Source organism: Marinobacter fuscus, from assembly GCF_003007675.1.
GTDB classification, from domain to species: Bacteria; Pseudomonadota; Gammaproteobacteria; order Pseudomonadales; family Oleiphilaceae; genus Marinobacter; species Marinobacter fuscus.
In genome coordinates this window covers 1-230,686 of record NZ_PXNP01000023.1, presented here as the reverse complement: position 1 = coordinate 230,686, position 230,686 = coordinate 1, and the positions used below count along the sequence as shown (strand labels likewise).

The following is a 230,686-nucleotide window of genomic DNA, read 5'->3' as shown; positions in this document are numbered from 1 at the left end:
CTCCAGGCTCTCTCCCGGCTCCACAAACCCCGCAATCAGGCTGTAGAAGTTGCGGGTTACCCGTGCTGACCTGGCCAGCAAAAAGCGATCGCCATCGCGGATCACGGTAATAATGCAGGGTGCAATTCTCGGGTACCAGGGTATGTTACACCGACCGCACCAACGCGCCCGCTCCCGGGGGTGCGCGCCAGTGCGTTCGCCACACCGGCCACAAAAACGGTGATCCTGCCACCACTGCCAAACCTGAAACCCTGTACTTAACAACGCCGCGGGCGCATCCGGCCTGGTCAGCATCGCATCCCGCAATGACAGGGTTTGCATTCCAGGCAAACCGGTGTCTGGCAACATTGTCACGAACACCGGCTTGTCGTTCCAATGCCCCAACGACAGGGCTTCAGGGCGGCTGTCACCCATTTCCGGCCCACCCCAGCGCAAAAACCAGCTATCGGCGGGCTTCAAAATACTACTGCCAGCAAAGGCAAGCACCAGATCATCTTGCTCCGGAGAGTTCTCATGCCAGCCGGGAGTCCACATTGCTGTTGTGTCAGTCATACCCACCCCATTGTTTGTTGCACCTGCCCGTCGTTTTTCCCGGGGCTTGTCGAGTCCGCTGAATGTACCACATCACATTCACTGGCAAGAATGGACGGGTGGCTTTCCGCACCTGCCCCAACCCGTTAAACTTGGCGCCTGTTTCGAGCACCGGAGTACGCTTTTTATGCGCCTTTATCGGGGAATTCGCAGCCTGATCCTGTCCCTTTTTCGCAAAATCCTGTTTCTGTGGGTCAGAACCGATGTCAGCGGCAATACGCTGCAGGCCCTGGGCCTGGATCCTGAAAAGCCGGTTTGCTACGTGCTTCAGTTCAGCTCCCTGTCCAGCCGCCTGGTGCTGGAGCAAGAGGTCATCCGGGCCAGACTGCCCGGCGGCACCAACGCCTTACCGGTAAAAAACGCACCCTCGCATTCGTTTTTCTTTCTCTACAAACGCATCGGTGGGCTGTTCAGGGGCGGCCGCCAGAAGCCGGTGCCGACCCGGGAGTTTACCGATCTGGTTACTTTTGGCCTTGAGCATCCGGAACAGGACGTTCAAATTGTACCGGTGTCACTGTTCTGGGGCCGCTCGCCGGACAAGGAAAAATCCCTGGTCAAGCTTGTGCTTTCCGACACCTGGTCTGTTGCGGGTCGCTTGCAGAAGTTTCTGATCATTCTGGTACACGGGCGCAACACCTATGTTCAGTTCAACCAGCCGGTATCCCTGAAGCAGGTGATCGACGAGTACCGCGACAACGAGCAGAAAGCCAACCGCAAACTGGCCAGAATATTGCGTACACACTTCCGGCGTGTCCGTCAGGCTGTGCTGGGGCCGGATTTATCCCATCGCCGCACTCTGGTTGGCGGCCTGATTCGCACCCAGGCGGTCAAGGAGGCCATCCGGGAAACCGCTGCACAAACTGACACACCACCTGAAAAAGTGCGGCTGAAGGCCTACAAATACGCTGATGAAATTGCCGCCAGCATGTCGATTGTCACCATTCGCTTTATGGAACTGGTACTGGCCTGGCTCTGGAACCGGATCTACAAGGGCATTGCCGTCAATAACATTCAGGTTGCCAAAGAAGCTGCCCAGGACAGCGCTGTGGTTTATGTGCCCTGCCACCGCTCCCATATCGACTACCTGCTACTGTCCTACGTGCTCTACAAGAACGGATTGATGCCACCGCATATTGCCGCCGGTATTAACCTGAACATGCCGATAGTCGGCCCGATTCTGCGCAGGGGCGGGGCCTTTTTCATGCGCCGGAGCTTCAGGGACAACCCACTGTATGCCACCGTGTTCAACGAATACATGCACGTGATGTTTACCCGCGGCTATTCGGTCGAATATTTTGTTGAGGGCGGCCGGTCCCGAACCGGCCGCATGCTGCCGCCAAGACCCGGCATGCTGTCGATGACTATCCGCAGTTTCCTTCGGGATCACCGTAAACCCATCGTTTTCGTGCCGGTTTACATCGGCTATGAAAAGGTGATGGAAGGCCGTTCCTATCTGGGCGAACTCCGGGGTAAGAAAAAGCAGAAAGAAAGCGTGCTGGGGCTGGCAAGAACTGCCCGCAAACTGACCAACTCCTTCGGTCGGGTGGCGGTAAACTTCGGCAAACCCATTGTTCTTGCCGATGTCCTCGACGAGGTTCATGACAGTTGGCGCCAAGAAGCCTACGATGCCGAGTATCGGCCCGCGTGGCTAAACTCCGCCGTCGACAACCTGGCCCAGCGCGTCGCCAGCACAATCAACGCATCGGTGGCGGTTAACCCCATCGGTATGGCGGCAACGGTTTTGCTTGGCACCGAGCGCATGGCAATGGACGAAGGCCAGCTAATACGGCTGATGGACAACTACGCTGACCTTCTGCGCAGCTACCCCTACGCCGAGACCGTTACCCTGCCCGAGGGCGACGGCAAAGACTGGCTGGCCTACTGCGAAGCCATGGGGCTGGTAACCCGGCAGCCGCAGAAACTCGGCGACATCATCGGACTGGAAGGCTCCAATGCCATTCTGATGACCTACTACAGGAACAATATCCAGCATCTGTTCGCGTTGCCGGCACTGATCGTTAGCCTGTTCGAGAACAAGTCCAGCCTGCGCCGGGACAAAATCGTCTTTCTGGTCAGTGTGGCCTACCCCTACCTGCAGTCGGAACTGTTTCTGCAGTACCCGCAGGGCGACGTGGACGGCGTGATCAATCAGTGGATCGACGTGTTGCTGGAGAAGGGGCTGCTGCTGGCACTGGACGATGACCGCCTGAGCCGCCCGGAAGATGGCACCGAAGCCATGCTCCGGGCCCGGATTCTGTCACGCTTCGTGATTCAGACACTGGAGCGTTATCACATCACCCTTGGCATCCTCAGAAAGTACGGCTCAGGTGCCCTTACCGCAGCCGAGCTCGAAGAACAAAGCACGCTTCTGGCAGAACGCATGTCCATCCTGTTCGGGCTGAATGCACCGGAATTTTTCGACAAGACCCTGTTCCGCAGCTTCATTGCCAATATGCAGAAAAACGGCGTTCTGACGACAGACAACAATGATCGTCTTTGCTACGGAGAGGGGCTGGATGAGGTGGCAGAAGATGCCCGCCTCGTTCTGAGCGTTGAGAAGAGACAGGCAATCCAGCAGGTCACGATGATGGATGCCTGACCTGCTTCCGGTATAAACAGGCTCAGGCTGGCAGGGCCTGCAGGGGGTAGATATCGTAACGACTGCTCTTGCCTTCAACCCGGGTGGCAGGCTCCGGCCCCTCCAGCGTGGGGGCTTTTCGGGGGCGTTTGACAACCACCCGGTAACGGGCGCAGGCCAGACCAGCGCCCAGAAGGCGGCTGGCGTCATCATCATCGCCCACCACCTGGCGGAACAGCTGCATTTCTTTTTTTACCAACGCTGACTTGTCCCGATGTGGAAACATTGGATCCAAATAGACGACATCTGCGGCGCCAGCACCTGCGCTCGCCATCCAATCAATCGAACTGCCAGGGTTCAGGGCCATTCGGGCGACAATCGGAGCACAGTCCGGATTGAGCGCCGCACGATAGAGGCCGTCGGCCAGCAGCGCGTGAATCACCGGATTGCGCTCGAACAGGGTGACCGTGCAACCCAGCGATGCCAGCACAAACGCGTCCTGCCCCAGCCCGGCGGTAGCATCCAGAACATGCAGAGATGCTCTGGTCTTTTGCAGGCCCACCGCTCTGGCGACCAACTGCCCTGCGCCACCGCCGTGCTCGCGGCGATAACCCATTTTTCCGGTTACAAATTCGGCCCGCACCGGACCGGGAGCTCCTTTTCCGGTTTGCTGAAGTGCCAGGCCCTGATCATCCATAAACAGCACCATGTTGTAGCCCCGAACCTGCTTTGGCTTTACCACGCCCAGCCAGTCAAGACCCAGTTGCCGGGCAAGCGCGCGGGCCTCGCCCGGCTCTGCGAGAGGACTGTGGGCAACCGCAAGGGTCTGGTTGAGAGGAGGTGCAACGAGGCTTGGTGAGTCAGGCATCAGACCGTAATATCAATGCCGGTCAGAATTTCTCCGGCTTCGAACTCCTGCCCGGCGGCGGCAACGTCAGCAAACGCTGACAAAGCCCGAGCCGTTGGAAGCGCCAGTTCATCGGCCCGAAAACGCTCAAGCCGCACATCTTCGGCGGCACGCCGGGCGTCGACCCGGCGGGATTCGGGTGCGCTGTCTGCGCCAGGTAATGGCTGGCTTTCCGGTGCGGTGTCGCGCCCGTTTACCGGCGCAGCCAGCGGTTGGGCCGCATCAGAACGGGTCAGCGCTTGTGGATTGGCTTCGGGCGGACGGCTACCCTCGGTACGTTCCCGCACCGGAGTACTGTTGCCACTCTGGTAAGCCAAAGCACTTGAATTGCTAACGCCGCCGATCATAACTCACCCTGGAGGAGGTATTTGGCATGAAGACTTCTATTATGGAAGATCTGATCGCGGATGCAAACTGCGGCACCGTCAAAAAGGTGCGCCAGCGTCTATCGCCCAGGCAGCTTTTTCCAGGTGACTTCATCCCGGACATATTTCGGCTGGGCCTGTTCCGCAGGCACCGCCAACCCCCGCTCTGCAACAGGTATCGCCAGGCGAACCACGCTCTCGGCTGCCGGTAGCAGCGTGTCATCTATTCCGACAAACCGGTTCACCCACCCGGCTGGCATGGCATCTTTCAGCGCCCAGCCTTTTCCGGCGCCGTACCACTGGCAACCATCCTCTGCTGGCAGGGTAACGGCATCCGGGGGGCACACTCGCTCGTCTTCCACCGCCACAGGCAAACCTGACCGGTTTCGAAACAGCCCCCAGTAGACTTCCCCCATACGGGCATCAAAAGCGACGGCGATTCCGTCACCCTCAGCAACCGACAAGCGCTCTATCGCAGACAGAGCAACAGCAGCCAGTGAAGACACCGGGACAACCGGAATATCCAGCCCCCAGGCCAGGCCCTGTACAACCCCGGTTGCGATCCGGACTCCGGTAAAGGAACCCGGGCCACGGGCAAAGGCCAGGGCATCAAGATCGGCAGGTTTCAGCCCCTGCTCCGCAAGCAGCTCGCGCACCATGGGCATCAGCAGGCGGGTATGGCCTCGGGGGGCAATTTCAAAGCGTCCAAACACCCGACCATCAAGCCAGAGTGCCGCGGAGCAGCCTTCAGAGGACGTATCCAGTGCCAGACATTTCACAGACTCATACCTCCGGGGCGGCTCCGAACACCATCACTTCAACTGCTGGAGAATCTGGTCACGAATACTGTCCAGACTACCCACACCCTCAACACGCACGTAACGCGGCGCATCGGCAGGTGCCTTTTCAGCCCAGCCCTGGTAAAAGCCGATCAACGGTGCGGTCTGATCATGGTAGATAGTCAGGCGCTTGCGTACAGTCTCTTCTTTGTCGTCTTCACGCTGGATCAGCGGCTCGCCGGTTTCGTCATCCTTGCCTTCGGTCTTGGGCGGATCGTATTTCACGTGATAGATGCGGCCACTGCCTTCGTGTACACGACGGCCAGACAGACGGCTGACAATTTCTTCGTCTGCCACGGCAATCTCAACCACGTAATCAATGGCGATTCCCTGGTCTTTCAGCGCTTCGGCCTGGGGAATGGTGCGCGGAAAGCCATCCAGCAAAAAGCCGTTCTTGCAATCCGGCTGCTGGATGCGCTCTTCAATCAGGGCGATGATAATGTCGTCAGACACCAGACCACCAGAAGCCATCACTTCCTTGACCTGCAAGCCCAGATCGGACTCGGCCTTGACCGCCGTCCGCAGCATATCGCCGGTAGAAATCTGGGGAATCTCGAAACGCTCGGTAATAAACTGGGCCTGAGTCCCCTTACCGGCGCCTGGTGCGCCTAACATGATGATACGCATAACGTTGTGCTCCCATTCATTTATATTATCGTTTGAAAAGTTGCGGCAAAAACCCATGCCTTTGCGACAACCTCTCCGGCGCTGCAGGTACAAATTGAGACCCGAGGCCGTGGAAATCGAGGCCGCATTATACGAACTCAACTGCGGCAGAGAAAGCCTACCTCAGTCTGATGGCTGAGTCAGAGCAGGCGGGGTCAGACTGCAAGAGAGGACGCCAGAGTATCCAGATCGGCAGAAACCTGTTCAATATCCTGCTGAACCCGCTCCAGAACGCTGTCGTCAAGTTCCAGCGCCGCGGCAAGTTCGGGGATGTCGTCCGGATTAAGTTCGTCACCAATGCCCCGCTCCTTGAGCAGAGCGTTGGCCAGTTGCACCATCTGGACATAGTCCTGGTGTTCGCCCCGGTACCCAGGGTGCTGGTGCATCCCCGCTGCCTTGATAACCGCTTCCGGCAGCTGCCAGAGACGATGCAGGATACCGCCAATGGCACCGTGCCCGACCGCCAGAATATCGTGCCGATCCACGTGGCCGAACACTTCCTGCTCCAGGGAGTGCATACTGGCCTGCGGATTGATCTTGCGCAATGCGTTGAGCTCTTCAAATTCTGACGGAAACAAGTGCCCCACCAGAAGCAGGCCAAAGTTGTGCAGCAATCCGCACAGGTAGGCGAGCGCCTTGTCACGGCCTGAATAGCCTGCAAGATTCTGGCACAGAACAGCGCAGTAAAGGGAGTGTCGCCAGAAGTTATCCATACCCAGCATGCCGTCGCGGGGCACATCGAACGCCCGCACCGAAGCGATCCCCAAAGCAATATGGGCAACCCGGTCGAACCCCAGCACCCGGGTAACGGCTTCCTGCACCGAGTTTATCTGGCCGGGGTAATTGAACAAGGCAGAACGGGCATAACGCAGAATCTGCGCCGTCATACTGGGGTCAAATTCTATCAGCTCGGCGAGTTCCCGGGCCGTCGCCTCGGTATCAGCGGTCAGCTTCAGAATCCGCAGAGCAAGGGCGGGCATGGGCGGCAACCGGTACAGCTTCTGCAGCTTGTCGGCCACTTCTTCCAGAGTTAATGCCTCGCGGCCAGTGGAGTTCGGCCCACGGATCACCAGGTGGGCCTTGCGGGCACCGGCGTTCGCCAGACGAAACGCCCGACCATCCATTTCTACCAGACTGTGATCGGTGCCGCCCGTGAACATCACCCGCTCCGCATCAACCACATCGTCATCCAGAAGAATTTGCAAATCCCAGGCACTACCAACCGGCGGTACGAAGCCGGAATCACAATCACCGAACAGGCGGGCGGTCTGCCGGGCGGTCAAAGGCTGCAAGCGTCGCCCGGTAATCTGGTGTATGGCATCCATATCCAGCGTGCTGTCGAAGCGATGAACAGCCATCACCACCCCGCTGATATCGATCAGCAGAGTAGCCTTGATGAAATCATGCTGGGGCTTGCCCGAGGCCAGCACGGCGGCATCCAGGCTGGCCGCTGTGTCTACTTCCAGGTGCTGGTATTCAATGCCTTTGCGGGCGAAAAAGCGCGCCAGTCTCTCCGACAGTGCCAAGCAGCAGACTCCTTATGATGAATGGTCGGGGCGTTCCCGCCCCGGCGCTATTATGCACATTAACCGGTATTTCGCATACCGGCGGATATGCCCGCCATAGTGACCTTCAGGGCGCGCTCCACCCGATCCGCCACCTCTCCCCGAGCTTCGTTGTCACGATCGCGGCGAAGCAACTCGGCCTGCAAATAGTGCAAAGGGTCTGTATAGGGATTACGCACTTTCATGGAGTGGGCGAACACCGGCTCATGCTCCAGCAATTCGGCCTGCTCCTTGAGTTCCAGCAGCCGATCGACACAGCCATCCAGCCGTTCCCGCAAGCTTTTGCCCAGAGTCTGCAGCACCGGATCGGTCACCAGTGTTTGTTCGTAATAGCTGGCAATGCGAAGATCTGCTTTCGCCAACACCATCTCCAGCATATCCACGTAAGTTCGGAAGAACGGCCAGCCCTGCATCATTTCCCGCATCTGCGGCAACCGGCCATCCCGGGCCGCGTCTTCCAACGCAACATCACTGCCCAGCCAGCTTGGCAGCATCAGGCGCATCTGGGTCCAGGCAAAAATCCACGGGATGGCGCGCAGGCTTTCGACACCGCCGGTGGGTTTGCGTCGGGCTGGCCGACTACCCAGTGCCAGCTTGCCCAGCGCAGTTTCCGGTGTCACTTGCCGGAAATAGGGTACAAAATCCGGATTCTCGCGAACCACAGAGCGGTAGGCCGCCAGGGACTTTTCGGTCAGCCAGTCCATGGTTTCGCGCCAGCTATCCTCCGGCGCAGGGGGCGGCGCCAGCGTCGCCTCAATCACCGCCGTGGTGTAGAGCGTGAGACTCTGCACGGCCAGCCTGGGCAGCCCGAATTTGAAGCGGATCATCTCACCCTGCTCGGTAATCCGGAAACTGCCGTTTACCGACCCGGGCGGCTGCGACAGAATCGCCCGGTTGGCGGGCCCGCCGCCGCGGCCGACGGTGCCACCCCGGCCATGAAACAGGGTCAGGTGAATGCCATGCTGACTGGCCACTTTGGTCAATTGTTCCTGTGCCTGATACTGGGCCCAGGCAGCCATCAGCTGGCCGGCATCCTTGGAGGAGTCCGAGTAGCCGATCATCACTTCCTGACGGCCCCGGCAATAATCCCGATACCAGTCCACTTCGTAGAGCGCAGCCATACTGTCGGGTGCCTGGCGTAAATCATCCAGGGTCTCGAACAGCGGTACCACTCGCATCGGGAAAGTCATGCCTGCTTCCCGCAACAAAAGAATCACATGCAGTACATCCGAGGGTTTGCTGGCCATGGAAATCACATAGGAACCCAGAGCCTCGGGCGTCTGCCGGGCAACCACTTCACAGGTGGCCAGCACTTCCCGCACCGGCTCGGAAGGCTCCCAGTTGCGGGGCACCAGCGGGCGCCGCCCGCGCAGCTCCTTGATCAGAAAGGCCTGCTTCTCTTTTTCGCTCCAGGTCTGATAATCACCAAGGCCCAGATAGTCGACAATCTCTGCTACCGCTTCGGTATGGCGGGCGGCCTCCTGGCGGATATCCAGACGAATCAGTGGCAAGCCAAAGGTATGGGCCCGACGAATGGTATCCAGTAATGGACCGTTGGCGATGGCTTCCATGCCGCAGTCCACCAGCGACCGGTAACACAGCTCCAGAGGTTCGGTGAGGTCTTCTTTTTCGAACAGGATGCCCGCGTCATCGGCCGCCTCGCCGCGCACCCGGGCTTCGGCCCAGTCCCGGGTTTTGATCAACCGGTCGCGCAAGCCTGCCAACACTTCACGATAGGGTTCCCGACTGTCGCCAACCTGTTGTCGCAATTCATCGCTGGCCTGCCACATGGACAATTCTGCCCGCAACGAGCGGATATCCCGAAGGTACAGGTCGGCTGCCATCCAGCGGCCAAGCAGAAACACCTGTCGGGTAACGTCGTGGGTGACATTGGGGTTGCCGTCCCGGTCGCCCCCCATCCAGGACGCCACCCGCACCGGTGAAGCCTGCAGCGGAAGGCCCTGCCCGGTGGCGTCGATCAGCGAGCTGTCCAGTTGGCGGAGAAACGTGGGCAGGGCTTGCCAGAGGCTGTTTTCGATCACCGCGAAGCCCCATTTCGCCTCGTCGACCGCGGTGGGCCGTTCATGGCGAATTTCGTCGGTGTGCCAGGCTTCGGTAATCAGCTGGCCAAGCCTGCTAACCAACTCTTCCCGCTCAGACGCCAGGAGATCCTCGTGATCGAGCCGGGCAAGGCAATCCGACATTTCATCGTATTTCAGTATCAGGGTGCGCCGGGCGACTTCGGTGGGGTGCGCGGTAAGCACAAACTCCACCTGCAGGTCGGCAACCCGGCGGTGCAGCTCCTCTGGATCGATCCCGCCCTGTTTCAGGCGAGAGAACACGTCATCCAGGGACTCCACCATCAGATCCGAAGCATGGCCCTGCTTGCGGCGAATCCCATGGTACTGCTCGGCCAGATTAGCCAGATTGAGAAACTGGTTGAAGGCTCGGGTGACCGGCAACAGCTCATCGTCGCTCAGCTGCCCCAGCAAGGTCACCAGTCGCTGGCCGGAGCCACTCTCCTGGCGCCGGTCGGCTTTCGCTGCCGCCCGGATTTCCTCAATTCGATCAAAACACGCCTGGCCTGGATACTGGAGAATGCTCTTACCCAGCAATTCCCCCAGCAAGCGCACGTTTTCACGGAGATCCGGATGCAGTTCGGTCACATTGAGTTCCTTCTGAATTGACGCAGACACAATGAACTCAAGATACTAAGAATGAACCCGGAAAGTCTATTGGCTAGTCCTTCTCAACGCCCTTTACGCTTTGCCAGATGGCGTCAAGGGCATCCAGACTTTCGTCGTCCAGGTTGCGCCCCTGCTCCGAGAGCACCTTTTCGATTGCCCGGAACCTGGCGTCAAACTTGTGATTGGTTCGGTTCAACGCCTGCTCGGGGTTCACTTTCATAAACCGCGCCAAGTTGACGCACACAAAGATCAGATCGCCCAGCTCGTCTTCCACCGCATCCCGCTCGCCCGCACCCTGTTCTGCGGCCTGCCAGGCTTCTTTCAGCTCGTCGATTTCTTCGTGCAGCTTGTCAAACACCGGGCCAATATCCGGCCAGTCGAAGCCGTGCCGGGCCGCTCGGCGTTGCAGTTTTTCCGCCCGGGCCATGGCGGGCAGGGTTCGGGCAATACCATCCAGGCGGCTTGCCGGGGCATCCGATGCCGGTTTTGCCGCCCGTTCTTCGGCCTTGATGCGCTCCCAGCTTTCCTTGATCCAGGCTTCGCTGGGCCGGTTATCGGGATCAACCCGGCTGTCCAGAGTCCCTTCCGGGAAAACATGCGGATGCCGGCGGATCAGTTTGCGCACCAGATGGTCAACAATGCCATCAAAGTCGAAGTGCCCCTGCTCTTTCCCCATCTGGCCATAGAAGATCACCTGGAACAGCAAATCGCCCAACTCGTCTTTCAGATGCGGGTAATCCTGCTGATCAATGGCATCGGCAACCTCGTAGGCCTCTTCAATGGTATGAGGCACGATGCTGTCGAAGGTTTGCCGGGTATCCCAGGGGCAGCCGATATCCGGGTGCCGCAGCCGGGCCATCAGGGCCTTGAGATCCTCTATGTTGTAGTTCATGTGCGTTTGCGCCTTACGTCGATGATGTTCGGCAGGTTACGAATCTGTGCCAGCAAACGGGCCAGCTGTTCCAGGCTGGAAATCTCCACGGTAATGCGAATGGTGGCGGTATTTTCGTCCTTGTTGGTCAGGGTGTTGAGTGCCAGCACATCGCTGCGGGAAGACGACAATAACTGGGTGATATCGCGCAACAGCCCGGATCGATCGTAAGCCTCAATCTCAACGTCTACCGGGTAGACAGCGGCAGGCGTTCCGCCCCAGTTCACCTCAATAATCCGGTTGGGCTCGAATTCCTGCAGATTCAGAAACGTGATGCAGTCCTGACGATGCACGGTGACGCCACGGCCCACTGTGATGTAGCCGCCAATGGGGTCACCGGGCAAGGGTTTACAGCACTTGGCCACCTGGGTTTTCAGTTTGCCGACGCCCAGGATCTGAATGTCCGAATCGGTGTCGTAGGCCTTCTTCCGGTTCGGCGCCAGCTTCAGGTCGAGCTGTTCGGTTTGCGGCTCAAGCATCTGCTGGGCCACGTTGGCCACGTGGGTCGGGCGCAGGTCGCCAGCACCAATGGCGGCAAACATATCGTCGGCACTGTGATAGTTCACCTTGGCCGCCAGCTGCGAAAGCTCAAGGTCGTACAGTGACAATCGTTTGAATTCGTCTTCCAGAATCGCCCGGCCATCCAGCACATTGCGATCGCGATCCTGCTGTTTGAACCAGTGGGTCACCTTGGCCCGGGCCCGGGAGGTCTGGATGTAACCCAGGCTGGGGTTCAGCCAGTCCCGGCTCGGGGCGGCGTTGTTCGAGGTCAGAATAAAGATTTGATCGCCGGTTTTCAGCGGGTAAGTCAGCGGCACAATCCGACTGTTTACCCGGGCGCCCCGGCAGGCGTGACCGATTTCAGTGTGCACCCGGTAGGCAAAATCCACCGGCGTTGCGCCCTGGGGCAAGTCAACGACATGGCCCTCCGGGGTGAACACGTACACCCGATCCGATGCCACATCGGTTTTCAGATGGTCCGCCAGCCCGGAAATATCCCCCAGCTCTTCCTGCCACTCCAGAACCTGGCGCAGCCAGTTGATCTTGGCATCGTAACCGGTGGACTTGTTCTTGGTATCCGTGCCCTTGTAAAGCCAATGGGCGCATACGCCCAGCTCGGCTTCCTCATGCATGTCATGGGTACGGATCTGCACCTCCACCACCTTGCCCTCCGGGCCAATCACGGCCGTGTGCAGGGACTGGTAACCGTTTTCCTTGGTGTTGGCGATGTAGTCATCGAATTCGTTAGGAATGTGCCGCCAGAGGGTATGCACAATGCCCAGCGCGGCATAACAGTCCCGCACTTCCGGCACCAGTATGCGCACTGCCCGCACATCATAAACTTGGGAAAAATCGATGCCCTTGTTGCGCATTTTTCGCCAGATACTGTAGATGTGCTTGGCACGGCCAGTCAGCTCTGCCTTGATGCCCGACGCTTTCAGTTCCGTTTGCAGGGTCTCGATCACCCGCCGGATGTAGCTCTCCCGATCCAGGCGTTTTTCATCCAACAGTTTGGCGATTTTTTTGTAGGCCGAGCTGTGCAGGTAACGGAAGGACAGGTCTTCCAGCTCCCACTTGATGTGTCCGATCCCCAGACGATGGGCCAGTGGTGCATAGATATCGAAGACTTCCCGGGCCACCCGCATGCGCTTTTCTTCCGGTGCATCCTTCACCGCGCGGATCGCACAGGTACGTTCCGCCAGCTTGATCAGGGCCACCCGGACATCGTCAATCATGGTAACCAGCATCTTGCGGACGTTGTCCAGCTGGCCCTCACTCTGGCCCAGTACATTGCCCTTGAGCGGGTGATGGATGGAGGAAATAGCCGCCATCTGCTGCACGCCATTGATCAGCGCTGCCACCTCGTCACCGAACTCCAGGCGAATGGTCTCCAGAGCAACCCGTTCTTCCCGTACCGCCCGGTAAAGCACCGCGGCGATGACACTGGCCTGATCCAGATGCAACTCCGCCAGTACCTGAGCCATTTCCAGGCCGGTCAGAAAACTGCTGGCGCCCGGTGCCCAAAGCCGGTCTTCCCGAAACGCCTTGTCGGCGATGGCCGCGGCTTTTTCACACGCCAGGCGGAGTTTTTCCGGATCCTCAAGGTGGGTCTGTTCAGCAATGTGCTGCACGAAGCGGCCAATATCCACCTCGCCATCACCACTGACCGAATAGTCTTCCCGTACTTTCACCATGGTAACGCTTTACCCGCTTTATCCTGTTTGGTTTCCAGGCCGTCTGGCCCTGTGCCCAGTGTCCCGCCTGGCTTCAGCGTTCGCCATCCCGCTCGAACAGCGCGATGGATTCAACGTGAGTGGTGTGTGGAAACATGTCCATAATGCCAGCCCGCACCAGACGATATCCGTTGCGAACCATCACACCCGCATCCCTGGCCAGAGTTGCCGGATTACAGGACACGTAAACAATACGATTGGCACCAAACGCTGTCAGGTACTTGCAGATTTCTTCCGCACCCGAGCGGGGCGGGTCAATCAGGATCTTGTCGAAACCTTCTTTGGCCCACGACTGACCAGTGAAATCACCGTGCAGATCGGCACCATGGAAGTCTACATTCGACAATCCATTACGGCGGGCGTTTTCACGGCCACGAACCACCATGGCATCGTCCCCCTCCACGCCGACCACCTGACCGCCCTTGCGGGCCAGCGGCAGGGTAAAGTTGCCCAGGCCACAGAACAGATCCAGCACCCGCTCACCCGGCTGAACATCCAGCCATTCCACAGCCCGGTGTACCATATTCCGGTTGATACCCGCATTTACCTGGGTGAAGTCCATGGGATGAAAGGCCATCTCCAGGTCAAATTCCTCCATCCGGAACATCAGGCGCTCTTCATCCCGGCTTTCGGAGGCCGGCCAGATCCGATGCACGGTATCCGGCCCCTTGGGCTGCAGGTACACGTGCACATCGTGCTCCTGCCCGAACGCGACCAGCTTGTCCCTATCCTCCGGAACCAGGTCATCCATATTCCGGAACACCATGGCCGCCATGTCATCGCCACAGGCAACTTCAACCTGAGCAATACGGTCAAATGCCGCCATACTGTGCAACAAAGCCCTCAGGGGCAGGATCCGTTCGCCAATCCGGGGATCGAGAACCACGCAGCGGTCAATGTCGGTCAGAAAGCTGTTCCGTTTCTCCCGAAACCCCACCAGAACAGACTCCCGGGCTTTGACGTAACGCACGCCAAGGCGGGCCTTGCGCCGGTACCCGAGCGCATCCGGCGAACGCATGGGCTCAATCCACTGTTCCGGCTCAATGCCGCCGAAATGGGCAAAATGCTCCCGCAGGGTGTTTTCCTTGAACCGGATCTGGGCATCGGCACTCATGTGCTGCAGGCTGCAGCCGCCGCAAAGGTCGGCATATTCGCAGGGTGGCGTTTGCCGCTCAGCCACCGACTCCAGAACCTCGGTGGTGCGCAGTTCGTCAAACCGACTGCGGGTGCTGACCATTTTGGCCATCACGGTTTCACCGGGCAGTGCGCCATCAACGAACTGGGTTTTGCCATCGGCTCGGGCAATCCCCCGGCCATCATGGCTGAGGGTTTCAATTTCACAGCGTACGGGCTCTTTGGGCAGAACCTTGCGGCGGCGCTTACTCATACATACAGTCTCTTTTGGCGGGTCATTCAGGCGCTGGGGAAGACACCGGTAGAAAGATATCGGTCTCCGCGGTCACAGATAATGGCCACGATTACGGCGTTTTCAACCTCGCGGGACAACCTGAGCGATGCCGCAATCGCGCCACCGGAGGACACGCCACAGAAGATCCCTTCCTGCTCGGCCAGCGCCCGCATAGTGTCTTCGGCTTCCTGCTGGCCAATATCCAGCACCTGGTCAACCCGGCTGGCTTCGTAGATTTTGGGTAGGTATTCCTCAGGCCAGCGCCGGATTCCGGGTATTGAAGCCCCGTCTTCAGGCTGCAGGCCAACGATCGAGATATCGGGGTTACGCTCTTTCAGATAACGGGACACTCCCATAATGGTGCCAGTGGTGCCCATGGAACTGACAAAATGGGTCACCCGCCCGGAGGTCTGCTCCCAGATTTCCGGCCCGGTGGTGCGGTAATGAGCCAGGGGATTATCGGCGTTGCTGAACTGATCCAATACCTTGCCTTTGCCCTCGGCTTCCATCCGAAGCGCCAGATCCCGGGCCCCCTCCATGCCTTCCTCGCGGCTGACATTGATCACCCGGGCGCCATAGGCACGCATCGAGGCCCGGCGCTCCTCGCTCAGGTTGTCCGGCATAATCAGCACCATCCGGTAGCCCTTGATGGCTGCCGCCATGGCCAGTGCAATGCCGGTATTGCCGGAGGTGGCTTCAATCAGGGTATCGCCCGGCGCGATTTCCCCACGTCGTTCGGCTTCCTGAATCATACCCAGTGCGGGCCGGTCTTTTACCGACCCGGCCGGATTGTTTCCTTCCAGCTTTGCCAGAATGACATTACTGGTATTTCCGGCCAGGCGTTGCAGGCGAACCAACGGCGTGTGGCCGACATAATCTTCTATGGTGGGGAAAATCATAAGCAATCCCTGTGATACACTTTCGGCTTGGAATCATACGCGTTATGGCCGCCGTGTCCCAATACAGCTTATCGCTATTTCCATGACAGGCAGCTATATCTGACAGCATCTGGGCTGCACGCCGCCACGGAAAAATCGGCGAGTGGTTCCGGCCACAAGGACGTGTCTGCCACCCGTGCCCGGCACAGGGCGGCAGCAAGAAAACCAAGAACAGGAACAGAGTATGCGACGTTGGGGCATTCGTAAAAAGGTTCTGGTGGTAACACTGGTTCCCACTCTGCTGACAACCTTGATGCTGGGGCTGTTTTTTACCTACAGCTGGGTTAACAACATTGAAAGCCTGCTGAAAGACCGCGGGGAATCCCTGTCCCGCCAGTTGGCCGCTGGCTCCGAATACGGCCTGTTCACGGCCAACCGCAGCCTGCTCAGCAACCTGTCCAATGCGTTGCTCGAAGAGCAGGATGCCCGATCGATCACTTTTTATGACAGCGAAGGCCAGCGCCTGCTGCACAGCGGCCCCGGCAGCACCAATACTGCTACGCCGCTGCCGCTGAGCGCAGAGGGTCCGGGCCAGGTTGTTCATGCCAGCAGCACCCGCTTCATTACACCGGTCTACCTGCAGGATCTGATGATCGAGACCATGCTCGACCCGGATGCCAGGCAATCCGCTGCCAAACTGGAAGCACCTCTGGGCTGGGTTGCGGTAGAAATGTCTCACGTGCGCACCGAGAAAGAGACCTACAAAGCACTGCTGATTTCCCTGTTGCTCATCATTGCAGGCGTACTGTTGAGCCTGGCGGTTGCGCTACGACTGAGCCGCGCGTTCACCGATCCGGTCTTTGAACTCAACGAAGCTGTCGCCAGGCTCAAAGAAGGCAAGCTGGAAACCAGGGTCTACACTGCTGCCGGGCCCGAATTCGAGCAACTGGAGTCCGGCCTGAACGATATGGCTGCCGAACTCAGTCGGGCCCAGGCGGAGATGCAGCAGAATATCGATCAGGCCACGGAAGATTTACGGGAAACCCTCGAAACCATTGAAATCCAGAATATCGAACTGGATTTCGCCCGCAAGGAAGCGCTGGAAGCCAGCCGGATCAAATCCGAGTTCCTGGCCAATATGTCCCATGAAATCCGCACGCCCCTGAACGGCATCATCGGCTTTACCGAACTGTTACTGAAAAGTCCCCTGCCCCGGCAGCAGCGGGATCACCTGAATACCATCCGGAAATCCTCGGAAATCCTGCTCACCATCATCAACGACATTCTGGACTTCTCGAAAATCGAAGCAGGCAAGCTGATTCTGGACCGGGTGCCGTTCGCACTCCGGGATATTGTTGAAGAAGTTATGGTAATGCTGGCACCCGCAGCCCATACCAAAAATCTGGATCTGGTGCCGCTGGTCTATAACGATGTGCCGGATAACATCATGGGCGACCCGCTGCGGGTGAAACAAGTCATCACCAATCTGGTGAACAACGCCATCAAGTTTACCCAGACCGGCGAAGTCGTGCTGCGGGTCAGCCTGGAAGACGAGGACACAGAAAACAACCAGGTTACCCTGCGCCTGAGTATTGCCGATTCCGGCGTGGGGCTTTCCCGTGCCCAGCAGCAATCCCTGTTCAATGCGTTTAACCAGGCAGATGCTTCAACGGCGCGGCAGTATGGCGGTACCGGTCTTGGCCTGGCCATCTCCAAACGGCTGGTGGAAGAAATGGGCGGTAAGATCGGCCTGGAAAGCGAGCTCGGCAAGGGTTCAACCTTCTGGTTTACTCTGACACCGGAGCTGTCCGCGACAATCGACGCCGGATCACCAAAAGAGTCGCTCCAGGGTGAGCGGATCATCTATCTGGAACAACAGAAAACCACCGGCCTGGCGGTTGAGCACCTGTTGCGGGAATGGGGTATATCGGTGGATTGCGTGTCGTCCCCCGGCGCCTTGCTGGAGCGGGTAGAGGAAGCACAAAAACGTCAGGAGGGCTATGCCACTGCGCTCATCGGCATCACCCGTCATTTGCTGAATTCCAGCCAATACTGCAGCCTGTTAAGGTCTCTGGAGGTAGAGCGCGACTGCCGCACCCTACTCCTGACCCCGACGCTGGAAACCCACGATACACCGTTGTCCGGACTTGCCAGCGGCCACCTCACGAAGCCGGTCTGCCGTGATGCACTTTACGACGAACTGCTCTTGCTGATTCACGGCATACAAGCTGGCAACCAGGCCCCGGGGCACACCAGCTTACCGGCGCCAAATGCCCGGCCCGCCCGCACCCCGCGCATACTCGCGGTTGACGACAACGAGGCCAACCTGAAGCTGGTCATGACGCTGCTCCACGACTGCCACCTGGACGCCGAAGGTGCCGCCAGCGGATTCGAGGCCCTGTCCAAAGTTCGCCAGCACGCCTTCGACCTGGTATTCATGGATCTCCAGATGCCGGGCATGGATGGCGTTGAAACCACATCCCGCATCCGCGCATTGGATACAGGCTCTCACCGGACGCCCATCATCGCCCTGACCGCTCACGCCCTGGCCGACGAACAGGACAAGCTGTCGCAACAGGGCTTTGACGGCTACATGGCCAAGCCGATCAGTAGCCATCAGCTGGAGGATCTGATCCGCGAGTACACCGGCTTTGATGCCCGCCAGCCCGGCAATGGCACCGGAATTTCCGAAGTGCGTGACACCCGCCGTCCGCTGCGGCCATCCAACCGCCGCATGCAACAGGACTGTGTCAGCGTGGAAGAAAGCATCCAGCTGGCGGCAGGCAAAACCGATCTGGCCGAGGAGTTGTTCAGTATGCTGCTGGAACAGCTGCCGGAAGACATCGGGCGGGTAAACAAGCTCTGGCAGGACAACCAGCAGAGCTTATTACTTGAGTGTGTTCATAAACTGCACGGAGCAACCCGGTATTGTGGCGTTCCCGAGTTGCGCACCATCGCCAACCGGTTTGAAACAGCCTTGAAATGCGAATCGCCGGATCGCGCAATCCTGAAAGACCAGTTGATAGCCGCTATGGAGCGTCTGCAGATGTGGAGCGACAGAACCGACTGGCAGCGCCTGTTCCGGGAACAGCAGCGCCAGCCGGAAACCACCTGAAACGGCTCAGGGGCGTGCTCTGTCCAGAATCGCTTTCATGTCCCGCACCGCATCTTTCAGGCCGGTAAATACGGCTCGGGCGATGATTGCATGGCCGATATTCAATTCATTGATGCCGGGAATGGCCGCTACGCGCTCAGTGTTGTGGTAATGCAGGCCGTGGCCGGCATTGACGATCAAGCCCTTCTTTCTGGCATAGCCAACGGCATCAGCCAGAATCTGGTAAGACGCCTCGATTGCTTTCGGCGTCTGCGCCTCGGCGTATTCTCCGGTATGCAGTTCGATCACAGGGGCCCCGCAACGAACAGCCGCGTCGATCTGCTCCCGATCGGGATCAATGAACAGAGACACTTCTGAACCGATCGCCGCGAGTTGCTCACAGGCCCTGGCCACCCTGGCTTCCTGCCCGACTACATCCAGACCACCCTCGGTGGTCAGTTCTTCACGCTTCTCCGGCACCAGGCAGACGCACTCCGGGCGTACCTGACCGGCAAACGCCAACATCGCGTCGGTGACCGCCATTTCAAGGTTCATTTTAGTTTGCAGTACATCCCTGAGCAGCAGCACATCGCGATCCTGAATGTGCCTGCGATCTTCCCGGGGATGAATGGTAATCCCGTCCGCACCGGCCTCTTCAGCCACCAATGCAGCCTGGACAGGATCCGGGTATCGGGTTCCCCGGGCCTGTCGAAGGGTGGCGACGTGGTCGATGTTCACTCCAAGCAAAACTCGGGACGTCATGATGTTCTCCCAGCAGACGGATTTGAATGGCGAAAAAGTTCCCGGCTGTGCAAAGGCTTGCCCTGCAACAAGTAATCAATCAACACCCGCATAACCCGTTTGGCGGTTCTGCGCGGTGCCTCATCAAGAAAATTATCGGCGGCCAGCGCCAGCAGATCCTCACCCGGCAACTGCCGGAGCAGGCAGTTATGATCCGGGCACTCGATAATTCCCCGGGTAGGCTCATATCCATAGCGGATGCCCGGCTGCACGGCCGACCCGGTATCCATTGCTTCGTCCCAGCGAAAACTGTAGCCCTGTGACGCGGCAAACACCCTCTCGAAACGACGCAACAGGGGTTCCACATCGGCGCCCTCCGACAGTTCCGCCAGCGCCTGCAGGGTCTCGATGTAGTGGGCAAAAAGCGCCGGTGAGGGATCGGAAGGTGGCAAAACCCGCTGAAGCAGTTCATTGAGGTAAAAGCCACTGTACATGGCCCGCGGTTTGGCGATCGCCGGCGCGCTGCGAACCTCAAGCTGTACCAGGGATTTCAAATCGCTTTTTCCGATCCAGTCTACAAGCAACGGCTGGAACGGCTGCAACTGGGCCTTGAGCGGACTTTTGCTGCTGGTGGCACTACGGGCTATCACGCTGATACGACCGCAGTTGAGGGTGAACAAATCCACCAGCAAGGCTGTCTCCCGCCAGGGCCGCCGGTGCAGCACATACGCGGGCTCCTGTTGCACCGCCCCTTTCATGCCAGCCTCAGAGGTCGCCCATGCCGAGACTCTTTAGTGCACGGTCGCTGTCGGCCCAGCCCCGCTTCACTTTTACCCACAAACGCAACATCACCTTGGAACCAAACATCCGCTCCATGTCGGTGCGGGCCTCCTGACCAATACGGCGCAGGCGTTCGCCTTTATCGCCGATCAGAATTTTCTTCTGGCCTTCCCGCTCAACCAGAATCAGCGCCGAGATATGCAGAGTCTTGCCTTCGGTCTTGAACTCCTCGATCTCCACGGCCACCGAATAAGGCAATTCCGCGCCCAGCTGCCGGGTGATTTTTTCCCGTACCATTTCCGCCGCCATGAAACGCTCACTGCGGTCGGTAATCTGGTCGTCGGGATAGAAATGAATGCTTTCGGGCAGGAAACGGCCAACGGCGGTTTCCAGAGGCTCCAGGTTGGTTTCTCTGAGTGCCGATAGCGGGATGATTTCGGCAAAGTCCAGTTTACGGGAAAGCGCATCAAGGTGCGGCAACAGCAGGCCCCGGTTTTCCAGTTTGTCGACCTTGTTGACCGCCAGGATTACCGGGCAGGACAGCCTGCGCAGCTTTTCCAGCACCATGTCGTCTGCACTGGTCCAGGCCAGCTGGTCGACCACAAAAATCACCACATCAACATCGATCAGCGCAGACGATGCTGCCTTGTTCATGTAACGGTTCAACGCCCGGGGCTCTTCCTCGTGCATGCCCGGGGTGTCCACATAGATCGCCTGCACCGGACCATCGGTCTTGATCCCCAGCACCTGATGCCGGGTGGTTTGGGGCTTGCGTGAGGTAATACTCAGTTTCTGGCCGAGAATGTGATTGAGCAGCGTTGACTTGCCCACGTTCGGCCTGCCAACGATGGCAACGAAACCACAGCGGCTGTCGGGATTTTCCGGGCGGGTAATATCATTCATCAAGGCGTCTCCACACCCAGTTTCTTGAGCGCATTGCGGGCAGCCTGCTGCTCGGCAATGCGGCGGCTACTGCCGGTGCCTGTGGTCTTCCGATCGAGGGAAGGCAAAGCACAGGATACATGAAACGTCTGGTTGTGGGCTTCGCCATCCACCGAGACCACTTCATAGCGGGGCAAGGGGAATTGTCGGGACTGAAGGTATTCCTGCAACCGTGTTTTCGGGTCTTTCTGGGTGTCCTGGATATCCAGATTGGCCAGCCGATGCTCGAACCAGCGCAGCACCTGCTCCCGGCAGGTATAGAAATCGCTGTCGAGATAGATGGCACCGATGATGGATTCCACACCGTCTGCCAGAATCGACTCCCGCCGGAAGCCCCCGCTTTTCAGCTCGCCAGAGCCAAGCCGCAGGTACTTGCCGAGTTCAAATTCCCGACCGATTTCGGCCAGGGTGACCCCTTTGACCATTCGGGCCCGCAAACGGCTTAGCTGGCCTTCCCGGGCCTTCTCGAAGTGCATGTACAGATGCTCGGCAATCACCATATTGACGATGGAGTCGCCAAGAAACTCAAGGCGCTCGTTGTTCTGGTTGCCAAAACTGCGGTGGGTGAGCGCCAGCAACAGGCGCTCCGGTTCTTTAAACTGATAGCCGATGCGGCGCTGAAGCTGGTCTAGGTCTGGTTTTGAATTCACTGGCCCTTGAACTCGTACTCGTGCTGGAAGTGGACAACGGTGTCCACATTCCGGAAGACATTATTGCGAACTTCGTAATCCACTTTGATGATTACCCGTTCACCATTTTTTTCAACGGCGATGTTTTTGGCATCGAAACCATCGACGTTATTCACGCTCAACCGCTTGTTGATCAGGGTTCTTACCTGGGCTGGCCCCATCCTCGACAGACCCTCGGTACCATCAAGGCTCTGCAGAGCTTCCTGAATGGTAAAGTCATCGAGATAGGCCGGGCCAATCTTGATGGCAAGCGTCAACAGGCTGCCGAAAAACAGAGCCACTATCATCAGGGTTAACGCCCCGCCCTGCTGACGCCCAAGGCTTGCCGGGTATTTGTTTAGCATCAGAGTTTGCTCCGAAATCTTTCTCATTATTGAATGCCACCCACACGGTCAAAAGATGGCAGACTTGTCAGGGATTTCCAGTGCATCCAGATGGCAAATGCCTTACCCACCACCATGTCGTCCGGCACCGTACCCCAGAAACGGCTGTCGTTACTGTTGTCCCGGTTGTCACCCATCACAAAGTAGTGCCCCGCGGGCACCACCCACTCGCCCTCACCAGCCCCTGTTAACCGGTTCATGGTCAGGTAGAGATCATGCTCTACGTCGTCAAGCTGCTCCCGCCAGCGCTCTACCGGTGGCAGGCGGGCAACAAAGTCTCTGGGTACCGGTTCATCGTTGATAAACAGCTGCTTGTTGCAGTACCGGATGCGGTCTCCAGGCAGCCCGATCACCCGTTTGATGTAATTGGTAACACCGTCTTCCGGATAGCGGAAAACCATCACGTCGCCCCGCTGGGGATCGCCGATTTCAACCACCTTGGTGCCCGCTACCGGCAGCCGAAGACCATAAGCGTATTTGTTCACCAGGATGAAATCGCCCACTTCCAGCGTTGGCAACATAGAGCCGGACGGTATCTGGAAGGGTTCAATCAGAAACGACCTCAACACCAGAACGACCGCCAGCACCGGAAAGAAGGAGCGACTGACATCGATCAGCCAGGGCTCCCGGGTATCGGAACCGGCTGTACTCTGGGCGTCTGAGCCCGCACTGGCACTTACGTCTGCACTCTGGCCTGCTTCGGCCAACCGGCGCTTTTTCAGGAACAGCACATCAGCCAGCCAGATCACGCCAGTGGCAAAGGTGAGAACCACGAGTACCAGTGGGAAATTGATGTCCATCCAGGTGCCTTTGTCTTATTTATCCACTTTCAACACAGCAAGAAACGCTTCCTGAGGCACCTCGACATTACCCAGCTGCTTCATGCGTTTTTTACCTTCCTTCTGCTTCTGAAGCAGCTTCTTCTTACGGCTGACGTCGCCGCCATAACACTTGGCCGTCACGTTCTTGCGCAGCGCCTTGACAGTCACCCGCGAGACTACGTGGGTACCAATAGCCGCCTGAATGGCGATATCAAACATCTGCCGGGGGATCAGTTCCTTCATCTTTTCGATCAGCTGGCGGCCACGATAGTGCGACTGCTCCTTATGCACAATCAGTGCAAGGGCATCAACACGATCGCCATTGATCAACACATCCAGGCGCACCAGATTAGCGGCCTGGAACCGGACAAAGTGATAATCCAGCGACGCAAAGCCGCGGCTCGCTGACTTGACCCGGTCAAAAAAGTCCATGACCACCTCCGCCATGGGCAACTCATAGGTCAGCTGCACCTGCGTAGACATGAAATGCATGTTCTTCTGAACACCACGCTTTTCTTCACACAGGGCAATAACATTGCCCAGGTGCTCCTGTGGCACCAGGATATTGGCCTCGACGATCGGCTCACGCATTTCTTCGATGGAACCCACATCCGGCAACCGCGACGGGTTATCCACCGACAGGGTTTCACCCTGTTTGGTCACCACCTCATAGATAACCGTGGGTGCAGTGGTAATCAGGTCCAGATCGTATTCCCGCTCCAGGCGCTCCTGGATGATTTCCATGTGCAACATGCCCAGGAAACCACAGCGGAAACCGAACCCGAGCGCATCGGAGTTTTCCGGCTCGAAGAACAGCGAGGCATCGTTCAGGGTGAGTTTTTCCAGCGCGTCCCGGAAATCGTCATAGTCGTCGGCGCTAACCGGGAACATACCTGAATACACCTGGGGCTTGATCTTCTGGAACCCCGGCAACATCGGTGTTTCTTCGGCATGTTTCTGATGCACAATAGTGTCACCGACCGGCGCACCATGAATATCCTTGATACCCGCCACCACAAACCCGACATCGCCCGCTTCCAGCACATTGGTATCGGTTGGTTTGGGATTGAAAACACCCACTTTGTCCGCCGACCAGGCCTTCTTGGTGGACTTGATAACGATCTTGTCGCCCTTGCGCAGCACACCCTCGGTAATCCGTACCAGAGACACCACGCCCAGATAATTGTCGAACCAGGAGTCGATGATCAGCGCCTGCAAAGGCGCATTCCGGTCGCCTTTGGGGGGCGGAATCTTCTGGATCAGGTCTTCCAGAACGTCTTCTACTCCCAGCCCGCTCTTGGCACTACAGCGCACGGCATCCGCGGCTTCGATGCCGATAATGTCTTCAATTTCCCCAGCCACCCGTTCCGGCTCAGCCTGGGGCAGATCCATCTTGTTCAGGACGGGAACCACCTCAAGCCCCTGCTCGATGGCGGTGTAGCAGTTGGCCACGGACTGCGCCTCTACCCCCTGGCCCGCATCCACCACCAGCAAGGCACCCTCGCAGGCATACAGAGAACGGGAAACCTCGTACGAGAAATCCACGTGCCCCGGGGTGTCGATGAAATTCAGCTTGTAGGTTTCACCATCTTTGGCCGTGTAGTTTAGCGTCACACACTGGGCCTTGATGGTAATGCCCCGTTCTCGCTCAAGATCCATGGAATCCAGCACCTGTTCGGCCATCTCACGGTCGGTGAGGCCTCCGCAGATCTGGATAAAGCGATCCGCCAGGGTGGATTTACCGTGGTCGATGTGGGCAATGATGGAAAAGTTACGGATTCGGCTCAGTTCAGTCACAGACAATGATTACTCATAAAAGGCATAGGGTTGGGCCCGGAGGCGCCACTACCGGGATCCGGGAACGCGGTGATTTTACCGGTTACAGGCCGCCATTGCCATGATCAGGAAATCAGCGGCTTCTCGTATTGGCGAATCAGGAACCCGATCAGGGCATCCTCGTCCAGCGGATAGCTGAACAAATTACCCTGACATTGGGTGCAACCAGCCGATTTCAGGAACGTCAGTTGCTGCAGGGTTTCCACACCCTCCGCGACCACCGTCAGGTGCAGTTTGTGGGCCAGAGCAATAACCGCCGAGGCCACATCTGTAGCGCTTACGTTATAGGGTATATCGCGAATGAAGCGGTGATCGATTTTGATCACATCCAGGGGCAATTGCTGCAACGAGACCAGTGAACAGGAGCCGGTACCAAAGTCGTCCAGAATCAGGCAAACACCCAGATCGTTCAGCGAAATCAGAAGCTCCCTCAGCATTCTGGGATCTTCGTTCAGAACTTCCGCTGGCATTTCCAGCTCAAGCCGTTCCGGCGACACGCCAGTCTCGGTGATCACCCGGCGAACCATGTCGAGGAACCCGGCCTCGGTCACCTGGGCAACGGAAAAATTGATGGCGATTTTCAGGGCTTCGAACCCGGCACGCTCCAGCGCCTGCACCTGAATACAGGCCTGCCGGAACGCCAGTTCGCCAAGGCGAATGATAAGCCCGGTCTCTTCCGCCAGCCCGATGAACTGTTGGGCAGATACCAGCCCCTTCTCGGGGTGATGCCAGCGCAGAAACGCTTCAACACCAATAACCCTCTGGCTGGCCAGATCCACTTTCGGCTGGTAATGCAGCACAAACCGGTCGCCATCCAGGGCCGTGAGCAGCTCTTCCTGCTGCAACAGACGGCGAGCCGCCTTGATGTTCATCGCGGGGGTAAAAAACTGATAGGTATTCCGCCCCAACTCCTTGGCCCGGTACATGGCGAGATCCGCATACTTCATCAGAGTACCGGCATCTTCACTGTCGTGAGGGATCATGGTAATGCCGATACTGACACTGATACTGACCTCATGGTCGTTTAACCGGAGGCGCTGGCAAAGCCGGGCGAGAATATTCTCGGCTACCTTGCCGGCTGCATCGGATGCGTCAATCCGCGACAACAGCACCACGAACTCGTCGCCGCCCAAACGGGCTACCGAGTCCTCTTCCCGTACACACCCCTTCAGCCATTGGGCAACCTGGCACAGCAGCTCGTCACCGGCATCATGGCCCAGAGTGTCGTTGATGCGCTTGAAGCCATCGAGGTCAAGAAACATCAGGGCCGAGCCCTCGCCGGTGCGGCGGCTCCGGCTGACCACGTGGTTCAGACGATCCCGGAACAGCTGGCGGTTCGCCAAGCCTGTCAGAGGATCATAGAAAGCCAGCCGGTGCAGCTCGGTTTGGGCGGCCTTGAGCTGGGTCAGGTCCCGCAGGCTCAGAACCACGCCGTTCACGCCGGGCACCGACAGCATGGCGGTAAAAGTACCCTCCATATCCCGCCAGCGGCCCTCAAAATCCCTGATCCGGGCCCTGACCGCGGGTACCTGCTGCCCCGGCGCTGCTATGGCGTCTTCAAACCCGCGCTGCAATTGCGCCCAGTCCTCCATGTGCACCAGATTTCTGAACTCCAGCGACGCAACAGTCTCCGGATCGAAACCCAGAATATCCCGCGACGAGGGGCTGGCGTACAAGGGGTCTCCCTGACGACTCATCACCAGAGTAACGTTGGCGGCACCTTCAGTAATGGCGCGATAGCGGCCGGCACTCACCTGAGCAATCAGCCGCGACCTGATCAGCGAGAAAACGAACAGCCCCAGCAGCAGGCTGATGACCAGCCCGGAACCCAGCACAATCGGTGGCCGGGGATCCGCCGCCAGAAAATCGAAGGCTGGCGTGGAACGGGTCTGCAGCAACCATTCCCGGCCACCATGGGTAATTTTCTGGCTCATCTGGAAACTGTATTCATCATCCAGAGACCCCAGATTGGAGCCGTACATCAGAGCGTCCCGAGCAACCACGCCGCTGTCATAGATGCGCACATCCAGAAAAGGCGAAATCAGCCCGACAATACCGTCGATCAGGTTATTCATCCGAAAGGCGCTGAACACATACCCCTGAAGCAGCATTCGGCGCTCAGCCCTGGACTCCGGCACTGCCCCGCCCTGGTACACCGGGTAGTACATCAGAAAACTGGCCTGATCCTCTCCAACAGACTCCTGAACCAACACCACTTTGCCGGTTACGGTCGGTATGGCACGATCCCGTGCGCGCTCCATGGCAACCCGGTGAACCGGGTCACTGAAGGCATCGTAACCAAGCGCCTTCCGGTTGCCTGTGCTGCCGGGCTCCATGTATACCATGGGGTAATAATCGGGGCCGGTGCCCAGAGGGCGTACCAGATAATGATAAATTCCCCCGGCACGCACCGACGCAATATGGTCGGCCATATCCCGCACACCTATTCGCTGCACATAGCCAATGCCTTGAATACCCGGGTAGTAGCGGTTGATATCGACCTTGTCTATGTACTCTTTCCACTGCTCCCGGCTAACGGTACCGGACACACTGAACAGCCCGGCACTGCCTGCAAGTACCTGTTCGTAGTTGAGCAGCCGTTCTTCGATAGCGGTTTTCAATTGCAGGGACTGGGTTCTGAAACGGGCTTCGGTGCGATCGTCGACCAGGCGGATAGAAAATTGCCAGAGCGCGAGTGCCGTGGCCGAGGCGGCCAAAAACACAATCCAGGCGAGCCAGGAGTATCGCGGCTTGAGAAGCTGGCGGAGGGGAAGCTCCTTATTAGTCATCATTGTTATCGGTCCGTTCCATGACCCGGCTTATTGGCAGACAGTGAAAGCATAACAAAAAGCCCCCGGGCATGTCGCCATACCCCGGGGGCGGTCACCGCTTACCTTGCTCCGATCAGGGCTTGAGCACCAGGTAAATGGCCCTGCCCTGGCGCACCACACGCACAGAAACTGCCCGATTTTCCGGCAACCCACTGACCACCTCGCGGAAGTCACGAACCGACCGCACCTGCTGGCGGTTGATCTCGGTAATGATGTCCCTCGCGCGAATACCTGCATCAAACGCTGGCCCGCGACTGACACCAGAGACCACGACACCACCCTCGACACCCACGGAACTGGCCGTTTCCGGAGGCAATGTCTCCACACTCAACCCCAGCGGGCTGGCTGCACCACTGGCGTCCGCATCAGGTGTGCTGCTGGCTACCTGACTACCGTCTTCCGGCAACTGGCCAATCGCAACATCCACGGAAATCTCGCGCCCACCGCGCAACACGGTCAGCTCTGCGGTTTCGCCAATCCGGGTTCGACCAACCATTGGGGGTAAGTCAGACGACAGCTCGACATCTTCTCCGTTGTAGGCCAACACAATATCGCCGGATTCCAACCCACCCTTTTCTGCAGGCGAGCCAGGCATAACCTCTGCGACCAGGGCGCCCCGCGGACGCTTAAGGCCAAAGCTCTCTGCCAGATCCCGGTTTACTTCCTGAATCAGCACACCCAACCAGCCCCGGGCAACGGAGCCACTGTCTCTGAGCTGACGGAATACGTTCATGGCATCATCGATCGGGATAGCGAAAGACACCCCCATGAAACCACCGGAGCGGGTATAAATCTGGGAGTTGATGCCCACCACTTCGCCGTCAAGATTAAACAGGGGGCCACCGGAATTCCCCGGGTTGATGGCCACATCTGTCTGGATAAAAGGCACATAGTTTTCGGATGGCAGAGAGCGGCCGAGCGCACTGACGATCCCTGCGGTCACCGTGTAGTCGAACCCGAACGGAGAACCAATGGCAAATACCCATTCTCCCACTTTCAGATCCTTTGACCGGCCTACACTGACCACCGGAAGATCCTCGGCATTCTCAATTTTCAAAACGGCCATATCCGAGCGCGGATCGGTTCCGACAATGGTGGCCGTAAACTCCCGGCGATCATTCAGGCGAACAATAACCTCGTCTGCATCCTCAACCACATGGTTGTTGGTCAGCACATAGCCATCTGCCGAAACAATAAAACCGGACCCCATGCTGCGCCGGGGCTGCTGGGATCGGGGAGAACCACCGAAGGGCGAACGGGGGCCCCGGAAAAAGTCCTGAAGAAATGGGGGCAGTTGTTCCAGCTGGCGCTCGTCAAAAGGCGAGCCGTGAAATCCGGAGCCCTGGCTTGCCGCTTCGGTGGTGGTACTGATGTTGACCACCGCACTGGAATTCTCTTCAACCAGCCTGGTGAAGTCCGGCAGGCTTCTGGCAGCCGCATTCTGGCTCCAGAACACCGACATCATGGCCGCCACCATCAATAGAGCGCCCAGCAAAGCCCCCGGCGTGACGGAAGACCGGGCATGGGCGGCCTGTACATCTTGCTCTGGCATAACTACCCCCTTATGACGTCTGTTGGTTGTTTTATTCTGGGGTTGACCGGTGTATTTTCAACTTAAATAACGGTAGGAATCACAGACATGTCGAGACGTGCACTGTGTTGACCCGAAGCAGACGAGGCTTGTAGCGCTCTCCGGCCCGCGCCTGCCAGCGCCGCACCAGCAAGAACCCGGCGCCAAGGCCTGCAAGGGCGCCACCAATGGCGGCGATATCCTGTGGACCAAACACCCGGTGCATCAGAATGCTGCCAGCCACCATCAGTACCAGTGGCCCGCCATACACAGCCACAGACGCGCGCAGCAGTGCCTGTTCATCAAGGCCGATGATCACATCATCCCCCACCCGGGCGCCAATCGTATTTTCAATCAATACCTGGTTGGCTTTGCCGCCAGAGGCGGCCGCCAACACCCTTTGTCCGCAACCCGAACGGGCTGCACAACTCTGGCAGGCGCTGGTCCGGATAGTCTGAACCCAGACACTGCTCCCCGCCTCGGCGACGACACGACCGGTTTCGGTGATCATGACCCCACCCACTCCAGCGCCAGGCGTTCATCGATGCGCACGGAGTCAGCCACTTTTCGCGCCGTTGCAGGTGGAATTTCTCCCACTACCGCAATCAGAAAAGGGCGCTCATTTACGGAGACTTCCCGGAGGAAAATGGTCGTCGCGCCAACACGTGACGCACCGGACGGCATCTTCAATCGGCCCATGGGTTCCACGAACACGGAAAACGCCGCCAAACCATCTGAAAAAGCAACGGCTTTTCCCTTACCTGAGCGTGGTGCTGCCGCAGGAACAAACCCTTCAGGCTGCCAGTCGAGCGTCCAGCCATTCATTCTTGCAACCGCAGAAGCCCGGGGCTCACCGTGATCAAGCTTGCGCTTGATTTCGCGCCCCTGACTACGTATTTCCAGTTCGTCGTCACTGATATCACCGGTAATCTCCAGATCGGTGAACTGGAAATGCTCCAGAACCTCTTCTCCGGGCCCCCGCACCTGACTCTTCACCAGCAGCCCTGTTTCTTTTTCCAGCCACAGTCTGTGGCTGTAACGATGAGAGTCCCTGGCCTCCAGCGACACAATCGCCACATCGTAACCCGCAACCCGATCCTGTCCGGCCAGGGTTGGCCGGTACCAGCGCCCAACCGGCACCAACTGGCTGCTGAACGCCTCGGCAAAGGGCCCTGAGGGAATCACTTCGTCCAGGCGCACCCTCCCCCGATCCGGCAAGACACAAACCACATCCATTCCCTTGCGAACGATTTCGCCGTTGCCGCCGTCCTGCATCACCAGGCGTTCTTCAACCCGCCCATTTTTGTAGCGATGGGCGATGCGCATGGAGTGAACCTGATCGCCCCGGGCATAAATAAACACTCCCCGGTAGGAGGTCATGTTGAGCGCCGGCCCCAGTCGTTCGAGCCATTCCATGGCCAGGGAATCCCCTGCAGGCAACTCAGCAGCCCCCCGCGCAGACGCTGACATCGCTCCGAGCAACAAACAAGCCAGCAGCAATGCGGGCCAGTGCCTGCGCTTACAACGAAAGGTCATACGGTCATACTCCACAATCAGTAATGATTTCCCGCACTGACCAGCCGGGCATAGCCGACGGATCCCCGCCCTGCGCCCACGCTGTTGTGCTGCGCATGCTCAAGCAAAAACTGCCGCATCTGCTGAAGCTGGGCATCATCAAGCTCCTGCAGGCCAACCTGTTGCTCTGCCACGGGCAGGCTAAGCGCGGGCACTGCATCATTCGATGCAATATCGCGGCTGCCGGGCAAAGCATCGCCGTCCCACCCGGCACCCGCTCCAAACCCCACCACCAGAGCCACAGCCACCATCGCGGCCACCGGCCAGCGCCAGGCCGACCGCCCGGCTTCTGCCACTGAGGTTTTTTCCGATCGGGACTCGGGGCGGCCGTCCAGTGCCGCCCGAACACCGGCGGCCACGTCTATGGCACTCGCCGGACTGTGCTGCTCGTGCATCAGGTCGCGGATTTGCTGCCAGCGCTGCCACTGCCCTCGGACATCATGCTGATCGCTATGGGACAGCAACCGCCGCACCGAAAGCTCATCAGCCTCATCGTCCATCATCGACGACAAAGTTTCTCTGAGACGCTCATCCATTGGATGCAACCTCTTCAACGTTCATGAATGATCCAGCAAGGGGCCAAGGTGCCGGTCTACTGCATCACGGGCACGAAATATACGTGATCGCACGGTTCCGATCGGGCACTCCAGTATCCGCGCAATATCTTCATAACTCAGGCCATCATATTCTCTGAGCAGAAAAGCCGAGCGGAGTTCCTCAGGCAACAGGGCAATGGCCTCTGCCAGCGCACGCTGCAGCTGCTCTCGCTGCAGCAGCCGTTCCGGGGATGCCGGATCCCGCAGCCTGCGGCCGTCATCGAAGTTTTCGGCATCAGCCACGTCTGCCGAGCCCTGCGGCCGGCGCCCCCGGGCTTCAAGAAAGTTTTTTGCGGTGTTCACAGCAATGCGGTAAAGCCAGGTGTAGAAAGCGCTGTCGCCGCGAAAACGATCGATGGCCCGGTAGGCTTTGACAAAGGTTTCCTGCGCCAGATCCATAACTTCCTGGCTGTCATACACGTAGCGGCTGATAATGGAAGCCACCCGCGACTGGTACTTCACAACCAGCAAATCAAACGCTGCCCGGTCGCCATTGCGGACTTTGCGAACCAGTTGCAGGTCGGTCTGGCTATCGGACTGCTCGCTGTGCTTCCAGTCGTTCTCGGGTGTCATGGGCGATACAACAGCGGATCCTGGTTTTCTGGCCAGCGGCCTGGCCACAGAAGGCGTTGCTTGAGTCATAGGGCGTTCCGGCAACCGATTGACGGGGTTAACAGTTCGCCCAAATAGACAGCAAGCGTAAAGTTTAGTTCAATACACCTCCACATTATGGCCCGCGATAATCACCCAATGCCACAGTCTTATGAATACGATGTCCTGATAATCGGCAGCGGTGCTGCCGGGCTCACGGTTGCCCTCAACCTGCCGCCCCACCTGCGCGTTTGCGTTATCAGCAAAGCGGCAATCAGTTCTGGCGCCACGCTGTGGGCCCAGGGCGGCATTGCTGCGGTTCTGGACAACGCCGATTCCGTAGAGAACCACATCCAGGACACCCTGACGGCCGGTGGCGGCCTGTGCCACGAGGATGCCGTCCGCTTCACCGTTGAACACAGCAAAGAAAGTATCGACTGGCTGATCGACTCCGGTGTGAAATTCACCCGGCAGGATGATGGCGAGGACTATCACCTGACCCGTGAAGGCGGCCACAGCCACCGCCGGATTATTCACGCAGCAGACGCCACGGGCCAGGCCGTCTCCACCACACTGGCCAGCCAGGCCGAGGCACGCCCCAACATAGACCTGAAAGCCGGGCGGGTGGCGGTTGACCTGATTACCAACCGCAAACTGGCACTGCCCGGCAACCGATGTGTTGGCGCCTACATCCTGAACCTCGAAGATAACCATGTAGAGCTTTACCGGGCCAGGTTTACGGTGATCGCCACCGGCGGCGCATCCAAAGCCTATCGCTACACCACCAATCCGGATGGCGCGTCCGGCGATGGCATCGCGATGGCCTGGCGGGCGGGCTGCCGGGTGGCAAATATGGAATTTAACCAATTCCACCCAACCTGCCTGTACCACCCCCACTCGAAATCATTTCTGATTACCGAGGCCGTGCGCGGTGAAGGCGGCCTGCTGAAGCTGCCGGACGGCAACAGGTTCATGGATCGCTTTGATACCAGGGCCGAGCTGGCGCCCCGGGATATTGTCGCCCGGGCCATCGACCATGAAATGAAACGGCTGGGCGCCGATCATCTGTACCTTGATATCAGCCACAAGCCCGCGGAGTTTATCCGCCAGCATTTCCCGACGATTTACGAAACCTGCCTGGGGTTTGGTATTGATATCACCAGAGAGCCCATCCCGGTCGTACCGGCCGCCCACTATACCTGCGGCGGCATCCTCAGCGATGACCGCGCCCGAACGGACGTAAACCAGCTCTATGTCGTTGGTGAAGCGGCCTTCACCGGGCTGCACGGAGCCAACCGTATGGCCAGCAACTCGCTGCTGGAGTGCCTGGTGTATGGCCGTGCCGCAGCTGAAGACATTACCCGCCGCGAATCCGATATCCCGGCGGTTCCGCCGGTGCCCGACTGGGACGAAAGCCAGGTCCGGGATTCGGATGAGGACGTGATCATTTCCCATAACTGGGATGAATTGCGCCATTTCATGTGGGATTACGTAGGTATTGTGCGAACCACCAAGCGGTTACAGCGGGCGAAGCACCGTGTGGATTTGCTGTCGCAGGAGATCAGCGATTTCTACGGCAACTACCGGGTATCCAATGACCTGATCGAACTGCGCAATCTGGTCACCGTTGCCGACCTGATCATTTGTTCTGCACTGCAGCGCAAAGAAAGCCGGGGCTTACACTACACCCTGGACTATCCCGGTCTGCAAAATGAAGCCCGGGACACCATTCTGGTGCCAACCAATTACCGAACGCTGGCCCCCTGAGCCGAAACTTCCTGTTCTTCTTGAGGCAGATGTTTATGTCCGACACACACAATACGACCGACCACACTGACTTTCATCGTTTGTGGTGGCACAGCCGCCGCGGCATGCTGGAGCTGGACGTGCTTTTGCTGCCGTTTCTGGAAGAAGCCTACCGGGACCTTCCAAAAGACGATCAGGCCCGCTACGAGAAGCTTCTGAGCTGCGAGGACACCGACATGTTCGAATGGTTCATGCAACGCAGCAAGCCGGAAGACCCGGATCTTCGCCGCATCGTCGAGATAATCCTTGCGCGCGTCCAGCCGGATTGAACTGGCACTCCGCCCCTCGGTTATCGCCGGTGTTCTTGCCAGCCTGCCCTGGCTTATGTTCGCGCTGGCTTTGGTCGCCGGCGCCCTTGAGCTGACGGCGCTGCTGCTATTTCTGGCACCGGCGGCCTTGTATTTCGGCGTTGCGGACTTCCGACGCTGCGGGCTTTTGCAGGGTAAACATGCGCTTCTGGGGTTATCCATGGAGAACGGTCAGCTGTACGGGCGATTCGCCAACGGCCACCAGCTGCCCCTCTCCCTGCTCCGGTGCACATCAATCAGCGCTTCGGCGGTTACCTTGAAAGTCCGCGCCAAAGGCCTCAGATTGAACAACCTGACGGCAATCCTGCTGGGCCGGAACGGTCGCTTTGGCGGCAACGTAACAGAGCAGGAATTCCGACGCTTCAGAATGTGGCTTATTGCGGGGCCCCGAGCGTGAATCAGTGACCAGACCGCGTTTACCCGGAGCGTTTTAATGACCATCACATCTGCCCACCCACAACCTGCGTCCACCGGTCGGGCCCTGCTGTCTGGCCGGATCATGGCCCGGATCAGTGGCCCCGGCACCGACCAGTTTATCCAGGGCCAGTTTAGCCAGAACATCGGCGAGGTTACCCCGGCTCGATCACTGCGGGCTGCAGCCTGCACGCCAAAAGGGCGGGCATACTGTGTTACCCGGCTGGTACGTGATGACAACGACGTGCTGCTGTTTCTGGAAAAAGAACTCGCAGAGCAGACCATCCAGCACCTGAACAAATACCTGATGCTTTTCCGCGGCACCAGCCTGGAACGGGTCGAGCATGGGCAAATGTTTGGCCTTATCGGTGCCGATACAGCCGCCGCCCTGACCGACGAACGCCAGGCAGCCAGCCTCACGGACGCCGGACAGGTGGCCGCCGGAGACTTTGGTTACCTGATTCGCGTCGAAGACGACAGCGACGGGAACCCGAGATTTGAACTCTGGCAGCCCTCCCCCGGCGCCAGTTTACCGGACACGCGGGCGCTTACGCCTGAGCAATGGCAGGCCTCAGAGATTTCTGCTGGCGTGCCCTGGCTGACCACAGCCAGCCACGAAAGCTACATTCCCCAGATGCTGAATCTGCAGCACCTTCAGGGCATCCACTTCAAAAAAGGGTGCTACACCGGCCAGGAAGTCATTGCCCGAATGCACTTCCTTGGCCAGCTCAAGAAAAGCCTGTTCAGACTTGGCTTTTCCGGAACGGATTGCGCGCCCTTACCCGGCACACGGATCACGAGTGAATCGGGATCCCCCGGCGAAGTCGTCAATGCCGCAATGACCGGCGAGGATCACGGTGAACTCCTGGCTGTTCTGCGCCATGATGCCAGCAACGGCATTCTCGAAGTGGAAGGTCACCCGGAAATCGCACTTACCCTGTTACCTTTACCCTACTCTGTGCCGGAACGGGAAGCTCAAGAGACACCGGATACATAAGTTGACAGGCAAGCATCGCTGAATTTGCTATAAATAACACCAAATACTGCCGCCTATTCCCGACCTGCGGGAGGCCTTTGAATAGTGGAACTCTAGAGTCATGGCGAATATTGTTGAAACGATCAAGTCGGACCTTACGTCTGCCATTGAAAACGACAAGCTGGTCTTACCCACCTTACCAGAGGTCGCGCTTCAGGTTAGGGAGATTGCCGAATCGGAAGATTCCGCCATTGCCGACCTGGTAAAAGTCATCAGCAACGATACGGCGCTGTCGGCCCGGATCATACGGGTGTGCAACAGCCCGCTGTTTCGAGGCAACCGGGCTATCGAAAACCTTAATATGGCCGTAAGCCGCCTCGGCATGGCCTACACCAGCAACCTGGCCATGGGTCTTGCCATGGAGCAGATGTTCCAGGCCACCTCTGACATGATCGATAAACGCCTGCGTGCCACCTGGCAAACCAGCACTGAAGTCGCGGGCATCTGCCACGTACTGGCCCAGCACTATACACGCCTGAAGGCCGACCAGGCCACTCTGGCGGGGCTGGTACACCTGATCGGGGTATTGCCGATTCTGCGCTATGTTGAAGACCGGGATATTCAGATCAGCAGTATCATGCTGGACAATGTCATTGATGAACTGCATCCGAAAATCGGATGTCTGATCCTGAAAAAGTGGGACTTTCCGACAGAACTTCAGAACGTGCCGCGTGAATACGCAAACTTCCAGCGTGAAACGCCATCGGCTGATTACTCGGATCTGGTGATGATCGCAAACCTGCAGCTGGTTGCCGGATCAGACCACCCGTGGAACGAGATGGACTGGACAACCATTTCCGCATTCGATCGCCTGGGCCTGGACCCGAACATCGACATGAGCGAAGAAGAAGACCTGAACGCCCAGATGGAAGCCGCCATGGCGCTGCTTCAGTAGTACCTCGTGGTTTTCGGAGTTTGGCGCCCGTCCTTGCGATCGGGCCAGCTCCCGAAACCCACTGTGAATAATTCCCTGTACGCTCGGCTCCGCCTCACTTTTTATATTTTCTGATCATCTCTGCTTTACTCGGCAACGCCCAGTTAACCGACGCCTTTCCCTGCCGTTCCAACCACTGGTTTGCGTTTGAAAAGTGCCGGCAACCAAAGAAGCCGCGATAGGCACTGAGCGGTGACGGGTGTGGGCCTTCCAGAACCAGGTGGCGGTTCCGGTCAATGTGCTGGCCCTTTTTCTTTGCGTAACTGCCCCACAACAGGAACACCAAGTTGTCACGCTCCCGGTTGATGACTTCGATCACCTTGTCGGTAAACCTCTCCCAACCCTTGCCTTGATGGGCTCCGGCATTCCTTTGCTCGACCGTAAGGACACTGTTGAGTAGCAGCACTCCCTGCTCTGCCCACGGCTGCAGACAGCCGTGATCCGGCGGCGCTATACTGAGATCCTGCTGGATTTCCTTGAAGATATTGATCAACGACGGCGGCAGGGGTACGTCGGGCCGCACTGAAAAACTCAGTCCATGGGCCTGACCGGGGCCGTGGTAGGGGTCCTGGCCGAGGATCACCACACTCACATTCGCCAGCGGTGTGCTGTTCAGGGCGTTAAAGCAGTGGGATCTGGGGGGATACAGAACCTTTCCGGCCTGCTCCTCGGCCGCGAGAAACTCGGTCAGTTGCCGCATGTAGGGCTGGCGAAACTCGTCCGCCAGCCATTGGTCCCAACCGCAGCCGGGCTTCAGTTGTTGAGCCAGTGCCTCGGCTGGGTGCATGGGCTTACTCGCTGTCCGGCTTCTGTTCCGCCTTGTGTTCCGGGCGCATGGCCGGGAACAGAATCACATCGCGGATCGACGGTGAGTCGGTCAGCAGCATGGCCAGTCGGTCAATACCTATGCCTTCACCGGCGGTCGGCGGCAAGCCGTATTCCAGCGCCATCACGTAGTCTTCGTCGTAGAACATGGCCTCGTCATCACCGGCGTCTTTTTCCGCCACCTGGGCCTGGAAGCGCTCGGCCTGATCTTCCGCGTCGTTCAGCTCCGAGAAGCCGTTGGCAATTTCACGCCCCCCCACGAAAAACTCGAAGCGCTCGGTGACGAACGGATCGCTGTCCTTGCTACGGGCCAGCGGCGACACTTCTTTCGGGTACTCGGTAATGAACGTCGGCTGCATCAGACGATGCTCTGCCGTGGCTTCAAAGATTTCGATCTGAACCTTGCCCAGGCCCCAGATGTCTTTCACCTGAATGCCAAGGCCTTTTGCCACAGCACGGGCCTGGGTGTCGTCCGCCAGCTGTTCCCGGGTGATGTCCGGGTTATAGCGCAGAATGGCATCAACCACGGTCAGGCGCTCAAACGGCTTGCCGAAATCGTACTCGATGGTCTCTTCGGTGCCGTCTTTCAGAACCCGGGTATTGGTGACGATGGCGCTGCCCAGCACTTGTTCGGTGATGGTTCGCAGCATGTCTTCGGTCAGATCCATCAGGTCGTTGTAATCGGCGTACGCCTGATAAAACTCGACCATCGTGAACTCGGGGTTGTGCCGGGTCGACAGGCCTTCGTTACGGAAGTTACGGTTGATCTCGAACACCCGCTCAAAGCCACCGACCACCAAACGCTTGAGGAACAGTTCCGGCGCAATTCGCAGGTACATATCGATACCCAGCGCATTGTGATGGGTGACGAACGGCCGCGCCGTGGCGCCACCCGGAATCACCTGCAGCATGGGCGTTTCCACTTCCATGAAGTCGCGCTCGGCAAAATACTGGCGCATCACATTGATGATCTTGGAGCGGGCATAAAACACCCGGCGGCTGTCTTCGTTCACCATCAGATCGACATAGCGATGGCGGTAACGGGCCTCGGTGTCGGTGAGGCCCTTGTGCTTTTCAGGCAACGGGCGCAGGGATTTGGTGAGCAGAACGTATTCTTCCATGGTGACATACAGATCGCCCTTGCCGGATTTGGACAATGTGCCCCGTACGCCGACGATGTCGCCCATATCCCAGTGCTTGGTGTCTTTCTGGACATCCTTGGAGGCATAAATCTGGATACGGCCGGTCATGTCCTGAACGACCTTGAACGCCTTGCGGTCGAGCATCATGCGGCCGGCAATGGCCACTTTGATGCCGAGGCTTTCCAGCTCTTCCTTGGATTTGTCACCGTATTGTTTCTGCAGCTCGGCAGCGGTGGCGTCCCGGCGGAAGTCATTGGGGAACGGATTGCCCTGTTCGCGCAGCGCAGCCAGCTTGGCGCGGCGCTCGGCAATCAGCTTGTTGTCCTCAGGCTGTGTGGCGTTCTGGGTTTGTTCAGTCATCTTGGCTCACTAAAGAAGAAGTCGGAATGATCCGGATGGGTTTGAAAGGCGCTGATTACAGCGCCATTTTCAGACTGGCTTCAATAAACTTGTCGATGTCGCCATCCAACACCGACTGGGTGTTGCTGGTCTCGACTTTGGTGCGAAGGTCTTTGATACGGCTGTCATCCAGAACGTAAGAGCGGATCTGGCTGCCCCAGCCGATGTCAGACTTGGCATCTTCGGCTTTCTGTTTCTCTTCGTTACGCTTCTGCATCTCGTGCTCAAAGAGTTTGGCCTTGAGCTGCTTCATGGCCTGGTCTTTGTTCTGATGCTGGCTTCGGCCAGCCTGACAGGCCACCACAATGCCGGTGGGGTTGTGGGTCAGTCGCACAGCGGATTCGGTCCGGTTTACGTGCTGACCACCGGCTCCGGAGGCGCGGTAAACATCCACCCGCAGATCGGCAGGGTTAATTTCGATATCGAAGCTGTCGTCCACTTCCGGCGAGACAAACACCGATGAGAAGGAGGTGTGGCGACGGTTGCCGGAGTCAAAGGGCGATTTCCGCACCAGGCGGTGTACGCCGGTTTCGGTGCGCAGCCAGCCGTAGGCGTATTCGCCCTGAATGTGAATGGTGGCGCTCTTGATGCCTGCCACTTCACCTTCCTGTAGTTCGACGATTTCGGCCTTGAAGCCACGGCGCTCGGCCCAACGCAGGTACATGCGCAGCAGCATGTTGCCCCAGTCCTGGGCCTCGGTGCCGCCGGAACCAGCCTGTATGTCGAGGTAGGCGTTGTTGGGGTCCATTTCACCGGAGAACATACGGCGGAATTCGAGTTTTTCCAGCTCGCCGTCCAGGCCGTTCAGGTCGTTCTCGATTTCCTGAACGGTGCCTTCGTCGTCCTCTTCCACCGCCATGTCGAGCAGACTTTCCGCATCCGCCAGGCCGTTGGTGAGGTTGTCGATGGTTTTGACGATCAGCTCAAGATCGGAGCGTTCTTTGCCCAGGGCCTGCGCCCGCTCGGGGTCGTCCCATACGGTGGGCTGCTCGAGTTCGCGTTCGACTTCGGTCAGGCGCTCGCTGCGCTGATCGTAGTCAAAGGTACCCCCTCAGCGCGTCGGTGCGCTCGCGAAGCTCTTTGATCTTCGTCACTATGGGATTAATTTCCATGAAATCGTGTCTCGCGTTGGAAAATGATGCGATAAAAACAGAGGGCGGATTCTACCGGATTTCGCGGGTTAAATCAGCTGTTCATGCGCTGGAGCACGCACCGCGTGGGGTAGGGCTTTCCGAGAGACGCGGTAAATCCCCGCAAGCGGGTCCAGCCAGCAATCACAGATTGCTGTCGCTCCGCTGCGCGCGAAGCTGCACTTCTAATGCACTTGCTCTGCCCCTGTACGCTTGACGAAAACATCCCTGTTTTCGACACTCTCGAAAAGCCCTACCCCACACAGCGCCCCGGCTTGGCTCTGGATTCCAGGACAGGGTCTAACCCTCGCGGCCCAGACTTGTTTCGGGGAGTCTGCTACGGCTGATGCCAAGGGGTCTGACCCTCGCGGTCAGACCCCACCCTGGAACCCACCTGAACGCCAAAACCTGACGCCCCTCACCCAAGCGGCTCCAGATAATCCACCAGCAACTGAAGATTAGTCCGCCCCCGAAAGGTATTGGCATCGGGTTTGTAAACCACCCGCGCGCCACTACGGGTGTAATCCGGCACTTCCGGCCCCGTGTTGAAGGCAATGCCATCCACAATGCCGCCCCCTTCCGCAGGCTGGAGAACCAGCTTCAGGTGATTTTCACCCACAATGCGCTGGCTAACCACCTTGAACTCGCCATCGAACACCGGCTCAGGGAAGTGCTGCCCCCAGGGGCCTGCGCGCTTGAGCAAGTAGGCGGTGTCCAGATTGAGCTCATCCGGCGCCAGTGGACCGTCGGTGGTGATGGCCGCTTCCAGATCTTCGGGTTGCAAGGAGTCTCGCACCGCGCCATCGAAAGCTCGGCTGAAGCGCTCCAGATCACCTCGGGCAATGGTCATACCCGCAGCCATGGCGTGGCCGCCGTATTTCTTCATCAGTCCGGGATGCTTTGCATCCACCACCGCCAGAGCATCCCGAATGTGCAGGCCGGGAATGGAGCGGGCCGAGCCTTTCAGGTGTTCGCCATCATCGTCGGGCGCGAAGGCGATGGTTGGCCGGTGGGTCTGTTCGCGGATCCTGGCGGCCAGAATGCCAATCACCCCCTGGTGCCAGTCCGGATCAAACAGTGCCAGCCCCCAGGGCAAGCCTTCGATGTCCAGCGACATGGACGCCAGTAACTCCTGGGCCTGGGCTTTCATGTCTTTTTCGATGGTGCGGCGTTCGCGGTTGAAGTTGTCCAGCTCCCGGGCCAGACGCAACGCTTCGTCGCGGCCATCGGCCAGCAGGCAGGCGATGCCAATGCTCATGTCATCCAGCCTCCCCGCAGCATTCAGCCGTGGGCCCACCACAAAGCCAAGATCCGTGGCACTGATTTCGGTGTAATCCCGGCCAGCCACTTCCAGCAGGGCGAGAATGCCGGGGCGGGCCTCGCCCTTACGAATGCGGCGAATACCCTGCTCGACAAAGATCCGGTTGTTGTGATCCAGCGGCACCACATCAGCCACGGTACCCAACGCCACCAGATCCAGCAGGCACCCGAGATTGGGTTCAGGCTGCGGCAGCAAACCCTGATCCCGCAGGTGCTTTCGCAGCGCCGTCAGCACGTAAAACATCACCCCCACCCCGGCGGCATTCTTGCTCAGGAACGGACAGCCGGGCTGATTGGGGTTAACAATGGCGTCGGCGTCGGGCAGCTCTTCACCCGCCAGGTGATGGTCGGTAATAACCACTTTGATACCCAGCTCCCGGGCAGCCTGCACACCGTCGATAGCGGAGATGCCATTATCGACGGTCACCAGCAAATCGGGCAGATCATTTTCTTCCTGCAAGCGCTGGATGATGCCGGGGGTCAGGCCGTAGCCATCGGAGAAGCGGCTGGGCACCCGGAAATCAATGGCCGCAACGCCCAGCATCGACAGCCCCAGCATCGCCACGGCGGTGCTGGTGGCACCGTCCGCGTCGAAGTCGCCCAACACCATCACCCGCTGTTTGCGGGCAATGGCTTCGGTCAACAGCGCCACGGCACGATCGATACCCCGCAACTGCAAGGGGGAGGCCAGATTTTTCAGGGTGTACTGCAGTTGTTCGTCGGACTGCACACCGCGAGCGGCGTAGAGCCGGCGAAGAATCGGAGGCAGGTTTTGCCCCCAGCCCGCCTGTTCAGACGGCTGGGGGCGACGCAGGATTTTTTTTGGAGTCATGCCGGATCAGGCGTTCTTCCAGTGCTTGCCAATAAAGCTCTGCACTTCCGACACGCTGTTCTCCAGCACGGTGTAGCGCTCTTCCCGCTCGAACAGATCCGCCATGTGCGCTGGCAGCTGGGGCTTGACGCTCAGGCCGGACTCGGTAATGGCATCCGGGAACTTGGCCGGATGGGCGGTGCCAAGGGTAATCATGGGTACCGCGGAATCCCGACGGCAGTTCCGGGCCGCCCGAACACCGATGGCGGTGTGCGGATCGAGCAGGTATTCGTTCTGCTCGTACACCTCGCGGATGGTGTCGCAGGTGGTCTTGTCGTCCACAGCGTCACTGTCAAACAGCTTGCGGGCATGCTTCCAGCGGTAGTCCTCGATGCTGACCGGGCCTTTGGCGGCATTTTCCAGCAGCGTTTTCACCGCCGCACCGTCACGGCCATGCAGATCGAACAACAAACGCTCGAAGTTGCTGGAAACCATGATATCCATGCTGGGCGACAGGGTATGCTCGAGCTGGTGCTGCTCGTACTTGTTGCCGCTCATGAAGCGATGCAGGATGTCGTTGCGGTTGGTGGCAATCACCAGCTGGCTAACAGGCAGGCCCATCTTCTTGGCCAGATAACCGGCAAAAATGTCACCGAAGTTACCGGTGGGTACCGAGAACGCCATGCTGCGATCCGGGCCACCCAGCGCCAGCGAGGCCTGAAAGTAGTAGACAATCTGGGCCATGATGCGGGCCCAGTTGATGGAATTGACGGCCGCCAGCTGGGTCTTTCCACCCAGGAACGACTGGTTGCCAAAGCTTTCCTTCACCATGCGCTGGCAATCATCAAAATTGCCTTTCACCGCGATGTTATGAATATTATCGCCCTGCACCGTGGTCATCTGGCGGCGTTGCACTTCCGACACCCGCTGGTGCGGATGCAGGATAAAGATGTCCACATGCTCACAACGGCGGCAACCTTCGATGGCGGCAGAGCCGGTGTCTCCGGAGGTGGCCCCCATGATGACCACGTGCTGCTTACGCTTTTCCAGCACGTAATCCAGCAAACGGCCCAGCAACTGCAGCGCGAAATCCTTGAACGCCAGGGTTGGCCCGCGGAACAGCTCCATCACCCACTCGTTGCTGTCGAGCTGCACCAGCGGCGCAACCGCCTGATGACCAAACACACTGTAGGTTTCATTGAGCATGGCCCGGAAGTCATCCGCCGGAATGGCGTCCTCGACGAACGGGTACATCACCTTGTAGGCCAGTTCCGCGTAGGGCAGACCACGCCAGCTTCGGATCTCCTCCAGGCTGAAGTGCGGAAGGGACTCCGGCACATACAGGCCGCCGTCGGTGGCCAGGCCGGTCAGCAATACGTCTTCAAAGCCAAGAGCGGGGGCTTCACCCCGAGTACTGATGTATCTCACGTGCGTACCTGTCAGTTGAAGTTTTCGGCGCGGATGCGAACCACCTGGCCGTCAATATCGGCCAGAGCTTCCATTTCTTCGATCGCCAGGTTCATCTGACGCTCCTGCACCGTATGGGTCAGGATGATGACCGGAATCCTGCCATCCTTGAATTCCGATTCCTTCTGCATGATCGACTCGATGTTGATGCCATGCTCGCTGAGAATGGCGGCAACCTTGGCCAGCACACCCGGATGGTCGAAGGCCTGAATCCTCAGGTAATAGGCAGACTGCACATCTTCCATTGGCAGAACCGGAAGATCTTCCAACGCCTCGGGAGCAAAGCCAAGGTAGGGCACCGTCTGGCCTCCGCCACCGGCGACAATGCGGGCCACATCCACAATGTCGGCAATCACCGAAGAGGCGGTGGCTTCGTCGCCAGCGCCCGGGCCGTAATACATGGTCTGGCCCACGGCATCGCCATCCACCAGCACCGCATTCAGAACGCCGTCAACCTGAGCAATCAGATGGCTCTGGGGTACCAGAGTCGGCTGCACCCGCAACTCGATACCCTCTTCCCGGCGACGGGCGATACCCAGATGCTTTACCCGATAGCCAAGCAGCTCAGCATGGGCAATGTCGTAAGGGGTGATGCCGGAGATACCTTCGGTGTACGCCTTTTCAAACTGCAGAGGCACACCAAAGCCGGAGGCCGCCAGGATGGTGAGTTTGTGTGCCGCGTCGATCCCTTCAACATCAAAGGTAGGATCGGCTTCGGCATACCCCAGCGCCTGGGCTTCTTTCAGCACCTCGCTGAACTCGCGGCCCGCGCGCATTTCGGTGAGAATGTAGTTACCGGTGCCGTTGATAATACCGGCGATGGTATCGATGCGATTAGCCGCCAGACCTTCACGCACCGCCTTGATCACGGGAATGCCACCAGCAACACCCGCTTCATAGGCCACCACAACGCCCGCCTTGGCGGCCGCTTCAAAAATTTCGTTACCGTGCACGGCAATCAGCGCCTTGTTGGCGGTTACCACGTGCTTGCCGTTACCAATGGCAGCCAGCACCAGCTCTTTCGCTGCATCGTAGCCACCAATCAGTTCCACCACCACATCGATAGCCGGATCGTTCACAACGTCATAAATGTCTGTCGTGAAGGGAATATCTCCCAGCGCCAGATCATCCCGGCCACGGCGGCTCGCCACCCGGGTAATCCGGATATTACAGCCAGCCCGGCCCGCAATAATTGCCGCGTTGCGAGTCAGGACATTGAATGTACCGCCGCCAACGGTGCCCAGTCCGCAGATTCCGACATTGACGTCTTTCAAGCTCTCACCTCTGTTCCCGATAGGGGTGCTGATGGATTGCATTTAAGGCCGCATAGTATACCCGTTCAGGGCCAACTGAATAAGCCCTGAACAGATCACAATTACGCCAACAGAAGAGAGATCAGGCGATATTGGCAAATTACAGAAGACCCAGGCCCTCGGCCAGGCTGCGGGCAGGCACGTAGCCACGAATCATGTTTCCGTCCTCAAGCAGGATGGCGGGCGTACCGGTTACACCAACCTGGCTACCCAGGCGATACTGCTCTGCCACCGGATTGTCGCAAGTCTTCGACTTGATCGTTTTGCCGCCCTTGGCGTCATCCATCGCCGCCTGCTGGTCGCTGGAACACCAAACCGAGACATACTTTTTGAACGACGGCGTTTCCGGACCGGAACGCGGGAACGCGTAATAGTTCACGGTGATGCCATAATCATTCAGTTGCCCGACCTCATCATGCAGCTTTCGGCAGTAAGGGCAGTCAATATCCGTGAATACATCAATGACCGCTTTTTCTTCACCGTTCGCCGGGTAGGCAATAACGCCCTTGCCACCGTATTGCGACATACGCGCAAGGCGCTGCGTGGCTCTAGAGGCCTCTGTTACATTGGCGATACCGTTGTCCGTAATTTTCAGCAAATCACCGGTCAGAACGTAGGTACCATCGGCGGTGGTGTAAATTGTCTCGCCGTTATTGCTCTGAACCTCGTACAACCCTTTGGCTTCCGACTCACGAACAGAGGTCACCTGAAGACCGGGTACCGCATTAGAGAGTTTTGCCGAAATGCGGTCTTCTGCCTCGCTGGCAAAGACACCGGACGCCCCAACGACTGCAAAAAGCATAGAGCCCGCCAAGGCGAATGATTTGATATTCATGAGCTGAAAACTACCTCTGTGGTTACGTATGGTGTCTGCGACACGGAAATGCGGAATAAGTTCAGCAGCATTTGAAGGCCACCTCAACCCCTGGGATGATGCGAACGGTGAAGATCCTGCAAACGCTGGCGCGCAACGTGGGTATAGATCTGTGTCGTAGACAGATCCGAATGCCCAAGCAGCATTTGCACCACTCTCAGATCCGCACCATGATTCAAAAGGTGCGTTGCAAAAGCATGGCGAAGCGTGTGGGGCGACAGCGGCTTGCTGATGCCTGAGCGCACGGCGTACAGTTTGATTCTGTACCAGAACGCTTGCCGGGTCATGGCTGTTGCACGATTGCCGGGAAACAAAGCATCGCTGGTCTTACCCCTGAGCAACTCTGACCGCGCCAAACGCATGTACTGAAGGAGCCAGTCCACGGCCTCTTCGCCCAGCGGCACCAGGCGCTCCTTCCCACCCTTCCCCAGAATACGGACAAGCCCCTGGCGAAGATTCACCTGGCCCACCGTTAACCCCGTGAGTTCAGACACCCGAAGGCCACATCCGTACAGAATTTCCAGCATGGCGCGATCCCGCAACTCCACCGGTATCTCCGGATCCGGCTCTGCCAGAAGCGTCTCCACATCAGCTTCTGTCAGGGTCTCCGGCAGGCGCCGGGGCAAGCGAGGACTATCCAGCCTGAGCGTCGGATCCTCGGCAATAACCCCCTCTCGCAGAAGATAGCGATAGAAACGCCGGACACCGGACAGACGACGGGCTGCCGTAGTTGCCTTCAGACCATCACTCAGGCCCCGGGACAGCCAACCCAGCAAATTCGTGCGACTCGCAGAAGCAAGCAGGGGTGCCCCTGGCTGCTGATCCAGCCAGCCAGACAGCCGCCGTAAATCACTGGCGTAGGCCTGTCGGGTTTTCTCTCCCAGCCCGTCTTCAAGCCAAATGGCATCGCTGAACCGCTCAATCAACTGCTCATTTTCTGGCCGAGACACACCACCGCCCTCCAACACACTTTTCCATTACAGCCACGTACAAAAAAGGCAGCCATAAAGGCTGCCTTTTCGGGACTGATCCGGAAACCGGAATCAACCAAGCTTTTCCTTAATGCGGGCCGCCTTACCAGACAGGTCACGCAGGTAGTACAGCTTGGCCTGGCGAACGTCACCACGACGCTTCACCTTGATATCGCCAATCAGCTTGGAGAAAGTCTGGAAGGTACGCTCAACACCCACGCCGTAAGAAATCTTACGAACGGTGAAGGAAGAGTTCATGCCACGGTTACGCTTACCGATAACAACGCCCTCGAACGCCTGCAGACGCTCACGGTTGCCTTCAGTTACGCGAACCTGAACAACCACGGTATCGCCCGGCGCAAACGCAGGGATTTCCTTGGTCATCTGTTCTGCTTCAAGTTGACTGATGATGTTGTTTTTGCCGCTCATCGTAATGCTCCTGATACTCAATCTCTCAATGCCCTGATGTTTCAGAGGCACCCGGTTCGTTCAAAATTTCATCCAGCAGCTTTCGCTCTTCTTCCGTAACTACCCGCTGTTCCAGCAGGTCGGGGCGTCGCTCTCTGGTTCGCCTCAGCGATTCTTTTAACCGCCAACGCCGGATCTGTTCATGGTGACCGCCCAAAAGAACTTCCGGCACCGCCTGACCTTCGTATACCTCGGGCCGGGTGTAGTGCGGACAATCCAGCAAACCGTCGGCAAAAGAATCCTGCTCTGCCGACTGCGCATGACCCAGCGCTCCGGGGATGAGGCGTGTAACCGCATCAATAACAGTCATTGCCGCCAGCTCACCACCTGAAAGGACAAAGTCCCCAAGGGAAACTTCCCGGTCAACTTCCGCCGCTATCAGGCGTTCATCAACACCTTCATAGCGACCGGCAACAAGGATCAGCCTCTGTTCGGCGGCCAGGGACTCCACCACCGATTGATCCAACCGTTCACCCTGAGGTGACAGGTAGACCACGCAAGCTTTACCGGGTGCCGATGCCCGAGCGGCCTGTATGGCATCCCGCAGAGGCTGAATCTTCATCAGCATCCCGGGCCCTCCACCATAGGGCCGGTCATCCACCGTTCGGTGACGGTCGTGGGTATAATCCCGCGGATTCCAGTATTTGAAGGTCAGCAGACCTTCACGTACCGCCCGTCCGGTTATCCCGTAATCCGTTACCGCAGAAAACATTTCCGGAAACAGACTGACTGCGCCAATCCACACCCGTCAGAACTCCGGATCCCACTCGACCACCAGACGGGAAGCCGGCAGATCCACATCCCGGACAACCTGATCCGGCAGATAAGGAATCAGACGCTCACGCTGGTCTATCGAAGCCGGGGTTGCGCGAACCACCAGGACATCATTGGAACCTGTTTCCAGCAGGTGGTGAACCTTACCCAGGCACTCACCTCCGATCGTGATCACCTCCAGCCCTTCGAGCTGATGCCAGTAGAATTCGCCTTCCGGCAGTTCCGGCAGTTGCTCGGTAGGAACACGAATCTCAGCCCCGCAGTAACTGCGAGCAAGATCACGATCATCAATACCTTTAAGCCTGACGACAATCCCCTGCCCCTGGCGGCGACCATCTTCAAGCTTTATCGGAATCCGCTTACCGTCCAGGAGCAATGTCCAGTCCCGGTAATCAAGAATTCCTTCTTTCGGATCTGTGTAAGAGAAGACTTTGAGCCACCCCTTCACTCCGAACACCGAGGTGATCCGGCCGATCACAGTTTCCTGCGAAGTCTGCGTCATGCCTTTACTACCCCGGTGGAACGTACTCTTACTCAGCCGTCTTCAGCAACTGTGCAACGCGATCACTCGCCTGCGCACCCTGGCCCAGCCAGAAATCGACGCGCTCGCGGTTAACACGCAGACGCTCTTCCTGACCCTGGGCGACCGGGTTGAAGAAGCCAACACGCTCGATAAAACGGCCATCACGTGAGTTACGGCTGTCAGTGACTGTCAGATGGTAAAACGGGCGCTTCTTGGAGCCGCCACGAGCCAAACGGATTGTAACCATTTCGACCAATATCCTGTTCTGTTGTACGAACTTTGTACGTTTCTCATCGCACCCGGAGGCGCCTGACGAGAATACCCATACTCGAAAGGGGCGCTATTCTATGTCAAAAGAGCGCCAAAGAAAACAGGGAAACAAGCAGTTTCCCTATTTTATGTGTAAGGCTTTTTACATACGGCCAAACGGAGGCATTCCACCGCCTCCGCCAGGGGGCATCATACCACCAAGACCACGCATCAGGTTGGCCGCACCGCCTTTCTTGCCAAACTTCTTCATCATCTTGGACATTTGTTTGTGCTGCTTCAGCAACCGGTTCACATCCTGGATCTGGGTACCCGACCCTGCGGCAATTCTGCGCTTGCGGGAATTATTGATGACATCCGGATAGCGGCGTTCTTTCGGCGTCATGGAACTGATGATCGCTTCCATCTGCCCAACAGATTTGTCGTTAACCTGCGCCTGGGCCATCTGGGCCATTTGCCCCATGCCCGGCAATTTGTCGAGCAGGCCGCCGATACCACCCATATTCTTCATCTGTTGCAGCTGATCCCGAAAGTCTTCCAGGTCAAACCCCTTCCCCTTCTTGATCTTCTTGGTCAGCTTTTCTGCTTTTTTACGATCCAGCTTGCGCTCAGCCTCTTCAATAAGAGACAGCACATCACCCATACCAAGAATACGGGAGGCAACACGATCCGGGAAGAAAGGCTCAAGAGCATCCGTCTTCTCGCCCACACCCAGGAACTTGATCGGCTTACCCGTTATGTGCCGAACCGACAAGGCTGCACCGCCACGGGCATCGCCATCTGTCTTGGTAAGCACCACACCGGTCAGCGGTAGCGCATCGTTGAACGCCTTGGCCGTATTCGCCGCATCCTGCCCCGTCATTGCGTCGACCACAAACAGGGTCTCGACCGGGTCAACCGCCTTATGAAGACGGCCAATTTCGCCCATCATCTGCTCATCGACATGCAGGCGACCCGCGGTATCCAGAATCACAACATCAATGTGCTTGCGCCGGGCCGCGTCGATGGCGCTATTGGCAATCTCTACCGGATCCTGCTCGATGGTGCTGGGAAAAAACTCGACACCCACTTCACCGGCCAGAGTTTGCAGCTGTTGTATCGCGGCCGGCCGGTATATGTCTGCACTCACAACCAGAACCGACTTCTTCTCGCGCTCTTTCAGAAATCGCGAGAGTTTGGCAACGGTCGTGGTTTTACCCGCCCCCTGCAGGCCAGCCATCATAATCACAGCTGGCGGTCTGGTGGTCAGGTTCAGGCTGGCATTGCCATCGCCCATCACCCGCTCCAGCTCCTGTTGAACCACCTTTACGAACACCTGGCCCGGGGTCAGGCTTCGCTGCACCTCCTGCCCGATCGCACGCTCGCGCACTCCCTCAATGAACGCCTTGACGACCGGCAGCGCCACGTCGGCCTCGAGAAGCGCCATACGGACTTCGCGGAGCGTGTCTTTGATATTTTCATCGGTCAGGCGCGCCTGACCGGAGATCTTGCGCAAGCTGCCGGATAGCCGGTCCTGGAGATTCTCAAACATGTTACTCTTCCGTACCCCGGAGAAATTGTTCACACAGATCAAGGAACCGGGCTGGCCCGCTTGATTCCTGTTGCATAATCGCGACATTATACCCAGACTACGGAGCCTCTTAACAACTCCGCGCCGAATTCACTCCATCAGGCAATGCGATAAAGGACGTCATGGGAACGCTGATTCTCGCGGTTACCGCACTTTTTCTGTACAGCGTAGGAACCGCGCTCCAGGCACTTCACTTCCGTGGCAAGGTCGAAAGCAATCTGGCCATCACTACCCTGATTGGCGTACTCGCCCTGACCGGGCACGGCCTGCTTATCGCCCAGACCGTGCATCTGGATGGTGGTTTTGATCTGAGCTTTTTCAAAAGCTCGATTCTGATTTCCTGGTTTATCGTATTTTTGCTGCTCGGCCTTAACCTCAGCAAACCCGTACAAAGCCTGTTTATCGCCGCTTACCCGATTGCCGCGCTAACCATCGTAATGGCACTGGTTACGCATGCTCCGTCCCGGCTGGTACCGGAACAGAATTACGGCATGTTGTCGCACATCGCCCTGTCTGTGACGGCCTACAGCCTGTTCACACTCGCTGCCATTCAGGCCGTTCTGCTCTATATCCAGAACCGCCAATTGAAGCACAACTACAACAGCCCCCTGATTCGCAACCTTCCCCCCCTGCAAACCATGGAGTCTCTGTTGTTCGAGATGGTTTGGGCAGGTGTCGTGCTACTGGTACTGGCAATCGTCACAGGCGCCATCTTCATCGAGGATCTGTTCGCCCAGGATCTTGCCCATAAAACCGTATTTTCCCTGCTCTCGCTGCTGGTGTTTGTCGGCCTGCTGGTTGGGCGCTACACCAAAGGCTGGCGCGGCATGACTGCCAGCCGATGGACACTGGCAGGCTGCGCACTGCTGATGCTGGCTTTTTACGGCAGCAAATTTGTTCTGGAGCTGGTGTTTCACCGGGGTATCTGAACAAATCTACAAGTGCACGGGTGAGACTGTCTTGACACCCCTCCCTGTCAAAATCTATTTTCCCAGTTTACCAATCACAAAAGGGTTCCACTTTTGAACGAGACGTCGCTTCCGGCGCTGTTTACTCTTCTGGTCGCTCTGATCGCATTTTCTGCGTTTTTCTCCAGCTCTGAAACCGGCATGATGTCCCTGAACCGGTACCGGCTCAAACACATGGCTAAAACCGGCCACAAGGGTGCCAAACGCGCCCAGGGCATGCTCAACCGAACGGATCAGCTGATTGGCGTTATCCTGATCGGCAACAATTTCGTCAACATTTTTGCCTCTGCTATTGCCACGGTTATTGCTATCCGGATCTGGGGCGATGCCGGCATCGCGATTGCCACCGTGCTCCTGACGATCGTCATTCTCATTTTTGCCGAGGTCACGCCCAAAACCCTGGCAGCCTTGTTTCCGGAAAAGATCGCCTTCCCCGCCAGCTACGTTCTCGGCCCCCTGCTGAAGCTGCTCTACCCCCTGGTGTGGTCTGTAAACCTGTTTACCAGCGGCATATTGCGAATACTCGGCATTTCCTCTGCCCAGGCATCTGAGGATCATCTCAGCCGGGAAGAGCTGCGAACGGTTGTAAACGAGGCCGGCGCCCTGATTCCGGCCCGCCATAAAGACATGCTGGTTGGGATCCTGGATCTCGAAAACGTGACAGTCAACGATATCATGGTGCCCCGGAACGACGTGGTAGGCATCGATCTGGACGACGATACAGACACCATTCTGCGACAGCTCAGAAGCAGCCAACATACCCGCCTGCCGGTCTTCAAGGGCGACATCAATAATATCCAGGGCATCCTGCACCTGCGCAGCGCCGCAAAACTGCTGCAGGAAACCGAAATCAACAAAGCGATGGTGATGCAGTTGTGCCAGGAACCCTATTTCATTCCGGAAAGCACCGCGCTAAATACCCAACTGCTGAATTTCCAGAAAGGTAAACGCCGGTTTGGCATTGTTGTAGACGAGTATGGCGACGTGCTGGGGCTTGCCACACTGGAGGATATTCTTGAGGAGATTGTGGGTGAGTTCACCACGGATTACGCGGCAACCTCTCCGGACATCATTCCGCAGGACAATGGCACCTATATTATTGATGGCAGCACCGCAGTTCGCACCATCAACAAAACGCTTGGCTGGACCTTACCCACAGACGGCCCGAAAACCCTCAATGGACTGATCACAGAAACCCTGGAAAACATTCCCGACACCAACGTGTGCCTGAAAGTTGAAGGGCATCGCATAGAAGTCCTGCAGATAAAGGATAACGTGGTCAAAGCCGCCATCGTCCACGGCATACGAAAGAGAAAGCGTACTGCCAGTCATTAACCGCGTCGCAAGGTTAGTTTTTAGTCATGTTCATATTGGCCAAAATGAGCTAAATTTAACCAATAATCAGAATCGACGTATAAGAAACGAGCTCGGTCATGTATCCGGTTGAGGCGTAAACAGGAGTCGGCCATGAATAAGCAGTCCGGCATACACTATCTCCGCGAGCATCAGGCTTCAACGGGGGATGCCCCCGTCCCCGCCGAGGTGGCTCGCATTCGCGATACCGTCACTGCAGGGCTGGGTGATTTGCTTCAGGGCGCATTCGACGCCGTCGATGACTCCCTGTTTGAGCTGGCCAACAACGCTCGAAGCAATAACGAACAAAACCGGTATTTCGAAGCGATGCGGGAGATCCGCATCAAGCGAAAAGGCGTTGAGCGACAATTTCAGAACACCGTGGCGCGCTTCTTCTCCAACCCGCCCCACACCCGCCAACTCAGCGGCAGCGAGAGTGTGCAGCCAGCCAATGCAGACTCATTGTCTCTGGTTGGCAACGACGATCTGGAAGAGCAGGTTGCCTTTAATGCCATGGCCACCAAAGCCAAGGCACACTTTCAGGGGCCTCTGTTACAGTTGCAGGCTCGGTTCACAGAAGTATACCCCGACGCAACCGAAGACAATCCCGTTAACCCGATGGCACCGGATCACCTGTGCAACGCCTTCACAGAATCGATCCAGGCCCTCGATATCCAGATTCGCGAGCGCCTGATTCTGCTCAAACAGTTCGATCGCTATGTTATTTCCAACCTGGGCATGCTGCTCGACGAGGCAAACCGGATCCTGGTTCAGGCTGGCGTTATTCCCAACTTCCGTTTTCATGGCAGAAAAGATCAGGAACAATCCAGGCAGCCCACGGGCAGTCACTCTGACTCACTTCGGCCAGCGGCCGCTCCGCAACCCCCCAGCCCCGAAGAGTCGGCTCTGTTCTCCCAGATTCAACAAATGCTCGCGCTGCAACGCAGCCAGGCCGGTACGCCTCCACGCAGTTCCGATGCGTCATTGAGAATCGTCGGTGGCACGGAGCTTGTGTCGATGCTCAGCCAGATACCGGCCAACCCGGCTCCACCACCGGACAATGGAGATCTGAGCACCGGAGAGCCTGTAACACTGGATCTGAGGCAGGTGGTTCATGCATTACTGGCCCAGGCCGATAACGGAGATGGAAAGAAGCCAGCACTCAACGAGATCGATGAGGATCTAATCAACCTGGTCTCCATGCTGTTCGAGTTTATTCTGGATGATTACAACCTGTCGGCTCCCGTTCAGGTACTGATCAGCCGTCTTCAGATCCCTATTCTGAAAGTGGTCATCAAAGATAAGAGCTTCTTCAGCAAGACCTCCCACCCTGCCAGACGGCTACTTAACTCATTGGCCAAGGCCGGAATCGGGTGGAGCAACAGCGACGAAAAAGCCCGGGACAAGCTTTTCGACCGCATTCATGAAGTTGTTCAGACAATACTCAACGAGTTTGATGGAGACATTACCCTGTTCGAAACACTCAACAATGAATTTGAACAGTTTCTGGAACGGGAAAACAGGAAGTCCCAGCTTGTAGAGCAGCGCACGCGGGAATCTGAACGTGGCCGAATTAAATCCCAGAAAGCGCAGGAAGCCGTTGATTCGCTCTTGAAAGAAAAGGTCAATCGTTACCGGCTCCCGGAGACCGTGACCGACATGCTGACGAACGGCTGGAGCAGGGTCTTGTTTCTTGCCTACCTCAAGGATGATACGGAGCACCGCTGGTATGAATCGGTGCGCGTTGTAGACGACCTGATCTGGTGTCTGCACCCCCACGAGGAAAGCGAGGAACGGGAGCAATGGGTTCGGGTGGTTCCCGGATTACTGAAGTCCCTGCGCGCAGGTTTGGAACAAGTCTCCTACAACACCGCGCGCCTCGACCAGGTTATCAAAGAACTGAAACATGAACTGGCCAACGCGTTCCGAACCAATGCGGCTATTGAAGCGCGGCAGGATGATCCTGACAGCGTGCCTGGCACAGAACCGGCAGATCCCGGCCATCCAAGTGCCGTCGAGCGGCAGCAGGAGTTGGAGGACGCAGCGGTGGCCGAGTATGTTACCAAACTGGAAAGTCTGGAGGTGGGCAACTGGGTCGAATTCCGCCTGGTAAATGGCGCAAGCTTCCGGTGCAAGCTCTCCGCAATAATCGAAGAGGCTGGCAGCTATGTGTTTGTTAACCGCATGGGACTGAAGGTCATTGAAAAGAACAGAATCGAACTGGCACATGAAATGCGCCGGGGACGGATGACGATGCTGGAGCAAGGCGCGCTGATCGACCGCGCGCTGAACGCCGTAGTCGGCAACCTGCGCACGAAAACCGCCTGACCGCAATGCCGGTTTCGGATCTGCCCTCGGCTTCCGCGCCGGCAGGCTATCGATTATGGTTGGCGCTGTCGGTGGCTCTGGTCGTTCACACACTGGCTTTGGCCGGGTTGCCAGCCTTTACTGCGCACCAAGAAGTGTCACGGCCCCGGGTGGAAATTATGCTGGCGTCGCTCTCGCGACCCCCGGCTCCTGTCTCCCCGGGCTCCACACCGGTTCCGGACAAGGCGCAACTGGCCTCCACGCCATCTCAACAGCGAACAGATTCCAAATCGAAAGCCTTACCAGAGCCGGTCGCCAAAACGCAAACCCCGGAAACAAGCGCCCGAAAACAAGCGCCCGAACCTGACCGGCAGCGCACCTCATACGCCAGCCCGGCAGCACCAAACACGCCATCGTCCACAGGCGCCTCTCCGGCAGCACAACAAAACCCCAGCCTGCACCGCCGGGAGCTTGAACAGAATACAAAGAATCAGGTCAGCAAATCGCCGAGTGAAACCGATCCATACCTGATCAAACTGGCCAGCCACCTGGCACAACAACTGGAGCATCAACGGATACCCGCGGTATCACAACTCGGAAGCACCGTAACGATGGGAATTGAACTGAGACTGATGCCCAATGGAGCGCTCACACGGGCAAGGGTTGTATCGTCCAGCGGCGTACAAGTTATAGACGAAACGGTGTACAGAACCGCTCTGGCCGCAAGCCCCTACCCGAAACCAGACAACCAGGATTCAGACCGGTTCGAGGTGAAACTGATATTCACCCCGCCCCCGTGGTGATTATGCGGTGATATCAGGCGCTGGCTTCGCCAACAGCCGCTTTTACCACCTTCGCCAGCTCACCGCTTTCGGCCATTTCCAGCACGATGTCGCAACCGCCGACAAGCTCGCCGTTCACATAAAGTTGCGGATAGGTTGGCCAGCTGGAATACACCTTCAGGGCTTCCCGCAACTCCTGGTTGTCGAGAATATTGACGAACGCAAAGCGCTCACCACAGGACATCAACGCCTGCACGGTGCGCGAAGAGAAGCCGCACTGAGGCGCCTGTGGCGTCCCCTTCATATAAAGAATGACCGGGTTTTCTTCAAGCTGGGTCTTGATGGTTGCATTGATATCCATGAACAAATACCTCTGGTTTGACATCGAATGTGCCGTACACGGGCTAATCCCACCATTGTACACGGGTCCCCGATCCGCCACCAAACCAGGCGCTTTGATCCAGAACAAGGCGTTAACTGCCAGCGTTGTTTTCACGATACTGACGGGATAAACTTGACGGCTTTTCCTAACGGGCGGTTTGCTTGAAACAGGGGCCTTTCATGGCAGCAAGACACTTTCTGACATTAAGTGACATGACCACCGCAGAGCTGGAGGACGTGCTGGATCACGCCTCCCGTCTGCGCAAGGAATGGCGAAACGGCCAGACTCGGGACACACTGAAAAACCGAGTCCTGGCGATGATTTTCGAGAAATCCTCCACCCGGACACGGGTATCGTTTGAAGCAGGTATGACCCAGCTTGGCGGCACCGCCATGTTCCTGTCATCACGCGATACGCAGCTTGGCCGGGGCGAACCCGTCGAAGACTCTGCCATCGTTATCTCCAGCATGGTCGACGCGGTAATGATCCGCACGTTTGGCCACGATACCGTGGAACGTTTTGCCGCAGCTTCAAGCAAACCGGTCATCAACGCCCTCACCGACGATTATCACCCCTGCCAGCTGATGGCCGACATGCAAACCTACCGTGAGCTCAGAGGCAGCATCAAGGGCGCCACTGTTGCCTGGATTGGTGACGGCAACAACATGTGCCATTCTTACATGAATGCCGCAGAAAAATTCGGATTCCACCTCAACATCGCCTGCCCGGAAGGCTACGAGCCATCCAGCCAGTTGATGGAACAGCACGCTGAACGCATCACTCTGGTTCGAACCCCCGAAGAGGCCGCTCGTGGCGCCAACCTGCTGGCAACAGATGTCTGGGCCTCGATGGGTCAGGAAGATGAACAAAAGGCCCGCGAAAAAGCCTTCAGCAGCTACCAGATCAACCCGGCGCTGATGACCCTGGCAGATAATGATGCCCTGTTCCTGCATTGCCTGCCTGCACACCGTGGCGAGGAAGTCTCCGCTGATATGATGGAGCACCCCGCATCGGCCGTCTGGCATGCAGCAGAAAACCGGCTCCACGCCCAGAAGGCGCTGCTTGAATTCCTGATCCTGAACCGTCTGGACTGACTATGCCCGAGACACCGAACACCCAATGGCTGCTGGAAGTTGAAAACCTGGCTTGCGGCTACGGAGGCGACTCCGTTGTGCGAAACATCAGCTTCGCACTGAGCCATGGCGACATCGGATGTCTTCTGGGGCCCAGCGGTTGCGGAAAAAGCACAATCCTCCGCGCACTGGCAGGCTTCTTACCGATCAATGAGGGTGAAATCCGACTACAGTCCCGGGCTATCAGCCTGCCCGGTCGTGCCATGCCACCGGAAAAACGCAAGATTGGCATGGTGTTCCAGGACTACGCCCTGTTCCCGCACCTGACCATTGCCGATAACGTCGGTTTTGGCCTGAAGGAACTGGCCAAACAGGAGCGTCGCCAGAAGGTCATGGACTTGCTGCACCTGGTTCATCTGCAGGATCTCGCCGACAACTACCCCCACGAACTGTCCGGCGGCCAGCAGCAGCGCGTCGCACTGGCCCGGGCGCTGGCGCCGGAACCCACGCTGATTTTGCTGGACGAGCCTTTTTCAAACCTGGATACAGACCTGCGCCGCCGCCTCAGCCTGGATGTTCGGGAAATCCTCAAGTCACTTGGCATAAGCGCCATTCTGGTCACCCACGACCAGCAGGAAGCCTTTGCCATGTGTGACCAGGTCGCGGTGCTCCAGAACGGCCAAATCCAGCAGTGGGATGTGCCCTATAACCTGTATCACGAACCGGCCAACCGCTTTGTGGCAAGCTTCGTAGGCCAGGGTGGTTTTATCCCGGGCAAGGCCCTCGGGCCCGACACCATAGAATCGGAGCTGGGCGTGATCGATGGTAACCGGGCCTACAAATGGAAGCCCGGAACCCTGGTGGATGTATTGATCCGCCCAGATGACATTGTCTATGACGCCGAATCAGACCTGAAGCCCAGAGTGATTGAAAAGACCTTCGCAGGAACATCAACCCTCTATCGTTTCCAGTGTTCAGGCGATACTGAGTTTGAAGCCCTGTTCCGAAGCCATCTGGACTTTAACCTGGGAGAGCAGGTGCCGGTAAGGGTTGAAGCGGATCACCTGATTGCCTTTGAGCGCAATACCTGAGATAGCCATCAGCTATTGCACACCCGCTCTACAGCATCCAGCCAACCAGCATACAGCGACTCCCGCAAGGCTGGCTTCATTTCCGAGCGGAACTCGCGCTCGCGCGCCCATAGGGCTGCGATGTCATCGACGCTCTCAAAAACCCCCGTCTGCAGGCCAGCAAGGTAGGCGGCCCCGAGCGCCGTGGTTTCGGTAACCCGCGGGCGGTCGACGGGTACATTGAGAATATCTGCCAGAAACTGCATTACCCAGTCATTCACCGCCATACCCCCATCAACCCTCAGCGACTCGATGCGCGCGCCATCGTTACGGATCGCCCGAACAAGGTCTTTGGTTTGATAGCAAACTGATTGCAGGCCTGCAGTCACAATCTCACCAATGCCGGTGTCACGGGTAAGCCCGAAAATGGCCCCGCGGGCATTCGGGTCCCAGTGGGGCGCGCCCAGCCCGGTAAATGCAGGCACCATATAGACAGAGTTGTTGGCCCCCACCTGACTAGCGTATGACTGCGACTCACTGGCGTCGGAAATCAGCCTCAGGCCATCACGCAACCACTGCATGGCCGCGCCTGCAACAAAAATACTGCCTTCAATGGCATAAGAGGTCTGTCCCTTCAGGCGGTAGGCCACCGTGGTCAACAGGCGGTTCTCTGAGCGGACGGCATTGCTGCCGGTATTGAGAACCAGAAAACAACCGGTTCCATAAGTGGTTTTTGCCATGCCCGGCTCAAAACATGCCTGCCCGATCAGTGCAGCCTGCTGATCACCCGCTACCCCGGCAATTCTTACCGGCCCGCCAAACAGGCGGCCATCCGTAACCCCAAAATCGGCGGCACAATCCAGCACCTCGGGCAACAGTGCTTCGGGTACGCGAAACAGCCTCAATAATTCCGGATCCCAGGCCTGCTTGTGAATATTGAACAGGGCAGTCCGGGAAGCGTTGGTTGCATCTGTCCGATGATGCGCGCCAGCGGTCAGGTTCCACAACAGCCAGCTATCAATCGTGCCGAAGGCCAACTCGCCAGCCTCTGCACGGGCGCGGGCACCCTCTACATTATCGAGGAGCCAGGCAATCTTTGTCGCCGAGAAATAGGGGTCAATCAACAGGCCTGAGCGCTCTACCACAAGAGCCTCGTGCCCATCCTGGCGCAACTTTGTACAGACTGAGGCGGTTCTTCGATCCTGCCAGACGATGGCCTTATGAATCGGCTTGCCACTCTCACGATCCCAGATCACGGTGGTTTCCCGCTGATTGGTAATTCCGATACCGACCAGGTCGGCTGGCTCTGCCCCACAACGCCGAAGAGCCTCCCGGCAAACCGACAAGGTACTGTCCCAGATCTCGCTGGCATCGTGCTCTACCCAACCGTCTTTCGGGAAGTACTGGCGAAACTCCTGCTGAGCCAACGCAACCAGCTCTCCGTGAGCATCAAAGATAATGGCACGAGAACTGGTCGTGCCCTGGTCAATGGCAAGCAAATAGCGGGACATGGTGATCTCCTGTTGTTTTCAGGAGAGTGTAACAGGGGCAGGCACGAGAAAGACGTGAATCAGACTGAAGCTCGAGGCAAAAAAAAGGACTGGAAAAGATCCAGCCCTCAAAAGACGAATGAAACAAGGAAAGTTCGTAAGAACTACAACCTCAAAAGTCATCCCTTACACCGCCAATTGTTAACTATCGGTCAGGCTCGTTCAGTTATAGTTCTGTTGAGGTTTGTTACATTTAGTGAGGCATAGAGAACTGCGTCACGAAAGCCCGTCTGGCGCTTTCCGGCGCGGCCAGACTAAGCTGAACCTGGCACCCCCCAGGTGCTCACTCCGGCCAACAAACGCCTGCCCGCCATGCCAGTACAGAATGCGCCGGACAATAGATAAACCAAGACCATAGCCACCCGAGTTTCGGGTTCGGCTGTCATCCAGGCGGGCAAACGCGGTGAACACTTTTTCCCACTCAGACTCGGGAATCCCAGGCCCATCGTCTTCCACATCAATCCGGCAGTTGTCCTCATCCAGATGGCAGCTCACCTGTACCCGCCCGGCCGCATAGCGCGCCGCATTGCCGACAAGGTTCTGAACCGCGCGATGGATGTAGCGTGGCTCGACATCGGAGATTGACCAGCGTTCCGAACCTTCACTGAACCTGCTTTCGATCTCTATACCTTCACGAATCAGCTTTTGCTCTGCAACAACCTGTTGAACAATATCAGTGACGGATGCCTCCCTCAGGGTAAACACCGGGCCGCCCTGCTCCAGCCTCGCATAGGTAAGGATCTCGTCAATCAGCTCATCCAGCTCCTGAATGTCGCCATCAATACCGGACAACTGTTTTTCCAGTACCGCCTGACTGGTTCCCGGCTCAATCATTTGCACACCAAACCGGATGCGGGCAACCGGGGTGCGCAATTCATGAGAAACCGCATGAATCATTTCCTGCTGTACCTGCACCAGCCGCTGTATGTGCTCTGCCATGGTGTTGAATGACAACGCGAGCCTGGACACCAGTGCGCCATCCTCGGCCTCTACCCGGGCACCCAGTTCGCCTCGGGCAATCCTGATGGCCACCGACTCCACCTTCCGAAGGTTACCATCGACAAAGCGCAAGCCAAGGTACAAACCCAGAGCAATAACGCCGCCAACCAGGCCGGTCAACAATAATAAAACCGGCCATTCCCAAGGGTTAAACGGTGGCGGCATGATCAGTTGCACCAACGCCCCATCCGACAAGCGCATCAGCGCCCGCAAAACGCCGTCATCATGCTCAAAAAGGGTAAGCCCGGAACTGTTCAGGCGCTGCAGAACGTTTTGATCCGGTAAATCTTCTGTTTTCTCAATCTGGTGAACCTGAACACCCAGGGCGTCGCCCAACTCCGGCGCTAGCGTGTGGCGCTGGCGCGCCGGTACATTATCCAGATGCCACCGCACCAGAATCGAATTTAACAAGGCAAGGTCGCGCTCCGGCTGCTCCAGCGTCAAGGCCAGAACCGACTGATCCGGCAACAGCACATACGCCAGCCGTCCGGCATCGGAGCGAACCGAAACTACCTGGCCATAGCCAAGCCGCTCCTGAATCACAGGAGACAAGCCCAGGCTGACCGGAGAGCTTTGTCGAAGATCAAACCGGGGAGGCAGCCATGAATAATTGCTGAGAGGGTCAGGGGTTGCTGCCAACCAACGCATGGCAGGCGCCGACGCCTGCTCGTGCCAGTACTGGCTGCGAACAGAATTAATTCCATGAAACAGCAGCGCGCAAACAAGAGCAACAACCACGACTATCGCGGCAATACGGAGGTAGGCTTTCAGGAAGAAGCTAAGCGACATGGCACCAACCCGGAAGAACGGCGCAGGCGACTGACCACCCGCGCCGCCAGAAATATCAGACTTCCTTTACAAACAGGTAGCCTTTGCTGCGAACCGTTTTGATGCGCCGGGGATGAATAGGATCATCACCAATCTTCGGGCGAATTCTGGATACCCTGACATCAATCGAGCGATCCTGACCGTCGTACTCAATTCCCCGAAGTGCGGTGAAGATCTCCTCCCGGCTAAGCACCCGGCCCGCATTGCTGGCCAGCAGCCAAAGCAGGTCAAATTCGGCGCTGGTAAGATCAATGCTCTGCTCATTCAGCCAGGCTTCCCGCATGGAACGATCCACCACCAGATCGTTGAACTGCAAACGAACGGGCTCTTCCTGCGCGCTCTCCCTGGGCGTGGCCTGAACGCTGTCGAGGCGCCTCAGCAATGCCCGGATGCGGGCCAGCAACACCCTGGGCTGCACCGGTTTACCAATATAGTCATCGGCGCCCATCTCCAGGCCAAGCACCTGGTCGAGATCGTCGGTGCGGGCCGTAAGCATGATAATCGGGCCGGAATACAGCGGCCGGACTCTCCGACAAATCGAAAGGCCATCTTCACCCGGCAACATCAGATCCAGAACCACCAGATCGGGCTGCTCTTTCTGAATGCGCTCAACCGCTGCACCTCCGTGGGACTCCACAGACACCGTCAGGCCGTTGCTTTCCAGATATTCACGGGTGAGATCAGCAAGCCGCTCGTCGTCTTCGACAATCAGAATCCGCCAACTTTCGTTTGTTTGCTCCACGCCATCCATCTCTGTTTATGCTCTTCCGGTTGTATTGGAGGTTCGCCCAACGATACAGGCAACGTTCGGTTACAACAATTATACATGGTATTGAAAAATATACAGGGAACCATCAATAGGTTACACCTGATCACAATAACCACACCCTAAAACAGAGGATTACCCTGCTCGATTTCATCAACTGTCGCCTCACGACGACCGATAATTTCCAGGTCAAAATACAGGGTAAAGCCCGCCAAAGGATGGTTGGCATCGACCTTTACCAGGTTGCCATCAATAGCAAGCACCTGAACCACCTGGGCCCGGTCGCCAGAGTTGGTCTGGAACTTCATGCCGACGGCCAGGTTCTCCACTCCCTCAAACATCGAGCGGGGCACCTTGCGCACAAGGTCATCCCGGTACTCACCGTATGCCATCTCCGGCGGGATCGTTACCTCCAGGCAATCACCAACGCTGCGGTCACGCACCGCTTCCTGGATGCCGGGAATGATGTGGGGGCTGCCGTACATAAAGTGCAAAGGCTCACTGCCTTCAGACGTATCGACCAGTTCCCCGGCCGCGTTTTTCAGCACATAGTGGACAGTGTAGATATCCGGTCGTGTCTTGGCTGTATCAACTTGCATCAGAACTCTTTTCGTCCTCTGTCGGCTTAGGGTCAAGCTGTTGCAGACCATAAATAACCAGTTTTCGATCGAGTCGGGCTTTCATATCCCCAGGGTTGGTTAACCCCATGCGCTCAATCAGCGCTGCGTATCTGCCTGATTCATCTTTTACTTTCAGCGCCTGCAACAAAGTTACAAGTTTACCACGAGGGGTGGCTGTACCGGCCTTCAGGCCCTTAAGGGCTTTCCCTAACCTGAGCTCTTCATCGGTAAAGTCCCGACCAAAGGGGAACGGTGGGAACCAGTCGCCTTCACCCGCGAAGGACAACGCAGTTCGCACCGAAGACGGGGTATTGCCCTGCCACTCCGGAGGCAACCTGAAGTCTGCCCGCACCTTACCCGCCTTCTTCGCCTGCTTCAGCAATCCGGCCTGAAAGCGGGAATCCGCTATCCGGATCAGCCGCAAAATAACCTCTTCATCCGGCTGGCCCCGAAGATCTGCGATGCCATATTCGGTAATCACAATATCCCGCAAATGGCGGGCAATGGTGCAGTGGGCATAATTGAAGACAATATTCGAGACGACCTCCCCACCGGACACCCTTGTTGCCCGCAATGCCAGAATCGAACGGGCCCCCGGCAACTCATGGGCCATGGAAACGAAGTTGTACTGCCCGCCAACACCACTCACAACACGACCATCATCCAACCCGTCGGATACAGCCGCGCCATTGATGGTGTACATCATGGTTGAGTTGATAAAACGGCCATGAACCCGCTGGGCAGCTTTGAGCCTCTGGTTGCCAAACCGGTGATCATAAAGATGATTGATAAAATTGACGCTGGTCATACAGATTTTATCGCGTTGCTCCGGCGGCAGCTCCCGAAGCGCCTGATAGAAGGCCTCCGGTCCTACATAAAAGCCGCCATGCATCAGAATGCCGCCACGCAACCTATCTCCAAGGCCCTCGCGCTCAAGCAGTTCTCGGGTCTGCTCAAGACTGAGATCCGCGTCTGCAACCGAACCCTCACCAAAGTGCAGGCAACCGCCTTTCAGCTCCACCGAATCCTTCAGGATCCCGTACTTCACCAGCCAGCGAAGATCCCGGGCCCGCAATGGCGACGCAATGATTCCCTCCTGCACCAGAGTATCGAGCATCATCAGCGAGGGCGTCTGCGAAATTAACGTGCGGTTAATCAGATCCTGTAAGTCGGCATCATCAAACACCTCTCGTTTGAGAATACCTTCCTGTAACAGATACAGAAATCCATCGACCATCATTTCGCTGCAACCGTAAAGCCCCTCCTCAAACCGGCCGGTACCACCGCATGCTTCGGCAACCGGGAACCGGGAGGCGACATCGAGATGATCGTAAACCGCCCGCCATTCATCGTTGTGCTTGTGGCGCAGAATGGCATTGTGAACCAGAGAAGCACCCAGAGCGCCAATACCAACCTGCAGTGTGCCTCCATCTTTCAAGAGGCTGCTGGCGTAGAAGCCAATCAGATGATCCGCCGGACTTATAGCCATCTGAGGCGCAGAAAAAAGCGGGTACTCTGTATCGGCGCTCGCCAGAAACATATCAAACTGATCCGCAGCAATGGCCGCATCATGGCCAAACCAGGGCAGCTTGGTATTCACTTCGGCGACGGTTGCCACCGGCACCCCCTGCTGCTCGCGCGCCCGCAACTCCGGCAAGATATCGAGTGACAAATCGGGGTTACAGCTGAGGCTCACCATTCCGGGATAGCCGTGAGGCTCTCCGGGCGCGACCAGCTGGCCCACCACATTCACACCCTGCGCCATCAAGTCCCGAACGGCATGCGTATAGTTAGTGCAAACATAGTTCTGCTGCTGGCTCCGGTTATTCAGATAACTACCGGCTTTAAAGAAGAACTCGGACACCCGAACATTTGCGGGCAAGCGGTTAGCCATCACATCCCGGGCGTAAGCCAACTCTGGAATGCTGCCATAGAGGCGGCGAACAAAAGGATCCAGAAAACGCTTTTCGAGTGACGAACCACCCTGCGGAGCCAGTAGCGACAGGGCGGTCACAATATGAAGCTGAATCTCGGGATCAGACTTTGCCCGCTCGTACAGGGCATTGGCAAATCGCAGCGGTTTACCCAGGCCCAGTGGCAGGCCCAGCGTAATCTGCTTACCGACACGCTCGATAACCTGATCGACACACAACTGGGCGTCATCGAAAAAGACTCCATTCTGACCTGTCATTACCGGTTCCTCGTTAATTGAGAATCTCAACGGAACAGATAGTTACACGACAAATGCAGTCTGACAATGCGTCAGGTCATAACCTTATTGAGAAAGCGCTTCTAATTGATAGGTAAAGAAGGGAAGTAGCCGTGAGGGTTCAGAACTTCCAGCGCAGGTTCAGGCAGGCGCCTTCATTCAGCAGAGCAAAACCGTGATCCGCCATGGCAGGATCCGAGGCATAGGTCTTACCACTTTTTTCTGCGCGGCTGAAACCGAGACTGATAAGCCGGGAACCAATGGCCGTCAAGGCCTCCTGGCGGGCGTCTTCTTCGTAGTCTCCAGCCATCCATTCCTGAAGCTGCCGGGTTTCGGCAACGGATACCATTTCATTACGCTCCGCCAGCATCCGCTCAGAACGCAGAGGTTCGGATAACGGGCGCTCAGACGCTTCGGCCCGCACCACGAAAGCGATGCAATTGAGCGCTAGGAGGGCGATAAACAAACGTAAAATCATGGCTATAGACAAATCCGATTCGGGCGGATGATTGTAAACGACTCTTGCGATTAAAGTCTAATGGTTGGCGAAAATAATTGTGTGATCTTGCACACAGTCAGTCAAATCTTCAGCGCCATTTTGCCGCCTTTTTTGTCAACAAATGATCACTTACATTTCAATGTGTAACCGGCCTGCGCCAAACACACGGGCACAGGCCGCCCCCCCCCTGTTTCAGGCTCGGGATCAGGCTCAAGGGCAGGGGTAAGTAAACTCATCGTGAATAGCTTCGATCGCCGATATCAGGTCATCGCTTAAAGCGGTTGTTAATGAACCAATGTTCTCCTGCAGCTGATCCATCGTGGTAGCCCCGATGATATTGCTGGTGACAAAGGGGCGACTGTTTACCCAGGCCAGCGCCAGCTGAGCCGGAGTCAGACCGTGCTGGTGCGCCAGCTCTACATACGCCCGGGTGGCATCACTGGCACGCTCGCTGGTGTAGCGGCTGAACCGCTCATACAAAGTCAGCCGGGCATTCTCGGGCCATTTACCTCCCAGGTACTTACCGGTCAACATCCCGAACGCCAGCGGCGAATAGGCTAACAGCCCGGTACCCTCACGATGGGCAAACTCGGCCAGCCCGGCCTCGAACGACCGGTTCAAGAGGCTGTACGGATTCTGGATAGAAACCGCACGGGGCCAACCCCGCTCCTTTGCCAGCCGCAGATACTCCATGGTTCCCCAGGGGGTCTCATTGGATAACCCGATATGCCGAACCTTGCCTTCACGCACCAGGCCATCCAGCGCCTCAAGAGTTTCCTCAATTGGCGTCATCTGCTCGCGGTCATTATGGACATAACCCAACTTACCGAAGAAGTTGGTATTACGATCCGGCCAATGGATCTGATACAGGTCGATGTAGTCGGTCTGAAGCCGCTGCAGACTGCCTTCACAGGCTTCCCTGATCTGCGGCCCGGTCATCCTCGCGCCGCCCCGAAGATAACCAAAACCGGGCCCGGGCCCGGTTACTTTGGTTGCAATCACCAGATCATCCCGCCGGCCACGCCGGGCAAGCCAGTTGCCCAGGTACTGCTCAGTCCGGCCCTGGGTTTCGGCTCTTGGCGGCACCGGGTACATCTCGGCTACGTCAATAAAGTTGACACCCTGGCCCGTGGCGTAATCCAGCTGATCGAACGCTTCCTGCTCGGTGTTCTGCTCACCCCAGGTCATGGTGCCCAGACAGATGAGGCTGACATCGATACCGGTTTGGCCAAGTTTTCGCGTTTGCATGGAATCTCCTTCAGGTAAACCCGCGCCGGGGAAAGCAATGTAAGCAAAACGTCACCATAGCGTCGCACCTGTGTCACAGGCACACTTCAGAGTGACAGCATGACAGACACACTAAGACAGTCGGCCGCGGTAGCGTCTGCCACCGTTACACCCAACCGCCGAAACATTACCATTGTTTCCGAAACCTTTCCGCCAGAAATCAACGGAGTCGCCAACACTCTCAAGCACCTTTGCCAGGGGCTGACAGAGAACGGCCACAAGGTAACCGTTGTGCGCCCGGGACAAGGAGATGAGCCAACCGGCTTTCGAGAAGGGGAACACGCCCACCTGTGCCACAATGAATGGCGAACCCGCAGCCTGCCGATTCCCGGCTATTCAGAACTTCAGTTCGGCGTTATCACACCAGCTACGCTACGACGTCTCTGGCAACAGGTGCGGCCCGACAGCATCTACATTGCCACACAGGGTCCGCTTGGGCTATCCGCGGTCTTGGCAGCTCGAAAACTGGGACTGCCGGTCAGCTCAGGCTTTCATACCAACTTTCACTCATACTCCCGGTACTACCGTCTAGGCGCTTTCGAACCACTGCTCACCCGTTATGGCAAATGGTTTCACAACCAGACGTCAACCACCCTGGTACCAACCCGGAAAATGCAAAACATTGTCCGCAATATGGGCATCACCAACAGCAGTGTTTGGAGTCGCGGAGTGGATTGCCAGAGATTTTCACCTGAAAAACGGGATCAGGCACTTCGCCAGCAGTGGGGGCTGAGCAATCATGAATGCGCTGTTCTCTACGTCGGCCGGCTGGCCGCAGAAAAAAACCTGCAGCTTGCCCAAAAATGCTTTGAGCAAATCCGGCACCAAAACCCGAGTGCCCGATTTGTTCTCGTGGGCGATGGCCCGCTACGACAAAGACTCCAGGCAAAACACCGCAGTTATATCTTCTGTGGGAATCGGCAAGGAAACGACCTCGCTCGTCACTATGCCTCTGGAGATGTGTTTTTGTTTCCTAGCAAAACCGACACATTTGGCAATGTCGTTCTCGAAGCCATGGCAAGCGGGCTTGCCGTCGTGGCCTTTGACGATGCTGCGGCTGCCGAGCACATTAACCACATGAAGAATGGTTTAAAAATCGACCTGTCCGATGATCAATCCTTCATCAAACAGTCAATTGCGCTTGCGGGCCAGCGCCAACTGATAGCAACCCTGGGGCGCGAGGCACGCTCAAGCGCGCTGAAACTCGGCTGGAAAAGTCAAATCGAACAATTTGAAAGGCTAACCATTCCACCCATGAAAGAGCTTCAAAACCATGATATCGAGCAATAGGACATCACGAACATTTGCGCGGGCAGATCAGTATGAGTTTGCACTGTGCCAGGCGATCAACCGCTACATTCGATTCAGATTCGTTCTCGGGTATTTTCGCCTGGTCAGCCGCCTCGGAGATGGCTGGTTCTGGTACGCGCTGATTCTGGCCTTACCGCTACTACCAGAGTCTGACAGCCCCACGCAGGCATTGCACATGGCACTCACAGGACTTGCATGTACCATCGCCTACAAGTGGCTGAAAAGCGGGCTTGTCCGGGAGCGACCGTTTATTTCGTTTCCCAGTATCGACTGTGCAACGCCTCCTCTGGACAGGTACAGCTTTCCATCAGGCCACACACTGCACGCAGTCTGCTTTCAAACCATACTGTTTATAAGCCACCCGGTTCTTGCGTGGTGGATTTTGCCATTCACAGTATCCGTGGCAACTTCCAGGGTTGTCCTTGGGCTCCACTACCCCTCCGATGTATTAGCTGGCGCGTTTTTTGGCGGAGTAATCGGCTGGTTATCAACGCTCTACTTCACGGGCTGACTATCCGGCGCCTACTCAAAGAGCCGCAGCTGTGTTGTCGGTGCGTCGTCATTGCGAAACCGGACACCCACGCCCAGCAGGCGCACCGGCCTGTCGGTTTTTACCATCAACTCATCCAGTAACGGCTGGTAGTCTGCCAGCGCAGGAGCGCCCACCGACTCCCTGACCCGCTCCAGGGTGTGCGTTGAGAAATCACTGTAGCGGATCTTCACAAACAGTTTGTGGATCGGCTTGCGCCCCCCCTTCCGTGACAAGCGGACACCAAGATCCGCCACCAGAGCGGGCATAACAGCTTCACAGGCGGTTTTATCCGGCAAATCCTGAGCGAAGGTGCGCTCTACACTGACCGATTTTGCAACCCGGGACACCACCACCGGCCGCTCGTCGCGCCCATGGCTCATTTCAAACAGCCGGTAGCCCTGTTTGCCGAAGCGATCAATCAGCACATCGGCGCCAAGGGCCTGCAAATCACCACAGGTTTTCACACCAAGAGCGTGCAGCTTACCGGCAGTCACCTGCCCTACCCCAAACAGCTTTTCTACCGGCAGCGCATGGACAAATCCCGCCACCTCACCCGGCGTAATCACAAACAGGCCATCCGGCTTGCGCCAATCGCTGGCGATTTTGGCAAGAAACTTGTTCGGAGCAACACCCGCAGACACCGTGATGCCCACATCCTTCTTGATTCTCGCCCTTAACTGCTCGGCCATACGCGTTGCACTGCCCTGGCAGGCATCAACATCGGTTACATCCAGAAACGCCTCATCCAGCGACAGCGGTTCCACCAGATCCGTCAACTCCCTGAGGATGGCCATTACCTGCTGTGACGCCACCCGGTATCGGGCCATGTCGGGCGGTACCGTAACCAGCCCGGGGCACAGGCGCCGGGCTTCGCCTCCGGGCATGGCCGAGCGAACCCCGAATGCCCGGGCCTTGTAATTGCACGTGGTGACCACCCCACGGCCGCCAGCTCCGCCAACCGCCAGAGGAACATCGCGCAGCGAGGGGTCATCGCGCATCTCAACGGCCGCATAAAAGCAGTCACAATCCACGTGGATGATCTTGCGCTGGTGCATGAATGGCGCTCACGTTAACAATCTGTACATTTATACAGCCTTGTATCTTACGGTAACATGCCGAGAATGTCAGGATCTCCAATCTAACTGGCAAGCCACAGTGAGGCCCCATGAGCAACCCGATTCCAGATGCACAAAGGACAGAACTTGAAGCCGCCGCTTTCCGGCGACTGGTCAGCCACCTTCAGGAACATACCGAAGTACAGAATATAGATCTGATGAATCTGGCCGGTTTCTGTCGTAATTGTCTGTCCAAGTGGTACCGCGCCGAAGCACAGGAGCGCGGGCTGGAATTATCCGATCCGGAAGCCCGGGAAATTATTTACGGCATGCCCTACGAGGAATGGAAGTCGAAATACCAGAGCGGTCCAAAGCAGGATCACAAATAATGAACATCAACGATACCGTGCGCATTCACCTGGCATCACTGCAGGCCGGGCATTGCGGTTTCGATGAGACACTGGCACTGATCAGTCATCATTTCGATTACCGGCCCACGGGGTTCGACAACGGCCCTCTGCGCAACGAAGCGGGCGAAAACGGAGGCTCCTGCCGTATTTTCGCATTGGGCGAGCACTGCAGCCTTACCGAAAGCGAAACGCTCCGGTTATTTGCCCAGCACTATCAGCAGGTTCTGAACGACCCCGCCGGCGACAGTCATAGCAACATTCGCCAGTTCATCAGCACCGGCTGGTCCGGCATTCACTTTGATACTCCCCCCCTGCGCCTGCGCACAGGTCATCGGGCACCGGACATCAGGGAAGACCAATCTTCATGAACACAACCGCAACCACCAGCGCAGAACAAAGCTTTCAACTAAAGAGCGCCAGTGTCTCGCTGACCGCGCTGGAGCTTTACTATTTCGAGAACGCTCAGTTTGAGGCCGATCTTCGCGATAAAATCAGTCAGGCACCGGGTTTTTTCAAGGATATCCCGCTGATCATCAGCCTGGACAAATACCAGGGCCCGGATCGCGAACTCGATTTTTTCAAGATCATCGGCACCTGCCGGCGCCACAATATTCATGTGATCGGAGTGCGGGCCGCCAATGACGATCAGCGCCGCCTTGCCCGCGGTGCGTCCCTGGCGCTGCTTCCAGGAGGCACCGTCAAAGAAAAACCGGCGCCTGCCGAAGCACCGGACACAGCCCCCGCTACAACAGCCGACTCTGCACCCGCCCCCGAGATCGCCAGTGAAGCGGCACCGGCCAAAATCATCAGCCAGACCGTGCGATCAGGCCAGCAAGTCTATGCTCCTGAGGGGGATCTGGTCATCCTCGCACCGGTGCAGGCAGGCGCGGAAGTTCTGGCGGCGGGTAATATCCATGTGTACGGCCCGCTTCGCGGCCGGGCACTAGCTGGCATTCATGGCGCAGAAAGCGCAAGAATTTTTTGCCAGTCGCTGGAAGCAGAGCTTGTGTCCATCGCCGGACACTATAAAATCTCAGAAGATCTTCAGGACGCAGGCTGGAAGAGCCCGATGCAGATACAGCTCAGGGATGATGTGCTGGTGGCCGCGCCCCTGGACAGGGCATGATGTTCTGGCATCCGATAAAAATCACTGAAGACGCTCCCTGGACGAATACACCGAGAAACAGGAACTGAACCTTGGCCAAAATTATTGTTGTTACCTCAGGAAAAGGCGGGGTTGGTAAAACCACCACCAGCGCCTCCATCAGCACCGGCCTGGCAAAACGGGGTCACAAAACCGTCGTCATCGATTTTGACGTGGGCCTGCGAAACCTGGACCTGATCATGAACTGCGAGCGACGGGTGGTGTACGACTTCGTCAACGTTATCCAGGGCGATGCCACGCTGAACCAGGCACTAATCAAAGATAAACGGGTCGACACCCTTTATATTCTGCCAGCCTCCCAGACCCGCGAAAAAGAAGCCCTGACACGTGACGGCGTTGAAAAGGTCATCAACGAGCTGTCAGAAACCTTCGATTACATTGTCTGCGACTCCCCGGCAGGCATTGAGCACGGTGCTCAGATGGCCCTCTACTATGCCGACGAAGCTGTTGTGGTAACCAACCCGGAAGTCTCCTCGGTGCGCGATTCCGACCGCATTCTCGGCATCTTGCAGAGCAAGTCTCGCCGCGCCGAAATGGGGCAGGACCCGGTGAAAGAGCATCTGTTACTGACCCGTTACAACCCAGAGCGGGTGGAGCGTGGTGAAATGCTTTCCGTGCAGGATGTCGAAGAGATCCTCGCCATTCCCCTGCTTGGTGTTATCCCTGAGAGCCAGGTGGTGTTGAATGCTTCAAATCAGGGCCTGCCGGTGATTCTCGAGGAGCAGAGCGATGCAGGCCAGGCCTATGATGACGCAGTCGCAAGGCTTCTGGGTGAAGAGCGTGAACACCGGTTCATGACCGCCCAGAAGAAAGGCTTCTTTTCACGGATGTTCAAAGGAGGCTAAGGGATGAGTTTCCTAGACTACTTCAGAAGCAAGAAAACCAGTTCTGCCAGCGTCGCCAAAGAAAGGCTGCAGATTATTGTTGCCCACGAACGCGGCCAGCGGGAACAGCCGGACTACCTGCCGCAACTGCAGCAGGAGCTGCTGGAGGTAATCCGCAAGTACGTTCAGATCAGCGATGACATGATCCAGGTGGATGTCGACAGGAACGACGACTGCTCAGTACTGGAGCTGAACGTTACCCTGCCCGAGAAGTAACCTGTTGCCCGGCTTACCAGCGGGCAAAATGGTCTTCCATCAATCCATGCAAACCGTTTACCTGAATCCGTTTACCGGCATCATCCGTGATGGTGCCGGTAAAACTGCCGACAAACTGACGGAAGTTTGAAGCCAGCAGCCAGGCATTCAGCTTCTCTTTGCGCACCCCGGCGGGCACAAAAGCCAGATCCACTCGCCCATCGTCTGTGGTCACCGCCCAGTCCGACCCGGGCTGATAACGGTCAAAGACAAACCGTGCAGCACCCAGCCTGATTCGCTGCCCATCCAGCCAGAGCGCATTTTCTGTCATGCCGGTTTCGTTTACCCCGGCGGCCAGATTCAGCCCCAACGAACGGCCATCGCCAGTCACTCCCGCCAGACAGGCCCAGTTCCAGGCCGTCTCCCGCCTCATGAACCCACAACTCCAGTCAATAGCACCCCGGGTCTGCTCATCACTGCGCCACACCTGGTTACCCAAACGCACCTCACCATCCACTTTCAGGCCAGCGGACTTCCGGGTGAAAACCCAGCCGTTGTAACCCGCCGGGCAAACCAGCCTTAGAGGCTGATCGGTATCTGTCAGTTCCAGATCGACGCGCACATTGCCTGGCGCAGCAACCCGGATATTCCGCCCGCCTGCCGCAAGCTCGATCGCCATACTCACGTCGCCCTTGTGAAATCTGGCGTGGCCACGCTCGGGGTAGGGCTCCAGGCTGGTACCCCGGGCCAGAGGTTGCAGGTACGAATGCTCGAACATCTGCCCGGACTCAAAGTCGTACAGGTAGAAAAACCCGTTGCCAACCAGGTTGAGATCGACAATGGCCAGCCCGAACACCCACCCCGGCCCCATGGCGCTGACAAACTGGAACTGATTGAAGCGCCAGCGCTTGGCAAACTGGCTCCTGGGCTTATCCATGGATGTGCGCAGGTCATAGTCCAGGTAGTTCACGACATCCACCGGCTGATCAATCAACCCGGGCGTAATCCCGCCTTTAGCATTTACCAGATTTTTTTGTGTCATGGTTACGTCAGTTCAGGCCATAAATCCATTCACACGCCCAACCCGGCCAACTGGTTCACAAACCCCTGAATTGACGCACAGAAGCCCGGAATCAGCGTGCTAGACTCGACGCACCTTCACCCTGAAAGTGTAGCCTATGCCCACAATCAAAGCCCGAAGCTTTCCTGGCCTGCGGCAAGCCCTTGCCCTGACCGCCCTGTTGGCGGTTGCCTTGCCGTCGATGGCAGCCCCCATGCCAGAAGAGCAATCACCGGCCTGGATCTTGCGCAAGCAGGTCGATAACATCGAAATCTATACCGCTCCCCGGGCAGGATCCGGTTTCGAAGCGTTCAAGGCAGTCGCCATCCTCAAGGCGCCGATTGAAAATGTCATGGCAGTCATGATCAACCCCGAATCCTGCGAGCAGTGGGTTCATAACTGTTCCGAGTCTTACGCCGTCGGCCAACAGGATTTTCATGACCGCTACGCCTACTCGGTAAACGACATGCCCTGGCCGGTCACCGATCGCGATTACGTTCTGCGCATACGTACCCGGGGCGAGGCCGGCAGCGGCGAAATCGTTATGGACATGAACGCCACCCCGGATATCCGGGCGCAATACAGCAGCCGTGTTCGGGTAGACCACTCCAACACACACTACCGCCTGATTCCGGAGGGCGAACAAACCCGCATGATCTGGATTCAGCACACAGACCCCAATGGTGCCCTGCCCGGATGGCTGGTAAACAGCCTGATTGTTGATATCCCGCTGAAATCGATCCAGGCACTGGAGGCGCTTGCTCAGCAGGAGCAGTACCGGGGCTACCGCCTCGACTGGGCAAATGACGGCAACCTGAAGGCCGTCACCCGGAGTCAGCCATAAACCGCAGCTTTCGGGATGACGTTGCGCCCGGGACGCGATAAGCTTGCAACAAAGGTCAGCAAACGGAAGATGCGCCCATGAGTGTTCTCGCACACGAGATCATGACCCCCACCATCAAGGCGGTGCCCCATCACTGGACTATGGATCGGCTGGCCCGCTTTCTCACCGACAACGAAATTACCGGCAGCCCGGTGACCGATGACAACGGCGACATCATCGGCATTGTCACCTTGAAGGACATCACCGAATTTCGCTGGAACGCCAACGACACGAACGATCAGCCAGCCTTGTCCGACGAGGATCGCGCAGCGGCCCGTCACCTGCGCAGGGTACTCTTCGAAGAAATGGGCAAAGTGCCGGTAGAAGTGCGGGATATCATGACCCCCATCGTGTTATCGGTTGACGAACAGACCCCGGTGCGAGACATTGCCGATATCATGATGCAAGAGCACCTGCACCGGATCTTTGTCACCCGCGATTCAAAAATCACCGGCATAATAACCACCTACGACATGCTGAAACTCGTTTCCGACAGAGACCTGACGCAGCGTTGCGCAAAGACCGACTGAGCCACCAGAGAGGTAGCGCCCCCTATGCCCAGAGCACCGCAAGCTCGCCGGAAAATGTACGTCCTCGACACCAACGTTCTGATTCACGACCCGAACGCACTCCTGAATTTTGAAGAGCATACCGTTATCATCCCGATGACCGTACTTGAAGAGCTGGACAGCCTGAAATCCGGCAAGCAGACCGTCGCCGCCGACTGTCGCCAGGCCATCCGCAATATCGATAAGCTGCTGGGTGATGCCAGCCCGAAAGCGATTGAGAAAGGTGTTCCCATTCTCCGGGGCAAGAAGGCGGATCCGCTTGGCACCCTGTCCATCGTCATGAGTTCAGAAGGCGCAGGCAACCACTCGCTGCCCGAGCACCTGAATGACAACAAGATCATCAACAGCCTGGCCGCTCTGCAAGCCCGGCATACCTCCCACGACATCATCCTGGTAAGTAAAGACATCAACATGCGGCTGAAAGCCCGGGGCTTTGGTGTGGAAGCCCAGGACTACCACAACGACCAGCTACTCGATGACATTGACCTGCTGCCCAAAGGCTACCAGGAGTTCCACGGCTCCTTCTGGGATGGCATTGCCAAAGTGGAGACCGTCCAGCGTGAAGGTGTTACGGAACATTTGCTGAAACGGGAAGGTGAGCTGGCCAAACTGAACATCAATGAATACGTCATCGACGAACAGGGCTTTATCGGCCAGGTGGTTGATGTATCAGAAGATCAGTTGGTTCTGAAAGACCTGCACCAGCACGACCTGATGAACGAGGAAGTCTGGGGACTGGTGCCTCGCGACATCTATCAGGCCATGGCCCTGAACCTGCTGCTCGACCCCGACATTCATCTGGTGAATCTGACCGGTTCCGCCGGTTCCGGGAAAACCATTCTGGCGCTGGCTGCCTGCATCGAAATGACCGTCGCCAACAAAGCCTACAAACGCATCATCGCCACCCGGTCCACCCAGGGGCTGGACGAAGACATCGGCTTTTTGCCCGGCACCGAAGCGGAAAAAATGGAACCCTGGCTGGGTGCCATTGTGGATAACCTGGAAGCGCTGCACGAAGACGACGAAAACATGACCGCCAGTGTCGACTACATCCTCAGCAAGGTGCCGCTGCACTTCAAATCCATGAACTACATCCGGGGCCGCAGCTTCCAACACAGCCTGATTATCATCGACGAATCACAGAACCTGACCCCGCACCAGATCAAAACCATCATTACCCGGGCGGGCAACGGCTCCAAAGTCATCTGCCTTGGCAACCTGGCACAGATTGATACCCCCTACCTGAGCCCACTGAGCTCTGGCCTGACTTACATGACCGAAAGGTTCAAGGGCTTCCGCCACGGCGGGCACATTCACCTGCAGGGCGTGCCCCGCTCTGTGCTGGCGGAGTTTGCGGAGGCCAACCTGTAGCCGGGCACCATTGATCCTGGAGGCAAGGGCTTCGGTCTTCAGGGTTAATCGAGAGCAATATCGCCCAGAGTAGGATTAACCTATAAAAAATCTAACAAAATCATAGGGGAAAGCCATGACCAACGTGATGGCCTCTGACGTACTGGTAGCCGGAGGAGGCCTGGCGGGCATTGTGACCGCACTGGAAGCCTTGAGGGCAGGTAAATCCGTTACCATTGTTGACCGCGATACACCCGAACGCTTTGGCGGCCTTGCACTCTGGGCGTTCGGGGGCATGGCACTGGTCGGCACCCCTCTGCAACAGCGAATGAAGATTCCGGACTCCCCTGCCCGGGCACTGGCGGACTGGATACGTTTTGGTGAACTGAATCCTGATGATGCTCTTGCGATGGAATGGGCCCGCTACTACGTGGAGCATTCGCGCCCCGAGGTGTACGACTGGCTGACCCGCGAGGGCCTGAAGTTCATGCCCGCCGTAAACTGGGTGGAACGGGGTCGCCTGGGTGAAGGTAATAGCGTTCCCCGTTACCACATCGTTTGGGGCACGGCCCGGGAACTGGTGCGCTGCCTGGTGGATGCCCTGCACCGGGCCAACACCCACGGCCGACTCACACTGCTCCATCGCCATCGGGTGACAGGCCTGGAGCAAGCCTCGGGCAAAATTTCCGGTGTCCGCGCAATCAATGAGCAAACCGGTCAGGAAATAGAACTGGATGCTGGCCACGTAGTGCTCGCCATGGGCGGCATCAATGGCAGCCACCAGGAGTGCCGGAAGAACTGGCCCGCCAACCGGCCGATGCCCGCGACCATGCTCAACGGCGCGCACCCGTTTGCCGATGGCAAGCTGCACCACTGGGCGGTGGAACACCTGGGCGCACAAATTGGCAACGCTGGCGAAATGTGGAACTACGCTGCAGGCTTTCCGCACCCCTACCCGCACTATCCCGGCCACGGCCTGTCGACCATCCCCTGCAAATCCGCCCTTTGGCTGAACCACCGGGGCGAACGCATCGGGCCTGAGCCTCTGGTCACCGGCTTTGATACACACTGGCTGTGCCAGCGGGTGGCCGAACAGGAAAAGCCCTGGACCTGGCATTTGCTGAACCGCCGCATCGCCCTGAAAGAATTTGCCATTTCCGGTGCCGAACACAATGCCCGTATCCGCGACAAACAATTCCCCCTGTTCCTGAAAGAACTGCTACTGGGCAACAAACCGCTGGTCAACCAGATGCAGAACGAAAGCCCCTACTTTCTGGTTGACCACACTCTGGATGGCCTGGCCAGGAAAATGAACGCGCTCACCTGCTCGCTGGATGTAGACGCCGCCACGCTTAAAAGGACGGCCGATGCCTTCGACGCCAACTTCAGCAAAGGCAGCCAGCTGCACAACGATGCACAAATCCGCATGATCCGCCACGCCCGCCAATGGGGCCCGGATCGACTGCGCACCTGCAAGCCGGCCGCCCTGCAGAAACCCGGTGCCGGGCCATTTATTGCCATACACATGCAGCTGACCACCCGAAAAAGCCTGGGCGGGCTGCGCACCAACCTCGACAGCCAGGTACTCGATGCCAGCCATCAACCCATACCCGGGCTCTACTGCGTAGGCGAGGCCGCTGGCTTCGGCGGTGGCGGCTGCAATGGCAAACGCTCGCTCGAGGGTACTTTCCTGCCAGGCTGCATCCTGACGGCCAGAGCTGCCGCACGCAGCATTCTTCGGGGAGACTGAACAGATGATATTGCGCTATCCGGCCACTGCGGCCGACTACCAGAAACTGGCCCGCCGGAAACTGCCCCGATTCCTGGCAGATTATCTGGATGGCGGCGCTGGCGAAGAGCTTACCCTGAGCGCCAACAATAAGGGCTGGCAAGCCATTCCGCTGCGCCAGCGGGTTATGATCGACGTCGATCGGGTGGACACCAGCACCACACTGGCGGGCCAGCCCAGCGATATGCCTGTGGCCCTGGCGCCACTGGGGCTGGCAGGTATGATGGCAACGCGGGGCGAGGTGCAGGCCATGCGAGCCGCCACGGCCCACAACCTGCCATTTACTCTGTCTACGGTGGGTATATGTTCACTGGCAGAGGTCAACCAGGCAACGCCCTCAGCCTGTTGGTTCCAGCTCTACATGCTGCGCGACCGGGAATTCGTTAAGGCTCTGCTCGAGCAAGCCTGGCAAGACGGGTGCAAGACCCTGATATTCACCGTCGACCTACCATTACCCGGCCCCCGGCATCGGGATACCCGCAATGGCCTGAACAGCGCTGGCGCACGTTCTCTCGCCCTTAAAGCACAGCAACTGATTACCCGCCCCGGTTGGCTCTGGCACGTGGCCAAAAATGGCAAACCCCTGACCTTTGGCAACCTGAGCAATGCTCTGCCCGCCGCCACGGATCTGGACGCATTCAAGCACTGGATCGACACCCAGTTCGATGCCTCGGCCACATGGCGGGACATTGAATGGCTGCGCCATCTCTGGCCCGGCGCTCTCATACTCAAGGGCATACTGGATGCCGACGATGCCCGCGCTGCGGTAAATGCCGGCGCCGATGGCCTGGTGGTCTCCAACCACGGTGGCCGCCAACTCGATGGCGTTGCCGCAACGGCCCTCAAACTCCCGGAAATCGTCGCAGCGGTTGGCCACCAAACCACCGTTCTGGTAGACGGCGGCATCCGCAGCGGCATCGATGTTTTCCGGGCGCTGGCTCTGGGTGCCGAGGGGGTAATGGTCGGCCGCCCCTGGGCCTGGGCCCTGGCGGCAGGTGGGCAGGCCGCCCTCACCCATATGCTGGCCAGCTGGCAACAGGAACTGAAGCTGGCGATGTCTCTGACGGGCGTCACCCGCATTGCCGATATCGGCCCCGAACATCTGGACTTTATCGAACCACAGACTGTCGAAAGCCTGGAGAATAACAATGAGTAATGGCGCGCAAGCCTTGATGAAAACCCTGGTGGATGCCGGTATCGAGGTGTGCTTCACCAACCCTGGCACCAGCGAAATGCACTTTGTGGCCGCGCTGGACGCAGAACCGAAAATGCGGGCCGTGCTTGCCCTGTTCGAAGGTGTAGCCACCGGTGCCGCCGACGGCTACGCCAGAATGGCGGACAAGCCGGCGGCAACGCTGCTGCACCTGGGTTGCGGCCTTGGTAACGGCCTGGCTAACCTGCACAACGCCCGCAAGGGTAAAGTACCGGTGGTGAATATCGTCGGCGACCACGCCACCTATCATGTGCAATACGACGCCCAGTTGCAGTCGGATATTGAAACGGTGGCCCGCAACGTTTCTCCGGGCTTTGTTCGCACCTCCCGGAGCACCGAAGCCCTGTGTCAGGATGCCGCCGACGCCATTACCGCCGCCCGCGGCCTGCCCGGCCAGGTAGCCACACTGATTCTGCCTGCCGATGTGTCCTGGGGCGAAGGTGGCAAGCCTTGCCAGGTACCAGAACAACAGGAAGCACCAGCCGCCGGTGAACAGGCTATACAGAACGCCGCCGAGGCCATCCGCTCCGGGCAGAAAACCGCCCTGCTGCTCGGTGGCCAAGCATTGCGGGAGCCCAGCCTGATGGCAGCGGCCCGTATTGCCGCCCATAACGGCGCCACGCTGCTTGCTGAGACCTTTCCGACACGCATGGAAAAGGGCGCGGGGTTACCACCGGTAGAAAGAATCGCGTATCTGGCCGAGCTGGCCAGCTTGCAGCTGGCCGAATTTGAGCACCTGATTCTGGTGGATGCCAAGGCACCGGTTTCCTTCTTTGGTTACCCCGGAAAAAAGAGCTATCTGGTGCCGGACAGCTGCCAGGTACATACACTCAGTACCGCCGAACAGAATGCCCCAGCCAGCCTGAACCGCCTGGTCGAAACACTCGGCGCACAGCACGCCACACCACTGGTGCAGCACGCCAACCGCCCAGGGCTGCCCAAAGGCAAACTGACCGCCGAGAAAGTATGCCGCGCGGTTGGCGAACTGATGCCCGAAGACAGCATTCTGGTGGACGAAGCCATCACCTCGGGCCTGATGCTCAACGCCCTGACCGCCGGAGCGCCAAAACACGACCTGATCACCCTTACCGGCGGCGCCATCGGCCAGGGCCTACCCAGCGCCACCGGCGCGGCCATCGCCTGCCCCGATCGCCCGGTGTTTGCGCTTATAGGCGACGGCACCGCCATGTACACCATTCAGGCCCTGTGGACCATGGCCCGGGAAAACCTCAACGTTACCAGCATTATCTTTAACAACGCCTCCTACTCCATCCTGAATGTGGAACTGGATCGGGTTGGGGCACAGGACAGCGGTGCCAAAGCCAAGTCACAGCTGGACATCAGCGGGCCAGTCACCAACTTCGCCACGCTCGCCCAAAGCATGGGGGTGCACGGGGTTCGGGTATCCACCTCTGAGGAACTGATCAAAGCCATCCGCTACGCCCAGAGCCAGCCCGGCCCTCACCTGATCGACGCGGTAGTGCCCGAATCTCTCAACGGCATGAAGCGCAAAGTGCTGCCCTGGTTACTGAAATCATTGCCCAGCCTGCCAAGGCCACTGACCATGGCCCTGAAAAAGAAAATTGCACCCTGAGAGTGAACCTTCGATTACGATGCAATGACAGGCTCAGTCCTTGAACTGAGCCTTGTCCAGACCGTGCTTTTTCATCTTATCGTAGAGGGTCTTGCGGGCGATGCCCAGCTGCACCATGGTGTCTTTGATACTGCCATGGCAGGCGTTGAGTGCGCTGATAATGGCGGTGCGTTCAAAGCCATCCATCATTTCTGACAGTGTCTGGCGACCCGCCACATCCGCCCCTTCCCGGGCGTTGCCATCATCCAGCGCCAACGCCCCCAGCAACACATAACGCTCGGCCAGGTTGCGCAACTCCCGAACGTTTCCGGGCCAGGAATGTTGCATCAACTGGGCGGCCTGGCGGGCATCCAGCGGCACACTTTCCCGGTCGTAACGGGCGGCGGCGATCAGGGCGAAGTGGTGAAACAGCTTGGCAATATCTTCTTTGCGCTCCCGCAACGGCGGAATGTCCACTTTTACCACGTTCAGCCGGTAGTACAGATCCGGGCGGAAGTCGCCCTGCTCACTAAGCTGTTTCAGGTCGGCTTTGGTGGCGGCAATGATGCGCACATCCACGTCCACAATCTGATTGCTGCCCAGGCGTTCCACTCGCTGCTCTTCCAGTACCCGCAGCAGTTTTACCTGCAGCGGCATGGGCATGCTCTCTACTTCATCCAGAAACAGAGTGCCCTTGTGGGCGTGCTCAATCTTACCGATGCGGCGCTTGTCGGCGCCGGTAAACGCACCGGCCTCATGGCCGAACAACTCACTTTCAATCAGGTTCTCCGGCACCGCCCCGCAATTGATGGCCACAAAATTATTGCTGCTTCGAGGGCTGTTTTCGTGAATGTAGCGGGCCAGAGCATCCTTGCCAGAGCCGGTTTCGCCATGCAGCAATACGTTGGCAGAAATATCCAGAATCGGATCAACCGTGGCCATAGCCTTCTGCATCACCACGGAATCACCCAGAATCCGTGGGCCCGGTTTGGCCAGGTGGCGCAACTGGGCTTTCAGGCGGCGGTTTTCCAGAGCCAGTTGGCGTTTTTCCAGGGCATGGCGCAGCAATTCGATCAGCTCATCGTGGTCAAACGGCTTTTCGATGAAGTCGTAAGCGCCCTGCTGCATGGCAGACACCGCCGTGCTGATATCCCCCTGCCCGGTCAGTATGATCACCGGAATGTCTTCATCAATGGCCCGAACCCGCTGCAATACTTCCAGGCCATCCATCTCTGGCATGTTGTAGTCGCACAGCACCACCCCCTCGTATTCCGGCTTAATCAACCGCAACGCCGAGGCGCCATCTGCAAAACTGACCACCGGAATATCTTCCAGTGTGAGAGTTTGCTCCATGACCGGCCTGATATCCGGATCATCATCCACGAAAATCACGGAAGGTGTTGTCATTCCTCTGCCCTGCGCTGTTTGAGTTTCAGACTGAATTCCGCCCCCGGGCCATCGGTGCGATTCTGCCCGGTGAGCGTTCCGCCAAGAGCGTCGACAATCTGGCGGGAAATGGACAAGCCCAGCCCAAGGCCCTGCTTGACCGATCGAGTGGTAAAGAAAGGCTCGAATACCTGTTCGGTATTACCGGGCAATCCGTGGCCGTTATCCCGAACGAGGCACTGCCAGTATTCGCCCTCTTCGGTTACCAGCACATCAATCGCCGGATCGTTACAGCCCTCAACGGCCTGAATGGCATTTGCCATCAGGTTAACCATCACCTGCTCTACCCGAATCAGGTCGCCATGGCACATCACCGCCTGCTCCGGCCGGTGCCAGCGGATATCTACACCCTCAGCAGAGTTCTGCGCCCGGATAATTTTAAGAGCCGCATCCACCGGCAAACGCAAATCGACAATGGATGGCGGCCCCTCCGATTTACGGGCAAACACCTTGAATTGCCGGATAAGTTCCGCCATTTTGTCGCACAGACTGACAATTTCCCGTAAGTTGGCGTCCACCATGCCGGTAGCACCCCGCTCTAAAAACTTACGGCTATTGCGTGCGTATGCCTGAATCGCGGTTAGCGGCTGATTGATTTCATGGTTCAGCCCCGCCGACATCTGCCCCAGCACCGCCAGTTTGGCGGCCTGAATCAGTTCCTGCTGGGTTTCCCGCAGCTCGGTCTGGGCCCGCTCCCGCTCCTGAATTTCTGCCAGCAACTGGTCGTTGGAGTGCTTGAGATCGGCGGTGCGCTGGTTCACCCGCTGTTCCAGTTGCTCGCCACGCAATGCCAGCTCCCGCTCTCGCCGATAACGCTCCCGCAGATAAAGCCAGGTAAGAAAGCCCGCCAGAAAGATAGCCAGCCCGCCCACTGCAAACCCAACGCGATTCCACAACAAGGGCCGGGTATCGGCCAGTACCATCAGGCTCCAGTCCATCCGGGGCAACGGCAGGGTAACGGCAAGGTAAGTCGGCCCGGCCTCGGCCTCTGTAAATCGCAGCAGGCGCGAGTTTTCCGACAAAACCCAGGAGCGCCCCAGCGTACGCAGCGGCATCTGCTGCAAGTCCCGGCCGGGATAACGAAGCAAGGTGTCTGCATCGTCGGCGGCTACAAACGTGGCTTCGAAATCCCGGTACAACCAGCCTGGCTGGCTGGTCAGAAAGCTGACACCGCTGCCGTCGAGCACCACCATGTCGCCCTGATTGCGGGATTCCGGCCGGTGCCATTGGGATTCCAGCTCATGCACCAGCACCTTGATGGTGACCACCCCCAGCAACGCCCCGGCGTCGTCCCGAACCGGATGGGAAAAGTACAGGCCCCGCTCCAGCGACTGGGAGCCAAGCGCAAAATACACCACCGACCGGCCGGTTTTCACCGCATCGGAAAAATAGGGGCGGAAGGAATAATTGTTGCCAACAAAGGTATCCGGTTCACCATAGTTGTTGGCGGCAATGGTCAGCCCGGTGTGGTCCATCAGATACACATCGGAACCACCCACAATGGTGGCCATGCGCTGCATCTGTTCATTCGCTTCACGGAGTTTTTCAGGGTCGTTGGGGCGTTCAAGGGCTTCTGCCAGCAACGGATGCTCGGCAATCAGCTCGGGCACCGGTAAATAACGATTCAGCTCGTTGGCCACCAACTGCCGGTAACGAAAAGCATCTTCCTGGCTTTCCCGCTCCAGTTGGCGCAGCCCAAACCAGCCCCCCACCACCCAAGACAACAGCAGGGTAAACAACAGAAATGAAACAACGCTGATTCGAGGCATCATGGCCTGAGGTTCCCGAAAAAACGGTAAGCCTAGCGTTCAGCTGCAGGCAGGACAACCACAGCAAACGGTTGCCCTGCCGCCGTTCGGGATCACGCCGCCGCAGCAACCGGGCCCCGTTTACGCTGAATCAACATAGCGATCACCGCCAGACCGATACCGGCAAGATCTGTCCAGAGACCACCTTCAATGGTCAGCAACGCCGCAGCCACCAGCAGCAGACGCACCAGTACCGGCGCCGCCGAACGGGCGAACCAGCCCAGCACGCCCGCAGACAGCAGGTACACACCAAAGGTGGCGGTAATCAGGGCCCGGGCAATTTCAAACCAGCCGCCTTCCATCAACAAGGCACTGTTGTAGAAGAACATGAAGGGTACGATGAACGCAGCAATACCAATGCGGAACGATGCCACCGACGTGGACATGGCGTTGGCACCGGAAATACCGGCGGCCGCGTAGGAGGCCAGCGCCACCGGCGGGGTAATGGCCGAAACCACCGCAAAATAGAACACGAAGAAGTGCGCCGTCAGCGGCTCGATACCCAGCTGCACCAGGCCCGGCGCGACCACCGAGGCCGCGACCGCGTAGGCGGCAGTTGTCGGCATACCCATGCCCAGCAGGATCGAAATGAACATGGCAAACACCAGCGCCAGCAGGTTGCTGTGAGCGGCCACATCCAGCAGCAGCACGGAGAAGCGCGCGCCAACACCGGTCAGCGAAATAACACCCACAATGACACCCGCCGCGGCACACACCACGATAATTTGGATAGACATATATGAGGCAATTTCAAACGCCCGCAGAATCTCGCGAATGCCCATCTTGTTGGGGGAAATCCAGCTAACCACCGCCGCAGATACCGTCGCCAGCGTACCGGCGCGAATCACCGAGTAGCCCTGGAACAACGCCACAATCAAAATGATGATGGGCACAAACAGGTACACCTGCTTCATCATCAGCATCAGGTTCGGCAGCTCGTCCTCACGCATACCGCGCATGCCCAGTTTCTTGGCTTCAAAATCCACCATGAAATAGACCGAGGCGAAATACAGGATGGCCGGAATAATCGCGGCAATGGCGATTTCGGTGTAGGGAATACCGGTAATTTCCGCCATGATGAACGCACCCGCGCCCATGATTGGCGGCATGATCTGGCCACCGGTAGAGGCGGCCGCTTCCACCGCGCCCGCAGATTCCTTGCTGTACCCCACCCGCTTCATCAGCGGAATGGTCAGAGAACCGGTAGAAACCACGTTACCGGCACTGGTGCCGTTGATCATACCCATCAGGCCAGAGGCGAAAATAGACACTTTCGCCGGGCCACCCCGGGAGCGACCAGCAGCCGCAAAGGCAAAGTTCACAAAGTAATCACCCACCTTCGAGGCCTGCAGGAAAGCCGCGAAGATGATGAACAGAATAATGTAGGTAGACGAAACCGCCGTGGTCGGCCCGAGAATACCGGCATCGGTATACACCTGGCTGAAAAAGCGCTGAACAGACAGACCGGGGTAACCCAGAAAGCCCGGCAGATAGGGCCCGGCAAACACATAGACCAGGAACACCATGGCAATCACCACCAGCGCCATACCCGCTACCCGGCGAGTCAATTCCATAATCAGGGCCGTACCGGCTACCGCAGCGAAGGAAATACCCACCGGTGCAAACGCAGTACCTGTGGTCATGCGCATGGAGGTGTTGAATACCACCAGCAGGTAAGCCGCAACCGCCATCGAGCACACCACCAGCACCAGATCCGGTACGCTGAACCGGGCACGCTCACGCTGGTGGAACCAGCTCATGACGATACCCACCGCAGACGCCGCCAGCAACGGCCAGCCGAAGTGCCAGGTTTCCAGATCAACGGCAATGCGCATAGTGCCGTTCTGGATCATCTGATAAAAGGAAAACGTCTGGTACAAACTATAAAGCGCGGGCAACAGCGCCGCAGCACCAATCCAGGTCGTCCAGCGATGGCGCGCCTCGCCTTCCTCCCCGGAAACAAAACGGGCACCGGCAAACAGAATAAAGCCCAGAATCAGGGCCCCGGCCACGTGCACAATCCGGAACGACCAGGTTTCCATGGGCGATATGTTCAGGGTGTACAAATGGAACACCGAGTACGCAATGGCCAGCATGATCACGAACTTGAGTAACATGCCCGTGTACAGGCGACGGTTCGCTTCAATCGGCTCTTCGTCCACATCGTGGGCGAGCACATGGTCTTCGTTAATGGTCAGGTTTTCGGCCAACGGCTGCGTGCCGTCTTCCGGAGCGTGTTCTTTGGTCATGTTCAATCCTGCCTGAGGGAAACCCGGGATACCGGTTCCGGTAAAACCCCGAAGAGCCGCTGCGCAGCCCTTCGGACACTTGCCTGCTTATTTAATGGCGCTGGCTTCGATGGTGTAACCGTTTTCGTTAAACCAACGAGCGGCACCCGGGTGCCAGGGCAGTACGTTGTTCTTGGTGTAGTTCTCAGGAACGGAATTGCGTGCTGCCTTGTGGATAGACACCATCTTGTCGTTGTTTTCCATGGTCAGCTTGGTGATTTCATACACAAAGCTCTCCGGCATGTCGCAGTTAACCATGGCGAAGTTCCACATGGAGACAACGCGGGATGGTTTTTCCAGCGACTGATACGTGGTGGCCGGGATGATGAACTCAGACACCGGGAAGTTATCAACAATCTTTTTGGCTTCGTCGTCGTTCATGCCAATGATGTTTACATCGGTCTGAACTTCCAGCTGGCTAACGGCAGGGATCGGAATACCGGCGGCAAACGCCACCACGTCGATCAGGCCATCCTGCAGCTGCCCGCCAAGGTCCGACCAGCTGCCGTTACGGCGTTTGAAGTTAACACCCAGCGCTTCCATCATCCGCGGAAAGTAAGTGTCGGAAGTAGAACCCGCCGGGCCAAAGCCGATGGTGGCACCATCCGGAATCTCAGAGATGCTCTTGATGCCAGAGCTGGACAGCGTCGTGATTGAGAAGGGCGTCTCGTACATCGGGAACATGGCACAGACATTGTCCATCTTCATGCCCGGGGCCAGCGGGCTCTCGCCATCGCGTGATTCACGGGCCGGGCCCATGGTGGTCAGCCCAAATTTCAGATCGCCGGTGTGCACCAGCGCCATGTTCTGTACCGGGCCGCCGGTAATTTCAGCACCGCCGGATACACCCAGGTTTTCTGCCACGAAGTTCGCCCAGCCGGAGCCATAGGCAAAATAGGTACCACCCTGGCTGGCGGTGCCCACAGTAAAGCTGTCGGGCCAACCTGCACGATCCTGGGCAAGGGCTGGAGTGGCGGCAACAAGAGTCGAGGCAAAAGCCACGGCCATAACGGCTTGGGTCTTCATAGAGAATGCTCCCTGGTTCATTTTGATTGTTGGGTGCTCAAACAACAGCGCCCGATCGGGCACGATGTAAGATCATCCAAGGCAAAGATCGGGCCATACCAAGAAAAACCTTACAAAACATCAATCTAAAAAAACTCAGTAAAAAAACCACCCAGAATGGGTGAGACCCCACCCATTCAACATAGTGCATGGGCGCCATTCCACCCAAACCTGCCCGGCATTCAAACCGGTTAAACACACACCAAACCTCTACAACACAAAAGAAATCTCACTCTCTACCGCCCGATATCAGCCAGCATTATTCGCGGTCTAAAGAACTAATCTCCTAGATCAACAGCAATATGCCAATGGTTTTGGCTGCCCCTCCCGATTCCCAATCAAAAAACCGGCATTTGATATTTAGTGGTCAAACCATTAACCTTTGCGGCATTGAATAACCATTCAATTAATTGAACAAGCCTTCAAGACAGCGATCAGGAAACCCTATGGCACGCCCCGGAGTGGAAACAATACGGCGCCAGCAATTGATCGACGCCACGATGAAAGTGATTGAAGCCCATGGCTTTCAGGGCGCCACCATTGGCCGGATAGCCGAAGCATCGGAACTGTCGGTTGGCATTGTCAGCCACTATTTCGGCAACAAGCAGGGTCTGCTAGAAGCCAGCATGCGCTACCTGCTGTCATCACTTCAGCGGGACGCTGCCAAACTGATGGCGGAACGCTCGTCAACGCCCCGTGAACGGCTGTTGGCCATTGTCGATGCCAACTTCTCCGGCGCACAGACCAGTGCCCAATCCGCAAAAACCTGGCTGGCGTTCTGGACCCAGGCCATGCACAGCCCGGATTTGATGCGACTGCAGCGGGTGAATGAACGCCGATTGCTCTCGAACCTGATCGTTCCGCTGCGCCAACTGATGCCTGTGGCGCAGGCCAGAGAAACCGCTGAAACCATTGCCGCCCTGATCGACGGCTTCTGGCTGCGGGCCGCCATGAGTGAGGGCCGGATTGAGCTGGACCGGGCCGTTAGCCTTTGTAAAACCTATGTAGATCAGGCAATTGCCGCAAACAGCGGCAACCACACATCCGACAGCATGGGCCACACCGAAGACTGACCGGTTGCCCGAAACACCACACGCTGTGTAAAAAACAGGAGACTATCCATGAACAAACTGACCCTGGCCTGCGCTGGCCTTGCCTTGAGTGGTGCCGTTGCGGCTGCCCCGAATACCGAATGCAAAACCGTACGCTTTGCAGACGTAGGCTGGACAGACATCACCGCCACGACCGCCCTGGCCTCCGAAGTGCTGGAAGGCATGGGCTACCAGCCCAAAGCGAACGTGCTCTCGGTACCGGTTACCTACCGCTCCCTGAAGAACAAAGACATCGACGTCTTCCTGGGTAACTGGATGCCCACAATGGAAGGCGACGTTCGCCCCTACCTGGAAAGCGGTGACGTGGAAACCGTGATTACCAACCTGGAAGGCGCTAAATACACTCTGGCCGTACCCCAGTATGTGTACGACGCCGGCGTTACCAGCTTTGCCGACATCGCCAAGCACGCCGACAAATTCAACGATCGCATCTACGGCATCGAACCGGGCAACGACGGCAACCGGCTGATCCAGGATATGGTCGACCAGGACGCCTTCGGCCTGGGCGATTTCCGGGTGGTGGAATCCAGCGAAGCCGGTATGCTCTCGCAAGTCAGCCGCGCCACTCGCCGCCAGCAGTGGGTGGTCTTCCTGGCCTGGGAACCGCACCCGATGAACGCCAACCACGACCTGGCTTACCTGGACGGTGGTGATGACTTCTTTGGCCCCAACTACGGCGGCGCCACCGTGCACACCAACGTGCGCAAGGGCTACCTGAACGAATGCCCGAACGTTGGCCAACTGCTGAACAACATGACCTTCTCCCTGGCCATGGAGAACGAAGTGATGGGCGCGATCCTGAACGACGGTGAAGAGCCCCGCGACGCCGCCCACACCTGGCTGGCCAACAACCCGGACGTGCTCGATGCCTGGCTTGAAGGCGTGACCACTCTGGACGGCAAACCCGCCCTGCCTGCTGTGAAAGCCTCTTTGAAGTAAACCTGAACGCCCGGGGGCAACCCCGGGCGCTCGCAATATTCTGAAATATTCACTCCCCGTGCGGGCCACCGCCTGCACCCGAAAAGACAGACGACCATGAACTGGATAACTGAGCATCAACTGCCCTTCGGCGACTTTATGGAAGCCGTTGTTGATTTTCTGGTGATCAATTTCAGCGGCTTTTTCGACGCCGTTTCCGAAACCCTCAGAAGCCTGATCCACGGCCTCACCGACGGCCTGCTGTGGGTGCCACCCGCAGTACTCATCGGCCTGTTTACGGTAGCCGCCCACGCTCGCCATCGCCGCTGGGGGCTCACCCTGTTTACCGCCGTCAGTTTTTTACTGATCTGGAACATCGGCTACTGGGAAGACACCATGGCCACCCTGTCGCTGGTACTTTACGCCACCCTGCTGTGCATACTGATCGGCATTCCCCTGGGTATCTATGCCGCCCACAGCACCTGGCTGTACAAATTCCTGCAGCCGGTACTGGACCTGATGCAGACCATCCCGCCATTCGTCTACCTGATTCCCACCCTGACCCTGTTCGGGCTGGGCGTAGTACCCGGCGTGATTTCCACCGTCATCTTCGCCATCGCCGCTCCGGTTCGGCTTACTTACCTGGGTATCTCCCAGGTACCAACTGAACTGGTGGAAGCAGGCCGCGCCTTCGGCTGCACCAATCGCCAACTGCTGTTCAAGGTTGAACTGCCTGCCGCCATGAGTTCCATCGGCGCTGGCATTACCCAGTGCATCATGCTGTCGCTGTCTATGGTGGTGATTGCCGCCCTGGTAGGCGCCGACGGCCTGGGTGTGCCCGTCGTCCGGGCCCTGAACACCGTGGACATCGGCAAGGGCTTTGAAGCAGGCCTGGCTATTGTTCTGCTGGCCATCTGGATGGATCGCTTCTTCCGTCAGAAAAACGCTACGGAGACTGCAGCATGATCGAGTTTGAGAACGTAAACGTGGTATTCGGCAAGCAGCCTCAGCGGGCCCTGCCGCTGATCGAACAAGGCATGGATCGCGCCGATATCCGCAAGGAAACCGGCCTGGTGGTGGGTGTTCAGAACGCCAATCTCTCGGTGAAGAAAGGCGAAATCTGCGTACTGATGGGGTTGTCCGGCTCGGGCAAATCCAGCCTGCTGCGCTGCATCAACGGCCTGAACGAAGTCACCAGCGGCGCCATTCGCATCGAACACGATGGCAACCAGGTGGATTTCACCCAGGCCGATGAGAAAACCCGCCGCGACATCCGCACCCGGCGCATCTCCATGGTGTTCCAGAACTTCGCCCTGATGCCGTGGCTGACGGTGGAAGACAACGTCGCCTTCGGCCTGGAACTGCAAGGCATGGGCAAAACCGAGCGCCGCAAGAAAGTGGCCAAACAACTGGAGCTGGTGGGGTTGTCTGGCTGGGCCAAATGCCGCCCGGATGAGCTCTCCGGCGGTATGCGCCAGCGCGTGGGCCTGGCCCGGGCATTGGCCACCGAATCGGAAATCCTGCTGATGGACGAGCCCTTCTCGGCTCTGGACCCGCTGATCCGCCAGCAACTTCAGGACGAACTGCTCACACTGCAGGACGAGCTGCAAAAAACCATCGTGTTCGTTAGCCACGACCTGGACGAAGCCCTGAAACTGGGATCGCACATCGCCATCATGAAAGACGGCCAGATTGTGCAGCACGGCAAGCCCGAAGCCATCGTACTGGAGCCCGCTAACGACTACGTGAAGAGCTTTGTTTCCAGCACCAACCCGCTGAACGTACTGGCGGCGCGCTCACTGGCCTTACCGATTGAAGACATTCAGGAAGACGCAAAGGGCAACCGCTGCCTGAACAAGCGCTACGACACCTGGCTGCACACACCGAACGTGGCCGAGCAAGCCGTGGTCACCAGCGGCGGGCAAACCTTCCAGACCCAACCCTGGCAACAGGGCCAGGCCATCGAGAGCCTGGCCAAACAACCCACCCGAATCACACCCGACACCCCTCTGCGCGACGCCGTGGAGATCCGCTATTTCACCGGCCACAGCCTGCTGGTGGAAGAAAACGGCCAGATCACCGGCGCCATCGGCGACCGGGAGCTTTACCACGCCATGCTGGGCAAGCATCTGGACGACAGCTAGGAGTCTGCGCGGCGGCGAACTTACACGCCCGGCGAAGCAGGCGCACCAGCACTTTCTAAGCCGCCTGCGCGGCGGCGAACACGAAGCCGGGCGACTGTCTGACGTGCCGAGGTTTCTAAGCCGCCTGCGCGGCGGCGAACGGGCATCTCTGGGTTCGCCGATTTCGAAGAGCTTTCTAAGCCGCCTGCGCGGCGGCGAACCCGGGCGGGTCGTTAACGGCGGTGCGGGTACATTTCTAAGCCGCCTGCGCGGCGGCGAACTTGTGCCCCAACCTCGTGCTCGCCATCATCGATTTCTAAGCCGCCTGCGCGGCGGCGAACAGACCAGGAGGCTAGACCAGGAGGCTAGACCATTTCTAAGCCGCCTGCGCGGCGGCGAACCAACCAGCGCGAGGCGCTGAACGAATGGGAGATTTCTAAGCCGCCTGCGCGGCGGCGAACTTAAAGCGGAACGGGACGCTGGAATTGAGCGATTTCTAAGCCGCCTGCGCGGCGGCGAACGGCTCACGGTCGGTTTCCCACGTCCAGATTCGTTTCTAAGCCGCCTGCGCGGCGGCGAACTCCGCCACTTCGTTTTGCAGGGCGGTCAGCTTTTTCTAAGCCGCCTGCGCGGCGGCGAACCGAAACAGCGGCCACTGGCTCCGGTATTCGACTTTCTAAGCCGCCTGCGCGGCGGCGAACCGGCTCACCTTCCAGCACGCCGTCCGCGTTCATTTCTAAGCCGCCTGCGCGGCGGCGAACGGCTGGCTGGATAAGCACATGCCGGAGCTTGATTTCTAAGCCGCCTGCGCGGCGGCGAACGACCAAGGCAGACCACCCGGCGCCCGGCTATTTTTCTAAGCCGCCTGCGCGGCGGCGAACTGCGGCAATTAACCTTTCAACAAACGGAACTATTTCTAAGCCGCCTGCGCGGCGGCGAACGTACTGCGTGACCGGTGCCAGCGGGGCGGCCATTTCTAAGCCGCCTGCGCGGCGGCGAACAATTGGTCGGCGTTGCAGTACCTGACGAGAGCTTTCTAAGCCGCCTGCGCGGCGGCGAACCAAACCATTGATGCTCTCGCAAGAGAGCTGAATTTCTAAGCCGCCTGCGCGGCGGCGAACAAAGAGCGGGCCGCTGGAGCTTCGGCGGGCAGTTTCTAAGCCGCCTGCGCGGCGGCGAATGTTCAGGGGCGCCCGGATCTGCTCGGGTTTCATTTCTAAGCCGCCTGCGCGGCGGCGAACAAGGTGGTCAACGCCGCGTGGCGGATGATGATTTTCTAAGCCGCCTGCGCGGCGGCGAACAAGGACGTTGAGAAGCGCCTGGCCGGCGCCAATTTCTAAGCCGCCTGCGCGGCGGCGAACGCTTCGGCGATTCGCTTGGCCGCGTCGATCCATTTCTAAGCCGCCTGCGCGGCGGCGAACCCAGGGTGATGTATGCGGTTCCGCTCATGCGATTTCTAAGCCGCCTGCGCGGCGGCGAACGTGCCGATCTACCGCCCCGGCGATGTGGTCATTTTCTAAGCCGCCTGCGCGGCGGCGAACTCTCTCCGGTACGCCTGTCTCAAGCTGGATCATTTCTAAGCCGCCTGCGCGGCGGCGAACTTTCGATGATGGCTTAAAAAAGCCTTGGTTTGTTTCTAAGCCGCCTGCGCGGCGGCGAACAATGCCCAAAGGGCAAAAAATAAAGTTACAGCAAAGAGTTAACTGAAAAAAGCTTTTTTACCCTTTCCAAAACCCGTTGCTGTAACACACTGTTTAAATAACCATTTTTTAAAAGAGCAAATTTTTGGTTTTTAGAATGCTGGCAAGCTAACAGGGTTGTCTGGATGGCTTAATCCATAGCAGTTTATGGCTCCCCTAACCGGACACGGCTGCTCAGATCGTTTTATAAATAGTGGAAACCGCCTTCCAGCACTTTCCTCCCGCTTTTTCGTTTCCTGACTTTCCATCCAGATAAACGGCAGTTTGCCCTGCAATGTCGGTCGGGATTTTTCCAGTTCATCCAAACACTCCTGGAGGGGCTTCCCTGACTTGGCAGCCCATAACCTGGCTTTATTCTGGTGGTCTTTTTCTATTCTCGCCTCACCCTTGGCATGGTGCCTCACAAAGCTCACATAGCTGGCTACATCTGGCACATCCTGAACGGATTTCAGGTGAACATAATCGTTCAACCTCCGGAGATACTGCTCAATCCCCAACTGCTCAAGCTGTACACGTTCCGAAGCATACAAACGGAGCTTTCTGCCCAGCGGGAATGCCCCGTTTCCGTATTCTGGAAACCCCACCGCAACCTGGCTCTGGTTGTCTCCGATTTTATGTTCAACCAGTGCTATGTGGATCTGCTGGTACACCTTTTGCCAGAGGAAACCAAGAGAAACCTCGGCATCGGGCAAAAGGGTAATGTCCTGGTAAAACCGCATGGCGTACTCCCTACTTGTCACTTTCGCCAAACACACCACCTCGTACCAGCACAGCCATCACATAATGCTCATCGTTGGCGCTTAGTTCACCACCGCGGGCCCAGGCATCAAAGTGCGTGTAAAAATCCTGTTTGTCTTTCGGTGTGCGGTAAGCTTTGCCCAGGTTGGTAACCGCACCGTAGGGTTCAATGGCAATCGCACCAGCGCTTTCCTGCTCGTCGCTATAGTCTGGATACCAGGTATCGATAGAGCGCAGCGCATTGCCGATCTTCTGAGAGTGCATGGCCGCATGGCCTTTCACCTGATACAGCACTTTGCTCTTTTTGCTTTTGCCTTTGTCCAGCACGAGTTCTTCAGAAGGATAAACTTCCTGGGCCTTGCCCAACTGCGAATAGGTGGTTATTTCCAGCATAAGTGCGCCGCCACCACTGGCCAGTGCCGTAGCAATTTTTTCTCCTAACTGGTTCACCTGATCATCCTGCTGGTCAAAACTTCGAGTGCTGTGATTCAGCGCATCAAACACCCATTCCTGCTCCTGGCCCCTGTTGAGCACCTTCACCTGCACTTCAATTTGTTCCGCCCCAACCCGGTTGCGCCATAAAAAGCGCGCATTGGCGATATTATGGGCATAGCGACGCCCCAACTCTCTGAAGCCCTCACGCTCAATGTAATTACGCGCCGCCTGGTAATAGCTTTGCTTGAACAGCGCATTATTACAGGCAGAGGGGCGCTCTACGCCGCCCAGTACCTTGAGGGTAAACTGATGTTTCAGCGTATCCTGCTCGGTTCCCAGGGCGCAGGCATCAACCGTTTGCAAATTAGGCTTTTCGACTTCTGCGTTCAGCTTGGCCGGGTCATTTTTTACTGCGGTCTTCAGGCGATTGGAAATGGTGCCCCGAACGGACTTTTCTTGCAGTTCCAGCACCGTTGCCTCAGCCCTCTCATCCCAGCGGGTGCCGTAAAAGTAGCCGTCTGATGGCACCAATTTTTTCTCGAAAGCCAGTACCGAGGCGGTGTCGTTATTTTTAGCCATGTTGTATCTCCCTTTCTTCCATCATCAAGGTTTAATGAAAACCGTCGTCATTAGTTTCTGGCTGAACCTGTTGGCACAGATACAGATTGTTTGGCATGTCGATGTGGTACTGCCAAAGAAGGTCGTCCAGCATTCCAATGCGGTGCAGCATTCTGAACTCTCCCAGGGTTACCACGCTCTCAGCGAAGCGGTGAGGTGTGTCCGGGTCGCGCTGATTTTTTGCTTGCCCGAGAGGGCTGATACCTTGGAAGCCCGTAGCAATGGGCACTATCCAACCGGGTTTGTTCCCATCCTCTGCGGTTTTGCGCTGGCTATGCCAGCTCACATTGCCCTCTTCATCTTGTTCGCTGCGGTGATGCACTGTCAGGTATTCAAGTAATGCATCCAGCGCATCAGCGCCTTGCTCCATGGCATTCTGCATAAGCTCACGACGCTCGATAAGTGCAAAGCCGGGCATAAGATTGAGCAGCAGCTTGCGAACACCTCTATTGTCGCTGTCATCCAGTGCTACAAATCTTGGCGGGTTAACGTGCTGAAGGTCCCCACCGGCAACTTTCATGATGTTTAACAGTTGCTCAACCTGTTCGAGGAATTCTGGCTGCTCGATTTGCTCAAGATCATCCTCACTGGCACGGCACTCAATCAGCAGACTGGCGTCCAGGTGACACCGGGCCTCTTCGATAAACGCAGACCGCTTCCCATCTTTGTCGAGTGGGTTTGCGGTACCAATGATTGAGTGAACAAAATCCCCCGGCCCCCGATAGGTTTGCAGGTCACACTGGTGACTGATGACACCTGTAGAACACAATTCAAGCGTTGAATAACCACTGGCTTTTAATTTGCGCTCCAGTGCATGAACAAAGCCCAGCCAGGCCGTCATAGCAGGGAAACCAATGGTGAAGGGGCTGGAAAGTGCGTTGGCGTTGTGCACTTTCAGGTGCGGCAGCACCAATATGCGACGGGTACTCATAGCAGCGCCTCCTTGCTCTGTTCAATAATGCGGGAAAAGGCTTCCAGCTCGTCATCTCCTAACGGGACAGCAGCTTTGCCCATCACTTTTCGATAACTGTTGATAAAATGGCGCGTGGCTTCATTTACCAACTCATTCAGCCATTGCGTGCTTTCTGATCGTTCAGCTTCCCGCTCAGGAAACAACCAGACCTTTTGATAGCCAGGCAGGCTTTCTGATCGGCTATGAGGTTGCTCTTCAAACGCTTTGCGCACTTGCCACATCTTCAGAATCAGTTGGTCGAGGTATTCCTGAATCCGGTAATCCCTGCCCTTGCGAATAGGCATATTGTTGTAATCTGTGGTCAGGAGTCTGTGGAAGGCCTGAAAGGTTTCCTGGAGCTGGTTGGGGTAGAGCGTATCGCCAAAGAAATTGCGCGTAGGCTGCCGGGTAGTTCTGGGGGATAACTCTGGCGGCAGCGACAGTAATAGATGAGCTTTGCCAGCATTTTGGTTATTCAGAACACTGATATTCTGTGGCTTGGTGCCCCCGAAGCCTATGGTTGTGAGGTTATAGATCTCCTGGTATCCAGTTTCTGAATACTGATTCTGCCTTCTAAGCTCCCTCTTGGCCTTAACCTCCTCAGAAAATCGAAGCTGATCCAACCTCCGCCGCATTTCAAATAAATGGCCAGAATGGCTGAGGATTGAGAGCAGATGGTACTCCGAACCCTCATCTTTAACCGGGAAATAGACTTGCTTGATCTTGGAGCTGGTCACCGCTTCATCGTTCGTTGCCACCATGGCAAGAAGGCCTGCCTTTAAAGCCTCACTGTCACCACCGGCTTTCTCATAGAGATTCAACGCAATGTCGGTGTCACGCTGTATGTGCTGTAGCAGAGTCATGCCATCTTGCAGATCTAAAGTCAGGAACTTATACACATCCAGTGCGGCCGCATTGCCCAACGCATCCGGCTCAACCTGCAGGTTACCGCTGCGCAGGAACCCATCGGGAGACCGCTCGCCGCCTTGGGCAATAATGGAACTGGCATAGCCATTTTTATTCTTCCGGGCACTTGGATGGCTGAATGTGCAGGGATGGGTTGCCATTGAAATTTGCCCGGCGCGCTTGGCGGCATTCGGCAACCAGTTCTTCAACGAGAAAACTTCTTCACACTCCTGTTCTTTCTCACGCACCTCTTGATCTGACATGGAGGCTTTGAGGTTTTTCTTTAGCCAAGCCTCTTTGCGCTCAGCAAAGAACTGCTCAATGGCTGGATCCAGCATGGTTATCTCCTGTAAACCCATTAGTCTTTATTAACCTTGACCAGCCCCAGCTGATCGTTATACCGGTAGTGGCCAATCTCGTCATAAACACTCAGAGTAATTTCCCCCAACCGTCGGGAGGCTTCCGTTATATCTGTTCCCCTAAGCTGGCTTTGCTCCGCCACCAGGGCTTCATAATCCCGCTTCAGCCAGAGCCGTGCTGTGCGTTCAGGGCTGAGAGGCTGGTGCTGAATTCCCAATGACTTTTCCTTCCGCACCCAACCTGCACGCTGGTCATACACCCAGAAAGCCGCTCGGCCTTTTTCATCAATAACCCGAAAAAGGCTGAGACCGAGGGCACTGTTGCGGAAGCGATTAAACTGCTGCGGCAAAGCGGTCATCCACCAATAATCATCGGTGTAGCCCCAAAGGTTTGCAGGGCTCGTGGCCGGATCACTGCCTTTGGCTTCACCAGTCAGGTAGTGGCAACCCAAAGTGCGGCCAATAACAAAATGCTCCAGAGCCGCCAGCTGTTTGGAGGGCGCTGCATCACCTTTCATAATGCGCGGCACTGCATCAACACGGCGTTCCAACGCCTTGGCGTCCACGATATCCGTCAGGCTTCTCGATGGGCTAAGCTGCCAGTTACCTTGCTCATAACCCGGCCGACTAAAGACGTTTTCTTTACACCCCTTGTAGCCTTTAAGGTTGTATTGCAGCAGTCCCATATTCGGTGCTTCGTTGTTTGGATCGGCAGCCCGATGGCGGCGCACTCGCCCGGCCAGCTGGATAATGGAACGGTATGAGGAGGGCTCAACCACCGCCCAGTCGAAATCGTGATCACGCCCCACTTCCTCGACCGGTGTGGCAACCAGCACAAAAATCAGTTCTCGACTCTCGCCAGTATCCAGGTGCTGTCGAATTACCGGGTTTTGAAACGCCCCCGCCGGGTCATTTGCGGGTATTTTTCGCTTGAGTACCTTATCAAGGTGCTGTTCCTGAGCGTGCCGTAATAGCAGAACCTGCTGGCTATGGTAGGCCATCACCCGCACCTCAACCTGTTCCGGCCATTGTGCATCCAGCAGGTATTCCGTCAGGTCAACGCAGGGTGAAATATTGGCGCAGCGCACCACGCCAAATGAGACATTACGCCCGGTTTTTGCGTCTTGCTCATGGTGTTGGTGGTGTTTATGAACAATTTCATTCTGGATGGCGGAGAAAAACCCTGTTTCAAAGGAATCGCCCTCGGCAGGCTTCGATAACGGCACAATAGCGGCCCGACGCTTGGCAGGCTCGGTGCGTAGTTTTTGACTTCGCTTTTCGATAAAGGCCTGGTGAGCAGATTGATAGTTAGCAGTGGCGTTTTCGCCCTGGTTCACTGTTGCCAGGCTTGTTTTAAACTCATCTGTCCAGCCGCAGGCCACCTGACTGTTCTGATAGCGGCTGGCAGCAAACAGAGCCCATCCCTTTTGATAGGCGGTAAAATACCCAAGCGCAAGGTCAGGCGGAATGGTGGCAGAAGAGATCATCACCTTGCGCCCCAGCATACCTGCCAGGTGGATAAGTCGCCCGATGGCTACCAGATCTTCGCCGGTGAAATCGTCAATTTCATCAATTACCAGATCAGAAGACAGCAAGCGCAAGCTGGGCAGTATGTAACGCCCGCCACGGGTGGTTTCTGTGGCCGCCATAATGTGGTCGATGGTGCAGGCAAGAACCGGAGCGTACAGCAACGCTCGCTCTCTTTGGCCAGTCAGTACGGTGGTCAGCTCTTCTTCTGGTAACAGGTTCTGCCAGCGCTCATCATCCTCAAAGCCAAACACCTGCTCCTGCTCATCCAGCAATGCTTCACAGGACTCTGAGCCAAAATCTTCGGATTCCAATAGCTGATTTTCTTTCTCTACCACCGCGTTAGTTTGCTGATGCAGCTCAAGCACGGCTCGCGAGCCGATCAACACCGCCAGCTCTTCCTCGCTTAAACCGATTCGATCTCGATACTCATCGCCAGTCTGCAAAGTGAGTGTTCGCAAGCCTAATGCTAGTATGAAGCGCAGGCTTTGTTGATCCTCAGACAAAGCCTGCATGATTTTGGCATTTGCCAGGGTTTTGCCACGCCCGGTACTGGCCATATTAACGATGAAATAGCCGGTAACCTTGTCGTCGGTTTCCTGTCGGTAGTTTTTAATGGCCGTAACCGCTTTATCCTGCCAGCCAAACTGCTTTTTGATAGCAGGCGGTACTGTTTTGGCCGGTTTCAGCTTTTCGACGCTTTCAGCCACTGGGGTATCACGTTCGAAACTCGGCAGTATCTTGCAGGCGCGCACGGCCACCTGGGATACCCTGACCAAGTGCTCATCAAGTTGTTGTTTCATTTCCCCTTTGTGGGGACCATCGGGGTGGGTGTTGGCAAACAAACCAACGCTGGCCGTCCATTTTGCATCCTGTGGCCGCGAGGAGTAGTAGTGGTCACCCAGCATCAGGCACAAACGGGCGTGATGAGCGATTGTGCGCCAACTGCCATCCTGGATGGCTTGCGTGAAAAGAGGTAGATACTCTTGCAGTTGGCGGGCGCGGAAGCTGAGCTCTTTTAGCCAGTCTGAAGATGCTGACAACAACCCTTCAGGAAAAACAAAACAATCCGGAAGGCGCTTTTTAAACTCCGCCTCATCTCTTTTGTTCTCATAGCCCCATTGCTGATTAATTCTCCGTAGCAATCGCTGTGGGGTGTCATTAGTTTTGTCACCAAATCCGCTTTGGTCCTCCGGCTTGGGCAGCCTGTGGTGGGACAGTATTAGCCAGAGAAGCAGGCTAGCGGCATCTGGCAGATCCGCCAGCGGATGGCGGCTGCCTGTAAGGGCTGGTAACGCCTGCTGCAGACGTTGTTCATTAATGGTTTGATTTAGCAGAGGCTCAAGCCAGCTTTGATCCTGATCTGGTGTTTTCCCAGATTTAATCAAGGCCATCAATAACAAGCTGGAAATCCACTCATGGCGCAGCGGGTCAGCCTGAAACTTGTTTTTCGATTGCGGATTGAGCTTGTCCTGAAACAGCTTCGTTGCCTTACCCCAATCATGCAGCAACGCCGCCAGCCCGGCGAAGGCTTTGATCAGCGGCAGGTATTTCCAATTGTTTTCATCATCGCTGGTAAGCAGATCCTGTTCGGTGCTGTTAACGGGCACAACGCCCTCTGCATTGAACTTTTTTCGGTTGCCGACAATCCATAGCAGTTGGCTTCGGGATCTGGAGCGAATCCAGTGGCAACTGACTGCCGAGCTTTTACTGGCCGTTTTTTTCAGCATCGTTTGAACGGTGCCCAGTCCCTCTTCAGTAATCAGGGTTTGCCAGGTGTTATCTCCGATACGGTTGGCGAAGGCGTCCAGAACCCGCCGTGTGCGCGGCAGCGCTTTCTTTTCGCACTGTGAAACAAAAATCACCATCATAAGCCCAATACCTCCACCTCTTCCGGCGAAAGATCCTGCAGGGCAACGGCTTTTACCGTATCAAACATGAAATCAAGCGCTTTGTGATCTGTAAACGCCTGTAGCACTTGCTGCCGGAACTCCTGTTCCGTTGCGCCTTCCTTCGCGCAAATAAACGCCCAGGGCAAAACGAGTGCGTCTTTGATCAAATCTGCCACATCAAAGACCAAAGCACCGCGGCGGGTTTTCCCGTGCATAACGGCAAAGCCATGGGGAATGCCCAGAACCCACAAGCAACATGCTGCTAAACCATAGGCCAGATAGTTACCGTGATTCAGAAAGTCATTGGCTTTATCTATTGACTGGTGCTTGCGAGTAAAGCCGCTCTGGCCCGTTGCCTCTGCCGCGTACTTGTACAAAATTTTCGTCAACTGGGCTTCGGTAAGAAGAAGGTCTGCAGGCTTTTCAGCCTGGTCGGTTCGGGTGTGGAATTTATCCAGCGCCTGCTGAATCGTTTGATCCTGTATGTCAAAACCTTCCAGCTTTAAATCCCGGTCTTTCTGCCAAACCTCCAGCATGTAGACAATGCGGGATTGCTGGAATTTGCGGGCCGCTTGCAACCGGCGCGCGTCGTCAAACCAAAAACCCACCCAACCCTGCAGGTACTCGGTTGGTCGATATTCACTTTGAGGGGTAAACCATTCAACCGCGCTACCGCTGTATAGGGGTGAGCCTCCGCCGCCACAAAATCCGATAAGCACACCGGCCTGGGTCAGCATGCGTACTGCAGCCTGAGTGATTGATGTGCCGTTGCCCAGCAACAATACTGTGGTGTTCGCGATGGGTATGTTGTAGTAGAGGTTCTCTTTATCGGCTTCTGTCAGGTAAAGAACGCGGCCATCTTTCTGCATGACTCTGCAGTACTCCAGGTAGTAAAGATTAGCGCGCTTTGAATGCAGAATTGCCTTCAGGTCTGAAGGCGACAAGTCATCCATGAACATCTCCGTTATCGTTCAAACAATCGAAGGGCTTGTTAGAGTTGCACCTTAAACCCATCACTGCCCCACCCCATGCACCACTGTAAAAAACCTCAGTAAATCCCCGCCATCGCCCGAATCCGCCCCGCCACTTCCTCCCGCAACTCCGGCGGCCCAATCACCTCCACCTCGGCCCCATAGCGCAGCACGTCCATAACCAATTCCCGATTGTCCACATAGGGCAAATGCAGGTGGTAACCATCGTCCTGCCACTCGCCATGCTGATTGCGATGCCACTGCTCTTCGGCAACCCAGCGAGCGGCGTGGTGTGAAAAACGCAGGTGAGCGATGGCCGTCGTCTGACCGCCGAATATGCCGAATCCGGCATTGGTGAAGGCCTCCAGCTCTGTCTCTGGCAACGGCGTTGCTGGCGCATCCAGTAGTTGCGCCTTCCGAATTCTGTCCAGGGAAAACAGGCGCAGAGCGTCGGCCTCCTGGCACAGGGCGAGCAGGTACCAGTTGGAGCGATAATGCAGCAGGCGTTGGGGGTGTACGGTGCGCTCCCTGGCGTCACCTTGCCCTCGCGGCTGGTAGTGAAAGCGAAGGCACTGGCCAGCGAGCGTGGCCTGGGCTACCAGGTCAAACATCTGGTGGCTAGTGTGGCGAATCTGGATGGGTTGGATGTGGATGCGGTCGTCGATGGCCTGGGCTTCGTAGCCGGATTCGCCCAGCAGTTCCCGTATTTTGTGTTTTAACGGGGCCAGGCGGCTGGAGATCAGGCCGGGCTGCACGTTGTCCAGCAATTGGCCGCAGGCCAGAAGGGCGTATAGCTCGGCCGGGTTCATCCAGAACCCTGGCAACTCGAACACAGGCGCGTCGGGGGCATAGCGATGGCCATTGCCTTCACGGCAGTATTCCAGAGGCGCTCCTAATGAGTCCCGGAGGAATTCAAAATCACGGGTAACGGTATTTCGGCTGGCTTCCAGTTCGTCCATGAAGGTGCGCATGGGTACCGGATGGCGGGCGTTGCGAAGCAGGTCGTGAATTTTGTAGATGCGGTCGAAACGGCTCACACGTACTCCTTGTGTTACTTCAGTCCGTTCGCCCACATTAGCTACATATTCATTCGTTTACCACGGGTTACGTCAATTATTACCAACGCCCCTGCAAGGTCGCCACCACCCGCCGACTCCCTGCCCGGTTACGGTGCTCACATAGATACAGACCCTGCCAGGTGCCCAGCGCCAGCTGGCCATGGGTAATGGGCACGCTCAGCGAGGGGCCGATGATCACGTTCTTGATGTGGCTGGTGGTGTCGTCCGGGCCTTCCAGGGTGTGTTCGTAGTAGTCGGCGTGCTCCGGCACCATCACGTTGAAATGGCGTTCCAGGTCGCCGCGCACGTCCGGGTCGGCGTTCTCGTTGATGGCCAGGGAGGCGGAGGTGTGCTGGATGAACAGGTTCAGCAGGCCCACCTCGCAGTTGGTCAGGTCTGGCGCCTGGGCCAGGATTTCGTCGGTAACCAGGTGAAAGCCCCGTGGCTTGGGGGCCAGTTCAATAATGCTCTGATGCCAGATCATGGTTGCTCCACCAGTGTGTTATTTTTGCATTTCGTCCCAGGGATGTACCGGCACCACCGCGTCGTCGGCCACTTCGTTTTCGTAGGTGCTGCGGAAATAGTCCATGGCTTTCTCGGCCTCACCCAGTTCATCAAAGCGGGCCACGTGGTAGATGGCTTCACCTTCGTTCACCAGCGGCAGGTTGTTCACGCAGATCACGATGCCGGAACAGGGGGACGTAATGGCTTCTTCGGTTTCGCCGAAGGGGTCGGCCACCATGGCCAGTTTCTGGCCTTTGCGTACCCGCTGGCCAAGGTGTGCCACCGGGCGCATGATGCCGTCGATGTCTGCCCGCACCCACACCGAGTTGGCGGCGGTTTCAGAGCGTTTGCGAGGAGCCTTCGGGCCTTTTTTTGCGGGCATCATTTCCAGTTCCCGCATTACCCGCATCACCCCTTTCACGCCGCTGGCAATCACCACTTCATCGAAGCGCAGCGCTTCGCCGCCTTCAAAGGTGATCACCGGTATGTCCAGGGAATCGGCGTAGGCTCGCAAACTGCCTTCTCGCAAGCCCGCATTAATGATGATGGGGGCGCCGAATGCTTCCGCCATACGGGCGGTTTCCGGGTTCTTCAGTTCGGCCCGAATCTGCGGCAGGTTGAAGCGGTGAATGGCCCCGGTGTGCAGGTCGATGATGTGGCTTACGTTTTCCATAATCTGGGTGCGCAGCAGGTAGGCTATACGGCCGCCCAGCGAACCGCTTTCCGAGCCTGGAAAACAGCGGTTGAGGTCGCGCCGGTCGGGCAGATACCGCGTGCGCTGCACGAAACCGAAAATGTTCACGATCGGCACGGCCACCAGGGTGCCCCGCAAATGCCGCAGCGCCGAGTTTTTCAGCACCCGACGGATGATCTCCACGCCGTTGATTTCATCGCCGTGAATGGCACCGCACACCATCAGCACCGGGCCGTCACGACGGCCATGCACCACCTCCACCGGAATATGCAGCGGGGTATGGGTATAAAGTTTCGCCACCGGCACTTCCACAGTTTCACGGGTGCCGGGCTTTACCTGAACTCCGGCAATCTCGAACGGGGCTCTCGCCATACGCTGTTATCCTCGGCCCTTGGTTTTGGTTTTCCAAGGCTTGTAGTGTTTTTCTGTCCAGTTGATGATCATGCCTGCCACGTTTTTGCCGGTGGCGTTCTCGATACCTTCCAGCCCGGGCGACGAGTTCACTTCCATCACCAGCGGGCCACGGCTGGAACGCAGCAAGTCCACCCCGGCCACATTCAGCCCCATGGCCTTGGCCGCGGTAATAGCGGTTTTGCGCTCTTCCGGGGTAATCCGCACCAGGGAGGCGGTACCGCCACGGTGCAAGTTGGAGCGGAACTCGCCTTCGGCGCCCTGGCGTTTCATCGCGGCAATCACCTTGTCACCGATGACAAAACAGCGAATATCCGCGCCGCCCGCTTCCTTGATGAATTCCTGCACCAGGATGTCGGCTTTCAGGCCCATAAAGGCCTCAATCACACTCTCGGCGGCCTTGCGGGTTTCCGCCAGCACCACGCCGATGCCCTGGGTGCCCTGCAGCAGCTTGATCACCACCGGCGCACCACCCACCATTTTCAACAGTTCTGGCACGTTATCGGGTTTGTTGGCGAACCCGGTTACCGGCATGCCCACGCCTTTGCGGGCCAGCAATTGCAGGGAGCGCAGTTTGTCCCGGGAGCGGGTGATGGCCACCGATTCGTTCACCGGAAACACGCCCATCATTTCAAACTGGCGCAACACGGCGGTACCGTAGAAGGTTACCGACGCCCCGATTCGCGGAATCACCACATCAAAGTCTTCCAGCACCTCTTCGTGGTAGTGGATTTTGGGATCTGCCGAGGTGATGTTCATGGAACAGTGCAGGCAGTCGATTACCTTCACTTCATGGCCCCGGTTGATGCCTTCTTCCACTAACCGGCGGGTGGAGTACAGGTGCCGGTTTCTGGACAGTACCGCAATTTTCATAATCAGATCCTTGGTGCCGGGTCTCCGGCAAGATAAGAGGCTTCGGGGTGAACAATGGCGCGGCCCGCCATGGCGGTGCGCCCTAAAAGCATCCGGAACCGCATGGTGTCCCGGTTGGTCAGTGTCATTTCAATGGGCCAGCTTGTGCCGCCAATCAGTACCTGGGTTTCGATCACCAGTCGCAATTCCTTATGGCCGCCGGAATCGGTCACCGAGCGCTCATCCAGCACCCGGGCATCGCATTCCACCACCTGGTGCATGTCGTTCTGCACCGGATGCACCCAGAACTTCACCCGGCGTTCGCCGTTCTCGGTATACGGCTCGGTGCGGAACGTGTGCAGGCAGGAGGTTCTGGCACCGGTATCTACCTTGGCCTTGATGCGCGGTATATTCAGTTCCGGCAGCCCCACCCATTCCCGCCAACCCAGGCTAACCTTACTGATGGCTTCGTTTACGGGTTCAGTTGTTACGGCTTCATGGCTTTCTGTCGACATTCTCGGCTTCCTTTGCGTGTTGTTCCTGTTCTACCAGCTGAATCCGGAAAGGTTCGGAATGGCTGCCCGCATAAACGCTGGTGTGCGGGAAGGGTATTTCGATACCGGCGTCATCCAGCGCTTTCTTGATGGCAATCATCATGCTGCCCTTGCCTTCCAGAAACTCCTCCCGGGCCACCCAGAAGGAAAACTGCAAATCCACAGATGAAGGCCCAAACCCGGTTACCAGCACAAACGGCTTGGGTTCCTGCAAACACTGGAGATTGCTTTTCGCCAGGTTCAACAGCAGGTCTTTTACCGTTTCCACATCTTCAGCGTAGGCGATACCCACCATCAGGTCGATTCGGCGGATGGGAAAGCGGGAGCGGTTGACCACCCGGGTTTTAATCAGGGTTTCATTGGGAATACGCACATAAAGGTTGTCCGGGGTACGCAGTTTCACACTCAACAGGTCGATGGCCACCACCTCGCCCACCGTGGCATCCACCTCAATCACGTTGCCGATTTCAAAGGGCCGCTCCATCACCAGAAACAACCCACTGATGATGTTGGAAGCCGAGGTTTGCGAAGCAAACCCGATGGCCACCGACAAAATACCGGCCGCACCCAGCACCACCTCCAGGGAAAAACCCGCTTCCCGCAAACCGGCAATGGCAAACAACACAAACACCAGGTAAAACACCAGGCGCCGAATCATCACCTGATGGTGGCGGGTGGTGCGGCTTTCCACCAGGCGCCCGACACTGCGGGCCAGCATGGTGGCCAGGAAGGCGCCGAGTATCAGCAAAAAGCCGGCAGATAGCCACTGGCCCCAGGCGATATCCTGAAAGATATGAGCAACGGTGTTTTTAATGGTTTCCAACAAAACGGCAGCCTCTTTGCTGATTTGCTCTGATTATCCGAACATCCGGTCGAAGGCGCGCACCAGTCGCCGCCCCTTGGCCAGTTTCTCCCGGGCGGGTGCAATAAACTGGCAGTCTCCGGCATAGCCAGGCACGGCATGGTCTATGCGCAAGCTGGCCGAGTTCATATCGGTTTCACACTCCACCGTTACCCCCGGCGTCCAGAGCTGACCCTTGTCATTGCGGTGCAGCGACAATAACGGAGTGGGCAGGCTGAACCGCTCCAATAACAACGGCTGCTCCCGCCGGTTGATAATGCTCACCGGTGTAACCGCCCGCCAGGGCCGCTTGGGAATGGCTTCCAATGCCAGTCGGCCAAAGGTGGAGGAGGCATAACACAACTCACCTTCCATGGTGTTCCGGCCCAGCCAGGTCATCGACGGAATCGCTAAAGCAATGGACGCCAGTTCGGTTTCCGCCGTCCCAACCGCCACTTTCATCCACAAAGACGTGCCAACGTACAGCAGGCAGCGGCCACCGGCCGGGATGGTCAGGGGCTGGTAGGGGCGAATCACGGTGGGCCGGTCGGCCATGGCGGGGTAAAAGCGCACCACACCGTTGTCGCTCATCCGCACAAAACGCTGCACCGGAATATCGGTGGATGGCAGGGTATGGCCCAGTTGCTGTTGCCATTGCAGCGGATCGGCCCCGGTATCCAGCTTCTGTTCCCGAATCTGCCATTCCTGATCCAGCAGGGTAATCCACACCCGGGCATGGCCGAGCTGATGCTGCTGGGTCTGGCCGGATTCCAGTTGATAGGGATGTGCCCAGGCACCCTCAAAGGGGCTGGTGAGTTGTTCTGTCATGCCGTTGAATACACTCCGCAAACGGGCGCCCCGCACAAGGCGATCAGGCTCAACTATAATCCAATCCGGGGGCTGCAGCGAATATACAAGCCTATGATTTTTCGAACGGTATTTACCCCTATTTCCACCGGGCCTACAACACGGAAGATGCAATGACTCAACTAGTGTGGTTTCGAAACGACTTGCGCCTGGCCGACAACCCGGCCCTGACCGCGGCCTGCAAAACCGGCGACCCGGTGCGGGCCTGTTTTGTGGTCACCCCCGGGCAATGGCAGGAACACGACTGGTCGGCCGCCCGGGTGAAATTTGTGCTGGAACACGCCAACGCCCTGGCCAATGCCCTGGCCAAACTCGGCATATCCTTAACATTTTTGCAGGCCGAGCGGTTTTCCGACGGCAACCGGGCGCTACTGACGCTTTGTAAAGAGCAGGGTATTCAGGGCGTGCACTTCAATGAAGAGTACGGCATCAACGAACGGCGACGGGATAAAGAGCTGCACGAACAACTCAAAGCCGCGGAGGTGAAGGCCTGTAAGTATCGAGACCAGACGGTGGCCCCGGTGGGCAGTGTGCTGACCCAGCAGAATGAACCCTATTCGGTATTCACTCCTTTCTCCCGTCGCTGGCGCAGCTGGATTGATGAAGCCCAACCCACCTTGCACCCGGCTCCGTCCGCCATTGGCCAGCCAGTGAAAGCAGAGCAGACCGACACCCTGCCCGCCCCTTTCAGTAATGCCCCCGAGGCACTGGTGGCCACCGGCGAAGACGCCGCCCACGATCAGTTGGAGCAGTTTCTTGCCGAGCGCGCGGCCAGCTACAAAGAGCAGCGGGATTTCCCGGCGGTGGATGGCACCAGCCAGCTGTCACCTTACCTGGCCAACGGCGTGCTTTCCGGCCGTCAATGCCTGATCGCCGCCCGGGAGTCCGGAGCCTCCGGCGAAGGCGTTGAAACCTGGATTAACGAAATTGCCTGGCGGGATTTTTACATCCACATTCTTTACCACTACCCGCGGGTGAGCATGAACCGGGCGTTCAAACCAGAAACCGAAGCCTTGCAGTGGAACTCCCCCGGAGACGCCTTCGAGGCCTGGAAGGAAGGCCGTACCGGCATTCCCATTGTCGATGCTGCCATGCGCCAGTTAAAAGCCACCGGCTGGATGCACAACCGGCTGCGAATGATCACCGCCATGTTCCTCACCAAGAATCTGTTTATCGACTGGCGCCTGGGTGAAGCCTGGTTCATGCAGAATCTGGTGGATGGCTTTCTGGCCTCCAACAACGGCGGTTGGCAATGGAGCGCCAGCACCGGTACCGATGCCGCACCCTATTTCCGGGTGTTCAATCCGGTGACTCAGAGTGAGCGGTTTGATGCCAAGGGCGAGTTCATTCGCCAGTGGGTACCGGAGTTGGCCAAGCTGGATGCCAAGCGCATTCACGATCCGGGAAAAGGGGGGGTGATTCCTAAAGGTTACCCGAGGCCTATTGTTGATCTGAAGGAAAGCCGGAAGGAGGCGATTGCGCGGTTTCAGGCTTTGAAGGACTGACTGCAACGATGACGGGCCGGGTTGGGCAGAGCTTTCCAAAACCCTGTGGAGCCATGGATGGCGGAACGGAGCCTACAGGGATGTATTCACGGCGTGTTTTGGAAAGCTCTGCCCAACCCGGCCCCACTCCAGCGCTTAGAGCTCAGCCCGCACACACCGGGCAATCCGGATCGCGCGCCAGGCGCATTTCCCGCCATTCCATCTGCCAGGCATCCAGTATCAACAGGCGCCCCACCAGCGGGCGGCCAATGCCGGTGATCACCTTGATCGCTTCCATGGCCTGGGTGGCGCCAATCATGCCCACCAGAGGGGCAATCACACCCGCCTCGGAGCAGGTCAGGTCTTCGTTACCCTGTTCCGGATAGAGGCAGTGGTAACACGGGCTTTCCGGCTGGCGAGAGTCGTATACGGTTACCTGGCCCTCGCCCCGGATGGCCGCGCCGGAGACCAGCGGGACGCCATTGGCCACGCAGGCGCGGTTGAGGGCAAAGCGGGTGCTGAAGTTGTCGGTGCAATCCAGCACCAGCGTGGCCTCTGCCACCAGGCGGTTCATAGCATCGCCTTCAAGCCGGGTCTGCGCCGGGTTTACGGTGATTTCCGGGTTGATGGCCCGCACCCGTTCCGCCAGCCGCTGGGCTTTGGAATCACCAATCCAGCTTTGGGCAAAGCCGATCTGGCGCTGCAGGTTGGCCAGTTCGATATCGTCGTCGTCCACCAGGGTAAGCTGGCCCACCCCCGCGGCGCCCAGATACAGGGCCACCGGGCAACCGAGCCCGCCTGCGCCCAGAACCAGCACCCGGGCGGATTTGAGTGATTGCTGGCCTGCGATGTCGAAGCGGGGCATCAGTATTTGTCGGCTGTATCGAAGCAGCTCGTCATCACTGAGCATATCGATCTCCCTCATTATTATTGGTTGCGCGGGTTCTGCGCCAGGGTCATGCGATCGTTGCCGCCATAGTCCTGGCGGGTCTGTATGGTGCGCCATCCGGCCTGCTGGAACAAATGCCGAACCGCTGCCCCCTGATCATGGCCGTGTTCCAGCAGCATCCAGCCATTCGGGGTCAGCCAATCCGGGCCCTGGCGGATCAACAGCCGGATATCGTCCAGACCATCGGCCCCGGACACCAGCGCCGAGGCAGGCTCAAACCGCACATCACCCTCATTCAAATGACGATCGTCCTGGCGGATGTATGGCGGGTTGGAGATCAACAGATCAAATCGGGTGGCGGGCAGCCCATCGAACCAGTGGCTGTGGACAACCGCTATCGGCAAGCCAAGCTGATCGCTGTTGCGCCGGGCCAGTTCCACGGCCTCGGCAACGCGGTCGCTGGCCATGATCTGCCACTGGGGCTTTTCGCTGGCCAGGGCCAGGGCAATCGCGCCGGTGCCGGTGCCCAGGTCCAACACTCGGGCGTTGGCGGGAAGCTCAAGCTCAAGCGCGGTTTCAACCAGGCATTCGGTATCCGGGCGGGGAATCAGGGTCGAGGGGCTGACCAGCAACGGCAGCGACCAGAACTCCTGCTGCCCCAGCAGATAAGCCACCGGCTTTCCAAGAATGCGTTCTGCCACCAGTTGCTGAAAAGCCCGGGCCTGTTCGGCCGGGATCTCCCGCTCCGGCCAGGCGCGAAAGCCGGTTCGGGTCAGGCCGGTGACTTTGCACAACAACAATTCGGCATCAAGCCGTGGGGTATCGCTGGCAATCTGCTTTGAGGCATCAACCAGCAGACTTTCGCAGGTCAGCGGGTGCTCACTGCTGTTCATTAGACAATTCGGCCAGCAGTTCGGCCTGATGCTCTTGTTGCAGGGGCACCACCACGGCGTCGAGATCGCCGGCAATGACTTCGTCGAGCTTGTAGAGGGTCAGGTTAATGCGGTGGTCGGTTACCCGGCCCTGGGGGAAGTTGTAGGTGCGAATGCGCTCGGAGCGATCGCCACTGCCCACCAGGCTTTTGCGGGTTTCGGCCATGGATTTCTGCTGCTTCTCGGTTTCCATATTCTGCAGGCGCGAGGCCAGCAGGCTCATGGCCTTGGCGCGGTTTTTGTGCTGAGAACGCTCTTCCTGGCACTCCACCACCATGCCGGTGGGCAGGTGGGTGATGCGAATGGCCGAGTCGGTCTTGTTTACGTGCTGACCACCGGCACCCGAGGAGCGGAAGGTGTCTACCCGCAGGTCGGCCTTGTTGATTTCGATCGCTTCGGCTTCATCGGCTTCCGGCATCACCGCCACGGTGCAGGCGGAAGTGTGAATCCGGCCCTGGGATTCGGTTTCGGGAACCCGCTGTACCCGATGGGCACCGGATTCGAACTTCAACGTACCGTAAACGCCATCACCAGACACCCGGGCAATGATTTCTTTATAGCCGCCGTGCTCACCTTCGTTTTCGCTCAGGGCTTCCACCTGCCAACGGCGCTTCTCGGCGTAGCGGGAATACATCCGGAACAGATCACCGGCAAAAATCGCCGCCTCGTCACCGCCGGTACCGGCGCGGATTTCCAAAAACACGTTTTTGGTGTCGTTCGGGTCTTTCGGCAGCATCAGACGCTGCAGTTCGTCATCCAGAGTTTCGCTGCGATTGCGGGCGTCGGCCAGCTCTTCTTCGGCCATTTCACGCATGTCGGCATCGCCGTCTTTCGCCAGTTCTTGTGCGGTTTCAATATCATCCAGAGACTGCCGCCAAGCCTGAAAGCACTTTACCACCGGTTCAATCTCGGCAAACTCCCGGGACAGATCCCGGAATTTGTCCTGATTGGCGATAACCGAGGCATCACTCAGCAAGGCGTTCACTTCCTCGAAGCGTTCAACCAGTTGCTCGAGGCGGAACTGAATGGATGATTTCATAGTTTTTCCGTGGTGGTGGGCTCGTCTGCTTCCAGCGCATCCAGCTGGTAGAGTTCTCGCAGGCATTCGGTCACTTCAGCCCGGCCTTCCGCGGTGGCCTTGCGCACCTGAATGGAGGGTTGATGCAGTAATTTATTGGTCAGGCCCCGCGCCATGGAACGCAGTACGGTTTCCGGGTCGGCACCGTTGCGCAGGGCGCGCAGCGCTTTGTCGGTTTCAGCATCCCGAAGCACTTCCGCCCGCTGCCGGAACAGTTTGAGGGTAGACACCGCATCCAGCGCCCGTAACTGCTCCAGGAAGTCCTGTACACCGCTGGCAATCAGGTGCTCTGCCTCCCGGGCTGCCCCCTCACGGGAGCGCACGTTTTCTTCAATCACCTGGCGCAGGTCGTCCACGGTATAAAGGTACACGTCTGCCAGGGAAGCCACTTCCGGCTCGATATCCCGAGGTACCGCGATATCCACCATAAAATAAGGCCGGTGCTTGCGCTTCTTCAGTGCCCGCTCGACCGCGCCTTTACCCAGAATCGGTAACGGACTGGCCGTTGAGGAAATTACGATATCCACATCGGACAAATGATCGGGAATCTCAGACAGCAGTATGCCCTTGCCGTTATGGGCTTCCGCCAGAGTCTGGGCGCGCTCCAGGGTGCGGTTTGCCACCAGGAAATTGCGCACACCGGCTTCGTGCAGGTGGCGGGCCACCAGCTCAATGGTTTTCCCGGCACCGATCAGCAGGGCCTTGTTGCGGGACATGTCCGCAAAGATGTGCTGGGCCATGCTTACTGACGCGTAGGCCACAGATACCGGGTTTTCGCCAATGGCCGTCTGGGTACGCACCCGCTTGGCCACCGAGAAGGTGTGCTCAAACAGGCGGGAAAGGAAAGATCCGGTGGCGTTGTACTTGCGGGCCAAGGCGTAGGCGTCTTTCAGCTGGCCGAGAATCTGGGGCTCGCCCAGCACCATGGAATCCAGCCCGGCCGACACCCGCATCATGTGCCGGACAGCATCGGAATCCCGATGCACGTACAGCACGTTTTCCAGGTCGGCCACGTCCAGCTCGTGAAAACCGGCCAGCCAGCGCAACACCGCAGGCGCACAGTCGTCGTCACCGGCCAGATACAGCTCGGTGCGGTTACAGGTAGACAGGATCGCGGCTTCGCTGGCACCAGAGGCGGCACGAAGTTCCGAGAAGGCCTCGGCCATACGCTCCGGCGTGAACGCCACCCGCTCGCGGATTTCCACGGGAGCGGTGCGATGGTTAATTCCCAGCGTTAAGAAAGCCATTTCGAGTACAGAAAACCCTGCCCAGATTATGGATAATCGCTGCCATTCTACCGAGGCAGCCGCTTGCCTGCCACCCGAAACCACTCTGTTTTCGGCAAGTGCGGACAGGTTGGGCAAGCTCAAATGCTTGTGCCATTATAGGGCCTTGGCCGTGGCCGAAACCCGACTTGCCTCAATTAGCCGGCAGAAAACGGCGGCCACTGACCTATCGACGATCGCACACAGGAAGTTGCATGCAAACATCTGCGCCGTATCTGGCCGCCTGCCTGCTAAGTTTTTCCCTTTTGCCGGGCTGCGCCGTCTTCTCTGAATCTTCCGATACGTCGGCCCAGCCGACAGAATCTGAAATCACCAGTCAGCCTGCCAGGCAAACAACCACGCCCGTGCAGTATGCGGATTTTGAGCCGGAAGTCCTGTATCAATTACTGGCGGCCGAGGTGGCAGGCCAACGCGGCCGCTACGATGTCACTCTGGTTAACTACGTAAAAGCCGCTAAAACCTCGAAAGACCCGGGGGTCATTGAGCGTGCCATGCGCATCGCCCAGTCGCTCAATGCCGACAACGCCCAGACACAACTGGCTGAGCTCTGGCTGGAAACCGACCCCGATAACGTTCTGGCCCATCGTGTTTCCGCCATTCAGGCGGTGAAGCGCCAGGAACTGGAAACCGCCCTGCACCATATGGAACAGATCATGGCCCAGGGTAAGGATGCGGATTTCGATAGCCTGGCGGCGATGGCCTCGCAACTGCCAGCCGAGCGCCAGGAAGAACTGCTGGCACTGTATGATCGGCTGGCGGACAAACACCCGGATAATGAAGAGCTTCAATACAGCATTGCCCTGCTGCTGAAAATCACCGGCAAACCGGAGCAGGGCCTGGCCCGTATCGATGGTTTGCTGACCCAAGCCCCGAATTTTCAGCCAGCCATTGTGCTGAAGGGCGACCTGCTGTACCAGACCGGTGAAAAAGAAGAAGCTCTGGACTACCTCACCACCAACACCCGGCGCTTTCCGGTTAACCGGCAGATGGGCACTCTTTATGGCCGAATGCTGATCAGCGAAGGCCAGCTGCAAGCCGCTCAGGATGAGTTTGCACGTTTGGTGAAACGTTATCCCGGCACGCCCGGGCTGCGCTTGTCTTATGCACTGGTGGCGCTGGAAAACGGCCAGGAAGATCTTGCAAGAACTGAGCTGGGCAACCTGATTGAAAAGGGAGACCACCAGGACGAAGCCAATTTCTATCTTGGCCAGATCGAGCAACAGGAAGGCAACACCCGCCAGGCCATCAGCTACTACCAGGGCGTTGAGCGAGGCAACTTTTTCCTGCCCGCCCTGGCCCGTGCCAGCGAACTTCAGGCCCAACAGGGCGAGCTCGAAGAGGCCATCAAGCGCATTCAGCGGCTTCGGGGCCAGGCTCCGGCTTTCGCAGAAAACCTCTGGCTGGTGGAGGTCAATTTGCTGATTGACCAGGACGAACAAGAACATGCCCTGAGCGCAGCCAGTGCGGCACTGGAACAGCACCCCGACAACATTGAACTGCGCTACGCACGCGCCATGCTCTTCGACGCCACGGGCGAAACGGAGCAGGCAGAACAGGATTTGCGCAGCATCATTGAAGCCCAGCCCGAAAACGCCGTGGCATTAAATGCCCTGGGCTACATTTTGTCGATCAGAACTGAGCGTCTGGATGAAGCCCGCAGCTTTATTGAGCAGGCTCTTCGCATAGACCCGGACAACCCGGCCATCCTCGACAGCATGGGCTGGGTGTTATTTCTGCAGGGCAACACCGAAGACGCGCTAACCTATCTGGCCAAGGCCTGGGGCGCCTACCCGGACCCCGAGGTGGCCGCCCACTACGGCGAAGCTCTGTGGACGATCGGCGAGCAGGAGCAGGCCCGCATCGTATGGGAAAAAGCGCTGGAGGAAGACCCGGAGCACGAGATCCTGCGCGAGACAATTGAGCGGCTGACTGGCCCGGGAGCAAACCGGTAATGCGTTTTCTGGCAATAGCCACACTGGCACTAACCCTGCTAAGTGGCTGCACCTCTATACAGTTGGCCCCGCTTCCCGAAGGCATGACCGATCAGCCACCGGCAGACTGGGTCAGGCGCAGCCAGGCCCTGACCAGCTTCGACCACTGGCTGCTCCAGGGCAAGCTGGCGGTAAAGCAGCCTTCCGACAGCGGGACGGCGGTGATCAACCGCTGGCAACAGCAGCAGGAACACTACGACCTTTCGCTGTCATCTTCGTTTCTCGGCCTTGGAACAACCCGCCTGCAAGGCGTACCCGGGTTCATAGAACTGACACTGGCCAACGGCGACAGCTACCGCTCATCGGAGCCGGAGCAACTGGTAAAAGCGGCGACAGGCTGGAGCCTTCCCGTAGACAACCTGGCCTGGTGGATTCGGGGCCTGCCGGCACCGGACGGCAATTTCCGCTTATTGTTCGACCAGAACCGGCAGTTGGCCATTCTTGAACAGAATGGCTGGGAGATCCGTTACGACCGGTGGCAGACCTTTGTTGACGAGCTCCCGGCCCTCCCCGCCCGAATCACCGCCCTGAAAGAAAACAAACGGGTGCGGGTAGTAATCACCGAATGGCAACGGGAGAATTAACCGGTGCTCACCCCGTTAACCCTGCCCTCCCCGGCCAAACTCAACCTGTTTTTACACATTGTTGGCCAGCGCCCTGACGGCTATCACGAGCTGCAGACCCTGTTCCAGTTTCTGGACTACGGCGACGAACTCACCTTTACCCTGACACCGGGTGATCCTGGCATCCGGCTTGAGGCCCCCATACCCGGCGTAGCCGACGAAGACAATCTGATCATCCGCGCTGCCAGGCTGATCGCAAAAGCCGCCGACGGCCCTTTGCCCGGCGTGGTTATCCGCATCGACAAACGCCTGCCCATGGGCGGAGGCCTTGGTGGTGGCAGCTCCAACGCAGCCACCACCCTGCTGGCGATGAATTATCTGTGGCAACTGAACCTGAGCGAAGACACCCTGGCTGAAATGGGCCTGAACCTGGGCGCAGACGTTCCGGTGTTCGTGCGCGGCAGAGCCGCTTTTGGCGAGGGCGTGGGCGAGCAACTCACCCCCGCAAACCCGCCGGAAGACTGGTTTCTTGTGCTGAAACCCGAGTGCAACATCAACACCGGAAAGATTTTTTCAGAAAAAGGGTTGACAAGAGACACGCCAAAAATGACAATACGCCCCGCTTTTGAGGGAGACGCCTCGAGGTACCGAAACGACTGTGAGGATGTAGTTCGCAAACTGTATCCTGAGGTAAACCAGAGCCTGGACTGGCTTTCACAATTCGGACCTGCAAGATTAACCGGAACCGGGGCTTGCATTTTTGGACGTTTCCCGACAGAATCCGCAACCCGGATTATCTGGGAAAGCAAACCCTCCGGCATCACGGGGTTCGTAGCTAAAGGGGTGAACATTTCACCTCTACACCAAAAGCTAGCAGAGCTGACATGATGCCAAAAAAGCACGATGTTATTGGGGTGTCGCCAAGTGGTAAGGCAACGGGTTTTGATCCCGTCATGCGCAGGTTCGAATCCTGCCACCCCAGCCACCTTTCTCCCGCTTCTTCTGACTCAACCGCCGATACTGAGAAGGATACTGTCGTGTCCAAATTAATGATTTTCGCTGGCAACGCCAATCCCGAACTCGCACGCGATATCGCCAGAAAACTCCATATTCCCATGGGCCAGGCAACCGTTGGCCGTTTCAGCGATGGCGAGACCACCGTTGAGATCAATGAAAATGTACGTGGCCACGACGTTTTCATTATCCAGCCAACCTGCTACCCCACCAACGACAACCTGATGGAACTGATCGTGATGGCCGACGCACTGCGTCGCGCATCCGCCACACGCATCACCGCCGTGATCCCTTATTACGGGTACGCCCGCCAGGATCGCCGCGTTCGCTCCACCCGTGTTGCCATCAGCGCCAAAGTCGTTGCCGACATGATCTCCAGCATCGGCGTTGACCGGGTTCTGACCGTTGATCTGCACGCAGACCAGATTCAGGGCTTCTTCGACACTCCCGTGGACAACATTTACGCCACACCGGTACTGCTGGAAGACATCGAAAAGCAGCGTTTCGAAAACTTTGTTGTGGTGTCCCCAGACGTTGGCGGCGTGGTTCGCGCCCGCGCCGTCGCCAAGCGGTTGGACGATGCCGATCTGGCCATCATCGACAAGCGTCGCCCGAAGGCCAACGTTTCCCAGGTCATGCACATCATTGGTGATGTGCAAGACAAAACCTGCATCCTGGTTGACGATATCGTTGATACTGCAGGCACCCTGTGTAAAGCCGCTAATGCTCTGAAAGAGCGTGGCGCTTCCCGGGTTGTGGCCTACATCACCCACCCGGTGCTGTCTGGCCCGGCCATTGAGAACATCAACAACTCCGAGCTGGACGAGCTAGTGGTCTGCGACACCATTCCGCTGGGTGACAAAGCCAAAAATTGTGATAGAATCCGCCCCCTCAGCATGGCTGGACTGCTTGCCGAATCGATTCGTCGGGTAAGCAACGAAGAGTCCATCAGTGCCATGTTCGAGAATGTCTGACACAGCCAACGCGCTGATGTAACAGACTTTCAGGCAGTTTCCGAGTCGGGAGTCCAACAGGGCTCCCGACTCTTTTCGTCGACCGGAAATCCGGTCTTTATGAAAACTCATCTGTTTCGATGCCTGGTCGCGGGCCACTCAGATGACAACCGAGGTAATAACCATGTCTCAGGATTTTGTAATTGAAGCATTTCCTCGTGACGATCAGGGGAAAGGTGCGAGCCGCCGCCTGCGTCGCGAAGAGAAGAAAATTCCGGCCATCATCTATGGCGGTAACAAGGAAGCCATGCCGATTGCGATCTGGCATAACGAGCTGAAAAAGGCCATCGAAAACGAAGCCTTCTTCTCCCATGTTCTGACCATCGACATTCAGGGCCAGAAAGAAAGCGTGATCCTGAAGGATCTGCAGCGTCACCCGTACAAGCTGCTGCTGAGCCACGCCGACTTCCAGCGCGTTGACAAAGACCACGAAATCTTTGTTCAGGTACCGGTTCATCTGGTGAACGAAGACACCGCTCCGGCCATCAAGACCTTCGGTGGCGTTGCTTTCCGTCTGATGACAGAGGTTGAAGTTGCGTGTCTGCCGCAGAACCTGCCGTCGTTCATCGAAGTCGACCTGACGGACGTGGAGATGGATCAGGTGGTTCACCTGAGCGACCTGAAACTGCCGGAAGGTGTTCGTATTCCGGCGCTGCAGCAGGGCGAAGACCACAACCTGCCGGTTGTGTCTATCCATAAGCCGAAGGGCGCCAAGGCAGACGATGCCGAAGACGCTGAAGGCGAGGAAGGCGGCGAGGAGTAATTGCTCCCGCAGCACTGACGAAGGATACCGGTAATGGCACAGGATATTGTCATGATCGTCGGCCTGGGTAACCCGGGCGCCGACTACGAGAATACCCGCCACAACGCCGGTGCCCTGTTCGTCGAAGCGCTGGCCCGCGATGCGGGCCAGACGCTACGCCCCGAAAAGAAATACCACGGGCTTTACGCCCGCGTTCAGTGGCAGGGCCTGGACCTGCATCTTCTGAACCCCACCACGTTCATGAATCGCAGCGGCACCGCCATTCGAGCGCTCGCCGACTTTTTCAAGATTTCCCCTGAACAGATTCTGGTGGCTCACGACGAACTCGACCTGCCCCCGGGCACCGCCAAACTTAAAAAAGGCGGCGGTCACGGTGGCCACAACGGGCTTCGCGACACCATCGCCCACCTGGGCACCAACAACTTCCAGCGCCTGCGCCTTGGCATTGGCCACCCCGGCGACAGCCGCAAAGTAACCGGCTATGTGCTTGGCCGGTTGGGCAAGCAGGAAAGCGAACAGCTCAACGCCATTTTTGATGACGTCATGCGGGTTTTACCGGATGCCAGCAATGGCAATCTGGCGGCTGCCATGAATCGCTTGCACAGCGTAAAACCCTGAGCTGATCAAAGCACAAGCCCCTATTCGCACCGGTATCGATACACCGGTATAATCCAGCCAAATTTTTGTACCAGCAGAGGCAATCCATGGGTTTTAACTGCGGCATCGTCGGCCTTCCCAACGTCGGCAAATCTACTCTGTTCAACGCACTGACCAAAGCAGGCATTGGCGCGGAGAACTTTCCGTTCTGTACCATCGAGCCCAACGCAGGCGTGGTGCCCATGCCGGATCCTCGCCTGAACAAGCTGGCCGAGATCGTCAAACCCGAGCGGGTACTGCCCACCACCATGGAATTCGTCGACATTGCCGGGCTGGTGGCCGGGGCATCCAAGGGCGAAGGCCTGGGTAACCAGTTTCTGGCCAACATCCGCCAGACCGACGCCATCGCCCACGTAGTGCGCTGTTTTGAAGACGGCAACGTCATTCACGTGGCCAACAAGGTCGACCCGGTGGCCGACATTGAAGTGATCAACACCGAGCTGGCCCTGGCCGACCTGGACACCGTCGAGAAGGCCATCAAACGGGTACAGCGCGTCGCCAAGAGTGGCGACAAGGAAGCCAAGGCCCAGCTGGAGATGTTCGAAAAACTGCTGCCGGTGCTGAATGAAGGTAAACCGGTTCGCAGCATGAACCTGGACAAAGACCAGATGGCCCTGGTGCGCGAGCTTTGCCTACTCACCGTCAAGCCCACCATGTACATCGCCAACGTGAACGAAGACGGCTTCGAGAACAACCCGCACCTGGACAAGGTTCGGGAAATCGCCGAAGCGGAAAACGCCGTGGTTGTGCCCATCTGCAACAAGCTGGAAGCCGAAATTTCCGAGCTGGAAGACGAAGAAAAGGCCATGTTCCTGGATGAAATGGGCATGGAAGAACCTGGCCTGGACCGGGTAATTCGCGCCGGTTACAGCCTGCTGGGCCTGCAAACCTACTTTACCGCTGGCGTAAAAGAAGTGCGCGCCTGGACCGTTAAAATCGGCGCCACCGCGCCCCAGGCAGCGGGTGTGATCCACACCGACTTCGAACGGGGCTTTATCCGCGCCGAAGTCATCAGCTACGACGACTACGTGCAGTACAGCGGTGAAGCGGGCGCCAAGGATGCCGGAAAGTGGCGCCTGGAAGGCAAAGACTACATCGTCAAAGACGGTGACGTAATCCATTTCCGGTTCAACGTGTAGTATCGGAAAAATTTGCGTGGAAGGCCTTGACAGGCCCCACCAAAATACCGAGAATACGCGCCTCGTTTGGGGCGAAGCCCACAACGAAATGGCAAGGTAGCTCAGTTGGTTAGAGCACAGCACTCATAATGCTGGGGTCGGCGGTTCGACTCCGCCCCTTGCTACCAGATTTCAAAGGGTTACCGTTAACGCGGTAGCCCTTTTTTATTGGTTCGACTACATGTTGACTACATCTTGTCCACACAGTGCAGTCATCGGAGAAAACCTCAAAGCCGATTCAAGGTGATTCGGTGCCAGGTGAGCGTAACGCATCGTCATCGTTATTGAGCCGTGGCCAAGGATACGCTGGAGAGTCAACAAGTCGCCGCCATTCATCATGTAATGACTGGCGAAGGTATGCCGGAGTATGTGGGTAAGCTGTTGCGGAGTTTCAAAACCACAACGCTGATAAGCTGATCGAAACGCCGAGCGGCACGAATCAAAGAGCCTACCGGGACCAGGGCGAAGGCGAGGTTTTATCTGTTCCTGTAAGTGAGGAAGAATCGGAACAGCCCGATCCTGTCCGTTTTTCGTGTCTTTGAAAATTACCTTACCTGGTAACCACCCCGAATACGTCAGGCCTTCCGCCTCTCCCCACCTGGCACCGGTTGCCAAACAAATAGCCGCTACACACCAGGTATGGTTGTTGGTGCTGGATTCACACTCGGTCAAGAGCTGGTAACACTGATCCAGGGTAAGGAACATCATTTCGTGATGTTGCTCTTTGACCTGGCGAACCTTTTCAATGGGATTATCCCGTATCACTCCAAGACGGACGCACTCCGAAAAAACCGCTTTAAGGTATCGCTGTTCGTGATTGACCGTAGAGGCCTTGACCTGTTTTAGCCTGGCAACTCGGTATTCAATCCAGTCGGAAGCACTAAAATCAACGGTTAACGGATCACGCAACCGAGCCACAATACCATTAAGACGGCTAAGCCGTTGTTGACTGTCCTTAAGCGTGCAGCCATGGTGCTCATGCCAGTAATTAACCAGATCAGACAAGCGGCGACCAGCACCAGAGCCTTTGTTCTCAAAGCGACGCAACCAAGCGACGGCATCAAGGCGAGTCTTAAAACCACGCTTTCGAATTCTTCGACCGGTACGACCTTGAGGGTAAAAATCGACTTCCCACCCCGTTTTAATCTTTCGTATCACGCGCAGACCTTACCCAACAGACGACGCTTTATCAGACCGTCCTGAACGAGCTGAAACAGTTCGTTTTCGGTAATGTCCCGGTTTCGGTAATAGTTGGTCAGATCATCCCACAGGCCGCTTTTCTTGAGGCAATCCCAAGCCTGGCGAGGGTTAAACCGGTTGCGTGCATAAATTGACAGAAGGTTGCCAAAGGCCAGGGAAACGTTTTTTTCGTTACCGCAACCGGGTTCCTTTTTTGCGCGTTTGTACAGGAGCTGAGGGGCGGGGTGAGTGAACACAACATCATCCCGGAGCTTAGTCCAAATCGGATGCACCCAGTTTTTACGAACTTCCAGACGGTTAGCCCGAAGCGCATACCGCCAAAAGCCAGTTAGGTGAGGTACAGCCTCGATAAACGACTTGATGACCGGCATTCCCTCGGTACCGTCCGCAATTTCATTGATGATGCGGTGATGAAAACGGATTTCAAGACGCCAAACCGGTTGTTCCTGGTCATAGCAGGTATCCGGGAAACACTGTTCGTTCGTGGCCGTTTCCCAAATGCTTTCCATAAATGCCCGCTTGTCGGAAACGTCGATTTCCTTGGACTTGTCGTAGAGACACGTCTGAAGGCTGTTAGCCTTGCCGAAGGTGAAGGTTTCACCGCGACCGTTCACCGTTGAACCGGTTTCCCATTCCAGATCACTGACCCCGTTGTAAACACTGACTGTTTTTGCGCGTGTTACAAATCGTTGCGCAAAATCCTGGGGAGGTTGCCACCCTTGGAAATCCACTGCCAGGTGAATTGCAACGCCGGAAGGCTCACACGCTTGAAGAAAATGACGCGCCCAGAAATTCAGCTCGTCCTGAACCTGTTGACTTCCACGCTCATACAACCAGGTAGGAGACGTTTCTATTTTGACGTGCGTGCCCAGGGAGTCCGGTTCAGCATAGAAGTTCTGAACCAGCATGGTAAGACCGTATTCACGGTTCTGAAGCAGATAACGGAAGCCACCACGGCGACCAGACATTACGGCCCAGTCCAGGTTATTGATACTGATCATTGCGCCGTGGCCCTGTTCGTATGCGGTAACGATATCGGCAAGGACTTCAGGCCGTAACCGGCCCTGGTATAGCTGGCGCACGGTATCAACTCCGGACCAGAGCACGTTAACGCCCTGAAGGTTGTACTGTTTACCCTCAGAAATGAACAGATCACCTTTTCCGGTTTCCCCGGTCGTTACGTCGAACCTTTCAAAATCCCTAACGGCCATTTTGTGATTCCTTGTGATACGTTATGAAATACTTACGTGTTATCTATGAGACGTGTTACAGGGACGTCTAAGCCCCGGATTCTGATGGGGCGTGATGGTCGCTCCGCTCGCATTCACGCCCCATCAGAACCGAGCTTCAGTTCATACCCCCGTGATTCGTCATTAGGCACGTCCCGGGATGGCTCCCTGAAACTGTAGAACGTGACTCGCTTGCCGCCGATCACACAATACGGCTCGCCGGTGTTTAACGTTGTTGCGCAAATACGCGAATGGATTTTTCGGGTGCCGGCATCACCCCAGATCCAATAAACACCGTTAACCTCCCCGACGATCCGCCACTGATCGGAAATCGGTAACCAATCCGTTTCAATCTCGTGTGCTACCTGATGGATCGACTGCCTAGGCGGCTGTGCGTTTGTTCGCGGGTTGGATGACTGTACAGGTGCTGTACTAATTGGTGGATTTTGTGATACCTGGGGCTGGGGTTCGTCCAACGGATCCGATTGAAAATAGTTATACATACGGTATACACCAAAGATACCGACGACTAAGGCGAACGGCATTCCGAACCTAATTAGCGGATGCTTTAATACGTTGGCTCGGTCATCGGCTTTTTCTTCCATTCCGGCAACAAAATCAGTCTTATTCCTTGTGTGACTTCTGTAATACTGGTAAATCTCAGGCTTATAACTACCGTACAACTGCCGCAGCGGCTTGCCGGGCTTTTGCCCTTGAGCTGCCCCCATATAAACATCAATCCTGTATTTGTTTGATTGTCCAATTGCGGTCAATTTGACTGCTCTAAAGGTTTCCTCAATAAGACCCCGAACAAATATGCAAAGCTGGGATAAATCCTGCGTTACTAATACTATTTCATTTGTTCGGCCATCATCGCCGACCACATGCCGGTGTTCTGTAAAAAACTCCTTTTGCTTCTCGGGTATATGCACCGATTTCATACCGCTTTTCCAGAAGCGCCACGCCTCATCAATGACCCAAATGACACCACCTGGATGATCGTCGAGATTGAAAAATTCGGGATCGTCCTCCGCGTCCTTGTTGTTGAATATCGTAACGCGCCCTTTAGGAAAATCGTCGGATAAACGCCCCGTTTTAAGCGGTATGTTAGTCATCACATGCCGCCCGGCCTCCAGTGCAGGGATAATAACGTTTTCAACTACGCCGTACGATTTACCGGAGCCAGGCAAGCCGGAGTAACCAACAATCGACATAGTTAGCCCCCGATAAGCGGTATTCGACGTAACACAAACCTGGCAAATAACGCACTACCGGCAGCCGCAAGACCATATGGCAACTCCATCATCGTCGTGAAGTAGAGAACATCACCAGGTATACCGGACGCAAGAACCGCCGGATCCTGAATATCAATAACGGGCAACCAGCCCAGTAGCACTTCAATCACATCAACATTTAATTTGAAAATCCAACGAGGTACAAACAAAACAATATCAATAAAGGCGTCAATAATTGCCTGGAACATTTTTATGCCCTCAAAAATATAAATATTGCTGTCACTGTCCATAGAAATATGAACAGCCCGGAAAACATGCTTCGATGGTTCTCGAAAATACTGCAATGAATATCCATTACAATCGGCCCTACATACTCATTTGAAGGAATTGTCCATGTCGGACAACTCATATTAGAGGCAATACCTGGTAAAGTAGTCACCGCTTGAATTGTAGGATTATCAAATATGACCGTTTTTAAACGCGCTGCCGTTTCCGAAAATTCCGGCGCACTACCTAAACGATCGGTACTTAGACCACCATCGGGAGCGTTCAGCTTGTCATTTATCTGACCAGTTAAACCGACAAGATCGTCGACATCCTCAGAAATATCATCAAGACGATCATTAGTGCCCTTGCCGAGCTTTTCCAGGTTGCTAAGAGACTGGTTAGTCTTGTCCTGGCCTTTGTTCAGCTGATCCAACTGTTTTCGGTTGATATTTGGATCGTTGTCCGGATTGTATTCGTCCGGCTGGCCGTCGCCGTCCGTATCTGTGTTTGGTTCTTCAGGAGTTTCTGGCTCTTCTGGCTGATTTTCCAAGGGCTGACATGCGAAACCGTAACTATCACCGACCAGAATTTCATTTATCGTGCCTTTCTTACACTGAGGTATACCATAATCCTCGGAAATACAACGCAACTCACCGTTTACAAAGCCCACTTGCCCGGGTTTGTCACCGGAGCACTGGTCAAAATCGCCGCAAGCGTTGATCGGTGGTTTGCCGTAACCGAGAACAACTTGTCCGCGATAGTCCGGTGAACCGCCCTCACCTGTGTTGGGATCTGGCGCTTCGCAATCACTGGGAGGTTCAGGAGGGGGAAGACAGACACCATTGAACATGCCGTGTGCACATTCATTAACGCAAAACGCGCCTAATTCTGTAACAACTTCGACTTGACCTTGTGCCTGACATTCGCCAGGTTCACGATTACGCATACATTGATAAGGGGCTTCGGTACCAGATTCTGATCCAGGACTGTAATCACCCTCAGCTGGTATCCAGCCGCCCTGGCACGATCCGCACGCGGTTATAGTGTCGCCGTTAGGTTCATGGCTCAACTCTTCACATACAGGAGGCTGCTGACATTCGTACTCGGGGTGACCGTTCTTAGTACCGATTTTGACAAGATCAGGATAAGCTGCATCAGTACAAACAAACCTAGTTTTCGTGTGGTAATCGTTATTCCAATAGGTTTCTACTGTGCTAGAAACGGCCTGCTTTGATGGTGCAGGGAGATCACAAGCGCCATATTGATCATACCAAGTGCGGTATCTTTGACAGGTTCCGTCGGTTTCAGCTTGCTGAGCAGCGTTGACAGAATGCGAAAAAATCAGGAGCGCAACTATCAAACATCTTTGAATAAGTAAACGCACAACCCCGCCCCCATCACGAAAAACGTCCAGTCCCACAATTCCGCCATAGTCACTGCCTCAAAGAAAAAAGCCACGGCTGTTAACCGTGGCTAGGTTTTGCGCTTATCGAATCATGCTAAGCAGCAGATTCGCCCCTTTTCGAACGACGTAGAACGTAAACAGTACACCTGTAATAGCGATAATCGCCGACTCTTCACCAGCAAAGCTGAGGCCCGTGGTCATTGACGTCCAATCCGCTGCGCTAACAGCGCCGGAACCCAACACAGACGCACCGATCACGCCTACAGCTACGGAGCGGCGGCCCCATTTCTTTGGCTGAGAAGCCTGGAATTTAACTGCGTTCATAGTGTTACCTCACCATCTTAATGATTTGACGCCCGCCCCATGCGACCGCCAGGAGTGGCAACGTTACCGAGAAACCGTAAAACAGCGCCTCGGTAATCATTGCCGGTGTGTATTCCACAGGTGCGGAATACACAATCTGCGTGACGGCTCCGGTGCAATCCCAGCCGCTGGCTGTTGCCGTCCAGTCACCGTCACACGAGATCAATTTGCCCATTGCACAGCCTCAATATGCTGGAACGCTTGGCTGTAACCGTGAGCGTCCCCGAGCAGGAAACCCGCTAAGAAACAGGCGGTGACAACGATTAATAACTTCATCTTTCCGGACTCCTTTCTGTGCCGCTTTGCGGGACTTCCTGGAAGGCAGTTCCACGCAGCAGGCTTTGCACGGTTGCTGAACACAGGGCTTGTTCTGGTTCCTGCGATTGCCGATGTAAAAGAACTCTCGATCTTCCGGCCAGAACTCGCCGCATTTTGTGCAGCGACGTTCCCGGCCAAGTTCCGTTACTCTCACGACGGCAACCATGGGTTATGAAGCCTTTTTCTGTGGCTCTGCAGGGGTTTTATGCCCTGGAACAACGGCGATGATGTGCGGCTGGCTTTTACCGTTAGCCGCCTTTTTGAGCATGGCCACAAGCTTGAAATCTTGAGGGGACTGCCCCGGCTGATAACCTTCACGCTTGAGCTGTTCGAATACTTCCGGTTCTGCGCTGATTTTGGTCACTTCAACGCCCAGGGTGTTTTCAGCGCTATCGCCAACCGGTGGTTGTCCAGTAAAAACGCTGCAATAGGTACGGCCCTCAACGGTTACTTTGTTGGCGCTGAATACGGTGGTTGTCATTTCGAATTGCATGGCTTATTTCTCCGGGTTTTTGGCCGCTTTATAGGCCGTTTCAGATTTTTTAATTGCCTTGTTTGCGTCGAACAGTTCCAGGTATAGGCGCTGTATCAACTCCGCTTCGTAGGCCTTGGCGGCCATGTCGAAGGGCGGTTTCTGGCCAAAGGCCATTTCGTGTTTCCAGAACGTCAGGCTTGATCGAATTGCCTTTAACTGACGCTCCAGACTTTTCTGTAATTGCCGGGCTTCTTTTGCCGTCAAACTCAATAGCACCGGCTTTCTTGCAACCCCTCCGGGGCGGGCTCTACTCGCTTCGCTCCCCGAAACTAAGGTTTCGGCCCTTACGGGTAACGATCCCTGTTGCCTGCCGCGCTCCGCTTGCCTCCTTTGCTCACCGCTCCGGTTCTGAATCAAGGGGCGGTCATCCACCCCCGACACCGGCGCCAACGCAGCTCCTGGTTGCGGACTGTGAGTCACGGCCTGACCAGCGCAAGGCCAAGCGCTACGCGTGCTGCGCAGCCTTGCGCCGGTCATTCCGCGCCTCCCTGATCGTCCGCGAGCTGCGATGGCGACGATGACGGGGGCGGATTTTCAGACACGGGAGGTTGGCCAGAGAAACCGAAATCAGGACATCCAGCCTTCAACCAGGCTTCAATCACCAGCCCGCCGAGCGTCCAGACGTCCGTACCACGGTCGAAGGCTTCCTGTTCCAGCTGGAGCTTTACGGAACGCTTAGCCGTGACGTAAAAGCGCTTTTCTTCGTCCTTTTGCTGGCGCTTGCGAGGGGGAATGATGTTGGTCATGAGAAGGACTCCAGGCGGACGCCTTTATAGACCTGGCCAGGCAATGCGCCGAGGGTGCGGAATTGTTCGCCGCGAAGAATGACGGAATGAGGCAAGACGCCCTTGCAGTCATGGAAGTAGTCCAGGTACTGATCAAGCTTGGCGCGGAGCTTCAAAGCCTTGTTGTTGTCGCTGAAACGGGCGGCATCACCGTCTTGAGAAGGGCGATCAACAGATGGAGACACGAAAGCCCAGCCAGTAGCACCGTTGAGACGATCACCACCTACGGCAACCCACTGGCGACCGGAGACACTGACGGCAACCGTGCCAGGGGCGACCATGCGGGCAGGCCCAAGGCGCTCAGCAGAAGCGACGAATTCAGAGCCATTGAAGAAATAGAACGTGTTAGCCAGGGTGCGGCCCTTGTCAGCAGCTACACGGATAATGGTCTGTACCTTTTGGCCTACGCGGTTAAGGCGCTTCATCACTCACCCTCCCCTTTCAGTTGCTCTACCAGCTGAACCAGATTCACCAGGCGACGGCGACCAATCTTGATAGACGGGATGTAAGCACGATGCAGCCACATATGAACGACTGTGTGATCAACAGAGATCCAGTCAGCAAAAGCGCGCCAATCCATCATCGGGGGTGTTCCCGACTGGAGCTTGTCGCTAATGCTTTCGGTGATCTGCTCGTCTATCATGTTCAGTACCTTGCAGTGTGTTGCAGTGATTATCACTATTTAAACTTAATTATTACACTGAACTAATGATAGCCTCACAGGCGCGTTAGTGCAATATTTACACTTAACCACAACACTTAATTTTTAGACTTTTATGGAATTAATAGACGAGCGAGCAAAACTTTTAATAAAGAGAGTTGGAATTGATCAGCTCGTAAGAGGCAGTGACATAGGTCATAGCCGGTGGAAGAACGTCCTTTATAAAGACGTTCGTATGAGCACCAGGGAACTGGAAGTGTTGAAGGATCTCTATCCACAGTATGCACTTTGGCTGATAAGCGGAGAGATCCAACCGGAGTTCGGGCAGACAAGCCCCGACTACGACGAAGTTAACTCAAAGTTAAGCAATCGCGCCGAGGGATAAGCATTACGAAAGCAGTTATGGAGCGGTGGTATCACCGAGACGCGAGGGATTAACCAGGAGCAGTAATGAAAAGGATAATTTGCGTCACCGTTGTGATGTGGGCATGGAACAACGCAATTGCGGAATACAGAACGGAACTGAAAAACGACGCACCAGACTATTACGCCTACAGCTACGAAGTCAGCAGCAACGGAAAAATTATCGAAGATTCCGTTTGTAGCGAATACAGCGGCCCCGCATGGAAGGGATGCAGGAGATACGCACAGTGGGAATTTTCGGTTAAATGCTGGGAGAGAGGTTACGATCTTCGACACACAACGGGAAAGGTAAGGCAGAGAATAAAGAAGGAACGGGATTTTTTCTGCGATGCGAAGAGAAGAGTTACGCCGTTAAGTTAGCTCGACTAGCCTGCCGAACGAATGAGAGTTAACACTGAGAAGAAGGAAATGTTCTAAGACGAAAAACCGTAAATCAGCCTATGAAGGTAGTTCGACTACAGCACCAAACGAGTGAGAGTTATTGCGTATTAATGAACTTTATCAGTTTACTAAACTCACGTTTTGAAAGGCTTTGAGAATTACTGAAGGCTGGGTTCAGAAACTCATAATGCTGGGGTCGGCGGTTCGACTCCGCCCCTTGCTACCAGTATTCTGAAAGCCCGGTTCGAAAGAACCGGGCTTTTTCAGTTTTGGGAGCACCAAAACTTATCCCACAATAAGAGGTTCGTAACCGCCATGCCGGAAGCCGCAAACCCGGGGCTGTGCCTCAGTCGCCTGAAACGCATTACCCAGCATTTCGACAACCAGTACATCCAGCCCGGTAAACTCCCGGGCGCCGTCACCCTGGTGGCACGCCACGGAAAAATTGTCTGGTGCGAAGCCCAGGGCCTCCGGGATCTGGAACGCGGCCTACCCATGGCGCGGGACACCCTGTTCCGCGTCTATTCGATGACCAAGCCGGTTACCTCCATCGCCATGATGCAGTTGTACGAGCAGGGCAAGTTCCTGCTCAACGACCCGGTACACAAATACATTCCATCCTGGCGAAATATGCAGGTGTATAAGAGTGGCAGCTACCCGAATTTCGAGACAACTCCTGCCACCAGCGCCCTGACCATCCGGGATCTGATGACTCACACCTCCGGCCTAACCTACGGCTTTACCGAAAGAACCGAGGTGGATGCGGCCTACCGCCAGCTCAAGCTGGACGGCAGCTCGATTCTGACACTCGACAAGCTGGTGGAACGGCTGGGTGAGCTGCCTCTGGAATTCAATCCGGGCAGCGGCTGGAACTATTCGGTGTCCACCGATGTGTTGGGCTATCTGGTACAACTGTTATCCGGGCAGAGCCTGGACGACTACTTCCAGAAGCACATCTTCGAGCCTCTGGAGATGGTCGACACCGGCTTCTGGGTACGCCCGGATCAGCAAGACCGGTTTGCCGCCTGCTATCTCTATCAGCCCGGCGATACCATGAAGCTGCAGGACGATCCCGAACGCTCCAAGTACCTGAAACAACCACGCTTTCTGTCTGGCGGAGGCGGTCTTGTCTCCACCATCGACGACTACTACCGCTTTACCCAAGCGCTGAGTAACGGCGGCGAGCGCAATGGCCAGCGTATTATCGGGCGCAAAACCCTGGAATTCATGCGCCGTAACCATCTGCCCGACAACCAGGATCTGCCCGCCCTGTCGGTGGGCGGGTTCAGCGAAACCCCCTACGCTGGCAGCGGTTTTGGTCTGGGCTTCTCGGTGAAAACCGACGTCGCCAAATCCCACACCATTGGTTCGGAAGGCGAATACGGCTGGGGCGGGCTGGCCAGTACCAGTTTCTTTATTGACCCGGCAGAAGACCTCACGGTGATTTTCATGACCCAGTTGATGCCGTCGTCGTCCTACCCTATCCGTCAGGAGCTGCGTGCGCTGGTATACGGCGCACTAAAATAGTCTCGCAAACAACCTTGCATGCGCTTATAAGGGTATAACGTTCCGGACTGTGCCTTAACCTCACCCGCTATGGCATACTCCGGGGCCGTTCCCAAAAACAATCCACCTGCAAGGAATGTTGTCATGAAACCTGCAACCCTCGCATTGCACGCCGGCTTCAAAAGCGACCCGACCACCCGGGCGGCCACCACTCCGATTTACCAGACTACCTCGTACACCTTCGACGACACCCAGCACGGGGCCGACCTGTTTGACCTGAAAGTTCAGGGCAACATCTATACCCGGATCATGAACCCCACCAACGGGGTGCTGGAAGAGCGCATGACCGCCCTCGAAGGTGGCGTGGGCGCACTCGCCGTGGCCTCTGGCATGGCTGCCATTACCTATGCCCTGCAAACCATCTGCAAGGTAGGCAACAACATCGTCAGCACCAGCCAACTGTACGGCGGCACCTACAACCTGTTCGCCCATTCCCTGCCGAACCAGGGCATTGAGTGCAAGATGGTGCCCCACGACGATTTCGAAGCGCTGGAAAACGCCATCGACGACCAGACCCGCGCCCTGTTCTGCGAGTCCATCGGCAACCCGGCAGGTAATGTGGTGGATATCCAGAAGTGGGCCGACATTGCCCACAAGCACGGCATTCCTCTGATCGTCGACAACACCGTGGCCACGCCAGCCCTGTGCCGCCCGTTCGAGCATGGTGCGGATATCGTAATTCACTCCCTCACCAAGTACATCGGTGGTCATGGCACCACGGTGGCGGGCATCGTAGTGGATTCCGGAAAATTCGACTGGGCCGCCAATGCCGACAAGTTCCCGATGATGAACCAGCCAGACCCCTCCTACCATGGCGTGGTGTACACCGAAGCCCTTGGCGCAGCCGCTTTTATTGGTCGTTGCCGTGTGGTGCCGCTGCGTAACACCGGCTCTGCGCTGTCGCCGTTCAACTCTTTCCTGATCATGCAGGGCCTGGAGACACTGGCCTTGCGCATGGAGCGCCATTGCGAAAACGCCCAGAAAGTTGCCGAGTTCCTTGAAAGCCACCCGGCCGTTGAGTGGGTGAACTACGCAGGCCTTGCCAGCAGCCCTTACAAAGCCACCTGTGACAAAATCTGTGGCGGTAAGGCGTCGGGTATTCTCAGCTTCGGCATCAAGGGTGGCCGGGAGGCCGGTGCCAGATTTATCGATGCCCTGGATCTGATCCTGCGCCTGGTGAATATTGGCGATGCCAAGTCCCTGGCCTGTCATCCGGCGACCACCACCCACCGCCAACTGGACGCCGACGAGCTGAAGAGCGCAGGCGTGAGCGAAGACCTGGTGCGGCTATCCATCGGCATTGAAGATGCCGACGACATCATTGCCGACATCACTCAGGCGCTGGAAAAGTCCCAGGCTTGACCTACCTCAACCGGGTGCGACCAAAGTCGCACCCGGTGCCCCCGCGATTATCCCTACCCACCTTGTAACTGGCCCGCTGCAGGATTACTCTCTTAGGTTACCCTTATTCTTACCCGAGAGTTTCCGGCCCAATGAGCGAAAGCATCAAGCCCCGCATTACCAGTGGTTCCAAATTCCGCAACGAGCACGGTTTTACCGCCATCAAGGACGGCGTAAAACAATCATCCTCTGCCACGGAAGACAAACCCCTGGAGCGCAAGCCGAAATGGCTGCGGGCTAAAATGCCCGGAGGCGAACGCTTTGAAGCAGTCCGCAAAAACGTATCGGAACACCGCCTGAGCACAGTTTGCCAGGAAAGCCATTGCCCCAATATTGGCGAGTGCTGGACCGCCGGTACCGCCACCATCATGGTAATGGGCTCGGTGTGTACACGGGCCTGTAAATTCTGCGCGGTGGACACCGGCAACCCCAAAGGCTGGCTGGATCACGAAGAGCCTGAGAACACCGCCAAGTCAGTAGAATTGATGGGCCTGCGCTACATCGTGCTGACCTCCGTAGACCGGGACGACCTGCCCGACGGCGGCGCTGCCCACTACGCAGCCTGCGTATCTGCCATCAAACAGCGTACACCGGAAGTGGCGGTGGAAGCTCTGACCCCGGATTTCGATGCGGTGATGAGCGATGTGGAAAAGGTGGTGGATTCCGGTCTAGACGTGTTTGCCCAGAATGTGGAAACGGTTGAGCGCCTGACCCATCGGGTGCGCGATCCGCGGGCAGGCTATGAAAAGACCCTGAGCGTGCTGGCCCATGCCAAGAAGCACCGGCCAGACGTACTCACCAAAACCAGCCTGATGCTAGGGCTGGGTGAAACCGAAGAGGAAATTCTGCAAACCATGGACGATTTACGGGCCATCGGCGTGGACATCCTCACCCTGGGCCAGTACCTGCGCCCAACGCCCAACCACCTGCCGGTGGAGCGCTACGTTACGCCCGAAGAGTTCAACCGCTACCGTGACATCGGCTTGGAAAAAGGCTTTATGGAAGTGCCCTCCGGGCCCATGGTGCGTTCAAGCTACCGGGCAGACCGGGTGTTCGACAAGAACAACCTGGGGCTGGCTGTTCCGGAGGTGCCGCAAACCAATGCGGCCATGCAGATTCCGGTAAAAAATCTGGGCTGAATCGTTGCGAACAGAAACCCCCGGGCGCTGTTACAGGCCCGGGGGTTTCAAGACGAGGTTCGAGCTTACTGCTGGCCCTGCATCATCTGCCGCTGTTGCTGCATCTGCTGCATTTACCCGCCGCATTTCACCCCAATATCCCTTCAATTTGTACAGGTTCACAGGCTAAAGCTCTGAAACGCCCGACACACGGGGTATATACCGAGTGTGAAAATTTGGTCATTCCCCTGCATAATGTCGCACCTTATCAAACAGCGGAGACACGACCATGGCCATTAACTGGTTTCCCGGGCATATGCACAAAGCCCGCAAGGAGATCAAACAGGTAATGCCCCAGATGGATCTGATCATCGAAGTGGTCGATGCCCGCCTACCCTTCAGCAGCGAGAACCCTCTGGTACCATCGCTTCGGGGCGACACGCCATTGATCAAGGTTCTGAACAAACGCGATCTGGCAGACCCGGAGATAACCGAGCAATGGCTGGCCTGGATTGAACAGGAGCGCGGCGTAAGGGCTCTGACTCTCACCCATAACCAGCGCCAGGAGGCACTGGGGATTCTGAAACTGGCGGAGGAGCTGACCCCCGGGCACGATCGTCAGAAAAGCGCCCTGCGGGTGATGATTCTGGGCATTCCCAACGTGGGCAAATCCACCATCATCAATACTCTGGCCGGACGCCCCGCGGCCAAAACCGGCAACGAACCTGCGGTTACCCGAGCGCAACAGGCCATCAAACTGCCAGATAACGTATTGCTGTACGACACCCCCGGCTTCCTATGGCCGAAACTATCGCCCGAGCAGTGCGGCTATCGGCTCGCCGTTTCCGGTGCTATTCGCAGCTCCGTGCTCGACTTTGAAGACGTAGCCCTGTTCGAGGCCGACTACCTGGTTGCCCACTATTGCACGCAGGTCATGGCCCGCTATGGCCTGGATAGCAAGCCAGCCGATGGTCTGGCCCTGATGGATGCCATTGCTGCCAAGCGTCGCTTTTTAGGGCGGGGAGGCGTACCCGATCTGTACAAGGTGTCGGAAGTGCTGCTGAACGAATTCCGGGCCGGTACCCTTGGCCGCATCTCGCTGGAAACCCCCGCGATGGTGGAGCAGGAACTGATCGAAGCCAAAGCACTGGCCGCTGCCGAAGCAGAGAAAAAGGCACTGAGGGATGAACAGAAAAAGCGCCGGAAAAAATAACACCCGGGAAGCCTGCCGCTTGGAACATCGCATTGCCGCGAGCGCATAAAAACGCAAGCACAAAGCACTGCAATTTCACTAATATGACTAGCCTTTTTTGTTATACTTGACCATGATCAATGTCGTTGAAACCAGATGTTTCAGCATTGGCACCCATGGCAATCCGCAGTATGCCCCGGTATCCGGATAGCCCGAGGTGTCCACCCCGATCAGCGCCAGCGACTGGTCTGCGGGGATTTGAGGACGTGCCGCGCCCCTGAAAGGCGTGGTCTTGAATGGATCTACCCGGATGGTTCGTTAACTATGGCCCAGGCAATTCGAGTTCAGCAAGTCTCCCCGCTCAAAGCCTCTTGCCACCAATGCAGCCTGAGCAATCTGTGCCTGCCGCTGGCGGTTGAGGAAAACGACCTTGATCGTTTGGAAGACATCGTTCAGCAAGGCAAGATCTACAACCGTGGTGAGCACATCTTTGACCAGAGCACCCCATTCCGGTCCTGCTTTGCGGTAAAAAGCGGCTCGGTGAAGACCTCGATTATTACCGAGGGCGGTGAGGAACAGGTAACCGGCTTCTTCATGCCCGGTGAACTGATCGGCCTGGACAGCATGAGCAGCGAAACCTACGCCTGTACCGCAAAAGCCCTGGAGCGCACCAGCGTTTGCGAGTTTCCGGTCGACAAGCTGGAAGAGCTGACCGGCAAGCTGCCCGAGCTGCAGCACCACATGTACCACCTGATGAGCCAGGAAATACAAAACAGCCATCAACTGGCCATGCTGCTGAGCAAAAACACCGCTGAAGAGCGGATCGCGGCTCTGTTGCTGTCGCTGTCCAGCCGGTTCCGCCGTCGCCGGATGTCAGCCACCAACTTCAGCTTGCCGATGGCCCGTAACGATATCGCCAACTTCCTCGGCCTGGCCGTGGAAACGGTTAGCCGGGTGTTTACCCGCTTCCAGAATCAGGGAATCATCAAGGCGCGCGGCCGTGAAGTCGAACTGCTCGACGTTGAAGCCCTGCAGATGGTCACCCGGGATTTTGCCCGCCAGGGCAGCCAGTAAGCCTGCCTGGCGGAACTCAGGTTTCCGCCTGCTGCTTTGATTTCTCCGCGGCGATGCTCTTGAGCATCGCCAGCTCCTCGGAAAGCCAGGTGCGCCAAGGCAATTGCTTGATACCGAACGTATTGCGGATTTTAGTGCAGACCATGGTGGTATTTTGCGGCTCGATACTGCCCCACCCGGGCAGGTCATCCACCACCTTGATGTCTTCCGGGATACCCGGCATACCGGCGATGGCCAGCCCCAGCTCATACAAGCTGACTTCCTCGGCACCGGCATACTGATAGGTTCCCCACGCTTCGGCACCACAATCCAGCTGCAGTGCCACCGCCGTGATGACTCGCGCAAGGTCTTTTACAGCGACAGGCTGCCCCAGGCAACGCCCCGGTAATACCAGCCCACCCTCGGCAGTACTTTTCTGAAGCTTGCGGATAAAACGACCAAGGCTCCAGCCGGTTCGCAAAATGATATGGCGGGGTAAGGAGGTTCTCAGAGCCTGTTCGCATTCCCACTGCCAGCGACCGAGCTCGTTGATCGGCTGCCCCGGGTTGGAAGCGATATAGCCCCCCTGTTTGCGACCGTCGAAGATATAACAGGATGACAGCTGCAACAGGGCCATTCCACGTTCACGGGCATGCTCGGCCAGAGCCATCGGTAACGAAAATGCTGCCTCATGAGTACCCTCTGGATCGCCTTCTGCTTTTTCCGGATCGGTGAACCAGAGCGCGTTGACGATCAGAACTGTGTCTTCTGGAACCCAGTTACCCAGTGCATGCAAATCAACGTTCGCAGGGTCGCTGACCAGCAGCGGGCTGACCCTGAGATGTGTTGTTCTCAAACGCTCGAGGAGCACTCTGCCAAGGGGACCGTAGTCGTGTACCACAAGAACATGCACGGGAAACCAATACCTCCGCTCTGTCACCGATGTGACGTGGGTGTAGAACTGCCCGGCCAATGGTGCCGGACATCTTTTGCGGCATTATCCGCTGCGCACCAGAGACAGTACGACACGCCATCGCGTGTGTTCAACGCCTACCCGTGCAGGAAACCGCAAGAATACAACAACAGGAGCCCGCATGCTGAAACAACAGAGCCATATTGTTGCCCCGATTGCCGATGAACTTCGTACCAGGGCACTTTATACGGTTCGTGAACTGAAAGACCGTGGCGAAGCCGACAAGCAGACCGTTGACCAATTATACGAACTGATTGTGGAACTGACAGAGTCCGGGCTGGATTTCTTTTTTCTCGAACCGCTGCGGCGGCTGAATGCCGGCAGCGTAATGATGGGCGTGGCCCGGGTTGGCACAGGCAGCATGCTTAAAGGCAGCAAAATGGTGGTTCACAAAGTCCTGAAAAAGCTGGACGCACAGAGCCTTGGCGCCATTCTCGATTTCATCGAGGAAATCATCCACGAACCCGAGGCACCCGCGCTGTAACGCCGGTCAGCAACTCGTAGCCGATCGTGCCTGCACAGGCAGCGACTTCGTCTACACATACGGTACTACCCCAAAGCTCCACCATGTCGCCCTCACGCGCTTCTGGGGCATTGCTCAGATCAACTGCAAGCATATCCATAGAGACACGGCCAATCAGCCGTATACGCCTACCCAGTACAGCGGCAGGCGTATCGGTACCGGCGTGGCGCGGATAACCGTCTGCGTAACCGATAGCCACCATGCCCATGCGGGTTTCTCGGCTGGCAACCCAGCCTGCACCGTACCCCACCGCATCACCGGCCTGCAGCACCCGGGTGGTGATCAGCGGCGCCTGCAAAGTCATTGCAGGCTTCAACCCCAGATCGGCTCCGGTCTTGCCGATCATGGGCGACCCACCGTACAACATAATACCCGGGCGGCTTAGGTCAAACAGTGGCTGGCCGCGGCGGAAATGGGCAGCGGAATTGCCGACACTGCGCAACAGATCGGGCCAGGCTGCTACCGCTTCCTCGAAAAGGGCGGTCTGCTGCTCTGTCCGGTCGCTGTCGGCGTCGTCTGCACAGGCAAAATGGGTGACAAACCCGACCATCTGGGACGCAAACCCGGCAAGCCCCAGTTCGGTCATCACTCCGGGCAGTTCGTCCGGGCGAAAGCCAAGACGATTCATACCCGTGTTCACCTTCAGCCAGAATTTCGGGCACTGCCCCGGCGCCAGCCAGGACAACTGCAGCCGGTTGTGCAGAACCGGCTCAAACCCGGATTCCTGGCATTCGGCAAGATCCACACTTTCATGGGTTCCTTGCAGCAAGGCGATGGTGTGGCGGTGCCCAGCCTGTCGAATGGCCCTGGCCTCTTCAAGACAGGCGACAGCAAATCGTGTGGTCTCGGCCGCGAGCGCATCGGTAGCGGCCTCGATACCATGGCCGTACCCGTCCGCCTTGACCACCGCCATCACCGTGGCGGCACCGGCCAGCTCTTTGGCCTTCAGAAAGTTATACCGGATCGCGTCCGGGTGAATAATGGCAACCGTAGACCGGGGCATCAGTAATCTCCGCCATAATCGCTGTAGTCACCGTGGGCCAGATCTTCAAATTTGGTGTATTTGCCAATGAAGGCAAGCCGTATGGTTCCGATCGGTCCGTTCCGCTGCTTACCAATAATAATTTCGGCAATGCCTTTGTCTGGCGTGTCTTCGTTGTACACCTCGTCCCGGTATACAAACATGATGACGTCCGCGTCTTGCTCGATAGCGCCCGACTCACGCAGATCCGAGTTTACCGGGCGTTTGTTCGGCCGCTGCTCCAGGCTCCGGTTGAGCTGAGAGAGCGCGACAACCGGGCAGCCCAGCTCTTTTGCAATGCCTTTGAGCGATCGGGAAATTTCGGAAATCTCTGCCGTCCGCCCCTCTGTGTTCCCGGGCACCCTCATCAACTGAAGGTAATCCACCATGATCAGGCCGATCTTCCCGCCATTTTCCCTTGCCACCCGCCTGGCACGGGAGCGCATCTCTGTCGGGCTCAGGCCGGGGGTATCGTCGATGTACAGGGGCTTGTCCTTGAGCAAGGCGACCGCCGAGGTCAGCCGGGGCCAATCATCCTCTTCCAGCTTGCCGCCCCGAACCTTGGTCTGATCAATACGCCCCAGAGACGACAACATACGCATGGCCAGAGCATCGGCGGGCATTTCCATACTGAATACCAGTATCGGTGTGCCTGTGCTGATCAGGGCATTCTCGACGATATTCATGGCGAACGTTGTCTTACCCATCGATGGGCGCCCCGCCACAATAATCAGATCCGCAGGCTGCATGCCCGACGTTTGATCGTCCAGATCCCGGAAGCCCGTAGTCAGGCCCGTGGTCTGTTCGCCGGATTCGAACAGCTCTTCAATCCGGCTGAGTGTGCTGGTCAGAATGGGATTGATCGCCTTCGGGCCGGAGCCCTCTTTGGTGCGCGCCTCGGCAATCTGGAACACGCTGCGCTCAGCTTCATCCAGAATGTCGTTACTCTTTCGGCCCTGAGGATTGAAAGCCGAATCTGATATCTGCCCGGACACTTCCACCAGTTGCCGCAGTATCGAACGCTCACGAACGATATCGGCGTAGGCACGGATGTTGGCAGCACCCGGTGTTTTCTCGGCAAGCTCGGCCAGATACGACAGCCCACCGGCATCTTCGATGTCGCCGGAGCGCTCCAGAAACTCGGTCAGGGTAACGACGTCCAGCGGTTCACTTTCGCTCGCCAGGCGTTCCACCGCGCCAAAAATAAGACGATGATCCTGCCGGTAAAAATCCGCCGCAGAAATGATTTCAGCTATCTCGTCAAAACGACGGTTATCCAGCATTAACCCGCCAAGTACCGCCTGTTCCGCTTCAACAGAATGGGGTGGCACCTTGATACGACTGGTTTCCGGATCAATAGACGCAGGTTTGAGAGTGGGATTGGCCATAGACACCGACATCAGGGAATGGGGAACTCGAGGGGACTAGAATAGCAGAAAGCAACGGGCCCGAAACCGTCTCCGGTTCGGGCCCGTTCACGCAGCGCCGGGGAAGCCCCCGGCAACCGGTCGTTTGACCGATGGCAAGTTACCGATTACTCGGCAACAACCGCCAGCTTGATGGTCACTTCAACGTCGGTATGCAGCTGCAGCTCAACGTCGTACTCGCCAGTTACCCGGATCGGGCCTTCCGGCAGACGCACTTCGCTCTTCTCGACTTCGGTACCAGCCGCAGAAACAGCGTCTGCGATGTCACGAACACCGATAGAACCGAACAGCTTGCCTTCCTCACCAGCCTTGGAGGCGATGGTGATAGAAGCGCCTTCCAGAGCTTCTGCGCGGGACTGGGCAGTAGCCAGCTTCTCAGCGGCTGCTTTTTCCAGTTCTGCACGACGCTCTTCGAACGCTTTTACGTTTGCTTCCGTTGCCGGAACGGCTTTGCCATAGGGCAGCAGGAAATTGCGGCCGTAACCGGACTTAACTTTAACCTTGTCGCCCAGGGTGCCAAGGTTTGCAACTTTCTCGAGCAGAATAACTTCCATCTCGTTAACCTCTTCGTGCTTTATTCAGCCGGGCCCGCAGGGTTGATTCGCCCCCGAACATCCAGCCAGCTATCCACAAAAGCCATAATCACTAACAGCATCAACAGATTCGGACCCGTTAAAACCAGCGCAACATAGAACATTGCCAGCCAGTTTCCGTTCCACCGTTTACGCCCGAACACACCATGCACCAGCGCAAGCCCTGCAACCACCAAAGGTGTTCCGGCAGCCCAGGCCAGCAAGACAGCGTTGAGGCCCAGTAAAGGCCCCGTCATCATGGTCAGGCCACAAACAACCGCAATCGCGGGGGACAATCTCAGGCTATGGAACTCCTTACGGAATCCGCCGGGATTGTATAGCGCCGCCTGCCAGTACCGCGCCAGCATCGTCATTCCGATACCTGTTGCGAAATAGGTACCGGCCATACTGGCATTCATGGTGTCCCGTATAACCTGCTCCAGATCGCTGCCCAGAGCCTGGGCCAGTTCGGCGTTGTACTGCCGGTAAACTTCAACACCGGCAGTCACCAGGTCGTTCAACAGCGCCGGATAGACCACCGGCATCAACAAGCCCGAGACTATCGCCAGGAACGCACCGGATAACAGCGCTCTTTCCCAGGACAGACTGCTCCGGATGATGGATGCCATAAGCATCACCTGCAGCAATACCACCAGCGCGGTCGGATCCTGGCCGTAGCCCGCCCACGCCATCGCCGGTACAAACGCCCAGAGCCCGACATTCAGCCCCTGGCGTATGCCCAGTCGCAAAACGACCAGGCCAATAACTGCTGCGCCAATCCAGAACAGCAGGGGAACGGCGGTAGTCACCGCTGCAACCCCACCGGCTTGCAGGGGACCGCGCATTACATATTGTGCAAGTGCACGCATGGTCCCGGGTCCTGTCCGTTAATACTTAGTGATCGTGGCCGTCCGTATACGGCAGCAATGCCAGGTAGCGGGCACGCTTGATCGCGGTAGCCAGCTGACGCTGATAACGTGCTTTGGTGCCGGTGATGCGGCTGGGCACGATTTTGCCGGTTTCAGTGATGTAGCCTTTCAGAGTGTCCAGATCTTTGTAATCGATCTCCTTGACACCCTCTGCCGTGAAGCGACAGAACTTACGACGTCTGAAAAAACGAGCCATACTTTAACTCCTCAACTCCGGTGAATTACTCTTCTTCGTCCTGGGTGTCAGCGCTCTGACGCTCGTCAGACTCGGCTGAACGACGGGGACGGTCGTCTCCGCTGGAACGACGGTCCTCACGGGACTCAGCGGCTTTCATCGGAGACAGATCGGTAACGGCTTCATCGCGACGCAGAATCAGGTCACGGATGATGGCATCGTTGAACCGAAAGTTGTGAGTCAGCTCGTCCATAGCGGCCTGTGAACATTCGATGTTCATCAGCACGTAATGAGCCTTGTGGATCTTGTTGATCGGGTAAGCCAGGTGACGACGGCCCCAATCTTCCAGGCGATGTACCTTACCGCCATCTTCAGTGATGACGCTGGTATAACGCTCGATCATCGCGGGCACCTGCTCGCTTTGATCAGGGTGTACCATAAAAACGATTTCGTAGTGACGCATGAGTTCTCCCTACGGTTTGAACAGCTTTCTTCTCTTTCGGCTTCCCCGAAGGTTATGCCGGAGCATGAAAGCAAGGAGTCGACAGCGGCCGCTGCCGGTTTCTTTTCTGCCGAAAAACAAAGCACTGGAAAGAGCACTTGCGCTCCCGGCAAGATTGATTACCACCACAGAAAGGGCAATAAAAAACCGCCCCTTGAAAAAGGGGTCACGTATTCTAGGCCCATCGCAGGGCCAGTGCAAGGATTAACCAAGGCGCTGGCGCAATGCCTCGTACAGACACACGCCCGTGGCCACGGACACGTTAAGACTGTCTACGTGCCCGACCATGGGGATATGGATAAGCTGGTCGCAATGCTCCCGGGTTAACCGGCGCATCCCCTTACCTTCCGCACCCATCACCAGAGCCACCGGCCCTTTGAAATCTGCCTGATAAAGGGTCGCGGTCGCCTCTCCGGCAGTACCGATCAACCATACGCCCATGTCTTTCAGCTCCCGAAGGAAGCGGGCCAGGTTGGTAACACGAACAAAAGGCACGGTTTCGGCGGCACCGCAGGCCACCTTGCGGGCAACCGGCGTGAGCGACGCCGATTTGTCTTTCGGCACGATCACCGCCTGCACACCTGCGGCATCCGCCGTTCGCAGGCAGGCCCCCAGGTTGTGGGGATCGGTCACCCCGTCCAGCACTAGCAGAAACGGCGGTTTACTGCTGCCAGACAACATCGACAGCAAATCATCCTCCGTCCACTCCCGGCTCTCGGCCACGGCCGCGACCACACCCTGATGAACACCGGCAACCCGCTCATCCAGCTCTTTCCGGTGTACCACCTGCCAGGGCACCCCGAGGCTGTCCAGTGCTTCGGTAACTGTCTTTACCCGTTTATCCTGCCGGCCGGTCTGTATCCACACCCGCTGCAACCGCTCCGGCTGCTTTTTCAGCACGCCATCAACGGCATGCCAACCAAATACATATTCCTGAGACACTGATACTTGTTCCTGTAAAACGGATTACCGGGAGCTCTTGCGTTTTTTACCGCCTGTTTCAGGCTTGCGTTTGCCGCCCTTTCTGGATGCTTCACGGGCAGCCTCGGCAATCAGCTTTTCTTTCGCACTGGCTGGCTTCTTCCGCTTACCGCCCTTGCCTGCCCGATCCCCTTTATTACGAGGCTCACGCCGGGTTACGTCGAGCGCATCCCGGTCTGCCTTGCGTCGCTTCGGCGTGCTGACAAGCTCCAGATCGATTTTACGATCCTCCAGATCAACCCGAACTACCCGCACCCGAACTTCATCGCCCAGGCGGAAGCTGACCGCCGTGCGCTCCCCGATCAGGCGATGTTTGGCCGAATCATGGTGGAAGTAGTCGCCATTGAGCGTGGATACGTGCACCAGGCCCTCGATGTAGATATCCGCCAGCTCCACAAAGAAGCCAAAGGGCACGACCGCACCGATCACGCCGTCAAACTCCTCACCCACGTGATCTTTCAAAAACTCACACTTGAGCCAGGCCATGACATCCCGGGTGGCGTCGTCGGCCCGGCGTTCGGTCATTGAGCAGTGCTCACCCAGCTGCTCCATGCGGGCATAATCGTATGGGTAGTTGGCAAATTCCGGATCCGGCACCTTCGGAGACACCACGTCTTTTTGGGTTTCCGGGTTATGAATACGGGATTTCACCGCCCGATGGACAATCAAATCCGGGTAGCGACGAATGGGCGAGGTAAAGTGGGCGTAGCTGGCGAAGCCCAGGCCAAAGTGGCCCGACTCCTCCGGGCTGTAAACCGCCTGACTGAGCGAGCGCAGCATTACCATTTGAATAACGTGGGCGTCTGGCCTGCTGGCAATCTGCTCCAACAACTGCTGGTAGTCGGCAGACGTAGGCTTGTCACCACCCCCCAGCTGCAACCCCAATTCCCCAAGGAACAACCGCAGATTCCCCAAACGCTCTTCCGACGGCCCGTCATGCACCCGATACAACGCCGGCACCTTGTGCTTTTTCAAAAACCGGGCGGTAGCCACGTTCGCGCAGAGCATGCATTCTTCCACGATTTTGTGGGCATCGTTGCGGTGAACCGGGACAATTTCTTCAATTTTACGCTGGGGGTCGAAAACAATTTTTGTTTCCGTGGTCTCGAAATCGATCGCACCGCGTTCGGTGCGGGCTTTGCGCAAGAGTTTATACAGCGCGTAGAGATTGTGCAGGTGCGGCAGCAAGTCGGCGTACTGGGCGCTGAGCTTGTAACCCTGCTCGGTGTCCGGGTGCTCCAGCATGGCACTGACCTTGTTGTAGGTCAGCCGGGCGTGACTGCGCATAACCGCCTGGTAGAAGGTGTAACCGCTGATATTGCCCGCGGCACTGATGGTCATATCGGCCACCATACACAAGCGATCGACATCCGGATTCAGAGAGCAAAGCCCATTGGATAGCTTCTCTGGCAGCATAGGCACCACGTGATCCGGAAAATACACCGAGTTGCCACGTTGTATCGCCTCTTCATCCAGCGGAGAATCCGGGCGCACGTAGTGGGATACATCGGCGATGGCCACCACCAGCCGATAACCACCCCGAGGGCGCGGTTCGCAATAAATGGCGTCGTCAAAATCCCGGGCAGTTTCGTCATCGATGGTCACCAACCGCAAATTCCGGATATCTACCCGGCCCGCTTTATCTGCTTCGGTCACTTCCTCGGGAATCGCAGCCGCCTGCTCGCCTACCGCCGTTGGCCAACTGTGCGGGATTTCGTAGGAGCGGATGGCCACGTCGATTTCCATCCCCGGGGCCATGTGCTCACCCAGAACCTCAACCACCTGGCCGGTTGCCTGGGTTCGCACGGTGGGCTGGCGCAGAATATTAACCACCACATACTGGCCATGGCGGGCCTTGCCCACATGCTCGTCCGGCACCAGAATTTCCTGGTTAATGCGCGCGTTCTCCGGCACCAGAAAGGCAATACCGCTCTCCCGGAAAAATCGGCCAACGATCTGCTCCGTGCGATGCTCCAGCACTTTCACAATCTTGCCTTCCCGGCGCCCCTTGTCATCCACCTGATCGACCCGGGCCGCTACACGGTCGCCATGAAACACCTGGCGCATCTGGCGGGCAGTCAGGAACAGGTCTGAACTGCCATCATCGGGAATCAGAAACCCGAAGCCGTCGCGGTGGCCACTCACCCGCCCGGTCACCAGTGCCGCTTCATCAATCGGCAGGAACGCATCCCGGCGGTTACAGATAAGCTGACCATCGCGGCACATGGCAATCAACCGGCGCCGCAATGCTTCTATGCCTTCTTCGGAGTTCTGGCCCAGCTCCTGACACAGGGTTTCATGAGTGGCCGGTGCACCACGCTCTTTCAGGTGCGCGAGAATGAATTCGCGGCTCTGGATGGGGTTATCGTACTTGCTGGCCTCACGCTCGGCGTGAGGGTCGTTTTGTTTGTTCTTCCTGGAAACCATTCGGATCCTTTATCTCCCGCCGCACAACAAGCGGCATCGTTCGTGTTTTCAACAGTATAACGTTGAGGCGGGATACCTGCCTAACAACAGGCACAATATAGGCACAAATACCCCCGGCACTTTTTTCAAACTATTTTTAAAAAAGTGTTTGACAGCCCGAAACGGAATCATTAAAGTGTGCGCCATCGGTTGAGGGACACACCTCACCGAAGGCAGAAAAGCTTGCTTATCAACACATTAAGCAGCATACTGCAAATCACCTGCCGAGGTGGTGAAATTGGTAGACACGCTAGCTTCAGGTGCTAGTGGGGGCAACCCCGTGGAGGTTCAAGTCCTCTCCTCGGCACCATTTCTTTCCCCAGGAAATGGTCGAATCAATACCTTGCAGACTTCAGATATACAGGTGTTTGGGTTAGAAAAACCCGATATTAATACACCTGATTAAACCATTCGAAAGCTCAAACGCATACGTTGAAGCGAACGACTTACCTCTGGCAAGGCATCGGCAGTTCTGATGGCCCGTTTCGATGTCTTTGAGAACAAGAACGGCGCCGATTATCTACTGGATGTTCAGTCAGACCTTCTCAGTGGCCTGAACCCTGGGTTGTGGTGCCATTGCTGCCCAAAAACCGGAGCGCCCGCTCCCGCGCAACGGCTGAACCCAGTGTTCAACATTAAGGAGAACACGGTCATCATGACTACTCAATACATGGCAGCCGTGCCTGAAAGCGAATTGCGCTCTGCGGTGGGTCATCTTGCGGACCAGCAAGGGATCTGGGCGCCCCCAAGATCACCAGCGAGCTGATCAAATAGGGGCGGTTTGCGTTTTTTCTCAGTCAGGCAGCCTTCTTTCTCCGAGCGAAACTAAGTCCGGCTAAAGCTAAGCCAAGCAATGCAATTGACGACGGCTCTGGCACGCTTGCTACAACCGCGTCGACAACTATGTCATCAAGCCAGAGCGTGCCTGACCCGCCGTCCGTATCGAAAAAAAAGTGCAGAGATGTAGTGGCAGAAATAGCAGTAAATGTAGATGAAAAAGAGCTCCAGCTATCGTCAGTCGAAAAACTAAATGTTTCTGCCAGATCCCCTACTTCTAAAGACAGATTATTCGTAGGGCTAGTCGAACTACTCCCATAGAAAAAATCTATGCTGTAAGTACTTCCAATATTTGTCGCAAAGCTTTGGTAGCTCAATCCCCCGGGGCCGTTGTCATACCCATAAAAGTGACGACTACCTTCTTTGGGCCCACCCCAACTTGCGGTACCGCAATTCCCTCCTGGAGTCACACACGTCCAGCCAGCCAACCCACTTTCAAAGCCTCCGTTGGTGATAAGTGAAGCATGGCTGCTTTGTGCGGCAAATATTAGTGTCGCAATAGTACAAGCTTTTATTATATTTCTTTTCATCATAAATAATCCTCGCATGTTTAATACTTTCTTCACTATCGAAAAAAAGCAAAAAACACGCCAGATACCAAGCTATTGTTTTTTCGATGGTTTTTTCTCAAATCGAACTTTTGATGTAAACAATATCGACACTTATCCAACTGAAGCGATTGCGTAATCATGCCTAACGAATGGCTTTACGGCGCATCGGAGCGGTAGCTTCTGGCCGACGAGCTTTCCTTTCTCTACTGGCCAACCGGTCGCAAAGCGGCGGAAAATCGATCGCTGTGAAGGCGTGGGTTATGTCCTGTGTCTGCTTTCAGAAACCGCAGTCCACGGACGAATAGTTTTTAACTGATCCTCCAGGGCATCTTTGGCAATCTCAGTGTCGTGGGCTGCCTGAGCGCGAAACTAGTGGGAATCCCCCCACCGCCTTCCCTAATCCGCCAGCCTGCCCTCCAGATATTCCGCCAAACTCTGGTACTGGTACTCCACAATGGCATAAGCTCTTCGCGGCTCCTTCATTGGGCCCGCGCCGCACTGGCTGGCTGGTGCAGGTGGAACCAGGTAGGCACGCTCAATCAGGTTGGGATGCGCCTCTCCATCTGTTTCGTTCAGTGGCGGGTAAACCATCTGCCAGGCGAATACGCCGTCCCCGGCGTTTACGCTCTCAAGCATCGCGGATGCCGGGTCGTAAACCGGCAGAATCAAGGGCCGGGAAACCAACAGCGTGCCCGGGTTGCGCACCTCATACTCGGCCATGCCGCTGTATACCGGCGTGTCATCAGTTACTCTGAACTCGAAAGGAAACAGGTGCGTGACGTACTGCCCAAGTTGATCCGGATCTTCCTCTGTGGCAACCAGGCTCTCAGCTGTGCAGGCCTCTGTCGGCTCGGTGAAAACCTGACTGGCCGCCAGTGCCTCCTGCTCCATCAGGCGATAGCCTGTTACCAGACCCAACGGCGGCTCCTGTGTACCCGTACCCAGGACATCGGCGGGTGAATTCTCGCGAATGGGCGCCAGGCTGCGGGCGCCTTCGGTGCCGGAAACCTCTTCGGTCAGGCTACGGTTACTGCGATTCCATCGCCAGAGAATTTCCGGGGCTCCTCCGAGCTCACTGCTCTGCGCTTGCGCGCCAAAGGCCGGCTGGTGACAACCGGTCACCGTATCAAACCGGGCCTCCCCTTCGCCCCACAAGAACTGCAGGTGCTCGTCGGGCCCGCCCTCCTGAAAGAACGAGCGGCTTGTGTTCGCTAGAGACACCGCTGGCAACCATTGCGTGTTCAGTTTCTGCGCATAACCGCCCGCCTCGAAAATTCGGGCGATTTCATTGCGAGACAATCCCATACAGCCATCGCTTGTTACCGACAGCAAGCGGCCGTTTTCATTGTAGTCGAACTGCACCTCGGCAGAGGGCTCCAGGTTACCCGGATAGGTTGGCAGCTGACCCGACCCCGGGCTTGCCAGAATCCGTTGCCGTACCAGAACGCGCGGATTGTTCACTTCCACCGAAATGTCTGGCAGGTTCAGCACATCAGCATCTACGTTGCGATAATCGCCTCCGGAGGCGGCGGCGTCGGCTAGCGCGACCAGATCACCGGCGTTCCGCACCAGTGAGTAGCCCAGCAGGCGGACACCGTCCAGGCTCAGTAACGAGGCTTCACCACCATCGCTGCCGTTGTCCGCCAGATAGCGGTTGTAGGCATCCGGTATCTGGCTGGCCATAAAGCGGGCAAACGTTCGGGCATAGGCGTGGGCCCGGTGATCCCCGGTCTCAATGTAATCCTGAAGCAGGTTCACACCCTCAACGCTGGCTAATCCCTGAACACTCCCGGCGGCACTCTGCCCGAGCAGGCGCTGAAACCGCGCCAGGGTTGTCAAAGGCGTGATGTTAGTGACGCCCGGCCGAGCAGTCATCAGATAGGCGCGCGCCACCGGCTCGTCGCCGAACGTGCGCTGTTCAAGAGTCTGGCCGGGAATAGCCAGGGCATACAGAGGATAGGAACGATGATCGATATCCGGCCCGATATCGGCAGGTACATCAAGCACCGAAACGTCCAGCGAAAACACACCGTCGGCTCCGCTCAGGGCGGTGGGCTCGCCTCCCTCAAGGACATGCCGATATCCATTGTCGAGCACTACCTCCAGAGGTCCGGCGGTGTACTGGCCATTGCCATCGATATCCAGCCAGACCCGGGCGTTACGCAGATAGCCATCAATCACCCGGCCCTGATAGGGCGCGCGCTCGGTGTAGGCCACACCATCAAAGTCCCGACCGTCTACAGGTCGCGGGCTGGATTCTTCGCCGCAGCCAGCAATGGCCAGGGCGAGCAGGGGAACAGAAAGACGGGTCAGGCGTTTCATGGCAGCAACCGTTTATCCTTGTTAGAGGTTGTGCGGCTACTGTAGGAGATGTGCCAGCCGGAGACCTTGACCGGCTTGGCAAATTGTAAAGTTTGGTAACGCCGGATCAGGCCCCGGATTCTTCGCTTGCCTTTTCGCCCCATCGGGGCACCAGCGTTTGCGGCAGGCCCAGATGGTCGAGCAAGCGGGCCACCATGAAGTCCACCAGGTCGTCAATGGATTGCGGGTTGTGGTAGAAGCCGGGGCTGGCGGGCATGATTACCGCGCCCATTCGGGTCAGCCGGAGCATGTTGTCCAGGTGTACTTCCGAGTAGGGGGTCTCCCGCAGTACCAGAATCAGTTTCCGGCGCTCCTTCAGAGCCACATCTCCGGCCCGCTCGATCAGGTTATTGCTGGCGCCTGTGGCCAGGGCCGAGAGGGTGCCGGTGCTGCAAGGGCAGATCACCAGCGGCGCCTTCTCCCCGGAGCCGGAGGCCGGGGGTGAAAACCATTCCTCCCGCCCGAACACCTGCACCTGCCCCGGTGCGGCCCCACTGTATTGGCTGAGCGCCTCGGCCATGGCTGGCGTGGAGCCAGGCAAACGGAAGTCGGTTTCGGTGGCGATCACCACTTGCGCGGCCTTGCTGATCATCACGTTCACCCGGCAGCCCTGGGCCACCAGGCACTGCAACAGGCGCAGTCCGTACTGGGCACCGGAGGCCCCGGTGAACGCAAGATTAACCACTAACGGTGCCCCTGCCTGAAATTCAGCCACGGCGTTTCTCCAGTTCGGTAACCAGTTTGCTGTGAATACCGCCAAACCCGCCATTGCTCATGATCACAATGTGGCAAGTCTCGGGCAACTCCGCCAGCGCGTTTTCAACAAGATCCTCCACCGAACACAACACCTGATGATGATCCAGATTGCCGTGTTCCGCACGCCAGCCATCGACCAGCTCCGGCAACCAGCCCATATCGCTGAGATTGCCCCACAGCACCCGGTCGGCCAGTGCTGCACTGGGGATCAGAGTCTGCTTGTGCACGCCCTGCTTCATGGTATTGGAGCGGGGTTCAATAATGGCCACAATGGGTTCGTCGCCCACCTGGTTGCGCAAGCCTTCAAGGGTTGAGGCAATGGCGGTCGGATGGTGGGCGAAGTCGTCATATACGCGCACCCCGTCAATATCGCCCACCAGTTCCATTCGGCGCTTTACCCCGGAGAACCGACACAGGGCAGCCACCGCATGATCCGGCGTAACTCCAACGTGGCGGGCGGCGGCAATAGCAGAGAGTGCATTGCGCACATTGTGCAAGCCGCTCAGGTTCCACTTCAGCATGGCAACCGGCTGTTCATGATGGATCACCATGAAGCGACTGCCGTCCTCTGCCAGCAACTCGGCGCGCCAGTCCACCGTAGCCGTTGCTTCACTGCCAATCGCAGTATCCTGAACCGGGCTCCAGCAACCCATCGCCAGGGCACTATCCAGATGCCTGTCAACCGCCGGGCGGATGATCAGCCCCTGGGAGGGTACCGTTCGCACCACGTGATGAAACTGGCGTTCAATGGCTTCAACACTGTCGAAAATATCCGCGTGGTCGTATTCCAGGTTATTCAGAATCAGAGTGTTGGGGCGGTAGTGAATAAACTTGGAACGCTTGTCGAAAAAGGCGCTGTCGTACTCATCGGCCTCGATCACAAAAAAGTCGCTGCTGCCCAGCCGCGCCGACACCGGAAAATCCTGCGGCACACCGCCCACCAGATACCCCGCATCAAACCCGGCCTGATCCAGAATCCACAGCAGCATGGCGGTAGTGGTGGTTTTACCATGGGTGCCCGCAACGGCCATTACCCAGCGGTGGCGCAATACCTCCCGCGCCAGCCACTCCGGCCCGGACATATAGTCCATGCGCCGGTTCAGCACGGCTTCCACTTCAGGGTTACCGCGAGACATGGCGTTGCCAATCAACACCAGATCGGGCTGCGGCTCCAGATTTTTCACGCGATAGCCTTCCATCAGGGTAATGCCCTGGGCCTGCAACTGGGTACTCATGGGCGGGTAAACACCCTGATCCGAGCCGGTCACGGTATGGCCAAGTTCCCTGGCGATGACAGCCAGGCTGCCCATAAAGGTGCCACAGATACCCAGAATATGTATGTGCATTAAGGTATTGCCTCCGGTTTGAAACCTGCCAAGCCTCTACCATACTTTCTGCGTGGTCAAGGGGCCGGTAAGTGCTCATGAAAAACCGCCGTGTTTGGCGTATGATCTGCGCCATTGTTGAACCAGCAGGAGGCCTCAGCCCGAGATGGCTATCAAGAACGCGTTTTATGCTCAATCCGGTGGTGTTACCGCCGTTATCAATGCCAGCGCCTGCGGCGTGATTCAGACCGCCCGCAAGCATTCAGACAAGATCGGCAAAGTGTATGCCGGGCGCAACGGAATCATCGGTGCTTTGAAAGAAGAACTGATCGACACCAGCCTGGAATCTGACGAGGCTATTCAGGCATTGATCCACACCCCGGGTGGCGCGTTCGGGTCCTGTCGGTACAAGCTGAAAAACCTGTCGGAAAACCAGCGCGAATACGAGCGCCTGATTGAAGTCTTCCGCGCCCACGATATCGGTTACTTCTTCTACAATGGCGGTGGCGATTCCCAGGACACCGCCTATAAAGTGTCTCAACTGGGCGAGAAGATGGGTTACCCGATTACCTGCATCGGTGTGCCCAAGACCGTGGATAACGACCTGCCGTTCACCGACTGCTGCCCGGGCTTTGGCTCTGTGGCCAAGTACATTGCCACTTCCACCCTGGAAGCCAGCCTGGACATCAAGTCCATGTGCGAAACCTCCACCAAGGTGTTCATTCTGGAAGTGATGGGCCGTCATGCCGGCTGGATTGCTGCTGCCGGTGGCCTTGCCGGCGAAGGCGACGGCGAACCGCCGCACATCATCCTGTTCCCGGAGGTACCCTTCAACCGGGAGAAGTTCCTGGAGCGCGTAGACCACTGCGTGAAGGAATACGGTTACTGCGTGGTGGTGGCCTCTGAAGGCGCCCAGTACGAAGACGGCCGATTTGTGGCAGACGCAGGCGCCAAAGACGCCTTTGGCCACACCCAGCTGGGTGGCGTTGCCCCGGCACTGGCCAACATGGTGCGCCAGGCGCTGGGCCATAAATACCACTGGGCGGTGGCAGACTATCTGCAGCGGGCGGCGCGGCACATTGCCTCGGCCACCGACGTGGAGCAGGCCTACGCCGTGGGTGAGGCTGCCGTTGAAATGGCCCTGGCGGGCAAGCAGGCGCTGATGCCCACCATCGTGCGGGAACAGGCCGCACCTTACCGCTGGTCGATTGGTGAAGCCAACCTGAGCGAAGTGGCCAATCAGGAAAAGAAAATGCCCATCCATTACATCCGGGACGATGGTTTTGGCATTACCGAGGATTGCCGCGCTTACCTGCAACCGCTGATCGCCGGAGAAAACTTCCCTCCGTTCGAGAATGGCCTGCCAAAGGTCGCCAAGCTGAAAAACCAGCTGGTGGAGAAAAAGCTGCGGACAGAGTTCGAGCTCTGACCCAGGCCTCGTAAAAACGAAAAAGCCCGGCTGAATGGCCGGGCTTTTTTGCTTCTGATGGGCAAGTTGATCAGCTTGCAGTGGCTGCCTCACGGCGGCGCACGTAAGCGGAGAACTCATCGAAGCCGCCAACATACTCATCGCCAACAAGAATCTGCGGCACCGTGTGTACGGGATGCCCGATGCGATCAGCAATGTCCTGCTTGCTCATGTTCTTTTCGATCATGTCGACCCACACATAGGGAAAGTTACGGGTTTCACATAAATTTCGGGCGGCAACACAGAAGCCACAGCTTGAACGGCCGTAAATAGTGACCTGTTCCATAATAAAACCTCCGGAGTATCAGGCCGGGGCAACCCCGGCAAATAAGAATGCCACTATGATGCCAGCCAGCGGCAGGAATGGAAATTGATCCTGGCGATGACGGCGATAGTAGCCACTCCTACGGACAGGGGGCTCAGGTCTTCAAACGGCCCAGTTCGGTATCCAGTACCTGCACCTGGTCATCAAGCGCGTCTCCACTTTGACGAACCCGCTGTGCCAGGGCCATCAGATCGTTGGCGGCATCGCCGATCTGGGTCAGGTTGCGGTTGATTTCTTCGCTCACCGAACTTTGTTCTTCGGCGGCCGTGGCCACCTGGGTGACATGCTCAACGATGGTGCCGATGCGCTCCACAACCGTGGCCAGTGAATGGCCTGCTTCCCGAGTGCCATCCACCGCGCTGGTGGCCCGTTCAACGCCGGTGCCGATCACACCCACGGCGCCATCCACGTCTTCTTTCAGGCGCTCGATCATGTCGCTGATGTCATCGGTGGATTCCCGGGTGCGGGAGGCAAGGGTTCGTACTTCGTCGGCCACCACCGCAAAGCCCCGGCCCTGCTCACCCGCCCGGGCGGCCTCAATGGCAGCGTTCAAAGCCAGCAGATTGGTCTGTTCGGCAATGCCCCGAATCACGTCCAGTATCCGGTTAATTTCTTCGCTGCGTTGGGCCACCTGGGCGATGGCGGAACTGGCTTGATCCATATCCGAGGCCAGCGCATCCACCCCGCGGGTCGCTGTACCCAGAGTGTCCTGGGTGAAATTGATGCCATCCCGGGCGGCCCGGGCGTTGTCTGCCGCTTCACCGGCGAAGCCCGCCACTTCTCCGGCCGCAGCGGACATCTCGTTCATGGCGGTGACCACACTGTCGATATCCTGGTGCTGTCGGCTGGTCTGCTCGTCGGTGTCTCGGGCAATGGTACCCACGTCGGCCGCCTGGGTGCGCACCTGTGCGTTTACGCCTTTGAGGTCGTTGATCATCTCGCGCAAGCGCGCCAGAAATGCGTTGAAACCGCCCGCCAGGTCAATCAGTTCGGCGTGGGTGTCAATGTCCAGCTCCCGGGTAAGATCCCCTTCGGCGCTGGCCAGGTTGCGCATCCGGTCGCGAATCTCGTCCAGTGGCCGGGTCACCGAGCGCACCAGGAGAATCAACACACCAATGGCCAGCAACACCACCACAATCCCCACCATCAACTGGCGATCCGCCGTTGCGTCTATTTCTGTCGCCAACAGGTTGGTGATTTCGGTCACGCTGGCCAAAGCGATGTCCCGGGGCAATTCAATAATCAACGCCCAGGTGCGGCCGGGCAGTTCAATCGAGATGGGATAGGATACCGCCAGTATCTCATCGTTCTCGAACTGCGCGTCGGCCTTGTGCAATTCCTGCAGATCACTCGCCAACTCAGGCAGGGCTTCCTGCAGCGGGCGCCCTAGCTGTTCCTGATAATGGCTGCTCGCCACAATCAGGCCCTTTTCGCTAAGCAGGGTAACCTTGGCCTGGCCGTTGTAAAGATCGCGGCTTACTTGCTCGATGGTGGGCTGTAGCGTCGACAGGTTCACGTCTGCACCGACCACACCTGCAAACCGGCCCTCTTTCAGAATCGGAACCACCATGCTGGTCATCAGCGCGTAGTAGCCGTCTTCCACTTCTTCACGATAGGGTTCGATCAGGCATGGCCGCAGATTGTCCCGGGGGCAGAGATACCATTCCGCAGCCCGGGTTCCGAATTCGTTTCGGGTGTCCAGATATTTTTCTGACGGGTCTTCGGTGCGGCTGAAGGCAATACTGCCGCCGGGCTCGCGGTAATAGGCAATATCCAGGGTGCCCTCGTCACTGCTGTGTTCTTCGACGCCGCCGGTAAAATAAATATCCTGACCATCGTAGGCATTGGGCTCGAACTGGGCATAAAGTGAATCCAGTTGCGACCGGCTTTCGAAAACCCTGCCTACGGTCTCCTGCAGGTCTCTGCGGCTCATGCGGCCAGAACTGTCGGCCTGAATGTTGCGGTCGATGATGCTCCGCACCAAATCCGGTGTCTGGTATGCGGTTGCGAAAAAGCTGGCGACCATCTCGCCGTACTGGCCGGAGACGGCGTCCAGTTGATCGACGACCACAGTCCGAACCGTGGCCCGGGCGTCCTCGGCCAGGGTGGTTTCCATGGCATCCAGAGACAGGGTTGCCGTAACGATCATGCTCCCGCCCATGACTAACAGCAGTGTTACAACCAGGGCATACAACTTGAATCTGAGCGAGAGATGTTTCATATACTTCGGGACCTTTTTCTGTGAGGCTTAACTATCATAGCTTAATCGCGAGGCATCCTTGGCGTACCTGACACTGTTTCTGACCTCCTTTGCCGCCGCAACCCTGCTGCCCGCCTATTCTGAAATACTGCTGGGCACTCTGGTTACGCAGAGTTATCCATTGTTCTGGCTGTGGTTCTGGGCCACCCTTGGCAATACTCTCGGGTCTGTCGTTAACGGGGTTATCGGCCGGCAGGTGGATCGCTTTAAGCACAAACGCTGGTTTCCGATCTCGGAATTACAGCTGCACAAGGCCAGAAACCGGTTTAACCGGTACGGACAGTGGTCGTTATTGCTGGGCTGGCTGCCACTGGGCGGCGATGCACTCACACTGGTGGGCGGGGTAATGCGTGTGCCCTGGCTCAACTTTATCGTTCTGGTGGGCATAGGAAAGGGCTTGCGCTATGCCTTTGTGGTCTGGGTAGTGCTGGCAGCAGGGGGCTGATCCGGCTCAGGCTCAGCTGTACAGATATTTGCGCAACAACGGCTCACCATTGAACTCGGCATGCAACACCGCAACGAATGTATACACGCCGATCAGCTTGCGGTTCAGAAACACAAACTCTTTTGGAGGTACCCGAAAGTACCGGCTAATGGCAGAGCGCGCCGCCTGCCGGGCAACCCGGGATGGCAAGTCGCTCTGCTTCCAGCGATATTCACCCTGGCTGTTCACGGCCTCGTCGGGCCACTGGCTGCGATCTGCCGCCAGTGGCTCTAGCACCGACATACAGACACGGCCAAACTTGTCGAGCACCTCGTCAGGCCAGTCGCGGCTCATGAAGCGAAGCTTCACACCACCATCGATTACCTGCTCCAGATTGCCCTCATAGGAAGCCTGGATCATCTGGATAACCGGGGCAAGAAACTCATCGGAATAACGCTGTACCGCACCGAAATCGAGCAAGACAATGCGATCCAGCCCGGGATCCGCCCCCTGCTCTCCGGCAATACGGATGCGGTAATTACCAAAGTTGGGGTCGGTCTGGATCTCACCCCATTCGAACAGTTCCCGGAAAAAGAGTTCCAGTGCGGCCTCACCCAGAGCACTGCGGCGGGCCAGCGGCAGCCCCCTGACCGCCTCGGAACCCACCGAATGGCCATGTTCGTAGGTGGAGGCAATAATCCGTGCGCCGGAATATTCCGGCAGAACCCTGGGCACAATAAACCGGGGGTCTTCCCGTAGCATCTGGCGAAACTTCTCGGTCGTCGCCGCTTCCAGCCGGTAATCCACCTCTCGATGCATCATCTGCCGGACTTCTTCCAGCCAGTCGTTGAACTCGGGGCCGAAACTCACCAGCCGTGCAACCTTGAGCAAATGGGCAACGGCGTTAAGATCACTGTCCACCGCATCGGCCACACCGGGGTACTGCACCTTGAGCACTAACTCCAGGCCATCCGCCCTACGCACGGCCCGATGCACCTGCCCCAGTGAGGCCGCACCTATGGGGTTCGGGTCAACCTCCAGTTCCGCAAGCCTGGCCGGGCCGAGTTCAGCCTTGAGCACACGCTCTATGGCGGGCCATTCCAGGGAGGTGGTCTGGTCTTCAAGGGTGTGCAGGGCTTCGGTGACTTCCTCCGGCAGGAAATGCTCGCCGTACAGCGCCATCACCTGACCAATTTTCACCACACTGCCCTTCAGGCGCCCGAGTTCTTCCACCAGAAAACGAGCCTGGCTGGACAGCATCGCTTTGTGCCGTTGCTCGCGGGAATCTTTACTGCCCAACCAGTTAGTGGCCATGTGTGAGGCCATACGGGTACCGGCAAACAGACCGGCTTTGGTGAGAGACAACCGGCGCTCAAAACTGCCGGTCTTGATGCGGGAAACAGATTTTCCGGTTCGGCTGGAAGACATGAAAGACCTGTATCTGTCGGCGAATGTCCTGCCCCTTCGGGGTGCGTTCATCTATTATACGGATAGCACCCGGGAACAATCTAACCACACCGCCTTGCCGGAGCCGACGCTGCAGCCAATGCCTTGAGCCCGCGGGCTTACCAGCCCTGGCGCTGATCCACCGCCTGATGACCCAGACCAGTGACCAGATGATCCACCAACTGGCGCTCTACCTCGTAAACCGACGCCTGCGGATAGTAGTCCCGCACCTGGCACATGGACATCCCGGCATAACCACAGGGGTTGATACGGGAAAACGGCTCCATATCCATATTCACGTTCAGCGCCAGCCCGTGAAACGAGCAGCCCCGGCGCACCCGCAGCCCCAGCGACGCGATTTTTGCACCCTTCACGTAAACCCCCGGTGCATCGGCCCGGGGCGCAGATTCAATACCGTAACCGGCCAGTGTCTGCACGATGCCCTGTTCAATGATATCCACCAGGGCCCGCACACCCAGCTTGTGGCGGGAGAGGTCAATCAGCAGGTAAACCACCAGTTGGCCCGGGCCGTGGTAGGTTACCTGTCCGCCACGGTCTACCTGAATGACCGGGATGTCGCCGGGTAACAGAATGTGCTCTGCCTTGCCTGCCTGCCCCTGAGTGAAGACCCGGGGATGTTCCAGGCACCAAAGTTCGTCAGTCGTTGCCTCATCACGGTTGGCGGTGAAGGCTTTCATCGCCTCCCAGGCCTCCAGATAAGGCTGCTGGCCCAGTGACCGGACAATCAGATCTGCCATAGTTACAGCACCCTGCAAAAGAAGTTACAGCACCATGTGTACACGACCACTGGCCTTAAGGTCTTCAAACAGCGCTTTCAACTGATCCTCACCGGTGGCACGGATGATCAGCTGTACAGACGCGAAGCGCCCTTTACTGCTGTCTTTCACCGAAATATCCGATTCTTTAATGCCCGGTGCATGCACCTCAACCACAGACACCACAAACTCGGTGAAGTCGGGCGCGGCATTGCCGATTACCTTGATCATGTAATCGCAGGGAAACTCGATTTTTGGTGCTTTCGGCTCAGTCATGCCGCACATTACTCCCGGCCCAGGCGGATAGCGCCCGAGGCTTAATTGAACAGTTGAACAAAGAACAGTTTAACCGCATCCCACAGGCGCTTGAACAGACCGCCCTCGGGAACGTCGGTCAGGGCCAGTACGGGTTGGTCAACCAGGGTTTCCCCTTCCATCACAACGCGCACGCGGCCAAGTTCGGTTCCTACCTTGATGGGTGCCTTGATCACAGAATCAAGGTCTACCACCGATTCCAGTTTATTCCGGGCACCACGGGGAATGGTCACGTATACATCATCGGGCATTCCCACAGACACCTCGTTGGCTTCGCCGCCCCATACCCGGGACGCTACCAGCTCCTGTCCGGCACGGAAGAGCCGCTCGGTTTCATAATAGCGGAAGCCGTAGTTCAGCATTTTCTGCACTTCCTGGGCCCGCGCCTGGGAACTGCTGGCACCCATCACCGAGGCAATCAGCCGGGTTTCGTCCCGTTTGGCCGAAGCCACCAGGCAATAGCCGGCTTCTTCGGTATGCCCGGTTTTCAGGCCGTCCACACTGTCATCCCGCCACAACAGGCTGTTGCGGTTGGGTTGGCGAATGTTGTTGTAGGTAAAGTGTTTCTGTGCGTACAGCGGGTAATTTTCCGGATAATCCTGAATGATTGCCCGGGCCAGCAGGGCAAGATCGTAAGCAGTGGAGTAATGGTTCCCGGACGGCAGGCCGGTGGCATTCTCAAAATGGGTATTTTCCATGCCCAGCAACGATGCCTGCTGGTTCATGATGTCGACAAACGCCCCCTCACTGCCCGCAATAAACTCAGCCAGCGCCACAGACGCGTCATTGCCTGACTGGATGATCACACCTTTCAGCAATGTCTCTACCGGTACGCTGGTGCCTTCGCGCACAAAGGTTCTGGAACCTTCGGTCCGCCAGGCTTTAACGCTGATAGGAACCATATCCGACATGGAAATCCGGCCCTCGCCCAGCTCCCGCTCGACAATGTAAGCCGTCATCATTTTTGTCAGGCTTGCAGGGGGCAAGCGCTCGTGGCTGTTGTTTTCCATGATTACCCGGCCGCTGAGCGGATCCATCAGCACCCAGGAGCTTCCCGCTATCTGCGGGGGCGCCGGTATCAGCACCGACTGGGCGGAAGCCTGGGCAGCCAGCACAAGCAGAGTGAATGTCAGGAGCACGGTTTGGAACAGATTCTTGAAAGCCATGGTTAAAGTCATTCGTCGTCGGATGTTTGTCTTATGGTGATTCTGAACTCAACAGGTTCAGTGCGTATCGGTCAGTACGATAGACTGGCCGAAACCCCGGGATTCCAGGATATTCTGTGCGTATCTGGCATCGTCTTCGGTCTGAAACGGCCCGACCTGAACACGATGGAAGCGGCCGCTACCGGTGCTGATTTCCCGCACCCTTACCGGGTGATCCAGAACACCGAGAACCCGGGAGCGCATGGTCTCGGCGGGATCCCGATTGGTGAATGCGCCCAACTGGACGAACAGGGCCTGATCTGCACCCGCAGGCGCCTGCCCGGAAGGCGCGGGCGGGGCTGCGACCGCTGCGACGGTGCCCTCCGGGCCAAAGGGTTTGCCCGCCAGCAACATGCTGCCATCCGGCTGCACCGTGATGGCCGCCACTTCAACTCTGGCGGTACCCCGGGACTGATAACCCAGTTTCTTGGCCGCAGCGTAGGACAAGTCAATCAGGCGGTCACCGTGAAAGGGGCCGCGGTCATTAACCCGTACCACCACCGACCGCCCGTTGTCCAGGTTGGTCACCCGGGCGTAACCGGGAATACGCAATGATTTGTGGGCGGCCGACATGGCGTACATATCGAATACTTCGCCATTGGAGGTTTTGTGGCCGTGAAACTTTTCACCATACCAGCTGGCAGTACCACGCTGGACATAGCCGTCATTGGAGGGCAGAACCCGGTAGCTCTTGCCCCAGACGGTATACGGCGACTTGTTACCGGCCCGGCGCGGCTCCTCATATCTGGGCACCGCATCCGCCAGCCCGGACGCATCAAAGCCTCCCGCCGGGGCGCGATCCTGGCTAATCGTGTAGCGGCTGGAATGATCCGGCTGCGGCCCGGGGCTGCTGGCGCACCCGGCCAGCATCGCTACCAGGCATAGAACCGGCCAGGATTTGCTATACATTCTGGTCATCTGTGCCCACCGTTCCCCCGGATAGCATTGGTAACTTATTAAAGACCGTCAACATTGTAACGGGTTCCCTGCGGCCTTCACCATTACCGGGCGGCCATCATTGCCGGTCAGGCGGTGATCATTCGCCGGTGGGTATGTATCGACATCAACACACCAAAGGCCGCCATCAGGGTGACACTGGACGTACCACCATAGCTGATCAGTGGCAAAGGCACACCGACCACCGGCAATAACCCGCTCACCATGCCGATGTTGACAAATATATAGATAAAAAACGTCATGGTGAGCGCTCCAGCCAGCAAACGCCCAAACGAATCCTGAGCCGTAACGGCAATATACAGACAGCGAAGGATGATCATGAAATACAGCGCCAGCAACAGGGCCACACCAATAAAACCGAACTCTTCGGCCAGCACGGCCACGATAAAGTCGGTATGGCTCTCAGGCAGAAATTCCAGATGGGACTGGGTGCCCTGAAGCCAGCCTTTTCCGTCTATACCGCCCGATCCGATGGCCGTTTTGGACTGGATAATATTCCATCCGGCGCCCAGCGGATCACTCTGGGGATCCAGTAGCGTAAGCACTCGCTGCTTCTGATACTCACGCATCACGAAAAACCACATCAGCGGTGCCGATACAGATACCATGGCCGCAAAGGCAGCGATCAGCTTCCAGCTGATACCGGCGAAAAACACCACAAAGATGCCAGCCATACCCACCAGCAGAGAGGTTCCCAGATCCGGCTGGCGCACAATCAGAAACATGGGCAACAACACAATCACCAGCCCGGCCATGACCCGAGAAAACGTGGGCGGCAGGTAATAGCGGGAGAGATACCAGGCCGCCATCATCGGCACCACCAGCTTCATCAGCTCGGATGGCTGGAACCTCGGCAGCCCCGGCAAGGCCAGCCAGCGCTGCGCCCCTTTGGCGCCTACCCCAACCACCAGCACCGCCACCAGCCCCACCAGGCCAGCAGCGTACAACCAGGGCGACCAGCGCCGGAAAACAGCCGGATCCAGCTGTGCGAACACGATCATAACCACGAAAGCCACCCCAAACCGGATAACCTGCGCCTTGACCATTTCCAGGTTGCGGTCGGCGCCACTGTAAAGCACAAACAACCCGCCCACCATCAACACCAGTAACAGCAGCAGAAGAGTCGGATCCAGGTGCAATGTGGCCCAGATGCCGCGGTTGCGCCCGAGACCATGATCCCTGGCATTGCCAACCATAGAGTTCAGCGCCATCAGTTACCCCCTCGCTCAGGCTCTGCCCGGGTTATTTCAGTGGCTTGCTGCTCAACATTAAATTCTTCCAGCCATGCATCAAAGAGGCTGCGGGCAACCGGTGCCGCTGTGCCGCTGCCACCACCGCCATTCTCGACAATAATCGCGACCGCAATCTTCGGATTATCCGAAGGCGCGAAGCCGACAAACAGGGCATGATCACGCAGTCGTTCCCGGATCTGCTCGGCGTCGTATTCTTCATCCTGCCCCAGCCCGAAGACCTGGGCCGTGCCCGACTTACCCGCAATGCGATAGTTCGCACCTTTGGCGGCACGCCGTGCGGTGCCGCGGGGGCTGTGCATAACCGCCTCCATGGTGTCCACCACATACTCCCAGTCATCCGGGTTCTTCAGTTCCAGCGGCTGATGGGTCTGTTCCGGCAGGAATTCCGCCAGCGAGCGGTCGCCCGGGATATCCTTGAGCAGCCGTGGCTCTACCCACTCACCCCGGTTAGCAATCAGCGCGGTTGCGGTGGCCAGCTGCAGCGGTGTTGCCAGAAGGAAACCCTGGCCAATGCCCATATTGACCGAATCCCCCGGATACCAGGGTTCATTACGGGCGCCACGCTTCCAGTCCCGGCTTGGCAACAAGCCACTGAGTGCGCCGGACACGTCGAGCGTGGCGTCCTCGCCGAAGCCGAAGGCCGACAGATAGCGCACCATGGTGTCGACCCCCATTTCCACCGCTACTTCATAGAAATAGACATCGCAGGACTGGGCCACAGAGTCGATAAGGTCTACCCAGCCGTGGCCGGAACGTTTCCAGTCGCGATAGCGGCGGCCTCCCTCACGCAGCTGGAAAAAACCGGGATCCCATATCTTGCGCTCGCGGGTGGTCACGCCACTGTCGAGCGCTGCCACCGCCAGCATCGGCTTGACCGTGGAGGCTGGGGGATACTGCCCCCGCAATGCCCGGTTAAATAGAGGCTTGTCGATACTGCTACTGAGCTCCCGGTAATCTTTGACACTGATCCCGGTTACGAACAGGTTGGCATCAAAACCCGGTACGCTGGCCAGTGCCAGGATGCCTCCGGTGGACGGCTCAATTGCGACAATGGCGCCCCGGCGCCCTTCGAGCAGTTCGTGAGCGCGGCGCTGAAGCCGCAAATCGAGATGCAGCTGAAGGTCTTCACCGGGCGTCGGGTTCACCCGCTCCAGCACCCTGAGAATACGGCCACGGGCATTGGTTTCCACGTTCTGGTAGCCCACCTGCCCGTGCAATACCGATTCATAGAAGCGCTCGATACCGGATTTGCCAATATAGTTAGTCCCCGCGTAGTTCACCGGATCAATGCGCTGCAACTCTTCCCGGTTGATCCGGCCAACGTAGCCCAGAGCATGGGCTGTAAGCTCACTGTGGGGGTAATAGCGCACCAGCTCGGCCTCCACCTCTACCCCGGGGAACTCATGCCGATGAACCGCCATACGGGCGATTTCCGCTTCGTTGAGGTCATAGCTCAGAGGGATAGCCTGGAAGGGGCGACGGGGCTCCCGGCGGCGCTTTTCGAACCGTTCCAGGTCTTCTTCGGAAATCTCGAGTATCTGGCCAAGCCGGGCCAGTGTCTGTTCCATGTCACCGGATCTTTCCGGAACGATGGTAAGGCTGAACACCGGCCGGTTTTCCGCCAACAGTTCGTTGTTGCGGTCGTACACCAGGCCCCTCGGTGGAGGCACAGACTGCACCTGAACGCGGTTTTTGTCAGACAGGGTGGTGTAGATATCGTGCTCGACCACCTGCAACTGGTACATACGGGCCAGCAGACCCGCCAGCATCAGTGTTACAAATACCAGGGTAACCATGGCGCGACGCTGGAACAGTCGGCGTTCGGCGGCGGTGTCTTTGAGCTCTCCCCAGGCCATGCTGATACCTAGGCCCGATGATAGGGATGATTGCGGGTAATGCTCCAGGCCCGGTAAAGCTGTTCGGCAAGCAGAATACGAACCAGAGGATGGGGAAGAGTCAGGGGTGACAGCGACCACTGCTGGTCCGCACGCTGTCGGCAGGCATCGGCCAGGCCGTCGGGCCCGCCCACCAGAAACGACACATCACGGCCGTCCTGTTGCCAGCCCTCCAGCTGGGCTGCCAGCTTTTCCGTCGACCAGGGCCGACCGCCCACTTCCAGAGCAACAACCCGATCCCTGGGGCCAGCGGCAGACAGAATGGCGTCGCTTTCCCGCTGCATCAGACGGGCAATATCCGGGTTTTTGCCACGGTGGGCCATGGGGATTTCGACCAGATCGAGAGCCAGCTCAGGCGGCATCCGGCGAGCGTAATCGTTGTAGCCAGCCGTGACCCAGTCGGGCATTTTCTGCCCGACACAGATCAATCGCAGGCGCATGATTATTCGCTGCCTGCAGCACCAAGATCCGGAGCATCACGCCAGAAGCGCTCCAGATCATAGAATTCGCGGGTTGCGGGCATCATCACGTGAACAACCACATCACCCAGATCCACCAGAATCCATTCACTGCCGCCTGCGCCTTCCACATTGCCGGGGCGCACACCCTGCTCCTTGGCTTCTGCGACAACCGAATCGGCAAGGGATTTTACATGCCGGTTGGAGGTACCCGACGCCAGCACCATAAAGTCCGTAACGCTGGTGCGATCCCGAACGTCGATAACGCTTACGTCCTGGGCCTTGATGTTTTCCAGTGCATTTACGACCAGATCTTTCAGTTGTTCAGCCTGCATAATCACCCTGTGGTACGGGCCCTGGCCGGAATGGCCGCCCGATCAAAGATATTCAGGCGCGATTGTAGCACTAAAGGCGCCTGTGAATAACTTTTTCAGCCCTGCCCGGCTGGCGGCCGGTACAGCGCCCAGGTTTCAATCCTTTGCCATACCGCATCCGGCGTGAGATACCGGATTGAACGGCCGCCAGCTATGCGCTCGCGGATACCCGTTGCCGAGATATCCAGTAACGGCGGATTCAGCACCATGACTCGGCCTGCCGGGTTATCCTGCAACTCCCGTACTGACGCGGTCTGATAATCCCTGACCAGTCGCCCGGCCTCACTGCCCTCGGGCAGGCCGGCACCGGGGCGCTGAACCACAACGATATGTGCCAGTTGCAGTATCTGCTGCCAGTCACGCCAGCGGTCAAACGAGGCGAAGGCATCTGTACCCACCACCATCACCAGCGGCATCTCAGACCCCAGTTCCTGCCGCAACTGGCGCAGCGTATCGGCCGTGTAGGAAGCCCCTTCGCGGCGCACTTCGCGCTCATCCAGCACCAGGCGCGACTCACCGGCAATCGCCAGCCGAATCATCTCCAGCCGCTGCTGCGCACTGGCGCCGGTATCGCCACGATGAGGCGGGATATGGCTGGGAACCAGATTCACCTGCGACACTCCCAGCGCCTCTCCAACTTCCAGAGCCATACGAAGATGGCCGTGGTGAACAGGGTCGAAGGTGCCGCCGTATATCACATGCATGGCATCAGGCCCGCACGTGTCCGTCGCCGAACACCACATATTTCTGTGATGTCAGCCCCTCCAGGCCAACCGGTCCGCGGGCGTGTATCTTGTCGGTGGAAATACCAATTTCAGCACCCAGGCCGTATTCGAAGCCGTCGGCAAAGCGTGTGGATGCGTTGATCATGACCGAACTGGAATCCACTTCCGTCAGGAAACGGCGGGCCCGCGTGTAGTTCTCGGTTACGATGCTGTCAGTATGCTGGGAACTGTAATGGTTGATATGGGCAATCGCCGCGTCCAGACCGTCCACCACCCGAACCGCCAGTACCGGGGCAAGATACTCGGCGTGCCAGTCCTCCTCAGTGGCTTCGGTAATGCCTTTAAGTACCTTGACGGTTCGCTCACAGCCACGGAGCTCCACTCCCTTGGCCCGGAACTGTTCCGCCAGCAAAGGCAGCATATCTTCGGCAATCTCCTGATCCACCAGGAGGGTTTCCATGGTATTACAGGTGCCGTACCGGTGAGTCTTGGCATTAACGGCTATATTCAACGCCTTTTCGGGATCGGCATGGCTGTCGATATACACGTGACACACGCCGTCCAGGTGCTTGATAACCGGCACCCGCGCATCCCGACTGATCCGCTCGATCAGCCCCTTGCCGCCTCTGGGTACAATCACATCGACATAGTCAGGCATGGTAATCAGCTCGCCAACCGCAGCCCGATCCGTGGTCTTGACCACCTGTACGGCGGTTTCCGGCAGCCCGGCCTCCGCCAGCCCCTGCCTCAGACATCCGGCGATGGCCTGGTTGGAGTGAATGGCTTCTGAGCCACCGCGCAGAATCGTGGCATTACCGGATTTCAGGCAAAGACTGGCAGCTTCGACGGTTACGTTCGGGCGCGACTCGTAAATAATCCCGATAACACCCAGCGGCACCCGCATTTTCCCCACCTGAATGCCGGATGGCCGGTAGGTCATATCGGTGATTACCCCGATCGGGTCTGGCAACGCAGCCACCTGGCGCAGGCCTTCAATCATGGTATCGATGCGCTCCGGTGTCAGCTCCAGCCGATCCAGCATGGCACTGTCGAGACCATTTTCGCGCCCGTTTTCAAGGTCTTTACGATTCGCATCCGCCAGCGCCGTGCGCGCCTCGTCCAGTGCTTCGGCGGTAGCCAGCAGCGCCTGGTTACGGATTGCCGTTGACGACCGGGCGATCTCCCGGGAAGCGGCCCGGGCTTGCTGCCCAAGTTCCGCCATATAGGCTGCAACATCCATTGGTTTACCCTTTTTCTGCAAGCTGATTCCAAAACTGGAGCGTTACTTTACCTTTCCCGTTTCAAGTCCGCACCCCAAAGCATTATCATAGCGGGGCTACAGCTCAAAATGGATGCCCCTGCAAAGGACTAACTCAATGCCCCATACCGCCGAAAAGTTTCTTCCCGGCAAGTTTGCCCGACTGGGGATGCTGGCCTTCGGCGTGACTACCGGGCTGTGCCTGCTGATGGGCGAGCCCCTGGCCGCCGTTGCTGCCGCTGCCGCTGCGGGCCTGTGCCTGGCCGGAACCTTTCAGGGCCAGAACCGTAACTCCACGCCCTGGCCACAGTTGCGGCTGTTCTTTTCCGCTGCCCTGACCATCACTCTTGTCATGTCGCTATGGCTGGGCCCATGGGCACTGAGCCACTGGATGTATGTCCTCCCGCTGGCGCTTTTCGTGATGATCCCCGGCTATATTGCGGCGATCACCTCAGCCTTACTCATAGTACTGGTCATTGCCGGCAACGAATGGGGCAGTGCCCTACCGGATCGGCATCAGATGACCAGCGCCCTGATTCTGACCACTTTTCTGGGTGCTGTCCTTGTGTTCATGCGGGACTACAAGTCCCGCCAACTGGCACCGCTCAGGCGCACCGATGAACTCACCCGGGCAGCCAGCCGGGAATACCTGTCGGCAGATCTGCACAAGGAAATCCAGCGCAGTGAACGCGAGGGCACTAATCTGTCGCTGATCATGATTGGCCTGGACACTCACCTGAGCGATCGCGAGCCGGATGAGGATATCCGGGCCATACTGCCCAGGATCGGCCGCTACCTGCACTCCCAGCTCAGGGATTTCGACACCTATTACCGGGTGGCCGATCTTCAGTTTCTGATCATACTTCCCGGCGCCGACACGGCCAGCGCCGCACGATCCGCCGAACAACTGCGCCAGGGCCTGGGTGCCCTGATGGCCTCGCACAAGCTAAAGCTGACGGTGAGCACCGGCGTTGCCGGGCTCAATATCGGCGATGACGCCGACAGCCTGCAGCAAAGTGTGGCCAACGCCCTTCGCCGCGCCCAGCAACAGGGTGGAAACCGCACCCAGACATACAGCAACCCGGTGCCTTCCGATGCCCTGGATGCAAACCTGCAAGCGAACCGGGGAATTGCACCATGACAGAAACCCGATTGCGATCCTGGACTCACGCGTTTGGCTACGGCCTGGCCGCCCTGTTCACTGCCGGGCTGGCATTACAGAATCTGCGTTATGGTTTTTACCAGCTTTTCTATCTGGCCCTTGCTATGTCGGCTCTGCTGCTTGGCGGCCTGGTTTACACGTTTATCTGCCGTCGCCACCAGCTGTCTGCGCCCGGGCACCTCACTATTCTGGCCGGGTTGAACAGTGGTCTGGTGGCAGCAGTACTGGCACTGGATGCCCCGGGAATCAGCCACTGGGCCATGCCACTGATCGCTCTTAACTTTCTGATCCTACCTCTGCGGCAGGGGCTTACACTTTCGCTGATCCTTCTCCTTCCGGTACTGGCGGTCACCTGGCTGACACAACCGCTGGGCGATGCGCTGCTCACCAGTATCGGTTTGGCGGCCCTGCTGACCGTGACGGCTTTTTGTGTGTGGCACTACGACCACATGACCCAGTCAGCACAGGACCTGGCCATTACCGATCCGGTAACCGGTGCCTACAATGCCCGCTTTCTGGACGAGGCCCTGCAAAAGGAGATCAGCCGGGCGATTGCCACCGGCCACCCGCTGTCGGCCATCAGCCTGAGCATTGACCACACCGATGAAATCGGCAAGTTGCATGGTGAAGCCGGTTTGCAGTCACTGGTACAGAACATCTGTAGAACGCTGTTTGATGTCGTTCGTGCCGGAGATTCGATTTATCGCGTTAACAGCTCGGAGTTTTTCCTGATTCTGCCGTTCACACCTGAAGACGGTGTCCGTGTAATTGCCGAGCGTGTGCGCCGAACCCTGAGCGAACACGAGTGGCCCGGCATCGGCAAAATCTCGGTCAGTCTGGGCTGTACAACACGGGGCAGTGGCGACACCGGCAACAGCGATTTGCGCGATCGGGCCAGAGCGGCCATGGCACGCGCCCGGTCGCAGGGCTCCGGTACGGCCTGGTTCAGCCCCGGAGCGTCCACCGAGGTATGAGTGAGCACTGGCTGGGTGATATGACGGCCTGGGTGACTGCCAATCCGGGTTCGCTGGTGGTGGCGCTCTTTGCAACCGCCTTCGTGGAATCTCTCGCCATTGCCGGCATTATCGTACCCGGCGTTGCCCTGCTCTTTGCCTTTGCGGCACTGGCTGGACAAACCGGCATGCCCCTGGCGGAAGCCCTCTTCTGGGCAGGCTTCGGGGCCGTGGCCGGAGATGTTGCCAGTTTTGCAATTGGCCGGTGGCTGCAGGGGCGACTGGATGTGGTCTGGCCGTTCCGACGCTACCCGGGCCTGATCGCCCGCGGCGAACGTTTTTTCCATCGCCACGGTGGCAAAAGCGTGGTGATCGGCCGTTTCGTTGGCCCCATCCGCCCGGTCATCCCCCTGATTGCCGGCGCACTGACCATGCCCTGGCGTCGATTTATCGTGTTTAATCTGTTGTCAGCGGTGGGCTGGGCGTTGGTCTATATACTTCCGGGCTTTGTCGTCGGCTCTGCACTGGCCAGCGAAATCAAACCACCCCCCCATTTTTATCCCGTTCTGGCCATCAGCGGTGCAACCCTGGTGGCCGTCTACCTGATTGTACTGCGGGTACGCCTGGGACTGGGCGAAGGCAGCTGGCTGTATCATTGGCTGGAGGGCACCATGGCCAGATACGACGCCACCCACCGGTTCTGGCGCCTGTACAGCAACGAACGCCCGGATCAGCGCGGTGAATTTCCATTGCCGTCGCTGCTGCTGAGCATTGCCAGCCTGGCGCTATTCCTCGCTCTGGCCCAACTGGTCTCGGTAAGCGATCAACTGCAGTATCTCAACGAGCAAGTACTGCACTGGTTCGGACTGCTGCGCCAACCGGTGCTGGAGTTACCGATGGTGGCGTTTACCCTGCTGGGTGACCCGCCCGTTCTGACGTGTGCCGCCATACTGGCGGTGCTGACACTGGCGTTCCGGGGATATTATGCGGCTGCACTGCACGTGGCGGCTGCCGTCGGCATAACCGCTCTCAGCGTCTGGCTGCTTAAGGCGGGCATTGGCATCAACCGCCCGGAACAGGTACTTGCAGCGCCGGAGTCAGGCGCTTATCCAAGCGGTCATACCGCCGGCATGACCGTTCTGGTAACACTGGTGGCCAGCTTCATTGCCGGAGAAAACCGCAGCCAGCAACGCTGGCAGCATTACCTGTTCCTGTCTTTGCCATTGCTGCCGGTCGCCATCAGCCGTCTCTATCTTCAGGTTCACTGGTTTACCGACATTTTGGGGGGGCTGTTTCTGGGGTTAGCAATTACCGGCATTACCCGCGCCAGCTACAGCCGGTTTGACCGGGTTCCGCTCAGCCCGGATGCGCTGGCAAACGCGGCGGTGCTTACGTGGCTGGCCTTTGTTGCAGTCTACATGTGGTTAAGCTGGCCGCAGGCCATGATCGACTACTCGCCACTGCCCTGACGTCGGGTGTCCCCCGCCCGGGCACTATTCATCCTGCTCCAGGGCTTCCAACAATTGCTGCAGCCGATCCAGCCGTTCCAGCGGATCCTGTAATTCAGCAAGCCGCTGTTTTTCCTGTTTGTCAAGGGGGAGCAGTTCGGTCAAACGCCACCCGACATGGCGGGCGTCGTCGTAATCCACCTGCATCTCGAGATCCTGCACCACAGGATGACGAAACAGCGCCCGCAACACCGCAGGCAATTCGTGATAGCGCTCAGGGACATCACTTTCTGCCTCATCCAGCAGGCATTCCACATCCCCCACATTCAGGCCATCCCCCTGCTGCCAGCTTCGCACCACGGTTACCTTGCAGTCGCCTTCAACGGTAATACCCAGCAGTCCGTTCTCCAACTGCTGGAAATCAATAATCCGTACGTAGGTGCCAATATCATAGAAGCCGGCTCTCTTGCTGGTTTCGGCACCGTCACGTAGCAAAACCACCACAAAACCACGATCTTCTTTCATGCAGCGGGTCAGCATATCGAGATAACGGGGCTCGAACAGCTGCAGCGGAATCCGGCCTTTGGGCAAGACCAGCGAATTCAGTGGAAACAAAGGCACATTCATAAGCGCGTCGTTCACGACCGGCAGGCTCCTGCAACGGTGTCGTTATCGGATTGAAAGAAGCTTCTGTACCTCGTCCACCCGGTTTCGGGCTTCACTCAAGAGCTGAAGGCTCTTGGAGGCGTTCAATTCCAGCTCACCCAGGCGACGCCAGGCAGGCACCTGGTCAAACGCGGGCAGCCCGGCATTCTGGCTGGCGCCAATCATCGCGTGCAACTGGGCCACAATGACAATATCCACCAGCTGCGGCGATGCTTCGCGGCACTCATACGACCAGTCTTCGGCGTGCCGCACTGCCTCCAGGAACGGTTTGGGAAAAGACCAGTTCTCCAACACCGCGCACCCCACATCGGCCCGCAATTCGTTGATGGCATGGTGCAGGTTTCTGTCGTCCGCAAACAGGTTTACATGGTGCTCGGCCTGCACAATCACCGGCACCACCCCGATATCATGCAGCAGCCCAGCCAGTAGAGCTTCTTCAGGGTTAATACGGGTAACATGGTCGGCCAGTACCCAGCAGAGCGCGGCGACCTCGCGGGAATGCCGCCACAAGCGCTCCATTTCATTTTGCAGGGAGGCCCGCCGGGTCTTGAATATTTCTCTCATGGCAAACACGGTCACCAGCTGCCGGGTGGTTTTCATTCCCAGCCGCACCACCGCTTCCCGCACATTGCGGACATCGCTGAACCCGCGGTACAAAGGGCTGTTGCACGAACGCACCAGCTTCAGGGCCATGGCCGGATCTACAGTTACCGCCGTGGCCACCTCGGCCGCTGTGGAGTCATCCCGATCGACCAGCCGACGAACTTTCCAGGCAACATCGGGGACACTGGGCAGCTGAATCTGATTCGACCGCAGCTCCGCGTAGAACTCCATCAGTAGATGTTGTTCTTCGCTTTCCGCCGAGCTCTCAAGGCCGGAATCCATCTCAACCTGAGTGATCGGTGCGGCACGCAGAAGCTGGTTTAGAACCTCTTGTTCGATCACCAGAAACTCACAGGCTTTGACTGCCGTGACGTCATACATGCGCGGCTGCAACCGCGCCACCGGATTGCAGGCCTGCTCCGTTTCTGCCTCGATCATCGACTTGCGCCCGTCCACCGAGGCCAGCTCGACCGTGCCTGAAATCAAAAAATAATCCAGGCCATCCCGAACGCCCCGCTCTATTACCCGTTGCCCGGGGCTATGGGTACGGCGCTCGGCACGACTGGCCAACAACACCAGCTGGTCGTCACTCAGTTTACCCAACGGCTGAAAACTCTTCAGCCGACTCAATGGCAGGCTTCCCTTGGCCCCCATAGACAGACTCCCTTTTGAACTTCTGGTTTTAAACCAACCACTCTTGTTACGTATTGTAATCACACGCCATTAAAACAGCCATGCGCAATGCGCCGAATCTGGTATCCTCTGTATCTTCACAACATTCGAATAAACACAGGGAGAGAGCAGCGTACCATGCCCCAGTATCGTTCCCACACATCCACCGCCGGCCGCAACATGGCTGGAGCGCGCGCCCTGTGGCGTGCCACCGGTATGAAAAACGAAGATTTCGGCAAACCGATCATTGCCGTTGCCAACTCGTTCACCCAGTTTGTACCCGGCCATGTCCACCTTAAAGATCTGGGCCAACTGGTGTGCCGGGAGATCGAAGCCGCTGGCGGTGTGGCCAAGGAATTCAACACCATCGCTGTGGACGATGGCATTGCCATGGGGCACGACGGCATGCTGTATTCCCTGCCCTCCCGGGAAATCATCGCCGACTCGGTTGAGTATATGGTCAATGCCCACTGCGCCGACGCGCTGGTGTGCATTTCCAACTGCGACAAGATCACCCCGGGCATGCTGATGGCCGCCATGCGCCTGAACATTCCGGTTATCTTTGTCTCCGGCGGCCCTATGGAAGCGGGCAAAACCAAGCTGTCCGAGCACAAACTGGATCTGGTCGACGCCATGGTCATCGCCGCCGACCCGACCGCCACCGATGAGCAGGTGGAAGAATACGAGCGTAGCGCCTGCCCCACCTGTGGTTCCTGCTCCGGCATGTTCACCGCCAACTCCATGAACTGCCTGACCGAAGCCATCGGCCTGGCACTGCCGGGCAATGGCTCGATGCTGGCCACCCACGCAGACAGGGAGCAACTGTTCCTGAACGCCGGTCGCCAGATTGTGGCGAACGCCAAGCGTTATTACGAGGAAAACGACGCCAGCGTATTGCCGCGCAGTATTGCCTCTCTGGAAGCCTTCCATAACGCCATGACTATGGACATTGCCATGGGCGGCTCCACCAACACCATTCTTCACCTGCTGGCAGCGGCACAGGAAGGCGGCGTGGACTTCACCATGGCGGACATCGACCGCTTGTCACGTGAGGTTCCCCAACTGTGTAAGGTGGCGCCCAACTCACCCAACTACCATATGGAAGATGTGCACCGCGCTGGCGGCATCATGAGCATTCTGGGTGAACTGGAGCGCGGCGGGCTGATCAATGCCGAGCTGCCCACCGTGCATAGCCGCACCATGAAAGAAGCCCTGGAAACCTGGGACATCATGCGCTCGCCCACGCCGGAGGTGATCGAGTTTTACAAAGCAGGCCCAGCAGGGATTCCGACCCAGACCGCTTTCAGCCAAAATACCCGCTGGCCGAGCCTGGACGGCGATCGTGAAAACGGCTGCATCCGCTCAGTTGCCAACGCCTACTCCAGCGAGGGCGGCCTTGCCGTTCTGTACGGCAACATTGCGCTGGACGGCTGTGTGGTAAAAACCGCAGGCGTAGATGAAAGCATTTACGTGTTCGAAGGCACGGCCCGGGTATTCGAAAGTCAGGATGCGGCTGTTGCCGGTATTCTCGGCGACGAGGTGAAAGCCGGCGATGTGGTGATCATCCGTTATGAGGGCCCCAAAGGCGGCCCGGGCATGCAGGAAATGCTGTATCCCACCAGCTACCTGAAGTCCAAGGGGTTGGGCAAGGAATGCGCCCTGCTGACCGACGGCCGTTTCTCGGGCGGCACCTCTGGTCTGTCGATTGGCCATGCCTCACCGGAGGCCGCCGCCGGTGGTGCAATAGGGCTCATTGAGGATGGCGATCGCATTCTGATCGACATCCCCAATCGCTCGATCAATGTCCAGGTCAGCGATGACGAACTGGCTACCCGCCGCAGCGCCCGGGATGCCAAAGGCTGGAAGCCGGAACTGGCCCGCGACCGCAAGGTCTCTGCGGCGCTCAAGGCCTATGCCTTACTGGCCACCAGTGCGGACAAAGGAGCGGTTCGGGATCTGAGCAAGCTCGACTGAACCAGCCGACCGCTAAACAAAAAGCCCGAAACGTTAGCAACGTTTCGGGCTTTTTTTCGGCCGCGATTAACTTACCAGAGCGACCAGCCGCCATCCTCATCTTCCTCGATGGCTTCCTCGGCGGCGGCAGCTTCTGCCGGCTCCACTGCTGAAGCAGGGGCCGCTGGCACCGTTGCCGTCTGGCCCGCATTAGCCGCTGCCTGCTGCACCGTGATCATACCCAGCGCCTTCTCGGTTTCCTCATTAAGGATACCGGTTGCCTGCAGCCCGTTATCCTGCTGAAACTGGCTCAGCTCCGCGCGGGTGGCTTCATCCATGGACGGACTGACATTGGTGATTTCATAGCCTGCACCGTACAACGCGTGTTTGAGCGCAACCACATCATTGTTTGCCTGCGCCGCCCCCGGTAGCGCGAGGATCGCAAGTGTTGCGGTAGAGAGCACCGTTCCGGACCAGCGGGTGACCGCCTGTAGGGTTTTCACCTGACCTTCTCCTGGACATCTCTGTGACATCTGCTGTTGTGTTTTTGTGTTCTGGTGCCGATTCAAAGCTCGACCCGTAAAAACTTAACACAATTCAATCTTCCCGCACGGGATCTGCGTCCGGTTTTTGAGGCACCGGTGAATACTCCTGCCCAAACTCCCGGATAAAAATGCCCCAGAATGCCATAAACAAGGCGGCCACCAGCGGCCCCATCACAAAACCGTTGATTCCGAACATCACAATGCCCCCCAAGGTAGACAGCAGCACCAGGTAGTCGGGCATTTTGGTATCTCGCCCCACCAGCACAGGGCGCAACAGATTATCGGCCAGCCCGATCACAATCACGCCGTAGGCGGTCAGGACAATAGCCGGTACCAGGTCTCCGGCTGCCGCCAGGTAGATGGCTGCGGGCACCCAGACAATCGCCGCGCCAACTGCGGGCAGCAATGAAACCACCGCCATCACCACGCCCCACAGCAAGGCTCCGGCGATCCCGAGAATCCAGAAAATCAGCCCGCCAAGGGCACCCTGAATAATCGCGATCAACAGATTACCCTTAACGGTGGCGCGGGTAACTTCGGCAAATTTGGCGAAGAGAAGGCGCTCCCGCTCATCTCCCAGGGGCAAGGCACGAATCATCAATTCAATCAATTTCTGGCCATCCCGAATGAGGAAAAACGCCAGATACACCATCAGTGCAAGCCCGAGAAAAAACTGAAACGTGTTCTGGCCGATGCCCAGTGCCTGCTTGGCCAGAAACTGGCTGCCGCCCAGGAAAGCGCTGACCGCCCGATCCCTGAGCCCGTCAAAATCAATATCAAACTGGCCAAGAAACGCCTGTATTGCAGGGAACGACTGGTTCACCTGGTCAATGTACTCCCCCGGGCGAATCTCGCCGGCCTGGATTTTCTGGTAGATCGCCATCCCCTCGGCAATCAGGGCCGCCCCCAGAACCAGCACCGGGATGACCACGATCACCATGCACGCAAACAGAGTAATCAGCGCATTCAGGGTTGGCCGATCCCCCAGCCTGCGCACGAGCAACAATTGCACCGGATGAAAAATAAGGGCAATAGCCACGGCCCAGAAGATCGGCCCAAAAAAAGGCTTCATCAACAGAACAAAGGCGAGCGACACCCCCAGCAGCATCGCAAGGAAAGTCCGTGTTTCAAGTTTTGCGTACATAGTGAGCAAGTCCTTTAAATATCAGCCCGGGAAACACCGGGATCGGTCAGCAAACGCAGACTACCACGATGCCATAGCCTATGCCGTGACGTTCAGGCTATAGTGATTGGTTGTTGACCGGCGAATGACGACAGACTATGTGGTTTGAAGCAGACAACTTTACCGAAGAAACGGCACTGGAAGCAGCCATCGAGCTGCAAAAAGTGCTGGCTGCGCGAACCCACAGGCGCAAGGTACTGGGCCAGGAAGTGATGGTTCCAGGCCAGCTCGGGGACGCCCTGCAGCTACCGAAAACCATTCATCAACTGCAGGGCAAGCAGCAGCGCCAGAGAGAGCGTGGCCTGGATAACTTCCGGGAGCTCTGGCCGACATTATCACCTCGAACCCAGCAACGGGTGCTGGACAGCCTTGGCTGGTACAACCCGAAAGAACTCGAGTGGGACGACAAACGCTCGAATCGCCGACCCATGTTGGATTCTGACACGTAAATCCGTCGGTATGCGGAGTGTGATACCGGGCTGACCTTGAATTGCCACATTTCGCCCTTATTGTGAGATGGTCAGGAGGACAACCATGAAAGACAATAAATACTATACCGCTATCCTGGTAGAAGGCAGTGCGGTGCCCACGCTTATGTGCGGCCATTGCCATTCCATTCTCTCCCGTTCCCGGATCTTCAGGAATGAAGGAGAAGAGCATCAGGATACAGATTGCAAAACCATTGGTCTGTGTTCAGCCGACGACTGCGGCGCAGCAAATTGCTGCGACCAGGCCCTGTCACAGATCGACGACCCCGAATTGTTGTTTGATATCGCATCCTGATTCAAACCAACAACGGTCTGTTACCTAACTCAAACACACAGAATCGCCATCTGATTTATCCTGTCCTGAGACGATTATCGTCACGATAGTCACGCTACCACTCAGTCAGGACAGTCGATGGCATGCGTATTCTGAGAACCGACGAGGCCCGCTTTGCAGGCCTCCCGGATTATCCCTTCTCTGCCTGTTACCACCAGATCTCTCCCGATCTGCGGATGCATTACGTTGACGAGGGCAACCCGGCGGCGGCGCCCGTGATCATGTTGCACGGAGAGCCGTCCTGGTCCTACATCTATCGTCACATGATTCCGGTGATCGCGGCTGCCGGGCACCGCGTACTGGCGCCCGATCTGATTGGCTTTGGCAAATCCGACAAACCTGCGCGGGTGGAAGACTACAGTGACGAAAATCATATGGCATGGCTGAGCAACTGGCTGGAAGCCCTGTCGATAGAGAATGCGACCCTGGTTTGCCAGAACTGGGGCTCCTTGCTAGGCCTTCGCCTGGCCGCATCGCACCAGCGCCGCTTCAGCCGGATTATCGTCGCCAACGGCATGCTGCCAACCGGGGATCACCGCCCCCCCGCAATTTTCCGGGTGTGGAAAGCGTTTGCCAGCCATAGCCCCTGGTTCCCGGTCAGCCGCCTGATTCAGCTGGGCACCGAACGCACCCTGAGTAACACCGAGTTGGCAGCCTATGAGGCGCCCTTTCCTGATGCACGGTACAAAGCGGGCGCGAGAGCCTTTCCCGCCCTGATTCCAACATCTCCCCAAGACCCGGTCAGCTCGGCTAACCGTGAAGCCTGGCGCACTCTGGAAAAATGGCGTAAGCCGTTCATTACCTGCTTCAGTAATGGCGATCCGATTACCCGGGGTGGTGACCGGCACATGCAAAGACGCATCCCCGGCGCTTTTGGCCAACCGCACATTACCCTCAATGGCGGACACTTCCTTCAGGAGGACTGTCCCCGGGAGTTCGCGCGGGTCATACTCGACGCCCTGAAGGCCGAACTGGCCGCCTGAAACGGCAACTACCTACCCGGCGGCCAGCAATAGTCGTGTAAAAAATCTCCCGAAACGACTATACTGGGCAACAATCATGCATTGCCCCCGGCGATGCCGTACCCTCCGAACACCGAGTACATTCATGTCAGAATTGTCTTTTGCCGACCTGGGGCTGGACCCAGCTGTTTTAGAAGCTGTCTCCGCCGTTGGCTATGAAACTCCGTCGCCGATCCAGGCGCAGTCTATTCCGGCCCTGCTGTCCGGCAATCATTTACTGGGTGTTGCCCAGACCGGAACAGGCAAAACCGCCGCCTTCGCCCTGCCGTTGCTGAGCCGCATCGACGCCAGCGTTGCCGAGCCCCAGATTCTGGTGCTGGCGCCTACCCGGGAGCTGGCCATCCAGGTGGCGGAGGCCTTTACCACCTACGCCAGCAAGTTCAGCCGTTTTCACGTTCTGCCGATCTACGGCGGCCAGGATTTCTCACCGCAAATCCGCGGACTGAAGCGTGGCGCCCAGGTGATCGTGGGTACACCCGGCCGTTTGCTGGATCACCTGCGCAAAGGCACGCTCAAGCTCAATGGCCTTAAGGCTCTGGTGCTGGACGAAGCCGATGAAATGCTGCGCATGGGCTTTATCGATGACGTAGAGGCCATTCTGGCGAAGACCCCGGACAACTGTCAGCGCGCCCTGTTCTCGGCCACCATGCCGCCGCAAATCAAGAAGGTTGCGCAGACTTACCTGAAAAACGCCACCGAAGTTAAAATCGAGAGCGAAACCCGCACAGTGGAGCGCATCGCCCAGTTTGTGCTGCCGGTTTATGCCGAGCGCAAGCTGGATGCCCTGACTCGCATACTCGAGGTGGAGCCATTTGACGCCTCCATTATCTTCGTGCGCACCAAGGCAGAAACCACTTTGCTGGCGGAAAAACTGTCGGCCCGCGGCCACGCAGTAGCGCCTCTGAACGGCGATCTGAACCAGCGCCAGCGCGAGCAGACGGTGGAAGATCTCAAGCGCGGCAGCAAAGACATTATCATCGCCACCGATGTTGCGGCCCGCGGCCTCGACGTGCCCCGGATCACCCACGTCATCAACTACGACGTACCCTATGACACCGAGGCCTATATCCACCGGGTTGGCCGAACCGGTCGCGCAGGCCGCACCGGCAAGGCGATTCTGCTGGTAACACCCCGTGAGCGCAGCTGGCTGCGCACCCTGGAACGTGCCACCAATTCGCCAATGGAGCCCTACCAGCTGCCATCACCTGCCGCCCTGCAACAAATGCGGGTCGAGCAGTTTGAATCGCAACTTCTGGGCTTCACCGACGACCCTCGCGCCGCCAAGGCAATCGCATTGCTGGATGACATTGCCGAGCGCAACCAGATGGATATGGCCGCCGTAGCAGGTGCGCTGGCGTGCTGGATGGAAGCGTCCCAGCCGGATTCGCTGCCGCTGGAGCAGCCGGAGGCTTTGCCTGAAGTGTCTACCGCGCCCCGTCGTGACCGTAAGGGTCCGCCGGGTAAAGGCGGCTTTCGTAAAGGTGGCCCGGGCAAGAAGTTCAGCAAGGACGGCAAGCCCGGCTTCCGTAAGGGCGGCCCCAGAAGTGGTAAGCCTGCTGGCAAGGGCGGCAAGCCTGCCAGCAAAGGCCCCAAGCGCGCCCCGCGCTGAGGCCTTTAATCAGCCAGCCGGTTGGTTCAGTCTGACTGGCTGCGCTGGTAGACGACGAAGCTGTAGTCGTAAGGATTATTGTCAGACGCGGAGAAGTCTTCGCGTCCGATTTCTTCCCACTCATCCCAGTTCACTTCCGGAAACCAGGCATCGCCATCAACATCGGCGTGCACCCGGGTAATGTACATCCGGTCTACGGTCGGCAGGGTTTCCGCGTAAATCTGGCCACCGCCAATAATCATCACTTCATCACCACCGTCCAGCTCGGCCTGGGCTTCGGCTTTGATCAACGCTTCTTTCAGCGATGCGGCTGAAACCGTGCCCGCCGGCGCTTGCCATTCCGGGTTCCGTGAGATAACGACATTCATGCGCCCGGGCAGTGGGCGACCAATGGAGTCCCAGGTCTTTCTCCCCATGATGATGGGCTTGCCCATGGTGGCCTGCTTGAAATACTTGAGGTCACCCGGCAGGTACCAGGGCAACTTGTTGTTTCGGCCGATGACCCGGTTGCGGGCCATGGCGACAATAAGGGCCTTACGCATAGTCAGTTCCTCGGTCAGATGGCAATAGGCGCTTTAATCACCGGATACGGCTCGTAGCCCTCAAACTCGAAATCCTCTAATTCATAGTCAAAGATGGAATCAGGCTTCCGCTTGATCACCAGCTTCGGTAACGCCCGGGGCTCACGCTTGAGTTGCTCGAACACAATGTCGTCAGTCAGGTGGTTCTGATACAGGTGGCAGTCCCCGAAGGTATGCACAAACTCACCAACCTCAAGGCCGCATTGCTGGGCAATCATGTGGGTCAGCAGGGCATAGGAAGCAATATTGAAGGGTACGCCAAGGAACAGGTCGGCACTGCGCTGATAGAGCTGGCAGGAGAGTTTGCCGTCGGCCACATAGAACTGGAACAGGCAGTGACAGGGCGCCAGCGCCATGCGCCCGGCCTTCACGTTGTCTTGCGGGCCCACGGATTCATCGGGCAGTTCAGCCGGATTCCAGGCAGAGACAATCAGACGGCGGGAGTTGGGTTTGGTGCGAATCTGCTCGATCACCTCGCTGATCTGGTCGATCACCCGGCCATCATGGCACTGCCAGCTACGCCATTGCTTGCCGTAAATCGGGCCCAGATCACCATTTTCCAGCGCCCACTCGTTCCAGATACTGACTTTGCGTTCCGCCAGCCAGGTGTTGTCTGTGGAGCCTTTAAGGAACCACAGGAGTTCGTAGATGATGCTGCGCAGGTGGACTTTTTTGGTGGTAACCAGCGGGAACCCGTCCTGAAGATTGAAACGCATCTGGCGACCAAACACAGAGCGGGTACCCACGCCGGTGCGGTCACCTTTGTTGAATCCGTTGTCGACAACATCCTGCATCAGGTCGAGGTAGGCTTTCATCAGGCGTTTCTCCGGTAAGCAAGGAACATCAGTGCCGCACCCGCGGCAATCATGGGTGTGGACAGCACCTGCCCCATGGTCAGCCAATCAAAGGCCAGGTAGCCCAACTGCGGGTCTGGCTGACGGAAGAACTCCACGATAAACCGGAAGACTCCGTAGCAGATCAGGAACAGCCCGGACACCGCCATCTTCGGCCGAGGCCGGGAAGAGAACCACCACAGAACCACAAACAGCGCGACACCCTCCAGCGCAAACTGGTACAGCTGAGAGGGGTGCCGGGCCAGAGCGTCGGGGGCCTGCGGGAAGACCATACCCCAGGAAACGTCGGTGGGCTTACCCCAGAGTTCACCATTGATAAAGTTTCCAATACGCCCCGCCCCCAGGCCAACGGGCACCAGTGGCGCGACAAAGTCGGCGATTTTCCAGAAGCCGGCACCGGTTTTGCGGCCATACCAGCCCATAGCCACCATGACCCCTAGCAGGCCGCCATGGAACGACATACCCCCTTCCCAAACCCGGAACAGCCAGAGCGGGTCGGCGATAAAGGCATCGAAGTTATAGAACACCACATAACCGAAACGCCCGCCCAGGATGACGCCCAGTGCCATGTAGAACAGCAGATCACCAACTTGCTCTTCCGTTACTGGCGACCAGGGCTTTCGGGAACGCAGACGGCCGAGCCACCAGCCCGCAGCAAAGCCAACGAGATAGGTCAGCCCGTACCAGTGGATTTTCAGGGGGCCCAACGAGATGGCCACCGGGTCAAACTGTGGGTGTTGCAGCATGCTTGTTCTCTCAGCTTAAAAGAAACCGTAGTCCAACGATAACCAGCACAACGGCAAAGATACGCTTGAGTAACCGGCCATCCAAACGGTGAGCCAGACGGGCACCCAGGCGGGCAAAAAAGACACTGGTGGCCACAATGCCTACAAGGGCAGGCAGATAGATAAAGCCGACACTCAGATCCGGCAGCTCCGGATGCTGCCACCCTGTCCAGACGTTACCGACGGCTCCGGCAATGGCTATCGGAAAACCACAGGCAGCGGATGTGGCAACTGTCTGCTGCATACGCACGTTGCACCAGCTCAGGTAAGGCACCGTGAGAGTACCTCCGCCAATGCCGAAAATGGCTGACGCCCAACCTACCAGCCCACCGGCAACCCCCAGCCCTGCGTGGCCCGGTACACCGCGGCCGGGTTTGGGGTTCACTTCAAAAATCATTTTCAGGGCGACCAGGATGACAAATATACCAATAATGGTTTCGAGAACCGGGCCACTCAACGAGGCCGCCGTCCAGGCACCGAGCACGGCTCCGATGACAATGCCTGCGGTCATTGGCCGGAAAATATCCCAGCGCACGGCGCCATGCTGATGGTGGGTGCGGATCGAACTGATGGACGTAAATACGATGGTGGCCAGCGACGTACCTACAGCAAGGTGTGCTGCGATCTCCGGGCTGATGCCCTGAAGGCCAAAGCTGAAAATAAGCACCGGTACGATAACCAGGCCGCCGCCGATTCCGAATAGCCCTGCCATGGTGCCGGCCAGTGCTCCCAGTAACAAATACAGTATGATGATGGCTAACATGCGCTCGGCTCCAGACCACAGCAGTTAAAACGAGGCTGGTATGATACGCATGAATGCTTTCGCCTGCAGCCTTCAGACAGGATTTCACAGGATCATGTGCCTTATTGCTTTCGCTATCGGACAGAATCGACATTTTCCGCTGGTTGTGGCGGCCAACCGGGATGAGTTTTTCCGGCGCCCTACCGCGCTGATGGACTGGTGGCAAACCGGCGACGGGCAACGCGTTCTGGCCGGAAAAGATCTTCAGTCCGGGGGCACCTGGCTGGCTATCCGGGAAGATGGCCGGGTTGCCGCCGTGACCAACGTCCGGGAAGGCAGCCGTGAATCAGGCCACCAGACCCGGGGCGAACTGCCAATCGCGGCACTTGCCGAAACACGACAAACCCTGCAACCCCGGCTTGACTCCAACAGGAATCGTTACGCTGGCTTCAACCTGGTCAGCCTGGATACTGCCGAAAGCTGGTACTACAGCAATCGCGATGCGCATCCGGGTCGAAATCTGTTTCGCGGCAGTTACGGCCTGAGCAATCACTTGCTGCAAACCCCGTGGCCTAAAATGCTCAGGCTTCGCTCCGCCTTCACCCGCTGCGTGGAAAGCGCGGGTAACCAGTCACTGCATCTGCACAATCAGCTTCTGCCACTGCTGAAGGACTCGACGCCTGCACCGGATTCCACCCTGCCGGATACCGGCGTGGGGCTGGATACCGAGCGTTTTCTATCCTCTCCGTTTATCGTCGGTGAACACTACGGCACTCGGGCAACCACGCTTGTTTCGGTCGCCGCCGACGGCGAGGTAAGGGTGACAGAGCAAAGCTGGAGTGTCGGGGGCCAGGCACTGGAAAAACGTGAATTCCGCTGGCAGCGGTAGCCCCGCGGTTCTGGTATAATCCGCGCTCTTTACGCAACAGTCTAGCGGAGGTCGCCCCATGGCCGACGGGAACAACAGCAGCAATTCGATTGCCGACTTTGAAAAATCTCTGGATGAGCTGGAAAACCTGGTGCGCGATATGGAGCAGGGCGAACTGTCCCTGGAACAATCGCTGACAGCCTTCGAGCGTGGCGTCAAACTGACCAGGGAGTGCCAGTCAGCGCTGAAAACCGCCGAACAGCGGGTACAGCAACTCATCCAGAACAGCGACGGCTCTCTGGAATCACGGCCTTTCACTGCAGACGACAGCCATTAATGAACGATCGCATTCCCCAGGCACAGGCATACCTCGAACATTGCCGGCAACTCATTGATCAAACACTGGATCAACACATTACCCGGAACAGCCCCTCGGTACGCCTTCGGGAAGCCATGAGCTACAGCGTTTTGGGTGGCGGCAAGCGCATACGCCCGGCACTCTGCCTGGCCGCTGCCAGAGCAATGGGCACACCGGAGCCCGCTGCACTGGTGCCTGCCTGCGCCCTGGAGCTGATTCACGCCTACTCGCTGGTGCACGACGACCTGCCCGCCATGGATGACGACGATCTGCGTCGTGGCCGGCCGACTGTCCATATCGCATTCGATGAGGCCAGCGCCATCCTTGCCGGTGACGCGCTCCAGACTCTTGCCTTCGACCTGCTGAGCAATGCGCCGGATCTTTCCGACCGCCAGCGCGTGGCCATGATTTCCGAACTTGCCCGCGCCAGTGGCCAGCAGGGCATGGTTGGCGGCCAGGCCATTGATCTGGAATCGGTGGGCAAAATGCTCAACCTCGAGCAGCTGGAGACTATGCACCGCCACAAAACCGGAGCCCTGATTGAAGCCAGCGTGAAACTGGGCGCGCTGGCCTGCGAATCAGTCACCGCGCACCAGCTTGCCAGGCTGGCAGACTATGCAAGCGCTCTTGGGCTGGCTTTTCAGGTACAGGACGACCTGCTGGACATCGAAGGGGACACCGCCGTTATCGGCAAACGCCAGGGGTCGGATATGGCAAAAGAGAAACCCACCTATCCGGCTTTGCTTGGGGTAGACGGTGCAAGACAACACCTGGCCAGGCTGCGTGGCAATGCTCTAGAAGCCCTGCAGGCGTTCGGGCCAGAAGCCGACCCGTTAAGAGCCATCGCCGACTATGTGGTGGCGCGCCGCCACTGAGCGACGATGACGAACGTTTTGTAACAACTGGCCCGGGATGTATGAAACCGACCCGCCTCATCCCCTATAATGCCAGCGACTGATTCCATATTCTGACAAAGACCCGAGCTGATGCAGGACACATATATTTTCAGGGAAATCCCTTCGCAGCGCCCCAACACACCGCTGCTGGACCGGATCGACGTACCCGCCCAGCTTCGAGAGTTGCCGGCAGAAGACCTGCCCCGCCTGGCCAGAGAGCTTCGCGCTTTCCTGCTCTGGTCGGTCGGTCAGACCGGTGGCCACTTTGGTGCCGGGCTCGGTGTCCTGGAATTGACCGTGGCGCTGCACTTCGTATTCAACACGCCGGAAGACCGCCTGGTATGGGACGTTGGGCACCAGGCCTACCCCCACAAGATTCTGACCGGTCGCAAAGAGCAAATGGGCAGCATTCGGCGCAAGGGTGGCCTGGCCGGGTTCCCGAAACGGGCCGAAAGTGAATACGACACCTTTGGCGTTGGCCACTCCAGTACCTCCATCAGCGCCGCCCTGGGTATGGCCATCGCGGCCCGTATGCAAAATACCGGGCGCAAGAGCATTGCGGTGATTGGTGACGGCGCCATGACTGCCGGCATGGCGTTTGAAGCCCTGAATCATGCAGGCCATTTGCATGCGGATATGCTGGTGGTTCTGAACGACAACGACATGTCGATTTCCCACAATGTCGGCGGGCTGTCAAACTACTTCGCCAAGTTGCTGTCGAGCCGTACCTACAACCAGGTCCGAGACAGCAGCAAAAAAGTGCTCAAAGGTGCGCCGCAGCTGATGGCGCTGGCCAAGAAAACCGAAGAACACTTCAAAGGCATGATCGCCCCCAGCACTTTGTTTGAGGAACTGGGGTTCAACTATATCGGCCCAATTGACGGACACGACCTTCCCCTGTTGGTGGAAACCCTGGAAAACATCCGTGAGCTGGACGGCCCGCAATTTCTGCACGTGGTCACCACCAAAGGCAAAGGGTTTGCGCCCGCCGAAGCAGACCCGGTTGGCTACCACGCCATCAACAAGATCGAACCGGTACCCGCCAAAGAGCCAGCCCCGGTTGTGCAGGCCCCGTCACGGCCGAAATACGCCAACGTGTTCGGGCAATGGCTTTGCGATGCGGCCGAGCGCGACAATCGGGTGGCCGGTATTACCCCCGCCATGTGTGAAGGCTCGGATTTGCTGGCGTTTTCCGAGCGTTTTCCCGATCGCTATTTCGACGTCGCCATTGCCGAGCAACACGCAGTCACTCTGGCGGCAGGTCTGGCTTGTGATGGGGCCAAGCCGGTGGTTGCAATCTACTCAACCTTTTTGCAGCGGGCTTACGACCAACTGGTACACGATGTTGCCATCCAGAATCTGGACGTACTGTTTGCCATTGATCGCGCGGGGCTGGTTGGTGAAGACGGCCCTACCCATGCGGGCGCTTTCGATATCAGCTATCTGCGCTGTATTCCGAACATGATCCTGATGACCCCCTCGGACGAAAACGAAACCCGCCTGCTGCTGCATACCGGACTGGAGTTCAAGGGCCCCGCGGCGGTGCGCTACCCACGGGGCACGGGTCCCGGCGCGAAGATCCAGCAATCCCTCAGCACGCTGCCGATCGGTAAAGGCCGGCGGGTAAAGGACGGCAAGGGTATTGCCATTCTGAACTTTGGCACTCTGTTAGCGCCCGCTCTGGAAGCCGCCGAGGCGCTGGGGGCCACCGTTGCAGACATGCGTTTCGTTAAACCACTGGATGAGGCGCTGGTTCTGGAACTTGCAGAATCCCACGATCTGCTGGTAACCCTTGAGGAGAACGTTATTGCCGGTGGGGCGGGCAGCGCAGTAACAGAGTTTCTGCACGGCAGACAGCTGCTCATTCCGGTACTACAGTTAGGCTTGCCGGATGATTTTGTCGAGCACGGGGGGCACAGTGAACTTTTGGCCGATTGCGGGCTGGATGCTGCAGGTATCCGGGCCAGCATTGAAGCCAGGCTGCATCGCTCAGCGCAAAACAGTACGGCCTTGTCGAAATAAGCAGTCGTTGACCAGGGGTCTCGAAGGCGGCAGGCAGCCAATCTGATGCAGCCCCGGTCGGGGCCGCTGCCTGCAGAATTGCCGGTTAAACTACATCGTCGTCCTGATGGGTCTCAAGCCAGTGGCCCAGCTTGCTTTGCTTGGTGTTCAGGTAATGCTCGTTGTGGGGATTGCGGCCCACATGCAGAGGCACCCGCTCGGCAATACGAATGCCGTAAGACTCCAGTGCCTTGACCTTGCGGGGATTGTTCGTCATCAGCCGCAGACTGCGGATACCCAGATGCTCCAGCATATCCTTGCACATGCTGTAATCCCGCAGATCCGCCCCGAAACCCAGCTGTTCATTGGCCTCCACGGTATCGGCACCCTGATCCTGCAGGCGGTAAGCCCGGATCTTGTTGAGCAGGCCGATGCCACGGCCTTCCTGACGCAGATACAGCAGAATACCCCGGCCCTCGCGGGCGATACTGCGCAGGGCTTCCTCAAGCTGGTAACCGCAGTCGCACCGCATGCTGTACAGGGCGTCTCCGGTCAGGCACTCGGAGTGAGTGCGGGCCAGCAACGGCTCTCCGCTGTCGACTTGCCCGAGAGTCAGCGCCACATGCTCTTTCCCGGTGTCCGGCTCTTCAAAGCCGTGCATATCAAATACACCGAAAGGCGTCGGCAAACGGCAGGTCTCAATGTAACGAACAGCCACTGTGGTTCCTCGTGGTTCAGACAATGGTTCAGACAGACTGGGCGTGCATTCTATCATGTGGCTGGCTCTCTGGCGTAGTGGCGATGCCGATTGCGGCCTGTGGCAGCAGGAGAATAACCGGCGGACATCTTCACGAAACCCTACGCCGGGGCCCAACCATCAGATCATTCGCCATCCGCACGCCAGTGGCCGGATCGCCCGCCTTTTTTCTCCAGCAGCCTGACCGCATCTACCACCATGCCTTTATCCACGGCCTTACACATATCGTAGATGGTTAAAGCCGCCACACTGGCCGCCGTCAGTGCCTCCATCTCTACACCGGTCTGGCCCGACAGCTTGCAACGGGTAAGAACCCGCACAGAGGCGCCATCATTGCCGGGGCTCAACTCCACTTTTACCGATGTCAGATTGAGGGCATGGCACAGGGGAATCAACTCGTGGGTTTTCTTGGCCGCCATAATGCCGGCAATCCGTGCCGTGGCGAACACATCACCTTTGGGATGCTCATCGTCAAGAATCATCCGCAAGGTCTCCGGCTTCATCCGTACCAGAGCTTCCGCCTGCGCTTCCCGCCCGGTGACTGCCTTGTCGGTCACGTCTACCATCCGGGCCTCGCCCTTGTCATCCAGGTGTGTCAGCTTACTCACAGTTTTCTCCCTTCAGGGCGCGTATCCGCCCCCAAACAGGTTCTTTATCCGGGAACGGCTGTCCCGCGCTCTTGTTGTCTCATCATGCCTGGGGTGCCAGAGATGCCCTCACGACCACCAGAAGCTGATGCCGGCAATACCCTGGGCTCCCTCTGCTTGCGCCTTTGGGCGATGGGCCAGTGCCAGGCCCCCGAGACCATACACGGGCACTGCAGCATGAGCCACCAGTTCGCCAAAACGAGCCCAGCCCAGGCCCTCTCTGCCGGGGTGGCTCGGCGTTGGCAACACATTCCCGAGGGTAACGTAATCGGCGCCAAGCTTTTCAGCATGGCGCAACTGGGGTTCATTGTGACAGGAAACGCCAAGCCAGGCCCTGTCGGGTACCGGGCGCTCCGTGTACCGCTCGGCCTGATGCCAGGGCAGATGTACGCCGCAGGCCCCGGGCACCCGGTCGAAAACACCAGGCTCACCATGCACCACAAGAGCGGCACCTGCACGATCGCAAACCCTGGCCGCCTCTAACGCCAGGGCCACATAAGGCGGGCTTTCCAATGCCGGGGCGCGCAGCACCACCAGTGGCGGTGAGGCGGCGCCGGAAAGCGCCAAGTGAAGCTTCTGTAATCCGGCTTCCGGATCACGGATGTCACCGGTTATGGCAAGCTGATCAGGCAACCTCAGTGCGCGGATGATGGGCCTGTTGGCCGCGGGGAAATCCTCGTCCCGCAACGCCTCTGGCGCCAGCCATTGGATTGACTGACCTTCCCGCCCCTCCGCTTCCCCCTGCACATCCCTTGCTATCCAGGCATCGAGTAAGACGCGCTTGTCACCGTAATCATGCCGGATGTTGATCAATGGCTGTAACTGCTCCGGGGTTACCGTCAGCCCGGTTTCTTCCGCGACTTCCCGACACAAAGCCTGCTGCACCGTCTCCCCCGGCTCAACCTTGCCACCGGGGAACTCCAGCAAACCGCCCTGATGAACGCCCTCGGGCCGCCGGGCAATCAGTACTCGCCCGGCACGGAGCAGAACACCCACTGCAACATGGACTGTTTTCACGATTAACGCGGCCTCAGGTGCGGTATTCGGCATTGATCGTAACGTAGTCATGGGAGAAGTCGCAGGTCCAGACGGTTTCCCGGACGTCGCCCCGCTTGAGATCAATGGCAATGGTTATTTCTTCCCGGCTCATCACCGCTTGCCCGCGGGCCTCCGAGTAATCTCCCGCCCGGCCACCGTCGCGGACCAGGCATACGTCGCCAAGGTAGATCTCCAGAGCATTGAGATCCAGACCATCCACCCCTGCCCGGCCAACCGCTGCCAGTATGCGCCCCCAGTTGGGGTCGGACGCAAACAGTGCGGTTTTTACCAGCGGTGAATGGGCAACCGTATAGGCAACATCCAGCGCTTCCTGTTGACTGGCTGCACCACTGACATCAATGGTGACAAACTTGGTGGCACCTTCGCCATCCCTGACGATGGCATGGGCCAACTCGAGATACACCTGCCTCAACGCTTCCCTTAGAGGAGGTAGCAGGGGGCTGTCTGCCGTAATCTCCGGCCCGCTGTACCGACCACTGGCCATCAGCATACAGGCATCGTTGGTAGAGGTGTCGCCATCAATGGTAATCCGGTTAAACGATTTCTCGCCCAGTTCCGATGCCAGGTTGGCCAGAACGTCCGGCGCAATCCGCGCATCGGTGGCAATAAAGCCCAGCATCGTCGCCATATTGGGGCGAATCATGCCAGCCCCCTTGCTGATACCCGAAATTGCCACCCGGTGACCGTCCAACTCGATCTGACAGGACGCACCTTTTGGCCGCGTATCCGTGGTCATAATGCCAGCCGCCGCTTCAGCCCAGCGGTCTTCTCTCGCGCCCGCAAGGGCGTCGGGCAAGGCACCGGTAATCTTTGCGACCGGCAAAGGCTCACCAATAACACCGGTAGAAAACGGCAGTACCTCACTGGCCGTAACACCGGCTTCTGAGGCCAGGGACTCACAACAGGCCATGGCGTCTTTCAGCCCTGGCTCACCGGTGCCGGCATTAGCGTTGCCGGTATTGATCAACAGATAGCGGGGCGCGCTCTCGGCCATGTGCTTGCGGCTGACCAACACGGGCGCCGCACAGAACTGGTTTCTGGTGAAAATACCGGAAACTCGCGTCTCCGGCGCCAACTCAAACACCACAATATCTTTGCGCCCGGGTTTCTTGATGCCCGCACTGGCGATCCCCAGCTTGATGCCTGCCACCGGGAAGAACTCGGGTAAGGTTCCTGGTCCCACTGCCATGCCTGTCTCCTTGCAATCATTCGTGTTGTATAAACAAAAAAGCCCGCAAACGTCAGAGGTCTAACGCTATGCGGGCTTCCGGCTTCTGCGGGGGCGCCTTTTGTCAGCTCACCTTGCCGCAGCACTGTTTGTATTTTTTGCCCGAGCCGCATGGACAGGGCTCATTGCGCCCCACCTTTCGCTCCTGTCGGACAAAGGTATCCGGCGTAGCCTGCTGGCCAGACTCACCATCACCGCCCTCTCCGACCGCTTGCGCCGCGCTGGCCTGCTCATGGCGCAACTTGGCCCGGGCCATCTCTCGCTCAAGCTCTTCCTTGCGTCGCTGCTCTATCTCAGCCATTTCTTCCTGACTCTGAACCCGGACATGACACAAGACCCGGGTGACATCCCGCTTCATGGTCTCCAGCATGTCTTCAAACAGATTGAACGCTTCACGCTTGTATTCCTGCTTCGGGTTCTTCTGGGCATAGCCCCGCAGGTGAATACCCCGACGCAGATGATCCATGTTAGACAAATGCTCTTTCCACAGAGTATCCAGTACCTGCAGGAACACCTGTTTCTCGAACTTGCGCATAGCTTCCGCGCCAGCCACTTCTTCCTTCGCTTTGTAATCTGCAACGATCGCCTCAAGGACTTTCTGGCGCAGACTGTCCTCGTAGAGTTTCTTGTCCGCATCCAGCCACTGCTGCACGGGCAACTCGATCGCCATCTCAGACTGTAACTGGGCTTCAAGACCCGCCACATCCCACTGCTCTGGCATACTCTGGGGCGGAATGAATTCGCTAACCACGGCATCGACCACATCGCTTCGAATGGTATCAACCATTTCTGAAATATCCGCGGACGCCATCACCTCGTTGCGTTGTTCGTAAATCACCGTACGCTGATCGTTTGCCACATCGTCGTATTCAAGCAACGTCTTACGCATGTCGAAGTTACGGCCTTCAACCTTGCGCTGGGATTTTTCAATGGCATTGGTGACCATCCGGTGTTCGATGGCCTCGCCTTTCTTCATGCCCATGGCCTGCATAAGGTTTTTCACCCGTTCCGGGGCAAAAATCCGCATCAGGTTATCTTCCAGGGACAAAAAGAAGCGGGAAGAGCCCGGATCACCCTGGCGCCCGGCCCGGCCCCGAAGCTGGTTGTCAATCCGGCGCGACTCATGGCGCTCAGTGCCGATAATGTGCAGGCCGCCTGCCTCCAGAACCTGGTTGTGGCGCTCTGTCCACTCCGCCTTGATGCGGGCCACTTCCTCTTCGGACGGCGCCTCCCTGGCAGCCACTTCGTATTCCCAGTTACCACCGAGCACGATGTCGGTTCCCCGGCCGGCCATGTTGGTTGCGATGGTGACCGCACCCGGGCGACCGGCCTGCGCGATGATCAATGCTTCAGACTCGTGCTGCTTGGCGTTCAGAATCTTGTGCTCAATTCTGGCCTTCTTCAGCAGCATCGACAGCAACTCAGAGGCTTCAATAGACGCTGTACCCACCAGAATCGGGCGGCCTTCTGCGGTCACATCCTTGATTTCGTCAATGATGGCGTGGAATTTTTCTTCCTGGGTCAAGTACACCAGGTCATTGTAGTCGATCCGCTGTATCGGTTTATTGGGCGGAATAACAACCACGTCCAGACCGTAGATCTGGCGAAACTCGAACGCCTCGGTATCTGCGGTACCGGTCATACCGGCGAGTTTTTCGTACAGGCGGAAGTAGTTCTGGAAGGTGGTCGAGGCCAGAGTCTGGCTCTCGGCCTGAATTTTGAGCCGCTCTTTGGCCTCGATGGCCTGGTGCAAGCCCTCACTCCAGCGACGCCCCGGCATGGTGCGGCCGGTATGCTCGTCTACGATCACCACCTGCCCGCCCTGGACAATGTAATCGACGTCTTTCTGGAACAGGTGATGCGCACGCAGAGCGGAGTGCACATGGTGTAACAGGCTCAGGTTGGCCGCAGAGTAGAGGCTTTCACCTTCTTTTAGCAGGCCCCGACCCAGCAAAAGCTCCTCAACCTTCTCATGGCCGGACTCGGTCAGCTCCACCTGTCGGGATTTCTCATCAATGGTGAAATCACCGGAGGCCTCGCCCTCCTCGGGCACTTCGCCTTTCTCGAGACTCGGGATCAATTCGTCAATGGCCTGGTACAGCTTCGACGAATCCTCTGCCGCGCCGGAAATAATCAGCGGTGTGCGGGCTTCATCGATCAGGATGGAGTCCACTTCGTCGACAATCGCATAATTCAGGCCACGCTGAACCTTGTCGTCTACGCTGAACGCCATGTTGTCGCGCAGATAGTCAAATCCGAATTCATTGTTGGTGCCGTAAGTAATGTCCGCCTGATACGCAGCCCGCTTCTCCTCTGGGGGCTGACCAGAAGTGACAACACCAACCTGCATCCCCAGGAAGCGGTAGAGCTTACCCATCCACTCGGCATCCCGGCGGGCCAGGTAGTCGTTTACGGTAACAACATGAACTCCCTTGCCCGGCAGCGCGTTCAGGTACACCGCAGCGGTTGCCACCAGAGTCTTACCTTCACCGGTTTTCATTTCTGCGATACGGCCCTCGTGCAGGGTCATACCACCGATGAACTGAACGTCGTAGTGGCGCATGCCCATCACCCGGCGGCTGGCCTCCCGTGCGGTGGCAAATGCTTCCGGAAGCAGCGCGTCCAGTGTCTCGCCTTCATCAAGGCGACGACGAAACTCAGCAGTCTTGCCTTGTAACTCGGTATCCGACAAGGCGCCAAACTGTTCCTCAAGTTCATTGATGCGCAAAACAGCCTTGCGCATACGCTTGATTTCTCTGGCGTTTTTACTGCCGAACATCTTGGTAGCAAGCTTTGTGAACATAGACCACTGCTTCTTCAGTTAAACGAGGGAAGACGGCATTCTACCTTTATTTGCCGACAGTACAAAAGGCGGGGTTCACGGGAATGAAATCAGCGGCTTGCGCGCTGGATATATTTCACAGGGTTTTCGCTTTTACCGTTGCGGATAACCTCGAAATGCACGTGCGGGCCGGTAGAGCGCCCCGTGCTACCCATCAGTGCCACAACCTGGCCTTTCTGAACCACATCCCCAACCTCAACCTGGATGGTCTTGGCATGAGCGTAGCGGGTAACCAGTCCGTCACCGTGGTCGATCTGTACCAGATTGCCGTAACCGTAGCGTTCTGCCGCCCAGGTAACAACGCCGGCAGCCACCGCGATAATATCACTGCCTTCCTTCCCCGCCAGATCGACACCGCCGTGCCAGGTGCGCTTACCGGTAAAGGGATCCGAGCGATAGCCATACTTGGAAGACAGCCAACCCCAGGTGATAGGCCGCCCCTGAACGTAGAGCTCGTCTTCCAGCTTCTGCCGGGAGGCAACTTTGTCCAGAAGGCGTAACTGCTTTTCCCGATCCTCGATCTGTTGTTCCAGCTGATCCAGCATATCGGTCAGGGCAGGCGCGGTATAGGAGTCCACCGCTGAGCTCTCGTCTTCCGGACCGCCAACAGCTGCCGGCGCGTCGAAGTTGAACTCATCGCTGACGACCATGCCGGATTCAACGAACCGCTGGCCGAGTGCATCAAGCCTCAGCATTCTGCCCTGCAACTGACCGAGGCGAAGCGTCAGGGCGTCGATCTGTTGCTGAACACTTTCCCGCACCAGAACCACCTCTTGTTGCTGGGCTTCAAGCTGCTTTTGCCAGCCTGCAGCCAGCTCGGACTCAGTCGGCTGGCGGGCTTCGACGGCGCTCATCGCCAACCGGTAACCAGCCCAACCCGACGCCAGCAGCACAAAGGCCGCCAGGAATATCAAACCGGTCAGCACAGATGCGTTCAGTGACAAGGTTCTGGACTTGCCATGTCGAGCGCTCAGAAATATCAGGTTCATAGTGTCGTTTGATGTTGTGTTTTTGGGGTGCAACCGATTCCATCACGCGGCGCGCCCCGGGAATTTTCCGGGCGGGTTTACTATCCTGAAAAAAATCACCTTGGGTGGAACCTGGCGCCCGGTAGACATGTCGGCCCCATACAATGTAAAACGTGTACATAGCGAGCACTACGCAGAAAGCGTGCCGAAGTGTAACCAATCGTAAATAGCTTCGTCGAGTAAAAAGCGACTATGGCCGGAAATAGTGACCAGAAATTGATCTTCAGCAGTCAGCCACAGGGCGGCACCGGCAAGACCCTGGCGGATCTGATGTCCCGGGCCCGCTTACACGGAGAGGCAGAAGCGTTTGTGATGTCAGCCGTTCCGGAAGACCTGGTTGAAGGTACGCGGTTTGTCAGTTGCCAGGACGGCGAACTGATACTTTCAACAGACACGGCCAGCAAAGCTACCCGCCTGCGCTTTCGCCAGCACGAAATCATGGAAGCGGTGCGCGCCAACGAGTTGTTCCGGTATGTCTGGAAGCTGAAAATCAAGGTCAGCCCGGGCCGGTTTGATCAGCGCAGAAAACCGGAAAAAACCCGGCTCAGTAAAGAAAATGCCCGACTCCTCCAAGAAGAAGCCGGGCACACGAAGGACAAAGCACTACGCGAGGTTCTCGAAAAGCTCGCCCGTCACGTCCAGGACTGAGGCTTCCCGCCTCAGGCTGGCGCGGCCAGTACGGGCTTCATGTAAGAGATAGGCGCAGTCTCCTCGTTCTCGAAGGTAACCACTTCCCATGCATCTTCCTGTGCCCGCAGTTTACGCAATAATTTGTTGTTCAGGTCGTGGCCGGATTTGATGCCACGGAACTCGCCAATCAGGCTGTTGCCCAGCAGGTACAGATCGCCGATGGCATCCAGTACCTTGTGCTTGACGAATTCGTCGTCGTAACGAAGGCCGTCTTCGTTCAGAATTTTATAGTCATCCACGACGATCGCATTATCGACGCTACCACCCAGTGCAAGATTCATCGCCCGAAGTTTCTCGATGTCCCGCATAAAGCCGAATGTGCGGGCTCTGGAAACTTCCTTGACGAATGAGGTGCTGGAAAAGTCGACAGTTGCTGTCTGGGCACGGCCTTTGAACACGGGGTGGTCAAAGTCGATACCAAAGCTCACCTTGAAGCCCTCGAAAGGCAGGAACGTCGCTTTCTTGTCACCTTCTTCAATCGTGACTTCGCGTTTGATACGGATAAAACGCTTGGCTGCTTCCTGCTCGGCAATACCGGCAGACTGGAGAAGGAAGACGAAGGGACCAGCAGAGCCATCCATAATCGGCACTTCGGCTGCACTCAGTTCCACGTAGCAGTTGTCGATTCCGAGACCAGCCATGGCGGAGAGCAGGTGCTCTACCGTCGCCACACGGACACCGTCTTTTACCAGCGTCGTGGACAGCATAGTCTCACCCACATTCTCCGCACAGGCACGGATGTCGACCATCGGCTCCAGGTCTGTGCGGCGGAAAATGATACCCGTGTCGACAGGTGCAGGCTTGAGGGTCAGGTAAACCTTTTCCCCTGAGTGCAGGCCCACACCGGTCGCACGGATGGTGTTTTTGAGTGTCCGTTGTCTGATCATCGGTTCATTATTCCGTCATACGTAATCAATATTCTGGGCAAAAATCGACGCAAGAATATCAAAACTCAAGACTGATTACCATTTAGCCAACTCAGCCACCGTCGAAAACCAAACGACAGGAGGCCGGGGCATCCAATTCACCGTCTCACCCTCGGCAGACCGGGCACGTTGCCCGACCAACACCTGAAAAAGAGCAGCGATTCTATCAGTCCGCCTGGCGCCGAAGAAATGCGGGAATATCGAGATAGTCGACGCCCTGATCTTCGCTTTCCTTGGTCTGATCCAGAGCCACATTACCCTGGGCAACTGCACGCCGACGCAACACAGCCGGACGATCCAGCTGATTGTAATCGGTTTTGCCATCCAGGGTTCGGGAATTGTCCACTACCTTGGTGGGCTTCTCCCGGTCGCCACCCAGGCCAGTCGCGACCACAGTCACCTTCAGATCGTCGGTCATCTCCGGATCAATAACCGTGCCCACAACAACGGTTGCTGAATCAGACGCAAATTCGCGCACGATGTCGCCCACTTCAGAGAACTCTCCCAGATTCAGATCCATACCGGCAGTGATATTTACCAGAATGCCCTTGGCACCTTGCAGGTTAATGTCCTCAAGCAACGGACTGCGCACCGCAGCTTCTGCGGCTTCGCGGGCACGATTCTCGCCGGTGGCGCGGCCGGTACCCATCATTGCCATACCCATTTCGGACATCACCGTTTTCACGTCAGCAAAATCCACGTTGATCATACCGTTGCGGGTAATCAGGTCGGCAATGCCCTGAACGGCGCCCAGCAGAACGTCATTAGCTGAAGCAAAGGCATCGAGCAGGCTGGTTTTCTTGCCCATGACCGCCAGCAACTTCTCGTTGGGGATGGTGATCAGGGAATCCACGCTTTCTTCCAACTCCTTCAGCCCAGCCTCGGCCACGCTCATGCGCTTGCCGCCTTCAAACTGGAACGGCTTGGTGACGACGGCCACGGTCAGGATGCCCAGCTCACGGGCCACTTCCGCAACAACCGGCGCAGCTCCGGTACCGGTACCACCACCCATGCCAGCGGTAATGAAGACCATGTCTGAGCCGTTAAGAGACTCGGCAATGCGATCACGATCTTCCAGCGCAGACTGACGACCCACTTCGGGGTTGGCGCCTGCACCCAGGCCTTTGGTGATATTGCCGCCCAACTGGATGATCTGGCGCGCGTCCAGATCCTTCAGTGCCTGGGCGTCTGTGTTTGCGCAGATAAATTCTACGCCTTCAATGTCGCTGTTAAGCATGTGGCGCACGGCGTTACCGCCACCACCACCAACACCAACAACCTTGATGACAGCAGTTTGCTGCACGTTATCGACAAGTTCAAACATATCCCCTACTCCTTCGTGCTGTTACCCGTCTTTACAGACCGGTTGCTTCAATCGTTATTTGTTTTCGAGAGACCTTCGTAAACTGCAACCGGAACACCGTCAGAAATGACCGGTGAACCAGGCTTTCATGCGCTCGAACAGTGAGGGAGCGTCCTCACTTTTGAGCACTGGCGCCCGGCCAAGATCCATCTGCCGGAAGCCATGGATCAACAGTCCCACGCCGGTGGCGTAAATCGGGTTGTTGACCACTTCCGTCATACCGGAGACAGCCTGCGGCGAAGCAAGCCGCACCGGCATGTGGAAGATTTCTTCAGCCAACTCAACCACGCCTTCCATGGTGGATGAGCCGCCTGTAATCACGATGCCCGCCGGAATCATGTCTTCGAATCCGGAACGGCGTAATTCTGACTGCACCAGAGTGAACAGTTCTTCGTATCGGGGTTCCACCACTTCGGCAAGCGCCTGTCGAGACAAATCCCGCGGCGCCCGGTCACCCACACTGGGCACCTTGATGGTTTCGTCCGCGCCTGCAAGCTGGGTCAGCGCACAGGCGTATTTGATCTTGATTTCCTCGGCATTCTGCGTCGGCGTGCGCAAAGCCATGGCGATATCGTTCGTTACCTGGTCGCCGGCAATGGGTATCACCGCCGTGTGGCGGATCGCGCCTCCGGTAAACACCGCGATGTCGGTGGTACCGCCTCCGGTATCTACCACACAAACCCCAAGCTCTTTTTCATCTTCTGTCAGGATCGCGTGGCTGGACGCCAACTGCTCCAGAATGATGTCGTCCACTTCCAGGCCGCAGCGCTGTACGCACTTCTCGATGTTCTGTGCCGCATTCACCGCGCAGGTAACCAGGTGAACCTTGGCCTCGAGGCGAACCCCGGACATGCCCATGGGCTCCTTGATGCCCTCCTGGTTATCGATGACAAACTCCTGAGGCAGAATGTGCAGAATCTTCTGATCTGCCGGAATCGCCACGGCCTGGGCTGCGTCGATGACCCGATCCACATCGGCCTGAGTCACTTCCCGGTCGCGAATTGCCACAATGCCGTGGGAGTTAAGGCTCTTGATGTGACTGCCTGCGATACCGGTATAGACGGAGTGAATCCGGCAGCCAGCCATCAGTTCCGCTTCTTCAACGGCGCGCTGAATGGCCTGCACCGTGGTTTCAATGTTCACCACCACGCCACGTTTCAGCCCGCGGGACGGGTGCGAACCGATTCCCACCACCTCGATGGTTCCATCCATCTTGCGTTTGCCAACAATCGCCACCACTTTCGAGGTGCCGATATCCAGGCCGACAATCATGTTTTCCGTTTCAACCGATGACATGTATTCCACCAAATCCCAGGTTCGTAAAAATCGTTGTCAGGACTTCGGAGCGGCCTGAACCAGTTCCGCCTTCCACTGCACCGCCACCCCGTTGGAGTAGCGGGCATCTATCCGGCTCACTTCATCCACCCGGGATGCCAGCCGGTTTTCGTATACCGTAATGAAGCGCTCGAAGCGCTGCTCGACCTGATCGCGGCCAAGAACGACCTCGATGCCATTGCTCAGAACCAGAGTCCAGGCCCCCCGTGCCTCAAGCGTGAGCCCGGCAAACCCCAAACCGTAGCCCGTCAGTTCATCGCTCATGGTGCGGGCCATGGCAATCACGTCCCGAACCCGCTCATCCGGCCCCGCCAATCGCGGCAGCTTTCCTGCAACCTCTGGATTGGGCGGTGCAAACAGCTCTCCGGCGCGGCTGACAAGACGACCGTCAGTCCAGTACGCCAGCGGCCTTTTCTCGCGGATATCGATTTCCAGGCGGCCTGGCCAGATCCGCTTCACCGCCGCCGACGCCACCCAGGGCCGCTGCTCAAGATCAGCCTTGATATCAGCCAGATCTGTGGAGAAGTAACTGGATCCGATCCAACGCCCTGCCGCCCGCTCTATACCGGTACGGCTGTCGCCGACAAATTCTCCACGCACATCCACCGCCATGATCTGCTGATCCATGGCAGCCAGAACCTTGTCTGCGGCCCAGGGCACCATGGCCGCCAGCAAGACAACGGTTGCTCCCAGCCCGATTTGCAACCAGGGCACAGCAGCCAACACGGCTTTCAGAACGCCAAACCGATCCTGCACCGGCTCGACCGAGGTTGCACCCCGGCGCCGGGGCGGCTCGGGCGGTACCGCCCGGCTGCGGATCAGTAAACGTTCAAGCATGGCCGCCCTCGCTGAGCGTATCTTTTAAGATTCTGACCACCAGCTCCTCAAATCCAATGCCTGCAGCTCTTGCCGACATCGGCACAAGGCTGTGGTCTGTCATACCGGGAACGGTATTAACTTCCAGCAGCCAAAAGTCACCGGAGCGGTCCTGCATAATGTCTACCCGCCCCCAGGTTCGGCAGCCAAGCACCCGGAAAGCATCCAGCGCCAGCTGCTGCAACCGCACCTCGTCTTCCGGTGCAAGCCCGCAGGGAATGCGATAATGGGTATCGTCCGCCAGGTACTTGGCGTCATAATCGTAAAATGCATGATCGGTGCTCAGGCCGATGGCTGGCAGCGCTTGATCCTGCAGCAGGCTGACCGTAAACTCCGGCCCCTCAATCCACTTTTCCACCAGCACCAGGTCATCAAGTGCCGCCGCTGCCTCGTAGGCTTCCACCAACTCGGCGGCATTGCCGACTTTACGTATGCCAATACTTGAGCCTTCATGAGCAGGCTTTACACTCAGCGGCACCCCGAGGCTGGCCACGACCTCTTCGGCCTCAGCCCCGGACGTCATGGCCCGGAAGGCAGGTGTAGGCAGCCCGCAACCCTGGAATACATACTTGGTTCGAAGCTTGTCCATCGCCAGAGCAGAGGCCAACACTTCGCTACCGGTGTAGGGAATGCCCGCCTGGCCGAGAATCGCTTGAAGGGTGCCGTCCTCACCGCCACGACCGTGCAGGGCAATAAATACGCGATCGAATTGCGGCTGTTCAACGGCACCCAACAGGCAGCCACGCACATCCATACCGACCGCATCAACACCGGCGGACTGCAGGGCCGCCAGCACCGCGCTGCCACTTTTCAGCGACACCTCACGCTCTGCGGAATCGCCACCCATGAATACCGCTACCCGACCCAGAGCGCGCACCAGGTCTGGCGACGCCTGGTAAGGCTGAGTCCGGGCATGCATCGTTTCACTCACTTGCTGTTACTCCTGCCGCAACCAATCGCGCGGCGACACCGCCAACGTCGCCTGCCCCCTGGGTGATCAGCAGATCACCATCCTGCAGCACGTTGGCCAGTAAACCCTCGATTTCCCGGTTGTCTTCTACAAACACCGGCTCCACTTTGCCCCGCTGCCGGATGCTCCGACACAGCGCCCGGCCATCAGCACCGGGAATGGCCGGCTCACCGGCCGAATACACGTCCATCAGCAACAGCCCGTCGACGTCAGAAAGAACCCGCACAAAGTCCTCGTAAAGATCCCGGGTACGGGTATATCGATGGGGCTGGTACAGCATCACAATCCGGCGGCCCGGCCAGGCATCCCGTGCGGCACGGATCACCGCATCCACCTCGGTGGGATGGTGACCGTAGTCGTCCACCAGGGTCGCAGTGCCTTTTCCGGCCGGGTAGTCACCGTAAACCTGAAATCGCCGCCCCACTCCGGCAAAGCCAGCCAAGCCGCGACAGATAGCCTGGTCGTCCACGCCTTCATCCGTCGCTACAGCAATGGTTGCGAGGGCATTCAGCACGTTGTGCCGCCCCGGCATCTTGAGCTCAACAGCCAGGTTCGGCCGGTCTCCGGGGCGACGCACCACAAAACGGGTTTTCAATCCGTCGGAAACGATCTGTTCGGCACGATAATCCGCCTCCGGGTTATCGATGCCGTAAGTGATGAAGGTTCGGGCAATCCGAGGCAGTATTTCTCGCACATAAGGATCATCAATACACATCACGGCAACGCCGTAAAACGGCAGGTTGTGCAGAAAGTCAACGAACGTTTGCTTCAGTTTTTCAACATCACCGCCATAGGTATCCATGTGGTCGGCTTCGATGTTGGTCACCACCGAAATCACAGGCGTGAGATGCAGAAACGAAGCATCGCTCTCATCCGCTTCGGCGACCAGATACCTGGACCCGCCCAGTTGAGCGTTGGTACCCGCACTGTTGAGCTTGCCACCGATAACAAACGTGGGGTCCAGCCCGGCTTCACCCAGCACGGATGCAATCAGGCTGGTCGTGGTGGTTTTGCCGTGAGTACCGGCCACCGCTATGCCGTGCCGGTAGCGCATGATCTCAGCCAGCATCTCGGCCCGGGGAACAATGGGAACGCGCCGGGCACGGGCACTGGCCACTTCCGGGTTATCTGCATTGACCGCAGACGACACCACCACAACGTCTGCCTGGCTACTGTTATCCGCCTGGTGGCCGATCATCACTTCCACGCCCATGGTTCGGAGGCGCCCGGTTACCACACTCTCTTTGATATCCGAGCCGGACACCAGATAACCCTGATTCTTGAGCACCTCGGCAATGCCGCTCATGCCGGCGCCGCCGACGCCCACAAAGTGGATTTTGCGGATCCGGCGCATTTCCGGCACCTGAAATACCAGGGGCGGGTTCTTTGCATTAGCCATTGGCGGCCTCCAGACAGTAATTCACGACTCTTTCTGTTGCATCGGGGCGCGCCAGCGCACGGGCCGCCCTGGCCATCTCCAACACTCGCTTTCTATCGGCAGACAGCTCCCTCAGGATGTCTGCCAGCAATTCCGGCGTCAGTATTGCCTGCTGAACCAGCAGCGCCGCACCCGCCTGTACCATATGCTCGCCATTCCGGGTCTGATGGTCGTCCACCGCATGCGGAAAAGGCACCAGTACCGCCCCGATACCCGCAACACACAATTCGGAAACCGTGAGCGCACCGGAGCGACAAACAACCAGATCCGCCCAGCTATAGGCCGCAGCCATGTCCCTGATAAACGGCTCAACACGGGCCTCAATGCCAGCGCCTGTATAGCTGGAACGGGTTTCTTCAAGGTTCTTCTCGCCGCACTGGTGCCAGACTTCCGGCCGCGGCCCCTCTTGTAGCAGCGCCAGAGCCCGCGGCAACTCCTGGTTAAACACCCGGGCCCCAAGACTGCCGCCAACCACCAGTATTTTCAGCGGGCCCGAGCGCCCTTCGAAACGCCGCTCCGGCGTTGGCAAGCTGGCAACTTCTGCCCGCACGGGGTTGCCGGTACAGCGCGTGACCACCGGCTCCGGGAAGCTACCCGGGAACGCCTCCATAACCGTGTGCGAAAACCGGGTAAGCCACCGGTTAGTCATACCGGCAATCGCATTTTGCTCATGGATCACCAACGGTGTACGCATCAGCCAGGCGGCTACACCACCCGGCCCGGTTACAAAACCACCCATGCCAACGACACAGTGCGGCCGGATTCTTCTGAGCAGGGTGTAAGCTTCACCCAGCGCACGCAGCAGGCGGAAGGGTGCGGTTATCAGAGCCAGGCGCCCTTTACCCCGCAGCCCGGAAATATGAATAAGCGACAGTGGAATGCCTGTATCTCCGATCAGCCGCTCTTCCATGCCACCCAGAGCACCAAGCCAATGCACCTCGTGCCCCAGTTCCTGGAGTTTTCTTGCCGTCGCCAGCGCGGGAAACACATGGCCTCCGGTGCCACCGGCCATCACCAGAAAACGGCGGGGCGAAGAATTACTCATACACCGCTCCTCCCACTCGTGCGCTGCCTTGTTCTGCGACTGTGCGGGCCCGATCCTGCCGCTCCAGCTCAACACGCGCGATCACGCCGATACAGACACAGGTAATCATCAGGCTGGAGCCGCCGTAACTGACCAGTGGCAGGGTCAAGCCTTTGGTCGGCAGCAAGCCTGTGCTTACGGCCATATTGATACCGGCCTGGAGCCCGATCAGCAGAGTAATGCCATAACAGAAGGACGCCCCGAAAGGCATACCGGCTTTCTCGGCCCGGCGGGCAATGATAAATCCGGAAACCACCAGTGCCGCGAACAGCGCCAGTACAATCAGGGCTCCAAGCAAACCGAATTCTTCCGCGATGATGGCAAAAATGAAATCGGTGTGGGCTTCGGGCAGGAAGAACAGCTTCTGTACCGAATTGCCAAGCCCAACACCCGACCATTCACCCCGGCCAAAGGCGATCAGCGACTGGGTTAGTTGATAGCCGCTATTAAACTGATCCTGCCAGGGGTCCAGGTAACTCACGACACGCTTCAGTCGATAGGGCTGGGTAACCACCAGCACAACGCCACAAGCCACAAGCAACCCGATCAGCGGGAGAAACCGGCTCAGACGAATCCCGCTGAGGAAGATCATTCCGGTCGCGGCCGTAATCAGCACCACGGTGGCGCCGAAGTCCGGCTGAATGACCAGCAAGGCCGATGCGGCCACCAACACCCCCAATGGTTTGAAGAAGCCCGCCCAGGTTTCAAGCAGCTCCTCACGCCGGCGAACCAGATACCCTGCCATGTAAGCAATCAGGCACAGCTTGGCAACTTCAGAAACCTGAACGTTAAACAGGCCCATGGGTATCCAGCGGGTAGAACCGTTAACGGTACGGCCCAGAGGGGTCAGCACCAGAATCAGCACCAGAAAACCAATGCCCAGAAGCAACCAGCCACTGCGCTCCCACCAGGAAATCGGCACATTTACCGCTACCAGTGCCAGCCCGCAACCCAAAGCTGCAAACAACACCTGGCGGATGACGTAGTGATAGCTGTTCCCCAGTGTCGCGGCAGCCATATCCATCGACGCCGATGAGATCATGACCACACCGATCACCAGCAGCGCCGCAGAGGTGACGACCAGAACAGACAACGGCTGAAGCTCGCCGGTCACGCCGCGATATTGTGGAAGAGTGATACCCGCCTGCATCACAAGGCCTCCACAGTAGCGCGGAATTGCTCGCCGCGTTCGTTGTAATCCCGGAACATATCAAGGCTGGCGCAAGCCGGTGACAACAACACCCGGTCACCGGATTGCGCCAGATCCCTGGCCCGGGCAACAGCGCCGGGCAGTGTGTCGGCACGGCAGCTGTGAACCTTGTCACCAAACGCTTTTTCCAGCCGCCCGGCATCCCGGCCGATCAGCACGACTGCCCGGCAATACTTTTCGATGGGCGCGGCCAAAGGCCCGAAATCCGCGCCCTTGCCATCGCCTCCGGCAATCAGAACCAGCTTACCCTCGGCCGGTGCAAGGCTTTCCAGGGCAGCAACCGTGGCTCCGACATTGGTTCCCTTGGAATCGTTGATGTAATCCACACCCGCCAACCGACGGACAAACTCACAACGATGGGGCAGACCACGAAATGCCCGCGCCGCCTCCAGCATATCCGCCATCGGCAGGCCTGCGGCTTTCCCCAAGGCCAGCGCAGCCATCACATTGCTGATGTTGTGGCGACCCATCAGAGCCAGTTCATCAGCCAGTAACAGGTTGTCAAAGCCCCAGGTAATCCAGGTTCCCCGCTCATCTTCTCGGGTACTGAAGGTATCCGGGTTTACCCGGTTGAAACCAAAACACAGAAACCGAAGATTGTCCCTCGCCATCGGCGTACTCAGCGCGTCGTCCAGATTAACAATCGCGTGCTTACAACCGCGGTAGATCCGCTGCTTGGCCTGAAAATACCCCATCTTGTCGGGATATCTGTCCATGTGATCGTCACTGACATTCAGTACGGTAGCGGCCAGCGCACCCAGAGCCTCGGTGGTTTCCAGCTGAAAGCTCGACAACTCCAACACATAGAGATCAGCCCCCTGGCCAAGAAGATCGAGCGCCGGGGTACCAATATTGCCGCCCACCTGGACCTTCCGGCCTGCCGCCCGGGCCATGTCCCCCACCAGCGTTGTCACGGTGGTTTTACCGTTGGAGCCGGTAATAGCGATTACAGGCGCGTCTGCGGCCTCGGCAAACAGGTCAATATCACCACGAATGGTGGCGCCTGCTGCGGCCGCTGCACCAATCGCGGGTTCGGCAATACTGATACCGGGGCTTACCACCAACTCACTGAAGCCAGCAAACCATTCGCTGTCGAAGTCGCCCAGCTGAACCGGAACATCAGGCCAGCGCTCCCTGAGTTCACTCAACCCCGGTGGTTGCTGGCGGCTGTCAGCGACGGCAATTGTGCAGCCTTGTTCGGACAAATAACGCACGCAGGACAGCCCGGTCTTGCCGAGCCCCACGATTAGCGTTTTCCGATCCGAAGCAATCACACTCATATCAATTCCGGGTTCCTATCGAATTTTCAGACTGGCAAGGCCAATCAGAACCAACACCACCGTAATCACCCAAAAGCGGACAATCACACGGGGCTCGGGCCAGCCTTTCAGTTCAAAGTGATGGTGCAGGGGTGCCATCCGGAAAATCCGGCGACCGGTCAGACGGAACGATGCCACCTGCAGGATCACCGAAATCGTCTCCATCACAAACACACCGCCCATAATGAACAGCACAATTTCCTGCCGAACGATCACCGCCACAGTCCCCAGAGCGGCTCCCAATGCCAGAGCACCGACATCCCCCATGAAAACCTGGGCCGGGTATGTGTTGAACCACAGAAAGCCGAGACCTGCACCGACCAGAGCGCAACAGAAGATGATCAGTTCACCGGAGCCGGGCAAGTGGGGAATCAGCAGATAATTTGCAAACTGGGCATGGCCGGAGAGATAGGCAAAAATTGCCAGTGCACCCGCGACCATCACAGTCGGCATGATTGCCAGTCCGTCCAGGCCATCGGTGAGGTTGACGGCATTGCTGCTGCCGACAATCACGAAGTAGGTCAGCAGGATAAACAACACCGGGCCAAGCGTAAGTGAAACATTCTTCAGAAACGGCAGGTAAAGTGACGTTTCCTGCGGCAAAGACGCGCTGAAGTACAGCACCATTGCCGCCAGGGCCCCAATGACCGACTGCCAGAAATACTTCCAGCGACCCGGCAACCCACGAGGGTTACGCTCTACCACTTTGCGGTAGTCATCCACCCAGCCGATGGCTCCGAACAGCAGAGTCACCAGAAGCACCACCCATACATACCGGTTGCTCAGATCCGCCCAGAGCAACGTTGAAACGGCAATGGCTACCAGAATCAGCGCACCGCCCATGGTGGGCGTGCCAGCTTTGCTCAGGTGAGTCTGGGGGCCGTCATCGCGCACCGCCTGACCAATCTGGTACTGGCTCAGTTTGCGGATCATCAGCGGGCCGATCAGCAGTGATATCATCAGCGCCGTGAGGATGCCCAGAATCGCCCGCAGCGTCAGATACTGAAACACCGTCAGGGACGAAAAGTATTGCGAGAGTATCTCTGTCAGCCAGAGCAGCATCAGCGATTCACCTTCTTCTGTATTCCCTCCACCACAAGGTTCATGGCGGAACTTCGAGAACCTTTGACCAGAATCGTCACGGCGCCGTGAATGCCATCGGTGATGGCATCCACCGCCTGCTCATGGCGCTGGAAAAATTCTGTTTGATTACCAAACCCGGAGCCGTAAGCCTCTGCCCCGGCCCCAACCACCAACAAGCGATCGATACCGCGCCTGAAGGCATGCTCTCCAACCTGACGATGCAGCTCAGCCGCTTCCGCCCCAAGCTCAGCCATTGCACCCAGCACGAGCACGCGGGGCCCGGGATAGCCTGCAAGCACATCAATAGCGGCCTTCATCGAGGTAGGATTGGCGTTGTAACTGTCATCAATAAGTGTCAAACCTTTAGCCGGTTCGAGCACCTGCAGGCGCCCTTTGACCGGCTGAACTCCGGCCAGCCCGGCTTCGATCTGCCGCTTGCCCGCCCCCAGCTGCCGGCATGCCGCCAGCGCCAGCATCGCATTGGTTACGTTGTGCTTACCCGGCAGACACAGCCGCAGACGGGCCTGCCAGTTATCCGGCCCGCGCACGTCGAACGCGAGACCGGACTCTGCCACCTGAACCTCGTGCGCCAGATAATCGGCTTCTGGATGGCCAGCCCTGGAGACACTGACTACGCGGAGCCCTTTCGCCCGCCGGGCCCACTGGTCAAAGGCTGGATCATCCCGATCGAGAACGACGGTACCGCCCGCCACAACGCCATCAATGATTTCGCCTTTTGCCTGAATAATATTCTGGTAGCTGCCAAACCCATCAAGGTGTGCCTGACCGGCATTGGTCAGAATGGCCACTTTGGGCGCCACCATGGCCACGGTGTATGCAATTTCGCCCAATCCGCTGGCCCCAAGTTCAATAACACCGAAACGGTGCTCGGAAGAGAGCCGGAACAGCGTCAGAGGCACACCGATATGGTTGTTCAGGTTACCCTCAGTGGCCAGGGTAGCGCCCAGCTCAGCCAGTATCGAGGCAGTCATTTCCCGCACCGTGGTTTTGCCACTGCTGCCGGTGACAGCAATCAGATCTGCCCCGCTTTCGGCCCGGTTGCCTTTGGCCAGCGCCGCCAGTGCAGCCAGGGTATCCGGCACTTGCAGCTGAGGTATTTCAAGGCGCGGATCCACCTGATCAACCACCACCGCCACCGCGCCCTTTTCCTGGGCCTGGGCCAGAAAACGGTGCCCGTCAAAGTGCTCACCGCGCAGCGCCACAAATAACTGGCCATGCCCCAGGGTGCGGGTATCGGTCGAGACACCCGAGAACTCGACCTGGCTCAGCGCCTCAGCACTTCGGGCAGAACCGGCGTTGATCCAGGCAGCAGCCTCAGCAAGGGTGAACGAGCGAATCACAGGACACCCCCATCCATGTCCAGCAGGCACCGAACCTGCCCGGCATCGCTAAACGGCAAACGCTCGCCCTGAATCTCCTGGTAGTCTTCATGCCCTTTTCCGGCCACCAGCACCAGATCCCCGGGCCCGGCCATACCTACAGCGGCAGCAATGGCCTCTGCGCGATCGTGAATCACCTGCCAGCTATTTTCCCGGGAGAACCCGGCGACGATATCCCGGGTAATACTTTCAGGTTCTTCGCTGCGGGGGTTGTCGTTTGTCACTATGATGTGGTCTGCCCGCTGCGCGGCTTCACGGGCCATTTCGGGCCGCTTGCCCGCATCACGATCGCCACCACACCCGAACACACAGTACAGTTTGCCGCTGACATGAGGCAGCAAGGCTTCCAGTGCATTGGCCAGAGCGTCCGGCGTGTGCGCGTAGTCCACCACCACCTGTTTGCCCCCGGCACTCCGGAACCGCTCCAGGCGCCCCGGTGGCGGCGTAAGCCGTGCCGTGGCAGCCACCGCCCTGTCAACCGGCACCCCCATGGTCAGTACTGTTGCCAGTGCCGCCAGCAGGTTGCTGGCATTGAAACTCCCCAGCAAAGGAACCTTAAGGTCAAATTCTCCCCACTGGCCATCGACTCTGGCCCGGAACCCTTCATCCGTGGGCTCGAATGCCCGGAGCCACAACTCGGTCTGGGCCTCGTGCAGGCTGTAACGTACCCGGTCGCAGTGACCATCCAGCTGACCATAAAGCTGCCGACCGAAAGGGTCGTCAAAGTTGATTACCGCAAAGTGCAGCCCCTCTCTCAGGAACAGCCGGGCCTTGGCCTCTCCGTAGGCCTGCATGGATTTGTGGTAATCGAGGTGATCCCGACTGAGGTTGGTGAATACCGCACCCACCATAGCCAACTTGTCTACCCGGCCCTGATCCAGAGCATGAGAAGACACCTCCATTACCGCGGCCCGACCACCCTCATGCCGGATACGACTTAATACCCGGTTCACCTGGACAACGTCCGGGGTGGTATGGGTTGCCGGCTCGATGCTTCCCGGCATGCCATAACCCAGAGTGCCCAAAACTCCGCAAGGGGTTCCTGTTTGCTCCAGCAACTGGGCAATGTACTGGGTAACTGAGGTCTTGCCATTGGTGCCGGTAACACCCACCACCTTGATATGACGGGATGGGTGCTCGAAAAAGCGCGCAGCAATTCGGCCAAGCAGCGACCGCAGTTGCGGCACCGGCACAATCAGAGCACCGAACCGCTCATAACATTCCCTGGCTGCGTCTGCCTCCAGCAAAACCACCGTGGCGCCAGCCCGGATTGCGTCGTCCAGGTAATGATCTGCCGGTGTTTGCCCGCCTGAAAGTGCAACGAAGGCGTGGCCTCGCTGAATTTTGCGGCTATCGGTCTGCAACCCGTGGATAGTGACATCGAATACCGAAGGTACTTCGACTATCCCCTGCATAAGCGCGCTGATGGAGGTGATACACATAGGCTAGCCTCTCCCCCCAGCCACCGGACGGGCACTGGCCGCCTGGCCAACCTCCAGCTCCGGTTTTACGTTCAGCAATCGCAGTGCGTCACCCATCACACGGGCGAAAACCGGTGCCGCAACCTCTCCGCCGTAATACTCCCCGGACTGGGGGGCATCAACCGCAATCACAGTAACGATCTTCGGGTCATCAATGGGGGCCATACCGGCGAAAATCGCTTTGTACTGGTTATCTTCATAGCCCCGCGCTCCAACCAGGTGAACGGTGCCGGTTTTACCACCAGCAGCATACAAACCTGGCTGCGCGCGCTTACCGGTGCCCTTGGAAACGGCAAGTTTAAGCATGTTGCGTACCGCGCCGGTCACTTTCTCAGATAACACCCGTTGCCCTTGCGGCCGCTGATCCTGCCTCATCAAACTCAGGGGGTAGCGAATTCCTCCGTTGGCAATCACCATGTAGGCTTGGGCCAATTGCAGAGCGTTTACACTCATGCCGTAGCCATAGGACAGTGTTGCCTCTTCCACCGGTCGCCATTTCGGGTGAGCAGGCAGCACGCCCACCGCTTCGCCGGGGAACCCGATACCGGTGGCCTGGCCCAGCCCCAGCCGCGCGTAAAGGTTGCGCAAACGCTCGCCGCCAAGGTCTGTGGCAATTTTGCTAACCCCCACGTTGCTGGACTTGACGATTATCTGGGTCAGATCCATCAGCCCGTAATTACGATGATCACGAATGGTAAAACGGCCAAAACGACGATAGCCGGGGGAGGTATCAATCGAACTGTTCACCGTATACTCCCCGGACTCAAGCGCTGCGGCGATGGTCAGGGGCTTTATGGTCGAGCCCGGCTCGAACAGATCGGTAATGGCTTTGTTGCGCAAATGTTCAGGCGATAGCTGGGAACGGTCATTAGGGTTGTAAGACCCCTGATTGACCATGGCCAGCACTTCGCCGGAATCCACATCCAGCATTACCAGGGTGCCGCCCCGGGCTTTGTGGGCACTGACCACCGCCTTCAGCTCCCGATACGCCAGGTACTGCAAGCGCAGGTCGATACTCAGCGTCAGATCCTTTCCCGGCCGGGCATCCCGGATCAGCATCAGATCCTTGATCACCCGGCCACGATTGTCCTTCAGCACCCGTTTCTGGCCGGGCTCTCCGGTCAGCCACTGGTTGTAGGCAAGCTCGATACCTTCCTGGCCATATTCATCAATATTGGTAAAGCCAACCACGTGCGCGGTCACTTCACCGGCGGGGTAATAGCGCCGGTATTCCTGCCGTGCATAGATGCCGCCAATACCAAGCGCAAGGGCTTCCCGGGCAATGGCGGGCTGTACCTTACGGCGCAAATAGATAAACTCCCGCCCGGAATACTGCTGCAGGCGCTCCCGCAAGCTGCTCTCGGACATTCCGAGAACCCGCGCCAGTGACTTCAGCGCAGGATCAGTCGGGTCGGTTTCCGAGGGGTTGGCCCACAGGGTCTGCACCGGTGTACTGATGGCCAGAGGTTCGCCATGGCGATCCGATACCACACCACGGTGCGCGTCGATCGTCTCGACCCGGATGGTTCGTACATCACCCTGGTGCCGGAGAAAGTCATGATCGACCACATGCAGATCCACAAGGCGCCAGCCAATGCCGGTTACCGCCAGCAAAAAAGCACCAAGCACGCAGCCGAAACGCCAGGCTTTCATGCCTGCCGCCAAACGCACTCTCCAGCTGTCTGGTTGCTTTCCCTGACCGGGCACTTGGTCTCTCCGGATGTTGATAATCGGGTTCAGTTAGCCCTGTGCGGCGACATCAGCGGCACAAGGACAATATCCTGACGGCCGGGTACCGCCATGTTGAATCGCGCTGCGGCCAGGTTTTCTACCCGACCGTGGGCACTGAGTGCACTTTGCTCAAGCAACAGCTGGCTCCACTCCCGCTGATAGCTGTCGCGCTGCTCCTGAAGACTCGCCAGAGTGTTGAACAGCTCACGGCTTTCATGGGCACTGACAACAACCCCCAGGGCCGAAACCAAAAGGACAGCCACTAAACCAAGAGTAACCAGCACTCGCGCCTCGCAGGTGGCCGCAAACACCTGCCGGGAAAGACGCACGGCCGTTGCAACACCCTCGCGCACCCGCTGGCGATTCAACCTCGTAGCTTTTACCGGTTCCTCTATCGCTACCGCACCCATGATGTCACGCCCCCCCTGCGCCTACGCCTTAATTTGATTTGCGTTCCAGAACCCGCATAACGGCACTGCGTGCCCGCACGTTTTCTGCTATTTCCTGCTCATTGGCCTTACTGGCCTTACCGATAAGCCGGAATTCAGAGGCCTCCTGTTCCGCCGTCACCGGAATGCCCCTCGGCAACTTTGGACCGCGGGCGAGATCGCGCATGAATCGTTTCACCAGGCGGTCTTCCAGTGAATGAAAACTGATCACGACCAGGCGCCCGCCCGGTGCCAGGCGCTCAACTGCCGACTGCAACCCGGCCTCGAGATCTTCGAGCTCCCGATTGATAAAGATCCGGATAGCCTGGAATGCCCGGGTTGCCGGATGCTTGTGTTTTTCTTTTTTGGGCACAGCCTCCGCGACAAGTTCGGCCAGTTGTCGGGTGGTGGCAATCGGCTCCTCGTCACGACGGGCCACCACCAAACGGGCGATACGGCGGGAAAAACGTTCCTCGCCATATCGCCAGATCACATCTGCAATCTCTTTTTCTTCCGCCCGGGACAGCCACTCGGCAGCACTGGGCCCCTGCAGCGGATTCATCCGCATATCCAGAGGGCCGTCCCGCATAAACGAGAAACCGCGGGCGGCATCATCCAACTGAGGAGACGACACGCCGAGATCCATCAGAACGCCGTCAACCTGCTGCCAGCCCTGCTCAAGAACCGCCTGATCCAGTTCGGCAAACGAACCGTGATAGCGACGGAAACGGGCATCTTCGGCAGAGAGTGCATCGGCAACACGAATCGCTTCAGGGTCCTTGTCGATACCAAGCAACTGCCCTTCGGCACCCAACATGCTTAAAATCAGACGGCTATGACCGCCACGGCCAAAGGTGGCGTCGACAAAACTCCCGGCCCGGCCCGGCCCGCCAACGAGATACTCCACGGCCTCATCGAGCAGCACAGAGCGGTGTCTGAACGCCTGATCAGCGCCTTGACCCCCGGTCATAGCGACAGAGCCTCCATCTCGGGAGGAATCTCTTCGTCATCAAGCGATTCATCCAGCCACTCGAACCAGCGCTCCTCGCTCCAGATTTCCAGCTTGTTACCCTGACCAATCAACATCAGTTTTTTCTCCAGATGGGCGAAATGCCTCAAGGTAGGCGGCACCAGTATGCGGCCAGCGGAATCCAGCTCCATGGGTGCGGCGTTGCCGATCACCAAACGCTGGAGGCGCCGCACCCTTGCGTTCATGTTTGGCAGGGCATCGATCTGCGGGCGCAATACATCCCACTCCGGCTCTGGATAGAGCAACAGACAACGATCACCGCTCGGATTGACAGTCAATACAATACGGCCACCACAAAGCTGCGTGATCTCCTCACGCAGCTTCGCGGGGATCGCCAAGCGCCCCTTTGCGTCCATATTGATGGCATGACTGCCAAGAAAGTTGCTCATTTACGCCGCATCCATGGGTGCGCTTTGCCACAAAATACCACCAGAAACCACTTCTCCCCACTTCCGCACACTATAGAAACACGCAAATGACAATGCAAGCGCAGCAGCAGGCGCCACACATTAAAAACTTCCTTTGAGGACAAGGGCTTAGGAAGAGGAAGCTGACAGATTTGTTAAAAAGACGTAAAGAAAAGGATATAAAACAATTACCTGCAAGCACCTTTAAATAGCCAACCTGAGGTTTAAGATCTTTTGGCTATAAAAGATGACTTGTGAGAAAGGTGTACTTCACACCGATAAGCGGATTGATGAGCTCGCCGATAAGCCGGGTTCTGTCGTGGACAGTCATTCATCTAGGGCCTGCGTCACCACAGGCCTCAAGCAACCTACCCGAATCCAGCGCGGGCCACGCCATTGGATTCCTATTTGGTCTTGCTCCAGGTGGGGTTTACCATCGCCGTGGACTGTTGCCAGCCACGCGGTGCGCTCTTACCGCACCATTTCACCCTTACCGGTACCCGAAGGTACTTAGGCGGTATACTCTCTGTTGCACTTTCCGTCGGCTCGCGCCGCCCAGGCGTTACCTGGCACCTTGCCCTGCGGAGCCCGGACTTTCCTCCCCCGGAAAACTCCGGCGGCGACTGTCTGGCGAGCTCGGTGCCGACAATACTCCCGCACTGATCAGCATGCAAGCGCTAATCCTGCTTTAATTCAAGCGCCCGCTGGTAGAGTTCGTTTTTTCCAAGACCGCTGACCTCTGCCACTATTTTTGCAGCCTTCTTAACCGGCAACTCTGCCAGCAAAAGCTGCAGCAACCGATCCGCATCAAGATCGACGGTCTCGCCTTCCGACGGCGCCGAACCACGAACCACCACCACGAATTCACCCCGGGTTCCGTTCGAATCTGCCTGTAACTGCTCAAGCACAGCCGTGGCCGTACCGCTGTAAAAGGTTTCAAAGGCCTTGGTGAGCTCCCTGCCAAGCACACACTCCCGCTCGCCACCGAATTCTTCAGCCAGATCCTGCATCAGATCGATGATTCTGTGGGGCGACTCGTAAAACACCAGGGTAGCTTCCTGGGTGCGAAGCTCTGCCAGCGCGGCCCTCCTTCCAGCTCTCCTGGCGGGCAAAAAACCAGCAAACAGGAAGCGATCCGTCGGCAATCCGGCAACCGAGAGCGCGGCAACCAGCGCACAAGGCCCGGGTATCGGCGTAACCGGGTAACCCGCTTTTCTGGCTTCCCGCACCACGACATAACCTGGGTCGGATATCAGTGGCGTACCCGCGTCTGAAATCAGCGCCACGTGCAAACCCTCATCCAGCGCCGCGAGTATCCTGCTGACCCGATCCCGCTCGTTGTGATCGTGCAAGGCAACCATTGGCTTTGTAATCCCGATATATTGCAGCAACCTTGCACTATGCCGCGTGTCTTCAGCGGCCACCAAATCAGCCGCTGACAACACGCTCCGACTGCGGTCGGAGAGGTCGGCGAGGTTGCCAATAGGAGTGGCAACCACAGATAGCCGCCCGCCGGACAGATGCGTTACAGAACCGGTCATATTCATTCCTGCTGTCGAAAATAAATCTCAAGACCGACTCCGCATGACTGCCACGTCATGTGAATTGCGCCGGGAGCTGGTAAACTTGCCAGCTTAATCGCGGCACCACAAGCCCCATGATTCGAAGAGCAATGAGTCCGTTATGACCAAACGCAGCAGCTACAGCACCGGCCTGGCCCTGATCATTCTGATGACGCTTTACCTTGGCGGGTGCGCCGGCATCAACCTGGACCAGCATATGGCGGATAACCCGGAGCAGGCGCTCGCCCTAGCCAGAGACGAGGGCGATCCGGCAGTGGGCCAGCGCTACCTCCTCAGAATGGCCAGCCGCTTTCAAGATCAGGGGCAACCCCAGGACGCACGAACCTTGTTGCGGGATCCGATTTTTGCAACCGCCGGTGACGAGATCGAACGCCAGCGTTACCTTCTGGCCCTTGCCGCCGCGGTAGAACTTCAAGACAGCACCTGGGCGAGAAAGCTGACAGACGGCGTTGCTACCGAGCACTTTCTGGCCTATCCGGCCGAGCTCCTGGCCCGGGCTGCCCTGCTTCAGGCAGACGCCCGGCAGTTGGCTGGCGACCCGCTCTCCGGTGCAATGACATTGATTCTGCTAGGCCAGGCTGACGCCAGCTCGCCGCCTGGGGAGATCCACGACAGAATCTGGCAATTGCTGAAACCAGTTAACCAAGCCCGCCTCCAGGCCGCCGCCGATGATGCGATCGGCTTTGAAGCCCAAGGGTGGCTGGAGCTGGCCCTGCTTCTGCGTGCCCGGGACATCGACCTGGATGATCAGGGCCGCCTGATCCGCCAGTGGCAGAACAATTGGCCGGGCCACCCGGCTGCACAAATTCTGCCAACCGAACTTGCTCTTGTGGCCGAACTGGCGGCAAGTCGCCCGGAAAAGCTGGTATTGGCCTTGCCCCTCAACGGCAACCTTGCCAGCGCTGGAAAGGCCATTCGGGATGGATTTCTGTCGGCCTATTATCAGGATGACAGCACAGATCGCAGCAAAACCGATATCCAGGTAATCGATACCACGGAACGCCCCTTTATCGAGCTATACCGTGATCTGGCAAAGAACAGCCATGACCTGATCGTTGGCCCCCTGAACAAAGATGCCCTCACCCAGCTTTCCCAGCTACAGATTTTGCCCGTTCCCGTGCTTGGCCTGAATTACCTGCCGGCAAATACGAAGAAACCCGACGGACTCTATCAGTTTGGCCTATCAGCGGAAGACGAGGCACGCCAGATCGCCGACCGCCTGGACACCGACAACCTGCGCCAGGTGCTGGTTCTGATTCCATTTGGGGAATGGGGCGATCGCGTGGAGCAGGCTCTGCAAAACCGGATGCAAGAGCTCGGATTACTGGCGCTGAATGTTCAGCGATTCATGCCCGAAGACAATCTGCGTGCGGTGACCGCAGATCTCCTCGGCATCACCGCTTCAAGGGACCGGGCCATACAGGTTGAGCGCACCATCGGTATGAACGTTGAGTTCGAACCCAGGCGGCGACAGGACGCAGAAGCCGTTGTGCTTGTGGCCACTCCCACGGTTGCCCGGCAATTCAAACCCCTCTTTGCTTTCTATTACGGCGGAGACCTGCCCGTTTACTCACCGTCCATTGTCTACGAAGGGGCGCCGAACCCGGGCAAGGACAGAGACCTGAACGGAATCCTCTTTACGGATATCCCCTGGGTGCTGGCGGACGACAATCCGTTCCGCCTTGAGGCCACCCGACATCTCAATGGCACCAGCGGGCAGTTGGGCCGGCTTTTCGCTATGGGCGCAGACGCCTGGCAACTAAGCAAACGCCTCCCGCTACTTCGTAAAGTCGAGGGCACGACCATCGACGGTCAAACCGGGAAACTGACCATGGATCCCGATGGCGGCATTCACAGAGAGCAGTTGTGGGCCAGGTTCCGCAATGGAGTGCCCCGGGTTCTTGCACCGGCTTCGGCAGGCAAGAACCCCCGGCCACAGATTCAGGAATAACACCGTAACGCCATGGACGGCCCCAGAGAAATTGGCAAGCACTACGAGGGTGTCGCGGAGCGATACCTGGCCACCAAAGGCGTCAGGATAACAGAGCGCAACGTACACAATCGCGGCGGCGAGATCGACCTGATCGGCATGGACGAAGATGTTCTGGTGTTCTTTGAGGTTCGATTTCGCACCGAAGGGGCACTGGTTTGTCCGATCAGCTCGGTATCTCCGGCCAAACAGAAACGACTACGCCGAGCAGCGGCCTTCTATCTGCATCGAAACGGCTTGTGGGACACTCTGACCCGAATCGATGTCATCGGTATTACGCCGGGTCAGACCAGCAAATACCGGATACAATGGCTCAAGAACGCAATCCAGGCAGAATAACCGGAGCACCATGACCGATCCAGCTCAAAGAATTAACCAGTGGTTTGCCAGCCACATGGAACATACTGCGCAGGCCGCCAGCATGGTGGGCCCATCCATCGAACAAGTTGCCCAGGCGTTTGTCGACACGCTACTTCAGGATGGCAAGCTGATTACCTGCGCCAACGGCAATGCCAATGTTCTGGCACAGTATTTCTGCACCGCTCTACTGTCACGGTTTGATCAGGATCGACCGGCCCTGCCCGCCATCAATCTGGGCGCAGATGCAACCACCTACTCGGCGATCTGTCGGGATAACCGCTTTAACGATACTTTCTCCCGCCAGGTGCGCGCCATCGGCAAACCTGGCGACCTGCTCTTCGTGATTGTTGATGATGGCCACAAGGCCAACCTTATTCAAGCGATTCAGGCCGCCCATGACCGCGAAATGCAGGTTGCCGTTCTGAGTGCGCGGGAAAAATCCGACATTACCTCACTGCTACTGCCGGAAGATCACGAAATCGCACTGCACGACCTTCCTCCCCATGAGGCCGCCCCCTTGTTGATGGTCATCATCAACACGCTGTGCGACCTGATCGACCAGAAACTATTCGGCGGATAAAAAAAGCCGGCGATTGCCGGCTTTTTTTATTTCACAACTTTCAGGGTAGGCCTGCCTGTGGGCCTCTCGTCCGCTGGCCTTGCACCTGTCGAGTCGGTACCGTCAGGATCCGGCGACCCCGGCTCGCTGCCGAACACCATGCCTTCACCATTTTCTTTGGCGTAGATGGCCACCACCGCCTGCAACGGAATAAAGACCTGCATTGGCACTCCACCGAAGCGGGCACTGAACTCCAGTGCGCTGTTACCAATCACCAGGCCTCTTACCGCACCCGGGCTGATGTTCAACACTATCTGCCCATTGGCGACGTGCTCGGTAGGAACCTGAACACCCTGCACACCCGCATCAACCACAATGTAGGGCGTGCAATCGTTTTCCAGAATCCACTCATTCAACGCACGTACCAGAAATGGCCGGCTGGATGTCATGGCGATACTCATATCAGACACTGCAAACTCCTGCCCCGAAATACGGATTCCGGCTATCAGCTTCGAATATCTTCTTCCAGATCCGAAAGACTGGCCTTGAAGCCTTCACGCGCAAAAATGCTGTCCATATACTTCTGCACCGGCTTGGCCTGTTTCTCGTTAAGCTCGATACCAAGCGCTGGCAAACGCCAGAGGATGGGCGCAATACAGCAATCGACGATGGTGAACTCTTCAGACATGAAAAACGGCATCTCGGCAAACAGAGGGGCTGCCGCCAGCAGGCTTTCTTTGAGTTCCTTACGAGCTGCATCGGCCGCTTTGCCCGTCGGCTGCGCCAGAATCTGATCTACCAGCGCACACCAGTCCCTCTGAATACGATGAATCATCAGGCGGCTGTTGGCCCGTGCCACCGGATATACAGGCAGTAGCGGAGGGTGCGGGAAGCGCTCGTCGAGATACTCCATCATGATATTAGGCTCATAAAGAACCAGATCACGATCAACCAGTGTCGGCAAGGCATTATACGGATTCACATCCGCCAACTCCCCGGAAGGGTTGTCCGGATCCACATCCACGATATCAACGGTGACACCTTTCTCGGCCAGCACGATGCGCACACGATGACTGTAGTGGCTTGCAGGATCCGAGAAAAAAGTCATTGATGACCGCTTGGTCACAACGCCCATATAGCTACCTCACGATTCGGAAGATCGAAACAATGCAAAAACGCAAAAATCCAGCGAACCCGAAGATTCGCTGGAGTCAGGGGTCGGGATTATACCCTAAATCTTAATGTACGTCTTTCCAGTACTCGCGGTTGAGCAAGTAGGCGACGACAAAGAAGATTGCGACGAAAATCAGCACGAAAATACCCAGACGCTCGCGCTCCACTTTCACCGGATCACCCATATACGACATAAAGTTGGTGAGATCCCACATGGCCTGATCGAACTCGGGGCCGGTCATAGTGCCCTCAATGGCATAATCCGGGCAGACGTCTGCATTGTTCACGTTGCCACTGAGCGGCTCCACGGAGGCACCAACACCCACATTGGGCTTAACAGCACACAAACCCTGCATTTCAACCAGCACATGCGGCATACCAACATTGTCGAACACAATGTTATTAACACCCAGCGGACGCCCCTCATCTTTATAGAAGCCGCGCAGGTATGAATATACCCAGGACTCGCCACGCAGACGGGTCTCAAGCGTCAGGTCAGGCGGCGGAGCACCGAACCAGCCTGCAGCCATGTCTTTACTCATGGAGATTTTCATCAGTTCACCGATTTTTGCGCCGGTGAAGATAAGGTTCTCTTCGTAAAGCTCGACCGGGATCTCCAGGTCATCCGCAACACGCTTGTAGCGTGCATACTCCATGGAATGGCATCCCATGCAGTAGTTGGTGAACAGGGCCGCACCGCGCTGCAGCGAAGCCTTGTTTGTGTGATCAGGCTCCATCGGATCGAGAGGAACCGCGGCACCGGCCGCCAGCCCGAGAGCTGGCAGCAGAGCAAAAACGAGACCGAAAATCAGCTTTCTCATTATCCTGTTACCCTCTCTGGTACTGGCTTGGTTTTCTCCATGCGCGTATAGAACGGCATGAGGATAAAGTACAGGAAGTACAGCACGGTCAGAATCTGAGCCACTCTGGTACGGCCTTCTGTTGCAGGCACAATACCCAGATACCCAAGAACTACGAAGCTCACTACAAAGATTACGAGTGCAATCTTGCTCAGCATACCCTTGTAGCGAATAGACCGCACCGGACTCCGGTCAAGCCAGGGCAGAACAAACAGCACGGCAATCGCACCACCCATCACGACCACACCCCAGAACTTCGCGGGCAAGCCCAGGAAGTCGACGGTAACCGCCCGCAGCATGGCGTAGAAGGGCGTAAAGTACCAGACCGGCGCTATGTGCTCAGGCGTCTTCAGGGCGTTTGCCGGCTCGAAGTTCGGCTTCTCGAGGAAGAGACCGCCCATCTCCGGGAAGAAGAACACCACGATAAAGAAGATAAAGAAGAACACACCCACGCCCAGAAGGTCGTGAACGGTGTAATATGGATGGAACGGAATACCGTCTTTCGGAATGCCGTTTTCGTCCTTGTTCTTTTTGATCTCGATACCATCAGGGTTGTTAGAGCCCACTTCGTGCAGAGCCAGGATGTGCAGCACAACCAGGGCCAGCAGTACGATTGGCAGTGCAACGACGTGCAGAGCAAAGAAGCGGTTCAGAGTGATGCCGGAAATCAGGTAGTCACCACGAATCCAAAGCGACAGATCTTCACCAATCACAGGAATCGCACCGAACAGGTTAACGATAACCTGGGCACCCCAGTAAGACATCTGGCCCCAGGGCAGCAGGTAGCCCATGAAGGCCTCTGCCATCAGCGCCAGGTAGATCAGCATGCCGAATACCCAGATCAGCTCACGGGGCTTCTGGTACGAGCCATACATCAGGCCGCGGAACATGTGCAGGTAAACCACCACGAAGAAGGCGGAAGCACCGGTGGAATGCAGGTAGCGCAGCAACCAGCCCCACTCGACGTCTCGCATAATGTACTCAACGGAGGCAAACGCACCCTCAGCCGAGGGATTGTAGCTCATGGTCAGCCAGATGCCGGTAACCAGCTGGTTAACCAGTACCAGCATGGCCAGGGAGCCAAAGAAGTACCACATGTTGAAGTTTTTCGGTGCGTAGTACTTGGCAAGGTGCTTGTTCCACGCATCGACGATCGGCAGGCGCTCATCAACCCAGTTAATTAATTTCTGCATTATGCTGCCTCCGGATCAAGACCAATCGTCATGGTCGAGTCATTGTCAAACCGGTAAGGCGGAACCTCAAGGTTCAGCGGCGCCGGCTGACCGGACAGCACTCGGCCGGACAAGTCGAATTTGGAACCGTGACAAGGGCAGAAAAGACCACCGAGCCACTCGTCGCCCAGGTCTGCAGGAGCAACCTCAGGCCGGTAGGTCGGCACACACCCAAGGTGCGTACAAATACCAACCAGTACCACAAACTCCGGCTTCAGAGACCGGTAAGTACCGCTGATATAGGTCGGCTGCTGACTCGCCGCTTCGGATTCGGGATCCTTCAGCTTGGGCGTCATCTTTTCAATGTTCGCCAGCATGTCTTCGGTTCTCCGGATAATCCACACCGGCTTACCCCGCCATTCGACGGTGATTTGCTGACCAGGTTCGATTTTGTCGACAGTTACGGTAACCGGTGCACCGGCCGCTTCCGCTTTCGCACTGGGATTCCAGGACGCCACGAAAGGTACGGCTGCACCGACGACGCCGACACCACCCACCACAGACGTCGCACCGATCAGAAATCGGCGTCGGCCTTGGCTCACGTCGCCATTACTCATTATGGTTTTCTCCCATCAGGCGAGGCACAGACGCGGAAAACCGGCACTGCGCTTCGAAAAGGACTTCACAACCCAAAAATATAAGCGCTGAAATGGTAATGAAATTACCCCTCTCTTACAAGCCGGAAAGGCCTGCAGCCGTGCCTATCCCTGCGCCAGATCAAAAATATTTTCAGGGTTCGCAAACAAAAAAACCCGGCCAAAAGACCGGGTTTTCCATCGGACAAGACGCCGATTAACGCTTGGAGTACTGCGGACGCTTACGCGCTTTGCGCAGACCCACTTTCTTACGCTCAACTTTGCGCGCATCACGGGTAACGTAACCCGCTGCACGCAGCGACGGACGCAGAGTTTCGTCGTAGTCCATCAGCGCGCGGGTCAGGCCGTGGCGAATAGCGCCTGCCTGACCACTGATACCACCACCTTTGACGGTGATGGAGATATCGAAACGATCTTCGGACTCAGCGACAACCAGCGGCTGACGAACGATCATGCGCAAGGTTTCACGACCGAAGAACTCTTCGATGGTGCGACCGTTGATGGAAATGTTACCGCTACCCGGCTTGATAAAGACGCGAGCCGTGGATGACTTGCGGCGACCAGTACCGTAATTTTGTGCTACAGACATATCCGCCTTCCGTTAGATGTCGAGTTCTTTGGGCTGCTGGGCTGCATGAGGATGCTCAGCACCGGCATAGACTTTCAGCTTTTTGAACATGGCACGGCCAAGCGGGCCCTTCGGAAGCATGCCTTTGACAGACTTCTGAATGATTTGCTCGGGAGCCTTGTCTACCAGCTTCTCGAAATTGATGGATTTGATTCCACCCGGAAAGCCAGTGTGGCTGTAGTACATCTTCGCAGACGCCTTTTTACCAGTAACCTGCACCTGACCGGCATTGATAACAACGATGTAATCGCCAGTGTCTACGTGAGGGGTATACTCAGGCTTATGCTTGCCCCGCAGACGAAGGGCGATTTCGGTTGACAGACGACCCAGCGTCTTGCCGGCTGCGTCTACAACGTACCAGTCACGTTTTACTGTTTCTGGTTTCGCACTCAGAGTCTTCATTGATTCCGCCTTGAACGCTATATAAGAAACGTTAAAAACCACCACCGGTACAGACAAGGCATCCGGAGGCAGTTCACACCTGTTTGTTGCGTTGACACCATTCGGGGCTGAGATAGTGACATCGCATTGAAAAGCCAGGGCGCGAAGTATACTCAAACCCTGAAAAAAAACCAACCCCGCTGTTCTGGGTTTCGCCAATCCCCTATGATTCAGCCTTGGGCGCGAAAGGTAACTCCCCACTGCCACGCTGATAAAGACTGCCGACATTACTCAACAAAATCCGCTCGAGATCTGCTGGGCTTTCGTCACGAAGCCCGGCAAGCGCATCAAATATATGAGGCAGATGCAAAGGCGAGTTCTTGCCTTTGGCAATGCCGCAGGGAGGCATGTCGGGCGCATCGGTTTCCAACACCAGCGCCTCAACGGGTAGCCGGGCAATCGCTGCACGGGTCTTAGCGGCCCGCTCATAGGTAATTGTACCGCCAACCCCGATAAAACAACCGAGATCGACAAACTTGCAGGCCTGCTGGTAACTTCCGGCAAAGCCGTGTATCAAAGCCCTGCCCTGCCAATGTTCTTCCCGAAGGATTTGATAAACCTGGTCGTGCGCCTTGACCGAATGAATCACCAGAGGAAAGCCGAGGTTACTCGCGAGCCGAACTTGCGCTCTAAACCAGTCTTCCTGCATCGAGTGCTGCCCGGCGAGAGCGTCCAGGCCGCACTCGCCGAGCGCCAGGCAGCGCCCGGGCGCCATCGCCAGTAACCGCTCAAGCTCAGCCAGATCAGAAGGCTGGTGCTCGACAACGAACCAAGGATGAACACCCAGGCAATACCAGAGCGCCGAATCGTCACCGGCGACAGATTGCACCCGAGACCAGTGCTTGCTCCGAACGCCGGGTATGACAATATCGGATATGCCCTGCCCTCTGGCCTGATCAACTATCTGCTTCCGGTGCCCGTCAAATACCGGAAAATCAAAATGGCAGTGCGCATCAACCAGGCGCATGGCTGAGCTCCCAGTGGCTTGCTTAGTGCTCCCGGGTCTTGTGGAAGTGAACATCCGGGTATCGCTCCTGCGCCAGGTTCAGATTCACCATGGTCGGGGCAATGTAGGTGAGCCTGTCCGCACCGTCCAGAGCGACGTTATCCTGATTCTTGCGCTGAAATTCATCCAGCTTGCGGTCATCATCACAAGTTACCCAGCGAGCAGTCGCAACGTTGATCGGCTCGTAGACAGCCTCGACCTTGTACTCACCCTTGAGGCGCGCCACAACAACATCAAACTGCAGAACACCTACCGCCCCAACAATCAGGTCATTGTTCTTCATAGGCCTGAATACCTGCACGGCACCTTCTTCCGACAGCTGGATCAGGCCTTTTTGCAATGCCTTCGCCTTGAGCGGATCTTTCAGCCGGATTCGCCGGAACAACTCCGGTGCGAAGTTCGGGATACCGGTAAACTTCATATCTTCACCCGCAGTGAAGGTGTCGCCCAACTGAATAGTGCCGTGGTTGTGCAGGCCGATAATATCACCGGCAAACGCCTGCTCGGCGTGCTCCCGGTCGCCCGCCATGAACGTCAGCGCATCCGAAAAACGGACATCTTTGCCAATCCGCACATGGCGGGCCTTCATGCCCTGATTGTAGCTTCCTGACACGATGCGCAGAAAGGCGATCCTGTCCCGGTGCTGGGGATCCATATTCGCCTGAATCTTGAACACAAACCCCGAAAATCCGGACTCGGCAGGCTCTACGGTACGCAGATCGGTCGCCCTCGCCTGCGGCTGTGGTGCCCACTGCACCAGCCCGTCGAGCATATGATCAACACCGAAGTTACCCAGTGCCGTTCCGAAAAAGACCGGCGTCAGCTCACCGGCAAGGAAGGCTTCCTGGTCAAACTCGTGGGAAGCACCTTTTACCAGCGAGATTTCGTCACGGAGGTCTGCTGCATAAGCTCCGAGCACTTCATCCAACTCCGGGTTATCCAGATCTTTGATAATCCGCTTGTCCTGAATGGTATGCCCCTGGCCCGACTGGTAGAGAATCACTTCATCTCTCAGAAGGTGGTAAACCCCCTTGAAGCTCTTGCCCATACCAATGGGCCAGGTGATGGGCGCACAGGCGATCTTCAGTACGTCTTCCACCTCATCCATCAATTCAATCGGATCCCGCGTATCCCGATCCAGTTTGTTCATGAAGGTGAGAATGGGCGTATCCCGCAACCGCGTGACTTCCATCAGTTTGATGGTTCGCTCTTCAACCCCTTTGGCACTGTCGATTACCATCAGGCAGGAGTCGACGGCGGTCAGGGTACGATAGGTATCCTCAGAGAAATCTTCGTGTCCCGGCGTATCCAGCAGGTTGACCAGCTTGTCGGCGTAGGGAAACTGCATAACCGAGGTGGTCACCGATATACCCCGCTCCTTTTCCATTTCCATCCAATCTGACTTGGCATGCTGACCGGATTTCTTTCCCTTGACCGTGCCCGCCTTCTGCAATGCCTGCCCGAACAGAAGCACCTTTTCCGTGATGGTGGTCTTACCCGCGTCCGGGTGCGAGATAATCGCAAAGGTGCGGCGCTTGGCCACTTCCAGTGAAAGGTTTGACATAGAAAACGATAACCTGATTCAAGGTGGGTGAAAGAGGGGGCTATTATACGGAGTCGGGGCGCCTCAGGTGAACCGTAGCGCCATAACAAGGGCATCTTCACGGCCGGAAACACCCGGGTAGTATCCTTTTCGCCGGCCGATCTCATCGAAGCCTGAGCGCAGATAGAGACGAGCCGCAGCTTCATTGCTTGCCCGCACTTCAAGGATCATTTGCGTGCAAGCCTCGCGCCGGGCCTCGCGGACAACTGCATTCAAAAGAAAAGCACCTACACCCTGGCCGCGCTGCCCGGGATGCACACAAATATTCATCAGGTGGGCCTCATCTGCAAGGTAGCTGACGACAGTATATCCCTGGATAGCCCCCTCGATTTCCAGCACACGGCACCGGTAATTGGCCTTGAAACAATCCTCAAACACCGCTTCAGACCAGGGATGGGAATGCCCAAGCCGCTCAAGCTCCATCACCGCGGGTACGTCGCCCGATACCATCGGACGCACCATACAGTGCAGGCTGGCAACCCTTGCTTCAAGCGGACGGGCGGTCATTGTGCAGGCGCCAAATGACGAATCGCAAGCCACAGCTTTCGCTTCACAGCCGGATCCGAACTCAGGGCTGCGAGTGACTCTGCGAAATTGATCACAGCACCGTCAACACGATTGGAAACAACCTCTTTCAGGGTGCCCAAACCTTTTGCTGTATCCAGCCCGAGCACAATTAACGCGCCTTTCGGCTGAAGCCAACCCGACAGTGCGCCTTCAAGATCCTGAGAACTGTTTACCGAGACCCTCAGGTTATTGAATAAAGGCCACCGCATGGCCTCTGCAGCAAAAGGCGAGCTTTCGCCCAAACTGCGCAGAATATTCAAAGCCAGAGTTTCCTGAAGGGACAGACTGACATCCTCGGAAAGCTGACAAAGCAATGTAGCCCGCTCACCGCGCCAGAACTTGAGATAAAGCCGGGGAACGTCCGAACTAGCCGCAACGGGCATCTCAGCCGGCCCGGACACCGCGCTTTCAAGCACTTCCGGCTCGCCAGCCCGCGACTCGGACCCAGGCACCGGTGTACCCGGCTGCTCGGGCGTATCGGCTTTCCGAACAGCGCCCATCAAGGTCTGCAGCTGAGCGATTTTTTCACGCCCGGACCCGGCGTTCCGCGGGTAATCACCCGTACGTTCAGGTACTGACACCCCAGAAACTTCCGGTACCGTGGTGGCCTCGCGCTGGCCGGAGGAAAAGTCGAAAGCCGGGCTGCGTGCAGCCCCCGGCACCGGCTCCCGGGCATACCACATACGTATCCCGACAGCTCCAAGATAATACTGCCGCTCTGCTTCCGAGTGAATCACTTCAACACCCATCCACTGTGTGCTCGCCAGAACCAGCTACACATCGGCTACCTGGGGGTGCTGCCGGATTCCTCCGCGAGAAATGAGGTTAAGTGCTTCGATGTAGGCTTTAGCCGACGCAATGATGATATCGGTATCGGCCCCGACTCCGTTAACAATTCGGCCACCTCGTTCAAGGCGAACGGTAACCTCGCCCTGCGCATCCGTTCCGCTGGTGATGTTGTTGACCGAGTAGAGCTGCAGATTGCATCCGGAGTCGACCAACGACTCAATGGCCTTGAAGGTTGCATCAACCGGACCGCTACCCTCGGCTTCGACCTTGTGTTCTTTGCCATCCATGAGCAACGTCAGAGTGGCTCGGGGCACTACGCCGGTTTCTGAACAAACCTGCATACACACCAGTTCGAAACGCCCTTCTTCATCTTTCTGACGGGTATCGCTGGCAATCGCCTGCAAGTCCTCGTCAAAAATCTCGTGTTTCAGATCTGCCAATGCCTTGAACCGGGTAAAGGCTTCGTTCAACTCACCTTCGGTATCAAACTGGATACCTAACTCCAACAGCCGCGTTCGGAAAGCGTTTCTACCTGAATGCTTACCAAGTACCAGGCTATTTGTATGCCAGCCAACATCCTGTGCCTGCATGATCTCGTAAGTTTCACGATGCTTGAGCACTCCGTCCTGGTGAATGCCGGACTCATGAGCGAACGCGTTGGCCCCAACAATGGCCTTGTTCGGCTGAACCGGAAAACCTGTAATAGTCGACACCAGGCGGGATGCAGGCACAATGTGGCGGCTGTCGACGCGGGTATCAATATTGAACAGATCCTGACGCGTGCGAACCGCCATGACGATCTCTTCAAGAGAGGCATTACCCGCCCGCTCTCCCAGGCCATTGATGGTACATTCAACCTGCCGGGCTCCGTTGCTGACCGCTGCAAGAGAGTTGGCAACCGCCAACCCCAGGTCGTTATGGCAATGTACCGAAAAAATCGCCTTGTCGGCGTTGGGAATACGGTTTAGCAGCTGATGAATGGTCTCGCCAAACTGCTCCGGGATAGCGTAGCCGACGGTATCCGGTATATTGATCGTGTTCGCGCCAGCATCGATAGCAGCTTCAATAATCCGGCATAAGAAATCAAGCTCAGAACGGCCTGCGTCCTCACAGGAAAATTCAACATCATCAACGTGACTTCGTGCCCGCTTTACCGCCCGAACAGCCTGAGCAATCACCTCGTCGGGCTCCATCTGCAGCTTATGCTTCATGTGGATTGGCGAGGTGGCAATAAAGGTGTGAATACGAGAACGCTCGGCAGGGCGGATAGCCTCGGCAGCCCGGTCTATATCTTTGTCCAGCGCCCGGGCCAGACTACAGACCGTGGATTCCCGAATATTCTCCGCAATGGCCTTCACCGCTTCAAAATCACCCTGGCTGGCAATCGCAAAGCCGGCTTCGATAACATCAACCCGCAGTTTTTCCAGCACCTTGGCTATCCGGAGCTTTTCCGCTTTATTCATGGTTGCGCCAGGACTTTGCTCACCATCCCTGAGGGTCGTATCGAAAATCACCAAATGATCGTTTGCAGCCATGGCACAGCTCCCGTCAAAAATCTTGATTTAATTGTCGTGCCGAGTATATCACTTCTCTGAAGCCCAAAATAAAAAAACCCCAGCTTCATAGAAGCTGGGGTTTGGTATTAGGAGCCTGACGATGACCTACTCTCACATGGGCAACGCCACACTACCATCGGCGCAGGACTGTTTCACTTCTGAGTTCGGGATGGGATCAGGTGGTTCCAGACCGCTATGGTCGTCAGGCAAATCGGTTGATCACTGGTTGGACGGGATAGAAGATGGGAGTTTTCACTCCGCTGTGATGAACGATTTCGCAGGTTATCCGCAATTATCTTGGGTGTTATATAGTCAAGCCGCACGAGCAATTAGTACCGGTTAGCTCAACGCCTCGCAGCGCTTACACACCCGGCCTATCAACGTCCTGGTCTTGAACGGCTCTTCAGGAGGCTCGAGGCCTCGGGGAGATCTCATCTTGGAAGGGGCTTCCCGCTTAGATGCTTTCAGCGGTTATCCTGTCCGAACATAGCTACCGGGCAATGCTTCTGGCGAAACAACCCGAACACCAGAGGTTCGTCCACTCCGGTCCTCTCGTACTAGGAGCAGCTTTCCTCAAATCTCCAACGTCCACGGCAGATAGGGACCGAACTGTCTCACGACGTTCTAAACCCAGCTCGCGTACCACTTTAAATGGCGAACAGCCATACCCTTGGGACCGGCTTCAGCCCCAGGATGTGATGAGCCGACATCGAGGTGCCAAACACCGCCGTCGATGTGAACTCTTGGGCGGTATCAGCCTGTTATCCCCGGAGTACCTTTTATCCGTTGAGCGATGGCCCTTCCATACAGAACCACCGGATCACTATGACCTACTTTCGTACCTGCTCGACGTGTCTGTCTCGCAGTCAAGCGGGCTTGTGCCATTACACTAACCGCACGATGTCCGACCGTGCTTAGCCCACCTTTGTGCTCCTCCGTTACGCTTTGGGAGGAGACCGCCCCAGTCAAACTACCCACCACACAGTGTCCTCAACCCCGATAAGGGGCCAGAGTTAGAACCTCAAACATGCCAGGCTGGTATTTCAAGGTTGGCTCCACCGGAACTGGCGTCCCGGTTTCAAAGCCTCCCAGCTATCCTACACAAGCATGCTCAAAGTTCACTGTGAAGCTATAGTAAAGGTTCACGGGGTCTTTCCGTCTAGCCGCGGATACACCGCATCTTCACGGCGATTTCAATTTCACTGAGTCTCGGGTAGAGACAGCGCCCCCATCGTTACGCCATTCGTGCAGGTCGGAACTTACCCGACAAGGAATTTCGCTACCTTAGGACCGTTATAGTTACGGCCGCCGTTTACCGGGGCTTCGATCAAGAGCTTCGCACGAATGCTAACCCCATCAATTAACCTTCCGGCACCGGGCAGGCGTCACACCGTATACGTCCACTTTCGTGTTTGCACAGTGCTGTGTTTTTAATAAACAGTCGCAGGGGCCTGGTATCTTCGACTGGCTTCTGCTCCACCCGCGGGGGTTTCACATACACGCCAGCGTGCCTTCTCCCGAAGTTACGGCACCATTTTGCCTAGTTCCTTTACCCGAGTTCTCTCAAGCGCCTTGGTATTCTCTACCTGACCACCTGTGTCGGTTTGGGGTACGGTCTCGAATAGCCTGAAGCTTAGAAGATTTTCCTGGAAGCAGGGCATCAATGACTTCGCGTCCGTGGACACTCGTCGTCACGTCTCAGGATTGAGGACCCGGATTTGCCTAAGTCCTCTCCCTACTCGCTTAAACCGGGACAACCGTCGCCCGGCTCACCTAGCCTTCTCCGTCTCTCCATCGCAGCTATCCAAGGTACGGGAATATTAACCCGTTTCCCATCGACTACACCTTTCGGTCTCGCCTTAGGGGCCGACTCACCCTGCGCCGATTAACGTTGCGCAGGAACCCTTGGTCTTCCGGCGTGCGGGTTTTTCACCCGCATTATCGTTACTCATGTCAGCATTCGCACTTCTGATACCTCCAGCATGCTTCTCAACACACCTTCGCAGGCTTACAGAACGCTCCCCTACCCCGCATACAGAGTATGCAGCCGCAGCTTCGGTGACCAGTTTGAGCCCCGTTACATCTTCCGCGCAGGCCGACTCGACTAGTGAGCTATTACGCTTTCTTTAAAGGATGGCTGCTTCTAAGCCAACCTCCTAGCTGTCTGAGCCTTCCCACATCGTTTCCCACTTAACTGGTACTTTGGGACCTTAGCTGGCGGTCTGGGTTGTTTCCCTCTTCACGACGGACGTTAGCACCCGCCGTGTGTCTCCCGGATAGTACTCACAGGTATTCGGAGTTTGCATGGGGTTGGTAAGTCGAGATGACCCCCTAGCCCAAACAGTGCTCTACCCCCTGTGGTATTCGTCCGAGGCGCTACCTAAATAGCTTTCGGGGAGAACCAGCTATCTCCGGGCTTGATTAGCCTTTCACTCCGATCCACAAGTCATCCCCTGGCTTTTCAACGACAGTGGGTTCGGTCCTCCAGTTGATGTTACTCAACCTTCAACCTGCTCATGGATAGATCGCCCGGTTTCGGGTCTATGCCTAGCGACTGATTCGCCCTATTCAGACTCGGTTTCCCTACGGCTCCCCTAAACGGTTAACCTCGCCACTAAACATAAGTCGCTGACCCATTATACAAAAGGTACGCCGTCACAGAACAAGTCTGCTCCGACTGCTTGTACGCATACGGTTTCAGGGTCTATTTCACTCCCCTCACAGGGGTTCTTTTCGCCTTTCCCTCACGGTACTGGTTCACTATCGGTCAGTCAGGAGTATTTAGCCTTGGAGGATGGTCCCCCCATGTTCAGTCAATGTTTCTCGTGCATCGACCTACTCGATTTCACTGAACTCAGGTTTCGGATACGGGGCTATCACCCACTATGGCGGCACTTTCCAGAGCCTTCTCCTACCAGTTGTTCAGCTTAAGGGCTGGTCCCCGTTCGCTCGCCGCTACTGAGGGAATCTCGGTTGATTTCTTTTCCTCAGGGTACTTAGATGTTTCAGTTCCCCTGGTTCGCCTCTTACACCTATGTATTCAGTGCAAGATACCGATCCGAAGATCGGTGGGTTTCCCCATTCAGAGATGCCCGGATCACAGCTTGTTTGCCAGCTCCCCGAGCCTTATCGCAGGCTTCCACGTCTTTCATCGCCTCTGACTGCCAAGGCATCCACCGTATGCGCTTAGTTGCTTGACTATATAACCCCAAGATAACTGGGTTCCGAGGAACTCAATCTCTTGTGGCTGTTTCATCAACAACCTCAACGATAACACCGGATAACGCTTGAAATCGCTATCACTTTGAACAATCTTCTCTCGGAGATAATGAGAGAAGAATATTCTGTTCTATCTCGTCCAATTTGTTAAAGAGCAAATCTGACCCAGTGATCAGAAAG

At 57.5% G+C, this 230,686-nt stretch carries 213 protein-coding genes, 3 tRNA genes, 2 rRNA genes, 1 other RNA gene, 1 pseudogene and 1 CRISPR repeat array (1 of these 221 cut by a window edge); of the genes and pseudogenes, 68 read left to right on the top strand and 152 right to left on the bottom strand.

All coding sequences use genetic code 11. The features are described 5' to 3' along the window. A protein-coding gene (gene nudC, locus C7H09_RS06985) for an NAD(+) diphosphatase (protein ID WP_240616522.1) crosses the window boundary here: on the bottom strand, nucleotides 1-552 show its 5' portion. It extends 285 nt beyond the left edge of the window; only the first 552 of its 837 coding nucleotides appear in the window; its start codon is at nucleotides 550-552; its stop codon lies beyond the left edge, outside the window. Nucleotides 553-718: 166 nt separating this feature from the next. Between nudC and plsB the strand changes: the two genes are divergently transcribed. Beyond that, complete coding sequence (plsB, locus tag C7H09_RS06980; RefSeq protein WP_106761881.1) at nucleotides 719-3,190, top strand: glycerol-3-phosphate 1-O-acyltransferase PlsB; 2,472 nt, start codon at nucleotides 719-721, stop codon at nucleotides 3,188-3,190. A gap of 22 nt (nucleotides 3,191-3,212) precedes the next feature. On the opposite strand, the gene C7H09_RS06975 is transcribed toward plsB, so the two are convergent. From C7H09_RS06975 to cysM, 10 genes are all read right to left on the bottom strand, one after another. Next, nucleotides 3,213-4,037 (bottom strand): class I SAM-dependent methyltransferase, encoded by an 825-nt coding sequence (locus tag C7H09_RS06975; RefSeq protein ID WP_106761880.1) that lies wholly within the window; start codon nucleotides 4,035-4,037, stop codon nucleotides 3,213-3,215. After that, nucleotides 4,037-4,423 carry a UDP pyrophosphate phosphatase gene (locus tag C7H09_RS06970; RefSeq protein WP_106761879.1) on the bottom strand — a complete coding sequence of 129 codons (387 nt, stop codon included), beginning with the start codon at nucleotides 4,421-4,423 and terminating at the stop codon, nucleotides 4,037-4,039. The genes C7H09_RS06975 and C7H09_RS06970 overlap by 1 nt, the downstream gene beginning before the upstream one ends. 98 nt (nucleotides 4,424-4,521) lie before the next feature. Beyond that, a complete protein-coding gene (gene tsaB, locus C7H09_RS06965; protein ID WP_106761878.1) occupies nucleotides 4,522-5,220 on the bottom strand; it encodes a tRNA (adenosine(37)-N6)-threonylcarbamoyltransferase complex dimerization subunit type 1 TsaB in 699 nt (232 codons plus the stop codon). Nucleotides 5,221-5,253: 33 nt separating this feature from the next. Further along, a complete protein-coding gene (gene adk / locus C7H09_RS06960) occupies nucleotides 5,254-5,907 on the bottom strand; it encodes an adenylate kinase (protein WP_106761955.1) in 654 nt (217 codons plus the stop codon). 194 nt (nucleotides 5,908-6,101) lie between these two features. Then, a complete protein-coding gene (locus tag C7H09_RS06955) occupies nucleotides 6,102-7,472 on the bottom strand; it encodes an HDOD domain-containing protein (RefSeq protein WP_106761877.1) in 1,371 nt (456 codons plus the stop codon). A 59-nt stretch (nucleotides 7,473-7,531) separates the two neighbouring features. After that, the gene (gene ppc, locus C7H09_RS06950) at nucleotides 7,532-10,177 is read right to left on the bottom strand and encodes a phosphoenolpyruvate carboxylase (protein ID WP_106761876.1); all 2,646 of its coding nucleotides are present in this window, start codon (nucleotides 10,175-10,177) and stop codon (nucleotides 7,532-7,534) included. A 73-nt stretch (nucleotides 10,178-10,250) separates the two neighbouring features. Next, on the bottom strand, nucleotides 10,251-11,090 hold the full coding sequence (gene mazG, locus C7H09_RS06945) for a nucleoside triphosphate pyrophosphohydrolase (RefSeq protein WP_106761875.1): 840 nt from the start codon (nucleotides 11,088-11,090) through the stop codon (nucleotides 10,251-10,253). Next, nucleotides 11,087-13,324: a GTP diphosphokinase gene (gene relA, locus C7H09_RS06940; RefSeq protein ID WP_106761874.1), complete on the bottom strand. Its 2,238-nt coding sequence runs from the start codon at nucleotides 13,322-13,324 to the stop codon at nucleotides 11,087-11,089. The genes mazG and relA overlap by 4 nt, the downstream gene beginning before the upstream one ends. Nucleotides 13,325-13,397: 73 nt before the next feature. Beyond that, nucleotides 13,398-14,750, bottom strand: coding sequence for a 23S rRNA (uracil(1939)-C(5))-methyltransferase RlmD (gene rlmD / locus C7H09_RS06935; RefSeq protein WP_106761873.1), 1,353 nt, complete (start codon nucleotides 14,748-14,750; stop codon nucleotides 13,398-13,400). Between the two features lie 26 nt (nucleotides 14,751-14,776). After that, nucleotides 14,777-15,670: a cysteine synthase CysM gene (gene cysM / locus C7H09_RS06930; RefSeq protein WP_106761872.1), complete on the bottom strand. Its 894-nt coding sequence runs from the start codon at nucleotides 15,668-15,670 to the stop codon at nucleotides 14,777-14,779. 223 nt (nucleotides 15,671-15,893) lie between these two features. On the opposite strand from cysM, the gene C7H09_RS06925 reads away from it, so the two are divergent. After that, nucleotides 15,894-18,764, top strand: coding sequence for an ATP-binding protein (locus tag C7H09_RS06925; protein ID WP_106761871.1), 2,871 nt, complete (start codon nucleotides 15,894-15,896; stop codon nucleotides 18,762-18,764). A gap of 6 nt (nucleotides 18,765-18,770) precedes the next feature. On the opposite strand, the gene pdxJ is transcribed toward C7H09_RS06925, so the two are convergent. The 13 genes from pdxJ to rpoE all read right to left on the bottom strand — a co-directional run bounded on the left by pdxJ (nucleotide 18,771) and on the right by rpoE (nucleotide 32,149). Continuing rightward, a complete protein-coding gene (pdxJ, locus tag C7H09_RS06920) occupies nucleotides 18,771-19,505 on the bottom strand; it encodes a pyridoxine 5'-phosphate synthase (RefSeq protein WP_106761870.1) in 735 nt (244 codons plus the stop codon). After that, nucleotides 19,502-20,242, bottom strand: a complete 741-nt coding sequence (gene recO, locus C7H09_RS06915) for a DNA repair protein RecO (protein ID WP_106761869.1) — start codon at nucleotides 20,240-20,242, stop codon at nucleotides 19,502-19,504. The genes pdxJ and recO overlap by 4 nt, the downstream gene beginning before the upstream one ends. A 7-nt stretch (nucleotides 20,243-20,249) precedes the next feature. Next, the gene (era, locus tag C7H09_RS06910) at nucleotides 20,250-21,167 is read right to left on the bottom strand and encodes a GTPase Era (RefSeq protein WP_106761868.1); all 918 of its coding nucleotides are present in this window, start codon (nucleotides 21,165-21,167) and stop codon (nucleotides 20,250-20,252) included. Then, nucleotides 21,167-21,856: a ribonuclease III gene (rnc, locus tag C7H09_RS06905; protein WP_106761867.1), complete on the bottom strand. Its 690-nt coding sequence runs from the start codon at nucleotides 21,854-21,856 to the stop codon at nucleotides 21,167-21,169. The genes era and rnc overlap by 1 nt, the downstream gene beginning before the upstream one ends. Further along, on the bottom strand, nucleotides 21,853-22,239 hold the full coding sequence (locus C7H09_RS06900) for a DUF4845 domain-containing protein (RefSeq protein ID WP_106761954.1): 387 nt from the start codon (nucleotides 22,237-22,239) through the stop codon (nucleotides 21,853-21,855). The genes rnc and C7H09_RS06900 overlap by 4 nt, the downstream gene beginning before the upstream one ends. Nucleotides 22,240-22,265: 26 nt before the next feature. Then, nucleotides 22,266-23,078: a signal peptidase I gene (gene lepB / locus C7H09_RS06895; RefSeq protein ID WP_106761866.1), complete on the bottom strand. Its 813-nt coding sequence runs from the start codon at nucleotides 23,076-23,078 to the stop codon at nucleotides 22,266-22,268. Between the two features lie 15 nt (nucleotides 23,079-23,093). Then, complete coding sequence (lepA, locus tag C7H09_RS06890) at nucleotides 23,094-24,896, bottom strand: translation elongation factor 4 (protein ID WP_106761865.1); 1,803 nt, start codon at nucleotides 24,894-24,896, stop codon at nucleotides 23,094-23,096. A 104-nt stretch (nucleotides 24,897-25,000) separates the two neighbouring features. Next, a complete protein-coding gene (locus tag C7H09_RS06885; RefSeq protein WP_106761864.1) occupies nucleotides 25,001-27,727 on the bottom strand; it encodes a bifunctional diguanylate cyclase/phosphodiesterase in 2,727 nt (908 codons plus the stop codon). Between the two features lie 112 nt (nucleotides 27,728-27,839). After that, the gene (locus tag C7H09_RS06880) at nucleotides 27,840-29,318 is read right to left on the bottom strand and encodes a DegQ family serine endoprotease (RefSeq protein WP_106761863.1); all 1,479 of its coding nucleotides are present in this window, start codon (nucleotides 29,316-29,318) and stop codon (nucleotides 27,840-27,842) included. Nucleotides 29,319-29,397: 79 nt separating this feature from the next. Beyond that, nucleotides 29,398-29,847: a SoxR reducing system RseC family protein gene (locus C7H09_RS06875; RefSeq protein WP_106761862.1), complete on the bottom strand. Its 450-nt coding sequence runs from the start codon at nucleotides 29,845-29,847 to the stop codon at nucleotides 29,398-29,400. Next, nucleotides 29,844-30,872, bottom strand: a complete 1,029-nt coding sequence (locus tag C7H09_RS06870) for a MucB/RseB C-terminal domain-containing protein (protein WP_106761861.1) — start codon at nucleotides 30,870-30,872, stop codon at nucleotides 29,844-29,846. Before C7H09_RS06870 ends, C7H09_RS06875 begins: the two co-directional genes overlap by 4 nt. Before the next feature lie 17 nt (nucleotides 30,873-30,889). Next, entirely contained in the window at nucleotides 30,890-31,447 is a 558-nt protein-coding gene (locus tag C7H09_RS06865; RefSeq protein ID WP_106761860.1) for a sigma-E factor negative regulatory protein, read from the bottom strand. 21 nt (nucleotides 31,448-31,468) lie between these two features. Then, nucleotides 31,469-32,149, bottom strand: coding sequence for an RNA polymerase sigma factor RpoE (gene rpoE, locus C7H09_RS06860; RefSeq protein WP_420844182.1), 681 nt, complete (start codon nucleotides 32,147-32,149; stop codon nucleotides 31,469-31,471). A 108-nt stretch (nucleotides 32,150-32,257) separates the two neighbouring features. On the opposite strand from rpoE, the gene nadB reads away from it, so the two are divergent. From nadB to C7H09_RS06835, 5 genes are all read left to right on the top strand, one after another. After that, a complete protein-coding gene (gene nadB, locus C7H09_RS06855) occupies nucleotides 32,258-33,865 on the top strand; it encodes an L-aspartate oxidase (protein ID WP_206074282.1) in 1,608 nt (535 codons plus the stop codon). A gap of 35 nt (nucleotides 33,866-33,900) precedes the next feature. After that, a complete protein-coding gene (locus tag C7H09_RS06850) occupies nucleotides 33,901-34,173 on the top strand; it encodes an FAD assembly factor SdhE (protein ID WP_106761857.1) in 273 nt (90 codons plus the stop codon). Further along, nucleotides 34,151-34,609 (top strand): hypothetical protein, encoded by a 459-nt coding sequence (locus C7H09_RS06845; protein WP_106761856.1) that lies wholly within the window; start codon nucleotides 34,151-34,153, stop codon nucleotides 34,607-34,609. Before C7H09_RS06850 ends, C7H09_RS06845 begins: the two co-directional genes overlap by 23 nt. Before the next feature lie 36 nt (nucleotides 34,610-34,645). Next, nucleotides 34,646-35,623 carry a CAF17-like 4Fe-4S cluster assembly/insertion protein YgfZ gene (gene ygfZ, locus C7H09_RS06840; RefSeq protein ID WP_106761855.1) on the top strand — a complete coding sequence of 326 codons (978 nt, stop codon included), beginning with the start codon at nucleotides 34,646-34,648 and terminating at the stop codon, nucleotides 35,621-35,623. Between the two features lie 100 nt (nucleotides 35,624-35,723). Continuing rightward, complete coding sequence (locus C7H09_RS06835) at nucleotides 35,724-36,557, top strand: HDOD domain-containing protein (RefSeq protein ID WP_106761854.1); 834 nt, start codon at nucleotides 35,724-35,726, stop codon at nucleotides 36,555-36,557. Between the two features lie 94 nt (nucleotides 36,558-36,651). Here C7H09_RS06835 and ung read toward each other — a convergent pair whose 3' ends face one another. The 13 genes from ung to ffh all read right to left on the bottom strand — a co-directional run bounded on the left by ung (nucleotide 36,652) and on the right by ffh (nucleotide 50,411). After that, nucleotides 36,652-37,383 (bottom strand): uracil-DNA glycosylase, encoded by a 732-nt coding sequence (gene ung, locus C7H09_RS06830; protein WP_106761853.1) that lies wholly within the window; start codon nucleotides 37,381-37,383, stop codon nucleotides 36,652-36,654. A 4-nt stretch (nucleotides 37,384-37,387) separates the two neighbouring features. Beyond that, nucleotides 37,388-38,923 carry a lysine--tRNA ligase gene (lysS, locus tag C7H09_RS06825; protein ID WP_106761852.1) on the bottom strand — a complete coding sequence of 512 codons (1,536 nt, stop codon included), beginning with the start codon at nucleotides 38,921-38,923 and terminating at the stop codon, nucleotides 37,388-37,390. A 55-nt stretch (nucleotides 38,924-38,978) separates the two neighbouring features. Then, a protein-coding gene (gene prfB, locus C7H09_RS06820) for a peptide chain release factor 2 (protein WP_106761851.1) occupies nucleotides 38,979-40,074 on the bottom strand; the annotation gives its coding sequence in 2 pieces (ribosomal slippage) (nucleotides 38,979-40,001 and nucleotides 40,003-40,074; 1,095 coding nt in all). A 436-nt stretch (nucleotides 40,075-40,510) separates the two neighbouring features. Then, a complete protein-coding gene (gene recJ / locus C7H09_RS06815; RefSeq protein ID WP_106761850.1) occupies nucleotides 40,511-42,244 on the bottom strand; it encodes a single-stranded-DNA-specific exonuclease RecJ in 1,734 nt (577 codons plus the stop codon). A gap of 6 nt (nucleotides 42,245-42,250) precedes the next feature. Beyond that, a complete protein-coding gene (gene thrC, locus C7H09_RS06810; RefSeq protein ID WP_106761849.1) occupies nucleotides 42,251-43,651 on the bottom strand; it encodes a threonine synthase in 1,401 nt (466 codons plus the stop codon). 11 nt (nucleotides 43,652-43,662) lie between these two features. Continuing rightward, nucleotides 43,663-44,964, bottom strand: coding sequence for a homoserine dehydrogenase (locus C7H09_RS06805; protein WP_106761848.1), 1,302 nt, complete (start codon nucleotides 44,962-44,964; stop codon nucleotides 43,663-43,665). Between the two features lie 139 nt (nucleotides 44,965-45,103). Beyond that, entirely contained in the window at nucleotides 45,104-45,838 is a 735-nt protein-coding gene (locus C7H09_RS06800) for a thioredoxin fold domain-containing protein (protein WP_106761847.1), read from the bottom strand. Between the two features lie 83 nt (nucleotides 45,839-45,921). Next, nucleotides 45,922-46,827 (bottom strand): site-specific tyrosine recombinase XerD, encoded by a 906-nt coding sequence (gene xerD / locus C7H09_RS06795; RefSeq protein ID WP_106761953.1) that lies wholly within the window; start codon nucleotides 46,825-46,827, stop codon nucleotides 45,922-45,924. A 93-nt stretch (nucleotides 46,828-46,920) separates the two neighbouring features. Continuing rightward, nucleotides 46,921-47,277: a 50S ribosomal protein L19 gene (gene rplS, locus C7H09_RS06790; RefSeq protein WP_106761846.1), complete on the bottom strand. Its 357-nt coding sequence runs from the start codon at nucleotides 47,275-47,277 to the stop codon at nucleotides 46,921-46,923. 25 nt (nucleotides 47,278-47,302) lie between these two features. Further along, nucleotides 47,303-48,061 (bottom strand): tRNA (guanosine(37)-N1)-methyltransferase TrmD, encoded by a 759-nt coding sequence (gene trmD, locus C7H09_RS06785; RefSeq protein ID WP_106761845.1) that lies wholly within the window; start codon nucleotides 48,059-48,061, stop codon nucleotides 47,303-47,305. 3 nt (nucleotides 48,062-48,064) lie between these two features. Further along, nucleotides 48,065-48,592, bottom strand: coding sequence for a ribosome maturation factor RimM (gene rimM, locus C7H09_RS06780; RefSeq protein ID WP_106761844.1), 528 nt, complete (start codon nucleotides 48,590-48,592; stop codon nucleotides 48,065-48,067). A gap of 28 nt (nucleotides 48,593-48,620) precedes the next feature. Then, entirely contained in the window at nucleotides 48,621-48,860 is a 240-nt protein-coding gene (gene rpsP / locus C7H09_RS06775; protein WP_106761843.1) for a 30S ribosomal protein S16, read from the bottom strand. 165 nt (nucleotides 48,861-49,025) lie between these two features. Next, nucleotides 49,026-50,411 carry a signal recognition particle protein gene (ffh, locus tag C7H09_RS06770; RefSeq protein WP_106761842.1) on the bottom strand — a complete coding sequence of 462 codons (1,386 nt, stop codon included), beginning with the start codon at nucleotides 50,409-50,411 and terminating at the stop codon, nucleotides 49,026-49,028. A gap of 161 nt (nucleotides 50,412-50,572) precedes the next feature. On the opposite strand from ffh, the gene C7H09_RS06765 reads away from it, so the two are divergent. The 4 genes from C7H09_RS06765 to C7H09_RS06750 all read left to right on the top strand — a co-directional run bounded on the left by C7H09_RS06765 (nucleotide 50,573) and on the right by C7H09_RS06750 (nucleotide 55,881). Beyond that, the gene (locus C7H09_RS06765; protein WP_106761841.1) at nucleotides 50,573-51,379 is read left to right on the top strand and encodes a cytochrome C assembly family protein; all 807 of its coding nucleotides are present in this window, start codon (nucleotides 50,573-50,575) and stop codon (nucleotides 51,377-51,379) included. Between the two features lie 93 nt (nucleotides 51,380-51,472). Next, nucleotides 51,473-52,753, top strand: a complete 1,281-nt coding sequence (locus C7H09_RS06760; RefSeq protein ID WP_106761840.1) for an HlyC/CorC family transporter — start codon at nucleotides 51,473-51,475, stop codon at nucleotides 52,751-52,753. A gap of 132 nt (nucleotides 52,754-52,885) precedes the next feature. Continuing rightward, complete coding sequence (locus tag C7H09_RS06755) at nucleotides 52,886-55,099, top strand: DUF1631 domain-containing protein (RefSeq protein ID WP_106761839.1); 2,214 nt, start codon at nucleotides 52,886-52,888, stop codon at nucleotides 55,097-55,099. 5 nt (nucleotides 55,100-55,104) lie between these two features. Then, nucleotides 55,105-55,881 (top strand): TonB family protein, encoded by a 777-nt coding sequence (locus tag C7H09_RS06750; RefSeq protein WP_106761838.1) that lies wholly within the window; start codon nucleotides 55,105-55,107, stop codon nucleotides 55,879-55,881. A 13-nt stretch (nucleotides 55,882-55,894) separates the two neighbouring features. Here the strand turns inward: C7H09_RS06750 and grxD are convergent, their stop codons facing one another. Then, on the bottom strand, nucleotides 55,895-56,221 hold the full coding sequence (gene grxD, locus C7H09_RS06745; protein WP_106761837.1) for a Grx4 family monothiol glutaredoxin: 327 nt from the start codon (nucleotides 56,219-56,221) through the stop codon (nucleotides 55,895-55,897). Between the two features lie 200 nt (nucleotides 56,222-56,421). Between grxD and argF the strand changes: the two genes are divergently transcribed. Both argF and C7H09_RS06735 read left to right on the top strand, forming a co-directional pair. Continuing rightward, a complete protein-coding gene (gene argF / locus C7H09_RS06740; protein WP_106761836.1) occupies nucleotides 56,422-57,336 on the top strand; it encodes an ornithine carbamoyltransferase in 915 nt (304 codons plus the stop codon). 2 nt (nucleotides 57,337-57,338) lie between these two features. Next, nucleotides 57,339-58,406, top strand: a complete 1,068-nt coding sequence (locus C7H09_RS06735; protein ID WP_106761835.1) for an ABC transporter ATP-binding protein — start codon at nucleotides 57,339-57,341, stop codon at nucleotides 58,404-58,406. A gap of 8 nt (nucleotides 58,407-58,414) precedes the next feature. Here C7H09_RS06735 and glpK read toward each other — a convergent pair whose 3' ends face one another. The 7 genes from glpK to C7H09_RS06700 form a co-directional block, all read right to left on the bottom strand. Next, entirely contained in the window at nucleotides 58,415-59,896 is a 1,482-nt protein-coding gene (glpK, locus tag C7H09_RS06730) for a glycerol kinase GlpK (protein WP_106761834.1), read from the bottom strand. A 255-nt stretch (nucleotides 59,897-60,151) separates the two neighbouring features. Continuing rightward, nucleotides 60,152-61,723 carry an ATP-binding protein gene (locus C7H09_RS06725; RefSeq protein ID WP_106761833.1) on the bottom strand — a complete coding sequence of 524 codons (1,572 nt, stop codon included), beginning with the start codon at nucleotides 61,721-61,723 and terminating at the stop codon, nucleotides 60,152-60,154. A 55-nt stretch (nucleotides 61,724-61,778) separates the two neighbouring features. After that, nucleotides 61,779-62,513 (bottom strand): response regulator, encoded by a 735-nt coding sequence (locus tag C7H09_RS06720; protein WP_106761832.1) that lies wholly within the window; start codon nucleotides 62,511-62,513, stop codon nucleotides 61,779-61,781. A gap of 137 nt (nucleotides 62,514-62,650) precedes the next feature. After that, nucleotides 62,651-63,127, bottom strand: a complete 477-nt coding sequence (locus C7H09_RS06715) for an FKBP-type peptidyl-prolyl cis-trans isomerase (protein WP_106761831.1) — start codon at nucleotides 63,125-63,127, stop codon at nucleotides 62,651-62,653. Beyond that, on the bottom strand, nucleotides 63,117-65,339 hold the full coding sequence (locus C7H09_RS06710) for an acetyl-CoA hydrolase/transferase C-terminal domain-containing protein (RefSeq protein ID WP_106761830.1): 2,223 nt from the start codon (nucleotides 65,337-65,339) through the stop codon (nucleotides 63,117-63,119). Before C7H09_RS06710 ends, C7H09_RS06715 begins: the two co-directional genes overlap by 11 nt. A gap of 139 nt (nucleotides 65,340-65,478) precedes the next feature. Then, a complete protein-coding gene (locus C7H09_RS06705; protein ID WP_106761829.1) occupies nucleotides 65,479-65,835 on the bottom strand; it encodes a hypothetical protein in 357 nt (118 codons plus the stop codon). A 231-nt stretch (nucleotides 65,836-66,066) separates the two neighbouring features. Continuing rightward, nucleotides 66,067-67,104 (bottom strand): NADP(H)-dependent aldo-keto reductase, encoded by a 1,038-nt coding sequence (locus tag C7H09_RS06700; protein ID WP_106761828.1) that lies wholly within the window; start codon nucleotides 67,102-67,104, stop codon nucleotides 66,067-66,069. A gap of 99 nt (nucleotides 67,105-67,203) precedes the next feature. Between C7H09_RS06700 and C7H09_RS06695 the strand changes: the two genes are divergently transcribed. Next, nucleotides 67,204-68,433, top strand: coding sequence for a glycosyltransferase family 4 protein (locus tag C7H09_RS06695; RefSeq protein ID WP_106761827.1), 1,230 nt, complete (start codon nucleotides 67,204-67,206; stop codon nucleotides 68,431-68,433). After that, complete coding sequence (locus C7H09_RS20485; RefSeq protein ID WP_106761826.1) at nucleotides 68,417-68,965, top strand: phosphatase PAP2 family protein; 549 nt, start codon at nucleotides 68,417-68,419, stop codon at nucleotides 68,963-68,965. Before C7H09_RS06695 ends, C7H09_RS20485 begins: the two co-directional genes overlap by 17 nt. Before the next feature lie 11 nt (nucleotides 68,966-68,976). Here C7H09_RS20485 and dinB read toward each other — a convergent pair whose 3' ends face one another. Next, nucleotides 68,977-70,041: a DNA polymerase IV gene (dinB, locus tag C7H09_RS06685; RefSeq protein WP_106761825.1), complete on the bottom strand. Its 1,065-nt coding sequence runs from the start codon at nucleotides 70,039-70,041 to the stop codon at nucleotides 68,977-68,979. 122 nt (nucleotides 70,042-70,163) lie between these two features. Here dinB and C7H09_RS06680 point away from each other — a divergent pair, with 122 nt between their 5' ends. The 5 genes from C7H09_RS06680 to minE all read left to right on the top strand — a co-directional run bounded on the left by C7H09_RS06680 (nucleotide 70,164) and on the right by minE (nucleotide 72,716). Continuing rightward, complete coding sequence (locus C7H09_RS06680) at nucleotides 70,164-70,430, top strand: DUF1244 domain-containing protein (protein WP_240616526.1); 267 nt, start codon at nucleotides 70,164-70,166, stop codon at nucleotides 70,428-70,430. Beyond that, nucleotides 70,430-70,819 carry a HopJ type III effector protein gene (locus C7H09_RS06675; RefSeq protein ID WP_106761823.1) on the top strand — a complete coding sequence of 130 codons (390 nt, stop codon included), beginning with the start codon at nucleotides 70,430-70,432 and terminating at the stop codon, nucleotides 70,817-70,819. The genes C7H09_RS06680 and C7H09_RS06675 overlap by 1 nt, the downstream gene beginning before the upstream one ends. Further along, nucleotides 70,816-71,577, top strand: coding sequence for a septum site-determining protein MinC (gene minC, locus C7H09_RS06670; RefSeq protein ID WP_106761822.1), 762 nt, complete (start codon nucleotides 70,816-70,818; stop codon nucleotides 71,575-71,577). The genes C7H09_RS06675 and minC overlap by 4 nt, the downstream gene beginning before the upstream one ends. Before the next feature lie 71 nt (nucleotides 71,578-71,648). Then, entirely contained in the window at nucleotides 71,649-72,461 is an 813-nt protein-coding gene (gene minD, locus C7H09_RS06665) for a septum site-determining protein MinD (RefSeq protein ID WP_106761821.1), read from the top strand. Between the two features lie 3 nt (nucleotides 72,462-72,464). After that, on the top strand, nucleotides 72,465-72,716 hold the full coding sequence (minE, locus tag C7H09_RS06660) for a cell division topological specificity factor MinE (RefSeq protein ID WP_106761820.1): 252 nt from the start codon (nucleotides 72,465-72,467) through the stop codon (nucleotides 72,714-72,716). Nucleotides 72,717-72,729: 13 nt separating this feature from the next. Here minE and C7H09_RS06655 read toward each other — a convergent pair whose 3' ends face one another. Continuing rightward, nucleotides 72,730-73,737: a DUF2804 domain-containing protein gene (locus C7H09_RS06655; RefSeq protein ID WP_106761819.1), complete on the bottom strand. Its 1,008-nt coding sequence runs from the start codon at nucleotides 73,735-73,737 to the stop codon at nucleotides 72,730-72,732. Nucleotides 73,738-73,873: 136 nt separating this feature from the next. On the opposite strand from C7H09_RS06655, the gene C7H09_RS06650 reads away from it, so the two are divergent. From C7H09_RS06650 to C7H09_RS06625, 6 genes are all read left to right on the top strand, one after another. Next, entirely contained in the window at nucleotides 73,874-74,599 is a 726-nt protein-coding gene (locus C7H09_RS06650) for an START domain-containing protein (RefSeq protein WP_106761818.1), read from the top strand. Nucleotides 74,600-74,676: 77 nt separating this feature from the next. After that, a complete protein-coding gene (locus C7H09_RS06645; protein ID WP_106761817.1) occupies nucleotides 74,677-75,168 on the top strand; it encodes a CBS domain-containing protein in 492 nt (163 codons plus the stop codon). 24 nt (nucleotides 75,169-75,192) lie between these two features. Continuing rightward, nucleotides 75,193-76,578, top strand: a complete 1,386-nt coding sequence (locus tag C7H09_RS06640; protein ID WP_206074281.1) for a PhoH family protein — start codon at nucleotides 75,193-75,195, stop codon at nucleotides 76,576-76,578. Nucleotides 76,579-76,693: 115 nt separating this feature from the next. Further along, entirely contained in the window at nucleotides 76,694-78,307 is a 1,614-nt protein-coding gene (locus C7H09_RS06635) for an FAD-dependent oxidoreductase (protein ID WP_206074280.1), read from the top strand. A 4-nt stretch (nucleotides 78,308-78,311) separates the two neighbouring features. Continuing rightward, entirely contained in the window at nucleotides 78,312-79,502 is a 1,191-nt protein-coding gene (locus C7H09_RS06630) for an L-lactate dehydrogenase (protein WP_106761815.1), read from the top strand. Next, nucleotides 79,495-81,153 carry an acetolactate synthase large subunit gene (locus tag C7H09_RS06625; RefSeq protein WP_106761814.1) on the top strand — a complete coding sequence of 553 codons (1,659 nt, stop codon included), beginning with the start codon at nucleotides 79,495-79,497 and terminating at the stop codon, nucleotides 81,151-81,153. Before C7H09_RS06630 ends, C7H09_RS06625 begins: the two co-directional genes overlap by 8 nt. Nucleotides 81,154-81,186: 33 nt before the next feature. Here C7H09_RS06625 and C7H09_RS06620 read toward each other — a convergent pair whose 3' ends face one another. The 4 genes from C7H09_RS06620 to C7H09_RS06605 all read right to left on the bottom strand — a co-directional run bounded on the left by C7H09_RS06620 (nucleotide 81,187) and on the right by C7H09_RS06605 (nucleotide 87,700). Further along, complete coding sequence (locus C7H09_RS06620) at nucleotides 81,187-82,539, bottom strand: sigma-54-dependent transcriptional regulator (RefSeq protein WP_106761813.1); 1,353 nt, start codon at nucleotides 82,537-82,539, stop codon at nucleotides 81,187-81,189. Then, nucleotides 82,536-84,350: a sensor histidine kinase gene (locus C7H09_RS06615; RefSeq protein ID WP_106761812.1), complete on the bottom strand. Its 1,815-nt coding sequence runs from the start codon at nucleotides 84,348-84,350 to the stop codon at nucleotides 82,536-82,538. The genes C7H09_RS06620 and C7H09_RS06615 overlap by 4 nt, the downstream gene beginning before the upstream one ends. 89 nt (nucleotides 84,351-84,439) lie before the next feature. Next, a complete protein-coding gene (locus C7H09_RS06610) occupies nucleotides 84,440-86,635 on the bottom strand; it encodes a TRAP transporter permease (protein ID WP_106761811.1) in 2,196 nt (731 codons plus the stop codon). An 87-nt stretch (nucleotides 86,636-86,722) separates the two neighbouring features. Next, nucleotides 86,723-87,700 carry a TAXI family TRAP transporter solute-binding subunit gene (locus tag C7H09_RS06605; RefSeq protein WP_106761810.1) on the bottom strand — a complete coding sequence of 326 codons (978 nt, stop codon included), beginning with the start codon at nucleotides 87,698-87,700 and terminating at the stop codon, nucleotides 86,723-86,725. A gap of 485 nt (nucleotides 87,701-88,185) precedes the next feature. Between C7H09_RS06605 and betI the strand changes: the two genes are divergently transcribed. The 4 genes from betI (at nucleotide 88,186) to choV (ending at nucleotide 91,913) form a co-directional block, all read left to right on the top strand. After that, complete coding sequence (gene betI / locus C7H09_RS06600) at nucleotides 88,186-88,812, top strand: transcriptional regulator BetI (protein WP_106761809.1); 627 nt, start codon at nucleotides 88,186-88,188, stop codon at nucleotides 88,810-88,812. A gap of 48 nt (nucleotides 88,813-88,860) precedes the next feature. Beyond that, the gene (locus tag C7H09_RS06595) at nucleotides 88,861-89,790 is read left to right on the top strand and encodes a choline ABC transporter substrate-binding protein (protein ID WP_106761808.1); all 930 of its coding nucleotides are present in this window, start codon (nucleotides 88,861-88,863) and stop codon (nucleotides 89,788-89,790) included. Between the two features lie 96 nt (nucleotides 89,791-89,886). Continuing rightward, complete coding sequence (gene choW / locus C7H09_RS06590; protein WP_106761807.1) at nucleotides 89,887-90,735, top strand: choline ABC transporter permease subunit; 849 nt, start codon at nucleotides 89,887-89,889, stop codon at nucleotides 90,733-90,735. Continuing rightward, a complete protein-coding gene (gene choV / locus C7H09_RS06585; RefSeq protein ID WP_420844181.1) occupies nucleotides 90,732-91,913 on the top strand; it encodes a choline ABC transporter ATP-binding protein in 1,182 nt (393 codons plus the stop codon). Before choW ends, choV begins: the two co-directional genes overlap by 4 nt. Before the next feature lie 52 nt (nucleotides 91,914-91,965). Then, nucleotides 91,966-93,553: direct repeats of the CRISPR family, unit length 28 nt; unit sequence TTTCTAAGCCGCCTGCGCGGCGGCGAAC. 131 nt (nucleotides 93,554-93,684) lie between these two features. Here choV and cas6f read toward each other — a convergent pair. From cas6f to C7H09_RS06520, 13 genes are all read right to left on the bottom strand, one after another. Then, nucleotides 93,685-94,311 (bottom strand): type I-F CRISPR-associated endoribonuclease Cas6/Csy4, encoded by a 627-nt coding sequence (gene cas6f / locus C7H09_RS06580; RefSeq protein WP_106761806.1) that lies wholly within the window; start codon nucleotides 94,309-94,311, stop codon nucleotides 93,685-93,687. 10 nt (nucleotides 94,312-94,321) lie between these two features. Beyond that, nucleotides 94,322-95,344 carry a type I-F CRISPR-associated protein Csy3 gene (gene csy3, locus C7H09_RS06575; RefSeq protein WP_106761805.1) on the bottom strand — a complete coding sequence of 341 codons (1,023 nt, stop codon included), beginning with the start codon at nucleotides 95,342-95,344 and terminating at the stop codon, nucleotides 94,322-94,324. Nucleotides 95,345-95,375: 31 nt separating this feature from the next. Then, complete coding sequence (gene csy2 / locus C7H09_RS06570) at nucleotides 95,376-96,314, bottom strand: type I-F CRISPR-associated protein Csy2 (RefSeq protein ID WP_106761804.1); 939 nt, start codon at nucleotides 96,312-96,314, stop codon at nucleotides 95,376-95,378. After that, nucleotides 96,311-97,579, bottom strand: a complete 1,269-nt coding sequence (gene csy1 / locus C7H09_RS06565; protein WP_106761803.1) for a type I-F CRISPR-associated protein Csy1 — start codon at nucleotides 97,577-97,579, stop codon at nucleotides 96,311-96,313. The genes csy2 and csy1 overlap by 4 nt, the downstream gene beginning before the upstream one ends. Before the next feature lie 20 nt (nucleotides 97,580-97,599). After that, nucleotides 97,600-100,998: a type I-F CRISPR-associated helicase Cas3f gene (cas3f, locus tag C7H09_RS06560; RefSeq protein WP_106761802.1), complete on the bottom strand. Its 3,399-nt coding sequence runs from the start codon at nucleotides 100,996-100,998 to the stop codon at nucleotides 97,600-97,602. Further along, complete coding sequence (gene cas1f, locus C7H09_RS06555; protein ID WP_106761801.1) at nucleotides 100,995-101,972, bottom strand: type I-F CRISPR-associated endonuclease Cas1f; 978 nt, start codon at nucleotides 101,970-101,972, stop codon at nucleotides 100,995-100,997. Before cas1f ends, cas3f begins: the two co-directional genes overlap by 4 nt. A gap of 95 nt (nucleotides 101,973-102,067) precedes the next feature. Then, the gene (locus C7H09_RS06550; RefSeq protein ID WP_106761800.1) at nucleotides 102,068-103,027 is read right to left on the bottom strand and encodes a helix-turn-helix transcriptional regulator; all 960 of its coding nucleotides are present in this window, start codon (nucleotides 103,025-103,027) and stop codon (nucleotides 102,068-102,070) included. A gap of 79 nt (nucleotides 103,028-103,106) precedes the next feature. Next, on the bottom strand, nucleotides 103,107-103,532 hold the full coding sequence (locus tag C7H09_RS06545; RefSeq protein ID WP_106761799.1) for a secondary thiamine-phosphate synthase enzyme YjbQ: 426 nt from the start codon (nucleotides 103,530-103,532) through the stop codon (nucleotides 103,107-103,109). An 18-nt stretch (nucleotides 103,533-103,550) separates the two neighbouring features. After that, the gene (locus C7H09_RS06540; protein WP_106761798.1) at nucleotides 103,551-104,618 is read right to left on the bottom strand and encodes a succinylglutamate desuccinylase/aspartoacylase family protein; all 1,068 of its coding nucleotides are present in this window, start codon (nucleotides 104,616-104,618) and stop codon (nucleotides 103,551-103,553) included. A 6-nt stretch (nucleotides 104,619-104,624) separates the two neighbouring features. After that, nucleotides 104,625-105,530 carry a 30S ribosomal protein S6--L-glutamate ligase gene (rimK, locus tag C7H09_RS06535; protein ID WP_106761797.1) on the bottom strand — a complete coding sequence of 302 codons (906 nt, stop codon included), beginning with the start codon at nucleotides 105,528-105,530 and terminating at the stop codon, nucleotides 104,625-104,627. A gap of 2 nt (nucleotides 105,531-105,532) precedes the next feature. Further along, a complete protein-coding gene (locus tag C7H09_RS06530; protein ID WP_106761796.1) occupies nucleotides 105,533-106,024 on the bottom strand; it encodes an ATP-dependent zinc protease family protein in 492 nt (163 codons plus the stop codon). Next, the gene (locus C7H09_RS06525; RefSeq protein ID WP_106761795.1) at nucleotides 106,005-106,889 is read right to left on the bottom strand and encodes a mechanosensitive ion channel family protein; all 885 of its coding nucleotides are present in this window, start codon (nucleotides 106,887-106,889) and stop codon (nucleotides 106,005-106,007) included. The genes C7H09_RS06530 and C7H09_RS06525 overlap by 20 nt, the downstream gene beginning before the upstream one ends. Nucleotides 106,890-106,919: 30 nt before the next feature. Beyond that, nucleotides 106,920-107,732 carry a hypothetical protein gene (locus C7H09_RS06520; RefSeq protein WP_106761794.1) on the bottom strand — a complete coding sequence of 271 codons (813 nt, stop codon included), beginning with the start codon at nucleotides 107,730-107,732 and terminating at the stop codon, nucleotides 106,920-106,922. 152 nt (nucleotides 107,733-107,884) lie between these two features. Here C7H09_RS06520 and phrB point away from each other — a divergent pair, with 152 nt between their 5' ends. Next, a complete protein-coding gene (gene phrB / locus C7H09_RS06515) occupies nucleotides 107,885-109,276 on the top strand; it encodes a deoxyribodipyrimidine photo-lyase (protein WP_106761793.1) in 1,392 nt (463 codons plus the stop codon). A 142-nt stretch (nucleotides 109,277-109,418) separates the two neighbouring features. Here phrB and C7H09_RS06510 read toward each other — a convergent pair whose 3' ends face one another. Genes C7H09_RS06510 through hemA form a run of 4 tightly spaced genes read right to left on the bottom strand, consistent with a single transcriptional unit; the run spans nucleotide 109,419 to nucleotide 113,401 of the window. Beyond that, nucleotides 109,419-110,165 (bottom strand): HesA/MoeB/ThiF family protein, encoded by a 747-nt coding sequence (locus tag C7H09_RS06510; RefSeq protein WP_106761951.1) that lies wholly within the window; start codon nucleotides 110,163-110,165, stop codon nucleotides 109,419-109,421. Nucleotides 110,166-110,182: 17 nt separating this feature from the next. Then, entirely contained in the window at nucleotides 110,183-111,037 is an 855-nt protein-coding gene (gene prmC, locus C7H09_RS06505) for a peptide chain release factor N(5)-glutamine methyltransferase (RefSeq protein WP_106761792.1), read from the bottom strand. After that, nucleotides 111,024-112,115 carry a peptide chain release factor 1 gene (gene prfA / locus C7H09_RS06500; protein ID WP_106761791.1) on the bottom strand — a complete coding sequence of 364 codons (1,092 nt, stop codon included), beginning with the start codon at nucleotides 112,113-112,115 and terminating at the stop codon, nucleotides 111,024-111,026. The genes prmC and prfA overlap by 14 nt, the downstream gene beginning before the upstream one ends. Continuing rightward, nucleotides 112,112-113,401 (bottom strand): glutamyl-tRNA reductase, encoded by a 1,290-nt coding sequence (hemA, locus tag C7H09_RS06495; RefSeq protein WP_106761790.1) that lies wholly within the window; start codon nucleotides 113,399-113,401, stop codon nucleotides 112,112-112,114. The genes prfA and hemA overlap by 4 nt, the downstream gene beginning before the upstream one ends. A 233-nt stretch (nucleotides 113,402-113,634) precedes the next feature. On the opposite strand from hemA, the gene C7H09_RS06490 reads away from it, so the two are divergent. From C7H09_RS06490 to C7H09_RS06450, 9 genes are all read left to right on the top strand, one after another. Beyond that, nucleotides 113,635-115,392: a tetratricopeptide repeat protein gene (locus C7H09_RS06490; RefSeq protein ID WP_106761789.1), complete on the top strand. Its 1,758-nt coding sequence runs from the start codon at nucleotides 113,635-113,637 to the stop codon at nucleotides 115,390-115,392. After that, entirely contained in the window at nucleotides 115,392-116,015 is a 624-nt protein-coding gene (lolB, locus tag C7H09_RS06485; protein ID WP_106761788.1) for a lipoprotein insertase outer membrane protein LolB, read from the top strand. Before C7H09_RS06490 ends, lolB begins: the two co-directional genes overlap by 1 nt. 3 nt (nucleotides 116,016-116,018) lie before the next feature. Next, on the top strand, nucleotides 116,019-116,882 hold the full coding sequence (gene ispE / locus C7H09_RS06480; RefSeq protein ID WP_106761787.1) for a 4-(cytidine 5'-diphospho)-2-C-methyl-D-erythritol kinase: 864 nt from the start codon (nucleotides 116,019-116,021) through the stop codon (nucleotides 116,880-116,882). A gap of 22 nt (nucleotides 116,883-116,904) precedes the next feature. Beyond that, nucleotides 116,905-116,979, top strand: a tRNA-Gln gene (locus C7H09_RS06475). 52 nt (nucleotides 116,980-117,031) lie between these two features. Next, nucleotides 117,032-117,982: a ribose-phosphate diphosphokinase gene (locus C7H09_RS06470; RefSeq protein ID WP_106761786.1), complete on the top strand. Its 951-nt coding sequence runs from the start codon at nucleotides 117,032-117,034 to the stop codon at nucleotides 117,980-117,982. Between the two features lie 163 nt (nucleotides 117,983-118,145). Next, nucleotides 118,146-118,784 carry a 50S ribosomal protein L25/general stress protein Ctc gene (locus C7H09_RS06465; RefSeq protein WP_106761785.1) on the top strand — a complete coding sequence of 213 codons (639 nt, stop codon included), beginning with the start codon at nucleotides 118,146-118,148 and terminating at the stop codon, nucleotides 118,782-118,784. Nucleotides 118,785-118,817: 33 nt separating this feature from the next. Further along, nucleotides 118,818-119,402 (top strand): aminoacyl-tRNA hydrolase, encoded by a 585-nt coding sequence (gene pth / locus C7H09_RS06460; RefSeq protein WP_106761784.1) that lies wholly within the window; start codon nucleotides 118,818-118,820, stop codon nucleotides 119,400-119,402. 86 nt (nucleotides 119,403-119,488) lie between these two features. Further along, nucleotides 119,489-120,580, top strand: coding sequence for a redox-regulated ATPase YchF (gene ychF / locus C7H09_RS06455; protein WP_106761783.1), 1,092 nt, complete (start codon nucleotides 119,489-119,491; stop codon nucleotides 120,578-120,580). 90 nt (nucleotides 120,581-120,670) lie between these two features. After that, nucleotides 120,671-120,747: transfer RNA gene (locus tag C7H09_RS06450), tRNA-Met, on the top strand. Between the two features lie 49 nt (nucleotides 120,748-120,796). Here the strand turns inward: C7H09_RS06450 and C7H09_RS06445 are convergent. From C7H09_RS06445 to C7H09_RS06410, 7 genes are all read right to left on the bottom strand, one after another. Then, on the bottom strand, nucleotides 120,797-121,777 hold the full coding sequence (locus tag C7H09_RS06445; protein WP_106761782.1) for a phage integrase: 981 nt from the start codon (nucleotides 121,775-121,777) through the stop codon (nucleotides 120,797-120,799). Then, entirely contained in the window at nucleotides 121,774-122,787 is a 1,014-nt protein-coding gene (locus C7H09_RS06440; RefSeq protein ID WP_240616520.1) for a hypothetical protein, read from the bottom strand. The genes C7H09_RS06445 and C7H09_RS06440 overlap by 4 nt, the downstream gene beginning before the upstream one ends. A gap of 356 nt (nucleotides 122,788-123,143) precedes the next feature. After that, the gene (locus C7H09_RS06435) at nucleotides 123,144-124,262 is read right to left on the bottom strand and encodes a zonular occludens toxin domain-containing protein (RefSeq protein WP_106761780.1); all 1,119 of its coding nucleotides are present in this window, start codon (nucleotides 124,260-124,262) and stop codon (nucleotides 123,144-123,146) included. Nucleotides 124,263-124,264: 2 nt separating this feature from the next. Continuing rightward, the gene (locus C7H09_RS06430) at nucleotides 124,265-124,531 is read right to left on the bottom strand and encodes a hypothetical protein (protein ID WP_106761779.1); all 267 of its coding nucleotides are present in this window, start codon (nucleotides 124,529-124,531) and stop codon (nucleotides 124,265-124,267) included. Between the two features lie 2 nt (nucleotides 124,532-124,533). Continuing rightward, a complete protein-coding gene (locus C7H09_RS19730; RefSeq protein WP_133166209.1) occupies nucleotides 124,534-125,934 on the bottom strand; it encodes a hypothetical protein in 1,401 nt (466 codons plus the stop codon). 102 nt (nucleotides 125,935-126,036) lie between these two features. After that, the gene (locus C7H09_RS06415; protein WP_106761776.1) at nucleotides 126,037-126,279 is read right to left on the bottom strand and encodes a hypothetical protein; all 243 of its coding nucleotides are present in this window, start codon (nucleotides 126,277-126,279) and stop codon (nucleotides 126,037-126,039) included. A 4-nt stretch (nucleotides 126,280-126,283) separates the two neighbouring features. Continuing rightward, entirely contained in the window at nucleotides 126,284-126,493 is a 210-nt protein-coding gene (locus C7H09_RS06410) for a hypothetical protein (RefSeq protein WP_106761775.1), read from the bottom strand. A gap of 78 nt (nucleotides 126,494-126,571) precedes the next feature. Between C7H09_RS06410 and C7H09_RS19725 the strand changes: the two genes are divergently transcribed. Further along, nucleotides 126,572-126,811: a hypothetical protein gene (locus C7H09_RS19725; RefSeq protein WP_133166208.1), complete on the top strand. Its 240-nt coding sequence runs from the start codon at nucleotides 126,572-126,574 to the stop codon at nucleotides 126,809-126,811. Here C7H09_RS19725 and C7H09_RS06405 read toward each other — a convergent pair. The 5 genes from C7H09_RS06405 to C7H09_RS06390 form a co-directional block, all read right to left on the bottom strand. Beyond that, nucleotides 126,806-127,129: a hypothetical protein gene (locus C7H09_RS06405; protein WP_106761774.1), complete on the bottom strand. Its 324-nt coding sequence runs from the start codon at nucleotides 127,127-127,129 to the stop codon at nucleotides 126,806-126,808. The two genes, C7H09_RS19725 and C7H09_RS06405, sit on opposite strands and share 6 nt — an antisense overlap. Before the next feature lie 3 nt (nucleotides 127,130-127,132). Continuing rightward, the gene (locus C7H09_RS19720; protein WP_133166207.1) at nucleotides 127,133-127,543 is read right to left on the bottom strand and encodes a hypothetical protein; all 411 of its coding nucleotides are present in this window, start codon (nucleotides 127,541-127,543) and stop codon (nucleotides 127,133-127,135) included. Between the two features lie 101 nt (nucleotides 127,544-127,644). Next, the gene (locus C7H09_RS06400) at nucleotides 127,645-127,917 is read right to left on the bottom strand and encodes a hypothetical protein (RefSeq protein WP_106761773.1); all 273 of its coding nucleotides are present in this window, start codon (nucleotides 127,915-127,917) and stop codon (nucleotides 127,645-127,647) included. Continuing rightward, nucleotides 127,914-128,381 carry a hypothetical protein gene (locus C7H09_RS06395; protein WP_106761772.1) on the bottom strand — a complete coding sequence of 156 codons (468 nt, stop codon included), beginning with the start codon at nucleotides 128,379-128,381 and terminating at the stop codon, nucleotides 127,914-127,916. Before C7H09_RS06395 ends, C7H09_RS06400 begins: the two co-directional genes overlap by 4 nt. Further along, nucleotides 128,381-128,599 carry a hypothetical protein gene (locus C7H09_RS06390; RefSeq protein ID WP_106761771.1) on the bottom strand — a complete coding sequence of 73 codons (219 nt, stop codon included), beginning with the start codon at nucleotides 128,597-128,599 and terminating at the stop codon, nucleotides 128,381-128,383. Before C7H09_RS06390 ends, C7H09_RS06395 begins: the two co-directional genes overlap by 1 nt. Before the next feature lie 468 nt (nucleotides 128,600-129,067). Between C7H09_RS06390 and C7H09_RS06380 the strand changes: the two genes are divergently transcribed. The 6 genes from C7H09_RS06380 to fnr all read left to right on the top strand — a co-directional run bounded on the left by C7H09_RS06380 (nucleotide 129,068) and on the right by fnr (nucleotide 135,772). Further along, a complete protein-coding gene (locus C7H09_RS06380) occupies nucleotides 129,068-129,400 on the top strand; it encodes a hypothetical protein (protein WP_106761769.1) in 333 nt (110 codons plus the stop codon). Nucleotides 129,401-129,736: 336 nt separating this feature from the next. Further along, the gene (locus C7H09_RS06375) at nucleotides 129,737-130,948 is read left to right on the top strand and encodes a serine hydrolase domain-containing protein (RefSeq protein ID WP_106761768.1); all 1,212 of its coding nucleotides are present in this window, start codon (nucleotides 129,737-129,739) and stop codon (nucleotides 130,946-130,948) included. A gap of 123 nt (nucleotides 130,949-131,071) precedes the next feature. Continuing rightward, nucleotides 131,072-132,349: an O-acetylhomoserine aminocarboxypropyltransferase/cysteine synthase family protein gene (locus tag C7H09_RS06370; RefSeq protein WP_106761767.1), complete on the top strand. Its 1,278-nt coding sequence runs from the start codon at nucleotides 131,072-131,074 to the stop codon at nucleotides 132,347-132,349. 131 nt (nucleotides 132,350-132,480) lie between these two features. Beyond that, on the top strand, nucleotides 132,481-133,527 hold the full coding sequence (lipA, locus tag C7H09_RS06365; protein ID WP_106761766.1) for a lipoyl synthase: 1,047 nt from the start codon (nucleotides 132,481-132,483) through the stop codon (nucleotides 133,525-133,527). A gap of 268 nt (nucleotides 133,528-133,795) precedes the next feature. Then, the gene (gene ylqF, locus C7H09_RS06360; RefSeq protein WP_106761765.1) at nucleotides 133,796-134,719 is read left to right on the top strand and encodes a ribosome biogenesis GTPase YlqF; all 924 of its coding nucleotides are present in this window, start codon (nucleotides 133,796-133,798) and stop codon (nucleotides 134,717-134,719) included. A 303-nt stretch (nucleotides 134,720-135,022) separates the two neighbouring features. After that, nucleotides 135,023-135,772 (top strand): fumarate/nitrate reduction transcriptional regulator Fnr, encoded by a 750-nt coding sequence (gene fnr / locus C7H09_RS06355; protein ID WP_106761764.1) that lies wholly within the window; start codon nucleotides 135,023-135,025, stop codon nucleotides 135,770-135,772. A gap of 16 nt (nucleotides 135,773-135,788) precedes the next feature. On the opposite strand, the gene C7H09_RS06350 is transcribed toward fnr, so the two are convergent. Then, on the bottom strand, nucleotides 135,789-136,664 hold the full coding sequence (locus tag C7H09_RS06350; RefSeq protein ID WP_106761763.1) for an SDR family oxidoreductase: 876 nt from the start codon (nucleotides 136,662-136,664) through the stop codon (nucleotides 135,789-135,791). Between the two features lie 181 nt (nucleotides 136,665-136,845). Between C7H09_RS06350 and C7H09_RS06345 the strand changes: the two genes are divergently transcribed. Then, on the top strand, nucleotides 136,846-137,208 hold the full coding sequence (locus C7H09_RS06345) for a hypothetical protein (protein WP_106761762.1): 363 nt from the start codon (nucleotides 136,846-136,848) through the stop codon (nucleotides 137,206-137,208). Here C7H09_RS06345 and alr read toward each other — a convergent pair. The 8 genes from alr to rnr form a co-directional block, all read right to left on the bottom strand. Next, complete coding sequence (alr, locus tag C7H09_RS06340) at nucleotides 137,177-138,250, bottom strand: alanine racemase (RefSeq protein WP_106761761.1); 1,074 nt, start codon at nucleotides 138,248-138,250, stop codon at nucleotides 137,177-137,179. The two genes, C7H09_RS06345 and alr, sit on opposite strands and share 32 nt — an antisense overlap. Continuing rightward, nucleotides 138,250-139,656, bottom strand: coding sequence for a replicative DNA helicase (gene dnaB / locus C7H09_RS06335; protein WP_106761760.1), 1,407 nt, complete (start codon nucleotides 139,654-139,656; stop codon nucleotides 138,250-138,252). Before dnaB ends, alr begins: the two co-directional genes overlap by 1 nt. A gap of 146 nt (nucleotides 139,657-139,802) precedes the next feature. Then, on the bottom strand, nucleotides 139,803-140,249 hold the full coding sequence (gene rplI, locus C7H09_RS06330; protein WP_106761759.1) for a 50S ribosomal protein L9: 447 nt from the start codon (nucleotides 140,247-140,249) through the stop codon (nucleotides 139,803-139,805). Between the two features lie 20 nt (nucleotides 140,250-140,269). Further along, nucleotides 140,270-141,136, bottom strand: coding sequence for a YybS family protein (locus C7H09_RS06325; RefSeq protein ID WP_106761758.1), 867 nt, complete (start codon nucleotides 141,134-141,136; stop codon nucleotides 140,270-140,272). Between the two features lie 25 nt (nucleotides 141,137-141,161). Further along, nucleotides 141,162-141,392 (bottom strand): 30S ribosomal protein S18, encoded by a 231-nt coding sequence (rpsR, locus tag C7H09_RS06320; RefSeq protein WP_011785848.1) that lies wholly within the window; start codon nucleotides 141,390-141,392, stop codon nucleotides 141,162-141,164. A 25-nt stretch (nucleotides 141,393-141,417) separates the two neighbouring features. Then, nucleotides 141,418-141,834, bottom strand: a complete 417-nt coding sequence (gene rpsF, locus C7H09_RS06315; protein WP_106761757.1) for a 30S ribosomal protein S6 — start codon at nucleotides 141,832-141,834, stop codon at nucleotides 141,418-141,420. A 243-nt stretch (nucleotides 141,835-142,077) separates the two neighbouring features. Beyond that, nucleotides 142,078-142,815, bottom strand: a complete 738-nt coding sequence (gene rlmB / locus C7H09_RS06310) for a 23S rRNA (guanosine(2251)-2'-O)-methyltransferase RlmB (RefSeq protein WP_106761756.1) — start codon at nucleotides 142,813-142,815, stop codon at nucleotides 142,078-142,080. Between the two features lie 24 nt (nucleotides 142,816-142,839). Beyond that, nucleotides 142,840-145,281 carry a ribonuclease R gene (gene rnr, locus C7H09_RS06305; protein ID WP_106761755.1) on the bottom strand — a complete coding sequence of 814 codons (2,442 nt, stop codon included), beginning with the start codon at nucleotides 145,279-145,281 and terminating at the stop codon, nucleotides 142,840-142,842. A gap of 262 nt (nucleotides 145,282-145,543) precedes the next feature. Between rnr and C7H09_RS06300 the strand changes: the two genes are divergently transcribed. After that, nucleotides 145,544-145,630: transfer RNA gene (locus C7H09_RS06300), tRNA-Leu, on the top strand. A gap of 165 nt (nucleotides 145,631-145,795) precedes the next feature. Next, complete coding sequence (locus C7H09_RS06295; RefSeq protein ID WP_106761754.1) at nucleotides 145,796-146,086, top strand: CcdB family protein; 291 nt, start codon at nucleotides 145,796-145,798, stop codon at nucleotides 146,084-146,086. A gap of 31 nt (nucleotides 146,087-146,117) precedes the next feature. On the opposite strand, the gene C7H09_RS06290 is transcribed toward C7H09_RS06295, so the two are convergent. From C7H09_RS06290 to mpl, 4 genes are all read right to left on the bottom strand, one after another. Then, nucleotides 146,118-146,690, bottom strand: coding sequence for a PEP-CTERM sorting domain-containing protein (locus C7H09_RS06290; protein WP_240616519.1), 573 nt, complete (start codon nucleotides 146,688-146,690; stop codon nucleotides 146,118-146,120). Between the two features lie 414 nt (nucleotides 146,691-147,104). Continuing rightward, on the bottom strand, nucleotides 147,105-149,030 hold the full coding sequence (locus C7H09_RS06280) for a hypothetical protein (RefSeq protein ID WP_106761752.1): 1,926 nt from the start codon (nucleotides 149,028-149,030) through the stop codon (nucleotides 147,105-147,107). A 106-nt stretch (nucleotides 149,031-149,136) separates the two neighbouring features. Then, the gene (locus C7H09_RS06275; protein WP_106761751.1) at nucleotides 149,137-149,784 is read right to left on the bottom strand and encodes a flavin prenyltransferase UbiX; all 648 of its coding nucleotides are present in this window, start codon (nucleotides 149,782-149,784) and stop codon (nucleotides 149,137-149,139) included. Further along, nucleotides 149,777-151,171, bottom strand: coding sequence for a UDP-N-acetylmuramate:L-alanyl-gamma-D-glutamyl-meso-diaminopimelate ligase (gene mpl / locus C7H09_RS06270; RefSeq protein ID WP_106761750.1), 1,395 nt, complete (start codon nucleotides 151,169-151,171; stop codon nucleotides 149,777-149,779). The genes C7H09_RS06275 and mpl overlap by 8 nt, the downstream gene beginning before the upstream one ends. Before the next feature lie 145 nt (nucleotides 151,172-151,316). On the opposite strand from mpl, the gene C7H09_RS06265 reads away from it, so the two are divergent. Then, nucleotides 151,317-152,579, top strand: coding sequence for a 6-phosphofructokinase (locus C7H09_RS06265; protein WP_106761749.1), 1,263 nt, complete (start codon nucleotides 151,317-151,319; stop codon nucleotides 152,577-152,579). Nucleotides 152,580-152,649: 70 nt separating this feature from the next. Here the strand turns inward: C7H09_RS06265 and C7H09_RS06260 are convergent, their stop codons facing one another. Together C7H09_RS06260 and C7H09_RS06255 are read right to left on the bottom strand one after the other, a co-directional pair. Continuing rightward, nucleotides 152,650-152,904 carry a GrxA family glutaredoxin gene (locus tag C7H09_RS06260; protein WP_106761748.1) on the bottom strand — a complete coding sequence of 85 codons (255 nt, stop codon included), beginning with the start codon at nucleotides 152,902-152,904 and terminating at the stop codon, nucleotides 152,650-152,652. A 133-nt stretch (nucleotides 152,905-153,037) separates the two neighbouring features. Beyond that, nucleotides 153,038-155,092 (bottom strand): methyl-accepting chemotaxis protein, encoded by a 2,055-nt coding sequence (locus tag C7H09_RS06255; protein ID WP_240616518.1) that lies wholly within the window; start codon nucleotides 155,090-155,092, stop codon nucleotides 153,038-153,040. 130 nt (nucleotides 155,093-155,222) lie between these two features. Between C7H09_RS06255 and C7H09_RS06250 the strand changes: the two genes are divergently transcribed. Then, complete coding sequence (locus C7H09_RS06250; protein WP_106761746.1) at nucleotides 155,223-155,648, top strand: YqaA family protein; 426 nt, start codon at nucleotides 155,223-155,225, stop codon at nucleotides 155,646-155,648. Between the two features lie 12 nt (nucleotides 155,649-155,660). On the opposite strand, the gene C7H09_RS06245 is transcribed toward C7H09_RS06250, so the two are convergent. From C7H09_RS06245 to C7H09_RS06195, 11 genes are all read right to left on the bottom strand, one after another. Next, nucleotides 155,661-157,055, bottom strand: coding sequence for an ABC1 kinase family protein (locus tag C7H09_RS06245; RefSeq protein ID WP_106761745.1), 1,395 nt, complete (start codon nucleotides 157,053-157,055; stop codon nucleotides 155,661-155,663). Between the two features lie 137 nt (nucleotides 157,056-157,192). Beyond that, nucleotides 157,193-157,831 (bottom strand): lipoyl(octanoyl) transferase LipB, encoded by a 639-nt coding sequence (gene lipB, locus C7H09_RS06240; protein WP_106761744.1) that lies wholly within the window; start codon nucleotides 157,829-157,831, stop codon nucleotides 157,193-157,195. 24 nt (nucleotides 157,832-157,855) lie between these two features. Further along, the gene (locus C7H09_RS06235) at nucleotides 157,856-158,134 is read right to left on the bottom strand and encodes an HP0495 family protein (protein ID WP_420844180.1); all 279 of its coding nucleotides are present in this window, start codon (nucleotides 158,132-158,134) and stop codon (nucleotides 157,856-157,858) included. 32 nt (nucleotides 158,135-158,166) lie between these two features. Then, complete coding sequence (locus C7H09_RS06230) at nucleotides 158,167-159,330, bottom strand: D-alanyl-D-alanine carboxypeptidase family protein (RefSeq protein WP_240616517.1); 1,164 nt, start codon at nucleotides 159,328-159,330, stop codon at nucleotides 158,167-158,169. 57 nt (nucleotides 159,331-159,387) lie between these two features. Then, a complete protein-coding gene (locus C7H09_RS06225) occupies nucleotides 159,388-160,278 on the bottom strand; it encodes a septal ring lytic transglycosylase RlpA family protein (protein WP_106761950.1) in 891 nt (296 codons plus the stop codon). A 116-nt stretch (nucleotides 160,279-160,394) separates the two neighbouring features. Next, nucleotides 160,395-161,537, bottom strand: coding sequence for a rod shape-determining protein RodA (rodA, locus tag C7H09_RS06220; protein WP_106761741.1), 1,143 nt, complete (start codon nucleotides 161,535-161,537; stop codon nucleotides 160,395-160,397). Continuing rightward, the gene (gene mrdA / locus C7H09_RS06215) at nucleotides 161,537-163,435 is read right to left on the bottom strand and encodes a penicillin-binding protein 2 (protein ID WP_106761740.1); all 1,899 of its coding nucleotides are present in this window, start codon (nucleotides 163,433-163,435) and stop codon (nucleotides 161,537-161,539) included. Before mrdA ends, rodA begins: the two co-directional genes overlap by 1 nt. A gap of 8 nt (nucleotides 163,436-163,443) precedes the next feature. Beyond that, nucleotides 163,444-163,914: a 23S rRNA (pseudouridine(1915)-N(3))-methyltransferase RlmH gene (gene rlmH / locus C7H09_RS06210; RefSeq protein WP_106761739.1), complete on the bottom strand. Its 471-nt coding sequence runs from the start codon at nucleotides 163,912-163,914 to the stop codon at nucleotides 163,444-163,446. Between the two features lie 2 nt (nucleotides 163,915-163,916). Further along, nucleotides 163,917-164,267: a ribosome silencing factor gene (gene rsfS, locus C7H09_RS06205; protein WP_106761738.1), complete on the bottom strand. Its 351-nt coding sequence runs from the start codon at nucleotides 164,265-164,267 to the stop codon at nucleotides 163,917-163,919. Nucleotides 164,268-164,362: 95 nt separating this feature from the next. Next, nucleotides 164,363-165,010, bottom strand: coding sequence for a nicotinate-nucleotide adenylyltransferase (gene nadD / locus C7H09_RS06200; RefSeq protein WP_106761737.1), 648 nt, complete (start codon nucleotides 165,008-165,010; stop codon nucleotides 164,363-164,365). Nucleotides 165,011-165,014: 4 nt separating this feature from the next. Continuing rightward, nucleotides 165,015-166,271 (bottom strand): glutamate-5-semialdehyde dehydrogenase, encoded by a 1,257-nt coding sequence (locus C7H09_RS06195; protein WP_106761736.1) that lies wholly within the window; start codon nucleotides 166,269-166,271, stop codon nucleotides 165,015-165,017. A 136-nt stretch (nucleotides 166,272-166,407) separates the two neighbouring features. Here C7H09_RS06195 and C7H09_RS06190 point away from each other — a divergent pair, with 136 nt between their 5' ends. The 3 genes from C7H09_RS06190 to C7H09_RS06180 are packed head-to-tail and all read left to right on the top strand — an operon-like array spanning nucleotide 166,408 to nucleotide 169,873. Next, the gene (locus C7H09_RS06190; protein WP_106761735.1) at nucleotides 166,408-167,430 is read left to right on the top strand and encodes a GGDEF domain-containing protein; all 1,023 of its coding nucleotides are present in this window, start codon (nucleotides 166,408-166,410) and stop codon (nucleotides 167,428-167,430) included. After that, complete coding sequence (locus C7H09_RS06185) at nucleotides 167,427-168,425, top strand: GGDEF domain-containing protein (protein WP_106761734.1); 999 nt, start codon at nucleotides 167,427-167,429, stop codon at nucleotides 168,423-168,425. Before C7H09_RS06190 ends, C7H09_RS06185 begins: the two co-directional genes overlap by 4 nt. Next, nucleotides 168,422-169,873, top strand: coding sequence for a bifunctional DedA family/phosphatase PAP2 family protein (locus C7H09_RS06180; RefSeq protein ID WP_106761733.1), 1,452 nt, complete (start codon nucleotides 168,422-168,424; stop codon nucleotides 169,871-169,873). The genes C7H09_RS06185 and C7H09_RS06180 overlap by 4 nt, the downstream gene beginning before the upstream one ends. Nucleotides 169,874-169,897: 24 nt before the next feature. Here the strand turns inward: C7H09_RS06180 and C7H09_RS06175 are convergent, their stop codons facing one another. Together C7H09_RS06175 and C7H09_RS06170 are read right to left on the bottom strand one after the other, a co-directional pair. Then, nucleotides 169,898-170,479 carry an LON peptidase substrate-binding domain-containing protein gene (locus C7H09_RS06175; RefSeq protein WP_106761732.1) on the bottom strand — a complete coding sequence of 194 codons (582 nt, stop codon included), beginning with the start codon at nucleotides 170,477-170,479 and terminating at the stop codon, nucleotides 169,898-169,900. Nucleotides 170,480-170,521: 42 nt separating this feature from the next. Next, complete coding sequence (locus C7H09_RS06170) at nucleotides 170,522-171,775, bottom strand: HDOD domain-containing protein (protein ID WP_106761731.1); 1,254 nt, start codon at nucleotides 171,773-171,775, stop codon at nucleotides 170,522-170,524. Between the two features lie 156 nt (nucleotides 171,776-171,931). On the opposite strand from C7H09_RS06170, the gene ilvD reads away from it, so the two are divergent. Further along, a complete protein-coding gene (gene ilvD / locus C7H09_RS06165) occupies nucleotides 171,932-173,767 on the top strand; it encodes a dihydroxy-acid dehydratase (RefSeq protein ID WP_106761730.1) in 1,836 nt (611 codons plus the stop codon). 71 nt (nucleotides 173,768-173,838) lie between these two features. Here ilvD and C7H09_RS06160 read toward each other — a convergent pair whose 3' ends face one another. Together C7H09_RS06160 and C7H09_RS06155 are read right to left on the bottom strand one after the other, a co-directional pair. Further along, nucleotides 173,839-174,249 carry a peptidoglycan-binding domain-containing protein gene (locus tag C7H09_RS06160; RefSeq protein WP_240616514.1) on the bottom strand — a complete coding sequence of 137 codons (411 nt, stop codon included), beginning with the start codon at nucleotides 174,247-174,249 and terminating at the stop codon, nucleotides 173,839-173,841. A 94-nt stretch (nucleotides 174,250-174,343) separates the two neighbouring features. Beyond that, nucleotides 174,344-175,435, bottom strand: a complete 1,092-nt coding sequence (locus C7H09_RS06155; protein ID WP_106761729.1) for an AI-2E family transporter — start codon at nucleotides 175,433-175,435, stop codon at nucleotides 174,344-174,346. Nucleotides 175,436-175,572: 137 nt separating this feature from the next. Between C7H09_RS06155 and C7H09_RS06150 the strand changes: the two genes are divergently transcribed. The 4 genes from C7H09_RS06150 to C7H09_RS06135 all read left to right on the top strand — a co-directional run bounded on the left by C7H09_RS06150 (nucleotide 175,573) and on the right by C7H09_RS06135 (nucleotide 178,927). Then, nucleotides 175,573-175,923, top strand: a complete 351-nt coding sequence (locus tag C7H09_RS06150; RefSeq protein WP_106761728.1) for a hypothetical protein — start codon at nucleotides 175,573-175,575, stop codon at nucleotides 175,921-175,923. Between the two features lie 85 nt (nucleotides 175,924-176,008). Next, on the top strand, nucleotides 176,009-176,257 hold the full coding sequence (locus tag C7H09_RS06145) for a hypothetical protein (protein ID WP_106761727.1): 249 nt from the start codon (nucleotides 176,009-176,011) through the stop codon (nucleotides 176,255-176,257). A 122-nt stretch (nucleotides 176,258-176,379) separates the two neighbouring features. Continuing rightward, complete coding sequence (locus C7H09_RS06140; protein ID WP_106761726.1) at nucleotides 176,380-177,279, top strand: haloalkane dehalogenase; 900 nt, start codon at nucleotides 176,380-176,382, stop codon at nucleotides 177,277-177,279. A gap of 124 nt (nucleotides 177,280-177,403) precedes the next feature. Then, entirely contained in the window at nucleotides 177,404-178,927 is a 1,524-nt protein-coding gene (locus C7H09_RS06135; protein ID WP_106761725.1) for a DEAD/DEAH box helicase, read from the top strand. 26 nt (nucleotides 178,928-178,953) lie between these two features. On the opposite strand, the gene C7H09_RS06130 is transcribed toward C7H09_RS06135, so the two are convergent. The 4 genes from C7H09_RS06130 to C7H09_RS06115 are packed head-to-tail and all read right to left on the bottom strand — an operon-like array spanning nucleotide 178,954 to nucleotide 181,910. Continuing rightward, on the bottom strand, nucleotides 178,954-179,469 hold the full coding sequence (locus tag C7H09_RS06130; RefSeq protein WP_106761724.1) for a dihydrofolate reductase: 516 nt from the start codon (nucleotides 179,467-179,469) through the stop codon (nucleotides 178,954-178,956). Between the two features lie 14 nt (nucleotides 179,470-179,483). After that, a complete protein-coding gene (locus tag C7H09_RS06125) occupies nucleotides 179,484-180,323 on the bottom strand; it encodes a thymidylate synthase (RefSeq protein WP_106761723.1) in 840 nt (279 codons plus the stop codon). Beyond that, on the bottom strand, nucleotides 180,323-181,108 hold the full coding sequence (gene lgt, locus C7H09_RS06120) for a prolipoprotein diacylglyceryl transferase (RefSeq protein ID WP_106761722.1): 786 nt from the start codon (nucleotides 181,106-181,108) through the stop codon (nucleotides 180,323-180,325). Before lgt ends, C7H09_RS06125 begins: the two co-directional genes overlap by 1 nt. A gap of 10 nt (nucleotides 181,109-181,118) precedes the next feature. Continuing rightward, nucleotides 181,119-181,910 (bottom strand): sulfite exporter TauE/SafE family protein, encoded by a 792-nt coding sequence (locus C7H09_RS06115; protein WP_106761721.1) that lies wholly within the window; start codon nucleotides 181,908-181,910, stop codon nucleotides 181,119-181,121. A 94-nt stretch (nucleotides 181,911-182,004) separates the two neighbouring features. Here C7H09_RS06115 and C7H09_RS06110 point away from each other — a divergent pair, with 94 nt between their 5' ends. The 4 genes from C7H09_RS06110 to dxs all read left to right on the top strand — a co-directional run bounded on the left by C7H09_RS06110 (nucleotide 182,005) and on the right by dxs (nucleotide 186,033). Then, nucleotides 182,005-182,778 carry an NRDE family protein gene (locus C7H09_RS06110; protein ID WP_106761720.1) on the top strand — a complete coding sequence of 258 codons (774 nt, stop codon included), beginning with the start codon at nucleotides 182,005-182,007 and terminating at the stop codon, nucleotides 182,776-182,778. 58 nt (nucleotides 182,779-182,836) lie between these two features. Further along, entirely contained in the window at nucleotides 182,837-183,094 is a 258-nt protein-coding gene (locus C7H09_RS06105) for an exodeoxyribonuclease VII small subunit (protein WP_106761719.1), read from the top strand. Beyond that, nucleotides 183,094-183,990, top strand: a complete 897-nt coding sequence (gene ispA, locus C7H09_RS06100; protein ID WP_106761718.1) for a (2E,6E)-farnesyl diphosphate synthase — start codon at nucleotides 183,094-183,096, stop codon at nucleotides 183,988-183,990. Before C7H09_RS06105 ends, ispA begins: the two co-directional genes overlap by 1 nt. 111 nt (nucleotides 183,991-184,101) lie before the next feature. Then, nucleotides 184,102-186,033 carry a 1-deoxy-D-xylulose-5-phosphate synthase gene (gene dxs / locus C7H09_RS06095; RefSeq protein WP_106761717.1) on the top strand — a complete coding sequence of 644 codons (1,932 nt, stop codon included), beginning with the start codon at nucleotides 184,102-184,104 and terminating at the stop codon, nucleotides 186,031-186,033. Between the two features lie 85 nt (nucleotides 186,034-186,118). Here dxs and ribA read toward each other — a convergent pair whose 3' ends face one another. From ribA to C7H09_RS06065, 6 genes are all read right to left on the bottom strand, one after another. Next, complete coding sequence (gene ribA / locus C7H09_RS06090) at nucleotides 186,119-186,730, bottom strand: GTP cyclohydrolase II (protein ID WP_106761716.1); 612 nt, start codon at nucleotides 186,728-186,730, stop codon at nucleotides 186,119-186,121. A 164-nt stretch (nucleotides 186,731-186,894) separates the two neighbouring features. Next, nucleotides 186,895-187,377, bottom strand: coding sequence for a cyclic pyranopterin monophosphate synthase MoaC (gene moaC / locus C7H09_RS06085; RefSeq protein WP_106761715.1), 483 nt, complete (start codon nucleotides 187,375-187,377; stop codon nucleotides 186,895-186,897). Between the two features lie 108 nt (nucleotides 187,378-187,485). Next, on the bottom strand, nucleotides 187,486-188,466 hold the full coding sequence (locus C7H09_RS06080) for a Nudix family hydrolase (protein WP_106761714.1): 981 nt from the start codon (nucleotides 188,464-188,466) through the stop codon (nucleotides 187,486-187,488). Continuing rightward, nucleotides 188,447-189,664: a bifunctional glutamate N-acetyltransferase/amino-acid acetyltransferase ArgJ gene (argJ, locus tag C7H09_RS06075; protein WP_106761713.1), complete on the bottom strand. Its 1,218-nt coding sequence runs from the start codon at nucleotides 189,662-189,664 to the stop codon at nucleotides 188,447-188,449. The genes C7H09_RS06080 and argJ overlap by 20 nt, the downstream gene beginning before the upstream one ends. Before the next feature lie 103 nt (nucleotides 189,665-189,767). After that, complete coding sequence (gene secA, locus C7H09_RS06070; protein WP_106761712.1) at nucleotides 189,768-192,506, bottom strand: preprotein translocase subunit SecA; 2,739 nt, start codon at nucleotides 192,504-192,506, stop codon at nucleotides 189,768-189,770. A gap of 89 nt (nucleotides 192,507-192,595) precedes the next feature. After that, nucleotides 192,596-193,534, bottom strand: a complete 939-nt coding sequence (locus C7H09_RS06065; protein ID WP_106761711.1) for a M23 family metallopeptidase — start codon at nucleotides 193,532-193,534, stop codon at nucleotides 192,596-192,598. Between the two features lie 231 nt (nucleotides 193,535-193,765). On the opposite strand from C7H09_RS06065, the gene C7H09_RS06060 reads away from it, so the two are divergent. After that, nucleotides 193,766-194,221, top strand: a complete 456-nt coding sequence (locus C7H09_RS06060) for a DUF721 domain-containing protein (protein ID WP_106761710.1) — start codon at nucleotides 193,766-193,768, stop codon at nucleotides 194,219-194,221. 11 nt (nucleotides 194,222-194,232) lie between these two features. On the opposite strand, the gene lpxC is transcribed toward C7H09_RS06060, so the two are convergent. The 18 genes and pseudogenes from lpxC to rsmI all read right to left on the bottom strand — a co-directional run bounded on the left by lpxC (nucleotide 194,233) and on the right by rsmI (nucleotide 213,891). Further along, nucleotides 194,233-195,150, bottom strand: a complete 918-nt coding sequence (gene lpxC / locus C7H09_RS06055) for a UDP-3-O-acyl-N-acetylglucosamine deacetylase (RefSeq protein ID WP_106761709.1) — start codon at nucleotides 195,148-195,150, stop codon at nucleotides 194,233-194,235. A gap of 376 nt (nucleotides 195,151-195,526) precedes the next feature. After that, nucleotides 195,527-196,513, bottom strand: a pseudogene (gene ftsZ / locus C7H09_RS06050) (cell division protein FtsZ); the annotation flags it as partial. A 99-nt stretch (nucleotides 196,514-196,612) separates the two neighbouring features. Then, a complete protein-coding gene (ftsA, locus tag C7H09_RS06045; RefSeq protein ID WP_106761707.1) occupies nucleotides 196,613-197,848 on the bottom strand; it encodes a cell division protein FtsA in 1,236 nt (411 codons plus the stop codon). 36 nt (nucleotides 197,849-197,884) lie between these two features. Then, a complete protein-coding gene (locus C7H09_RS06040; RefSeq protein WP_106761706.1) occupies nucleotides 197,885-198,724 on the bottom strand; it encodes a cell division protein FtsQ/DivIB in 840 nt (279 codons plus the stop codon). Continuing rightward, nucleotides 198,717-199,682, bottom strand: a complete 966-nt coding sequence (locus C7H09_RS06035; protein WP_106761948.1) for a D-alanine--D-alanine ligase — start codon at nucleotides 199,680-199,682, stop codon at nucleotides 198,717-198,719. The genes C7H09_RS06040 and C7H09_RS06035 overlap by 8 nt, the downstream gene beginning before the upstream one ends. Nucleotides 199,683-199,686: 4 nt before the next feature. Beyond that, a complete protein-coding gene (murC, locus tag C7H09_RS06030; RefSeq protein ID WP_106761705.1) occupies nucleotides 199,687-201,132 on the bottom strand; it encodes a UDP-N-acetylmuramate--L-alanine ligase in 1,446 nt (481 codons plus the stop codon). After that, nucleotides 201,125-202,216, bottom strand: coding sequence for an undecaprenyldiphospho-muramoylpentapeptide beta-N-acetylglucosaminyltransferase (murG, locus tag C7H09_RS06025; RefSeq protein ID WP_106761704.1), 1,092 nt, complete (start codon nucleotides 202,214-202,216; stop codon nucleotides 201,125-201,127). The genes murC and murG overlap by 8 nt, the downstream gene beginning before the upstream one ends. After that, complete coding sequence (gene ftsW / locus C7H09_RS06020; RefSeq protein WP_106761703.1) at nucleotides 202,209-203,405, bottom strand: putative lipid II flippase FtsW; 1,197 nt, start codon at nucleotides 203,403-203,405, stop codon at nucleotides 202,209-202,211. The genes murG and ftsW overlap by 8 nt, the downstream gene beginning before the upstream one ends. Continuing rightward, nucleotides 203,405-204,745, bottom strand: coding sequence for a UDP-N-acetylmuramoyl-L-alanine--D-glutamate ligase (murD, locus tag C7H09_RS06015; RefSeq protein WP_106761702.1), 1,341 nt, complete (start codon nucleotides 204,743-204,745; stop codon nucleotides 203,405-203,407). The genes ftsW and murD overlap by 1 nt, the downstream gene beginning before the upstream one ends. A 15-nt stretch (nucleotides 204,746-204,760) precedes the next feature. After that, nucleotides 204,761-205,846: a phospho-N-acetylmuramoyl-pentapeptide-transferase gene (gene mraY, locus C7H09_RS06010; protein WP_106761701.1), complete on the bottom strand. Its 1,086-nt coding sequence runs from the start codon at nucleotides 205,844-205,846 to the stop codon at nucleotides 204,761-204,763. After that, nucleotides 205,846-207,228 carry a UDP-N-acetylmuramoyl-tripeptide--D-alanyl-D-alanine ligase gene (locus C7H09_RS06005; RefSeq protein ID WP_106761700.1) on the bottom strand — a complete coding sequence of 461 codons (1,383 nt, stop codon included), beginning with the start codon at nucleotides 207,226-207,228 and terminating at the stop codon, nucleotides 205,846-205,848. Before C7H09_RS06005 ends, mraY begins: the two co-directional genes overlap by 1 nt. Beyond that, complete coding sequence (locus C7H09_RS06000) at nucleotides 207,225-208,709, bottom strand: UDP-N-acetylmuramoyl-L-alanyl-D-glutamate--2,6-diaminopimelate ligase (RefSeq protein ID WP_106761699.1); 1,485 nt, start codon at nucleotides 208,707-208,709, stop codon at nucleotides 207,225-207,227. The genes C7H09_RS06005 and C7H09_RS06000 overlap by 4 nt, the downstream gene beginning before the upstream one ends. Nucleotides 208,710-208,712: 3 nt before the next feature. Further along, nucleotides 208,713-210,455 carry a peptidoglycan D,D-transpeptidase FtsI family protein gene (locus C7H09_RS05995; RefSeq protein ID WP_106761698.1) on the bottom strand — a complete coding sequence of 581 codons (1,743 nt, stop codon included), beginning with the start codon at nucleotides 210,453-210,455 and terminating at the stop codon, nucleotides 208,713-208,715. A gap of 29 nt (nucleotides 210,456-210,484) precedes the next feature. Next, complete coding sequence (ftsL, locus tag C7H09_RS05990; protein WP_106761697.1) at nucleotides 210,485-210,889, bottom strand: cell division protein FtsL; 405 nt, start codon at nucleotides 210,887-210,889, stop codon at nucleotides 210,485-210,487. Nucleotides 210,890-210,917: 28 nt separating this feature from the next. After that, nucleotides 210,918-211,877, bottom strand: a complete 960-nt coding sequence (rsmH, locus tag C7H09_RS05985) for a 16S rRNA (cytosine(1402)-N(4))-methyltransferase RsmH (protein WP_106761696.1) — start codon at nucleotides 211,875-211,877, stop codon at nucleotides 210,918-210,920. Beyond that, nucleotides 211,874-212,326 carry a division/cell wall cluster transcriptional repressor MraZ gene (mraZ, locus tag C7H09_RS05980; protein WP_106761695.1) on the bottom strand — a complete coding sequence of 151 codons (453 nt, stop codon included), beginning with the start codon at nucleotides 212,324-212,326 and terminating at the stop codon, nucleotides 211,874-211,876. Before mraZ ends, rsmH begins: the two co-directional genes overlap by 4 nt. A 305-nt stretch (nucleotides 212,327-212,631) precedes the next feature. Next, nucleotides 212,632-212,983, bottom strand: an RNA gene (rnpB, locus tag C7H09_RS05975) — RNase P RNA component class A. A 38-nt stretch (nucleotides 212,984-213,021) separates the two neighbouring features. Next, on the bottom strand, nucleotides 213,022-213,891 hold the full coding sequence (gene rsmI, locus C7H09_RS05970) for a 16S rRNA (cytidine(1402)-2'-O)-methyltransferase (protein ID WP_206074279.1): 870 nt from the start codon (nucleotides 213,889-213,891) through the stop codon (nucleotides 213,022-213,024). A 136-nt stretch (nucleotides 213,892-214,027) separates the two neighbouring features. Here rsmI and C7H09_RS05965 point away from each other — a divergent pair, with 136 nt between their 5' ends. From C7H09_RS05965 to C7H09_RS05955, 3 genes are read left to right on the top strand one after another with little or no spacing between them, the layout of a single operon-like run. Then, nucleotides 214,028-215,878 (top strand): penicillin-binding protein activator, encoded by a 1,851-nt coding sequence (locus tag C7H09_RS05965; protein ID WP_106761693.1) that lies wholly within the window; start codon nucleotides 214,028-214,030, stop codon nucleotides 215,876-215,878. A gap of 12 nt (nucleotides 215,879-215,890) precedes the next feature. Continuing rightward, entirely contained in the window at nucleotides 215,891-216,256 is a 366-nt protein-coding gene (locus tag C7H09_RS05960; RefSeq protein ID WP_106761692.1) for a YraN family protein, read from the top strand. A gap of 10 nt (nucleotides 216,257-216,266) precedes the next feature. Then, entirely contained in the window at nucleotides 216,267-216,857 is a 591-nt protein-coding gene (locus C7H09_RS05955; RefSeq protein WP_106761691.1) for a D-sedoheptulose-7-phosphate isomerase, read from the top strand. Between the two features lie 26 nt (nucleotides 216,858-216,883). Here the strand turns inward: C7H09_RS05955 and C7H09_RS05950 are convergent, their stop codons facing one another. The 14 genes from C7H09_RS05950 to C7H09_RS05885 all read right to left on the bottom strand — a co-directional run bounded on the left by C7H09_RS05950 (nucleotide 216,884) and on the right by C7H09_RS05885 (nucleotide 230,487). Then, entirely contained in the window at nucleotides 216,884-217,285 is a 402-nt protein-coding gene (locus tag C7H09_RS05950) for a ClpXP protease specificity-enhancing factor (protein WP_420844184.1), read from the bottom strand. Between the two features lie 56 nt (nucleotides 217,286-217,341). Then, nucleotides 217,342-217,971, bottom strand: coding sequence for a glutathione S-transferase N-terminal domain-containing protein (locus C7H09_RS05945; protein ID WP_106761689.1), 630 nt, complete (start codon nucleotides 217,969-217,971; stop codon nucleotides 217,342-217,344). Nucleotides 217,972-218,074: 103 nt separating this feature from the next. Next, nucleotides 218,075-218,830, bottom strand: coding sequence for a cytochrome c1 (locus tag C7H09_RS05940; RefSeq protein WP_106761688.1), 756 nt, complete (start codon nucleotides 218,828-218,830; stop codon nucleotides 218,075-218,077). Beyond that, nucleotides 218,830-220,062 (bottom strand): cytochrome b, encoded by a 1,233-nt coding sequence (locus C7H09_RS05935; protein ID WP_106761687.1) that lies wholly within the window; start codon nucleotides 220,060-220,062, stop codon nucleotides 218,830-218,832. Before C7H09_RS05935 ends, C7H09_RS05940 begins: the two co-directional genes overlap by 1 nt. Beyond that, entirely contained in the window at nucleotides 220,062-220,658 is a 597-nt protein-coding gene (gene petA / locus C7H09_RS05930) for a ubiquinol-cytochrome c reductase iron-sulfur subunit (protein ID WP_106761686.1), read from the bottom strand. The genes C7H09_RS05935 and petA overlap by 1 nt, the downstream gene beginning before the upstream one ends. Before the next feature lie 235 nt (nucleotides 220,659-220,893). Continuing rightward, a complete protein-coding gene (gene rpsI / locus C7H09_RS05925) occupies nucleotides 220,894-221,286 on the bottom strand; it encodes a 30S ribosomal protein S9 (protein WP_106761685.1) in 393 nt (130 codons plus the stop codon). 12 nt (nucleotides 221,287-221,298) lie between these two features. Continuing rightward, nucleotides 221,299-221,727, bottom strand: coding sequence for a 50S ribosomal protein L13 (gene rplM / locus C7H09_RS05920; protein WP_106761684.1), 429 nt, complete (start codon nucleotides 221,725-221,727; stop codon nucleotides 221,299-221,301). 202 nt (nucleotides 221,728-221,929) lie between these two features. Next, nucleotides 221,930-222,733 (bottom strand): TatD family hydrolase, encoded by an 804-nt coding sequence (locus C7H09_RS05915; RefSeq protein WP_106761683.1) that lies wholly within the window; start codon nucleotides 222,731-222,733, stop codon nucleotides 221,930-221,932. 22 nt (nucleotides 222,734-222,755) lie between these two features. Next, nucleotides 222,756-224,336 (bottom strand): peptide chain release factor 3, encoded by a 1,581-nt coding sequence (gene prfC, locus C7H09_RS05910; protein WP_106761682.1) that lies wholly within the window; start codon nucleotides 224,334-224,336, stop codon nucleotides 222,756-222,758. A gap of 63 nt (nucleotides 224,337-224,399) precedes the next feature. Further along, entirely contained in the window at nucleotides 224,400-224,882 is a 483-nt protein-coding gene (rimI, locus tag C7H09_RS05905) for a ribosomal protein S18-alanine N-acetyltransferase (RefSeq protein WP_240616513.1), read from the bottom strand. Then, nucleotides 224,879-225,691: a hypothetical protein gene (locus C7H09_RS05900; RefSeq protein ID WP_106761681.1), complete on the bottom strand. Its 813-nt coding sequence runs from the start codon at nucleotides 225,689-225,691 to the stop codon at nucleotides 224,879-224,881. The genes rimI and C7H09_RS05900 overlap by 4 nt, the downstream gene beginning before the upstream one ends. Before the next feature lie 24 nt (nucleotides 225,692-225,715). Continuing rightward, entirely contained in the window at nucleotides 225,716-227,266 is a 1,551-nt protein-coding gene (locus tag C7H09_RS05895; protein WP_106761680.1) for a 2-isopropylmalate synthase, read from the bottom strand. A 113-nt stretch (nucleotides 227,267-227,379) separates the two neighbouring features. Continuing rightward, nucleotides 227,380-227,494, bottom strand: a 5S ribosomal RNA gene (gene rrf, locus C7H09_RS05890). 101 nt (nucleotides 227,495-227,595) lie between these two features. Beyond that, nucleotides 227,596-230,487: ribosomal RNA gene (locus C7H09_RS05885) — 23S ribosomal RNA — on the bottom strand. Between the last annotated feature and the right edge of the window lie 199 nt (nucleotides 230,488-230,686).

Bases quoted from the DNA above. Each gene is read 5' to 3' on its own strand.
- C7H09_RS06130 (WP_106761724.1), bottom strand. From the start codon at position 179,469: ATGCGTAAGGCCCTTATTGTCGCCATGGCCCGCAACCGGGTCATCGGC.
- C7H09_RS06405 (WP_106761774.1), bottom strand. From the start codon at position 127,129: ATGCAATTCGAAATGACAACCACCGTATTCAGCGCCAACAAAGTAACC.
- C7H09_RS06255 (WP_240616518.1), bottom strand. From the start codon at position 155,092: ATGATCGTTACGGCAACCCTGTCTCTGGATGCCATGGAAACCACCCTG.
- ftsA (WP_106761707.1), bottom strand. From the start codon at position 197,848: ATGTCATCGGTTGAAACGGAAAACATGATTGTCGGCCTGGATATCGGC.
- C7H09_RS20485 (WP_106761826.1), top strand. From the start codon at position 68,417: ATGATATCGAGCAATAGGACATCACGAACATTTGCGCGGGCAGATCAG.
- C7H09_RS06125 (WP_106761723.1), bottom strand. From the start codon at position 180,323: ATGAAAGCCTACCTCGACCTGATGCAGGATGTTGTCGACAACGGATTC.
- C7H09_RS06900 (WP_106761954.1), bottom strand. From the start codon at position 22,239: ATGCTAAACAAATACCCGGCAAGCCTTGGGCGTCAGCAGGGCGGGGCG.
- C7H09_RS06610 (WP_106761811.1), bottom strand. From the start codon at position 86,635: ATGACCAAAGAACACGCTCCGGAAGACGGCACGCAGCCGTTGGCCGAA.
- glpK (WP_106761834.1), bottom strand. From the start codon at position 59,896: ATGTCCCGCTATTTGCTTGCCATTGACCAGGGCACGACCAGTTCTCGT.
- mazG (WP_106761875.1), bottom strand. From the start codon at position 11,090: ATGAACTACAACATAGAGGATCTCAAGGCCCTGATGGCCCGGCTGCGG.
- C7H09_RS06260 (WP_106761748.1), bottom strand. From the start codon at position 152,904: ATGGAACAGGTCACTATTTACGGCCGTTCAAGCTGTGGCTTCTGTGTT.
- C7H09_RS06615 (WP_106761812.1), bottom strand. From the start codon at position 84,350: ATGATGCCTCGAATCAGCGTTGTTTCATTTCTGTTGTTTACCCTGCTG.
- C7H09_RS06430 (WP_106761779.1), bottom strand. From the start codon at position 124,531: ATGTTCCAGGCAATTATTGACGCCTTTATTGATATTGTTTTGTTTGTA.
- rimI (WP_240616513.1), bottom strand. From the start codon at position 224,882: ATGACCGCCCGTCCGCTTGAAGCAAGGGTTGCCAGCCTGCACTGTATG.
- C7H09_RS06620 (WP_106761813.1), bottom strand. From the start codon at position 82,539: ATGACAACACCTTCCGTGATTTTCGTGGATGATGATCCGGATATCAGG.
- cas1f (WP_106761801.1), bottom strand. From the start codon at position 101,972: ATGGATGACTTGTCGCCTTCAGACCTGAAGGCAATTCTGCATTCAAAG.
- C7H09_RS06170 (WP_106761731.1), bottom strand. From the start codon at position 171,775: ATGGGGGCCAAGGGAAGCCTGCCATTGAGTCGGCTGAAGAGTTTTCAG.
- C7H09_RS05895 (WP_106761680.1), bottom strand. From the start codon at position 227,266: ATGGCTGCAAACGATCATTTGGTGATTTTCGATACGACCCTCAGGGAT.
- C7H09_RS06755 (WP_106761839.1), top strand. From the start codon at position 52,886: ATGAATAAGCAGTCCGGCATACACTATCTCCGCGAGCATCAGGCTTCA.
- C7H09_RS06325 (WP_106761758.1), bottom strand. From the start codon at position 141,136: ATGCGTGCACTTGCACAATATGTAATGCGCGGTCCCCTGCAAGCCGGT.
- dnaB (WP_106761760.1), bottom strand. From the start codon at position 139,656: ATGGCCAATCCCACTCTCAAACCTGCGTCTATTGATCCGGAAACCAGT.
- C7H09_RS06870 (WP_106761861.1), bottom strand. From the start codon at position 30,872: ATGACCTTTCGTTGTAAGCGCAGGCACTGGCCCGCATTGCTGCTGGCT.
- C7H09_RS06155 (WP_106761729.1), bottom strand. From the start codon at position 175,435: ATGTACGCAAAACTTGAAACACGGACTTTCCTTGCGATGCTGCTGGGG.
- C7H09_RS06970 (WP_106761879.1), bottom strand. From the start codon at position 4,423: ATGATCGGCGGCGTTAGCAATTCAAGTGCTTTGGCTTACCAGAGTGGC.
- lepB (WP_106761866.1), bottom strand. From the start codon at position 23,078: ATGGACATCAATTTCCCACTGGTACTCGTGGTTCTCACCTTTGCCACT.
- C7H09_RS06700 (WP_106761828.1), bottom strand. From the start codon at position 67,104: ATGCAAACGCGAAAACTTGGCCAAACCGGTATCGATGTCAGCCTCATC.
- prfC (WP_106761682.1), bottom strand. From the start codon at position 224,336: ATGTCAAACCTTTCACTGGAAGTGGCCAAGCGCCGCACCTTTGCGATT.
- C7H09_RS06440 (WP_240616520.1), bottom strand. From the start codon at position 122,787: ATGTCTGGTCGCCGTGGTGGCTTCCGTTATCTGCTTCAGAACCGTGAA.
- rpsI (WP_106761685.1), bottom strand. From the start codon at position 221,286: ATGTCTGTAGCACAAAATTACGGTACTGGTCGCCGCAAGTCATCCACG.
- grxD (WP_106761837.1), bottom strand. From the start codon at position 56,221: ATGGATATCAATGCAACCATCAAGACCCAGCTTGAAGAAAACCCGGTC.
- C7H09_RS06185 (WP_106761734.1), top strand. From the start codon at position 167,427: ATGACAGAAACCCGATTGCGATCCTGGACTCACGCGTTTGGCTACGGC.
- C7H09_RS06395 (WP_106761772.1), bottom strand. From the start codon at position 128,381: ATGAAGCGCCTTAACCGCGTAGGCCAAAAGGTACAGACCATTATCCGT.
- C7H09_RS06675 (WP_106761823.1), top strand. From the start codon at position 70,430: ATGAACATCAACGATACCGTGCGCATTCACCTGGCATCACTGCAGGCC.
- ygfZ (WP_106761855.1), top strand. From the start codon at position 34,646: ATGACCATCACATCTGCCCACCCACAACCTGCGTCCACCGGTCGGGCC.
- minC (WP_106761822.1), top strand. From the start codon at position 70,816: ATGAACACAACCGCAACCACCAGCGCAGAACAAAGCTTTCAACTAAAG.
- hemA (WP_106761790.1), bottom strand. From the start codon at position 113,401: ATGGCTTTCTTAACGCTGGGAATTAACCATCGCACCGCTCCCGTGGAA.
- cas6f (WP_106761806.1), bottom strand. From the start codon at position 94,311: ATGCGGTTTTACCAGGACATTACCCTTTTGCCCGATGCCGAGGTTTCT.
- recO (WP_106761869.1), bottom strand. From the start codon at position 20,242: ATGAAAGGGGCGGTGCAACAGGAGCCCGCGTATGTGCTGCACCGGCGG.
- choW (WP_106761807.1), top strand. From the start codon at position 89,887: ATGAACTGGATAACTGAGCATCAACTGCCCTTCGGCGACTTTATGGAA.
- C7H09_RS06865 (WP_106761860.1), bottom strand. From the start codon at position 31,447: ATGGATGAGCGTCTCAGAGAAACTTTGTCGTCGATGATGGACGATGAG.
- C7H09_RS06145 (WP_106761727.1), top strand. From the start codon at position 176,009: ATGAAAGACAATAAATACTATACCGCTATCCTGGTAGAAGGCAGTGCG.
- C7H09_RS06060 (WP_106761710.1), top strand. From the start codon at position 193,766: ATGGCCGGAAATAGTGACCAGAAATTGATCTTCAGCAGTCAGCCACAG.
- C7H09_RS06655 (WP_106761819.1), bottom strand. From the start codon at position 73,737: ATGACACAAAAAAATCTGGTAAATGCTAAAGGCGGGATTACGCCCGGG.
- murG (WP_106761704.1), bottom strand. From the start codon at position 202,216: ATGAGTAATTCTTCGCCCCGCCGTTTTCTGGTGATGGCCGGTGGCACC.
- C7H09_RS06140 (WP_106761726.1), top strand. From the start codon at position 176,380: ATGCGTATTCTGAGAACCGACGAGGCCCGCTTTGCAGGCCTCCCGGAT.
- C7H09_RS05950 (WP_420844184.1), bottom strand. From the start codon at position 217,285: ATGACATCCAGCCGGCCATTTCTGGTACGTGCGTTGAATGAGTGGATT.
- C7H09_RS05900 (WP_106761681.1), bottom strand. From the start codon at position 225,691: ATGGGTGTTGAAGTGATTCACTCGGAAGCAGAGCGGCAGTATTATCTT.
- C7H09_RS06375 (WP_106761768.1), top strand. From the start codon at position 129,737: ATGCCGGAAGCCGCAAACCCGGGGCTGTGCCTCAGTCGCCTGAAACGC.
- pdxJ (WP_106761870.1), bottom strand. From the start codon at position 19,505: ATGACGTCCCGAGTTTTGCTTGGAGTGAACATCGACCACGTCGCCACC.
- recJ (WP_106761850.1), bottom strand. From the start codon at position 42,244: ATGACTCCAAAAAAAATCCTGCGTCGCCCCCAGCCGTCTGAACAGGCG.
- fnr (WP_106761764.1), top strand. From the start codon at position 135,023: ATGGCCCAGGCAATTCGAGTTCAGCAAGTCTCCCCGCTCAAAGCCTCT.
- C7H09_RS06885 (WP_106761864.1), bottom strand. From the start codon at position 27,727: ATGATGACTAATAAGGAGCTTCCCCTCCGCCAGCTTCTCAAGCCGCGA.
- murC (WP_106761705.1), bottom strand. From the start codon at position 201,132: ATGGCTAATGCAAAGAACCCGCCCCTGGTATTTCAGGTGCCGGAAATG.
- C7H09_RS06510 (WP_106761951.1), bottom strand. From the start codon at position 110,165: ATGCTCAGTGATGACGAGCTGCTTCGATACAGCCGACAAATACTGATG.
- C7H09_RS06800 (WP_106761847.1), bottom strand. From the start codon at position 45,838: ATGAATATCAAATCATTCGCCTTGGCGGGCTCTATGCTTTTTGCAGTC.
- plsB (WP_106761881.1), top strand. From the start codon at position 719: ATGCGCCTTTATCGGGGAATTCGCAGCCTGATCCTGTCCCTTTTTCGC.
- argJ (WP_106761713.1), bottom strand. From the start codon at position 189,664: ATGGCAGTGGGACCAGGAACCTTACCCGAGTTCTTCCCGGTGGCAGGC.
- C7H09_RS05955 (WP_106761691.1), top strand. From the start codon at position 216,267: ATGACCGATCCAGCTCAAAGAATTAACCAGTGGTTTGCCAGCCACATG.
- C7H09_RS06080 (WP_106761714.1), bottom strand. From the start codon at position 188,466: ATGCCGAATACCGCACCTGAGGCCGCGTTAATCGTGAAAACAGTCCAT.
- C7H09_RS06710 (WP_106761830.1), bottom strand. From the start codon at position 65,339: ATGACAGGTCAGAATGGAGTCTTTTTCGATGACGCCCAGTTGTGTGTC.
- C7H09_RS06520 (WP_106761794.1), bottom strand. From the start codon at position 107,732: ATGACAGAACAACTCACCAGCCCCTTTGAGGGTGCCTGGGCACATCCC.
- lipA (WP_106761766.1), top strand. From the start codon at position 132,481: ATGAGCGAAAGCATCAAGCCCCGCATTACCAGTGGTTCCAAATTCCGC.
- C7H09_RS06640 (WP_206074281.1), top strand. From the start codon at position 75,193: ATGCCCAGAGCACCGCAAGCTCGCCGGAAAATGTACGTCCTCGACACC.
- lysS (WP_106761852.1), bottom strand. From the start codon at position 38,923: ATGACTGAACAAACCCAGAACGCCACACAGCCTGAGGACAACAAGCTG.
- rsmI (WP_206074279.1), bottom strand. From the start codon at position 213,891: ATGAATATGACCGGTTCTGTAACGCATCTGTCCGGCGGGCGGCTATCT.
- C7H09_RS06290 (WP_240616519.1), bottom strand. From the start codon at position 146,690: ATGATGAAAAGAAATATAATAAAAGCTTGTACTATTGCGACACTAATA.
- C7H09_RS06245 (WP_106761745.1), bottom strand. From the start codon at position 157,055: ATGTCTTCCAGCCGAACCGGAAAATCTGTTTCCCGCATCAAGACCGGC.
- C7H09_RS06175 (WP_106761732.1), bottom strand. From the start codon at position 170,479: ATGAATGTGCCTTTGTTTCCACTGAATTCGCTGGTCTTGCCCAAAGGC.
- C7H09_RS06705 (WP_106761829.1), bottom strand. From the start codon at position 65,835: ATGATTTTACGTTTGTTTATCGCCCTCCTAGCGCTCAATTGCATCGCT.
- C7H09_RS06605 (WP_106761810.1), bottom strand. From the start codon at position 87,700: ATGAAGACCCAAGCCGTTATGGCCGTGGCTTTTGCCTCGACTCTTGTT.
- ylqF (WP_106761765.1), top strand. From the start codon at position 133,796: ATGGCCATTAACTGGTTTCCCGGGCATATGCACAAAGCCCGCAAGGAG.
- ung (WP_106761853.1), bottom strand. From the start codon at position 37,383: ATGCACCCAGCCGAGGCACTGGCTCAACAACTGAAGCCCGGCTGCGGT.
- rlmH (WP_106761739.1), bottom strand. From the start codon at position 163,914: ATGCGCCTGCGATTGATCTGTGTCGGGCAGAAAATGCCCGACTGGGTC.
- ftsW (WP_106761703.1), bottom strand. From the start codon at position 203,405: ATGCAGGCGGGTATCACTCTTCCACAATATCGCGGCGTGACCGGCGAG.
- C7H09_RS06345 (WP_106761762.1), top strand. From the start codon at position 136,846: ATGCTGAAACAACAGAGCCATATTGTTGCCCCGATTGCCGATGAACTT.
- rplI (WP_106761759.1), bottom strand. From the start codon at position 140,249: ATGGAAGTTATTCTGCTCGAGAAAGTTGCAAACCTTGGCACCCTGGGC.
- csy2 (WP_106761804.1), bottom strand. From the start codon at position 96,314: ATGAGTACCCGTCGCATATTGGTGCTGCCGCACCTGAAAGTGCACAAC.
- C7H09_RS06880 (WP_106761863.1), bottom strand. From the start codon at position 29,318: ATGCCAGAGCAAGATGTACAGGCCGCCCATGCCCGGTCTTCCGTCACG.
- C7H09_RS06190 (WP_106761735.1), top strand. From the start codon at position 166,408: ATGCCCCATACCGCCGAAAAGTTTCTTCCCGGCAAGTTTGCCCGACTG.
- C7H09_RS06540 (WP_106761798.1), bottom strand. From the start codon at position 104,618: ATGGCGAGAGCCCCGTTCGAGATTGCCGGAGTTCAGGTAAAGCCCGGC.
- C7H09_RS06295 (WP_106761754.1), top strand. From the start codon at position 145,796: ATGGCCCGTTTCGATGTCTTTGAGAACAAGAACGGCGCCGATTATCTA.
- alr (WP_106761761.1), bottom strand. From the start codon at position 138,250: ATGCCCCGGTCTACGGTTGCCATTATTCACCCGGACGCGATCCGGTAT.
- C7H09_RS06195 (WP_106761736.1), bottom strand. From the start codon at position 166,271: ATGGATGTTGCAGCCTATATGGCGGAACTTGGGCAGCAAGCCCGGGCC.
- rsmH (WP_106761696.1), bottom strand. From the start codon at position 211,877: ATGACCGGGGGTCAAGGCGCTGATCAGGCGTTCAGACACCGCTCTGTG.
- C7H09_RS06545 (WP_106761799.1), bottom strand. From the start codon at position 103,532: ATGATCTGGCATCAGAGCATTATTGAACTGGCCCCCAAGCCACGGGGC.
- mpl (WP_106761750.1), bottom strand. From the start codon at position 151,171: ATGCACATACATATTCTGGGTATCTGTGGCACCTTTATGGGCAGCCTG.
- C7H09_RS06235 (WP_420844180.1), bottom strand. From the start codon at position 158,134: ATGTGCGGCATGACTGAGCCGAAAGCACCAAAAATCGAGTTTCCCTGC.
- rpsF (WP_106761757.1), bottom strand. From the start codon at position 141,834: ATGCGTCACTACGAAATCGTTTTTATGGTACACCCTGATCAAAGCGAG.
- C7H09_RS06625 (WP_106761814.1), top strand. From the start codon at position 79,495: ATGAGTAATGGCGCGCAAGCCTTGATGAAAACCCTGGTGGATGCCGGT.
- C7H09_RS05915 (WP_106761683.1), bottom strand. From the start codon at position 222,733: ATGCGCCTGGTTGATGCGCACTGCCATTTTGATTTTCCGGTATTTGAC.
- rlmD (WP_106761873.1), bottom strand. From the start codon at position 14,750: ATGAGTAAGCGCCGCCGCAAGGTTCTGCCCAAAGAGCCCGTACGCTGT.
- argF (WP_106761836.1), top strand. From the start codon at position 56,422: ATGGCAGCAAGACACTTTCTGACATTAAGTGACATGACCACCGCAGAG.
- C7H09_RS06115 (WP_106761721.1), bottom strand. From the start codon at position 181,910: ATGTTAGCCATCATCATACTGTATTTGTTACTGGGAGCACTGGCCGGC.
- C7H09_RS06925 (WP_106761871.1), top strand. From the start codon at position 15,894: ATGCGACGTTGGGGCATTCGTAAAAAGGTTCTGGTGGTAACACTGGTT.
- C7H09_RS06735 (WP_106761835.1), top strand. From the start codon at position 57,339: ATGCCCGAGACACCGAACACCCAATGGCTGCTGGAAGTTGAAAACCTG.
- C7H09_RS06435 (WP_106761780.1), bottom strand. From the start codon at position 124,262: ATGTCGATTGTTGGTTACTCCGGCTTGCCTGGCTCCGGTAAATCGTAC.
- C7H09_RS06695 (WP_106761827.1), top strand. From the start codon at position 67,204: ATGACAGACACACTAAGACAGTCGGCCGCGGTAGCGTCTGCCACCGTT.
- C7H09_RS05935 (WP_106761687.1), bottom strand. From the start codon at position 220,062: ATGCAGAAATTAATTAACTGGGTTGATGAGCGCCTGCCGATCGTCGAT.
- C7H09_RS06410 (WP_106761775.1), bottom strand. From the start codon at position 126,493: ATGGGCAAATTGATCTCGTGTGACGGTGACTGGACGGCAACAGCCAGC.
- rnr (WP_106761755.1), bottom strand. From the start codon at position 145,281: ATGGTTTCCAGGAAGAACAAACAAAACGACCCTCACGCCGAGCGTGAG.
- relA (WP_106761874.1), bottom strand. From the start codon at position 13,324: ATGGTGAAAGTACGGGAAGACTATTCGGTCAGTGGTGATGGCGAGGTG.
- C7H09_RS06180 (WP_106761733.1), top strand. From the start codon at position 168,422: ATGAGTGAGCACTGGCTGGGTGATATGACGGCCTGGGTGACTGCCAAT.
- mraY (WP_106761701.1), bottom strand. From the start codon at position 205,846: ATGCTGCTCTGGCTGACAGAGATACTCTCGCAATACTTTTCGTCCCTG.
- rpsR (WP_011785848.1), bottom strand. From the start codon at position 141,392: ATGGCTCGTTTTTTCAGACGTCGTAAGTTCTGTCGCTTCACGGCAGAG.
- lipB (WP_106761744.1), bottom strand. From the start codon at position 157,831: ATGGCAGATCTGATTGTCCGGTCACTGGGCCAGCAGCCTTATCTGGAG.
- C7H09_RS05965 (WP_106761693.1), top strand. From the start codon at position 214,028: ATGACCAAACGCAGCAGCTACAGCACCGGCCTGGCCCTGATCATTCTG.
- lgt (WP_106761722.1), bottom strand. From the start codon at position 181,108: ATGCTGCAACACCCACAGTTTGACCCGGTGGCCATCTCGTTGGGCCCC.
- C7H09_RS06000 (WP_106761699.1), bottom strand. From the start codon at position 208,709: ATGTGTATCACCTCCATCAGCGCGCTTATGCAGGGGATAGTCGAAGTA.
- C7H09_RS06035 (WP_106761948.1), bottom strand. From the start codon at position 199,682: ATGCATGCCCGGACTCAGCCTTACCAGGCGTCGCCAGACCTGGTGCGC.
- C7H09_RS06280 (WP_106761752.1), bottom strand. From the start codon at position 149,030: ATGAAACGCCTGACCCGTCTTTCTGTTCCCCTGCTCGCCCTGGCCATT.
- rsfS (WP_106761738.1), bottom strand. From the start codon at position 164,267: ATGCAGGCTGAACAACTGAAAGATCTGGTCGTAAATGCACTGGAAAAC.
- mrdA (WP_106761740.1), bottom strand. From the start codon at position 163,435: ATGGCCTGGGGAGAGCTCAAAGACACCGCCGCCGAACGCCGACTGTTC.
- nadD (WP_106761737.1), bottom strand. From the start codon at position 165,010: ATGCATGTGATATACGGCGGCACCTTCGACCCTGTTCACCACGGCCAT.
- C7H09_RS06040 (WP_106761706.1), bottom strand. From the start codon at position 198,724: ATGCTTGAACGTTTACTGATCCGCAGCCGGGCGGTACCGCCCGAGCCG.
- rimK (WP_106761797.1), bottom strand. From the start codon at position 105,530: ATGAAAATTGCGGTACTGTCCAGAAACCGGCACCTGTACTCCACCCGC.
- ispA (WP_106761718.1), top strand. From the start codon at position 183,094: ATGAACGATCGCATTCCCCAGGCACAGGCATACCTCGAACATTGCCGG.
- cysM (WP_106761872.1), bottom strand. From the start codon at position 15,670: ATGATTTTCCCCACCATAGAAGATTATGTCGGCCACACGCCGTTGGTT.
- C7H09_RS06720 (WP_106761832.1), bottom strand. From the start codon at position 62,513: ATGGATGGCGTGGAGCAAACAAACGAAAGTTGGCGGATTCTGATTGTC.
- C7H09_RS05945 (WP_106761689.1), bottom strand. From the start codon at position 217,971: ATGGGCGTTGTGACCAAGCGGTCATCAATGACTTTTTTCTCGGATCCT.
- rodA (WP_106761741.1), bottom strand. From the start codon at position 161,537: ATGGCGCTGAACTCTATGGTTGGCAATGCCAGGGATCATGGTCTCGGG.
- C7H09_RS06105 (WP_106761719.1), top strand. From the start codon at position 182,837: ATGGCCGACGGGAACAACAGCAGCAATTCGATTGCCGACTTTGAAAAA.
- C7H09_RS06725 (WP_106761833.1), bottom strand. From the start codon at position 61,723: ATGTCGCTTAGCTTCTTCCTGAAAGCCTACCTCCGTATTGCCGCGATA.
- pth (WP_106761784.1), top strand. From the start codon at position 118,818: ATGGCACAGGATATTGTCATGATCGTCGGCCTGGGTAACCCGGGCGCC.
- C7H09_RS06150 (WP_106761728.1), top strand. From the start codon at position 175,573: ATGTGGTTTGAAGCAGACAACTTTACCGAAGAAACGGCACTGGAAGCA.
- ychF (WP_106761783.1), top strand. From the start codon at position 119,489: ATGGGTTTTAACTGCGGCATCGTCGGCCTTCCCAACGTCGGCAAATCT.
- C7H09_RS06390 (WP_106761771.1), bottom strand. From the start codon at position 128,599: ATGATAGACGAGCAGATCACCGAAAGCATTAGCGACAAGCTCCAGTCG.
- C7H09_RS06635 (WP_206074280.1), top strand. From the start codon at position 76,694: ATGACCAACGTGATGGCCTCTGACGTACTGGTAGCCGGAGGAGGCCTG.
- C7H09_RS06370 (WP_106761767.1), top strand. From the start codon at position 131,072: ATGAAACCTGCAACCCTCGCATTGCACGCCGGCTTCAAAAGCGACCCG.
- C7H09_RS06465 (WP_106761785.1), top strand. From the start codon at position 118,146: ATGTCTCAGGATTTTGTAATTGAAGCATTTCCTCGTGACGATCAGGGG.
- C7H09_RS06265 (WP_106761749.1), top strand. From the start codon at position 151,317: ATGGCTATCAAGAACGCGTTTTATGCTCAATCCGGTGGTGTTACCGCC.
- lolB (WP_106761788.1), top strand. From the start codon at position 115,392: ATGCGTTTTCTGGCAATAGCCACACTGGCACTAACCCTGCTAAGTGGC.
- minE (WP_106761820.1), top strand. From the start codon at position 72,465: ATGAGTTTCCTAGACTACTTCAGAAGCAAGAAAACCAGTTCTGCCAGC.
- csy3 (WP_106761805.1), bottom strand. From the start codon at position 95,344: ATGGCTAAAAATAACGACACCGCCTCGGTACTGGCTTTCGAGAAAAAA.
- C7H09_RS06630 (WP_106761815.1), top strand. From the start codon at position 78,312: ATGATATTGCGCTATCCGGCCACTGCGGCCGACTACCAGAAACTGGCC.
- rplS (WP_106761846.1), bottom strand. From the start codon at position 47,277: ATGAGCGGCAAAAACAACATCATCAGTCAACTTGAAGCAGAACAGATG.
- C7H09_RS06835 (WP_106761854.1), top strand. From the start codon at position 35,724: ATGGCGAATATTGTTGAAACGATCAAGTCGGACCTTACGTCTGCCATT.
- choV (WP_420844181.1), top strand. From the start codon at position 90,732: ATGATCGAGTTTGAGAACGTAAACGTGGTATTCGGCAAGCAGCCTCAG.
- betI (WP_106761809.1), top strand. From the start codon at position 88,186: ATGGCACGCCCCGGAGTGGAAACAATACGGCGCCAGCAATTGATCGAC.
- C7H09_RS06225 (WP_106761950.1), bottom strand. From the start codon at position 160,278: ATGTATAGCAAATCCTGGCCGGTTCTATGCCTGGTAGCGATGCTGGCC.
- rimM (WP_106761844.1), bottom strand. From the start codon at position 48,592: ATGACGCAGACTTCGCAGGAAACTGTGATCGGCCGGATCACCTCGGTG.
- prmC (WP_106761792.1), bottom strand. From the start codon at position 111,037: ATGAACAGCAGTGAGCACCCGCTGACCTGCGAAAGTCTGCTGGTTGAT.
- C7H09_RS06380 (WP_106761769.1), top strand. From the start codon at position 129,068: ATGAAAAGGATAATTTGCGTCACCGTTGTGATGTGGGCATGGAACAAC.
- mraZ (WP_106761695.1), bottom strand. From the start codon at position 212,326: ATGAGCAACTTTCTTGGCAGTCATGCCATCAATATGGACGCAAAGGGG.
- C7H09_RS06595 (WP_106761808.1), top strand. From the start codon at position 88,861: ATGAACAAACTGACCCTGGCCTGCGCTGGCCTTGCCTTGAGTGGTGCC.
- C7H09_RS06490 (WP_106761789.1), top strand. From the start codon at position 113,635: ATGCAAACATCTGCGCCGTATCTGGCCGCCTGCCTGCTAAGTTTTTCC.
- dinB (WP_106761825.1), bottom strand. From the start codon at position 70,041: ATGCACCAGCGCAAGATCATCCACGTGGATTGTGACTGCTTTTATGCG.
- lpxC (WP_106761709.1), bottom strand. From the start codon at position 195,150: ATGATCAGACAACGGACACTCAAAAACACCATCCGTGCGACCGGTGTG.
- nadB (WP_206074282.1), top strand. From the start codon at position 32,258: ATGCCACAGTCTTATGAATACGATGTCCTGATAATCGGCAGCGGTGCT.
- C7H09_RS06715 (WP_106761831.1), bottom strand. From the start codon at position 63,127: ATGCAAGTTGATACAGCCAAGACACGACCGGATATCTACACTGTCCAC.
- C7H09_RS06400 (WP_106761773.1), bottom strand. From the start codon at position 127,917: ATGACCAACATCATTCCCCCTCGCAAGCGCCAGCAAAAGGACGAAGAA.
- C7H09_RS06135 (WP_106761725.1), top strand. From the start codon at position 177,404: ATGTCAGAATTGTCTTTTGCCGACCTGGGGCTGGACCCAGCTGTTTTA.
- C7H09_RS06645 (WP_106761817.1), top strand. From the start codon at position 74,677: ATGAGTGTTCTCGCACACGAGATCATGACCCCCACCATCAAGGCGGTG.
- csy1 (WP_106761803.1), bottom strand. From the start codon at position 97,579: ATGCTGGATCCAGCCATTGAGCAGTTCTTTGCTGAGCGCAAAGAGGCT.
- C7H09_RS06850 (WP_106761857.1), top strand. From the start codon at position 33,901: ATGTCCGACACACACAATACGACCGACCACACTGACTTTCATCGTTTG.
- C7H09_RS06065 (WP_106761711.1), bottom strand. From the start codon at position 193,534: ATGAACCTGATATTTCTGAGCGCTCGACATGGCAAGTCCAGAACCTTG.
- phrB (WP_106761793.1), top strand. From the start codon at position 107,885: ATGACTCAACTAGTGTGGTTTCGAAACGACTTGCGCCTGGCCGACAAC.
- prfA (WP_106761791.1), bottom strand. From the start codon at position 112,115: ATGAAATCATCCATTCAGTTCCGCCTCGAGCAACTGGTTGAACGCTTC.
- C7H09_RS06875 (WP_106761862.1), bottom strand. From the start codon at position 29,847: ATGATCACCGAAACCGGTCGTGTCGTCGCCGAGGCGGGGAGCAGTGTC.
- C7H09_RS05940 (WP_106761688.1), bottom strand. From the start codon at position 218,830: ATGAGAAAGCTGATTTTCGGTCTCGTTTTTGCTCTGCTGCCAGCTCTC.
- ffh (WP_106761842.1), bottom strand. From the start codon at position 50,411: ATGTTTGAGAATCTCCAGGACCGGCTATCCGGCAGCTTGCGCAAGATC.
- C7H09_RS06230 (WP_240616517.1), bottom strand. From the start codon at position 159,330: ATGGCTTTCAAGAATCTGTTCCAAACCGTGCTCCTGACATTCACTCTG.
- ilvD (WP_106761730.1), top strand. From the start codon at position 171,932: ATGCCCCAGTATCGTTCCCACACATCCACCGCCGGCCGCAACATGGCT.
- C7H09_RS06110 (WP_106761720.1), top strand. From the start codon at position 182,005: ATGTGCCTTATTGCTTTCGCTATCGGACAGAATCGACATTTTCCGCTG.
- C7H09_RS06765 (WP_106761841.1), top strand. From the start codon at position 50,573: ATGGGAACGCTGATTCTCGCGGTTACCGCACTTTTTCTGTACAGCGTA.
- petA (WP_106761686.1), bottom strand. From the start codon at position 220,658: ATGAGTAATGGCGACGTGAGCCAAGGCCGACGCCGATTTCTGATCGGT.
- C7H09_RS06975 (WP_106761880.1), bottom strand. From the start codon at position 4,037: ATGCCTGACTCACCAAGCCTCGTTGCACCTCCTCTCAACCAGACCCTT.
- ftsL (WP_106761697.1), bottom strand. From the start codon at position 210,889: ATGGGTGCGGTAGCGATAGAGGAACCGGTAAAAGCTACGAGGTTGAAT.
- era (WP_106761868.1), bottom strand. From the start codon at position 21,167: ATGAATGATATTACCCGCCCGGAAAATCCCGACAGCCGCTGTGGTTTC.
- rplM (WP_106761684.1), bottom strand. From the start codon at position 221,727: ATGAAGACTCTGAGTGCGAAACCAGAAACAGTAAAACGTGACTGGTAC.
- dxs (WP_106761717.1), top strand. From the start codon at position 184,102: ATGCAGGACACATATATTTTCAGGGAAATCCCTTCGCAGCGCCCCAAC.
- C7H09_RS06650 (WP_106761818.1), top strand. From the start codon at position 73,874: ATGCCCACAATCAAAGCCCGAAGCTTTCCTGGCCTGCGGCAAGCCCTT.
- C7H09_RS06530 (WP_106761796.1), bottom strand. From the start codon at position 106,024: ATGTCGACAGAAAGCCATGAAGCCGTAACAACTGAACCCGTAAACGAA.
- C7H09_RS05960 (WP_106761692.1), top strand. From the start codon at position 215,891: ATGGACGGCCCCAGAGAAATTGGCAAGCACTACGAGGGTGTCGCGGAG.
- murD (WP_106761702.1), bottom strand. From the start codon at position 204,745: ATGAGTGTGATTGCTTCGGATCGGAAAACGCTAATCGTGGGGCTCGGC.
- cas3f (WP_106761802.1), bottom strand. From the start codon at position 100,998: ATGATGGTGATTTTTGTTTCACAGTGCGAAAAGAAAGCGCTGCCGCGC.
- rpsP (WP_106761843.1), bottom strand. From the start codon at position 48,860: ATGGTTACAATCCGTTTGGCTCGTGGCGGCTCCAAGAAGCGCCCGTTT.
- C7H09_RS06415 (WP_106761776.1), bottom strand. From the start codon at position 126,279: ATGAACGCAGTTAAATTCCAGGCTTCTCAGCCAAAGAAATGGGGCCGC.
- C7H09_RS06750 (WP_106761838.1), top strand. From the start codon at position 55,105: ATGCCGGTTTCGGATCTGCCCTCGGCTTCCGCGCCGGCAGGCTATCGA.
- adk (WP_106761955.1), bottom strand. From the start codon at position 5,907: ATGCGTATCATCATGTTAGGCGCACCAGGCGCCGGTAAGGGGACTCAG.
- rpoE (WP_420844182.1), bottom strand. From the start codon at position 32,149: ATGACTCAAGCAACGCCTTCTGTGGCCAGGCCGCTGGCCAGAAAACCA.
- secA (WP_106761712.1), bottom strand. From the start codon at position 192,506: ATGTTCACAAAGCTTGCTACCAAGATGTTCGGCAGTAAAAACGCCAGA.